The following is a 230,686-nucleotide window of genomic DNA, read 5'->3' on the forward strand; positions in this document are numbered from 1 at the left end:
GTTAACGCCACACCATCTTGAACATGTGCTTTAATAGTATTATCGATTTCAACCTTATTCTTGATTGATTTTAGATAATAAATTGGATCATTTTTTTTAAAAACTTTTAATTTTTTTGAAAAAAATTCTTCAAACTTTAATGAACAAGATTTTATATCTAATAAGATTCTTGAACCTGATAATCTTTTATTAATTTTATAGTACTCTTTTGGCTCTACTATTTCATCAGCCTTTATTAATCTTTTTTTAATTAAATTTTTCAATTTTATTTTTGGAGCTATCAGAATTTTTTTTCCATTTTGACTTATTAGTAAATGTGAATTTGGAATAGGGCTAGTTGGACTATCTTTGCCTCTAATATTTAATAACCAGGCTACATTTTCTGGGGCAGAAATGAAAATATGATCAAATTTATTTTTTTTTAAAAATCTAGTTATGTAATTAATTTTTGTTAAATGGCTTTGACCAGTTATTTTTTCATTTAGTAAATAAAATTTATTAATTTTTAATTTTTTATGTTTTGTAATTTTATCTATAAGATTTTCTTTAATTACTTTAATATTTTTCTTTGGAAAAATTTTTTTAATTTGTTCACTAGTAAATAAATTAGGGTCTAAACCAATTATAAGATCTTTTATTTTCTTAAAATCAAATACTTTTTCATAACTGAAAATTTCAAATTTTTTTCCACTCTCAATTTTCGCCTGTATTGTATATCTGCTATCTACAAACAAAAAATTCCTATTTTTTAATATTAGTGCATATCCAGCTGAGCCAGTAAAATTTGTAATTTTTTTTAATCTATCTTTATTGGCATGTTCAGAAAAAAATTCATCATTTTTTGGGATGATATATCCGTCTATGCCATGTGTATTAAATAATTTTCTAAGCCTTGTTATTAAATTTTTCATTTAATTTTTTTTTGATATCTTATCCAACCAGGACTTCTGACACTATCTTCACTGTCAATTTCAAAATCTTGATTAAATTCAAAGTCTTCAATTTCATTTTTATCTTCTTCAAAAACAGAATTTTTTTCCAAATAATCACTTGGTAATTCATCAATAAATCTTGATGCCATGCTGTCGATCCAGTCACCTTGATAAAATCTATTCATTGAAAAAGATATTAGTGCTTTTTTTTTAGCTCTAGTAATTCCAACGTAGGCAAGTCTTCTTTCTTCTTCTAGTCCGTTTTGCCCCTTTTCCTCAATAGATTTTTGGTGCGGAAATAAACCTTCTTCCCATCCAGGAAGAAAAACAACATCAAATTCAAGTCCTTTTGCTGCATGCATAGTCATCATATTTACTTTTTGACCTTCCCAGTCCTGATCAATTGCAGTTGCAAGAGAAACATGCTCTAAAAAACTTTCAAGATTATCAAATTCCTTCATTGCACTTAGTAATTCTTTTATATTTTCAAGACGATTTTCATTTTCAACATCTTTTTTATTTTTCAACATTGCAGAATAACCAGACTCATCTAAAATTATTTGTAACAACTTTACATGGTTAATTTTTTTTATTTCTAAATCATTTCTCCATTTTGAAAGAGAGTTTAAAAATATCGAAAGTCCCATCTTAGTTTTTGGCTTTATCAAGTTTAGCTCAATCATTTTTCTCGATGCAAATTCAAGGTTGGTAGATTCTTTTTTAGCAAATTCATGTATTTGTTTAATTGTGTTATCTCCAATAGATCTTTTTGGATTATTCACAATCCTTTCAAAAGCCAAATCATCTCTATGCTGGTAAACTATTCTTAAATAAGCAACACAATCTTTAATTTCTGCTCTTTCATAAAATTTTGTTCCTCCTAAAATTCTATATGGTAATCCAATTTTTAAAAATCTTTCTTCAAATTCCCTTGTTTGAAATATAGCTCTTACAAGAATAGCAACATTATTGAGTGAATATTTCTTTTTAATTTTTTCAATTTCATCTGAAACACCAATTGCTTCATCTTTACCATTTTTATAACAATTTAAATTTATTAAATCACCTTCTTCCATTGTCGTTTTTAATGTTTTACCAACTCGATTTTCATTGTTAGATATTAGATGAGAAGCAACTGATAAGATATTTTGTGTAGATCTATAATTTTGTTCTAGTCTGATTACTTTTGTGTTTTCATAAATTTGATCAAATTCTAAGAAATTTTTTATTTCTGCTCCACGCCAACTGTAAATTGATTGATCGTCATCTCCAACACAACATAGATTATTATTTTTTTCAGCTAATAAATTTAGCCATCTACTTTGTATGTAATTTGTATCTTGATATTCATCTACTAAAATATATTTAAAATTTCTGGAATATATTTCTCTGATATCTCTATTATTTTCAAGAATTTTAACAACATGTAAAATCAGGTCATCAAAATCACAGGCATTTAGATCTGTAAGTTTCTGCTGATAAATTTTGTAAACTGGTAATATAGTTTTTTCATAAATATCTTTGTTATTAATAATTACCTCACTAGGATATTGTCCTTTGTTCTTCCATCTGCCAATTATTGAAAGAATATATCTTGGAGCCAGTTGTTTGATATCTATGTTTTCGGCTTTACAGATATTTTTAACTAATCTTATTTGATCATCTGAATCTATAATAGTGAAATTTGAATTTAGATTTACTGCACTTGCGTGCTTTCTTAATAATTTAGCACATATTGAGTGAAAAGTACCCAACCAAGACAATCCAGTTGCACTTGCTCCAAGTATTGAGCTTACCCTTGTTTGCATTTCTTTAGCAGCTTTATTAGTAAAGGTGACAGCTAAAATTTGATTAGGGTATGCTTTTTTTTCTTTTATAATGTGAGCTATCCTGCTTGTTAAAACCTTCGTTTTACCGGATCCAGCGCCAGCTACTATTAATAAGGGTCCGTCTAAATAAGTAACAGCCTCTGTTTGAGCTTCATTCAGGTTTTTAAGATAATCTGCGTTTACCATTTTATTTATTTATTTATAAGAACTACCTAATGTTTAAAAAAAATATTTTTATCAAAAAAATCTCAAAATTATTATTATCAATTAACAACAGAATAGAAAGTTTTTTTAACTTAATTAAAGACATAAAATTAACCAAAAAAAAATTTTTTAATTTTTGGAATAAATATCTAGATAAAAAATTATTTATACCATCAATAATAATTGTTTTTGGAGTATTTATATATTTTTTATTACCAGCCTTTTATGACAAAAATGAAATCAAAAATCAGATAAAAAATCAAATATTAGAAAAGTATAATTTAAACATTAAATTTGATAAAGAGTTAGAATACTCTTTATTTCCAAAACCTCATTTTCTAACAGAAGATGTCAAAATAGAATCAGGGTCTCAAATTATTTCAAATTCACAAAAAGCTAGATTTTATATATCAAATAAAAATAACTTTAAGTTTGATTTGATTAAAATAGATAAATTATTTTTTTTAAAAACTGATTTTAGAATAAGTAGTTCAAATTTTAAATTTTTTATAGATTTGTTAAGTAATAAAAATTTTAATCATGAATTAAGATTTATAAAGAACCAATTATTTTATTTGGATCAAAATAATGAAGTAATTTTTTTTTCTAATTCAAAAACAATTGATTATTTTAATCAAGAAAATTTATTAAATGAATTAAATGCAAAATTAGATACCTTTAATTTACCTATAAATTTAAAGATATCTCATGATATTCTAAATAGAAATTTTTTCAATGAAATCGAAATTGATAAATTAGGAATTAACATTGAAAATAATTTAAAATATAAAGATAAAGACATACAAGGTTTCATTGATTTAAAGTTTATTAACAAAAATAATTTAATTATTTATAGTATAAAAAATAATAATGTTATTTTTAATTTTGAGGACCAACAAATAGAAGGTAAAGTAAATATTAAACCATTTTTTCTTTCATCAAGTTTAAAAGTCGAAAATATTAATTTAAAAGATTTATTTAATAAAAATTCAATTTTAGTAAACTTGTTAAAAACTGAAATTTTTAATAATAAAAATCTTAATGGTAAATTAGATATTCAAATTGACGGTTTTAATGATCTTACACACATTGATTCAGTTAAATTTGATATCCTTTTGGAAGAAGGTGAAATATTAATTTCAAATTTAATTTTTATTTTTAGAGACAATACAATTTTTAATTTTAAAAGTGTTAATGTTATTATTGAGGAAAATAAATTAAAATTTATTGGTGATCTTTCCATAGATTTTAATGATATCCAGAGTTTTTATAATCATTTTCAAATTGTAAGAAATTATAGAAAAAATATCAGTCAAATTAATTCAAATTTTGTTTTCAATTTTGATGACGAAACATTTACGCTGAATGAATTAAAAATTGTTGGAGTCGAAAAAAAAATGCATGATGAGTATTTGAGTCGATTTAATTTAGATAAACAAAATATTTTTAATAAAATAGTGTTTAGAAATAAAGTTAGAGATTTTTTTGAAATACTTAGCTTGGACTAATCATTTTCTTTGGATCAACAATTTTTTTGTAATCCTTTTCGTTTATTAACCCTGTTTTTAGTGCTTCTTTTTTTAGAGTGGTGCCATTTTTTAGAGCTGTTTTTGCTATTTTAGCTGCATTATCATATCCGATGTGAGGAGCTAAAGCGGTTACTAACATTAAAGAATTATCTAGGTGGCTTTGTATTCTTTTTTTATCAGCCTTAATTCCTTTAACACAATATAAAGCGAAATTTTTTGTACTATCAGCAATGAGATCAATAGACTGGAGTATATTATGTGCAATCATTGGTTTAAAAACATTCAGTTCAAAATGACCATGACTTCCAGCAATTGTTATACCACTATGATTGCCAATTACTTGTGCACAAACCATTGTTACAGCTTCACATTGAGTAGGGTTAACCTTGCCAGGCATAATTGATGAACCTGGTTCATTTTCAGGTAAAATTAATTCTCCATATCCTGCTCTTGGTCCAGATCCTAAAAACCTAATATCATTTGAAATTTTCATTAAAGCAACTGCGCAAGTATTTAAAGAACCTGAAAAGTTAACAATAGCATCATGTGCTGCAAGCTCTGAAAATTTATTTTCAGCAGGTTTAAATGGAATTTTAGTAAATTTTTTTATTTCACTTACTATTTTTTTGTCAAAATTTTTTCTTGAATTAATACCTGTGCCAACAGCAGTTCCACCTTGTGCTAAATAAAAAATTTCTTTTAAAGTAATTTCAATTCGATGAATAGATTTTTTCAATTGTGAATGATATCCAGAAAACTCTTGTCCTAAAGAAAGAGGGGTGGCATCTTGCAAATGTGTTCTTCCTATTTTAATTATATTCCTAAATTCAATTGATTTTTTTTTTAACTCTTTTTCTAAAATCTTTAAATTAGGCAACAGTTTTTTTAATGTTTCAGTAGCAACTGAAATGTGCATTGCTGTTGGAAATACATCATTAGTAGATTGTGATTTATTAACATGATCATTTGGATGCACAGGTTTTTTAGCCCCTTTTTTACCACCCAAAATTTCAATGGCTCTATTAGCAATTACTTCGTTGACATTCATATTAGTTTGAGTGCCCGAACCAGTTTGCCAAACTTTTAAGGGGAAATTATCATCAAGTTTTCCTTTTATAACTTCATCTGAAGCTTTGATAATAGCTTTTGTAATTTTATTATTTATTTGTCTATCTTTTGAATGAACTATAGCTGCCGATCTTTTGATTATTGCTATAGATTTAATTATTGAGATATTGACTAAAATCTTACCAATATTAAAAAACTTATTTGATCTTTGAGTTGAAGCTCCCCAGTATTTATCATTAGGGACATTAATTGATCCAATGCTATCAAATTCTTTTCTTTGTTTCATTGATTAATTTCTAAATAATTAATAATTATTAATATACATTAAACTTCAAAAAACCAATAGGGGGAATATGTCAAATTTTAATAAAGTTGGAACTTTTATGAAAACATTTGGTCAAGAAGTTAAAACAAAACCTTCATTCAGTAGTGATAAAATAAACAAACTAAGAATAGATCTAATCAAAGAAGAGCTTGAAGAGCTTACAGAGGCAATGCAAAATAAAGATTTATTAGAAGTAGCAGATGCTTTGACAGACATACTCTATGTCACTTATGGAGCAGGTCATGCATTTGGAATAGATTTAGATAAATGTTTTAATGAAGTTCAAAACTCTAATATGAGCAAATTAGGTGAGGATGGAAAACCAATTTATAATGAGTCAGGAAAAGTTATGAAAGGGCCTAATTATTTTAAACCAGATTTATCAAAGTTTGTCTCTTAAATTTGTAATTTAAAATCTATAGCTGGGGCACTATGAGTAATGCTACCAATAGAAATTCTGTTAACACCAGTTTTTGCTATTGATTTTACAGTTTTTAAATTAACGTTTCCTGAAGCCTCTGTCTCGTAAGAACCCTTTATTATCTTAATTGCCTTTTTCAAACTATTTATGCTCATATTGTCTAATAAAACTCTATCAAATTTAAGACCCATTAAAGATTTTAACTGGTTTAAATTGTCTATTTCTACAGTAATTTTTTTTCCTTTTTTATTTTTAATAGCTTTTGTAACTAGAGTTTTTAAATCTGATGATGCAATGTGATTATCTTTGATCAGATATTCATCACTTAAATTAAATCGATGATTAGTTCCACCCCCTAATTTAACTGCATATTTTTGTATTACTCTCAAATTTGGTATTGTTTTTCTAGTACAGCAGATATTTGTTTTTTTTCCCACTAATTTTACAAATTTATTAGTAATTGTTGCTATTCCAGATATATGAGATAAAAAATTTAGTGCTACTCTTTCAGCTATCAAAATATTTTTTGCTTTTCCTTCAATTGTTGCAATCAAAGAACCTTTTTTTACATTAGAACCATCTCTTTTTTTTATCCTAAACTTTATTTTTTTATCAATTAAATAAAAAGCTTGTTTTGCAAATAATAATCCACCAACTATTGCACTTTGATTTGCAATAAGTTTAATTTTAATACTTTTGTCATTTTCAACCAAGCTGGATGTGATGTCCCCAGAGGGATAAAGATCCTCATTCAGTGCAAGCTTTACAGTATTAAGAATAAAAGTATTACTTAATTGAATTTTTGACACTTAATTTATCTGCCAATAGCTGCCATTTTTTCAACTGAAATTCTGGCTTTATCAATGGTTTCTTTGTCCATTATTATTTCACCAGTTTCGTTTTCTAAGCAATCTAATATCTTTGGGAGAGTAATTTTTTTCATGTGCGGGCACATATTACATGGTTTTATAAATTCAACATTAGGATTTTCTACTTGTATATTATCACTCATTGAACATTCAGTGACCATCATTACTTTTTTAGGCTGATTGTCTTTAACATAACTAATCATACCAGACGTTGAGCCAGCAAAGTCACTTACTTCTATTACATCTGGTGGACATTCAGGGTGAGCAATAATTTTTATACCTGGATTATTTAATCTTATGTCTTCAATTTCTTTTTTATTGAATTGGTCATGAACAACACAAATTCCTTTCCATGAAATAATCTCAACGTCAGTTTGAGATGCAACATATTTAGCAAGATAATCATCTGGAAGAAATATTACTTTTTTTACACCAAGAGATTTCACAATTTTTACGGCATTAGCTGAAGTGCAACAAACATCTGTTTCAGCTTTTACTTCTGCTGAAGTATTTACATAAGAAACAACTGGCACCCCAGGATATTTTTCTTTCAATAATCTTACATCTTTACCTGTAATTGAAGATGACAATGAACAGCCTGCATTCATATCTGGTAGCAGAACTTTTTTACTTGGGCTCATTAATTTTGCTGTTTCAGCCATAAAATGAACTCCTGCCATTAATATTATATCTGCTGAGGTTTTTGATGCTTCAATAGCTAGAGCTAGAGAATCTGCAGAAAAATCAGCTACCCCATGATAAATTTCAGGTGTTTGATAATTATGAGCGAGTATTATTGCGTTTTTTTGCTTTTTAAGTTTATTAATTTTATCAATGTAAGGAGCATGCACTAACCATTCTATTTCAGGCATAACCTTTGAAATTTTTTGATAAATATGGTCAGTTGATCGTTTTACGTCCTGTGTAAATTCCATATCATTATTTACCAATTTGAAAGATAGAAGTCATTCATTTATTATGAGACATATTGCGGTCGTGCTGAAATTGGTAGACAGGCACGGTTGAGGGCCGTGTGGACTTAGTCCATGAGAGTTCGAGTCTCTCCGACCGCACCAATTAATGATCATTTATCAATCCAATCAGGTTTCTTGATACTTATCGATGCTTCTTTTGTTGTGAATTTTGAACTCTGATCAAAATTTTTATCTAAATACTTTATAAGAGCAAAAGGATATTCGCTTTCAATTAAAACTTTTCCAATTTCAATTTCATTACTAAAAATACTTTCACCTTCATATAATTTTCCCTCAATTATATTAATTGGTAATAATCTTTTAGAAAGTTTATTTTTTAATTTAATTCTTGCTGTATTTTCCTGGCCAACATAACAACCCTTTTTAAAATCTATTCCATTTAATTCATCGTAGTTACACTCAATTCCAAAAAGTTTGTTTTGTAATTTATTTAAGTTCTTTGGAACTATTCCTAGTTTGTGACTGTGAGAATAATACTCTTCTATATTTGCATTTTTTAAATCTAGTTTTTTTAGAGATAGATATAGCTTTTCTAAGTTTATTATTAATCTTGCTCCTAAATTTTTATTTCTTGGATCTAATAAAACAGAATCCTCTCTATATTTCAAGGTGTAACCCTCAATATCTTGAGCTTTTTCTAAAGTTAAAAATTTTTGGTAAGATAATGCAGTTACAACAAATTCATTACTTAAATCTAAAATTTCAATTTTAGATCTCAGTTTATAAACATTTAATTGTTTAAATAGTTCTTTGCTTTGATCTTTTTCGCAATCAATAAAAAAACCTGATTTATGTTTTATGATTATGAAATCAAATAAAAACTTTCCCTGAGGAGATAATAATGATCCAAAACAACTATTATCATCGCTTACTTTTTTAATATCATTGGTTATTAAGTTTTGAAGAAAGTCTTTTACATCTTCGCCAGTTACATAAAGAACTGCTCTGTCTTTTAAAATATATACTTTATTAATATTCATAATTGATTGAATGCTTAATTTAATATAGTAACTTTTCTACTAAATGACAGATCTTATAATTAAAAATGGTAACTGTTTTATTGATAACAACCTAGTCAATACAGACATTGCTATTAAAGATAAAAAAATTTTAAAAATTGGTAAAAATCTTGGGGATGCAAAAGATATTATTGATGCTAGTGGTCTCACAGTTTTACCTGGATGTATAGATACACAGACTCATTTTAGAGAACCAGGTTCAACAGATACAGAAGATTTACATTCTGGAAGTAGAGCTGCAATCGCTGGTGGTATTACTTCAGTTTTTGAAATGCCAAATACTAATCCACCAACATCTAACATGAAAGAGTTTCAAAGAAAATTAGATTTAGCTAAAGATAGAATGTATTGTAATTACGCTTTCTATTTTGGTGCAACAGCAGATAATGCCAAAGATTTGGCAAGTTTAGTTGGTTTAGAAGGTTGTTGTGGCATCAAACTTTTTGCAGGCTCCTCAACAGGCAATTTATTAGTTGCTGAAGAAAATGACATAGAAAAGGTTTTTCAGAATGCCTCAAAAGTTATTGCAGTCCATTCTGAGGATGAAGAAATTTTAAATAGAAATAAAAAACTTATTAAAGAAAGTGAAGTTCATACCCATCCAGTTTGGAGAAGTGATGAATGTGCAATATCTTCAACAAGAAGAATTGTAAGAATTGCTGAAAGATATAAGAAAAAAGCACATATTTTGCATGTAACTACCAAGCAGGAAATAGATTTTCTATCTCAACACAAAGGCAATATTACTTTTGAAATTACACCTCAGCATCTAACAATTTATGCGCCAGATTGTTATGATAAGCTTGGAACCTATGCTCAAATGAATCCACCCTTAAGAGATAAATCTCATTATGATCGATTATGGTATGGAGTAAAAAATAATCTAAATGATACGATCGGCTCTGATCACGCGCCTCATTTAAAAGAAAATAAAGAAAAAACTTATCCCAACTCTCCCTCAGGAATGCCAGGGGTACAAACTTTAATGCCTGTTATGTTAAATCATGTAAATGATGGAAAGTTGACACTCTCACAGCTTGTAAAACTTGTTTGCGAAAATCCAGTAAAAATTTTTGGTATTCAAAATAAAGGTTTTATCAAAGAGCAATATGATGCTGATTTCACAATTATTGATATGAATAAAACTATAGAAATAAAAAATGAAAATATTGAGAGTAAATGTGGCTGGTCTCCATTTAATGGTTTTAAATTTAAAGGAACTCCAGTCTCAACAATAATTGGTGGAACAGTTAAAATGAAAGATGGTAAAATTTTAGGCGACCCAGAAGGAAAACCGTTAAAGTTTAATTAATTTTTCCTGTAAAACTATTAACAAGTATAACTCCAACAACTATCAAAAACATCCCAACAATTGCCTGCCAGGCCAAAGTTTGTTTAAAAAATATATATCCTAAAATAGCAATTGTAAAAATCCCAAGTCCACTCCACGTAGCATAAACAATTGCAATTGGTAATTTATTAACAACAAAAGTTAAAAGATAAAAAGCAGTAAGATAAAATATTACTAAAAAAGTTGTTGGAATCAATTTAGTGAAATTTTGTGAAACAGGCAAAAGCATTGTTCCAGCTACCTCACAAAAAATAGCTCCTATCAAAAAAAGATAGGTCTTAAGCATTTTGTATAATATTATTTTCTTTTAAAGATACTTTTATTTCATCTAAGATTTTTGGATCATCAATGGTTGCTGGCATTTTATATTCAACATTATCAGCAATTTTTCTTATTGTTCCTCTAAGAATTTTACCAGATCTTGTTTTTGGAAGTCTTTTCACGACTATTACAACTTTAAAAGCAGCAACAGGACCAATTTTATTCCTAACCATTTGAATACATTCTTTTGAAATTGTCTCATTATCTTTATCTACTCCTGCTTTTAAAACAATAAGCCCTATTGGTAGTTGTCCTTTTAATTTGTCAGCAATTCCAAGAACTGCGCATTCAGCAACTGATTGGTGTTCTGATAACACTTCTTCAATTGCTCCAGTGGATAATCTATGTCCTGCAACATTTATAATATCATCAGTTCTAGACATTATCCAAATATAACCATCCTCATCTATGTGACCTGCATCATAGGTTTGATAATAACCCTCATAGTTACTCATATAATTTTCTTTATATCTATTATCAGCATTCCAAAGAGTAGGGAAAGTTCCTGGAGGCAAAGGAAGTTTAACAACAATATCTCCCATTTCATTTGGTTTTGCCAAAGATTGATCAGGTTTTATAATTTTTACATCATAACCAGGAACAGCTTTACAAGCTGATCCATATTTAGTTTTCATCATTTCTATTCCAATACAATTTGCACTTATTGCCCAACTTGTTTCAGTTTGCCACCAATGATCAATTACAGGTACTTTCAATAAATTTTCAGCCCACTTTATAGTATCTGGATCAGCTCTTTCCCCAGCTAAGAATAAAGTTTTGAATTTAGATAAATCATGTTTTGAAAAAAATTTACCTTCAGGATCCTCTTTTTTGATTGCCCTAAAAGCAGTTGGAGCTGTGAACAGTGCTTTTACATTATGTTCAGAAATGATTTTCCAAAAAACTCCAGCATCAGGAGTTCCAACCGGTTTTCCTTCAAACAAAACAGTAGTACACCCCTTAAACAAAGGAGCGTAAACAATATAAGAGTGCCCGACAATCCAACCTATGTCACTTGCTGACCACCAAACATCATCTTCATCAATATTGTAGATATTTTTCATCGTCCATTTTAAAGCTACTATATGACCACCTATATCCCTTACTATCCCTTTAGGGGTGCCTGTTGTACCTGAGGTGTACAAAATATACGCCAAGTCATTTGAGTTCATCTCAACACAGTCGACATCTTTTGCTTTAGAAACCACTTCTTGCCAATCAAGTTCATTTGATGAGCTAAGTTTAACCTCATGATCTTTTCTTTGAAATAAAATTAATTTTTCGATTTTATGTTTTGCTTTTTTTAAAGCTTCATCCACAAGCGGTTTATATTCAACAGTTCTTCCTGGTTCAAAACCACATGAAGCTGTTACTAAAATTTTTGCAGTACTATCATCAATTCTACTTGCTAGCTCATCAGAAGCAAAACCTCCAAACACCACTGAGTGAATAGCCCCAATCCTAGCACAAGCTAGCATTGCAATTACAGCCTCTGGTATCATTGGCATGTAAATAATTACTCTATCTCCTTTATTAACTCCTTGCTCTTTCAATCCACCAGCAAATTTTGAAACTTTTGATCTTAATTCCTCATAAGTAAATTTTAATTTCTGACCTGTGATCGGACTATCGTAGATTAAAGCGGTTTTTTGACCTTTTCCATTATCAATATGAACGTCTAAAGCATTGTAGCAAGTGTTAGTGACCCCATCACTGAACCATTTATAAAAAGGTGGGTTTGATTTATCTAAAATTTTTGTCGGTTTCTTAAACCAAAAGACATCATTAGATATGTCTTGCCAAAAATTTTCAGGATTATTGATAGATTGATTGTAAATATCTTTAAAATTACTCATAAAATTATTTTGATTCGTAATAGCTTAATTTTTACTTTTTTAACTTATAGATTGTATTTAATTTTAAAAAGTCAGTAAAATCAATGTAAATTAAAGGTAATTTTGTCTTCAATTTTCTAACTTTATTTGCTATTTAACCCCAACTTTGGCTTAGGATGACCTAAGTCTAGTTTATATAAACTAAATAAATAAAAACTAACGAAGAGGGAGTTTTTTATGAAAAAACTTAAATTGTTTGCTCTTACAGCTGTTGCTCTTATGGGTGTTACAGGTGTAGCAAACGCAGAAACTGCCATGTTAGCTCAAGATGATTTCGTAGGTATTTCATTTTGGTTAGTATCAATGGCTTGTTTAGCTGCTACTGTGTTCTTCTTTTTAGAGAGAAGTTCAGTTCCAGCTGGATGGAGAGTTTCAATGACAGTTGCTGGTCTAGTAACTGGTATTGCATTCGTACACTACATGTACATGAGAGATGTATGGATCGCTACAGGCGACTCACCAACTGTTTACAGATACATTGACTGGTTAATTACTGTACCGTTATTGATGTTAGAATTCTATTTTGTTCTATCAGCAGTAAACAAAGCAGACTCTGGAATTTTCTGGAGACTGATGATTGGTACATTAGTAATGCTAGTAGGTGGATACTTAGGAGAAGCAGGATACATCAACACTACACTTGGTTTCATTATCGGTATGGCTGGTTGGGTATACATTCTTTATGAAGTATTCTCTGGTGAAGCAGGTAAGAGAGCAGCGAAAAGTGGTAATAAAGCACTTGTAACTGCTTTTGGTGCAATGAGAATGATCGTTACTGTAGGTTGGGCTATTTACCCGTTAGGTTACATTTTTGGTTACATGACAGGTGGAGTAGACGCTAGCTCACTTAACGTGATTTACAACGCAGCTGACTTCTTGAACAAGATCGCTTTCGGTCTAATCATTTGGGCAGCAGCAATGCAACAACCTGGTAGAGCTAAGTAAGTTTTACTAAGTTAAGATTTAAAAGGGGCGAGTATGTACTTACATACTTGCCCTTTTTTTTTAACAGAATATATCTAGGACATGGCAAAAATTACTTACATAACCCACGATAATAAATCCCAAACTTTGGAAGTTCAAAATGGACTTTCTGTGATGGAAGGTGCAGTACAAAATGATGTACCGGGTATTGATGCAGATTGCGGAGGTGGGATGGCGTGTGCAACTTGTCATGTGTATGTAAATGAAGAATGGTTAGATAAACTACCAGCTAAAGAAGATGGTGAAGAGGACATGTTAGATATGGCATTTGAGCCAAAGCAAAATAGTAGGTTAAGTTGTCAGCTGATTGTTTCAGATGATCTTGATGGCTTAGTTGTAAATATCCCATCCAAACAAGGTTAAATGATTAAAACAGATGTATTGATAATTGGTGCTGGACCAACAGGTTTATTTTGCGCTCATCAATTAGGATTAATTGGTCTTAAGTGTGAGATAGTAGATAATTTAGATAAAGCAGGTGGACAGTGTATTGAGCTTTATCCTGATAAACCAATCTATGATATTCCAGCGGTACCAGAATGTACTGGTGAAGAATTAACAAATAATCTTTTAAAACAGATTAAACCTTTTGATGTTAAGTTTCATTTGAATGAAAGAGTTGAAACAGTAAGAAAAGAAAATAATAATTGGTATGTAAAAACGAATAACAATAATGAATTTACCGTATCAAGCATCATTATTGCTGGAGGGGTTGGTTCATTTGAGCCAAGAAAATTCCCATTAAAAGATATTGAAAAATTTGAAAACAAATCATTATTTTATTCAATAAAAGATAAAAGTATTTTTAAAGATAAAACCATTTCTATTTTTGGTGGTGGAGACAGCGCTTTAGATTGGGCAATAGAACTGTCACAAAGTTCTAAAATAAATTTAATACATAGAAGAGACGGTTTTAGTGGTGCTCAAGCAAGTGTTGATAAAGTTAAAGAATTAGAAAAAGATGGAAAATTAAACTTATTTACAAAATATCAGATCAATTCAATTCAAGGTGAAAATAATATTAATTCAGTTTCAATAAAACATGACGAAGGTGAAATTAAAGAAATTAAATCTGATTATGTTTTAGGTTTTTTTGGTTTGATTATGCAGCTAGGTCCAATTTTGGATTGGGGATTAAATTTAAATAAAAAAACAATAGAGGTTGATACAGAAAAATTTGAAACTAATCAGCCAGGGATTTTTGCAATTGGTGATATATGTAATTATCCTGGCAAATTAAAATTGATATTATCAGGTTTTCATGAAGGAGCGTTAGCTGCAAGAGGATGTTTTAAGTATGCAAGACCTGATGAAAAACTAAGATTTGAATTCACAACAACATCTAAAGCAGCACAAGAGCGTTTAGGTGTTAAAAAATGATAGAACTTTTTTCTGAAAATACTCCAAATGGAAAAAAAATTAGTATCATGCTTGAGGAGATTGGTTATGACTATAAAGTAACTAAAATCGATATAAGCAATGATGAACAATTTAAACCAGAATTTAAAAAGATAAGTCCATTTAGCAAAATACCTGTAATTATTGATCACAAAAATAATAAAACTATTTTTGAGTCTGGTGCTATTTTAATTTATCTAGGTGAATTGAGTGGTAAATTTTATGATAAAGACAATCGAACTGATATCAATCAATGGTTAATGGCACAAATGGGTTATATTGGACCAATGCTAGGTCAGCATCATCAATTTCATCATTACAATCCTGGTAAAAGTGAATTTGGTGAAGAGCGTTACTTCAAAATTTCAAAAAGAATTTACAGTGAGGTAGATGAAGTTTTGTCTAAGACAAAGTTTTTAGCTGGTGAAGAATATACCATAGCAGACATTGCAACGTTCCCATGGTTTGCAAGACACGAATGGCATGACATTGGAATTCAAAATTTCAAAAATTTATCAAGATGGTATGAGGAAATTTCAAAGAGAGATGGGGTGAAAAAGGGATACGCTTTTATGAATAAAGATGAAGATGTTCCAAAAATAAACTATTAATCGTCTACGTGAACTTTTTCCTCTTTTTCATGTTTTTCTTGAGCAGCAATCGTATATTTTGCAACTGGCCTTGCCATTAATCTTTTAAGACCAATAGGCTCAGCAGTATCTAGACAATAACCATAAGTATCATCTTTAATTCTCATTAAAGCTTTATCAATTTCCGAGATTAATTTTATTTGTCTATTGATAGCTTTCATCTCTACATTTTTATCAGTGTATGAACTTGCTTGATCAACAATATCAGCAGAGATGCTATTATCATCCATACTGCCATAGTATAAAGCTTCATTGTTTGATTTGACTAATTCTTTTTTCCACTCTTGCAGTTTCATTCTGAAATATACCTTATGTTTTTCACACATATATTTTTCAGTGTCCTTTGGAATATATGTTTTAGAAATTTTAACTGGAGCTTTGCTAGTTTCTTTTGCTTTTGCAACAGGCTTAGTTGTTTTTTTTGGAGTTTTCTTTGTTTCTTTACTTTTTACTTTTGTAACTTTTTTTTTAGTTTTAGTAACTTTAGGCATAGCTTTAAATTAGTAGGCGCGAAGTATATTCAGCAAAATTAGGGTGTCAAGCAGGGTTAATTAATGTAATTGTTAAATAATGGATGTTTTTAAAAGAAATATTAACAATATATTTTTTATATTTTTATTATCTCATTTAATTATTTGGACATTAGTTCCAACTCTCACAAATCAAAATTTACCGTTAGATACTATAGAGGCATTGGCTTGGGGTAGTAATCTAGAATGGGGTTTTAATAAACATCCTCCAGCAAGTGCTTTTTTTCCAGAATTATTTTATCAAATATTTGGAGCTCAGGACTGGGCTTATTATTTATTAAGTCAAATATTTGTATGCATAGCTTTTATTTATGTTTTTAAATTAGCTAATGAGATTTTTAATAATTTATTATTGAGCTTGATCTCAGTATTGTTACTTGAGAGTATTTATTTTTATAATTTCACTACCCCAGAATTTAATGTCAATGTTTGCCAACTACCTTTTTGGTCAATGGTTGTTTTTTATTCTTGGAGAATTTTTGAAAATAATGAAATTGATATTAAAGATTGTATCTTAATAGGATTTTTTGGAGCAGTTGGTTTTTTATCTAAATACTTATTTATGTATTTATTGTTATCGATTGTTTTACTTTTTTTATATTTCATCTTTTTTAAAAAGCTAAAAAGATTAGATTTTAAATATTTTATAGCAATTGAAGTATTTATAATTTTGCTTGTTCCTCATTTAATTTGGTTAAATGAAAATAATTTTATAACTTTGACATATGGTTTAAAAAGAACAGGTTTAGAAACATCAAATTTTATTGATCATTTAAAATTTCCAACAATTTTTATTTTAAAACAATTAGCAATTTTATTACCCTTTTTTGGATTGGTGTATTTATTGGCTAATAAATTTAAATTTAAATTAAATCTTAAAGATAAAAAATTGTTATTTTTAGTTTTTATAAATCTTTTACCAATTTTATTGATGCTTCTTACTTCTATAATAACAGGCTCAAGAATAAGAACTATGTGGATGACACCATTTTATTTATTCTTTGGTGTTTTCACAGTCTATCTTTTTAAAAATCAAATTAATTTAAAAAAACTTAATTCATTTTTATATGGATTTATTTTTTTAGTACTTTTGTCACCAATTTTGTATTCTTACATTTCAATTAAACAAACAAATAAACGTACAGATTATTTTGGAAAAGAAATAGCAGATCTTGTGGAGAGAAGATGGAATAAAAATTTTTCAAATGAAATTATGTATGTTGTGGGAGATGAGTGGTTTGCAGGAAATTTATCTTATCATTTGCCTTCTCGTCCTAAGTGGTTTTTGGAGCTTAAGGGAAAAGTTAACTCTTTAGACCCCAATGGTGGAATAATTTATGTAGGCAATCCAGAAATTTTAAAAAAGATATGTCCAGGAGATTTTGGCCAAATGGATAAACATGGTTATTGTATGATTGGCTCAAGATAATATGAAAATTAAAATTTTAATTCCTGTCTTTAATGATTGGCAATCATTGTCAAAACTTTTGAATAATATTGATAATGAAGTTCAAAATATTAATCATGAAATTTCAATTTTCATAGTTGATGATGCATCCACTTTTGATCGACAATTGGAAACTGAAGATTTATCAAATATTAATTCAATCAAAATTCTTCTTATGAAAGAAAATAGGGGTCATGCAAGATGCATAGCTGCTGGTCTCAAATATATTTTGGAAAAAGAAGAATTTGATTATGTGATACCCATGGATGGTGATGGAGAAGATAGACCAGAAGAAATAAAAGAATTCATTAAAACCATAGAAAATAATCCCAACAAAACAATTGTTGGAGAAAGGGTTAAAAGATCAGAAGCTTTTATTTTTAAGCTGTGTTATTTTTTTCACAAACTTATAACTTTAGTATTCACTGGCCATTCGATTAAGTTTGGAAATTTTACCTGTCTCACCAAATCAACTATTGAGAAATTAATTAGTGAAAAAGCTACCTGGAATAGTTTTTCTGGTGCACTAACTAAAGTTGAGAAAAACAAGATATCAATTCCATCTATTAGAGGTGAGAGATATTTTGGTCCTTCTAAAATGAGTTTTTCAAATCTTTTAAAACACTCTTTATCTATTATTAGTGTCTTTAAAAATGCAGTTCTAATTCGATCAGCATTATTTATTATATTTTATGTTTATTTGATTAAGTCTAACGCTACAATAATTATGTTAATTCCCTTTATTCTATTACTGATTATGATTTATTCGATCTCAAGTTTATCTATGAGAGAAAACATGGATGAATTTAAAGATTGTTTAAAAAATATAGCCAGTATTGAAAATTTGAAATAAATTTTAGTTTAAGCTCTAATTTTTGGCAGTGAATAAAAGTCAGCTGTATCTATCTTTGAAGAGTATTCTCTCTTCATATTCCATTTTTTTTGAACACCAGCACTTGCAACACTTAACGTAGCTCTTCCATATCGATGGTTGGTGTTATCTATTGATCGCATTAGATTTCCTATTTTTTCATCTCGTTCAGAAGAAAATAGATTTTTCCTGCCATCATCATTTTTTAGTCCTGTAAGTATGACACCTGCTTTTTGATATTGATAACCATTTTTAAAAATACTTTCCAATATTGAAACTGCTGCTTTTACTATTTCTATACTATTGTTGGTTGCTATTGGAAAATCTAATGTTTTTGAATTTGAGTAATAACCAAAATTTCTTTGAAAAGGACTAGTTCTGACAAACACAGTGATTGCTTTTGTAACTAAAGACTCTGACCTAATTTTTTCTGATGCATTCAAGCAATAACTTGCAACCGCTTCTTTTAATTCTTGAAATTTTTCTACTCTTTTACCAAATGATCTTGATACAACACAACTTTTTCTTTTAGCTGTTGTTGTTTCTAAACTAATACATGGAATACCTCTTAACTCCATCGCTGTCCTTGAGCTTAGCACATTAGAGCTTTTTTTAATCCAGTTATTAGATTTATTCTTAAGTTGTTTGGCATTATAAATCCCATTCTTTTGATAAAATTTTGTAAGTTGCTTTCCAACACCCCAGACATCATTAATATCTATCTTTTCTAAAATTGGATCAATATTTTCAATTCCAATTAAACTAGTCACACCTGATATCTTTTTCTTAGCTATATGATTTGCAACTTTGCTTAATGTTTTTGTTTTGGCTATCCCTATACTTGTTGGAATGCCGGTCCATTTTAAAACTGTTTCTCTAATTTCTTTTCCAACTTTTTCTATATCTTGATCTGGAAAATTTGATAAATCTATAAAAGCTTCATCAATTGAATAAACTTCTATTTCTGTATTAAATCTTTTTAATGTTCTCATTACTCTTCTAGATAAGTCACCATACAAAGAATAATTTGATGAAAAAACTTCAACTTTATTTTTAATGATAATATCTTTAGCTTTAAAATAAGGTTCTCCCATTTTAATTCCTAAAGCTTTTGCTTCATTAGACCTAGAGATGATACAACCATCATTATTTGATAAAACGACAACAGGTTTTTTTCTTATTTTTGGGTTAAACAATCTTTCACAAGAGACATAAAAAGAATTACAGTCAACTAAAGCTAACTTTTTAGTATGTTGAATGGATGACATAAGTTACAACCCCCCAAATAAAAATATCTTCATCTTCATTAAGTAAAATTCGGTCATTAAAATTTTTAGACCCAGATGTTAAAAATTTTTTATCTCTTTCTTGAACTAAACTTTTAACGACTAGTTCGTCATGAACATTTGCTATTACTGTTGAGAAATTTTTTGGTGTTAAACTTTTATCAACGACTAATAAATCTCCATCATTAATCCCAACATCAACCATTGATTTACCTTGAACTCGGATGATGAATGTAGCTGGAACATTTCTTATTAGATGAATATTTAAATCAATATCTTCTTCAATATAATCTGTTGCAGGAGAAGGAAACCCAGCACCAGCTTTATGTAAGTAATATGGGATAGTTAATTTCATGTTCTTGTTTTGTTCTTATTTATAGACTAATTATTAAATACACTCAATAGGTTGTATTTTGAGTCCGTAATTGAATCAAAAGTGAATCAAAACGTGAACATTCAAAACTACATCTTGTGGAGTTGTGGATAAGTTTTACAATAAATAGCTAAAACACCAATACAATAAAAAACTAATGATTTGCATAAAAGCAAAAATTCCAGAGGAGTTAAACAAAATAGATGATGAATTAAAAGCAATTTATCATAGCAAAGAAACAGTTTGTTTTTATTTACTTAAAACAAGAGAACTTAGAAACAAGTTTATTGAAGAAACCAAAGGTATGAATAAAGAGGATAGAGAAAAAATTTACGAATTGTATAAAAGATAATCAATCAAAAGGAAATAAAATGAAAAAATTAATATGTCATTGTGGATCAGTAGAAGCAGAAATAAATGTAAATGGAGATCTTGAAAAAATTGTTAAATGTAATTGTTCAATTTGCAAACGTAAGGGAGCGATTATGTCGATGGTTAAAAATGAAGATTTTAAAATTACCAAAGGAGAAGATAAACTAAAACTTTATCAATTTCACACTAATGTTGCTAAACATTATTTTTGTTCCAATTGTGGAATTTATACTCATCACAATCCAAGAAGTAATCCTGCAATGACTGGATTTAATTTAGGATGTGTAGATGAGATAGATACTTTTGATTTAAAAGATATAACAATTATTGATGGTAACAACCATCCACTTGATCAAAAAAAATAGACTCAATGCAATCTGTTGAAAGTTGTTTTAAGAAAGTTAAAAAAGATTGTTTTAAATTTATAAGATCTCAAGAAACTTCAAAAGAGAAATTCAAAGGTAAAGATAAAATGATCAAATCTTTTCTAATACCAATTTGTTTTTGGATTTCAAAAAAAGCTTCTGTTAAACAACCTTATTTTCTAGGATTAGCAGGAGGACAAGGGACAGGTAAGACAACAATTAGTACTTTAATTAAAGTAATTTTAACTAAGTATTTTAGATTAAATGTTTTCAAGATTTCAATTGATGATTTTTATAAAACTCGAAAAGATAGATTAGCATTATCAAAAAAAATACATCCGATGTTACTTACTAGAGGTGTTCCAGGAACTCATGATATTGATATGATGCTTAAGTTTTTTAATAATATAAAAAAAACTAAATTTAAAAAAATTAGTTTACCAAGTTTTAATAAAGCTGTGGATGATAGAGCTCCTCAAAAATCTTGGTATCAAATTAACAAAAAACCTGATGTGATAATTTTTGAAGGTTGGTGCGTAGGTGCAAAATCAGAAAAGAATAACACTCTAAAAAAATCAATCAACTCTCTTGAAAAAGCAAACGATCAAAAATTAAAATGGAGAAAATATGTTAACAGTCAATTAGATGGTAAATATAAAAAATTATATTCCCAATTAAATTGTTTAATCTATTTAAAAGCTAAAAATTTTAATTTGTTACAAAAGTGGAGATTGAAGCAAGAATATAAGCTTTGGTTAAAAACAAAAAATAAATTAAATCATAAAATAATGAGCAAAGGTGATGTGATTAATTTTATGCAGACTTATCAAAGAATTACTGAAAACATGTTTAAAAATATGCCAAAATACGCTTCAATAATACTTAATTTAAATGGTAACCATCAGATAAAATCTGCAGTATATAAAAGCAAATGAAAAAAATTTTAATAATATTATTTGGATCTTTTTTAATTATTTCAAATGCAAATGCTGAAAGTTTTTCATCTGCATTATCAAAAGCATTTAAAAATAATTCTGAATTAAATGCTGAAAGAGAAAATATTAATATTTCAGAACAAGAATTAAAAATTTCAAAAGGTAACTATTTACCAACGGTTACTTTATCTGGATCCAAAAGTCAGGAAGACACAAATAAGCTAACTAATCAATCAGGTGGAAATGCTTCCATTAATGATGTGGACCCATTAACAAAGTCTATTTCGATTTCACAAACCTTAATTGATTTTGGAAGAGGGGCAGAGTTATCAAAGAGTCAAATTGGATTAGAATTAGCAAAAGCTAAACTTTTAAAAAAAGAGCAGGATATTTTATATAAAACAACTGAAGCATACACAGGACTTGTGTTAGCAAATGAAAAACTTAATATTAATAGAGATAACGTTGAACTATTAAGTAGACAAGTCGAAACAGACCAAATTAGAGTTGAGAGAGGGCAAATTACTTTATCTGATGCTTCACAATCAGAGTCATCATTAGCTGAAGCACAAGCAAAATTAATTCAAGCTGAGAATGAGTTGCTAACTAGTAAATTGAATTATGAAAATATTATTGGTTCATTAAATAATCCTAAATCTTTAGATAAAAATTCAATCTTAGAATATCCTTTGCCAGAAAGCTTAAATTCAGCAATTGATTTATCTAAGAAAACTAATCCTGATTTAATTATTGCTCAATTAGAATATGAACAAGCTCAAAAGGATAAAGTTATTGCAAAATCTGATCTTGCACCAACTGCAAATTTGTCTTTGGATAGAACTTATACCGATGATCTAAGTTCAACATATGATGAAAGAGAAAAAGATACAATTAAAGCTACAGTATCTTGGCCTTTTTATTCCGGAGGTAAAAACAGAGCTTCATTAAATAAAAGTTCAAGCATAGAGACAAGATCTCGACTAATTTTAGATAGTGTTACAAAAAAAAATCAAACAAACGTTGCAAGTGCTTGGTCTAATTATCAATCAAACAAAAGCTTATTAAACTCAGTTCAAGCACAGGTTAGAGCTGCTGAAATTGCTAACGAAGGAATTGCAGCTGAGTATAATAGTGGAGCAGGCAGAACAACTTTAGAAGTTATTCAATCTAACTCTTTATTATTAAACGCTCAAATTTCACTTGCTAATTCCGAGAGAAATTACATTCTATCCCAATTCAACTTACTTAAATCAATAGGCTTGCTTCACAGTGAATATCTAAAAATTAACTAAAAGTATTAATTTTTAAGTTCATAATAATTAATTATTGCTAATGAGAACAAAATGTGTACATTTATTTCATGATTCGAGTGTTAAAAAAATTAAAAAAAGAGGCAAAAAATGACGAAAAGTAACCTAAAAGTAGTTAAATCTACTAAAGATCAAGAAATGGATAATAAAGAAAAGAACAAAGCATTAGATGCTGCGATAGCTCAAATTACGGACAATTTTGGAAAAGGCTCTGTAATGAAGCTTGGTGAAAAAAGAGCTATGGATATTGAGTCTGTTTCTACAGGATCTTTAAGTTTAGATTTAGCTTTAGGAATTGGTGGATTGCCAAAGGGAAGAATTATTGAAGTTTATGGTCCAGAGTCATCTGGTAAAACAACTTTGGCATTACAAGTTGTAGCTGAAGCACAAAAAGCAGGTGGAATTTGCGCATTTGTAGATGCAGAGCACGCTTTAGATCCAGTTTATGCAAAAAAATTAGGAGTTAATACTGAGGAATTATTAATCTCACAACCTGACACTGGTGAGCAAGCATTAGAAATTGCTGATACATTAGTAAAATCAGGCTCTATTTCAGTAATTGTTGTTGATTCTGTTGCTGCCTTAACTCCAAAAGCTGAAATTGATGGTGAAATGGGTGATCATCACGTTGGTTTACAATCACGACTTATGAGCCAGGCTTTAAGAAAGTTAACTGGTTCAATTTCAAATACAAACACAATGATGATCTTCATTAATCAAATAAGAATGAAAATTGGAGTTATGTTTGGAAGTCCTGAAACGACATCAGGTGGAAATGCTTTAAAATTCTATTCATCTGTGAGAATGGATATTAGAAGAATAGGAGCAATCAAAGATAAAGACGAAATTATTGGAAACTCTACAAGAGTTAAGGTTGTTAAAAACAAAGTAGCACCTCCATTTAAAGTAGTTGAATTTGATTTGATGTATGGAAAAGGCATTAGCAAAATGGGTGAATTAGTTGACCTTGGTGCTAAAGCAGACATTATTGAAAAATCAGGAGCATGGTATGCTTATAAAGGTGAGAAGATAGGTCAAGGTAGAGAAAATGCCAAAACTTATCTAGCTCAAAACCCAGCTGTTGCAGCTGAAGTAGAGCTTGCAATTAGAGAAAAAGCTGGAGTGATTACTAAAAAAATTGAAGGTAACCCACTAGATCCTGAGAAAATTGAAAAAGAAAAGAAAGTAGCTGAAAAAGAAGAAGTGAAGACTGAAGCTACTCCTCCTTCTAAAAAGAATTAATTTTTAGGTCATCTTTAAATTATAAAGGCGCTTAGTATTTAAGCGCCTTTTTCCCTTCATTACAGTTATCTAGACATAAAATAAAAAAGCTGTATTTTAAAAATATGGCAGATAAATCACTCAATGAAATTCGGAGTACATTTTTAAAATACTTTGAAAAAAATGATCATAAAATTGTTGAGTCTAGCAATCTAGTGCCCAACAATGATCCGACATTGATGTTCGCCAATTCTGGCATGGTTCAATTTAAAAATGTTTTTACCGGTTTAGAGAAAAGAGATTATGTAAGAGCAACTACTTCACAAAAATGTGTGAGAGCAGGTGGAAAACATAATGATTTAGAAAATGTTGGTTATACTCCAAGACACCATACATTTTTTGAAATGTTAGGAAATTTTTCCTTTGGAGATTATTTTAAAGAACAAGCCATTGATTATGCTTGGAATTTGATAACAAAAGATTTTGGAATAGATAAAAACAGACTTTATGTAACAGTTTTTCATGAAGATGACGAAGCTTTCAATTTTTGGAAGAAAATTGCGGGTTTTAGTGACGATAGAATAATAAGAATATCAACTTCAGATAATTTTTGGTCAATGGGTGAGACAGGTCCTTGTGGGCCTTGTTCAGAAATTTTTTATGATCATGGTGATCATTTAAAAGGAGGATTGCCAGGTACTCCTGAAGAGGATGGTGATCGATTTATCGAGATTTGGAATTTGGTCTTTATGCAATATGAACAAGTTTCAAAAGATGAAAGAATTAATTTACCAAAGCCATCTGTAGATACAGGGATGGGGCTTGAAAGAATTGCTGCTTTATTACAAGGCACATATGATAATTATGAGACAGATCATTTTAAAAAGATTATTCAATCAACTTCAGACATAGTTAAACAAAAACCCGATCAAAAAAATCTTTCGAGTTTTAGAGTTATTGCTGATCATTTAAGAGCAAGCTCATTTCTAATTGCTGAGGGAGTTCTTCCATCAAATGAAGGAAGAGGTTATGTGCTTAGAAGAATTATGAGAAGAGGAATGAGACATTCTCATATGTTAGGATCTAAGAAACCAATTTTTGCAAACTTGTTTAATACTCTGTTAGAAGAAATGTCAGCAAGCTATCCTGAATTAACTAGAGCAGAATCTTTAATTAAAGAAACTTTAAAAATGGAGGAAGAAAAATTTTTAGTTTTACTTGATAGAGGAATTAAAATTTTGAATGAAGAGATTTCTAAAATAGATAAAGTTTTACCTGGTGATGTTGCTTTCAAATTATATGAGACTTATGGGTTTCCAATTGATTTGACTGAGGACATATTAAAATCAAAGTCTTTAAAATTTGATAAAGATAGATTTGGTGAGTTGATGAGAGAGAGTATTGAGCTTGCAAGAAAAAACTGGAAAGGCTCTGGAGATAGTGCTGTAGAAAAAATTTGGTTTGGAATTAAAGAAAAAATTGGACCAACAGAATTTCTTGGATATGAAAATGATCAAGCGCAAGGAATTGTAAAATGTTTATTGAAAAATCATAAAGAAGTATCAGTGCTTAATAAAGATGATGAAGGTATGATAGTTTTAAACCAAACACCTTTTTATGCTGAGTCAGGGGGACAAGTAGGAGATAAAGGGGTTATTGTAAAAGATGATTTTAAATTTGAAGTCACCGATGTTCAAAAAAAATTAGGTGATTTATTTGTTCATTATGGAAAAGTTGTAAGTGGATCAATAAAACTTGACCAAGATGTAGAATTGAAAATTGATGTAAATAGAAGAAATGATACTAGGGCTTATCATTCAGCAACTCATTTATTGCACGAGTCTTTAAGAAGAGTATTGGGTGATCATGTTACTCAAAAAGGATCATTGGTTGAACCTGAGAGATTACGTTTTGATTTTAGTCACATGAAACCTATTTCAAATGAAGAAATTGGAAAAATTGAAAACTATGTAAATGAGATGGTACAAAAAAAATCAGAGGTAAAAACAAGAATTATGACACCCAAAGAGGCTGTTGAAAATGGAGCTTTAGCTTTATTTGGAGAGAAATATGGAGATGAAGTAAGAGTGCTTTCAATGGGCGAGGAAGGAGAGAAGTATTTCTCAACAGAATTATGTGGTGGAACTCATGTAAAAAATACTGGTGATATTGGCAAATTTAAAATTATTAGCCAGTCTTCAATTGCGGCAGGGGTCAGAAGAATAGAGGCTTTAAGAGATAAACAATTAGAGGAATATTTAGAAAATAAAGAAAAACAACTGAACCTATCTTCTGAAAAAAACGATGAAATTATAAAAGACCTTAGTGATCAAATAACAAACTTGGGAGGGAAACCTTCTTTGGACGAAAGTGATCAAAAGGTTTTAATCAAAAATCTTACAAAGCAACTAGAGACCTTATCTGTTAACTCAATATTAAAAGATAAATCAAAAAATATTACTAATGATCAAACAGTAAATAATGTAAATATCAGATTTCAAAAAATTTCAGATTTACCTCCAAAAGAACTTAGAAAATTAGTTGATCATGGTAAAAAAGATTTGGGTGAAGGAATTATTGTAGTTTTTGCAAGTAAAGATGAAAAAGTTGGTTTAGCTGTTGGAGTTACAGATAAGTTAACTGAAAAATATGATGCGGTTACTTTTGTTAAAGTTGGCTCAGAAATTATTGGCGGCAAAGGTGGTGGTGGAAGAAAAGATTTTGCACAAGCAGGTGGTCAAGACAGTACAAAAATTGATGACGCTTTTGAAAGTATTAAAAAATTAATTTAATTTCTTTTTTAAATTACCATCAATTTCATCTAAAAATTGATTGGTAGTAAGATATTTACTTGATGGTCCAATTAAGATTGCTAAATCTTTTGTCATTGCTCCATTTTCGACACACTCTATACAAACATCTTCAAGAGTATTTGCAAATTTTATTAATTCATCATTACCGTCAAGTTTACCTCTATGAGCTAAGCCTCTAGTCCAAGCAAAGATTGAAGCAATAGGATTTGTAGAAGTTTCTTTTCCTTGTTGATGCATTCTGTAGTGTCTCGTTACAGTTCCATGTGCTGCTTCAGCTTCCATTGTTTTACCATCTGGAGTTAAAAGAGTACTCGTCATTAAACCTAACGATCCGTATCCTTGAGCCATTGTATCTGACTGAACATCTCCATCATAATTTTTACAAGCCCATATATATTTTCCACTCCACTTCATTGCACATGCAACCATGTCATCTATTAATCTGTGTTCATAAGTTAGTTTATGTTTTTCAAATTCAGTTTTGTATTCATTGTCATAAATTTCTTGGAAAATATCTTTAAATCTTCCATCGTATTGTTTTAGAATTGTATTTTTTGTGGACATGTAAACAGGCCACTTTTTCATTAATCCATAACTAAAACATGATCTTGCAAAATCTTGAATTGATTTATCTAAATTATACATTGATAACGCAACACCAGGTCCTGTAAAATTAAACACTTCATATTTGATTTCATCTTTACCATCTTCAGAAGTCCATTTGACTTCCATCTTACCTTTGCCAGGAACTTTAAAGTCAGTTGCTCTATACTGATCACCAAATGCATGTCTTCCAATAATTACAGGGTCTGTCCAAGAAGGAACTAATTTTGGAATATTTTTACAAATAATTGGCTCTCTAAATACGGTTCCTCCAATTATGTTTCTAATCGTTCCATTTGGAGATCTCCACATTTTTTTTAAGTTAAATTCTTCAACTCTAGCTTCATCAGGAGTAATTGTTGCACATTTAATTCCAACACCAACTTTTTTAATTGCATTAGCAGAATCTATAGTGATCTGATCATCAGTATCATCTCTGCTTTTCATCCCAAGATCGTAATATTCAATACCAAGATCAAGATAAGGTAGGATTAATTTATTTTTGATAAACTCCCAGATTATTCTGGTCATTTCATCACCATCTAGCTCTACAACAGGATTTTTTACTACGATTTTACTCATTTATTTGAAATATATCTTATTAATTGAATTTAAGTGTTTTATATACATATTAATCAAAAATTATCAAATAGAAGAATATGTTTAGCAAGATTTTTCCAAAATTACATTCTGAAGGATACAAGTTCATTGTTATTGCAGCGGTAATTACAATCATACTTTATAGTCTTAGTAGCTTCTTAGGATTAATTGGACTTGTTCTAACAATTTGGGTTTATTATTTTTTTAGAGATCCAGAAAGAGTGATCATTGAAGATGATAATTACCTAGTAAGCCCAGCTGATGGAGAGGTAATTAAAGTAGAGGAAGTTGATGGCCCTAAAGAATTAAGTTTAGAAAATAAAAAGTTCAATAAGATAAGTATATTTATGAATGTCTTTGACTGTCATGTGAACAGAACTCCATGCAAAGGAAAGATTGAAGAAATTTTATATAAACCAGGTAAATTTTTAAATGCTTCATTTGATAAAGCAAGTGAAGATAACGAGAGGAATTATTATAAAATTAAAGACGTTCATGGCAATGATATTATCGTAGTTCAAATAGCGGGTCTTATTGCAAGAAGAATTGTATGTGAATCTAATAAAGATCAAGACTTGTCTCAGGGTGAGAGAATAGGGATGATAAGATTTGGAAGTAGAGCTGACGTTTATTATGAAAATTACCAGCCGTTAGTTAAAATAGGACAGCGAGCTATTTCAGGAGAAACGCTTTTAGCAAAAAAATAAAATGCAAGAACAAAAAAATAACTTCAAAATTATAGCAGATAGAAAAAATGCAAGAATGTTATTGCCTAACATGCTTACACTTTTTGGAGTTTGTATAGGCTTAACTTCCATAAGATTTGCTTTAGATGGCAAATTTGAATATGCGATAATTGCAATAATATTTGCAGCATTGATTGACGGCTTGGATGGAAGAATTGCAAGATTGATAAAAGGAACTTCTAAAGTTGGTAAAGAACTAGATTCATTAACAGATATGATTAGCTTTGGTGTTGCACCGGCTTTTATAATGTACTTTTGGAAATTAAATGAACTAGGAAAGTTTGGTTGGCTGTTGTCTTTGGTTTACGTGATTTGTGTTGCGTTAAGACTTGCTAGATTTAATATAAACTCAAATCAAGAACCCTCTTGGAGAGACAATTTTTTTGAAGGAGTACCTTCACCAGCTGGAGGGATATTAGTTTTAACTCCTTTGATTTATAGCCTAAGTGGCTTAAGTTTTTTTCAAATTAATTATAACGTTATTGTTCCAATTTTTTTTATAACAACTTCTTTTTTATTGATCAGTAAATTTCCATCTTATTCTTTCAAGAAAATTGTAATTCAAAGAAAAGCCACTATTTTTCTATTATTTGGAATTGTTTTGTTTTTTGGCTTATTATTGATTTACACTTTCAATATCATTGCTATTAGTTCATTAATTTATTTAACTTTATTACCAATTAGTTTTTTCCATTATCAAAAACTAAAAAAACAAAATCAAAATGAAAAAATTCAAGATAGTGATGATGATCTTGAAGATGTTCTTTAATGAAAAAAAATGTAATTGTTTCATTAGCAGATGCTAATTATTATCCTCTGTTAGACGAGCTTATTGATTCAATTAAACAATTTAAAGAAAGTGAAAATGTTGCAATTTGTATTTTAGATGCTGGATTAGAAGATAAACAAAAAGAAGCTCTACTTGATAAAGTAGATGAAATTAAACCAGCTGAATGGGATATTGAAGTTCCGGGTTATAAAGTAAAAGATAAAGAGTGGTTAAAAAGTCAAGTGTCTAGAGCTTTTTTGCCAAAATATTTTCCTAACTATGAAAAATACCTATGGATTGATTGTGATGCTTGGGTAAATGATTGGCAATCAGTTGAATTATATTTTAAAGCTTGTGATAATGGTAAGCTTGGAATTACTCAAACTATAGGACCTGGCTATAAAATTACATCTAAAGTTAGTTGGTTATTTGGTAAGCTTGCAATAATAAAATCTCAAAATTTCAAACATGCTGTTAAATCAAAAATTGGATACTCAAAAGCTCGTAAACTTGCTTTTGCTCCACATATTAATATTGGTGTTTTTTCACTTGAAGTTAACTCACCGGGTTGGTCTTCTTGGCAAAACAATTTATTTCAGACATTAAAAGCTGGAAATATTTTTGGCTCTGAAGGTCTTGCTATCAATATGTCAGTTTATATTGATGAATTAAAAACTGAATTTTTACCACTTAACTGTAATTGGATAACAAGTAACTTGCTCCCAAAATTTGATGAAAACGCAAATACTTTTGTTGAACCTTTTTTACCAAATTATAAAATAGGAATTATGCATCTTGCAGCAGGAATTTGGAAAGATGGAAAAGATATGAGAACAAACAAAGATATCAAAATTAAGATAGAAAATCTTGAGGGTGGATTTGTAGAAAAAAGTTTGAGATTTAGTAAATAATTGAAAAAAAATAAAATTTCAAAAAATTGGGTAAACAAGCAAAGAAGAGATATATATGTTCGTCAATCTAAAGTTGATGGGTATAGAGCAAGATCAGCATACAAACTAATTGAAATTGACGAAAAGTTTAAAATTTTTAAAGGTGGATTAACAGTTATTGATATTGGTGCTGCCCCAGGAAGTTGGACACAATATGCTTCTAAAGCTGTCAGAAATGGTAAGATTATATCAATTGATCTTAAAGAGATGGAACCAATTGAAAATACGCTTCAAATAAAAGGTGATTTTACTGAAGATCAAACTCAAAAGAAGATAAAAGAATTATTAACTGATAAATCAGACATAGTAATGTCTGACATGGCTGTAAATACAACAGGTATTAAAAATATAGATTCAATACAAACAGGAGAATTATGCAAAGAAGCTATGATTTTTTCTCAAGATATCATTTCAAATAGTGGGTTTTTCATATCAAAAATATTCATGGGTGGTTCGTTTAATGAAATTGTTCAACTTGGAAAAAAGATTTTTAAAGAGGTAAAAGTATTTAAACCGAAATCTAGCAGAAAAGATTCAAAAGAAAGCTTTATAATTTGCAAAAATCTTAGATAGGCTCTTTAAAAAATAAGGGAATCGTATATAAATCGTTATGGATCCTATTAAAGAAGCTCTAACCTTTGATGACGTTACATTAGCTCCAAAGTATTCTGAAATCTTACCGTCTGAAGTTGACACAAGTATTGAGTTAACTGAAAATCTGAAATTAAAAATTCCACTGTTATCATCTGCAATGGATACGGTAACTGAAAGCAAAATGGCAATTGCGATAGCTAAAGCTGGTGGCATTGGAGTTATTCACAGAAATCTAGATGTAAAAAAACAAATTACTGAAATTAAAAAAGTTAAACAAAAAAGATTGCTAGTTGGTGCAGCAGTTGGTGCGGGTCCAAATGAACTTAGTCGAGCTAAAGGAATTCTTAAAGAGGGAGTAGATTTAATAGTTGTAGATACAGCGCATGGTCACACTAAAAAAGTTTCTGAAATTGTTAAATTAATTAAAAAAATTAAGACTAAAAAAACAGCGCTATGTGCAGGAAATATTGCAACACCAGAGGCCGCAAAATACTTATTAAATCTAGGTGTTGATATAATTAAAGTTGGTATTGGTCCTGGCTCAATTTGTACAACAAGATTAGTTGCTGGAATAGGTGTTCCACAATTAAGTGCAATACTTTCTGTTAGAAATGGAATTAAAAATAAAAATGTTAAAATCATTGCTGATGGAGGAATTAAATATTCTGGAGATTTAGCCAAAGCTTTTGCAGCAGGTGCGGATGCAGTTATGATTGGTTCATTGTTTGCAGGTACAGATGAAGCTCCTGGAAAATTAATTAAAAGGAATGGTAAATATTTTAAAAGTTTTAGAGGCATGGGCTCAGTTGGAGCAATGAACAAAGGCTCTGCTGATAGATATTTTCAATCAAAACAAAAAGATATGTCCAAATATGTACCTGAGGGTGTTGAAGGGTTTGCAAAATACAAAGGTGATGTTGGAAGTATTATTTTTAAATTAATTGGTGGTTTAAGATCTTCAATGGGTTATCTTGGATCTAGACAGATTAAATATTTAAGAAATAAACCTAAATTTGTGAAAATTACTAAAGCTGGTTTTTATGAAAGTATGGTTCATAATGTAGATATAATAAAAAGTGACGCAAAATATTAATGATTAAATTTTATAAAATATTTTTATCTTTATTTTTTTTAATAAATTTAACAAATATCAGTATAGCTAAAGAAGAATTTTTCAATGAAGGTGTAAAATTATTTGAAGCAAAAAAATTTGATGATGCAAAATTTCTTTTTGAGAGAAGCATTGTATTTAAACCTAAACATGCCGACTCTTATCTATATCTTGCAAAAATATATAAAGAACAAGAAGATTTAAAAAAAGAAGAAAAAAATTTAGAAACCACATTGTTAATTGATCCTACTAACGAAGAAGCAATATTACTGATGATGGAAATGGGAATTGAAAGAACTAATTATTCAAAAGTAAAAGAATTATCTGAAAGATTTACAAAGGTTTGTAAAAATTTATGTGATAAAAATGGAAAAATTTTACAGGACTTAAAGAATTTAGAACCGAAAAATGAGTCTTGATTTAAATTTGAACAAAATCTTAATAATTGATTTTGGCTCACAATTTACTCAATTAATTGTAAGAAGAATAAGAGAGCTTGGTGTTTATTCAGAATTAGTTAGTCATAAAAAAATCAAAAGCACTCAAATTAAATCCAATACAAAAGGCATAATCTTGTCTGGAGGTCCCTTAAACGTTGACGAATTGAATAATAACTTATTTGACAAAAGAATACTAAGATTAGGTATCCCAACTCTCGGCATCTGTTTTGGTCATCAAATTTTATCAAAATTCAACGGAGGAAAGGTTAAGCAGTCTAAACATAGAGAGTTTGGCTTAGCTAATATTTATAAAAGAAATAGTAGCTTATTAATTGATAACTTTTTCAATAAAAAATCTAAAAAAGTTTGGATGAGTCATGCAGATCAAGTTTATAAACTGCCAAAAACTTTTAAAGTTATTGCTTCAAGTGAAAATTCAAAATATGCAATTGTAGAAAGTAAAGTAGAGAAATTCTTTGGTGTTCAATTTCATCCAGAAGTAACCCATTCTGAAAATGGAAAAAAAATTTTTAGTAATTTTATTTCTAAAATCTGTAAAATTAAAAAAAATTGGTCTCCTAAAGATCAAAAAATTAAACTAATAAAAGAAGTTAGACAACAAGTTGGTCATAATAAAGTAATTTGTGCTTTATCTGGTGGTGTAGATAGTAGTGTTGTAGCTCAACTTTTAAATAAAGCTATTGGCAAAAAATTATACTGCATATTTGTTAATACAGGTTTATTGAGAAAAAATGAAGAAACTCAGGTTGTTCAAACATTTAAAAAAAGATTAAAAATTAATTTAATTTATGTAAATGCTGAAAAAGAATTTTTAAGTAAATTAAAAAATGTAACAGACCCAGAAAAGAAAAGAAAAATTATTGGTAATTTATTTATTAAAATATTTGAGCGTTATTCTAAAAAAATTAAAGATGTAAAATACCTTGCACAAGGAACTCTCTATCCAGATTTAATTGAAAGTAAATCGGTTACAGGTAGTCAAACCTCTAAAATAAAATCTCATCATAATGTTGGTGGTTTACCTAAAAGAATGAAATTAAAACTTGTTGAGCCCTTAAAGTTCTTGTTTAAAGATGAAGTAAGAAAACTTGGTTTAGAATTAAATTTAAATAGAGAAATTATATCTAGACATCCATTTCCTGGTCCTGGTCTTGCTATTCGAATGCCAGGACTGATAACACCTGAAAAAATAAAAATTCTTAAAGAAGCAGACTATTATTTTATAAGCGCACTAAAAGAAAAAGGTTTATATGATAAAATTTGGCAAGCTTATGCAGCCTTACTACCCGTTAAAACTGTTGGTGTTATGGGAGATAATAGAACTTATGAGTATTTATGTTTGTTAAGAGCAATCACTTCAGAAGATGGTATGACTGCTGATTATTTTGATTTTAAAAAGTCATTTTTACAATATGTTTCAAACAAAATTGTAAATAGCATCAGAGGTATAAATAGAGTTGTTTATGATGTTACTTCAAAACCACCAAGCACTATTGAACTAGAGTAGCAAATATTTATAAATTAAGGTTTTATGAAATATCTACACACAATGATCCGTATTTCTAATATTGATGAATCCTTAAGATTTTTTTGTGAGGGGTTAGGTTTAAAAGAACTCAAAAGAATTGAAAATGAAGGTGGAAGATTTACTCTAATATTTTTATCTGCACCCGGTGATGAAACTGCACAAATAGAATTGACTTACAATTGGGATGGTGATGATTTGGGTGATGGTTCAAGAAATTTTGGACATTTAGCCTATAAGGTAAAAAATATTTATGAAACATGTCAAAGACTAATAGATATGGGCTATACCATAAATAGACCACCTAGAGATGGTCACATGGCATTTGTTAGATCACCTGACAAAATTTCAATTGAAATATTGCAAGAAGGTAATCTTGAACCAAAAGAACCTTGGGTCTCAATGAAAAATGAGGGAATTTGGTAATTTATAATGCTTAATCCTAAAATTGAAAATCTTATTAAGAAAAAATCTAAATCAAAGATTGTTTGTCTTACAGCTTATTCAAAAAACATTGCTAAGAATATTGATCCTTATACTGACTTAATTTTAGTAGGAGACTCATTAGGGTCTGTTTTGTATGAGTTTAATACAACAAGGTTAGTCACACTTGATATGATGATCAATCATTCAAAAAGTGTAAAACAAGGGATTACAAAAAGTTTAATGGTCGTTGATATGCCGTATCAGACTTATAGAAATAAATCTGAAGCTTTAAAGAATGCTAAAAAAATAGCTAAGGACACAAAATGTGATGCGGTCAAATTAGAGGGTGGTACTAAAATTATACCAATAATAAAATATTTAATCCAAAATAATATTAATGTGATGGGTCATATAGGAATTTTACCTCAATCAGTAAAAGGGAAGTTTAAAGTTAAAGGAAAAAATTTGAGAGAGCAAAATCAACTTATGAAAGATGCAAAAGCTCTTGAGCAAGTAGGTGTTTTTTCAATAGTTCTTGAGGGTGTTAAAAGTGCTGTAGCAAAGAAAATCACATCAAATATTAAAATCCCCACAATTGGTATAGGAGCTTCTAATGATTGCGATGGTCAAGTTCTTGTAACAGATGATCTTTTGGGATTAACTAATTCAAATATCAAATTTGTAAAAAGATATGCTGATCTTGGAAAATCAATACAGTCAGCAGTAAAAAGTTTTAGAAAAGAAGTAATCGCTAAAAAATTTCCTAGTAAAAAATATTCTTACTAAAAAAACTTTTTAAAGCTCTCATTAATTGAGATGATGTCTAGATCATCTAGTCCACCAATTATTAGCTGTAATGCCACAACTAAAATTGCAATTAAACCAAGATAACCTATCCATTTATAATTTTGAATTTGTTTAGCAAAAAATCTTGCTAACGTTCCAACTAATACGACAGATAGAAATAATCCGAACATTAAAAGATTAATATTATTTTTTGCAGCACCTGCTACAGCTATTACATTATCAAAACTAAGTGTTAAATCAGCAAATAGAACTTTATACACTCCTTGAATATAAGATGGTTCTTTAGATACTTTTGTTGGAGATTTAATTTTTTTTGTTTCAAATAAATCTCTTCTTAAATCATTAACAATCCAAACTAAAAGCAAGCCACCAAATATCTTTATATAAGCAAATCCAAATAAATAAGATGCGAAAACTGCAAAAACGATCCTAAAAACCAATGCACCCAAAAGTCCCCACATAATAATTTGATATCTGTGTTTTGGTGCAAAATTTGCAGCAATCATTCCAATAATGATTGCGTTATCGGCAGACATTATAACGTTAATGATAATTATTTGGGATAGTATGAAATAGTCTTCGAACAAGATTTTTTTATATTATATATAAATTTTTATTATTCAATATGTTGAGATTGTAGAGCGTAGTTAGTATTTAGATTTTTTTGTGCCTTCGATAATTTCTTTAAGTTCTTGAAATTCCTCACAATTACAATTTTTTAAAACATCTAATCTTTCTTTTGCAAGATCCATCCTATTAGTCACAACGTAAAGCTCTCCTAAATATTCGTTTATGCCATTATGTTTTGGTTCAATAGCTAATCCTTGCAGATAATATTCTTCACCTAAATTGTAATCACCAAGCTTTCTAGTTGTAAATCCTAAATAATTTAATGTATCAGCATTATTAGGTTTTTTTTCATTAGATTTTATCAGAAGTTTTTGAGCTTTTCTGTATTGTTTTTCAGCCTTTTTTTGTTTCCCAACTTCTTCAAATTTCTTAGCTTTATTAACGTAAGAAACTGCTTGTTCATAATTAGATTTTTTAATTGTAGTTGAACTATTTGAGCTATCGTTAGAAGAACTACCAGCACTATATGCATTGAAGTTTAGCAATATAAAAATAATAATAATAAGAATTTTTTTCATGATTAATTAAATTTACTCATACTACTTAATGACTTTAAAACAAGACCATTTTCTTTTAAATTTTCTTTTATAGATCTTGCTGTTGCTAAAGAACTTATATTATCTCCATGAATACAAACAGAGTCGATCTCACAAGGTATTTTTTTTCCACTATAACAATTCAATGCTTGATTTTGAACCATAGTTAGAACATGTTTTTTAGCTTCTTCTGGATCTGTAATTAATGCGTGAGGCTTTTTTCTAGAAACTAAGTTTCCATCATCTTCATAACTACGATCAGCGAAAATTTCACACGCTATTTTCATATTCAACTTTTTAGCTGCAATTTCCATTTTTGAACCTGTTGGCACTAAATATATTAAATCTTTATTTATTGAGTAAATAGTTTTTGCAAGTATGTTTGCTAAATTAATATCCTCACAAGCCATATTATTCAATGCCCCATGTGGTTTGATATGAGTCACATTTTCATCATGATCTGACGCAATTTTTTGAAGTATTTCATACTGATCAATAATTAATTTTTTAATTTCCCCTTCTGATAAATTTATTCTGGATCTTCCAAAGTTTTCCGGATCATTGAAAGATGGGTGAGCTCCTATACTTACACCATTTTTTTTTGAAATTTGAATTACTTCATTCATTGTTTGTTCATCACCAGCATGATAACCGCAAGCTACATTTGCTGAATTTACAATTTCTAGTAAATCTGGATCATATTTATTTGAATGATGTTTTGATTTTTCACCGAGATCGCAATTTATATTAATTTCCATAATAATATAATATTAATATCATAAAATGATTAAAAATATAACATACTTAGGTGACGCTGCTTTATATTGTGATTTTGGTTCTGAAATTAGCAAACAGGTAAATCAAAATGTTATAAAATATTTTTATGAGTTGAATAAAAAAATTGAATCAAAAGAAATAGAAGGAATTTTAAATTTAACCCCATCATACAATAAGTTGATTATTGGAATTGATCTTGAGAAGACTAATTATAAAACTATTAAAGAAAAAGTATTAGATCTAAAAGTTTCAAATTTAATTAATCAGAATACGAAAAAAATTGAAATTCCAATATGTACTGAAGAAGGAGTAAGTTTAGATTTTCAGAGATTAGAAAGCATTACAAAAAAAAATAAAAATGAAATTTTAAAATCTTTTTTTAATAAAGATTATTATTGTTATATGACTGGATTTATAGCAGGTATGCCATTTTTAGGAGATTTAGATATCTCTATACAGTGCAATAGGTTGGGAACACCAAGATTAAGCGTTCCAAAAGGAGCAGTGGGTATTACTGAGCAATTTGCAAATATTTATACATTTCCAAGCCCAGGGGGTTGGAATATTATTGGTCAAACACCACTAAAAATATTTGATAAAGAGAATAAAAAAAGTCCAAATTTTATAAACCCTGGTGACACTATTGTATTTTACCAAATATCTAAAAATGAATTTGAAAATTGGAAATAAATGTATTTTGAGGTTTTAAGAGCAGGCATTAATACAACTATCCAAGATGAAGGAAGAAAAAACCTTTATCATATTGGCGTTACTTCTAGTGGTGCAATTGATAGGAAAAATTATAGATTATCAAATATCATTTTAAAAAATGAAATAAATGATCCAGCTATCGAATTTGCTTTTCAAGGTCCGCACCTCAAAATAAAAAATGGAAGATGTTTTATTTGTATTACAGGAAGTGTTGATTTTGAGATAATTAAAAATAGTGGAGTAATAGAAAAGGGCTATTGTTATAAAATTTATAATTTAGAAGAAGAAGATGAAATAGATATAAGATCAACTAAATCATCAGTATATGGATATTTGAATGTAAAAAATGGTTTCAAATTTGAAAAAGTTTGGGGCAGCTACTCTGTTAATACAAAAGCGAATATTGGTCCTAACGAAGGCAAGAAATTTTCAACAAACCAAAAAATTTATTTAAACAAATATTTAGACAAAGATCCCAAAATTATTCAATTAAGATATTCAAATACCAAAATGAAAAAAGTTAGAATTATAAAAGGTACAAACTTTGATTATTTCTCCGATAAAGCAAAAAAAATTTTTTTTTCAGAACCATTTATAATTTCAAACGAAATTGACCGAATGGGTATAAGATTAAAAGGACCTAATTTAGAAAATATCGTGAGTTCTAATATAAAATCTGAGGGATTAGTTAAAGGTACTATACAAGTCACATCAGACGGAAATCCTATTATAATGCTTGCTGACCATGGTAGTATTGGAGGATATCCTAAAATTGGAACTGTTATATCTGCTGATTTAGATGGCCTAGCTCAATTAACTCCTCATTCAGAAGTTTATTTTGAAGAAGTAAGTCTTGAAGAAGCAGAGGAACTATATAAGAACCAATTAAAAGAATTAAACAAATATTTTAATACAATTAATGAATTTAATTAAAAATCTTCCAGGACCTTTACTTGTATTTCTTGGAGCTTGCAGTCTAAGTTTTGGTGGATTAATTGTTAAATCTTTTGAGGGCGCAACCTTATGGCAGATTCTTTTTTGGCGAACTGTATTCTTTTTATTAGTAATTAGCCTCTATTTAATAATTACTTATAAGAAAAAATTTTTAAAATCATTTTATGATTCTGGTATCCCAGGTTTTTTAGGTGGATTTGTTTTGTCATTTGGTTTTTGTGGATATGTATTCGCGATGTATAATACTACAGTAGCTAATGCTAATTTCATTATACAAACTCAAACAATATTTTTAGCAATTTTTGGATATTTTTTTTTAAAAGAAAAAATTTCTAACATAACTTTAGCTTCAATCATTTTAGCAATTTCAGGTATTCTTCTAATGGTAGGTAGTTCTTTGTCACCGGGTCAGATGACAGGAAATATAGCTGCTTTTTTAATGCCTATTTCTTTTGCGGTATTAATTTTAGTTGTAAGAAAATACCCAAATGTAGATATGGTTCCAGCTCAGTTTATTGCAGGAATATTTGCCTTACTGATAGGATTTTTAATGTCAGAAAAAATTTTAATTTCTAGACATGATATTTTCTTAGGATTTTTAGCAGGCTTTATTCAATTAGGATTTGGTTTTATTTTAATTACAATTGGTGCTCAAAGAACACCCTCAGCTATGGTTGGAATCATTATGTTAACTGAAGCTGTTTTAGGTCCAATATGGGCATGGTTGTTTGTTAATGAGCAACCACCATTTATTGTATTAATTGGAGGTTCAATCGTAATATTCGCAGTATTATTGCAGTTTTACAATTTATACGCTGCAGACAAAAAGCAGATTAATACCAATTGACATTACTACTATATTAATAGAATATTTTAATACGGGAGAGACTACAGACTATCGTAGCGCCGAAGGAGCAACCGCCCAGGAATCTCTCAGGCAAAAAGGACCGTAACATATTAACTCTGGAAAGAGATTAAGTTCTCGCCGAAGGAGCAAAACTCTCAGGCAAATATACAGATGGGTGTTTTGAGTTAATATGGATATAAAAAAAACATCGCTTCACAAACTTCACCAACAACACAACGCAAAGTTTGTTGAATTTGCAGGTTATGAAATGCCAATCCAATATAAAGAGGGCATTGTTGAAGAGCATAAGTTTACAAGAAACCATTGTGGTATTTTCGATGTATCTCATATGGGCCAACTATATATTTACGGTGACCATCAATTATTAGAAGATTTAGAGAAAATTTTTCCAATAGATTTAAAAAATCTAAAAGTAAACCACTCAAAATACAGCTTTTTAATGAATGCTGATGCTGGCATTCACGATGATTTGATTGTCACTAAAATAGAGGGTGGAGTAATAATTATTCTTAATGCTGCTTGTAAAGATACTGACTTTGAAATTTTGCAAAAAACTTTAGGTGGTAAATATAAGATGGTGTTAGATGATGAAAAATCATTAATAGCTATTCAGGGACCTCAATCCTCAAAAATTTTAGAAGAATTAATTCCTGGAGTAAATGACTTATCTTTTATGTCTGGTAATTGGTTTGAATTTTTAGGTTCAAAGACATTTATCACAAGATCTGGTTATACAGGTGAAGATGGATTTGAAATTTCATTAGATAATAGCAAAATAGAACAACTTACTAATAATCTAATTGAAAAAGGTGCAAAATTAATTGGACTTGGTGCAAGAGACACTCTTAGATTAGAAGCAGGGTTATGTTTATACGGTCATGAATTAGATATTCATAAAACACCAATAGAAGCTAATTTAAAGTGGGCAATCTCAAAAAAAAGAATTGAAGACAAAAACTTTTTAGGAAGCGAAAAAATTTTAACCCAAATTAATGAAGGTGTTCAAAATATCAGAGTTGGGATTAAACCTGAGGGAAGAATTATTGCTCGTGAAAAAACAAAAATTTTTAACAAAGAAGATAATTTAGTTGGTGAAGTTACAAGTGGTACATTTGGTCCAAGTGTAAATGGTCCAGTTGCAATGGGTTACATAAACAAAGAATTTTCAAAAAAAGATACAAAAATTTTTCTTGAGGTGAGGGGAAAAAAGTATCCTGCAAATATTTGTGGGTTGCCATTTTATAAAAAAAGCTATGTGAAAGGAGTGAACTAATGAGTGAAGTTAAATATTCAAAAGAACATGAGTGGATTAAATTAGATGGAGAAGTTGCAACTATCGGGATTACTCAACATGCAACAGAAATGTTAGGTGATATTGTTTTTGTTGAACTTCCTGAAGTTGGTTCTTCTGTTGAAAAAGATGGCAATGCTGGTGTAGTAGAGTCTACTAAAGCAGCAAGTGATGTGTATACACCTGTATCTGGAGAAGTGGTTGAAAACAATCAAGCTATTGTTGATGATCCTGGAAAAGTAAACTCAGATCCAGAAAATGATGCATGGTTTTTTAAATTAAAAATAAAAGATAAAGCAGAGTTAGACTCGTTAATGAACAAAGACGAGTATGATAAATTTGCAAAGGAAAGTGGTAATTAATATGCTTAAAAGTTCTCAAAGAGATTTTATAAGAAGACACATTGGTCCATCAGAGGAAGATCAAAATAAAATGTTAAGTGAACTTGGTTTTAAATCATTAGATGATTTGATTTCAAAAACAGTTCCTGAAAATATTTTATTGAAAGAGGAGCTAGAAATTGGTGAACCAAATTCTGAGTATGAAGCTTTGAGAAAATTAAAAGCTATTTCAAAAAAAAATAAGATTTACTCTAATTTTATTGGAATGGGTTACTACGGAACTTTCACTCCATATGTAATTTTAAGAAATATTTTAGAAAATCCAGGTTGGTATACATCGTATACTCCATATCAGCCTGAGGTTGCACAAGGTAGATTGGAAATGTTGTTAAATTTCCAACAGATGATTTGTGATTTTACAGGCATGGATATTTCTAATGCTTCATTATTAGACGAAGGAACAGCTGCTGCAGAGGCGGTTGGACTTAGTTATAGATTATGTAAAAACGACTCTAATATTGTTTTTGTTTCAAAAGATTGTCATCCACAAACTATTGATGTCATTAAAACAAGAGCAGAACCATTAGGATTAACAGTTGTTGTTGGTGATGAAAATTCAGAAATAAAAGAAGATATTGTTTGTGGAATTTTACAATACCCAGGAACACTAGGAGATATCAAAGACCCAAGTGAAGCAATAAGTAAAATTCACAAAAATAATGGAAAAGCTGTACTAGTTTGTGATTTATTAGCTTTAGCTAAACTGAAAACTCCAGCTGAGCTAGGAGCTGATATTGCTGTTGGAAGTTCACAAAGATTTGGAATTCCAATGGGATATGGTGGACCTCATGCAGGTTTCTTTGCAACAAAGGATGAATTTAAGAGATCAATGCCTGGAAGAATTATTGGTGTCTCTGTTGATAGACATGGCAATAAAGCTTACAGACTTTCACTTCAAACAAGAGAGCAACATATAAGAAGAGATAAAGCGACAAGTAATATTTGTACAGCTCAAGCATTGCTTGCAATTGTGTCAGCTGCTTATGCTGTTTACCATGGGCCAGAGGGAATTAAAAAGATTGCTGAAAATACATCTCAGTTAGCAAAAAACTTTGCTGATAAGATTAAACAATCTGGTTATGAAATTTATTCAGATCATTTCTTTGATACAATTACTATTAAAACATTAGATAAAACTGAATCAATTTATCAAAATGCTCTCTCTCAAAATGTAAATATCAGAAAAGTAAATTCTGAAATGCTGTCAGTTGCATTTGATGAGAGAAAAAATGTTTATCGTGCAAATCAATTATTAAAGATCTTTAATTGTTCAGAAACAATCAAAGATAAGATGAATGAAAATTTATCTAACTTACCAAAAAATTTATTAAGATCTTCATCTTATTTAACTCATCCTGTTTTCAATAGTTATCATTCAGAAACAGAAATGTTGAGATATTTAAAGAAATTAGAAGATGCAGACATTGCATTAAATAGATCAATGATTGCTTTAGGTTCATGTACAATGAAACTAAATGCAGTTGCTGAAATGATCCCAGTTACTTGGAGAGAATTTTCAGAACCCCATCCATTTGCACCTGTTGAGCAAATGGAAGGATATAGAACTCTTTTCACAGACTTAAAAAATTGGTTAAGATCTGTTACTGGATTTTCTGGTGTATCTTTACAACCTAATGCTGGTGCTCAAGGTGAGTTTGCTGGTTTAATGGTAATTAAAAAATACCACGAACAAAATGGTGAAACGAATAGAAATGTTTGTCTTATACCAAGTTCAGCCCATGGCACAAATCCTGCAAGTGCACAAATGGTTGGCATGAAGGTTGTAGTTATTAAATGTGATGAACATGGAAATGTTGACATTGATGACTTAAAAGAAAAAGCAGAAACTCACAAAGATAACCTTGCTGCATTGATGGTAACTTATCCTTCAACCCATGGTGTGTTTGAAGAAAAAATTACTGAAATATGTGAATTGATTCATAACAATGGTGGTCAAGTTTATATGGACGGCGCAAACTTAAATGCGTTAGTAGGTGTTGCAAAACCAGGTAAATTTGGTCCTGATGTTTGTCATATTAATTTGCATAAAACTTTTTGTATTCCACATGGTGGCGGTGGGCCAGGTATGGGTCCAATTGCATGCAAAAGACATTTAGAAAAATATTTGCCTAAACATTCTGTTATTAAAGATTGTGGACCTGTAACTGGTATGGGCGCGGTGTCAGCTGCACCTTGGGGTAGTTCAAGTATTTTATCTATTTCTTGGATGTATATTAAAATGATGGGATCAGAAGGACTTAAAAAAGCTTCACAAGTTGCGATATTAAACGCTAATTACTTAGCTCATAAGCTTAAGGATGCATTTCCAATTTTATATAAAGGGAAAAACGGAAATGTTGCCCATGAATGTATTATTGATATTAGAAAGATTAAGTCTGAAACTGGCATCACAGAAGAAGATATAGCTAAAAGACTGATCGATTTTGGTTTCCATGCACCAACGATGTCTTGGCCTGTAGCTGGTACAATGATGATTGAACCGACCGAAAGTGAAGGCTTAGATGAAATCAATCGTTTCTGTAATACTTTGATAACAATTAAAAATGAGATTGATAAAATTCAATCTGGTCAATTTGATAAAATTGATAACCCAATTAAAAATGCACCTCATACGCATGTTGAAGTGGCTGCAAATAAATGGGATCATAAATATGAAAGAGAAGAGGCGGCATATCCAACAGAAATTTTAAAATCAACTAAATATTGGCCACCGGTTGCAAGAGTAGACAATGTTTATGGTGATAAAAATTTATTCTGTACATGTCCATCTATAGATGAGTATAAAGATACCGCAGCATAAAGGTATTTTTATAAATGAAAATTGCAGTAGTTGGATCAGGGATCTCTGGATTAAGTTCTGCATATTATCTATCTAAAAAACATAAGGTTGATCTCTTTGAAAAAGAAGATCGCTTTGGGGGTCATTCACATACTTTAGATATTCATTACTCTGAAAAAGAAAAAGTTGCAGTGGATATTGGTTTTATGGTTTTTAATAAACAAACTTATCCAAACCTGATTAATTTTTTTTCTGAAAATAATATTGAAATTGAAAAAAGTGATATGTCTTTTTCAGTTACTGTCAAAGGAACTAATATCGAATATTGTGGGAAAGGCTTAGGAGGTATTTTTTCAAATAAGCAAAACTTGTTTAATCCAAAATTTATTAAAATGTTTTTTGAAATTATAAGTTTTTATAAAAACTGTGAAAAACTTAATTCAAATTCATTAGATAAATCTCTAACTTTAGGTGAATATTTAAAGCAAATTAAAATTTCAGATTATTTTATAAACTATCATATAATTCCAATGGTATCTGCGATTTGGTCAATGCCCCCTTATGAGGCATCACAAATGCCATTAAGCTTTTTCTTAAGTTTTTTTAAAAATCACGGATTGTTTAAATTAAAAGATCGACCTCAATGGTACACCGTAACCAATAGAAGTAAAACTTATGTAGATAAAATTTTATCTAAAATTAATGGTGAGTATTATATGAATTATGGAATTAATAAAATCACCAGAGATAATAATAGTGTTAAAGTTTATTATGGTTCAGAGAATGAGTTTTTTGTTTATGACAAAGTAGTTTTAGCAACTCATGCAGATGATACATTAAATATTTTAAATGATGCGTCTGATTTAGAAAAAGATATTTTAAGTAATTTTAATTATAAAAGTAACACGGCCATTATTCATTCCGATCAATCTGTAATGCCATTAAATAAAAAAGCATGGTGTTCATGGAATTCAGCTCTCAATCCAAAAGATCACAAACAATCCTCAGTGACTTACTGGTTAAATCAATTACAAAATTTAAAAATAGATAAAGATATCTTTTTAACTCTTAATCCATTTTTTGAGATTGATAGCTCAAAAATATACAATCAAATTGAATTCACTCATCCTTATTACGATGAAAAAGCCTTGAATAATCAATCAAAACTAAAAGATATTCAAAATATTAATAACACTTTATTTGCGGGTAGTTATTTTGGTTACGGATTTCATGAAGATGGCATAAAATCTTCAATAGAAATGCTCAAAACCATTAATGATTAATTCAGCTATTTATAACGGCAAAGTAATACACAAGCGTTTTAAACCTAAAGTCCATTCATTTAAATATAGTGTTTTTTCATTATTAATAGATCTATCTGAACTAGAAACTCTAGATAAAGAGATCAGTTTTTTTTCATTAAATAAATTTAATTTAATAAGTTTTTTTGAAAAAGATCATGGAGATAGAGATGGTTCACCTTTGATAGGCTGGGTAACTAAACAATTACAGAACTATGAAATTAATACTGACAATATAAAGATTAAACTTTTGTGTTATCCAAGAATTTTTGGATATGTTTTTAATCCACTGAGTGTTTTTTATATCTATGATGAAAATGAAAATATCATTGCAATTTTATATGAAGTTAAAAATACATTTGGTGAACAACACACCTATGTATTTAAAGTCAAAGATGATCAAAAACTTCTACAACATAATTGTAGTAAAAAATTTCATGTCTCACCTTTTATTGAAATGAATTGTAGTTATTTTTTTAGGTTATTAAAACCAGGTGAAAAGATTTCAGTAGTTATTGATCAATATCAAGACCAAGATAAAATTCTTTATGCATCTCAAGATGGTACAAGAATAGATTTTAATTCTAAAGAACTATTAAAATCGTACTTAAAACATCCCATTATGACATTTAAGATAATTATAGCGATACATTATGAAGCCTTTAATTTGTGGATAAAAGGAATTAAATTTATCAAAAAAAAAATAAAAATAAGAAACAATATAACGATAGAAAATTAATGATCTTAAATAATATTTCAGACAGAATTGTTTTTTCATTATTAAAAAATATAGATTATGGTCATTTGGAAATTAAAACAGCTAAAAATAATTTGTTAAATTTTGGTGACACTCAATCAAAATTAAAAGCTGATATGACAATTAAAAATCCAGCATTTAATTATAATTTAATAAAAGGTGGAAGTATTGCATTTGCTGAATGTTATATGCGTGATGAATTTGAAACATCTAATCTTTCTAATTTAATTGAGTTAACAGCAAGAAATATTAAAACAGTTCACAAATTTTCAGGTGTTTTTGATTTTCCATTATTTAATTATATTAAGAACAAGTTTGTTAAAAATACAAAAAGTCGAAGTAAAGAAAATATCGCTAAACATTATGATCTTGGAAATGAGTTCTTTTCTTTATGGTTAGATAAAACTCTTACTTATTCGAGTGCTATCTTTGATGAACAAAATAAAGATTTATCCTCTGCACAAAATAATAAATATCAAAAATTAATAGATTTAATGAGACCCAATCATGGAGATAAGGTTTTAGAAATTGGTTGTGGTTGGGGTGGTTTTGCAGAATATTTAGGTAAAAATTATGATGTTAAATTAGACTGCATCACTATCTCAAAAAAGCAATTTGAATATGCAAAAGAGAGAATTCAAAAATGTGGTTTAAATGAAAAAGTTAATATTGAGATTAAAGATTATAGAGACCTTAAAGGAAAATATAATTCAGTTGCATCAATTGAAATGATTGAGGCTGTTGGACAAAATTATCTTCAAAGCTATTTTAATACTATAAAACAGAATTTATCAGATGGTGGTAAAGCCGCTATTCAGGCAATCACAATTGATGATAGCATCTACGAAAGGTATAAAAATAAACAAGATTTCATTCAAAAGTATATTTTTCCAGGTGGATTTTTACCTTCCAAAAACAGTTTAGAAAAATACGCTTCTGATAATGGTTTATTTTTTAATGGTTATAACTCTTATGCTGAGGATTATTCTAACACTCTTGCTATCTGGAGAGATAAATTTAATGAAAAGTGGGAACAAATAAAAGAACAAGGATTTGATAATACTTTTAAAAGAATGTGGGAATTTTATCTCTCGTATTGTGAGGCTGGTTTTAAATCCAGGAATATAGATTTGATTCAATTCTCATTACAAAATAAATAAAAGGAACAATAATGATTATAAAAACAATGAGATCTATTTTATTGATAATATTAGCATTCTTAATTACAAGCTGTTCAAACAATAGTGCTATGAAACCAGAAGATTTTAAAAATAAAGAGCCAAGATTAATTATTGAAGAGTATTTATCAGGTAACGTAAAAGCTTGGGGAGTTTTACAGAACAGATCTGGTAAAGTAACTCGTCAGTTTTCAGCTGATTTAGATGGAACTTGGGACGGCAAACAATTAATTTTAAAAGAAAAATTTAATTGGGATGATGGTGAAGTACAAAATCGTGAATGGACTATAAACAAAATAGATGAAAACAACTATGAGGGAACTGCGGGAGATGTTGTTGGAAAAGCAATTGGTTACTCATATGGTCCTGCTTTTAAATTTGAATATGTTTTATTAGTACCAGTTAAAGGTAAAGAGTTGAAAATTACTTTTGATGACTGGATTTTTAAACAAGATGAAAGAGTTGCAATTAATAGAGCAACCATGACTAAGTTTGGGTTTAAAGTTGCAGAGCTGACTGTTGTTTTTGTAAAAGATTAATTATTTCTTTTGATGTTTGGTCATTTGACCCACTAAACTAAAATAAAGTTTACTTGGCAAGAAACTTAAAATTTTCAATATAACAGTTAATGATTTTGGAAAATGTATTTCAAAAACATTTTTGTTAATTAAGCCATCATAAATTTTATCTGCAGCATAATCAGTAGTTTTAATAAACGGCATTTTAAAATCATTTTTATCAGTCATTGGAGTTTTAATAAATCCTGGAGAGACTAAGCAAACACGAACACCAAATCTTTTAAAATCAAAATACAAACTTTCAGCTAAATTATTTAACGCTGATTTTGAAGGACCATAGCCAGTAGAATTAGGCAGACCCCTATAACCTGCTATTGAAGATACAATTGTTATTGTACCTTTTTTTCTATCTCTAAAATATTGTTCAACTGCTTTTATAGTATTTACAGTTCCAAAAAAATTAATTTTAAACACATCTTCTATTTGCTCTACATCAATTTCTTTTTCTTTTTTAGGGTTCCAAGTTCCTGTAGAAAAAAAACAAATATCTATATCTTGGTATTTATTTTTTATTTGTTCAAAAACATCAACACACTTTTGTTTATCAGTGACATCTAATGGATAGGCAGAAATATTTTCGTATTGATTAGATAGTTCATTTAATAACTCTTCTCTTCTAGCTGAAACAGCAACATTCCAACCCTTATTTGCAAATTTGATTGCTAAGGCTTTGCCTATTCCAGTACTTCCACCTGTGATCCAAATAGTTTTTTTATTCATAATTTTTTGTATATATTCTTAACATGCTCAGAAATAAATATTTAACTTTTATTTTATTTTTTATTATCACTTTCAGTTCCTCATTAATTGGAGGGTTAGCTACAGTCAGTTTTAAAGAACCTTGGTATTCAACATTAATCAAACCTTCTTTTAATCCACCTGATTGGGTATTTGGTCCAGTTTGGACTATCCTTTATTTAATGATGACAATTGCAATTTGGATGTATTGGCATTCTAAGAATAAAAATATGAATACAGTCTATATCTATTTTATACATTTAGTTTTTAATTCAGCTTGGAGCATAGTCTTTTTTGTCTATCACAACATATTTTTAGCTTTGGTTGTATTGTTAATATTGATTTCTTTAATCTTAGTTCTCATAGTTAGATTTAGACGTGTCAAAAAGATGAGTAGTTATTTAATGGTGCCATATTTACTATGGACCATCTTTGCTTTGATTTTGAATGTAAGCATACTAATATTAAATTAATATGGATGATGTTGTTATAATTGGTGGCGGAATAATAGGGGCTGCAACTGCATATTTTCTATCTAAAGAGGGAAGAAAAGTTAAAGTCATAGAGCGAGATCCAACTTATAAAACTGCCTCTTTTCCTTTGTCTTTAGGAGGTTTTAGAAGACAGTTTTTCCAAAAAGAAAATATATTACTAGGTAAATTTGCTAGAGAATTTATTTTTCAAATCCCAGAATTATTAAAAACTGAAAAAAATCCAAATCCAACCGCAAGCATGGTACCAAATGGATATTTATTGATGTTTGGTAAAGAACATGCGGAAGAGCAATATAGAGCATTAGAAAATCATAAAGCCTGTGATGCAGGTACAAAAAATATTTCAGGAGAAGAACTTTCAAAAATTTTTCCTTATATAAACTCTGAAGGAATTGAAACTGCGACTTACACTGATGATAAAAGTGAAGGCTGGATTGATCCTTTTTTATTTCATAGTGCTTTAAAAAGTAAAGCTATTGAACTTGGAGCAGAATTTATCAAAGGTGAGGTGAAAGATATTTCAGAAATTAATGCAAAAACAATTGTATCAGCAGCAGGTTGTTGGACTAAAAAATTATTAGAAGATATACCGGTTGTTCCTCAAAAGCATACTGTCTTTAGAGTTAAGTGCCCAACACATATTAAAGAGATGCCTTTGTCTGCTGATTTAACAACTGGAGTTTATTGGAGACCTGAAGGAAAAGAATATTTGGCAGGATCCCCTAAATGGACATTCGATGATTCAAATCTTGAACCAGCATGGGATGATTTTGAAGAAATTGTTTGGCCTGCTTTAGCAAAAAGAATACCTGCATTTGAAGAATTAAAATTAACAGGGGCATGGGCTGGTTTTTATGATCATAATAAATTAGATAGTAATGCAATTGTTGGAAAGCATCCTAAATATGAAAATGTTTATATGGCATCTGGGTTTACTGGTAGAGGTTTACAACAAGCACCAGGTATAGGTAGAGCTTTAACAGAATTAATCACTACAGGTTCTTATCAAACTATAGATGTAAGTGTGTTTGCTGTTGAAAGAGTATTAGAGCAAAAGGCTAGGCCGGAACCTTACGTATTGTAATTAAGTTCCACAAAAAGTTTGATATTTGCCATTTTTACTAGGCATTGGTTTTTGGTATTCCTCTAACATGTTATTGTCTTTATATGGATCTTTAATCACCTCTAGTAATTTATTAAGTGTTTCTAAATTGCCTTCACTTGCATCTTTTAAAGCTTCTTCAACTTTATGATTTCTTGGAATAAATATAGGATTAACAGATCTCATAAGTTCTAAGTATTTTTCTTTATCAGTATTATTTTTCTCTAATCTTTTTTTCCACTTAGTTTTCCAATTTAAATATTCCTCATTTTGATAAATAGGATCTTTAATGGATTGAATTTCCATTAAATTACAAAATGTATTGGTAAAATCAGCCTTATTGTTTTCCATCCAAGTTAATAGCTCAAAGATCAAATTTTTATCTTCTTTATCCTCACTAAATAATCCTAATTTATCTCTCATCATATTGAGCCATTTTTCTTCATACAATTTTTCAAAATTGTTTATCGTTTCTGTTGCAATCGAAATTGCTTTTTGCTCATCTTTATCAATTAAAGGGATTATACATTCTGCAAACCTTGCTAAATTCCATTTAGTAATTCGAGGTTGGTTATTGTAGGAATATCTTCCATGCTGATCGATTGAACTGAATACAGTTTGTGGGTGATATTGATCCATAAAAGCACAAGGGCCGTAATCGATAGTTTCACCACTAACTGTCATATTATCTGTATTCATTACACCGTGAATAAAGCCAACCCGCATCCAATTGATCACAAGTTCACATTGTTTTTTCATCAATAAATTCAATAAATCCAATGCTTTTGTCTCAGATTGTTTAATTTCAGGATAGTGACGTTCAATTGTGTAATTGAATAATGTTTTTAGATCATCTGGATTTTGAGTAGCTGCAATATATTGAAAAGTGCCAACTCGTATATGACTAGAGGCTACCCTTGTAAGTATAGCACCAGGTAACATTTGTTCTCTTATAACTTCTTCACCAGTTGAAACTACTGCAAGACTTCTAGTAGTTGGAATATTAAGTGCATGCATTGCTTCACTAATTATATATTCTCTTAGCATTGGACCGAGTACGGCTCTACCATCTCCACTTCTTGAAAATGAAGTTCTACCTGATCCTTTAAATTGAATGTCATAACGCTTTTGATCTTTATCTAAGTGCTCTCCTAGCATAACAGCTCTACCATCACCAAGCATTGTAAAATGACCAAATTGATGACCTGCATAAGCTTGTGCTATTGTTTCACTTCCATCGGGTAAATTGTTACCAGAAAAAATTTTTGCTAAATCAATTTCAGAAAATTTTGAAAAATCTAAATTTAGTTGCTCTGCTAAATTTTTATTTAAAATTACTAACTTTGGATCTTTAACAGGAACAGGTTTGATATTTTCTAAAAAGCTTTTAGGTAACTTTGAGTATGTATTATCAAAATGCCAACCTACGGTCATTTTAATTATTTAACTTCAGCTTGATAATCTTTAGGCTCAACTGTTGTTTTAAATTGATTAGAAATTTTTTGTACTTCAACTGATGAAACTTTGTATTCAGCACACATTGTCTCTTCATCTTTTCCATGACCAGTAACCATATTGACCATATGCTCAGGGAAATGGAATGTAGTAAATACAATTCCTTCTTTGACTTTATCTGTAACTTCGACTTTTAAAGCAACTTCACCTCTACCAGAATATAATCTTCCAATATCACCTGTATTTAAATCTCTTGCAGCTGCATCTTTAGGATGAACTAATAATAAATCTTCATTTACAATATTGATATTGCTTGTTCTTCTTGTCATCGTTGCTGCATTATAATGTTGTAATACTCTACTGGTTGTTAAAATTAATGGGTATTCTTTTTTATTGGTTTCAACTTCTGTCGATTCTTTCCAATCAAAATTTTTCAGTCTACCTTTTCCAAGTTTAAAAGTTTCAGTATGTAAAATTTGAGTATCCGTTCCATCTTCTTTAACTGGCCACTGTAAACCTAATTTTCCTAATCTTTCTCTTGTAACTCCTTTAAAGAATGGAACTACATCAGCGATCTCAGCTAACATTTTATCAGCATCATAAGTTGGTTGATCAAAACCTAACTTTTGCATCATGTCAGTAACAATAACACCATCAGGTTTTGTTCCAGGGAGTGGAGGTACTGCTCTATTTACTCTTTGAATTCTTCTTTCTGTATTAGTGAATGTTCCATCTTTTTCTAAGAAAGTTGTTCCAGGTAAAACAACAGTTGCAAGTTTTGCTGTCTCACTCATAAATATTTCTTGAACAACTAATAACTCTAATGAGTTCATTGCTTCAATGACGTGAGAACTATTAGGATCTGTTTGAACAATATCTTCACCAATAATCCAAAGTCCCTTTAATTCTTTCTTAATTGCAGCATCGAACATTTGAGGGATCTTTAATCCAGCTTTGGTTGGGTGTGTTACCCCATATTTTTCGCTGTAAAATCGTTGATTTTTCTCATCAGCTACCTCAAAATATCCAGCACCTTGGTGCGGTTGGCAACCCATATCGGCGGCACCTTGAACATTATTTTGTCCTCTAAGTGGATTTACTCCAACTCCTTTTCTACCAATATTTCCTGTAATCATTGCAAGGTCAGCAATTAACATTACTGTTTTTGAACCTTGCTCATGCTCAGTTACTCCTAAGCCATGGAACTCCATAGAATTTCTAGCAGTTGCATATGCAATAGCAGCTTCTTTAACTAATTGTTTATCAACTCCTGCAACTTTAGCTAATTGATCAACATCTTGTCTTTCAATTTCTTTGATAAAATTATCAAAACCTTCAGTTCTGTCTCTTACAAAATCTTTATTATATAATTTTGATTTAATAATAAAATGTAACATCATATTAAGTACCGCAACATTTGTTCCAGGTCTTAACTTGATATGGTAATCAGCAAGTTTAGCTAATTCAGTTGTAATTGGATCAAGGACAATTAATTTTTTACCCTTCATGACTTGTTGTTTAATTTTTGCACCTGTCACAGGATGTGCATTAGTTGGATTTGCTCCAATAACTAAAAATAAATCTGCATGATAAATATCTTCAGTAGAGTTTGTTGCAGCACCTGTTCCAAACGTTTGTTGCATACCCCAAGCAGTAGGTGAGTGACAAATCCTTGCACAGCAATCTATACTGTTGGTTCCAACAACAGCTCTAATCATTTTTTGAAAAATATAATTTTCTTCATTAGTACATCTAGCGGATGAAATACCAGCAAAAGCATCAGGTCCATGGTTCTTAGTAATTCTTTGCATTTCATCTTTAATAAAATCATAAGCCTCATCCCAGCTAGCTTCTTCAAATTTTCCATTTCTTTTTATTAAAGGGGTTTTTAATCGGTCTGGATGATCATAAAAACCAAATGCATATCTTCCTTTAATACAAGTATGCCCTGCATTTACTTCTGTTTCTTTTGGAGTATCAATTGCAACAACTTTGTCATCTTTAATTGATGTCTCTAAATTACAACCAACTCCACAATACGAACAAGTGGTTCTAACTTTTTTATCAATCGCTGCAGATTTAGATTGGTATACATCTGATATTGCATCCGTTGGACATGTATGAGCACATGCCCCACAAGATACACATGAGCTGTCACCAAACATCATGTCATTATCTGTAGTAATTCTACTTTCAAATCCTCTACCAGACATTGTAAGCACAAATGAACCTTGAATTTCATCACACGCTCTTACACATCTTCCACAATTAATACAGTTATCAAGATTCATTCTCATATAATCATGAGAAGTATCTCTTGGAATTCCTTTATGTTGTTTAGGGCTGTTGTATCTGTGATCCTTTATTCCTAAATCATTAGCAACAGTTTGTAATTCACAGTTATTGTTCACTTCACAAGTATCACACTCCATTGGGTGATCTGTTAAAACTAATTCTACAATATTTTTTCTAAGTGAATGTAAATTTTCATTAGTCGTAAAGATGTGTTGGTTTTCAGCAACAGGCGTATGACATGAAGCTACTACTTTTGTAGGGCCGTCTTTTTCAAGTGCCACCTCAACTGAGCAAACTCTACAAGCCCCATAAGGTGCTAAGTTTGGATCATCACATAATGTTGGTACTTTTTTCTCTCCAACATAACTTTTAACGAACTTTAATATTGATGTGTGATTAGCCCCAATTTCATAGGGTTTTCCATCAATATATGCAATTTTTCTCTTCTCTGAGCTCATTAATTGTCTTTAACCATATCATTTTTCATTTCGTCACCAAAGTATTTAAGAATGTTCATTATTGGCGTAGGGATCGCTCCACAAAGTGCACATAAACAGCCTTTTTGCATTGTAACCAATAACTCATTTAAAAGTTTAAGAGGGATTTTAGCTGTTTTACTTTTGAATTGATCGAACATCTCTTTACCTCGGTAAGATCCAAGTCTACCTGGAAAACATTTTCCACAAGACTCTTCAGCACTAAATTCAAATAAATGATGAATGTATTCAGTCATTGGAAAATCTTTTGGAATACTTACAACACTTGCATGACCTAACATAAATCCTTTAGCAGTGAACTCTTGGAAATCTAAATTTAAATTTTCTATTTCACTTAATGGAACAACACCTCCAAGTGGACCTCCGATTTGAAAAGCTTTAACAGGCTCTTTGTAACCTCCACCAATTTCTTCAAATATTTTTTTCATCGGTGTGCCCATTTCAATTTCATAAATACCAGGATTATTAAAAAAACTGTCTAGACAAACTAATTTTGTTCCAGCAGATTTTTTATTACCTATTGCAGCAAATTTTTCTGCACCATTTAAAAGTATTCCAGAAGCTGCTGCTAATGTTTCTACATTATTTACAACGGTTGGCTTTTTATATAATCCTTCAGTAACTGGAAATGGAGGTCTTACATCTACTTCAGCTCTTCTTCCTTCAATCGATGCAATAAGAGCAGTTTCCTCACCACAGATATAAGCACCTTGACCAATACAAATATTTAAATCAAATTTGAAATTAGTTCCTAAAATATTTTCTCCAAGCAATCCTTCTTCTTTTAGTAAATTGATACATCCATTTATTGCTTCAATTGATTTTGGATATTCACCTCTAATATATAAAACTCCCTCATTACTTCCAATGACATAACCACAGACGACCATTCCAAAAATAACTTTTAATGGTTGGTCTTCTAATAAATAACGATCAGAAAAAGCACCACTGTCTCCTTCATCTGCATTACAAATTACATATTTTTTATCTCCAGGAGCTTTACTACAAAAATCCCATTTCATTCCTGTTGGAAATCCTGCACCACCTCTACCTGTTAAATTAGAATCTAATAAACTTTGAATTATTTCTTTTTTATCTTTTTTTAAAATAATACCTAATTGATCTTTAAACTTTTCAATCGTTGATAATTTATCATCCATTAAAAAACTCGTTGAAGCAAAACTTTTTGAAAAATATTTATCTTGATCTATCTTTTCACCCTTTATGATCTGATCAATTTTCTCAATATCATTACCAGCATAATTTTCACCATCGTAATGAAACGCTTTATTTTCATAGCAATGTCCAAGACAAAACATTTCTCCAACTTTATCATCACCTAATTTTGATTTTAAAGTTTCCTTTAATTTGTCTTGAGTACCAGCACACATGCACGCACTCCCATTACAAACAAAAGCTTTTTTCTCTCGATGAGAAGGTCTTAGAAATTCGTAAAAACTCTCTGCACCATGAAGGGTTGAAACCCCTAAATTGTATTCTTTAGCTATTTCTTTAATGTCTTTAGGTGATTTACTTAGAGAATTTTCAGAAATTTTTTGGAAAAGATTGTCTTTAAGACCAATTCTTCCAGATAAGTTACTTATGTTTTTTGACACTAAAATCCTTATGTTTCGTCTTAAATAACTTTTTGGCTATTTGTATAAACATTATAGCTGTCCTTTTTTACGAAACCGATCAAGGTCATGTCAAACTTATTCGCTAAATCGATAGCTAGACTAGTTGGCGCACCAACACCGATCACAATTCCAATGTTGGTCATTAGAATTTTTTGTATTAACTCAAAATTTAGCCTTCCAGAGCAGGTAATAAACTGGATGTTTGGATCAATTTGTCCTTTAAGTAGGGCATTTCCAATTAATTTATCCAAAGCATTGTGCCGACCAACATCCTCCATCACATTAATTAACGACCCATCTTTATTGAATAATCCGCTCGCATGAATTCCACCCGTTTGTGCAAATTCAGTTTGATTATTTCTTAAAGTATCTGGTGCTGAAATTATAATTTTTGAACTAAGCTTAGGTTCAAGTTTTGGAGTTTTATCTTGTTTGATAACCTCTAATGCATCTAATGAAGATTTTCCACAAACCCCACAAGAGGAGTTCGTTAAAAAATCTCTTTTAATTTTTGTAATATTTACGTTTGAAGCATCATTTAAAGTAACCAAAATTTTGTTTTGAAGATCATATTGCCCAACTTTTTCTCCAAATTTTTCAATTGAAGATATGTGTTTAATATCTTTGATAATTTGTTCATTAAACAAGAAACCTCGGACTAGATCTTCATCTTGTCCTGGTGTTCTCATTGTAATGGATAATAATTGAGTTACAGATTTATTTTCATTTTCATATTTTAGTGAAATCTCTAAAGGCTCTTCTATTGAAATTAAATCATTTATTTCTTCAAGTTTATCAGACTTAAACTTATTAACTTTATATTTAGAGTGCATTATTTCTTAAGTGGGTAATTTTTTTTTAACAAAAATTTATTAACCATAATTGCAATCAATAAAATTAAGATACATCCAAAGATAATAGGATTAATTAAATATTCAAATGAAGCACTTCCTATAATAACCATTATTGGATTTCCTCCAGCAGGTGGATGCACTATATCTAAAACAATCATTAGAAAAATTCCTATTCCAACAGCGCCAGCGATTGAAATATAAATAGGTAAAGGAATAAAGTTTACAAAAAATACTCCAACTAATGCAGTTATCAAATGACCAAAGAAAACATTTTTAGGTTGTGCAAATGGACTTTCTGGAAATCCAAATAATAAAACCATACTTGAACCAAATGAAGCTGCTATAAATAATCCTAAAGTAGTTTTATAAGTTAAAACAGTTAATGCTCCAATTGTTACTGCTGAAAAAAAACCAGCGATAATTGCTTTTGTGAATATTTCTTTATTAAGTTTCATTTATATCTTTAAAGCTTTTGAAACAGTTTTAAGAGGTAATAACAAACACTCTTTTCTCGACAAATTTTTTTTATCTAAAAGTTCTTTGAAATCTTTCCAGATTTTATTAAGACTAGTTTTATTGTCTTCAAACAATTGTTCAGCACTTTTAATAAAATCTTTGATGTCGTCTAATTTAACTCCTTTGATTTTTCTAGATAATAAACTGACAGATGCTTGGCAGTAGATGCAAGATTTACATTGATAACCCATGTCTTTTACAGTGTTATCTTTTACAATTAAGCTGATTTCCATTTCATCACCGCATATTGGATTTTTATTTTTAGATTGATGGGTGTGGTTGGCTAATACTTTATTATTTTCAGTATGCGCTGCTATTTCTAAAATTCTTAAATCCATTTAATTTCTTTAATTAAGTCGCTAATGTTTTATATTTTGATCAATGGATCATAACAATATTTTAGCGGTAGTACTAGCGGGTGGAAAATCCAAACGTTTTGGCGATGATAAATCACAAGCAAAATTAGGAGGCAAAATCCTTATTGATTATATTTTATCTGAAATAGAGAATAAATTTGATGAAGTTCTAATCGTCGCAAATGATCCAATTCAACATCTGTCTTCTCCTAAAATTCAAAAAACTGAAGATGTTAAGAAGAACTTAGGTCCATTAGGTGGAATTTTAAGTGCTATGAAATGGGTTAAAAACCACAATAAACCTTATCAATGGATAGCTTCATTTCCATCAGATACCCCTTTATTTAAAATGAGCATGTTTGAAGATTTTTTAAATAAAGTGAATGAAAAAGAGAGTGAATTATTCTTCATGAAAACCAAAGAAAAGCGTCACAATATATTTGGTTTATGGAATATTGATTTGATTGACCAATTAGAAAAGGATTTAGAAAATGGCTCAAGAAAAGTTGAAAAATGGGCCAATAATATTGGGGTAAAAACTATTAATATTGAATTTGATAAAGAAGATCCTTTTTTTAATATAAATACAAAAGAAGATTTAGAAAAAGCTGAGAAAATATTAAATGATTAACTACCAACAAGCAAAATCAATTTTAAAAAAAGCAAAAATTAAAATTCATAATGAAAAGGTATTAATTAAAAACTCAATTAATAGAGTTGTAGCTAAAGATATATTTTCACCTTCTAATCATCCCTTAGGAGACAATGCAGCCTTTGATGGTTTTGCTATTAATGCATTGGATACAAAAAATATAACTAAGAAAAAACCAAAACAATTCAAAATTATTGGATCCATTGCAGCAGGTAATAAACCCTTATCAAAAAAAGTTAAAAAATTTGAAGCAGTTGAGATTATGACTGGTGGAATTATTCCAAATGCATTCAATACGATTATTCCAATTGAGCAGATAAAATTTCATCCAAATAAACAAAATCCAAAATCGATTATCATTGATAAAAAATTTACAAAATATAACCATGTTCGGTTTAAAGGTTCTGATTATAAAAAAAATCAATTAATAGTTAAAAAGGGGACCATTATTCAATCTAATCATATTTTAGCTTTAAAAACTTTAGGCATTAAAAAAATTGAAGTTAAAAAGAAATTAAATATTTTATTTTTCTCAACTGGTAATGAAATTTCAAATTCAGACACTATTCCTAGCTGGAAAGTTAGAAATTCAAACAGTCATTATATTGAAAGTTTAAATAATAATTTTTTATTTAACTTTAAAAATGGTGGAATTTTAAGAGATCATCATCAAAATATTTTTAAATCTCAAATTCAAAAAATGCTAAAGTCTAAAACAGATATTATTATTACTTCAGGTGCTGTGTCTGCCGGTAAATTTGATTATATCCCAAGTGTCGTAAAACAATTTAAAACCTTAGATTATTTTAAAAGTGTAATGATAAGACCGGGAAAGCCCATATTATTTGCAAAAATTAATCAAAAAGTAGTATTTGGTTTACCAGGAAACCCAATTTCTTCTGCAGCTTGTTTTAGGTTTTTTGTTTATCCATTTATTGAAAATATCTTGGAACTTTTACCAGAAAAGCCAGTTAAAGCAGTTTTAAAAAATAGTTTTATCAAAGTTAAAAAGTTTACAAGATTTATAAAAAGTAAACTTAGTACAACTAAAAATGGTAGACTTGAAGTTGAGTTATTAAAGGGTCAAGAATCTTTTAGAATAAATTCTTTTATAAAATCTAATGTTTGGGCAATGCTCCCAAACGGTCAAGCCAACTTTAAAAAAGGTCAAATTATTGATTGTTTTTTACCGAACCACTCAAACAAAATTTTAGACTAACTTAATCAAAATTTGTTGTAGTAATCTATTTTTACAATTAATCTCCGGCAATGCTTGAATTAAGAAATCCTAGAGTTGCTGTTCCGGTTGTTTTATTTGCAGGGATTTTATGGTCGTTTGGTCCATTAGTTGTAAGATATATGGACAACCCAAATTTAGTACCGTGGCAGTATATTTTTGGAAGAGGGCTTACAATTTTTATTTTACTTAATCTTTATCTTTACTTTGAAGAAGGAATAGATTTTTGGAAAAATTATTTGAAAATTGGTAAATCTGGTGTGGTAGGGGGATCTGGTCTTGGGATTGCAATGATCTCATTTATTTATTCAATTACTAACACAACAGCCGCAATCACTTTATTATGTTTAGCTGCAATGCCTTTTTTTACAGCTCTTTTGGCTTTTCTTTTCTTAAAAGAAAAGATCACCATTAGTGTTTGGGTATCAATTATTATTGCGACCATTGGAATAGCTATAATGGCATTTGGTAATACTGGTGAAAACTCATTAGTTGGATTTGTTTTTGGTATTACTTCTTCAGTTGGGTTTTCTGTCTTTTCAGTTTCTTTAAGATGGAGAAAAGAAACGCCTAAATTTACAACAGTTGCTTTTGCAGGTTTCTTTTGTTTTGTGTTTGCAACAATAATGATTATTTCAAAGGATCAAGTTTTTTTCTCAACAAGTTACAATAGCTCTTTATTTTCACTGCATGGAACTTTGGTTTGCATGGGTTTAATTTTGTATTCAATAGGCTCAAAAGCAATTCCTGCAGCTGAATTGACTTTATTATCTTTAACAGAAGTTATTGGTGGAATATTTTGGGTATGGTTACCTTTGTTCGGAATTAATGAAGTACCTGACACCAATACAATTGTTGGTGGCTTCTTTTTATTTATATCTTTATTTTATTATAGTTTGATCATGAGATGGAATAAAAGATATATCGGATTAAATTAATAATTTTATGGAAAGACCAGATTTTTTTGAACTTAAAAATGGAGAAAAGGTAAAACTTCCTTTCTCTGATAAAGAATACAATCAAAGAGTTTCAAGTTTAAGAAATGTGATGGATAAAAATAATCTTGATATGATTATTTTAACATCCATGCATAATATTGCTTATTACACAGGCTTTATTTATTGTTCTTTTGGCAGACCTTATGGATGTGTCATCACTAAAGATAAAATCTCAACGATTTCAGCAAATATTGATGCAAGTCAACCTTGGAGACGATCACACTGTGATAATGTTATTTATACAGACTGGAAAAGAGATAATTTTTTAAGAGCAATTGTTTCAATTGTTGGAAGAGATGAGCCACCAAAAAATATAGGACTTGAATACGATCATATCACTTTAGATATGAGAGAGAAAGTTGGCTCAATATTTACATTTTCAGTTTTTAGTGATGTTGCAAAAGATTTAATGAATTTAAGAATGATTAAATCAAATGAAGAAATTGAAATTATTAAAAATGGTGCAAGAATTGCTGACCTTGGTGGTGAAGAGATTGCTAAAAATATAAGAGAAGGTAATACCGAAATAGAAATTGCAATTGCTGGAAGAGATCGAATGGAAAGAGAAATTGTAAAATCCTATCCAGGAGCAGAATACATGGATACATGGGTTTGGTTTCAATCTGGAATAAATACAGACGGCGCACATAATCCAAAAACAAACCGCAAGCTTCAAAAGGGAGATATTTTATCCTTAAATACGTTTCCAATGATCTCTGGTTATTACACAGCATTAGAGAGAACTTTATTTTTAGATCATGCAGATGACGCATCCTTAAAAGCATGGGAGGCAAATGTTAAAGTTCATAAACGGGGATTAGAATTAATAAAACCAGGTGTGAAGTGTTCTGATATTTGTCATGAGCTAAATGAATTATTTGCTGAACTTGGTTATCTTCAATATCGAACTTTTGGTTACGGTCATTCTTTTGGGGTGCTTTCACATTTTTATGGAAGGGAAGCCGGGTTAGAACTTAGAGAAGATATTGATACAGTTTTAGAGGAAAACATGGTGGTCTCGATGGAGCCGATGATCATGATCCCAGAGGGAAAACCTGGAGCAGGGGGTTATAGAGAACATGATATCTTAGTGATTGGTAAAGAGGGTGCTGAAAATATTACAAAATTTCCTTTTGGCCCTGAGCACAATATTATAAAAGCTTAAGCAAAATGAGTGAGAATAAAACAATCGTTAATAGTTGGAATGAGTGGGATCCATTAAAGCATGTAATTGTTGGAAGAGCAGATGGAACGTGTATTCCAGCACCAGAGCCTGCGCTCGATGCAAAGGTTCCTGAAGATAGCGATATGCGAGGTCAGTTTGGTCCTCGAACAAAAGATACCGTTGATAAAGCGAACCAACTTCTAGATGATTTTTCTAACATGTTAGAGAAAAGAGGAATTAAAGTTGACCGACCCACTCCAATTGATTTTAATCAAAAAACATCAACACCTGATTGGGAAGCTGAAACGATGTTTGGCTGCATGCCTCCAAGAGATGTTTTGTTAACCGTTGGCAATGAAATTTTAGAAGCAACGATGAGTTATCGTTGTAGATGGTTTGAATATTTATGTTACCGACCTTTGTTAAAAGATTATTATAATCAAGATCCTAATATGAGACACGAGTCTGCGCCAAAACCAAGATTAACTGATGCAGATTATAGAAAAGATTATCTATCCGATAAAATTGGAGTTCAAAAAAGACTAGAGTGGACTGAACAAAAGTATTTTGTAACTACAGAAGAAGAACCTTTATTTGATGCAGCAGACGTTTTAAGATTTGGAAAAGATCTTGTGGTTCAACATGGATTTACAACCAACTTAAAAGGAATTGATTGGTTAAAAAGACATTACAAAGATCATAGAGTTCACGCAGTTAATTTTCCAGGGGACCCGTATCCTATTCACATTGATGCAACCTTTACACCAATTAAAGAAGGTTTAATTATCAATAACCCTCAAAGAAGATTACCAAAAGAACAAAGAAAATTATTTGAAGATAATGGATGGCAAATTGTGGATAGTGCTCAACCTGCTCACAATGAACCTCCTGCACTTTGTTATTCATCAGTTTGGTTATCCATGAATGTACTAGTGCTTGATCCTAAAACGGTCTGTGTTGAAAAAAGTGAAGTATACCAAGCAGAGCAATTAGATAAATTTGGTATGGAAGTTGTTCCGGTAGATTTAAGAGATGCGTATGCTTTTGGTGGTGGTCTTCATTGTTGTACTGCAGATGTCTATCGAGAAGGCTCATTAAAAGATTATTTTCCAAAGCAATAACATGGCTAATATTAAAACAAAACGAAAGCGAGTAAAATTCGCTTCTGATAATGTTGCTGGTGCTTGCCCTGAAGTATTAGATGCAATATTAAAAGCAAACGAAGGAGACAGCACTCCTTATGGAAACGATCAAATATCAACTGAATTACAAAATAAATTTTCAGAAATTTTTGAAAAAGATGTAGTTGTATTTCCAATAGCATCCGGCACTGCTGCTAATGCTTTAGCTTTAGCTACCATGACGCCTTCATTTGGAAATGTTTACTGTCATAAATTATCTCACATCAATACTGATGAATGTGGTGCACCTGAATTTTATACGGGCGGTGGAAAATTAATTACCTTAAATGGCATAAATGGCAAAATAACTGCTAAAGAACTTGATGAAGCTATAACTGGTAAAGGTGTTGTTCATCACACTCAACCATGTTCAGTAAGCATTACTCAAGTTTGTGAAACAGGAGAAGTGTATCAATTAGATGAGATTAAACAAATCTCAGAGGTTGCTCATAAGCATAATTTAAATATGCATATGGATGGAGCAAGATTTGCTAATGCGTTAACGTCATTAAATTGCTCGCCTGCTGAAATGACTTGGAAATCAGGCATTGATGTATTGTCTTTTGGTGCCACTAAAAATGGTTGTATTGCAGCAGAAGCTATTATCTTTTTTAAAAAAGATTTAGTGGGCAACATTGCTTTTTTAATGAAAAGAGCAGGGCACTTATTATCTAAGATGCGTTTTGTATCTGCACAGCTTGATGCGTATATTTCTAATGACGTTTGGTTAAAAAATGCAAAGCACGCTAATGAAATGGGAAAAAAATTAAGCAATGGTTTAGCAAAACATAATAGTATTGAAATTGCTTACCCAACAGAAGCAAATGAGGTATTTGCTAAACTTCCAAGAGATATCATTGATCGTTTAAATTCAGAAGGTTACATAATTAATGAAGATGAATTAGATGGTAAAGCCGTAAGGTTTGTTGCAGCTTGGAATACTCAAGCTTCAGATGTTGAAAGTTTTTTAGATACTATTAAGCAATCTCAATAAATAATTAATATTCACTTCTTTTATCAGATCCTGCATAAAAAATTTCTTGAAGAGATTGGTTTTCTTTTTGTCTTAATATTAAATCTTCTTTACTCATCAATGATTTAGGTCTTCCAATTACCTCGTGATAATTAAATTTATCCTCACCTCTAGCGATTTGAACTCCATTTTTACCCAATGTTTGCTTTACATTAGTTCCAATATAACTTTGAATAACAAATCCTATTCTTCGATCATTACTTTTATTTACTCCTGATCCATGAACAATTCTTGGGTGATGTAGAGATACTTGACCTGCCTTAAGTTCAACAGGCTTAACTTCATTTTCAGGTACATTATTTACAGTTTGACCACGCGTTAATAAGTTTCCTTCATCAAACTTTTGATCATGATCTTTTTCTGTAGCCTCTTGATGAGAACCAGGCCACATTCGCATACAACCGTTTTCTTCATAAGAATCTGTTATTGCAACCCAAGCACTGACCCAATTATGAGGTTCCAAACCAATATACTTAGAGTCTTGATGATAGCTTACAAAACCTTTTTGATCTGGATCTTTGATAAATAAAGTTGAACTGCAAACTAATATATCTCGCCCTATAATTTTCTCTACTGCATCTAAAATTTTAGAATTATGAACTATCTCATCTAATTTAGGAGATATTAAATGAACATTGTATCGACCAGATTTATTAATCTCATCTGGCATTTCTTTTTCAATCAATTCAATTTCTTTTCTTGCCTCTAAAGCTTGCTCTTTAGTTAAAGCATCAATAGGGGCTATGTAGCCTTCTTTATTATATTGAATAACTTGTTGATCTGTTAAAGACATAATTTAATAATAATATTTCATATGAAACCCATAGTGTCATCTATTCATTTTAGCCCAATTAAATCTTTATCTTTTCAATCTATAAATACTGCAATTATAAAAAAGGATGTTGGTTTTGAAGAGGATAGAATTTTTGCTTTTTCAAGAGCAATTGATATGTCGCTCGCTCAAACTATTGAAAAAGATCCAAGTGAAAGAGAATTAATTCATTTTTTAACTTTAAAAAACTCACCTGTTTTAAATAAATATGATTTTAAATTTGAAAATGGAATGATTTCTATTTTTGAAAGTAATAAACAAATTTCAACGATCTCAATTGAAGATAAAGAGGCTATTTCAAAAGAAATATCAAAACTAGAGCCTGATTTACCAGGTCCATTTTATTTTTTAAAAAATGAGCTATTTCCTTTTTATGACACCACTAATGGATCACATGTATCAAATACAATCTCTCTAATTAATCTAAATAGCATCAAGGATTTTAATCAAAAAATTAATAAAGAAATCGAATTTGAGAGATTTAGAGGAAATATTTACGTTAAAAATTTAGATGCATTTGAAGAAAGAAATTGGATTAATAAAACTATCAAAATTAATGAAGCGGAGTTTAAAGTTTTAAAACATATTCCAAGATGTTCTGCTACCAACTTAAAAATTAATTCAGACCAAGTAGATATCAATTTACCGAATGAACTTAAAAAAGTTTATGGGCATATTGATATGGGAATTTATTTATACCCATTAAATAATGGTAAGATTTCAGTAAATGATGAAATAAATATTAGCTAGGGTTTTGTTTTAAAAACTCAATATACTTTATTACTTCATCAAATTGCTCATCAGGAATATCTTTGTAACTTGCCTTAAATTGACTTTTGACACAGATTGCAACATGCGCATAAGGATTTCTTCCCTTAGGATGATTAGGGTGATCGGGTAATTGTCCCACCAAATAATCGCCAGCTTCTTGTATCATTTTCCAGAGTTTACTCGCGTTTTCCTTGTTCATATATTTTAAAAAATTTAATTTATCATTTAAATTAATTTCAATAAATTTTTTCTTTCACAAATAAAACAAGATTGAAGCAAAATTCAAACATACACTAATGATTTAGTGTGAAAATGCATTGGATCTCAATCCTTTTCCATTATTTCCCCCTTTCATTATTATCTCCCTCTATACGTTACCTAAGTGGAAGGAAAAGGATTGAAACCATTACAAACTACAGACTACTTTCTTACAAACCACCCAATCATAGGAGTCACCACATATGGGAATAGACCGTGTTTGTAAGTACTGCCATGTCAGTGCTTACGTAGCATACGATAACTGCCAGCCAGTTTATAAAAAAACATTCAAATTTGAAATCAGTCCCGGAAGTCATAACAGTATAGTATGGGATAAAATCATCAAAATCCTTTGTCAGAACGGTATAAAAGTGGAGCTCAAATCATGAAGAGATTATTATTATTTGTTTCATTACATTTGTTTCTTTTTCTTTTAGTTTTTGCCTATCATGCACAAGCAGATGACTATGAATGGTCAATAGATGACTATGATAATATGGTTGTAGCGTCTGTTCCTGGTAAAATTATTCATGGAGACAAACTAAGGTTTGTCTTAACTAAAGGAGATTGCAACTACGTTAATGTTTTATTTTCTTTTCTAACATTCAATTTACCTAAAAAGATTAATGATCTTGAGGGTAAAAGAATACCAATAAAAATTAATGAAGACGAAGTTTTAGCAGCAGCAGATGTGGTTTTAATCTACCCAACTTTAGATAACAGAGCACATTTTATAATGTTGACTGCCCCTCAGGTTTATGAATTAAACAATTTCTCTGAAGGCATCATGGCATCTTATAATGCTCATAAAAATTACAGTATTGAATTAATGGATGATGAAAAATTTGAATATACAAAATACTTTGATGTACCAGTTAATGAGTGGGATTTAGAAAAATATCCTGAAAAAATCAATCAAGCTCGTGAAAAATGCTTAGAAGATGTAAAGACTGAAATGAAATTATCATTAAAAGATAATAATAATGGAACTATATCAGGTTAATTTAAGCAAATAGACTCTCTACTAGTGATTTGTTAATCTTGCCTCATGGATCCTTTGAAATTTGTCAAAGATAATACTTACGGGATAAATCAGCTCAATATTTCACCTGATAAAAAAGTAGACAAACTATTAGTTAGATTTGCAGGAATTTGTGGAGCTATAGCCGCTCAACCCATACCTTTTGCTGATATTTTTATTCTTACTCCAATACAATTATATATGGGAACTCTTATAGCTGAAGCTCGAGGCTATAAATTTTCTATATCTGAAATATATAAAGAAATTTTAGGTTTGATAGGTTTAGCTTATTTGGCTCAACAAACTGCTATTGGATTGTATAAAACAATTTTACCATTTCTCGGTGCCATTACCACAATACCACTCGTATTTATTCTTACTTATGCAATTGGAAAAGTAATGGATTATTATTTTGTATCAAAAACTGAAGGAAAAAAAGTTACTAAAGATGATTTAATTAAAGTATTTAAAGAAGCAAGAAAAGATGCGAAGAAGAATTTTACTAAGGATGAAATAAGAAAGAAAACAAATGCTGCCAAAGCTGATATGGCAAATTACAAACCTGCTACTAAAGAATTTGTTCAAAAGAATATTGATGAATTAGCTGTTATTTCCGTAATTTCAAAACTAAGAAGCGGTGAAAAAATTGTTTCTGAAGAAGAAACTGTAATTCTTGAAGCAATGATTAGATCTTCAAATAAAATTACAGATTTAGATAGTGCTATTAATTTTGCAAAAACTACAGCTGCAAAAGGTGCAGACTCTCTGATGGGGGCTGCAAACAATATTAAAGGAATTGCTCATGAGTTAATTTATATTAAAACAGAAAATGACGATGGAGATTCTGTTTTTGCTTTTATGCCAGAAGATACTAATCACCCTCAGTTTGACGTACTTACAATCAATAATGCAACTGGTGAACAAAAATGGGAACAATTAAAAACAACTACCAATCCAGAGAATATAAATAGCTGGATTGAAAAATATCCAGGATCTGAAGGAAGTTTAAAAGTCAATATTGAAATGGCTGACAAACTTGGCTTTGAAAGCACAAGTATCAGTGACAAAGAACTTACAATAGATGTAAATAATTTTTTAGATAAATTAATTCAAATGGATGAGAACGCACTTGCACAAATTATTGAAACATCTCCTCCATTGACAATTATAGCTGCATCTTTTGTTGTTTATGGACTGTACAAAAGATACCAACAAGATGAAATTTCAAAAAAGCAATTTATTTCAATGTCAGCAAAAATAACAGGAATAAAGGCAGCCAAAATTGTTATGCTATTATCTTTATTAGCACTTCCAGGCATTGGCCAAGTTGTTGCTGTTTATTTGATTTCATCTTTAATGTTTTCAGCAATAGGAATCTTTGAGATAAAGAAAGAAAAATTATTACTACCTGCACCTATAAAATGATTGCATTGGTAAGAATTAATTTAAGTTTTGAAAATAATGAAATAATATTTTAATTAATGTTAGACAAAATAAAACACACTGGAAAAAATTCTATCATTTACATAAAAAAACGTATTAGAAAAAAAGCATTAGAAAACATTAAAGAAAAGTTAGATTTTGCTCAAAAGAAAGAGACTGATTTTACCAAAGATGAAATGAGGTCTATGATTGAAAAAGAAGAGAGAAAAATTATTAAAGATTATAAAACAAAGGGTGCTTTGACTACTGTTTTAGCAATGTTTGGAATTGTAAATATTTAGATGTTTAAATTTTTAACAAAACAATTTTTATATGGTCGTTTATATCTTTGGCTAAAAGATAGAATAGGAGGAATATTATTTTTAGTGGTAGCTCTTTTCCTAATTATTTATTTTCATAATGAGTACTTAAAATATGTGGAATACAAAACTAAATTTGAAGAAAGCTATATAGGTATTTCTTTTATTGTAAAAAATTTATTAATATTATCCGTAGCAGGTGCTTATTTTTATTTTTATTACTCGTTAAATAAAACTAAAATTGCAAAAAAACCTGATAACACTCCAAGTATTCAGCCGCAGTCAGGTGAAAAGTCAGTGAAAGAGGAAAGTAATCAAGATATGGTCACTTCATTAGATGAGTTTTTAGAAGACGAGGAGCTTAAATGATTGAAACTTGGCAAATAATTTTAGCTATAATTATTGTTGGTTTATCAATTGTAATGCCGATTTATTATTCAAGGCAAAGAAAAAATAAAACTCAACAAGAAGAAGTAATTGAACGAATGCAAATTCGTGAATACGGTAGAAAGATTAATGATGAAACTAGAGCTAAAAGAGATAGATTAAATTAATGTCAGTATTAGAGATTTTACTTGTTATTGAGTTATCTTATTTGGCTTACAAACTGATTGTAGATTGAGATGAAAAAATTTCTTCTCACAATAATATTTTTTTTAATTTTTAATAGCAGTGTTAGCGCCAATCAAATAGCAAGATTAGGTTCTTTCGATTGTGGAGCAATACTTGAATTTAAAGATATCAAAGACTCACAAGAATCTGTGCAAGATTGGTTAAATGGATTTTTAACATCAGCACAATTTGGAAGAGAGCCATTAAAGAAAGATCAAGTACCAAGTAGTAGTAGCAGATATTTTTGGGTTATTAAATTTTGTGAAGAAAATCCTCTAAGCGATATCACCGATGCAGCAGCACAATTATATTATGAACTAATAAAGGAATGAAAAAACTTCTCCTCACAATTCTATTCACCTTGATTCTAAGTGGGGGTGCTAGAGCAAAGACTATTTGGAAACATTAAACATAAATGACAAATAAAGTTAATATTTCTGAAAAGGTTATAAAAGTACAACAATTAATAGAAAAAGAAGAAAAAATTAAAATTTTAGAAAATTGGTACGAAAATATAAAAAATCATATAGGAATTTCTGATTATGAAAAAGAATACCTGGTTAGTGCTGTTGAGAAAAGAATAAGAGTTAAATTCCCCAATAAAGCAAGAAAAGTTCTAGGAGGAAAAAGTGCAAAAGCACAAGAATTACTGGAGGAAATATATCAATCTTTAATCAAAGAATTTGATTGGTCGCAAAATAATGTCGGGAATAAAGTTAAAGTATGTGGGAGTATGATTAGTGGTAAAGAGTTTGTCTGTTGGTATATTTCTTACAAAAATAATGATGGTTATTCTACAGGGTTACATTTTAGACAAAAAAAGGCAGAGGATGATCCTTATTTAGATGTAGATTATAGAAAAGTAGGGAACGAATATGAAAAGGATAGAGAAGTTAAAACATTTCCTGTTCAATTTAAAGATGAAGCTATAAATCTTTTTAGAGATTACTTGAGAAAAGTAATTAAATGAAGTTATTTCTCAAGTGATAGACTGTTAATGTTGCACCAATTTTGTAAAGACTGTTTATTAGGATGATAATTTGAGTTAACAGGAAGTTTTATTCTAGATCCATTAAAATCCTTGTAAGTAAGAGAGTTTTTAGCTTTATCATTTAATATTACTTTATACTCACTGTCTATTCCAAGAAGACCTTGTGTCCACAATTTATGAATATCCGCTCTTAATGGAATTCCATTATTTATATTATTAGACTCTACATTTTTATATGGCTCAATATGGTTTGCTTCAATTGACTCAATTAAATCAGAATTTGTTACACAACATCTGTTTGAGTATGCGCTTAATACTTTTATTCTAAAATTTTGTTGTCCTTGTCTTATTTTTGAAGTTGATTGATTGTTTGTGTTAGGAGTATTATTTTCTATAGTTTTATCATTTTCAACATTATTTACTATAATTTTTGCTGATGTAATTTCCTCATATAATCTGATTAAAAATTTAAAATCTTTTTCTAAAGAATTACTTGAGTTAAGTAATTTTGAATAAATTTCACCACTGTTGTTTCTACTGGTAAGTGTGTGACTTAAATTTTTAAAAATTTCTTTAAATAAATTATGTTCAGTTGAAATTAAAAAAGCTTCAATTTCATATTCCCCCCCTGCAATATCAAATAAAATTAATAATGGAGTGCCAAATGAGTTCATCATATTAATTTTATAATAATAAACTATGGTATCTCTTAGAGACGCTTCAACTTCATCACTCCCAGATCTAAATTTTGGGCTCCTTAATGAACCATCAGGATTAGTAATTGGATCGTTGATAAAAGATGTAATTATCTCAGTTTTTTTTTCTTTTCCAAAAAAAATATTTAATTTTGTTTTAATTGAAATTCTTTTTTTCCAATTATTAATAAAATTTTGAGCATATCCTATATGAGTAATATGACCATCAGTAAGCCCAAGTTCAGCTTTTGAAACTGTCTTATAAGAGATATTTCTAATTATCCTCATTGAACCAACCATAATTAATTAAATGAGTAATTATAGCTTTTACCACATTTGTGGTTACTGAGTTTCCAGCTTGCATATAAAGTTGTGTATCAGATATATCATTTAGTTTTGCATTATTATAAAATTTAGTTGGAAACCCTTGAAGTTTCAATGCTTCTAAAGGTGTTAATTTCCTAATCCATTTTAATTTTTTATCATTGTTGATAAATTTATTTGAGTAATAATTATCTTGGTTAGCTCTATGCATTTTAACCATGGTCCTTGTCAAAGGTCTGGCAATTTCAAGGTCTATTTCTGATTTTGAATAATATCCTCCAGTTCCATGTTTTAAGATAGTTTTTAGTATCTTGTTTGATAGAATATATTTTTTATCTACTTTCTTATCTAAAATTGTTTTGGTGGTTATATTTTTTTTAGATATAGAAGGAACTTCTGTAGGATATTTTTTTTCTAATTTTTTTAATGAACCATAAATGTAAACTCTTCTACGTGTTTGAGGAACACCATAGTGTTTACTATCAAGAACCCACCAATTAACATCATATCCTTCTTTTTGTAATGATGAGATTATAAATGAAAATGTTTTTTTATTATCAATTGTTAATAATCTTTTAACATTTTCTAATAAAAAATAATTTGGTTTAATTGAATTCAACAATGCTAAAATATCAAAAAAAAGTGCACCTCTTTCATCATCCAATCCTCTCTGCTTACCCATTGAGCTAAAAGATTGACATGGAAAACCTGCCATAAGAAAATCAAATTTTGGTATTATTTTTTTTATTAATTTAGATTTTTTAATTGAATTATAATTTTGATAATTACAAAATTCTTTAGTTGGTGATGTTATTTTTTTAATATCATCTATAAAATAATTATTTTTAATATCAAAATTAGAGCTATAAGTTTTTTGACAATATTTATCGATCTCTGACCATCCAATTGTTTTAAACTTAATATTATTTTTTTCTGAGATTTTTTCAGTTGCAAGTCTAAAACCCCCAATACCTGCAAATAAATCAAAACACCTAATCATTAATTTGTTCAATAGCCATACATAAATATTTAGACAACAAAGGTGGAACAGCATTGCCAATTTGTGCGTAACACTGGCTTATTGTTCCTTCAAAAAAATAATCATCTGGGAAGCTTTGAATTCTAGCAGCTTCTCTTGGAGTTAAACCTCTTGATTGGGTAGGGTGTATATACATATTGCAGTCAAATTTCATATGAGAGGTAATGGTTTTTGAAACCTTCTTATTATCAAGTTTATAGTATTTATCTTTAAATATATTATTTCTACTTTTGTAAGGCATAATATTTTTTATACTGCTATGTGTAGAATTTTCACCTTGCGGTAACTTTGAAAAAATTTCTATATCTCTAGGATTGTTGTACCTAGCTTTGTGATTATAGATATATTTTATCTTTTTATTATTGTTTATATTTTTTAGATAACTGTTTGATTTATAATGTTTTATTTTTTCTACGTTTAATCCAGACTCATAATATTCATTAAATCTATCATTCTTAATTTTTTTAGATTTAAGTGATCTTAAATTATATAAAGCATCCTCTAATACTGATTGTCTACAATCTATCTTAAAATTATCGAGCAAAGAAAAAAATTTTTTTATTTTGTGTTTAGCATTATATTTTTTTTGGACTGCAAAAAAAAATACTCTCTTTCTATTTTGTGGTATACCAAAATCACTAGCCTGTAAAACTCTGAAATCTCCTAAATAATTTAAATTTTCCAATTTATTCAATATATCTTTAGCTTTATTTTTAATACCTATTACGTTTTCAATTAATATGAACTTTGGTTTAATAATTTTTGCAAATTCTAAAAAATATTTATAAAGGTCATTTCTAGGATCGTTTAGAATATTTTGTCTATTAGCAGTACTAAAACCTTGGCAAGGTGGGCCACCCATCAGAAGATCAATTTTATTTTTAAATTTATTATATTTAGTATTTTTTATAATTTTTTTGATATCATCATTAACAATTTTATCTTTAATCAATGGAAAATTTTTTTTTAGAGTTTCAATTGAATTTTTATCAATGTCTACTGCAAGTTTAAGATCATGTTTTCTATTTTTAAAAGAAAAAGATAACCCTCCGGCCCCACAAAAAATATCTATAAAATTAATTTTTTTCATCATTTAACTCTTATATGGAAAAAATTATTAAAAACTATAAATTAAAGAATATCTAAAAACCCACTATCACAATTAAATTTCTTGATTCTTTCTACGTCAATTGAAAACGATACATCACAGATACCTTCGTTTAAATCTTCCTTATGTATTGTTGGAAAACCATTCTTTAATTTATAAAAATTGTTTGAAACAATTTCGTATTTTGTTTCATAATTTTTTTTATGAATTTCAAAAAAACCGTAAGAGTTAAGTTTTTGATCAAAAAGATTAGAAATTTCAATATTATCAACACAATAATCTCTTAATTCATCTATTAGTTCTATTAAACTTAAACCCTTAAGATTATTTTCAATCTCTGCACAACCAAAATACAGATTTTGATAAAATTTGTAATTTATTTGATCTAAATTATTAATTTTAATTTTTCTGTTTTTTTTTGAAAAAGTTTTTATTTCTAATAAGAATTTTAAAAATTTAAAATCATGAATTCCACCTTCAGGACCGTACCAGTTTGATAAAATAGTTTTAAAGTCAAATTTTTTTAAAAGTATCTTTATAAAATGTAATTCACCAATTAATCCCAACTCCTCTTCTTTACTTAATCCTTCAAATTTTTCATCTTCAAAAAATTTTTTCCAACTATTTAATAAGTTTATTATAATATTTAACGAAAACATTGGATCATCAATCTCATATATCGCAGTTATAATTTTTTTAAGAAGATTTCCGTAAGCATCTAAAAAGGAATTATTCTTTAGATAGATAGAAAAAATCATAATATTTTTATCTTCTGGATCATTTTCAAATGAAACTTTTATGCCTTTTGTTTCTTTAAATTCAGTTGAAATATTTTTTATTTTAGTTTTATTGAATATAAAATCGACTGACTTAAGATTGTTTTCATAAATTATAGAAGCTCTCATTGGATTTTTGGAATCTATGAATATATTTCTGGAATATTTTCCGGGACTTTTTATTTCAGACTGAATTATTTTCCAGGTTTCAATTATTTTTTGAAATTCAAATTTCATTTTCAAATTCATGCTCTGAATATACTGAATTAACTCTATACTCTACAGCAGCTTTATCACCCATTTTTGAAAATGGAAAACTAATTTGAAAACCTATTAGAGGGTGTTTGGTTATATGATTAGTATCAATTTTATTAATATCCTTATGACCTTCTACAAAATGGTCTTTACAATTTTTTTCACAATCTTTGTTGCAATTTTTATAGCCTTTAAATTTTTTATAGGAAGATAAATTTGTTATCCCAAAAATAGGATATATATTTAATAAGCCTTTCTTTTCACTTCTATGATATCTAGCAAATCCTCTTTTTGCTGCAGTAATAGTTTGCTCTTCAGTTTCTGAGTTATGTGTTTTTTTAAAATTTTCTAAACTTTTTTTATATTCTTCAATCTCATTTTCATTTAAACCAAGAAGTTCATCAGATGGTTGTGTGATAACTTTTAAACTTACTTTATCTTTATTTCTTTGGTTTGATGGAGTTCTTAATAATAATTCAGTATCATATTTACCAGATATGCTAATATTTTTTCCGGACGAGCCACTTGCATGCAAGCAGATAGTCCAATCATTTAGCTCTCCATATTGATTTAAATTTTCTATATATCTTGAAAATTGTGATGTACTTAAACTTCTTGCCTCCAGAAATCGTTTGTATGAATTTAGAAATCTTATTACTTGATTAGATTCTATATTTTTCCACAGATATATATTTTTCCAACTATGTAAGCCATTATCAAATTTTCCAGAAATAACAGGCTCTTTAATAGAGTTTAATAGTTTTTCTGTAGCAAAATAGTTTGACTCAATTACCTCATCTTTGTTCACAAAGGTTACAATTTCTTCGACTTCTTGAGAGAAAGAGGTTTGCTCTACTCTTGAATGTCTCATCTTAGTTTTAGCCGTAATGATTAAATTAGGATTAGTTCTTACTTTCAAACCAAATTCAGCTGGTGTTGATCCTTGTTCAGCCATGATCCTAAATGTGTTTCTAAGTTCTTCCGTTGCAACTGATATATGAAAAAACCATCTGATTACATTGTCAGTTGTATATAATCTGCATAGATCTTCATAACCCATTCTGTATCCGAACCATCTTCCCATCTGCATTAATGTGTCATACATAGGCATCTTAGCTGAACGTAAGAAATAACTTATGCTTAAACCTTCAAGAGTTAAACCTCTTGACAGTTTATCACCACCTATGACAATGGTATGTAATCCAAAACCATTTTGATTTTTAAAACTTCTATAATCTAAAATGTCATTTTTAGAACCATTTAAAACTTTAATATTTTGACAAACTTGATTTATTACAAAATCCATATTTCTTTTATCTTTTATTAACTCATCCCATGTGGGATATTTTTCCTCAGTAGTATTCTTGTGAATATAAAATTTTTCTTCCCAAATTTTTTTAAATTGTTCTATAGTTTCATTGTATTTGGTATTTTGAATATTAGTTCGATTTCTTAATAAAAAGAGATAATCATTAACTTGTTTAAAAACCAGATTTTGTACATCAACAAATTTAGTCACATGAATAAGCATTGACTTTGCGTCCTCAACATACCCTCTATAATTTCTGCAAGCACATGTTAGAATGAATGAAATTATAGCCTCCTTTAAGGATGGAGGAATATCAACCTCAGGATCATTTTTGTTATTATATTCTGGTTGATGATATCGGTTATGTCTAGGTGGCAACCAACCTTCGTTACAATCTGGATCATCTGGGTAAAGAGAGCTATCTTCTACTATTTCAAAAAAATGATTATCTTCAATTTCTCTATCTTGAACTTCTTCACCGTCTACAACTTCAGTATTAAATATTTTTTCTAAACCAACATGGTTGGAAGGCACAGGTAAATCTATAATATAATCTTTAGGAAAAAGATCTAAACCTTCTTCCTTAGTTTGCGCTTGATTGTGTATAAATATATTAGCAAATGGGGTTGCAGTGTAGCCAATATAAACTTTCTTATTAAAAATGTTCAATAAAGTTCTTATTAATCGATTTATAGTTTTAGGATCATAATCAGGATCAAATTTTCCCTCTTCATTAATTAATTGTTCACCCGTATCTACAGATCCATTATCAACCTCGTCATCAATTACTAGTATGGGTTCATCCTTAATAAATGGAGGAAACGAGGAAAAATGTCCTCGAATTTTAAATGGCCTTTTATCAATAGTAACACCATGAACTTTTGGAGAGCTTAAATAATAAGTAATTAATTTTTCTAAAACTGTTTTATTTTTTTTTACTATAAAAATAGAAACATTTTCTTCTGAATAGAAGTTGGCATGCTCAGATGCTCTAGTACTAAAATCACCATTTAATTTACTATTAGTTCCACAATTTATAATTGGTAGTTTATATTTTAATCTTTTTTTTGCTAATGGGCCGTTATAGATTTGTGTTCCAAGAGAACTTGCTTGTGTATCATAAGCTAAAAAACCTTCATCGACTCTTATTTGAGTTTGTTGTCTTAAATTATTATTTAGGCCAGACAAAACAACAATTTGTTTATAACCAGCATCGGCAGCTTTATTTAAAAATCCAATGAAATTTGATGTTTTTCCAGATTGAACACTGCCTACTACTAATCCTCTTGAGTCCCATGAACCACCTCTTTGTGGATCCTCAATATTCTTCATCATTAAATCAGTTGTCTTATCCATTGCTGACACTGCATCAACTGAATATTGGAGATCATTCTTTATATATTCACGATAGGTTTCCCAGTAAGGTCTATACTTATTTGGGTCATACCATTCTTGATGATCACTTTTACCCCTTATGATTGAATGAGATGAACTTTTAACTGTAAATGCTTCTAATAACTGAAGTATTAATTTATCTTTATATTCATAGTTTTTTGGTTGCTTAAAAAATCGAAGAGCATCTTCAACTGCTTGGATTATTTTCTTCTTAGATAGATCGTCTGGAGTAACAACCTCTATATTAGATACACAAGCACTATAGAGTTTATCATAAATAGAAGTTTTTAAACTATTCATATTAAAAAACTAACATGAATTATAATAATATTAAATATTTAATCTATTTTAAGACACTTTGTGAACATTAATAAACCAAATAAATTTTCTAATTTTAGTTATGTCCTTTCTCTTTCGAGTTTTTTTATTTTTTTCATTATTTTTCCTCACATATGTAAGCGCGAAAGAGGAATGGACAATTAAGAAGTTTAATAATTTGTCCTATGCTCAAGTTACAGGTGAAGTAACTTATGGAGATCACTTAAGTTTTTTTTTAAGATCTGAGAATAATTGTGAAAAAGTATGGAATACCTTTACAGTTTATACTTATGAAAAACCTGAAGATATTTATGATTTAAGATTAAAAAAAATCCCTATCAAGATAAACGGACAGCAATTATTAAGTACTGTTCAAGATATATCACCTTTTTTAATGGGATATAGATTTGTGTTTAGTTTAGGTCAATTTAATACTGATCAATATATAAATTTTTTAAATGAATTTTACACTGAATTTAATCTATTTGAGATTGAGATAGTTGATGGAGAAAATTTTAAATCGTCTAAGTATTTTGATATAAAAAAAAATAATTGGGTCTTAGATGATCTTAACAAATCTATAAATCAAGCAAAATTACTCTGTAGAGAATTGTTGTGATTTAGTAGATGAAGTATTAAATACACCACCTACTTGGTGCCAACGGTGGTAATAGATCCTATTTTTCTTTAGAAAATTAGTTAAATGTAATTCATCAAAATATTCATCATAAAACTGATTAGCAATTACCATTCTAAATTGATTGAAATTAAGTGATTTGTGATTTTGTTCTTTAAATATTTCAATTGATAATGATGAAGTGACGTAATTATCATCATAATATTTTTCACAGTATACATAAGCTTTTTTTGTTTCCACCAGTAGACTGATGTAATCTTTTTTAAACTTAAAGATTATTTTTTTAACAGCTTCTGCAATATAATTATTAACTATAGGTTCCAATGTTAGTTATTGTTAACTTGAAAATATGTTTGATTTATGTTTTCGAGGTTATTTAATAACCTTGAAAATATTTTGTAATAAAAATTTAAAATTAAACTTTTTGGTATTTTATTGAAAGATTAATTAATTTCTGATATATTAAGCTGTCTTTTAATTAAAAGATCGACTTGGGCGTTTCCCATGCACTCTTAATTAAAGCCATACTTTGGTGAGTTAGCGAAGGCAGGTTCGCATCTGCAACTTAGCTCAACCAAAGGAGGAAATATGGCTAAGAAAATCTCAAAAAAACAACTTTTAGCGAACAGAAAAAACGCTAAAAAATCTACTGGTCCGAAAACAAAACAAGGAAAGTTATCGGTTAGTAAAAATGCAATCCAACACGGGCTTGATGCTGAAAAGTTTGTGGTTATTGGTGAGAAAATTGATGATCTAAATGAGTTTAGAGATCGATTGATTGATCAATTAAAACCACAAAGTGTTCATCAAGAAATTGTTGTCTCAAAAATGATTGATGTTGCAATTCGTCTTAAGCGAATACCGATTATTGAAGCGGGAATATTCAATCATGAAATGCTTGAATATGAAGCTATGGAGGAAAAAGATAATGTTGCTGATAAAATTGAAGGTGCAAGAGATAAAGGGGTAGTTATCTCTTCGAACACTATTATTCGTAAGACAGGACTTGCATTTGCAAGAGATTGCGATCAAGGAAGTGCAATCCTTAAACTAAATACCATAGAAGATCGATTGCTTGTGAAATATTTTAAACTCTTAGAATTGCTGAAAAAGGAGCAAAAGAAAAGAGGTTTAAAATGAGAAAATATAAAGGATCAAGGTCAACTAAATCTCCCTCAAGAAAAAGAAACTTTGGGGAGAAAAAAGTTAATTTAAACTCTTTAGGAAAAGCAAAAAGATTAGAATTTTTAAATGAGTGGGGCCCTCATATGAAAGAACATGATCCTGTTAGGTATTATTGTATGATTGGAAGACCTCTTCCAAAAAAATATCAGGCAAAACCAAAAGTACAAATTACACCTGTGAATGCTTATGTGCCTCCACAATCTAAATTGAGTAAAGAAGAACTAGATGCTAAATTGAAAAAGGAAGCTGAAGAGAGAAAAGCAAAAGAGGAAAAAGCTTTTAAAGAACATCAAGAAAAGATGAAGGAACAACAAAGATTAGAATACAATCGAAGAATTGCTCAAAAACAAAATCGATTAGTGCATTGGTGTGATGCTAATAGATCTGGTAATTGGAAGAGTATTCACTCTGAAGAATTTGAAAATAAATATGGGGCTAAGAAAAATAAGAGTTATTACTAATTAATCTCTAAAGTTGGTAAATTCTATCGGTAGACCAATGTCGATAGCTTTGATTGCGGCGATGGCTTCTTGAAGATCATCTCTTTTTTTACCATCCACTCTTAGTTCATCACCCTGGATTTTAACTTGGACTTTAAGTTTTAGCTTTTTGATATCGGCTACTACTTTTTTTGAATTTTCTTGGCTAATCCCTTCTTTAAGTTCACTAACTTGTCGAATGGTTCCACCTGAGGCTCCTTCTGAAGATTTAACTTCTAATACTCTTGGGTCCACTTTTCTTCGAACAAGATGAGTTTCTAGTAATTCATTAACTTGTTTTAGTTTTAATTCATCTGGTGCAATGGTTGTGATATTTTTGTCTTTTCTTTCAATTGAGATTTGAAGGCCTTTAAAATCATATCTATTTGAAATTTCTCTAAGGCAATTCGCTAAAGCATTATCAAATTCTTGATAATTAATTTTGCTGATGACATCAAATGAAGGCATTGAAATTATATTAAAGTATTTTTTATATAAATTAAACTACAGATTGAATGTAATAGATAATATTAAGCAATTTGTGATGCTTTTTATTCATCTAGTTTTTCAGGGATATTTATAATACGCTTAATTTTAAAATATTAACAATTTAAAAAAAAAGGGAAATAAATGATTAAAAAAATACTTTTTACTACTTTGTTTTCTGTTTTTTTTATCTTTAACGCTAATTCAGACACTACTGATCAAAAGTGGATGAAGAAGGTGGAACTTAAAAAAACAGGAGATCATTGTATTGATGATAAAAATTGTTTTAATAGATACCATCCAAATATTCCAGCTGTTGCAAAAGCAAATCCAGGGGATTTCATTGTATTACATACAAGAGATGCTCTAGATACTGGTTTTAGATTAGATTCTACTCCTGATGATTTAGCAACTGTTGATTTAGGATTGGTGCATCCAATGACAGGTCCAGTTTATATCAATGGAGCTAAAAGAGGAGATGCTTTAGAAGTTGAATTAATTGACATCGCTCCAGATGAATATGGATACACAGTAATTGCACCAGGATTTGGTTTTTTACGAGATGTATTTCCAGACCCTTATATCGTTAACTGGAGATTGACAAGAATAGGTGCTGTTTCAGATCAAATGCCAGGTGTAACAATTCCTTATGAAGCTTTTCCAGGTGCAATTGGAGTAATGCCAGGTGAACCAGAAGTTAAAAAATGGAAAGCTAGAGAAGCAGAATTAGCTGCTGCAGGTGGTGTTGCTTTAGGACCTGCTCCAGGTGGTGCATTACCAGCTGACGTTTGTGGAGAGAAAGGTTCTGATAAAGATGACTGCTTGAGAACAATTCCACCAAGAGAAAATGGAGGAAATATGGATGTTCAACAACAGCAAATTGGAACTAAGATTATTTTCCCATGCTTTGTTGATGGATGTGGATTGTTTGCAGGTGACATTCACTATGCTCAAGGAGATGGTGAGGTTGCAGGAACAGCAATTGAGATGGGAAGTGTAACAACAGTTAGAGTGAAAATACTCAAAGGTAAAGGTAAAGATATGGATATGCCAGTTACAGTTGGTAATGATCAAATTATTGATATGGAGCCAACAAGGTACTATCAAACTTTAGGTATACCACTTAAGGGTAAAGGTGAAATACCACCAAGTCATAAATATTTAGACTCTGGTAAGTTAGCCAATCTAACTAATGCTTCAGAAGATCTTACAATTTCTGCAAGACATGCACTTATACAAATGATTGATTACTTAGTTAAAGAGCATGGTTTAACTAAAGAACAAGCATACATTTTATGTTCTGTAGCTGTAGACTTGAGAGTTGGACAAGTTGTTGATGTTCCTAACTTTATTGTTTCTGCAGTTTTAAACATGGATGTATTTGATAAGTACAGAAACTAAACTTTAAAAAATTAAAGGCGCTTTTAAAATAAAGCGCCTTTTTTTTAGAAAAATATATGAAATTGAAAAAATCATTTTTTACTATTTTAACTTATATATTTATTTACTTAATTTTTAGTGCTCATTCGCCTTGGGGCCAATATTTAGCTTACAGAGAACAACATTTGTTAATTATGAGTGTTAGAGAAGATGCACCAACATATCCCTTTTCAAAAACTTTAGTTGAAGCTATCAATAAAGAATTGCCAGAAGCTAGCGCACGACCAGCTAGAGCAAGAGATTTTAGAAGAGTTCAAAGTCTATTTTCAACAAACCAAATGCCACTTGTTTTATTGTCTAAAAAAAATGCAAACCACATGGTTAAAGGCTCTGGACCTTTCAAATCATTTGGATCTGCAGATGCAATGGTTGTATATTATTTTGGAGATCTAGTTTTATTAGCCCAACCCTCATTTCCTGATAAATTTGCATGGCTTATTACAAAAGCACTAATGAACATTGAAAATGACTTAAAAGATGCAAAATCTCCATTAAAAGTTAAAAGTAAAATTGAAACTCATCCAGGAACAATAATGGCACTCAATAATGAAAAAATGCCAGAATTAGATAATCAATAAAAATTTTTCATTAAAAGAATGAAAAAAATAAAAATTCACATCAGAAATAATCATTGGAAAGAAGGATTTTTACCTTGTGATGAAGAAGGAGAGAAAAATAATACAATTACTAAAGAAGAGTTTGAAAAGGGTTTAAGTCGATACCCTGAAATAAAAGACAAGATAGAATATTTAATTGATTGGGATGATGATAATTTTAAATCATCAATGAAAACTGCAGATATTTTATTGGGCTGGCAGTTTCCAACACAAAATTTAAAAGAGATTGCTCCAAATTTAAAATGGATCCATGTCATCTCAGCAGGAGTAAATCATTTATCTCCCTTTAATTGGATGAAAGAGGATTTGGTTTTAACCAATAGCAGTGGGGTACATGCTAAAAAAGCTGGAGAGTTTGGTTTGATGAGCATTTTAATGCTGCAAAACCATATGACTAGACTTGTTACTCATCAAAAAAATAAAGAGTTTGTCTCTTTATTAGGAAAGCCAATTGAAGGAAGAACTGTTGTTGCAGTTGGAACAGGTTCTCTAGGTGGCTCAATGATCAAACATATCAGTAAACTTGGAGCAAAAGTTATAGGAGTTAATAGAAAAGGTAAAAGTGTAGAAGGGTGTTCAAAAGTAATCACTTTTGATCAAATTGATGAAGTATTACCCATAGTAGATTTTTTATATTTAGCAGTTCCTGAAACGGAAGAGACTAAAGGATTAATCAACAAGGAAAGATTAGATAAATTAAAAAAGACCTGCGGAATTGTAAATATTGGTCGCCAGTCTGTATTAGATTATGAATATTTGAAAACTAAGTTGGAAAAGGATGAGATAGCAGGTGCTATTTTAGATGTCTTTTCAAACGAACCAATTCCAAAATCCTCCAATCTTTGGGACACTCCAAATTTGATTATTACACCGCATGTATCTTCAGATAGTGAAGGTAACTATATCGAGATGGTTTTAAAAATATTCTTTAAAAACCTAAAATTATTTTTAGACAAAAAAGAATTAATCAACCAGGTAGATAGAAAGCTTGGATATTAGTTTTTTGCAGTTTCTTCAGCAAATGAAATTAAGTCTTTAAAGATAACATCTGGTTTTGGTAAATTATCAACAACTTTAGTTGCACCCCAATTTCCACCATTATCTAAATTTTGTCTGTCAATCCAAACAGTGGTCATATCAAAATGTTTTGCTGGTACATGATCATGAAATAAACTTTGAGCAACGTGTAAAATTGATTGAGGTTTTTCATTGTATTTTTTTTCAATATTTTCAAACATGTAATCAAAATTAGCTAATGTAGGTTTATATGATCCAACATCTTCAGCAGTATAAATTTCATCAAATTCAACTCCCAACCAACGATTAGAAGAAGCAAAGCCTTTCGTATTTACATTGGATAAAATTACTAACTTAAAATTTTTTTTAAGAATTCTTAATGCATCCGCACTATCAGGAAACGCTGGCCAGTGTTTAACAGAGTCTCCAAATTCTTTATCTAAACTTTCATTAGATTTTAAATCATGCTGTTTAGAAAATTGCATATGAACATTGAATAAAATTTCAGGATAAAGCATTGAAGGAGTTTTCTTTTGTTGCTCGGATTCTAATAAAGCAAAATTTCTTAATACTTTTTCTCTAGTTAAATCATCTCTTTTATTGAAATGAATTAATGGTTGAAATGCATTCCAAATACCACTTTCCCAATCAATTAAAGTACCGTAACAATCAAAACTTAAAAATTTAAAGTTATTATAGTTCATAATTTTTTATATTTTGCTTAATAATTTCAATTTAAGCGGCCAAGATAATTTACCATAACCACTCCAATGATAATTAGGATAATTCCAATTAAACCATAAATATTTGGAACTTGATTATATTTTAATAAAGCAAATAAAACGACACCAGTAATAGTTAATCCGCTATACGTTGCATAGGCAAAACCAACAGGCAGAGCATGCATTGCTTTTGCAATACAAAACATTGTTACCATCATAAATGCGATACATAAAATTGATGGAGTAAGCTTTGAAAAACCTTCAGAGACTTTAGCAAAACTATTTGAGGCTATACCACAAGAAATACCAACAGCTAAAAACAAATATCCAAATAATGGTTTCATGGTGTTAGATTATCAAATTGGTTAATATTTACTATTTTATTATTTAATCTTTAATAAAATAGTCTATTAAACTCTATGGCTAAATTGAAAAAATTAATCATTGCTTGTGATGGTGAGTCTGCAAGTGGTAAAAGTACTGCAGCAAAATTAGTTTCAAAAAAGTACAAACTTTTACTAATTAATTCAGGCCTTCTTTATAGATATTGCAGTAAATTAATTATTAAAGATAAGCCTAAGAATATAATTCCGTATTTGAAAAATAAATTTAAAACTGTCTCTTATAAAGCGATTGCAAAGCAAAAGCTTCATTCAGAGGAAATCTCCAACCATGTTGCGGTATTAGCAAAAAATAAAAAGGTTAGAGAAATTGTGAACCAATTACAGATGAAGATTATTAGAGCCAATAATAGAATTTGCGTTGAGGGGCGTGATATTGCGAGTAAAATTTTAGCTAAAAATCCAAAATATGACTTAGCGTTTTACTTTAAATGTAGTTTGGAGGTTGCAGCTTACAGAAGATGGTTAGATTTAAAAAAATCAGTGCCATTAAACGAAGTTAAAAGATCTCTGAAAATTAGAACCTCCTTAGACAAGAAAAGAAAAAACAGCCCATTAATTAAAGTAAAAGATGCTATTTTAGTTAGAAGTGACAAGCTAAATAAGAAAGAAGTGTTAGCTAAAATGTCTAAAGCAGTAGAAAAAGTTCTTAAAAACTAACTTTTATTTTCTTCAGCTGGCTGATCGGTTTCTGTATTTTTTTCAGCACTTGCAATTTGATCTAAATCAACAGGGACATTCATCTCTTCTAATTTTTCCTCTAAACTTGATTTAAATTCATCATAAGATCTAGTTGGATTAGCAATAGGTTCCGTTTGTGGATTTAATTCCATACCTACGGGTGTAATACTTTCTGGCATTGGAGTAAATTGGCTGTCTGGGTTTTCTTGTACTTCTGCTCTTACTTTCATTCTATAAACTCCAAAAATTCCAATTATAGAATGAAAAAATGCTAAGAATATCCAAAAACCATTTACGCCAACTATATTCATAAATATTGAACACATAAACGGTCCACTCATTGCTCCTAAACCAAATGCAATTTGTAAACCTGCACCTGCTACAACAAATTTTTCTTTTGGAATATAATCATTAGTGTAAGCAAGAATGATTGCAAACATTGGTAAACTTAAAAATGAAAATAAAACTACACAAACATAAAACCATGTTTTAGGAGTTGCCAAACCTTCTGGTAAATACATTTGTCTTGATGCAAAGATTGCACAGATTGCAAAAAATGCTGCACCAAATGTTGAATAGATAATTACTCTTCTTCGATCAAAAATATCTGAAAGTTTTCCAATAGGCCATTGTGATATGGCACCCGATACTGCGAGTAAAAATGTTACAATTGAAATTTCTAAAATCGTAAAGTTCATAGAAGCTGCATACACAGCTAATAATGAAAATAATGCTGATTGAACTGCACCATAAGTTAATGCAGATACCATTCCAAGAGGAGAAGTTTGATATAATTCTTTCAAACTCATTCCTTGGATCTTTTTAAATGTTGGTGCTTTCCTTTTTGTCATTAAAATAGGAATAAGCGCTACAGACATTAACAAAGAGATTAAAATAAAAGGTTCAAAGTTTTCAGGGGCACTAAAGTTTAAGAAAAACATTCCAAGACCCATTGATCCATAAAGGATCACCATGTAGATAGATAAAACGCTTCCTCTATTTTTATTTGAAGATCTGTCGTTTAACCAACTTTCTGCAATGGTATAAATAGAGGCCATACTAATTCCAGTGATTACTCTTAGCAAAAACCAAGTAAAAGGATTTACAAACAAAGAGTGAGCTAAAATTGCTACAGAAGCTGCTGATGCAAAAGCTGCAAAGGCTCTAATATGACCAACTCTTCCAATTATATTGGTAATGAATTTTGCTCCTAAAAAATAACCTACAAAATAACCTGACATCATAAATCCAGTTGCAGCTAAACTGAATTTTTCCTGTACTGCTCTAACTCCTAATAAAGATCCTTGGAACCCATAGGCAAGCATAATGCATGACATACCTAAAAATAACGCCCAAGAATTTTTTAAAATTTTATTCATACTTTGCCGCCTATTTATTTGCAGTTATTATTAAATCAAGTCTTTTGTGTGACAAGAATTTAAGCTTTTCGAAGCTTGAGGAATGAGTGGATGGCAATGGTGATGATGATTACCATTCCACCTTGAATTGTCTCTAGACTAGGCTGTTCTTTAATCACCATCCATACCCAAAATGGTCCAATAATGGTCTCAAGCAAAAAGAACAAATTAACTTCCTCTGCAGGGATAAATCTTGGCGCAATAGTTACCAATACAAATGGCACTGCTACACACATCAAACACATTAATGGAACGATCCATAAATCTCTTCCAACTAAAGCGTAAGTTTCTATGAAAAACATAGCAAATACAGCAACAATTAACTTTCCAACTACTGCAGAAGGTACCAGGTTTTTTGTCTTAGCAGATCTAATGGTTACAGCTCCAACAGCAAGACCAAGTGCTGTGATAAGCCCTAAAATATCTCCATAAATATTTCCAAGTTGTAACGAGTCGTAGAAAATATAAACAGCCGCAAAAAAAGTAATCGCAATTGCAATCCAGGTTTTACTATCAGGATGTTCTTTCAAAAATAAAGCCCCTAAAACAGCGGAGAGCATAGGAGCCATTGCAATCATGACTAATGTGTTTGCAACATTAGTATTTTGAATAGAGACAACAAATGCAATATTGGTGATTGAGAAGGTGACAATATAAATTATCCCGTGATATCCACTTGAAAATAAGATTTTAAAAAAATTAGATTTATAAATTAACAACATTCCTAAGAAAACAGTGAAGAAAGGAATTGCACCTCTATAAAAAACTAAACTCCATGTTTCTACACTTGAAAGTCTTATAAACAAACTATCTGGCGTAATGAACATTACCGCCACAAAAGCCATTAACGATCCTTTTTGTTGGTCTGATAAATTGTTCATGCTTTAAGTTCTTTCCAAAATAATTTTGCTAAATTAATTCCTGATAAATCATAAAATGATTTTAAGCCTGTAGGGGAAGTTACATTGATATCCCCATTTAATTTTTGATCAATAAAGTCAATTCCTGCAAAGAAAATATTTTCTTTTTTAAGATCTTTTGAAATTAATTTTGAAATTTTTAATTCTGATTTTGTAAGTTTGATGTTGATAGGGACTGCACCTTTACTCATGTTACTTAAGAAGGATCCTTTTTTAGGAACTCTTGAAATTGCACCCACTACTTTACCGTTAATAATAAAAACTCGTTTATCACCTTTACTAATTTTAGGTAAAAACTTCTGACACATGATGTGATCATGTTTTTTGATAAATTTATTTATGGTTTTTGAATTATAACTATTCATTAATAGAATATCATTTCCGCTGTAGCTATGAATTGGTTTTACAATTACTTTTTTATTTTTTTTAAAAAAAGATTTAATCTCATCTAGATTTTGAGAAAAAATAGTAGCAGGCATAAATTTTTGATACTTTGCTGAATATAATTTCTCAGATACATTTCGAATTGAGGTTGGATCATTTATGATTTTAACTTTATGTTTAATTTGATCTAAAATGTATGTGGTTGATATATATTCAAGATTAAAAGGTGGGTCTTGTCTTATTAAAATGAACTTACAAAGTTCTAAATTTAGTTTTTGTTTTTTTAGAATTTTAAAGAATTTTTTATTGTTATAATCGAATTTTATAAAGAAACCTTCTGCGGCAACTTTTGAATTGATGATCGATAAGTTTTTTGGATCATAATAAAAAATCTTATATTTTGATTGAATTTCATTCGCTAAAAATACACTGGTATCACTTTTAGGATTAAGTTTTGATGGGTGGTTGCCTTGAACCGCAATGATTTTATTGGTCATATAGAGTTTCTAAATTTTCATCTTTTGAAAATTTATTAATCATATGATCCGCATTAGTCATTTTGTTTTCAACAATTTTATTTAAGTGATTTAAAAAGATTGTTTCATTTTTACCATGCTTATTAAGGAAATCTCTGTTTTCTAAACCTTTGTTTGATAATTCTAAAAGTGTTTTAGACCAGTGCAGCAAATCTTTCCCCATCAACTGCGTGTTAAATCCTTTTTTAGGTACCTCTAAATAAGCATTAATGATTTTATCTTTGTCCCAGTTTTTAATTAGATCGTAAGTTTCATCAATATTTCCATAAATCATTCCAACATTAAAAGCAGGACCCGAACATAGACAATCCCAACCACAGGCATCCATGGATCTAAGCTCAATATATTTCTTTAATCTGTTCTCAGTAAAAATAGTACTTAGGTGGGTAGTTAAATCCTTTTCGGTTGGTAGACGATTTCCTATTTCATCAATTTTACCATCCATAAAATCTTTAAAGGTATATTTTTTTCCTGAAATATATTTACCTTCATGGTCAATAAATAAAATATTAAAATTAATTGCAAACTCTGCATATTTATCAAAATCAAAGTTATCAAAAAATATAGCAGGCAATCCACCTCTTGAGGTGCTTTGCCAAACTTTAGATCTATAAGATAAGTAACCACTCTTTTTTTTTTCAACGATCGATGAATTTGCAAATAATGCTATTGAAATTGGAACAATGGAATTTACAACTTTAAATTTCTTTATAAAATCTTCTTCTGAGTTATAATCAACGTTTAATTGAGTACCACAAGTACGATACATCATATCTAAACTATGTTCACCACCAAGTGGCATATCTTCAGTCATTAATTTATATCTTTGTTTTGGATTATTTGGGATCTCTTGAATTTTTGAAATAGGATCAAAGCCTGCACTTACTATTTTAATTCCTAATTTTTTAGTAACTTGTCTTAGTTCAAATAAGTAATCTTGAGACTCAGCACATGCCTCATGAATATGATTTAAAATATCACCAGATAATTCAATTTGGTTGCCAGGCTCTAAAGTAATATTTTTTCCACCATTATTTAATGCAATAATATTTTCATTTTCATAAACTGGTTTCCAGCCAAACTCTGCAAGAGCAGAAAACATTTGTTTAATTTTTGAATAATCTACTCTGGTATTATCACTTACATTAAAAAGAAATTTTTCATGCTCAATTCCAATTTTAAAATTCTTAGGATCTTTTATCCCAGATTTAAAATAATCGATGACATGTTCTTTTGAGGTGATCATTTGTTAAATTATATTTCTTTTTTTATTTAATTAAAGAATAAGGTTTCCTTGCAAAAATTTTCTTAACTATTGGTGCAAAGAATTCTAAGGGTTTACTCTCATAATCTGGATCAAATGAAGCTTGATCCCATTTTTCACAAAAATTAACAGCATCTTGATAGTATTTATGATCTTTGTATTTATCTCTTTGATTTTGGTTTTTACCTAAATGGTGGGCATAGTAATACATTTGAAACTCACCATGTTTTTCAATAATCCAGTGGGTTTTTTCACTAACATACGGTTTTAAAACTGAAGCTGCGTATTCAGAGTGATTTAAAGGTGCAAGTTCATCACCAATATCATGTAATAATGCTGCAACAATCATTTCTTCATCCGCACCATCATTAAGAGCTCTTGTTGCTGATTGTAATGAGTGCTCTAGTCTTGTTATTTTGTATCCCTCTAATGTTGAGGTTAATCCTTTCATGAAATTTAAAATACGATCAGCAGTGCCATCTATGTACTCCTGTTCATATTTATCTAATAAAAGATACTCATCCTTAGTCCCATCTTTCATCTGAGTGAAATTGACTGTTTTCATTAATTATTTGAGGCAGTATTTAATAAAGATAATTGTGTAATTTTATTGTCACCCAATTCATCAATAGGTTTTACTGGATATTCGCCTGTAAAATAATGATCCGTTAATTGAGGGTAATTTTCATTTCTTTTATCAAAGCCGATTGCTCTATACATTCCATCAATTGATAAAAATTTTAAAGATTTTGCTCCAATATATTCACAAATTTCATCATTTGATTTATTTGCTGCTAATAATTCTTTTCTAGTTGGAGTGTCAACGCCGTAAAAATCGGGATATCTAATTTCAGGACAAGCTATTTTAACATGCACCTCTTTTGCTCCTGCATCATAAAGCATTTTAACAATTTTATAAGATGTAGTTCCTCGAACTAACGAGTCGTCAATTAATATAATTCTTTTATCTTTAATAGTTGTTTGGTTAGCATTGAGTTTTAGTTTTACCCCTAAACTTCTAATTTGCTGACTAGGTTCAATAAAAGTTCTTCCAACATAATGATTTCTAATCAAACCATGCTCATAATTTTTACCTAAGTGCTGAGCAAAACCAAGAGCTGCTGCATTACCACTATCTGGAACGGGCACAATGATATCTGCTTCAATATCATTTTCTTTTGCAAGTTCTTTACCTAAATTTTTTCTATGCTCGTAAGCAGTTTTTCCATTTAAGATGCTGTCTGGTCTTGCAAAATAAATATATTCAAAAACACACGGTCTAACTTTTTTAGGAGGGAAGGGCTTAATGCTCTCAAGCTTATCATTCTCAATTAAAACAATTTCTCCATTTTCAACTTCTCTTACAAACTTTGCACCAATAATATCTAATGCACAAGTTTCAGAGGCTAACACATAACTGTTTTTTAATTTTCCAATGACAAGTGGTCTAATTCCATAGGGGTCTCTTACTCCAATTAATGATTTTTGAGTTAGCATTACTAATGCATACCCACCTTGAATTTGGAAAATAGCATCAACTACTTTATCAATTGTTTTTGCTCTTTTGGATTTTGCAATCAACTGAACAATTGTTTCAGTATCTGAAGTTGTGTAAAAAATCGCACCATCTTCAACTAACTTATTTCTCAAATGAATTGAGTTTGTTAAATTTCCATTGTGAGCAACACCAATTCCACCTGCATTAGTATCCGCAAAAAAAGGCTGAATATTTCTTAAAGTATTGCTACCAGTAGTGCTATATCGGTTATGGCCAATTGCATAATTACCTTTTAATCTTTTTAATACCTTTTCTTTATTGAAATTATCACCAACTAACCCAAATCGTTTTTCAGAGTAATATTGTTCACCGTCAAAAGTAACAATTCCACAACCTTCCTGACCTCTGTGTTGTAGAGCGTGAAGGCCTAGAGCTGTTAAAGCTGAAGCATCTTCAATATTGCTGATGCCGAATACACCACACTCTTCTTTTAGTTTTGGATTAAATGTCTTCAATTTTTTCTTTAGAATCTTGGTATGTTTTTTCATCCGGGAATTCTTTCAAAAGATAATTACTACCTTTCTCTATGTATGGAAAGACATAAGATTTATCCACATCTATTGGCCATTTATCGTAATTATACACAATGTGGACGCTAGAGAATATACTCACTGAAATTATATAAGCTTTAACAAACCCAAAAAAGAATCCAAACGTAGTATCTAAACTTCCAATACCGGTATACTTAATTGCTTTGCTAATCGCCTTGTTAACCATCAACACTAAAAAAATTACTATCACAAATATTCCAATACCAAGTCCAATATCTAAAACGTATTCATTATCAATAATGTCTTCTAAATAGGGTTTAACTCGTGGGAAAATGATTAATGTTATAATGTAGGCCAAAAGCCATTTTGCCATTGATAGAATACTTAGAACAAAACCTTTTCTATATCCACCGAATATAGAAAAAATTGTTATTACTAAATAGACAATATCGATACTTGAGGCTGTGCTAAAAAAATCTTTAACAGTGTCTAGCATGAATTATTTTCCAAATGGCTTAAAGACTAAAATCAAAGATGGAAGAAGAGTTAAGACAGAAATCATTGCAAGCAACATTGCAAGTCCAGTAAACACTCCAAAGTAAATTGTTGGAATAAATTTAGATAAAACTAAAATTGAAAAACCAAACACAATTGTAATTGATGTATTTAATATTGCTGCTCCAACAGTAGAATGACATGTTGCTAGAGTTTCTTTGTAATCTTTTATTTTATTAAACTCCTCTTTAAATCTGTAAATATAGTGAATGCTATTATCCACCGCTATACCAATTGTAATTGCTGCAATGGTTATGGTCATCATATCAAGCGGAATACCTAAAAGACCAATAATTCCCAAAATAAAGAAAGCAGCAATGAAATTTGGTACAACTCCAATTAAAGATAATTTTATATTTCTAAATAAGATTAAGAACATTGCAAATATTCCAATCATTACCAATCCCAATGTTAAAATTTGTGATTTAAATAAACTTTGTAAAAGATTATTAAATAAAATTAAGACACCAGCTAATTTGTATTGGTTTTTTTCTATTCCTAGTTCATTTTCAAGATCATAATTAATCTTATTGATTAAATCATTTCTTCTTAAATTTTCTTGAGAGTCTATTATTCTTAAACTTATTCGAGCTTCATTATCTTTAATTGAAATATAAGGATCAATAATCTCTGTTTTAATACTATCTGGAATTTTTGAGTAAAGCACACCCATTTCTAAGGTCCCAAGCGGCTTGTTGTTATTCAATTGAGTTGCAACATCTATGATAGAGGAAAAAGAAAGTACTTTTCCTATTTGAGGTAAATTATCTAAGTAATTGTGCACATTTGCGATTGTATCTATCTTATCTTTTGTGAACCAATATTTTTCATCATCTTGTTCATTTTCATCTCCCCAGTCATCAAAATCATCATCTTCATCTGTTTTCTCTTTAGCTTGTTTAGCCTCAGGGAATTTTAGAATAACTTCGAGTGGAGTAGTTCCTCCAAGCTCTTCATCTATAAGTTTCATGCCCTTATAGATTTCAGTATTTTTACTAAAATAATTAATAAAACTGTTTTCAACTTCTAATTTTGAAATTCCAAAAACACTTAGACCAATAACAACAATTGTAACTATAAATATCGGTGTTTGATAACTTAAGGAAAGTTTACCAAAAAATTTTGTAATTTTTGAACCCTCATCTTCTTTAACTGAAATATTTTTAGTTGGGGCAAAACTTAAAAGAGTGGGGAGTAGTGTAAAAGTGATTATAAATGATGTAATTAGTCCAAATGTCATCATCCAACCAAAATCAATAATAGGTTTAATTTCACTAAAGATTAAAGACAAAAACGCAATTACAGTTGTTAGAACTGTATAGAGTATTGGCCAAAACATCTTACCAGTAGTAAGTGTTAAAATCTCTAAGCTAGATTTATCTGGATTAGATTTTCTAAGCTGTAAAAATCTTGTGCTCATATGGATATTCATTGCCATTGTTAAAATCAACATAAGGGCAATAAAGTTTGATGATATAACAGTTACTTTCCAACCAAGTAACCCAAGAAGACCCATCATTATAATTACTGAGAAAAAACAACTGCTAATTGGAACGATGATCCAGATTAATTTTCTAAATACAAACCAAAGTGTTGCTATGATAAATAATAAAACTCCTAATCCAAATACAACAATATCACTTTTAATAAATGTCATCATGTCATCCGCAATCATTGGAATTCCACCTAAATATATTTTTCCAATATCTTGGTAACTCTTTATGACATCTCTTATTTCTAAAATGTTTTCATGATTTTGTTTCTTGATTTGATCACGGTATTGTTCAATTTCATCTTGTGATCTATTTTCTATATCTTCTAGTGGGGGAGTTTTTTTTATATTAACTATTATTCCACTTGTTTTACCATTTTCACTAATGACAAAATTTCTAAAAACTGGACTATCTAAAATTTCTTTAAATCCTCTTTGTTTATCAACATCTTCATCTTTTAAAGTTTTAAACCCTTCTAGTCTTTCTTGAAGTGGGGCATCAGAATTATTTAATAAAGGGATATCTAATAATGTTATTACACTATGAACCCAGTCTAAACTTTGGATTTTATATTTTAAACTTAATAAATTATTTATTGAGGTATCAGTGACCATCCCTTCATTAGGAGTGTAGGTAAGGACTAAAAATTCCTTTGAGCCATATCGATCAGTGATTTCTCTTAGATATTCAAGATCAGGATCCCCTTCGATTAATAATGTCTCTGAGGATGCATCTAGTCTAAAATCTTTTGAGTAATATCCAAAGCTTAATAATGTGATTAATAAAATCACAAAAATAGATTTTGGATTTTTTAAAATTGTATTTTCATACAAGTTTACAAACATAGTTGTTTTATATTGGAATTTAATTAATTTGAGTATCTTTAAATTTGGTAAATCGTTCCTCAAACTCAAGTGTTACTTTACCAATTGGACCGTGACGTTGTTTACCAATAATAATCTCGGCTAAATGGGCAACTTCATTCATCTTTGCTTGCCACTCTGCATGTTCTACGGTTGCTTCCCTTGGCTCTTTTCTTTGTAAGTAATAACCCTCTCTATATACAAACATTACCACATCCGCATCTTGTTCAATTGAACCAGATTCTCTTAAATCAGATAACTGAGGTTTGTGATCATCCCGTTGCTCGACCTGTCTTGAAAGCTGAGATAAGGCAACAACTGGAACCCCTAGTTCTTTTGCAATTGCTTTTAGTCCTTGTGTAATTTGAGAGATTTCCTGAACTCTTCCATCTTTATTATAGGTTGTGCCTCTCATTAACTGAATGTAATCAACCACAATCATATCAAGACCGTTTAATCTTTTAATTCTTCGAGCTCTATTACTCATTGCAGCAATACTAATTGCTGGTGTTTCATCGATGAATAATGGAAGTTCAGCAATATTTTTTGAAGTTTCTAAAAATTGATCGAATTGCTCATCAGAAATTCTTCCACGTCTAATGTCATTTGATCCAATTCTTGCTTGTTCTGATAATATTCTAGTTGATAATTGCTCTGATGACATTTCTAGAGAAAAGAAAGCAACTGAGGATTTTTTTCCACTGTCTTGAATATATTTCGCTGCATTAAATGCAATATTAGTTGCAAGGGATGTTTTACCCATTGAAGGTCTACCAGCTATAATAATCAAGTCTGATTGATGCAATCCACCTAGTTTATCATCTAAATCTCTCAAACCTGTTGGAACACCAACAATGCCACCCTCATTTTTATATGCAGCCGAAGCCATCTCAATCGTTTGCTTCATTGCATCATCAAATTTTACTAGTGAGGAATTAAAAGATCCTTTTTCTGCAAGATCAAATAACAATCTTTCAGAGTTTTCAATAATATTTTGACCACTAGTATCTAGATCATTTATTTTTGCATTATCGATTGTTTGTTCAGATATTTTAATCAGTTCTCGTCTTACAAACATGTCATAGATTATTTTTGAATATTCAATTGCTTGTCTTACAGATGTAGAAAATTTTGTGATCTTTACTAGGTATTCAGGAACATCTAAATCATCTTTTTCATCTTCAAAATAATTTTTTAATGTAATTGGGTTTGCAAGCATGCCTTTGTAAATTAAGCTTTCGATAGCATTGTAAATTTTTTGATGCATGGGGTCATAAAAATTCGTACTTGAGATGATTGTGCTAATCTCATCAAAGATTTCATTAGTTACTAAAATGGATCCAATAACAGATTGTTCAGCTTCAATGTTATTTGGCAGCTCTTTAAATTTATCTTTAACAATACTTAGATTATTTTCCATACAGATAATCTATATGAAAAAATATTTTTAAAAATTTAAAAATATGATTGTGGATGAAATTGTATAATTACTGAATTGTTTCAGCAGATTGAACATCAATTGTAATTTCAGCATCAACTGATGAGTGTAAAGAAACTTTTACTTTATGTTTTCCAAGAGCTTTGATTTCTTGAACGGGTTGTATCATTGAAGGTTTGATATCAACTTTATTGGTCTCTTGAATTAGTTTTGCAATTTCAGTTGGTTTAACAGAACCATATAATTCATTATTTTCAGTACTCAGTTTTTTAACAACATATTCTTTTTTATTAATCTGTTCTAAGATTTTTTGAGCTTCTGCTTTTTTCTCATTATCTTTTTTAGATAAATCAGCTTTAATTTTTTCAACTTCTTTAATGTTTTCTTTTGAAGCGTATAAAGCTTTTTTATTTGCAATTAAAAAGTTTCTAGCAAAACCTCTTTTAACATCAATTACTTCTCCAATTGATCCAATTCTCTTAACGTTTTCTAATAAGATAACTTTCATTTTATAACAGTGCTAGATTTCTTGCTCTTTTAATAGATAAAGACAATTCTCTTTGTTTCTTCTGACTTACATTTGTAATTCTTGAAGGTAAAATTTTGCCATTTTCTGACATATATTTTTTAAGTAATTTAATATTTTTGTAATCAACCTTGGGTGCACCTTTAACAGATAAAGGGCAGCTTTTTTTAAACTTATATTTATTTGGTTGGAAAATACTTAATTTTGCAAAATTGCTTTGTTTACCTTTTTTATTTCCACTTTGTCTTTTAGGCATAATTAATTAGATACCTTCTCTTTTTTTTCAAATTTTTCTCCATCTTCTCTCTTAGCGAAATAATTAGTATTTAAATCAAAATCTTTAACCTTTACTGTCATATATCTTAATAATTTTTTATCAATCGCTTCATTTTTTTCTAATTCTTCAACAACTTTTCCTTTGCCTTTAATTTTAAAATGTATGTAGCTTCCTTTTTTATTCTTTCTAATAAGATAAGAAAGGTTTAGTAAACCCCAATTTTCAGTTTTAACTACTTCACCTTCATTTTTTTCAATAATTTTTGAATATTTTTCAGTAAGTTGCTTTAGCTCACTTGGAGAGGCATCCTGTCTAGCAATGATAGTATGTTCGTATAAATTCATTTAAATTCTTTAATAAAACGTGAGGATATACTATTATAAATCTTCAATTACAACAGTAAAAAGGCTAAAAATTAAACAGAATTTAATATGTTTTCAGTAATTTTTCCAGGACAGGGTTCTCAATCTGTGGGCATGGGAAAAGAGTTCTATGGTAAATACGATCTTGTAAAAACATTGTTTAAAGAGGCTGATGAAGCACTTGAAGCACCACTTTCAAAAATCATTTTAGAAGGACCAAAAGAAGAATTAGATTTAACTGCAAATACACAACCTGCAATTTTCTTAATCAGTTATTCTATTTTCCAAGTTATAAAGCAAGAATTTGGTACTGACTTAACAAAAGCAAAATTTTTTGCAGGACATTCACTTGGAGAATATTCAGCATTATCAAGCGCTGGTTATCTAGATTTTAAAGACACAATCAAAATTTTAAAAATTAGAGGTAATGCTATGCAAAATTCTGTCCCAAAAGGTGAGGGTGGAATGACAGCTGTTTTAGGAACTGCAATTGAAGAAATTGAAAATTTACTTAATGAAAATCAAGATAATTTTAAAGCTGAAATTGCAAATGACAATTCAGAAGGTCAAATTGTTTTAAGTGGTAAAATCCAGGACTTAGATAAATTAAGTTCTTTGTTAAAAGAAAAAAAAATTAAAAATATTAGACTTCCAGTGAGTGCACCATTTCATTGTAGTTTAATGAATAAAGCAACTGAAATCATGAAAGAAGAACTTTCTAAATTAAAATTTAAAAAAGGTACCAATCCTTTAATTTCAAATATTACTGCTGATGAAATTTTTAATGCTGATGAGTTAAAAGATTTACTGGTAAAACAAATTGAAAATAGAGTTCGTTGGAGAGAAAGTGTGATTAACATGATCAATAAGGGTGTTAATCATTTTATAGAAATTGGTCCCGGCAAAGTTTTATCAGGCCTTGTAAAAAGAATTAATAAAGAAGTAGAAGTTAGTTCAATAAATAGTGAAGAGGAAATAAAAAGTATTGAAATATGAAAGATCTAGAAAATAAGAATATTATTGTAACAGGTGCCTCTGGTGGAATAGGTAACTCAATTGTTGAAAAATTAAATGATTGTGGTGCTAATGTATTAGCCTCTGGAACAAGATTGGAGAAACTTGAAGAATTAAAAAACAAATTTAATAAAATTAAAATATTAAAATTTGATATTTCTCAAAGTGATAAAATTGAAGAGTTTATAGACAATGCCTCAAGTGAGCTAGGTGGGCTAGATTGTATTGTAAACAATGCTGGTATAACTCAAGATAATCTAGCTATAAGAATGAGCATTGAAGAATGGAAAAAAGTTATAGATATTAATCTAACATCAACATTTCTAATGAGTAAATTTGCAATTAAAAAAATGTTAAAAAATAAAAAGGGTAAAATCATAAATATCACCTCAGTTGTTGGTCATACTGGTAATTTGGGACAAGCTAATTATACTGCCTCTAAAGCTGGAATTGTTGCAATGTCTAAGAGTTTAGCAATTGAATATGCTAAAAAGAATATTAACGTAAATTGTATCTCCCCAGGTTTTATAAAAACTGCAATGACAGATAAAATTGACGAAAAATATAAAGAAACAATAGTTTCTAAGATACCTTCAGCCAGATTAGGGGAGCCAGAAGATATCGCAAATGCTGTACTATTTTTAGCATCTGAGAATTCAAATTATATTAATGGTGAAACATTGCATGTTAATGGAGGCATGTATATGGCTTGACAATCAAGCGATTTAAACTATTAAGATTTTAAAACAAAAAGGATCAATATGTCAGAAGATGTTTCAAGCAAAGTTAAAAAAATAGTAGCAGATCACTTAGGAATTGATGAAGCAAAAGTGACTGAAGAATCTAGTTTTATAGATGATTTAGGTGCTGATAGCCTAGATACAGTAGAATTAGTAATGGCTTTTGAAGAAGAATTTGGTTCAGAAATTTCTGATAGTGAAGCTGAAAAAATTTTAACAGTTGGTGATGCTGTAAAATTTATTGAAGGCAAAGCAAATTAACAATTTCTTTGAATGCCCACATCAAGTGATGGGATAATGGTTATTCTATCCTCTCCATCTGGAGCTGGGAAAACCACTTTAGTTAATTTATTGGCTAAAGAGAATAATTTTGAGATATCTATATCTCACACAACACGTCAACCTCGCCCAAAAGAAATTCTTAATAAAGATTATTATTTTGTAAATAATGATGAGTTTAAAAGACTAATAAAAAATCAAGAATTTTTAGAGTATGCTAAAGTATTTAATAATTATTACGGTACAACACGAACACCAGTAATTGATAAACTGAATAAAGGCAAAAATGTTTTATTTGATATTGATTGGCAGGGTGCAGATCAAATCAAAAATAAAAAATTAGATTATAAATTAATAACTTTTTTTATTCTGCCACCAAGTAAAAAAATTTTATTTGAAAGATTATCAAACAGAGACATGAAAGATAAATTAATCGCAGAAGAGAGAATGAAGCAATTTGAAAGAGATGTTCTTCATTGGATTAATTACAATTACGTAGTGATTAATGACAATTTAGATAGTTGTTATAGTAAGATAAAAAATTTAATTGAAGCAGAGGTTAATAATGGATCTAAAGATTATGATCCTGAATTTATACGAAACCACGTAGAAAGTTTAACTTCTTAAGTTCTCATATTCTTTTGTTATATTGTAAAAAGTTTCAAAATCTAAATTTTGAGGTCTTAGATTAAGATTAATTTTCAATTTTTCAGCAACATTAATATCACCATTAAATATTTGATTGTAAGGCTTCTTTATCATTTTACGCTTATGCATAAAAAAAATTCTGGTTATTTTTTCTAGGCTTTTTGAATCTTTGAATTTGAAAAAATTTTTTTTAGGTTTGAAAAAAATTAAACTACTATCAATTTTTGGTTTAGGAGAAAAACTAGTTGGTTTTATATCACAAATTTTTTCAACATCTAAACGCCATTGTGATATTATAGATAGTCTACTGTAATTTTTTGAATTAAACTCGCCAATTATTCTATCAGCAACTTCTTTTTGAAACATTAATAATAAATATTTAAACCAATATTGATCTTCTAAATTTAAGATCCATTTACATAAGATTTCAGTTGAAATATTGTATGGTAAATTTCCAAATACAGTCAGTTCTTTATCTAAAATTTTTTTTTCATCTAACTCAAGAATATCATCATTAATTATTACAATCTTTTCATTAAATTTTAATTTTAAATCTTCTGCTAATCGATTGTCTTTTTCAACTACAATTAATTTATTTGGTTCTTTTTTAAGTATTGCTGAAGTTAAATTTCCTGTACCAGGACCAATTTCTAAAATATTTTCACCTTTTATATTTGCAATATTTACAATTCTTTCAATTAAGTTGTTATCAATTAAAAAGTTTTGGCCGAGACTTTTTTTGGCTCTAATCATTTTTTGTCTAAGAACTCTAAAGCTTTAATAAGACTAGTGGGGTTGGATAAATTTTTACCTACCATTTCTTTATTTGGTCCATGATCTGGTGTAGCTCTTAAAAAAGGAAGTCCCATAGTGACATTTATTGCATCGAACTCATAAAGCGCCTTTATTGGTGATAATACTTGATCATGATACATGCCGATTACCACGTCATAAATATTTCTATTTTTGCTACTAAATATTGTATCAGCCGGAAAGGGTCCTTTAACATTAATATTTTTCTTTTTCATATCCTTAATTGCTGGTTTAAGAATATTTTCATCTTCATTAAATCTTAATATACTTTCACAATGTGGATTAAGTCCTGTAACAGCTATTCTTGGTTTTAATTTTAAATATTTTAAATAAAATTCATTAACTAATTTAATTTTTTCTTTAATAATATTTTTATCAATTGATTTGACAACATTCTTAAGTGGTAAATGAGTAGTGACAGGGCAGACTGATAACTTTTTATTGTAAATTAACATTCCAGTTTTTTTTTTATTAAATTTACTGGATATATATTCAGTTACTCCTAAAAATTTATTATTTAAAAATATTTTTTTATCAACTGGTCCATTTATTAATTTATTAGCAAATCCTTTTCTAATTAATTCAAAAGAAATTTCAAAACATTTTTCTATATAATCTTTAATATATTTTTTTTTTAAATCTTTGTTTGTTTTTTTTTCAAGTTTGATATCAATTAAATTAATTTCATTTTTTTTTAAGGTAATTTGATTTATTTTTTTAATATTTAGTAAATTAATCTTTTTTTTTAATCTATTTATATTCATTTGCTTTTCTAAGTTATCTTTAGAGCAAATTAGAATTAAGTAGTTCTTATAAGATTTAGATTTAAGAGATTTAAAAAATAACTCTAAAAAAACTCCTTCAGGATCACCTTCTACAATCAAAGTACGATTATAGCTCATTTATAATTGTGTCTTTTTCAATTCGTTTATAATAAATATTCGAAAATTGATTAAATTGTTGATTTGTTAAACTTGTTTTTAATTTTTCTCTCTCTTTATCAATATCAATTTCATTTTCTATTATTCTTGCCTCTTTTAATTCAAGCAAAAGATATCCACCCGGAACTGTTATTGGTTGAGTAAATTCTCCAATTTTAATATTCATTAAAATAGATCTGACATTTTGATTTAATGAATTTTCATTAATCCACCCAAGGTCTCCATTTTGGTTAGCAGATCTTGATTTACTGTGTATAAAAGCTGCATTACCAAATCCTTTATTTGTAATATCGTTTTTAATTTCAATTAATTTTTTATTAAATTCTTCCAAACTGTCAGCTGTAAAATAAATTTCAGATAAAGATAATTGTTTAATTTTATCAGTTTTAATTTCTTCAAGTTGCTTTTCTAATTCAACTTCGTCTATGAATATTCTATTTCTAAATTTTGAGACAATCAGACGGTTCCATAAAATCTCAATAGATATTTTGTTTCTTATGTAATCTAAATTTAAATCAAAATTATTTACAAATTCTGCCAATTCATCGTTAGATTTTAAATCTAAATTCTCATAGATATTTCGTAGAGCATTATTAAGCAAATCCTCTTCTACTTTAGTATTCTTTAATTCAATATTGATTGTTTCTTTTTTAATAATTTCTCTAATAATTGAGTTTTTACTTATTTCTAAAAGAGTTTTTTTGTCCAAACTTTGTGCATTTTTATTTAATGCTTTTAAATAATTGGACTCATTTAAAATATCTATTGATGTAATAATTTCATTATTAACTTTAAATAAGATCTTATTTTCTAAGGCTAAAGCTGAATTAATTAAAAATAGAAATATTATAACAAAATAATTATGTAATTTATTCATTTATCTATTTTTCAACACTTTGATTAAAAGTTGTTAAAGGTGTTAACTTAATTGTAAACATTATATCTTCCGTTGGTTTTAGCTCTCTATCACTATAATAAGATTTGTTATAAGTTATGCCTGCAACAAGACAGTCATTTTTATATTCATAAATCAAATCATAGTATTCAGTTAAATCTGTTTCTTTATTTCTTCTTGTTCTAAATAATAAACTATTGCTGCTATCAATATTATATCTAGTTGTGTTTTCAATAGCATGAGCAGACCCAATATTATTATTTTCTTCAATATAGTTGAAAGTTGTCACAAAATTATTCACTGAAAAAGTGGTACCAATTGAACTATATTCTAGCTCATCATATTGATTATTGATCGAGAAGTCATAATTGAAACTTAAGTTTTCATTAAAATTATTTTTTAATGATCCAATCAAATTTGATTCTTTCTTATTTAATGTAGAAGTTATTGGAATTTCATTAATCTCTTCATCTCTAAATACTTTTCCTAAATTAAATTCAAAATATCTATTTATATTTTCAATACTTTCTTTTCTATATTCGAGACCCAAAGTTAAACTTTTACCAGCCTCCAATGTATCTACCAATCCCAGTCTATTTGTTTCAAATAAATTTGTATTGAATATTTTTCTATTATCTTTTGAGTAATCCTGCATATCTGAGGGGTTGTACCTTAGAGAAAGTTTTGGAGAGAGAAAATTTGTAGACTTGTCTCCTTTTTTTATCATAGGAAAACTTGTTTCAGCCTCGATTAAGCCCATCAATTTTATTTCGGCAGAAGAATCATGTTCATTATTTTCATTTCCTGTAGTGACGATATTTTTTGTAAGAAGATTTAAATTATTTTTTAAACCACTTTTTGACATGAGATTAAAACTCTCAAGATTGATATCATTTATCATTCTACTTCTAAAATTATTAGTATCTTTTAAAATATTATCTCCTGAGGATATAAAATTAATTATTCCAAATTGATTTTCATTTAATTGTGAAGAAAAATTATAGTAAGGCAGAACATATTCATGCCTATCACTTTTAGATTTTCTCAAATCTTCATAAGAATTAAATCCACTAGTAAAATTAAAATTTTCATGCTCTAATTCAATTTTGGCTTGAGAAGATAATATATTAAAATTTTCTGGTTTTAATTCAGAACTAGTTAAATTTTTATCAAAAACCTTAAGATAAGTATCATTATTAACACTGTAAAAGTCTAAACTAAAAATAGAACTTTTAAAATTGTCAAAATTTAAATTGAAATTAAACTTAGAAAAAAAATGAGAAATAGTACCTTTCTCTTTGGTTGAATTTGACTTGTAATTATTTACGAAATTAAAATCAGTTATTAGCGAAGAATTTTTACCCTCTTTTCTAAATTCTGTTTGTAACATCCTCGCGTTTTTATCAAAAATAGTTGGGCTAAACGTAAAATCCTTATCATCAGATAAAGCATAGAAATAAGGGATATTAATAGATGAGCCTAAGGATTTTGAGTTATTAAAACTTGGTGCAAGAAAGCCAGATTGTCTTTTGACAGTCGGATCAGGATGAAAAAATTTTGGAAAATAAAAAACTGTCCGATCATAAAGTTTAATAGCAGCATTATCATAAGTTATTTGTTTTTTATTTTTATCATGGGTTATTTTACTTGCTTGAATTGACCATGGAACGCAATCGTCTCTTTTTTTACAACTTGTAAATTTTCCTTTATTAATAACCGTGATACCATTTTTGCTAGAAGATGAAGCCCCAACTAATCTTGGATCATTTTCTATATTACCAAAGGTATCTTTTTTAAGCTCTAATTTAATTTTACTAGTTAAAAAATTGTTTTCTTTTAAATCTATGAAAGCATTCTCTAAAAAAAATTTTTCATTATTTGGTTTTTTATAATCCTTAACTAATAAAATTTTTTCGCCTTTTAATTTTTCACTATTTAAATCATAAGAGAACTTCTCTAAGCTTAAAAAAACTTCATTTTTAAAATCATAAAATTTTGTTTTTTCACTAGACTCTAAATTCATATTTTTTTTTCTAAAAATAATATCTTTTGACTCTATCAAATAGTCATTGGAAATTTCAGCTTTTACATCACCTTTAGTTTCTATTAACTCTTTATTCTTAAAATAAACTATTTCATTAGCTAATATTTTGTAACTTTTGTTAAAATTAATGAATACCTTATCTTTTGCTAAAATAATTTCTTCCGTAATATTATAAATTAATTTTTCTGAATTAATTAAAGTTTGATTTAAATCTTTAAAAATTACATTACCTTTTAATTCTAAGATATTATTAATCTTATCATAAACAAACTCATCAGCTTCAATTTTATCGCCAGCATTAGACTCTAAAATTCCTCTTTTTTTTCCAATAATTTTTTCATTTTCACTATCAATTTCAATTTCAGTTACATTAAAATTAAAGTTTACGTCTGATAAAGTTTTTGATGTTCCTAAATAAAGAAATAAAAAAAATGATACAATAATTAAAGTTAAATAATTATTTTTTATTAACATAAAATAAATAATAACTGTTAATAATAATTAGAAGAACTATAGGTATAAGCATGCTCGCGATTATATTCAATTTTTCTGTTGATGCTAATGTTGTTAAAAACACAGTAATATAATAAAAACATACAGAAAAAATCAATCCAATACTAAAACTAAAAAATTTATTATTTTTTTGAGAATTAAAAGACAAAATGCTTCCAAAAATCATTATTAATAAAAAAATTACTGGAGCTAATACAACTTTTAAAATGTGGATATTAATATCTAATACTGAATAATTTAATCTTATATAATTTTTTCTCATTTCAAAAAGTTCTAGTAGTGATAAAGAGGATAAATTTGAAAATAAATTTTGTATTGTTTCATAATCATAATTTGTTTTGATTAATCCATCTTTTAAAATTATCTCATTATTATCCTTAAATATTTTAACATCAAATAGCTTCCAATTTTTATTTGATATATCAACTTTTGAACTCTGAATATTCCTTATGACGTTAAAATTTTGATCAAATTCTGAGATAAATATATCTAATAGGTAATTTTGTTCTATTCCAGCAGCATTTATCATTAAAGTTTTACTTTTAACAACGTCTTTAATCCAAAGTCCATTTTTGGTTATTACTGCGAGATATTTATCATCATCAGTATATTTTGATTTAGTAATTAAGTATATATTTTTTAAATTTGATGAAGCTGAGTAGTATATAGTTACGATCAAAATGCTAATTACCAAAGATAGTTGTGAGATTAATTTTATTATCTGAGTATTTTTTAGACCAAAATATTTGAAAGTTTTTATTTCATCGTTTTCTTTGAGCGAAAGAAAAAAATGCATCGTTCCAATTAAAAAAATAAAAGGAAATAATTCAAATATTAAATCAGGAGTATTTATTAGTGCTAAATAAGTTGGTATTAAAATACTTACATTAGAATCTTTAAAAAAATCAAGCTCAGTAATAATACTTAAAATATAGATTAAGCTAAAAAAAATTAAAAAAATTAACAATAAAGATTTTAGATAACTTTTGAATAAGAATTTTTTATAAACTATCATTTATTTTTTCTTTGAGATTTAATTTAATATTAAAAATTATATTAAGTATTATTGTGAAAATTATTGGCAACGAAATAATAATAAGATTTGAGTATAAGTTTTTACTTATAAATCTTTGATTAGTTTCTGATAGTATTAAAAATATTAATCCTAAAAAAAATATTGACAAAATTTTTCTATTGTAGAATTTTTTTTCTTTTGAAGTTAGTATTAATAATAAGCTGACTAATATTATCACAGGTATGTATAAAGGAATTACTAATCTTTTATAAAATTCTCTTATTATGTTGCTAATATTCTCAGATTTACAATTTTCGATATTCAAAATTTCACTTAAATCAACTTCAGTAGTCTGTTTGTAGATTTGAAAATAACATCTAAAAAGATTTATAGTTGAAACTTGTTGTGTTTTTCTATGTGTTATAGCACCCGAGTCAAATTTATTTAACACAATACGTGTTTTTGAAAAATTAAACTCTGAGACATTTCCATTGGTATAACTTAATGTTCTTCCATCAAATAATTCCAAGAAGTTTTGATTATTTTGCACGTTTACCTTGCCTTTTTTAGCAAATATAATTTGAAAATTATTAATATCTCCGTTTTTAACATAAACGTCATATAAATTTCCATTTTCATCTCTTGAATTATTGAATAAAGTTATCCCTTCCAAAGAAGCATTAAATTTTTTTGTTTTAATAAAGCTATCAATAAAATTTATTGAGGAATTTTTTATAATTTTTCTAGAATAGTCTTGAGTATAAGGCACAATTATTGAGACAATTAAAATTTGTAAAATTGTTACAATTATAGAAATATAGAAAAAAAAATTTACAACCTCTATTTTATTGATACCAAAGTTCCAAAAAATAATTAATTCATTTTTCTTTTCATATTTTGAAAAAATATAAATCAAGGTAAGTAATATTATGAAGGGAGTAATTTTAGCAATTATTTTAGGTAAATTCGATAAAGTATATTTTAAGTAAGTACTAATATTTCTTCCATCATCTATTATTATATCTAAAAAATTTACTGCCTGGACGATCCATATTATTAAACTAGCTGACAAGACAGATATTAGAAAAAACGAAATACAATCTAATAGAAGTTTATAAAAAATTTTTTTTCTCATTGAATTATATAACTTTACATATATATCAGTTTATAAAATTTTAATAAAATTATGATAATTAACTTTAACTTTGCATTTAGTAGTGCTTTAAAAAAGCATAACAATTTAGCGATCTTTTTGGGAAAAAACCAGATTGATAAAAATTTTAATTATAATGAAATAAGTATCAAAAAAGATCAAGTAACAAAATTATTTAAAGAGAATGGAAAGAAATTTGAAACAATTAATTTACCTTCAAATAAAAAAATTTTATTTATAAAATTAAATAATGATAAAAAGAATAATCGTTTAGATTTGCAAGGTGCTGAGCTTTTTAATTTTTTAAAAGAAAATCAAATATACGATTTATATTTTGACGAGAACAATATTAAAAAAATAATAAAAATCAATTCCTCATTCCTTGCTGAATTTTTTCATGGTCTAGAGATAAAATCTTATGAATTTTTAAAATATAAAAATGAATCAGAAAAAAAAATAACAATAACCATTCCAAATAATTTTAAATCAAAAATATTTGGTGACAAAAAATACAAATCTTTAATTGAAGGTGTGAGACTTGCTAAAGACTTGGTTTCTGAGCCTGGTAATATTCTTCATCCAGATGAATATGTTTATAGACTAAAAAAACTAAATTCAATTGGACTAAAAATTACAATATTTGACAAGAAAAAGTTAAAGAAACTTGGAATGAATGCTTTATTAGGTGTTGGTCAAGGTAGTGTTAGAGGTTCTTATTTGGCTATAATTGAATGGAAAGGATCAAATAAAAAACAAAAGCCACTTGCTTTTGTAGGTAAAGGAGTTTGTTTTGATACTGGAGGCATATCTTTAAAACCAGCAAAATTTATGGAAGACATGACTTATGATATGGCAGGATCAGCTGTTGTAGTTGGTTTGATGAAAACTTTAGCTTTAAGAAAAGCAAAAGTTAATGCCGTGGGGGTTGTAGGATTGGTTGAGAACATGCCAGATGGTAATGCTCAAAGGCCTGGTGATATTGTTAAATCATTTAGTGGAAAAACAGTTGAGATTTTGAATACTGACGCCGAAGGAAGATTGGTTTTGGCGGATGCGTTAACTTACACTGAAAAAAAATATAAGCCAAAATTTATTGTTGATCTTGCAACATTAACAGGTGCTATAATAGTTTGTCTTGGATCAGAATATGCAGGTTTATTTAGTAACGACGATAAATTATCTGAACAACTGTTTAAATCAGGTGAAAAAGTAGGCGAAAAAGTTTGGAGAATGCCCTTAAATGAAAATTATGATAAATTAATAGATTCGAAAAAAGCAGATATGCAAAATATAAATTATGTTGGTGGGGCAGGATCGACAACAGCTGCACAATTTTTGCAAAGATTTATTTTAAACAAAACTCCTTGGGCTCATTTAGATATAGCTGGTATGGCTTTTTCAAAATATGGTGGAGCACTAAATTCAGGTGGAGCTACTGGTTATGGTGTAAGATTATTAAATCAACTAATAGAGGATAATTATGAGTAACATAGAACAAACACTTTCAATAATAAAACCTGACGCTGTTGAGAGAAATTTAGATAGTGAAATTAAAGAAATGTTTAAAAACAAAGGTTTCAAAATTATTAAAGAAAAAAAAATTCAAATAGAGAAATTAGAAGCAGAAAAATTTTATAAAGTGCATGAAACAAAGCCATTTTATAATGATTTATGCTCATATTTGTCATCAGGGCCAATTGTTGTAATGGTTTTGGAAAAAGAAAATGCTGTGCTAGCTAACAGAGAATTAATGGGTGCCACTAATCCACAAGAAGCAGCTGAAGGTACGATTAGAAAAAAATATGGAATTTCTATAGATAAAAACTCAGTACATGGATCAGATAGTACAGATAATGCAAAAATAGAGATTGATTTCTTTTTTAAAGACTAGAAATTATTTTTTTTAAAGCTCTTGGGTACAGTAAATGTTCATGTTTTAAAATTCTTTTTGAAAGTTTTTCGCTTGAGTCATTTTTAAAAATTTTTACTTTTTTTTGTAGAATAATTTTTCCTGCATCAAGTTTTGAATTAACATAGTGCACAGTGCAACCAGAATAATTTTCATTATTATCTAATACTCTTTCATGGGTATTAAGGCCTTTGTATTTTGGTAGTAAAGAGGGATGTATATTAATTATTTTGCCTTTAAATCTTTTAATAAAATTTACAGTCAATATTTTCATAAACCCTGCTAAGCAAATAATTTGAATATTAGTTTTATCTAATTCACTTAAAATATCTTTTTCTGAATTTTTTAGATTTTTATAGTTTATTATTTTTTTTTTAATTTTATATTTTTTTGCATACTTTAATCCTTTAGCCTTTGGATTATTTGAAATTACTAATTTGATCTTAAATTTTGATTTTTTTTTAAAAGAATGCTCAATTAAATTTATAAAATTTGACCCAGTACCAGAGATAAATACTGCGACATTAATGTTTTTAATCCCAGTTAATTTGGGCATTTAATTTTACTTTGCTTTTATCTCGAATTATTTTTCCAATAACATAAGGTTTAAATTCTCTAGAAAAAAATTTATCTATTTTATTTAATTTTTTTGGATCTACTATAAGGCAAAAACCAATACCACAATTAAAAGTTTTCAACATTTCTTTATCTGAAATATTATTATTTTTTAGCCATTTAAATATTGCTAAAGTTTTAATTCTATTTAATTCTATAAATGCACACATTCCATCTGGTATTATTCTTTTTATATTATCAGATAGTCCACCACCTGTTATATTTGCACATCCATTTAGAAGATTTCTTTTATTTAAATTAAGGACTTCATCAACATAAATCTTTGTGGGTTTGAGTAGTTCAGTTTTTAAAAAATTATCTTTTTTAATATTAATTTTTCTTTTATTTAAAACATGTCTTACCAGAGAGTATCCATTTGAATGAATTCCTGATGAAGGCACTGCTAATATCAAATCACCTTTTTTAATTTTTTTTTTATTAAGTATTTTTTCTTGATCTACAATACCAACGGCAAATCCAGCTATATCAAATTTACCTTTTTCATATGTGCCTGGCATTTCAGCTGTTTCTCCACCGACGAGGTCGCAATTCGCAATTTCACACCCTTTTTTTATTCCTTTAATAATTGACTTAAGTTTACTGAGAATAACTTTATTTAGCGAGATATAATCTAAAAATAAAATTGGTTTGGCACCTTGTACTATTAAATCGTTAACACTCATTGCGACAAGATCTATGCCTAGAGTATCATATTTATTCAATAAATTTGCTATTTCTACTTTAGTTCCTACACCGTCAGTGCAGGCAACAATTTTGGGTTTTTTTATGCCTTTTGGGATATTTGAAATTGAACCAAATCCACCAATATTATTAAACTTTTTATTGCCTTTTTTTTTTGATGTGATCTTAGAAATAAAATTAACAAATTTATCGGCTGCATCAATATTGACGCCACTCTTTTTATAAGTAAAGGTTTTATTAATCATTATTATACTTTAAAGATGTATTATCAAAAATACTTATATATTTTTTTTTTAGTTCTAGCCTTAAGTTTATCTTTTTTTTCCACAAGCCAAGCTAAAGAATTTTTTATTAACGACATTGAAATTAGAGAAAAACTTGAGAATGATTTTAATAAAGAAAACCTCATAAACAAAGGTTTCCAAGAGGCATTTACTGAATTAATGACTAAATTAGTTCAATCAAAAAATCTAAATAAAGTGAAAAGTAACAGTCTCAATCAAATTAAAAGCATGATTGAAACATTTACTATTGAAGAGGAGAAATTTGTTAATAAGACGTACAATTTAAAAATTGGAGTTTCGTTTAATAAGAAAAAAATATTTGAATACCTCAGTTCAAAAAATGCTTTTCCATCTGAAATTAAAGAGGAAGATTTTTTATTTTTTCCAATACTTTTAGACCAAGCAAATAATGATATTTTAATTTATTCTAACAACTCATTTTATGATAATTGGAACTCTGTAGAAGATAAAAATTTTCTAGTAAATTATATTTTACCCACAGAAGATATAGAAGACTTAAATTTGATTAGAAAAAATTACTCTGAGATAGAAAATTACAATTTTGAAAATATTATAAAAAAATATTCACTGCAGAATTCAATAGTTGCTATATTTTTTAAAGATGAAAAAGAAATTAAGGTCTTATCTAAAATTGATATAAAAAATAAAAAAGTTATCAAAAGCAATTCCTTTAATAATATAAATCTTCAAGATGAGGGTAAATTAAAAAAAATAATCTATGATCTGAAGATTATTTATGAGGATTTTTGGAAAGAACAAAATATTATCAATACATCTATTAAGCTACCAATTTCAATTCGATTAGATGCTAAAAATTACGACTTATCATCAAAATTTGAAGAAATATTAAATGAGATAGATTTAGTAAATAATTTTTCAATAATTAGTTTTAATAAAGATTTTATAATTTATGAACTTATATTTAATGGAACGCGAAAAAACTTTATAAATATTATGCAAGAACAAAACTTAAATTTTGATACACAAAATAAAGTTTGGGTATTGAAATGACAGATTTAAATCAATTAATCATTAAGTTTGATTATGAAAAAAATTTTAAAGATGATGATTTTTATGTATCAACAAGCAATAAAAGTGTTTTTGATACTTTGAATAGTTGGCCCAAATGGGAAAAAAATTTTTTAAATATTGTTGGTGATAAATATTCTGGAAAAACCCATCTTATCAATATTTTTTTAAAAAAATTTAAAGGCTTAAAATTAAATACAAAATCTTTAAATGGTGAAGATCTCAACAAAATTAAGATTTATGAAAATATAATATTAGAAGATTTAGATGAAAATGTAGATGAAAAATTAATTTATAGTTTATTTAATATTATTGATATCGATAATAAATATATCATAGCTACATCTCAAAAACCTATTACAAGTATTGATTTTTCATTAGTAGATCTAAAATCAAGAACAAAAAATTTTTTGATACAAATAATTGATAAGCCTGATGACGAATTACTGTTTGCTTTAATTTTGAAAAATTTATCTGATCGACAAATATCAATTGATGAAAAGCTTATAAATTTCATTATTAAAAGAATAGATAGATCGTATGGCAATATATCCAATTTCATATATAAGATTGACGAACTTAGTTTAAAAAAAAGAAAACCGATTGATTTTAGGCTGATTAGAGAAGTTTTGGGAGATTAATTGAGCAATAAATATCGCACACATAACTGTAATGAATTAAGAAAAGAGCATGTAAATAATAATGCTGTTCTTTCTGGATGGGTCAATAAGAAAAGAGATCATGGAAATTTACTTTTCATAGACCTTAGAGATAATTATGGCGTAACCCAATGTATTATAGAAAAAGAAAACTCACATTTTAAACAATTAGAAAAAACTCAATTAGAAACGGTTGTTAGAATTGAAGGCAAAGTAGTTAATAGGTCAGAAGAAACTATAAATAAGGAAATTGCTTCAGGAGAGATTGAGGTGGTAATACAAAATTTTAAAGTGCTTGGAACTTGTAAAGAACTACCATTGCCAGTCTTTAGTGATCAAGAATATGCAGAAGATATTAGATTAAAGTACAGATTTCTAGATCTTAGAAGAAAAAAAATTCATGAAAATATTATTTTAAGATCAAAAGTTATTTCATTTATCAGAAATGAAATGGGTAAGTTAGGTTTTTTAGAATTTCAAACTCCTATATTAACTTCCTCAAGTCCTGAAGGAGCAAGAGATTTTTTGGTGCCGAGCAGATTAAACCCAGGAAAATTTTATGCTTTACCACAAGCTCCTCAACAATTTAAACAACTAATTATGGTTTCAGGGTTCGATAAATATTTTCAAGTTGCCCCATGTTTTAGAGATGAAGACGCTAGAGCTGATAGGAGCCCAGGAGAATTTTATCAATTAGATTTAGAAATGTCTTTTGTAGAACAGGAAGATGTTTTTAATGTTGTCGAAAAATTAATGGTTAATACTTTTAAAGAATTTTCAAAAAAAAAGTTACTCTTTGATAAATTTCCAAGGATTACATACAAAGAAGCAATGTTAAAATATGGATCTGACAAACCTGATTTAAGGAACCCTTTAATTATAAATGATATTACCGAAATTTTTTCAAGAGAAGATGTTAAATTCGAAATTTTTAAAAAACTTGTCAAATCAGGTTCTAGAGTGAGATGTATTGTAACAAAAAATACAAAAGATAAACCAAGAAGTTTTTTTGATAATATCGATAAATGGGCAAAAGAGCAGGGTGCATCTGGGCTTGCTTATTTTACTTTCGAGAAAGATGAAATCATATCTGGAAAAGGACCAGTTGGAAAATTCTTTTCATCAGAGTCTTTAGAGGAAATTATGAAATTAACTGGAGCTGATATAGGTGATAGCATATTTTTAGCCTGTTCTAAACAACAGGAACTTGAAAAAATTACTTCTTTAGCAAGAACTAAAATTGCAAAAGATCTTGATCTAATAGATGATAATATTTTTGCTTTTTGCTGGGTGGTTGATTATCCAATGTTTGAAAAAGATGAGGTTACCAATAAAATTGAATTTAGTCATAATCCATTTTCAATGCCGCAAGGTGAAATTGATCAAATAAATTTTGATAAGCCTTTAGATATATTAGCTTTTCAGTACGATATTGTTTGTAATGGTATTGAGTTATCGTCAGGCGCTATAAGAAATCATATACCAGAATTAATGTATAAACTTTTCTCTATAGCAGGATATGACAAAGCAGTTGTTGATGAGAAATTTAGTGGAATGATTAATGCATTAAGTTATGGTGCACCTCCACATGGTGGTATAGCACCAGGAATTGATAGAATAGTTATGTTACTTGCTAATGAAAAAAACATTAGAGAAGTCACAATGTTCCCAATGAATCAAAATGCTCAAGATCTAATGATGAATGCACCATCAGAGGTTAATGAAAAACAATTAAAAGAATTGAGTATTAGCTTAAAAACTAAAAAATAATTATTTTTTTCCTTTTAAACTTATTTTAACATCTGAAAGATCAACAAGATTTTTCTTGTAATTATTTCTCACAAAACCTTTGCTGGTAATATCTTTTACTATTTTCAATAATTGATTTTGATCCTCTGAATTCGTGTCTTCTTGTATAGCATTATCAGTTCCACCAATTGACGGAGTATGAGCTAAATCCTCTCTATTTTGATATGAAATAGCTAATTCTCTAAAAATATAATCAAGAATTGAAGTGGCACTCAAAATTCTATCATTACCATGGACTTTTCCTGAAGGTTCAAATTTTGTACCAACAAAAGCACTTATGAACTCGTCTAGTGGCACTCCATATTGTAGACCAAGAGATACAGCAATTGCGAAATTATTCATTAAAGCTTTCACTAATTCTCCTTCTTTGCTTGTGTCTATAAATATCTCTCCAATTTTACCATCTTCATATTCACCGGTATGTAAGTAAACTTTATGATCTCCAATTGTAGCTTTTTGGATATAACCTTTACGTCTATCAGGCATGCCAAATCTTTTTCCAGATTTTTCAGTTTTAGTTAAAATTTGATTTACATTTTTTTCAATATTTTCAGTTTTATTCTCTTTATTAGATGGAATTAGGTCAATTTTTTTATCTATGACCTTGTTGTTATTTGGATCTAAATTTTTTGTTTTTCTGTTATCAAGTTTGACGTCTAAAACTTCAAATTTTCCATCATCTCTTTTTTCAAGATTTTTTAATTCAGTCTCGTTTATCTCATCAAGATAATGATTAACCTTGAATGTACATGTATAGTAAGTTTCAACTAGATATTTTGCCATTTTACCCCAAATTTAAATTTTATTTTGATTAATGAATCAATTGATTTATATACAATTCCAAATTTTAGTCTAATTTAATTTATACAATTAACAATTGAATATAAAACTTTAAACATGCTGACAATTTTTAAAAAAATTTTCACTTGGTGGAATGTTGATACTTTTGGCACCAGATTAAAAACTATTTTATTTGGAAAGTTTGCTGGTTCAGATTCTTTTGGAAATAAATATTATGAGAGCAAAAATGGAAAACGATGGGTGATTTATGCAGATGAAATTGATGCATCAAAAATTCCAGTCGAGTGGTATTCTTGGATGCACTTCACACCTAATAAAATTGAAAAAAAACATGAATTAGATAAATACGATTGGCAAAAACCACATAAGCCAAATCCTACTGGTACCGAACAAGCTTATTATCCTAACAAGAATAAAGAAAATGCCATTAATAAAAAATATAAAAGTTGGAAATTTTAATAAACTTCTAATTAGCTTCATATTTTATATTATTTTTTTTCAATCATCTTACGCTCTATCAATTGAAAATTTTTTAGGCAAAAATACTGATATTAAAATTTTAGATAAAATTAGTTCCAAAAATGAACTGATAGATTTAATAATTGGTGAAGAGATTATTTATAAAGATCTAGCAATTAAAGTAATGAAATGTACCAATTCAGAGTTAGATGATAATCCTGAAGTTAAAGCTTATATTCAAGTGAGAGATTTAACAAAAAATAATAATGACAAAGTATATGTATTTAATGGATGGATGTTTTCCTCAAGTCCATCAATAGCACCTTTTGATCATCCTGTTTATGATATTTGGTTGGTTAATTGTTATTAAATAATTTTTTCTTTATCTAACCAGCTAACATTAAAATCTGAATCTATAAATTTTTTATGATTTAATAGTTTTTTATGTAAAGGAATAGTAGTTGTAATTCCTTCTATAACAAATTCATCAAGTGATCTGTTCATTCGTTGAATTGCTTCTGTCCTATTTCTGCCATGGCATATAAGCTTACAAACCATACTGTCATAAAATGGTGTTACTTTATAACCTTGAAAAATTGCACCATCTACTCTTGTTCTAAAACCTGATGGTTGATGGCACATAGTAATAATGCCCGGCGAAGGTTGGAAATTTTTGCTTGGATCTTCAGCGTTAATTCTACATTCTATTGCATGTCCTCTAGGATTAATGTCTGACTGTTTTAGAGCTGTTTCTCCAGTATATGCTATCCAAATTTGCTCTTTAATTATATCTATACCTGAAACCATCTCAGATACAGGATGCTCTACTTGAACTCTTGTGTTCATTTCTAAAAAATAGAATTTTCCATCTTCATATATAAATTCTACTGTTCCAGCACCTTCATAACCAATTTTACTTACCATTTTAACAGTTCGTTCAAAAAGATCTTTTCTGATTTCGTCATTTAAGACTGGACTTGGTGTTTCTTCTATAAGTTTTTGATGTCTCCTTTGAACTGAACAATCTCTTTCATGCAAATGTACTGTTCTATTTTTACCAGCTAAAACTTGTACTTCTATGTGCCTTGGGTTTTGAAAAAATTTTTCCAGATAAATTTCGTCGTTTCCAAAATATTTTAGTGCTTCAGATTTTGCTGTTGAAAACATAGTTTCAAAATCCTCTTCTTTTTGAACTATTTTCATTCCTTTTCCACCACCACCTGCAGATGCTTTAATTAAAACTGGAAAGCCAATTTTTTTACATAGCTCTTTTGCTTCTTTAACATCTCTAACTCCACCCTCGGATCCCTCAATAACAGGCAATCCATTTTCTTTAGCTATTTTTTTTGCTTGGATCTTATCTCCCATCATTTCAATTAATTTTGATGAAGCTCCAATAAATTTAATATTATTTTCTTCAAGCACTCTTGCAAAATTTGCATTTTCTGACAAGAAACCATAACCTGGGTGTACAGCCTCTGCATTTGTAATTTCTATTGCTGACATCAAATTTGGAATATTTAAATAGCTATTTGCAGGTTGATGCGATCCAATACAAACACTTTCATCTGCCATTCTTACATGCATGCTGTCTCTGTCGACATCTGAGTGAACAGCAACAGTTGCTATACCCCATTCTTTACAAGCTCTTATTACCCTAACCGCAATTTCCCCACGGTTTGCAATTAGAATCTTTTTAAACATTATTCTAGGATTATAATTGTTTGTCCAAACTCAACTGGTTGACCATCTTCAACACAAATTTCCTTCACAACTCCATCTGCAGTGGAAGGTACATGATTCATAGTTTTCATTGCTTCAACTATCATAACAGTATCTCCCTTTTTTATCTTTTTCCCAATCTCAACAAATTTTTTAGCACCAGGCTCAGGAGCATGGTAGGCTGTACCAATTATAGGTGAAGTAACTTGAATACCAGAAGTTGATTTGTTTTGTTCAACAGGATCTTCTCTGACAACCGATGAGTTTTGCACATTTGGTGTAGCTTGATTGTTTATTGATACATTATTTTTTGAAACTTTGATTTTTGTATCTTTGTCAGTAAATTCTATCTCTGTAAGTTTAAACTCATCTAAATATTCGCTTAACTCTTTTATTAAATTTTTATCTATTTTCATTTTTAATCATCTTTTCCAAGGAAATTATGGCCAAAATATAACCCTCTGAACCTAATCCGAATATTCCTCCAGTTACTATATTACTTATTAAAGATTTATGTCTAAATTCTTCTCTTTTATATATGTTAGATATGTGTAATTCAATAATTGGTTTCTTAAAGACATCAAGTGCATCTCTTATAGCTACGGATGTATGAGTATAGCCAGCAGCATTAATAATTATTCCATCGAAATTATTTCTAGCATCTTGAATTTTGCTAACAATTTCTCCTTCGACATTGGATTGGAAAAACTCTGCATCGATCTTTAATTCTTTAGTTTTTTCAATACATTTTTTTTTAAGATCATCAAACGTTATTGATCCATATTGTGATTGTTCTCTTTCACCTAATAGATTAAGATTGGGACCATTGATAATAATTATTTTATTATTCATTCATCTTTTATACACAATGAAAAAAATAAAAAAAATAAAAATCAAAATTAATGGTAAAATTGTTTCAATTGTTGAAGGATTATCTTTAAGTCGGATTATAAAAGACTTTAAAATACCTTTAAATAAAGTTGCTATAGAACTAAACAAAGAAATAGTAGATAAAAAAAGAATTAATAAGATTAAAATAAAAGATAAAGATATGATTGAAATTGTACATTTTATAGGGGGTGGATAGCAATGGTAGATCAATTAAAAGTGGCTAACAAAAAATTTAAATCAAGGCTTATAGTTGGTACAGGCAAATATAAAAGCATGTCTGAATGTGCCAAGGCAATAAAACTTTCAGGGGCCGATATAGTAACTGTTGCCGTGAGAAGAGTAAATATTTCTGATAAAAATAAGCCTTTGTTAATGGATTACATTGATCCAAAAAAAATTACATATTTACCCAATACAGCAGGTTGTTTTACCTCAGAGGATGCCTTGAGAACATTAAGATTAGCGCGAGAAATAGGGGGGTGGAAACTTGTAAAACTTGAAGTTCTAGGTGATAAAAAAAATCTTTTTCCTGACATGGTAGAGACTTTAAAATCTACAGAAGTTTTATCTAAAGAAGGATTTAAAGTGATGGTTTATTGTAATGATGATCCTTTGATGGCTAAGCGTTTAGAAAATGTTGGTGCCTCAGCGATAATGCCTTTAGCAGCGCCAATAGGTTCGGGGTTGGGAATTCTAAATAAAATTAATGTTCAGATAATAAGAAAACAAACAAATTTACCTCTAATAATTGATGCTGGTCTTGGTCAGGCTTCTGATGCAACTATAGCGATGGAATTAGGGTGTGATGGTGTTTTAGTTAATACAGCAATAGCCAAGGCAAAAAAACCTTATGAAATGGCTCAAGCGTTTAAAAATGCAGTTATTGCTGGAAGACAATCTTATCTTTCTGGAAGAATAGAAAAATCTATAATGGGAAATCCATCATCTCCTATCGCTGGAATTATTTAGTTTTTTTCTTAAAAAATTTTTTTTTAAAATTCTTTTTTTTATGAAATTTTTTATTCTCTTTATTATTTAATAATTTTTCATCTACTTTTTGCTGTTCTAGATTTTTTAATTTTTCATAATGCTCAACTAATTCAATAGTTTTGTTGGATTTGTTTTTCAGATCAATAATATACTCAGGAATAATAAGTGAATTATCTGTTATAATATCAATTTTCATTTTATTTTTTTTTTCAAAGTAAGTTAAGTCGTCAACAAAATTTTCTTTTAAAAAATCAGAGATTTTTTCACAAACTTTTAACTCTACAAATTTGGCTTTACTCAGCACTGATTTTATTTCCACAATTTTTAAAAGCTTTTGAGCAAATGACTCATCTGTTAGCTCAACTTTCCATTTGACTGCACTTTCTCTAAGTCTTTGTCTCGACATTTCTAGTAATCCAAAATTACTAATTCTACCAATTTGTATTCTAGCTCTATCCGTCCTACATTTTTCTTTTAATCTTCTTTCAACCATTCTTCTATTTCCGTAACTAAGCATATCAATAAAATCGATAATTATTAGACCAGAAAGGTCTCTTATTTTGATTTGTCTTGCAATCTCTTCTGCAGCTTCTAAGTTTGTATCAAGTGCTGTGCTCTCAACATTTTTTTGTTTTATGGAACTACCAGAGTTAATATCTATTGAAACTAGAGCTTCAGTTGGATTAATCACTAAATATCCTCCAGAATTTAATTTGATCTCAGATTCGAAGATTTGATTTAATTTTTGCTCAATATTTTCTTCAATAAACAATGGAACCTTGCCTCTATATTTCTTTATTTTTTTTACATGTGATGGCATCATCATCTTCATAAAGTTTTGAGCTTTTTTATAACCTTCGTTACCTTCTATGATTACATTTTTTGTATTTTCATCGTACATATCTCTTAGAGTTCTTTTTATTATTTCACTTTCTTGATGAACCAAAGAGGGAGCAATAGAATTTAAAGCAGTATCTTTAATTTGGTTCCATGTATTTTTTAAAGTTTCAAGGTCTTGGTTAATCTCATTTTTAGTCTTATTACTTCCAGCAGTTCTTACTATCAGACCCATCTCTTTTGGAATTTCAATTTCATTTAAAATTGATCTAATTTTTTTTCTATCAACAGGATTAAATATTTTTCTTGAGATACCACCACCTTTAGGAGTGTTTGGCATTAACACAATATATTTTCCAGCAATAGAAATGAATGTACTGAGCGCAGCTCCCTTTTGCCCTCTCTCATCTTTAATAACTTGAACAAGAATGACTTGATTTGGTTTTATTACTTCCTGAATTTTATATCTTTTAAATCTAAAAGGTTTTATTTTTGGTTTACTAATTTCACCTTCAGTTATCTCATTAACAACTTCGTCTGAATTTTTGTTTTCAGAAAGTTCAATTTGAGTGTTATCATTGGTTAATTCACTTAGTTGAATTTCATTTGTTTCTTTTTCAACTTCCAAAGGATCATCAATTTCTAGTTTACCCTCAGCTAAATTTTTCTCTTCTTTTGCCTCAACTTCTTTTGAAAGCTCTTCTCTAGCTTGCTCTTCTTGTTGCTTAATTATCTCTAGATCACTTTTTGGAATTTGATAGTAATCTGATTGAATATCATTAAATGATAAAAAACCATGTCTATCTCTTCCAAAATCTACAAAGGCTGCCTGTAGAGAAGGTTCAATTCTACTTACCTTACCTAAGTAGATGTTATTTTTAATAAGTGTATTTTTTAAACCTTCGTATTCGTAATCTTCAATATTATTTTCTGATTTAAGAACAACTCTAGTTTCATTTGGATGCGAAGCATCAATGTATAAATTTTTTTCCATATGATTTGATTAAATTGATTCATTATTTTTTAATTCTTTATATAAAATTTTGTTTTTAATAATGCCTTATCTTTAACAAATTCCATTATATAATGGAAATGAAATGACAAATATAATTAAAAATACACTAATTATAACTACTAGTCTTTTATTGCTATCACTGGTAACTGTTTTGATAGTTTTATGGACTTTTTCAAACAGTATCCCAGATTATAGGTTTTTAAAAAACTACAAACCGCCAGTATCAAGTAAAATGTATTCAGGAGAGGGTGATTTAGTTGCTGATTTTTCAAAAGAAAAAAGAATTTTTGTACCTTATGATGCAATTCCTAAAAATGTAATAAACTCATTTTTATCTGCAGAAGATAAGAATTTCTTCTCTCATCCTGGTGTTGATGCAAAGGGATTAATGAGAGCAATAATAAATAATATTGAAAATATCATTAATTCTAAAAGATTAGAGGGAGCATCCACAATAACTCAACAAGTTGCTAAAAACTTTTTACTAACAAATGAAGTTAGTATTAATAGAAAAATTAAAGAAGCAATACTGGCATTTAGAATTGAAAGAGCCCTAACAAAAGAAAGAATATTAGAATTATATCTCAATCAAATTTATCTTGGAAGTGGTGCCTATGGTGTGGCAGCTGCTAGTCTAGAGTATTTTGATAAATCTATTAAAGAATTAAATTATAATGAAGCAGCATTACTCGCAGCATTACCCAAAGCACCAAGTAAATATAACCCTTATAGAAATAAAGAGCTTGCAAAATTTAGAAGAGACTTGGTTTTAAATAATTTAAATGAAAATAATTTTATAAGTCAAAAAGAATATTCTCAGTTTAAAAATAGTCCAATTGAATTAAAAAAAACAAAAAAAGTTTTTTTTGAAGACTCTCAATATTATATTGAAGATGTAAGAAAAAAAATTATTGATCAATTAACTTATGAGAAAGTTTACAAACAAGGATATAATATTAACACACCGATTAATCTTGAATTACAAAAAATAGTCACCCAATCTTTAAGGAATGGATTACTTGCATATGACAAAAGAAAAGGTTGGAGAGGACCATTAAAGAATATTGAATACACTGATAATTGGTTAGAAAAAATTGAAAAAAAATTTAGATTAGAAAAATCAATTGGATGGCAATTAGCAATTGTTAAACAAGTAAATCAATTTAACACTATAATTGAGACTGAAAAAAATATTTCAGGGACAATAGAGTATAAAGATATTTCTTGGACTAAAAAAGATTTTAAAGATTTATTGAAAATTGGTGACATCATATATGTAAAAAAAATTGATAAGAATTATTTCAGTCTTGAACAACTCCCAAAAATAAATGGTGGCGCTGTAGTCATGGATCCATTTACAGGAAGAGTTTTGGCTTTAAGTGGAGGCTTCAGTTTTAAAAACAGTGAATTTAATCGTGCAACTCAGGCACTTAGACAACCAGGGTCAGCTTTTAAACCTTTTGTCTATGCGCTTGCTTTAGAAAATAAATATACCCCATCTTCATTAGTATTAGATGCGCCACTTGTTTTAGATCAAGGTGTTGATTTAAAAAAATGGAAGCCAGAAAATTATGGTAAAAAATTTTATGGCCCTTCAACATTGAGAGTTGGTTTAGAAAAATCAAGAAATCTTATGACAGTCAGGATTGCTCAAAATCTTGGTATAGATAAAATTACACAATTCTCAAAAGATATCGGAATATATGAAAAGCCTGAAGAGCTTTTATCAATATCACTTGGTTCTGCAGAAACTACATTAATAAATCTAACTTCTGCTTATTCATCATTTGTAAATGGTGGCAAGTTAGTGAGTCCAATTTTAATTGATAGAATTCAAGACGGTGAAGGAATTACAATCATAAATAATGAAAATAGAAAATGTAAAGATTGCGAAAGTGTTTCATTTACTGGTAAAAATTTTCCAAAAATAGAAGACAATTATAAACAAATTTTATCTCCTCAAACGGCATATCAAGTTACATCTTTATTACAGGGTGTTGTTGAAAGAGGAACAGGAAAAAAATTAAAAAAACTTGGATTAAATTTAGCTGGAAAAACTGGAACTACTAATGATAACACAGACGCTTGGTTTATAGGTTTTACATCAAATTTAGTGATAGGAGTTTATGTTGGTATGGATAATCCAGAACCACTTGGTAAATTTGAAACAGGATCTAAAGCAGCCTTACCAATATTTGAGGAATTTGTAAAAAAAGCAGTAAAAAAAGTCGATGCTAGACCTTTTAAAGTCCCTGGGAATATTACTCTCATGGTTGTGGATCCCAATACTGGCAATAAAGCAAAATTTAATTCTAAGAATACAATTATAGAGTCTTACAAAAGTCAAAATATATCTAATGGTAAAATTTTGTATTCAAATAATAATAGATTAGATACTAATAATATATTAAAGTTTTACTAATGGATGACAAATATTTAACATTTAAAAAAGAAATAGAAAAAATTAATAATAGAGTTAAGGAGTATCTTTGAGAAAAATGATATTCAATCTAAGTTAAATAATCATAATAATAAAATTTTAGAAGAAAATTTCTGGCAAGATAAATTAAAATCGCAAAAAATTTTAAAAGAAAAAAAATTATTTGAAGATTTAATAAATTCTTATCAAACTTCTGTAAATCAAATTAATGATCTTGATGATTTATATCAACTAGCATTGGAAGAAAATAATTTGGAAATTCAAAATGAGGTGAACCAAAATATATCTAATCTTAGAGTAGCGGCAAAGCAAATTGAGATAAAATGTTTTTTATCAAATGAAGCTGATTTATTAGATGCTTATGTTGAAATTCATGCTGGAGCAGGAGGAACAGAAAGTCAGGATTGGGCGGATATGTTAAGAAGAATGTATTTAAAGTGGTCAGATAATAAAAATTTTAAATATCAAATAGTAAGTGAGCACAAAGGGGATGAAGCCGGCATAAAGTCGACAACTTTAAAAATTGAAGGAGATTATATTTTTGGTTGGTTAAAAAATGAAAGTGGTATTCACAGATTAGTTAGAATCTCACCATTTGATTCTGGTGCTAGACGACATACAAGTTTTGCAAGTGTCTGGGTTTATCCAGTAGTTGATGAAAATATTAATATTGAAATTTTAGAAAAAGATTTGCGTATAGATACTTATAGATCGAGTGGAGCAGGTGGCCAACATGTTAATACTACGGATAGTGCTGTTAGGATAACGCATATGCCATCAAAAATTGTAGTCCAATGTCAAAATGAAAGATCACAACATAAAAATAAAGAAACTTGTATGAATATGTTAAGAGCAAGATTATATGATTTTGAAATGAAAAAAAAAGAACAGCAAAATCAAAATAATGAAGCTACAAAATCTGAAATAGGATGGGGTCATCAAATAAGGTCTTATATATTACAGCCGTATAGATTAGTTAAAGATAATAGAACTAACCATGAAAGCACAAGTCCTGATAAGATTTTAGATGGAGAAATTGACGAATTTTTAGAACAATCTTTATATCAAGTTAGATGAAAAAATTAATTTACAGAATAGTTATTAGTTCAGTATTGATAACCATTCTCACCATTATTTATCTAAGCACCATAGGTGTAAAAACAGAAAAGTTTAATGATCAAATAATTTCAAAAGTTAAAGAAATTAATTCGAATTTTGATCTAAAATTAAATCAAGTTAGTGTAAAATTAAACCCAATAAACCTTACAATTGATTTAAAAACTTTAGGAACCGACTTTTCATTTAAAAATAAAATTATTCAACTCGAAAACTTAAAAACTCAAATTTCATTAAAGTCAATTTTTAAAGATGAGTTTGCATTAAATGAAATATCAATTTCGACTAAGTCTATTCCTATTAAAAATTTAATTATTTTAGCTCAAGAGTTTACAGATTCTGAACAACTATTATTCGCCAATCAGATTTTAGATAACGGATATATTGTTACTGATTTAAAATTTGAATTTGATGAAATTGGAAATTTAAAAGATAATTTTATTATAAAAGGATTGGTTTATAACGCTCAACTTTCAGTATCAAATAAAAAAATAAGTAAATTAAATTTTATTTTTCAAGCTAACAATAAGGAATTAAATTTAGAAGATTTAACATTTTTATTAAATAATAAAAATTTAGTGATCCCAAAAATTAAAGCTGAAAGGCAGAATAATAATGTTTTAGTTGAAGGCAATATTCAAAGCAAAGATTTAAACCTTCAAAAAAATGAACTTAAAAAATTTACAGATAATAAGTTTTTGAATACAAATTTAAACAATCTAACCTTAAGTTCTGACTCTGATTTTAAATTTTATATAGATCAAAAATTTAAGATTAAAAATTTAAACATAAAATCATTAATCAATGTTAAAAAATTAGATATCAAAAATTCTTTAAGTAAAAATATTTTTTTACCAAATACAAAAGATAATATAATTTTTGAAAATCAGAAAATTGATTTAAATTACAATAACAATACAATTAAAATTGTTGGATCTGGTGAAGTTTTTATTCAAAATAATGCTGATTTTCTTAAATATAAAATTACTAATAATAAAGATGATTATTTTTATGATTTAAATTTAGATATTAAAAAAAATCCATTGGTTGTTGATTTTATAAATTTTGAAAAAAATATTGAAAATGATTTAAAGCTACAAATAAAAGGTGAACTAATAAAAAATAGATTAAAATTTGATAAAATTATCTTATCAGAAAATAAGAATGTTATATCTATTAAAAATTTAAAGCTATCAGATAAATATGAGATTGAAGAAGTAAATAATATTCAATTTAATTTTCAAGATAAATCAAATCATAAAAACGAGTTAGAGCTCAAAAAAAATAATAATGAATACTTAATTACTGGAAAAAGTTTTAATGCTGATAAATTGCTAACTGATTTATTAAAATCAAATGATAATGATAAAAAACAAATTTTTAGTAAAAATTTTAAATTAAAGATTGATATTAAAAAAATTTTATTAGATCCAAATAATGCAATCAATAATTTAAAAGGTGAAATTACTTTTAATAATAACAAAGTAACAAAATTAAACTTAGATTCAAATTTTTCTAATAATCAAAAAATAACGTTTACTATAAGAGAAAATAATGGTGAAAAAATAACAACATTATTCTCAGGTGAAGCCAAACCTTTTGTAGATAGATATAAATTCATAAAAGGTTTTAGTGAAGGAAAGCTTGATTTTTATTCAAGTAAAAAAGATAATGCATCTATATCAACACTAAAGATTTATGACTTTAAATTAAAAGAATTACCTATATTAACAAAAATTTTAACTTTAGCATCTTTACAAGGAATTGCCGATTTATTGTCAGGTGAAGGAATTCGTTTTAATGAATTTGAAATGAGTTTTTCTAATAAAGGAAATCTTATGACAATAGATGAAATATACGCAATTGGTCCTGCTATTTCTATTTTAATGGAAGGATATGTTGAAAAAGATAGCTTAATTAGTTTGAGAGGAACTTTAGTTCCAGCAACTACTATCAACAAGGCTATAGGATCTATACCATTAATAGGTAATATCTTAGTTGGTAAAAAAGTAGGTGAAGGTGTTTTTGGGGTAAGTTTTAAAGTTAAAGGACCACCTAAAAATTTAGAAACATCAGTGAACCCAATAAAAACACTTACACCAAGATTTATAATAAGAACTTTAGAAAAAATTAAAAAAAATTAGTTTAGTTCAATTTTTATATGTCTTTTTTTTCCTAATGATAATTTTAAAAAATTATCATTAAATAACTCTATAGAAATAATTTTTTTTTCATCAATAATGATCTCATTGTTAATTTTGACACCATTATTTTTTATGAGTCTTCGGACTTCACTTTTTGACTTTTCTAATTTAGAAAAAATCACAAGATCTAATATATTAAAATTTTCATTCAATTGATCTTTTTTAATTTTTACAGAGGGTAGATTTGAACCTGATGAGTTTTCAGAAAATGTTTCTTTAGCTATTTTTTCAGAATTTCGAGCTTCATTTTCTCCATGAAGCATTTCAGTAGTTTTATTAGCTAATAAAACTTTAAGTTCGTTAATATCTTTGCCTTTGACATTGTTAATCTCTTCAATAGTTAAATCTGTAAAAATATTTAAAAATTTTAATACATCCCTATCGTCAGTATTTCTCCAAAATTGCCAATAGTCGTATGGTGATAAAAATTTTTTATCTAGCCATACAGCGCCATTTTCAGTTTTACCCATTTTAGCACCTGAGGCTAGTGTAATTAATGGAGTTGTTAATCCATAGGCTTGATTATTTGAAAATCTTTTAATTAAGTCCACTCCATTAACAATGTTTCCCCATTGATCAGAGCCACCAATTTGTAAGATACAATTTTCTTTTTGGTTTAGCTCTAAGAAATCATAAGCTTGTAAAATCATATAATTAAACTCCATATAACTTAATGATTGCTCTCTATCTAATCGAGTTTTCACACTATCAAAAGTTAACATTTTATTGATGGTAAAATGTTTTCCAATATTTCTTAAAAAAGAAATATAGTTTAAATCTTTTAGCCAAGAATAGTTATTTACAAAAATTGGTTTTGTATCTTTGTCATTAGAAGATAAATAATTTTTTAAAATATTTCCTATATTTTTTGTATTTTTTTCAATTTCATTTTCATCTAAAATTTTTCTAGTCTTATCTTTTCCTGAAGGATCACCAATTCTAGTAGTACCACCACCTAATAGAACAATTGGTTGATGACCATGCTTTTGTAAAAGTCGTAGGCACATTATCTGAAGTAAACTACCAACATGTAAACTTTCAGCTGTACAATCAAAACCAATATAAGCTTTTATTTTTTTTTGATTGAGTAAATCAGATAATTCTTTTTCATTAGTACATTGATAGAAAAAACCTCTATCTTTAAATTCTTTTAAAAATTTGTTCATAAGCTTATAGTTCTACAATATACAAAAATTTCTAAAAAAAAATTAAATATGAAAAGAAAAATATTTACCGTTCTAGGCTTAATGAGTGGAACTTCGATGGATGGAGTTGATGTATCTTTAATCAAAACAGATGGACATGATTACTTTGAGCAAATATCTAATGAATTTTATGAATTTAGTAATGAATTGTATAAAGATTTAATATCTCTTAGAAAAAAAATTAACGAGCTTAAAGATTTAGATGAAAATATTGTATCTATAGGCGAAATTGAAAAGAAATTCACAATTTTTAATGCTAAAATTATAAATGAATTTGTCAAAAAAAATGGTCCAAAACCTGAATTAATAGGTTTCCATGGACAAACAGTTTACCACAATGTTAAAGAAAAAATTTCTAAGCAGTTAGGAGATGGTAATCTTTTATCTCAACTAACAAATTGTACAGTTGTTAATAATTTCAGAAAACAAGATATAGATAATTCTGGGCAAGGAGCTCCTTTAACTCCAATATTTCATTATCTAATTTCAAAGCAAATAAATAAGAAAAAAAAATTAACTTATCCTTTAAACATTATTAATATTGGTGGAATTACTAATGTTTCTACTATTTTAGGTAATAAAGAGATTCAAAAAGAAATTTTTGCGTATGACATCGCCCCTGGTAATTGCTTAATTGATGAATGGATGAGGAAAAATAGCAATAAAAAATTTGATGAAAATGGATTTCTTGCATCATCTGGAAAAGTTAATGAATTAATTCTAAATCAATCTATAGATAATTTTCAAATATCTTCGATTAAAGATTCAATGGATATAAATGATTTTGATATTTCGTTTGCAAAAGGTTTAAATCTTGAAGATGGATGTTCAACATTAAATGAATTTACTGCTTATTTAATTTCAGAAGGTTTAAAAAAAATTAATCAAGTTAATAATATTGAGGTTAAAAATTTTATTATATGTGGTGGAGGTAGAAAAAATAAAAAACTTGTTGAAAATATTTATAAATATTTTGGTGATAAAAAATTAATAATTAAAGATATTGATGTTTATCAATTTGATGGTGATTTTATAGAGTCTCAGGCATTTGGATATCTTGCGGTAAAAAGAATTTTAAATTTACCAATTACTTTTCCAACAACAACTAGATGTGAAAATCCATCATTAGGTGGTCAGATTATAAAAAATTATTAATAAAGAGCTGTTTCTTTTTTTATATATTTATCTAAATGCTTAACTAATTGATCTTCACTTTTTGAAAAGAAATGATTTGCATCAGGAACAGATTGAAATTCAACTTTAATTCCTTTTTGAGCACTTAATCTTTTATCTAACTCCGTTATATATTCCAGAGGAACTAATTCATCTTTTTTGCCATAAATCATCATCCCAGAAGTGGGACATGGTGAAAGAAATGAAAAGTCATAAGCATTTGGTTGAGGAGAAATTGCAATAAATCTATTGATCTCAGGTCTACGCATTAGTAATTGCATAGCTATTAGGGATCCAAAAGAAAAACCAGAAACCCAACATTGAGAGTTGTCAAAATTTTCTCTTTCAAGCCAATCTAAAGCTGCTGCAGCATCAGCCAATTCTCCTTGACCATTATCAAATTCACCATCACTTTTACCGACACCTCTAAAATTTACTCTACAAACTGAAAAATCATTTTCCATGAATGTTTTGAATGTTTCCACAACAACCTTATTATTCATTGTTCCGCCATATTGCGGGTGTGGCTGAAGAACTAAAGCAACTGGAGAGGTATTTTTTTTACTCTTAAAATATTTCGCCTCTAATCTTCCAGCTGGTCCAGGTATAAATATTTCTAAAATTTTATTGTCCATATTATTTAAATTTTTGAATAAAAAGACGTTTATTTAGCATATCTGCGCGTCAAAATGTTAGTACTTTTTTTAGTGACCTAAACTTGACTATTTTAGTCAAGTATCTATATACCCTCGTAAATCAATAAATTTTATGAAACTAACCTCAAAAGGAAGATATGCTGTCACCGCTCTAGTAGACTTAGCTAGATTTAATCGTGATAATCCAGTTTCTCTAAGAGATATATCTCTAAGACAAGGTATATCAATAGACTTTCTTGAACAAATTTTCTCAAAATTAAAAAAAAAAGAAATTGTTCAAAGTATTAGAGGAACACAGGGTGGATATGTTTTAAATAGACAACCGAATGAAATCAAACTTACGAATATTTTTGATGCAGTAGATGAAAAAGTAAAGACTGTTCAGTGTAAAAAAGAATCTAAAAAAGGATGTAATGGAAAAGCAACTAAATGTTTAACTCATAATCTTTGGGATGAATTAGAAAATCATATCAATAACTTTTTTGAAGAAAAAAGTTTAGAGGATTTAATCACAAAAAAAAATACAAGAAAGAATTCAGAATGGACACTAGAGAAAAAGATATAGAAAAGCTTAAAGATTATAAATATGGATTTTCTACAGATATTGAAAATACAAGAGCACCCAAGGGTCTAAATGAAGATGTCATAAGATTTATTTCCAATATTAAAAAAGAGCCAGAGTGGATGTTAAAATTTAGACTAAATGCATTCGAAAGATTTAAAGTTCTAAAAGAGCCAAATTGGCAAAAGCCAAAATATCCAAAAATTGATTATCAAGATTTGTATTACTATTCAGCACCAAAAAGCATGGACGACAAACCAAAAAGTTTAGATGAACTTGATCCTAAACTTTTAGAAACATATAAAAAACTTGGCATTCCTCTTCAAGAACAAGCAAGAATAAATGGAATAGCTGTAGATGCAGTATTCGACTCTGTTTCAGTTGCAACAACATTTAAAGAAGAATTAACAAAACAAGGAATAATTTTTTGCTCGATGTCAGAAGCAATTCAAAAACATCCAGAACTTGTTAAAAAATACCTTGGTTCAGTAATTCCAACAACAGATCATTTTTTTGCTACATTAAATTCAGCAGTTTTTACTGATGGATCTTTTGTTTATATTCCTGAAGGTGTTAGATGCCCCATGGAACTATCAACTTATTTTAGAATTAACGCATCTGAAACAGGTCAATTTGAAAGAACTCTTATCATAGCGGATAAAGGTAGCTATGTTAGTTATCTAGAAGGTTGTACTGCTCCAATGAGAGATGAAAATCAACTTCATGCAGCCAATGTTGAATTAATTGCACTTGATGATGCTGAGATTAAATATTCAACAGTCCAAAATTGGTACCCAGGTGATGAAAATGGTAAAGGTGGTATATATAATTTTGTTACAAAAAGAGGATTGTGTAAGGGAAAAAATTCTAAAATTTCTTGGACACAAGTAGAAACAGGATCTGCAATCACATGGAAATACCCAAGCTGTATATTAAAAGGTGATAACTCAACAGGTGAATTTTATTCTATTGCCATTACTAACAATCATCAAAAAGCAGATACTGGAACAAAGATGATTCATCTTGGTAAAAATACAAAAAGTAAAATTATATCTAAAGGAATTTCAGCAGGAAAATCTGATATGATGTACAGAGGGCTCGTAGACATCTCTTCAAAAGCAGATAATTCAAGGAATTTTACACAGTGTGACTCCCTATTGATGGGAAACAAATGTGGAGCTCATACTATTCCATATATTAAGAACAAAAATATAAAATCAAATATAGAACACGAAGCAACAACATCAAAGATTAGCGATGAGCAACTCTATTATTGTAATCAAAGAGGGCTAAGCCAAGAAGAAGCGGTAAGTTTAATTGTAAATGGTTTTTGTAAAGAAGTTCTTCAACAATTGCCTATGGAATTTGCAGTGGAAGCGCAAAAACTTGTTGGGATAAGTTTAGAAGGAAGCGTGGGTTAAAATGTTATCAATTCAAGATTTAAAAGCAAAAATTGATAATAAAGAAATTCTAAAAGGTTTAAATTTAGAAATTAATCCTGGAGAAGTTCATGCTATAATGGGCCCTAATGGTTCAGGTAAAAGTACACTATCAAATATTTTGTCTGGAAAAAAAGGATATGAAATTGAAGGTAAAGTTAATTTCAACAAAGAAGATCTATTAGAATTAGAAACAGAAGAGAGAGCCCACAAAGGAATATTTTTGGCATTTCAGTATCCACTGGAAATTCCAGGAGTAAATACTAATACATTTTTAAAAACATCATTAAACGCTATAAAAAAAGCAAGAGGAGAAAAAGAGCTTGATGCCTTAGAATTTCTAAAACTGATTAAAAAAAAATCTAAAGAATTAAAATTTGATGAAAAAATATTGAGTAGACAATTGAATGTAGGTTTTTCTGGTGGTGAAAAAAAGAAAAATGAAATACTTCAAATGTCAATTTTAAATCCAAAATTATCTATTTTAGATGAAACTGATTCTGGATTAGATATTGATGCGTTAAGAATAGTTTCAGAAGGAGTAAATTCATTAAGAACAAAAGACAACTCTTTTTTAATTATAACTCATTATCAAAGATTACTTGATTATATAAAACCTGATTTTGTACATGTACTTAAAAATGGTCAAATTATAAAATCAGGTGGGCCTGAGCTAGCAATGGATTTAGAAAAAAAAGGTTATGAGGATTTTGAATAATGCTTGATGAATTACAATTAAATTTTGAAAAATCTGTAAAAGATAATAATCTTTCCTCCAAAGAATTAGAAATAAAGAAATTAAATTTTGATAATTTTTTAAAGAATGGATTCCCAAATAAAAGATTAGAAGATTGGAAATTTCTAGATTTAAATCAGATATTAAAATCAGAATTTGAAAATTTTAATTTTCAGCAAGACTTAATTGATACTAAAGAAGAATATTTTAAAATTATAAAAGAATTTGAGCATAATCAAATTTTTTTATTAGATGGTGTTTTTTTTAGAAGTAACTTTCAATTTGAAGATATAGAAAAAATTAAAATTTCTAATGAAAAATATTATGATGAGCAAATAAATGAAAATAGTTTAGTTAACTTAAATCATGCTTTTGTTAAAAAGAGACTTAAAGTTGAGGTTTTAAGCGGATATAAAGCTAATAAACCACTGATTATTTACAGCAATATTTCAGATAAAAGCAAGTCTTCTATTATCAATTCGAATATAGAATTAGTCCTTGGAGAAGATAGTTCATTAGAGGTTATAAATTTATCAAACACACCTAAGCATATTAATTTTTTTAATTGTTTCTGCAGTACGACCATAAAAGACAATGCTGTTCTCAAGGTTTTTGATATTAATAAAGATAAAAAAAATATTATTGAATATAATTTTGATGAAATTGATTTAAATAAAAATAGTCATTTAGAATACTTTATTTATTCTAGTGGGTCTAAATTTAAAAAACATGAAATTAATTGCTCATTAAATCAACAATATGGATCAGCAGTTATTAATGGTATTTTAAATCTAGGTAAAGACAATCAACATGAAATTAAGACAACTATTAATCACAATGAAGAAAATTGTCGAAGTTATCAACTAATTAAGAATGCACTAAATGAAAAATCAAAGGGAGTATATCAAGGAAAAATTTTCGTTGATCAGAAAGCTCAAAAAACAGATGGTTATCAATTAAGTAGAGCACTTTTACTAAGTGGTGAAAGCGAATTTAATGCTAAACCTGAACTAGAAATTTATGCTGATGATGTAAAATGCTCACATGGCTCAACTTCAGGAAATATTGATGAGAATGCTATTTTTTATCTTATGTCGAGAGGATTATCATATTATCAATCAAGGCAACTTCTTATAAATGGCTTTTTACAGGAAGTTATAGAAAAAATATCTGACCCTGAGATCAAAGAATTAATAAAAAAAATAACTGGAATAAAAGATGAAAATTGATCAGATTAAAAAAGAGTTTCCAATTTTTGATGAAAAAATTCAAAATAATGACCTTGTTTATTTAGATAGTGCAAATTCATCACAAAAACCAAAAGTGGTTATTGATAGAATAAATGAATTTTATACAAAGCAATTTTCTAACGTTGGAAGAAGTGTTCATTATTTAGCTGTTGCAGCAACAAATTTGTATGAAAATACAAGAACATCTGTTCAAAAATATATTAATGCTAAAGATAAAAACGAAATTGTTTTTACAAAAGGTGCAACAGAAGCTCTTAATTTAGTTGCAAATACTTTAGGGCAAAAGTATTTAGAAGAAGGTGATGAAGTAATTATCACAGAATTGGAACACCATTCTAACTATGTGCCTTGGCATTTTTTAAGAAAATCTAAAAATATAAAAATTAACTTTGCTGAAACAAATGAATTTGGTGAAGTTCCTATTGAGAATATTGAAAAATTAATTACTGCAAAAACAAAGATTATTGCTGTTAATCATTTATCAAATGTAACAGGTGCAATTTTACCAATTAAGGAAATAACACAATTAGCGCATTCAAAAGGCATAATTGTTGTTGTCGATGGATGTCAAGGAGCGCCACATTTAAAAATTGATGTTCAAGATTTAGATTGTGATTTTTATGCTATTTCATGTCACAAAATGTATGGACCCACAGGGCTTGGTATTCTTTATGGTAAAAAAAAATGGCTAGATGAATTACCTCCCTACCAGGGTGGTGGCGGAATGATTAGAGAGGTGAAAAAAGACCGTATTTCTTATGGTGATTTGCCTAACAAATATGAAGCTGGAACAATGGCAACTGCTCAAGTCATAGCATTTGATCAGTCTATAAAATTTTTAGAAAAGGTTGGAATAGAAAATGTGATCCAACATGAAAAAGAATTAATTGAATATGGACAGGAAATTTTAAAAAAAAATAATTCTGTTAAATTAATTGGGAATCCAAAAAATAAAGGTGGTGTATTATCATTTACTATTGAAGGAGTGCACCCACATGATATCGCAACAATTTTAGATGAAGATGGCGTAGCAATAAGAGCAGGACACCACTGTTGTCAAATCCTTCATGATAAATTGGGAATTCCTGCTAGCGCTAGAGCGTCTGTTGGAATTTATAACACCAAAGATGATTTAGACCAATTAAATGAGTCTATTAATAAGTGTAAAAAAATTTTTGATCTATAATGAATTTAAAAGAACTATATCAAGAGATTATTTTAGAACATGGGAAAAACCCGAGAAATTTAAGAAAAACAGAAAACTTTAATAAAGATGCGAAAGGTAATAATCCATTATGTGGTGACAATGTACATGTTTATCTAAAATTAGATGAAAACAAAAAAGTTCATGATATTTCTTTTGAAGGAAGTGGATGTGCGATATCTATGGCCTCCGCATCGATAATGACTGATCTTATTAAAGGTAAAGCTGAAAAAGAAGTTAAAGAAATTGTTGAGGACTTTCTATCAATGATCAAAGAAAATCCAGATTTAAATACAAATCTGTTAAAAGAGGATGAAAAAACAAAGCTTATGTGTTTATCTGGAGTAAAACAATATCCAATGAGAGTAAAGTGTGCGACTTTATCTTGGCACACATTAGTGACAGCAATTGATGGAAAAAATATAGAAGTTAATACTGAAAAAACAAATTAAACATTATGAGTACAAAAGAAAAAATAATTGAAGAAATTAAAAAAATTTATGATCCAGAACTGCCAGTAAACATTTATGAGCTGGGTTTAATTTACGATATTCAAGTTGAAGATAAAAAAGCAAAAATTAAAATGACATTAACTACTCCAAATTGTCCAGTTGCAGAAAGTTTGCCAAAAGAAGTTAAGGATGGTGCAATGCAAGTTGAAGAAATAGAGGATGTAGATTTACAATTAGTTTGGGACCCTCCATGGAATAAAGATATGATGTCTGAAGCTGCAAAATTGGAGTTAAATTTATAATGAACCCAATAATTAAACTCAGTGATAACGCAGCTCAACGTATTAAGGAAATTATGTCCCAAGCAGAAAAAGATGCTTTAGGGGTTCGAGTTTCAGTTAAGTCAGGTGGTTGCGCGGGCATGTCTTATGTGATGGAATACACCAAAAAAGCAAATCCAGGTGATGAGATAATTGAGGATAAAGGTGTAAAAGTTTTTGTAGACTCTGCTGCTATTATGTACTTGCTTGGTACTGAAATGGATTACAAAAAAGAGGAGTTATCCTCATCATTTGTATTTAATAATCCCAATGAAACTGAGAGATGTGGGTGCGGAGAGTCCTTTAAAATAGGATAGGACATAACATCCCATAACACGCATATCAGTATTGCATAATATGCATATCTAATGTATATGATTCATATGAACAAATTTGAATTTAAAAACTTAGTTAAATCCCTAAAAAATTCTCTGCAACAGAGAACTTTTTTTAAAGACCTAAGAAAAGAAGTAGAAACTGGTGCTAACGGCACGCAGGACTACGTGGTCAAAAAAGGAATTAACAAAGACACAGTTGCAACTACTAGACAGTAATTAAATATTAACTGCTGTAGTACATCTCAAACTCAACAGGATGAGGTGCGTGCTCAAATTTATGAATCTCCTCAAATTTAAGTGCAATGTAAGCATCGATTTGATCATCTGTAAATACCCCACCTTGAGTTAGGAAATCTCTATCTTTATCTAAGCTTTCCATTGCTTCTCTCAATGATCCACAAACTGTTGGAATAGCTTTTACTTCTTCAGGTGGAAGCTCATACAAGTCTTTATCAAATGACTCACCAGGATGAATTTTGTTTTTAATTCCATCAAGACCGGCCATTAGCATTGCTGCGAATGTAAGGTATGGGTTACCAGATGCATCTGGAAATCTGATTTCACATCTTGCACCTTTTTTACTTAAGGTAATTGGTATACGACATGATGCAGATCTATTTCTCGCAGAATATGCAAGTAGCACTGGTGCTTCAAAACCAGGAACTAATCTTTTGTAACTATTGGTTGTTGAATTAGCAAATGCATTAATTGCTTTTGCATGTTTTAATATTCCACCAATATAGTGCAAAGCAGTTTCTGATAAACCTGCATACGCATCACCTGAAAATACTGGAGTATTACCTTTCCAAATTGATTGGTGAATGTGCATTCCTGATCCATTATCTCCAGCAACTGGTTTAGGCATAAAAGTAGCTGTTTTACCAAATGAGTGTGTTACCATTTGCACAACGTATTTGTATAATTGAACGTTATCTGCTTGATCAACTAAAGTTCCAAAATACATACCAAGTTCGTGCTGACTTGGAGCAACCTCGTGATGATGTTTCTCAACTTTAATTCCAACCTCTTTTAAATTCTTAAGATATTCTCCTCTCATATCTTGTTCACTATCAACTGGAGGTACAGGAAAGTATCCACCTTTAACTGGAGGTCTATGTCCCATATTTCCGTTTTCATAAACTTTACCTGAGTTATATGGACCTTCTTTACTATCTAAAACAAATCCTGTGTTGTTTGGATCATTATTAATTCTTACATCATCAAAAACGAAAAATTCTGGTTCTGGACCAAAAAAGGCTTTATCACCTATGCCTGAAGATTTTAGATATTCTTCTGCTTTTTTAGCAACACCTCTAGGATCTCTTTCATAGAGAGATTTTTTTACAGCATCTAAGATGTCACAAAAAAGTACTACTGTATTGTGCGATGTAAATGGATCCATAAACATTCTTGCAGTATCTGGTTTTAAAATCATGTCAGATTCATTAATAGCTTTCCAACCAGCAATTGATGAACCATCAAAGAAAACACCTTCGTTAAGCATATTTTCATCAACAATAGTTGCATCCATTGTTAAATGTTGAAGTTTACCTCTTGGATCTGTAAATCTAAGATCTACGAATTCTGCTTCTTTTTCTTTAATAAATTTTAAAACATTTGATGCACTCATTTTTACTCCTTTTTAAATTTTGTGTGTATGAATTATCAAATTAGTGTTGTTTAACAACGCTCTATTAACATATAACACCTATGCAAATTTTACATAAGTGTGCTATTTAAAGGTCAAAATTACTAGCAATCAAAAGTTGTATAATGAGTTTTTTACAAAAAGAATCAGTGCAAAGAGCAGAAAAATTTCTTAAAGAATTTGACAGTAATCTTAATGTGATTTCGCTTGCAACATCTGCAAGAACTGCTGCTGATGCCGCTAATTCTCTTAAATGTGAAGTAGGAGCAATTGTTAAAAGTCTACTTTTTTCAGCTGATGATAAGTTCATTCTTTGTTTAGTCTCAGGAGATAAAAAGGCTTCATTAAATAAACTAAAAAAAAGATTAGATATTAAGAATATGGAGATGGCAAAAGTTGAAGATGTTAAAGAGGTAACAGGTTATACTATTGGAGGCGTTTCTCCAGTAGGTCATTTAAAAAAGATCGATATTTATATTGATAAAAATTTAGATAGGTTTAAGGAGCTCTATGCAGCCGCAGGTCATCCAAACTGTGTTTTTAAGATAGATTTTAAAAATTTAGTTCAAATAACAGATGGTTCAATTTTAGATATTACTGAATGAGACAACCTATACTAATTGACTATATATTATTAACCGTATTAGCCGTGATATGGGCATCTGCTTTTTCTAATATCAAAATAGCAACTTATTCATTTGGACCTATTACAATTGCTTTTCTAAGAGTTTTTTTTGGAGCTCTGCCTGTTTTGTTACTTTGTTATTTTAAAAAAATAAAAGTAGAAGCTTTTTCAAAAGATTGGCATTGGTTTGCAATGATTGGTTTTATCAATTTAGTGGCTCCATTTTTTTTAATTGCTTATGGTGTTAAATCTGTTCAAAGTAATTTAGCTGCAATCTTAATGTCATCAACAGCTTTAAGCTCAACAGTTCTTGGTCACTTTTATACAAAAAATGAGAGATTTGACCTTACAAGAACTATTGGTGTTTTAATTGGTTTTTCAGGTATTGTTTATTTATTTTCAGATAATTTATTAATTACAGAAAATAATTTTAGTTCTGCTTTATTAATTCTTCTAGGTGCCACTTGTTATGTTATTGGAGGATTGCTGACTTTAAAAATAAGTAAGAAGAAAAATGAAAATGTAACTGGTTCGATACTAATTTGGGCAACTATAATATTGATACCACTTGTAAGTTTAGTTGAACAACCTTGGAATTCAACTCCGAGATTAGACTCAACTATATCAGTAATTTATTTAGGTCTAGTTTCAACAGGTTTAGCTTGGTTATTAAGATTTAAAATTCTAACAACAAATGGATTAATTTTTCAATCACAAGTCTCTTATTTAATTCCAATTTTTGGAGTTATCCTAGGTTATATTTTTCTAGATGAAATAATAACAATCAAAGTTTTGGTTTCTTTGTTTGCAGTAATTATTGGAATATATTTTGTTAAAAAGGCTGGTATTAAAAAAACTACTTAAGCTTTGCAATTTCTTTAATATGTGATGGTCTCGTTTCACAACAACCACCTAAAATAGTAGCACCACCTTCCTTAAATTTTTTCGCAAACTCTGCAATTTTAATTGGATTTAGATCAGTTCTTTGTCCTAAAAATTCATTAGGATTTCCTTTGCTTTTTCCATAATTATTTGTGTAACCACCTTTTGGTTTTGTTGTTTGAAATGCATTAAATTTAAAACCAAAAGGCACTCCTAAACTTTTCATCTCATCAAAGTTTTGCTCATAGGTCTCAGGGGATACGCAAGATAGCATTACACCAAGTGCATTTTTGTCTATGATTTTTTTGATTTCTGAGATTTTTTCTCCACTTGGTAATTTTGTTCCCTCAGATATGTGTATTCCAATTAAGTAGGGCTTATTAAATTCTTTGATAGCTTTTATTCCACATTTGAACTCTTTCACACTGCTTAAAACGTCAAAATAATAAAAATCAATAAAAGGATCTAGTAATTTTGCTTGTTCATTAAGGTTATCTTCAATCTCATTCTCATCTCTTTCATCTGCTTCATATGTTAAATTTTGAGGAGGCAATCCACCAGCTATTTTAACATTTGGATAATCTTTTTTTGTTTCGAAAGCTATTTCACCAGCTTTTTGATTTAAGTATTCAAACTTATCTTCAACAGAATTATCTCTTAACCTTTTTCTTCGCATGGTAAAAGTAGCTGTTATAATTACCTCTGCACCTGCTTTAATAAAATTAGAATGAGTATCTAAAAGAAGTTGATGATACTCTTCCTTGAGCACTGCATTTGCACTCCACAAAGTTCCATTAGGTTTCATACCGCTTGCAAGTAATTCCTGACCCATACCGCCATCAAGTATTCTAGTTGTTTTAAAAAAATCTAGATCAATCATTTTTCTTAATCTATTAATTATTTTTGAAATATTATCTTTAAATTAAATGAAAAAGATCTTCTTTCACCTTCTACATTAAATGGGTAAGCTGTGTGCATTAGGTAATTTGGAAAAATATACATATCACCAATTTTTGGAATAACATTATAAATACTTTTGCTCAAAAAATTTTTTTGACCATTAATAAAATCTATAGTTCCATTTGTTCTAATTTTTTTATTTTTTACTTCTTTATTTCTAGTCATGTTTTTTGGTAGTTTTAAATAACCAACTCCCGATAAGTCACCTTCATGATAATGAATAGGATTGTATTCACCTTTGAATTGTCTAACAACCCACACGTTTAAAATACGAATTTCTTTTATTTTTAATATCTTTTCATTTTTCAAAAATTTTTTAGCATTAATGATTATTTCTTTAGCTAAATTTTTTTTAATAAAATTTGAATTTAATTTAATTTCATTTTTAATCTGACTTGCAAGTTTTGAGCTATAATCAGATTTTTTATTTTTAGTTTTTAAATCAAATTCACTGTTAATTTTTTTTATAAAATTTCTCGAAATTCTAGTTTTTCCAATTGTTGGCCCAAAAGGTTTAATATTTTTCATATTTTATTGCTAATACACTATATTAAATTTAAGAAAAGATTTTTAAACCAATTCTAATTGCCACAAATATAACTAGTCCAGAAGTAATAATTGCTAATAATTTATTTGATAGAAATTTTAAGTTAAGAAAATTGCCTATTTGTCCACCTATAAAAACTAAGATGAATAAAGGCCAATAATCAATAATATTATTTAATATGTTTTGTTTTGTGAATTGACCAAAAACTCCAGATATCGAGTTTATTAATATAAATAATGAAGCTGTTGTAGCTATCTGTCTTGGATATCCAGCTTTTAATAAAAAAAGAATAGGGCTTAAAAAAATTCCACCACCAATTCCAACTATACCAGATAATAATCCTAGTATTGAACCAATGATAATGGATATATATTTTGGTATTTGTCTAATTTTAAGCTTGGTCTCTTTATATGAGTTACTATTTATTAATAAAAGAAAGCCAGCAATACTAAGCACTAAAAATAAAATGATTTCAAAAACTTCTTTGTCTAAACTTATTGATCCTCCAATAAAAGCAAAAGGGATAGAACCTATTAAATACGGTAGCAATAACTTAAGATTTAAATTCCCAGTTCTTATGTAATTTATTGAATTTCCAGAAACGACTATAATATTACAAATTAAAGCTAGGACAGGAAAAATATAATAAGGAACATCCCAAATTAATAGTAGAGCAAGATAAGTTGATCCCCCGCCAAAACCAACACTTGAATACAAAATTGCTGTTATAAAAAATAATATTGATAATATAAACATATTAAAAAAATCTTATGAAAGTAAATATAGCATTATTAACTGTAACAGACACTAGAACAATAGATAATGACAAATCAGGAGCAATACTTGTAAAAAAAATTAATGAAGCCAATCACAATTTAATAGATAGAAAGATTTGCAAAGACAATAAAGACGATATTGTAGTAATTCTCAAAGACTGGTTAAACAACAATCAAGTTGATGTAATTATTACAACTGGTGGAACAGGTTTAACAGGTAGAGATATTACACCAGAAGCATTAGATGAAATTGCAGATAAGTACATTCCAGGTTTTGGTGAAATTTTTAGATATTTAAGTTACAAAACAATTGGAACTTCTACTATTCAATCAAGAGCATGTGCTGTGCTTGCTAATGGTAAGTATGTATTTGCATTACCAGGTTCCTCAGGAGGTGTCACGGATGCTTGGGAAGGAATTTTAAAACATCAGTTAGATGTTAATCACAAACCTTGTAATTTTGTTGAACTAATCCCTAGATTAAAAGAAAAATAATTATTTCTGATACTTTTCTTTCCACTCAGAGTAGGGCATTCCATAAACATGCTCTCTTGCATCAGGATCTGAAATTTCAATACCTTTTTTTCCAGCCTCCTCTCGGTACCATTTAGATAAACAATTTCTACAGAAACCTGCTAAATTCATTAAATCAATATTTTGAACATCTTTTCTTTCTCTTAAATGGTTTATTAACCTTTCAAAAGCAGCAGACTGAAGTTCTTTTTTTGTATTATCGTCCATAAAAATTTAATATAAATATACCATGAAACTTTCTGGATCATATCAAATAAATTTATCAAAAGAAAAAGTATGGGAAGCTTTAAATGATCCTGAAATATTAAAGAAAGCTATTCCAGGATGTGAAGAGTTTACAAAAAATTCAGAAACAGAATTTACTGCTAAAGCAACTAATAAAATTGGTCCTTTCAATGCTAGCTTCACTGGAGATGTAGAGTTAAAAGATCTTAATCCTCCAAACAGTTATAAAATTACTGGCTCTGGCAATTCCCCGGTTGGATTTGCATCAGGCGAAGCTTTTGTAAAATTAGAAGATCACGAACAAGGAACTAAATTGATTTATGAAGTTGAGGCAAATGTTGGTGGAAAAATTGCTCAAGTTGGCTCTAGACTTATAGATATGACAGCAAAGAAAATGGCTGACATATTTTTTGGAAAATTTTCAGAATTAATTAGTTCAACTGATGAAGGTAGTAATAAAGATCAAATTGATCAAAAATTAATTAATCAAGATAATATAAAGAGTAAAAATCAAAATAAAATTTTGATATATTCTGCAGTTGTTGTGGGTGCGTTAATTTTAGCATATTTCATTTTCTAAAAATTCTCCATTTTCAATAAAATTTAAAGTCATATTCTACCAAAGGTAGAAACTAAATTATTTTAGCAATTGAAACTAATATTTACTTATGATCAAGTAGTTTAATTAAAGGAGGTTGCTTATATGGCAAAAGTAACACTAGAAGTTAATGGAAAAAAAGTAAGCAAAGAAGTTCCAGATCATACACTTTTATCAACATTTTTAAGAGATAATCTAAATTTAACAGGAACGCATGTTGGATGTGACAGCAGTCAATGTGGTGCATGCGTAGTACATATTGATGGAAAATCTGTAAAGAGCTGCTCAACACTAGCTGTAGATATTGAAGGGTCAAAGGTCACAACCATAGAAGGTTTAGCAAAAGACGGGAAACTTCATCCAATGCAAGAAGCATTTAAAAAAACACATGGACTACAATGTGGATATTGTACGCCAGGAATGGTGATGAGTGCAGTCGATCTATTACAAACAAAGAAAAATCCGAGCGACCAAGAAATAAGAGAATGGTTAGAAGGTAATATTTGTAGATGCACAGGTTACCAAAATATTGTTGCTGCAGTTAAAGAAGCAGCAGGAAAAATGTAAATTAAGGAGGAATAAATATGGCAAGTTTAGTTGGATCAAGAGTTGAAAGAAAAGAAGATAAAAAATTTTTAACAGGAAAAGGCAGTTATACTGCTGACATAAATATTGCAAATCAAACTTATGCAATATTTGTAAGATCTCCTCACGCAAGAGCTCAAATAAAAAAAGTAGATACTTCAAAAGCACTTAAATCCTCAGGTGTTGTAGGTGTGCTAACTGGTAAAGAAATAGCAGAAGATAAAATTGGAGGTTTAATTGCTGGGTGGGCAATAAGAAGTGAAGATGGATCTGAGATGAAAGTTCCAAACAATCCTCCACTTGCAAATGAATTTGCAAATTTTGTTGGTGAGCCTATCGCTGTTGTTTTTGCTGAAAGTTTAGATGAAGCTAAAGCAGCCGCAGAAAAAGTTGAAGTTGATTATAAAATTTTAAAAGCAGTGGTTGATCCAGCTAAAGCAATGGACAGCGAGTCAATTCATAAAGATGTGGATAAAAACCTATGTTATGATTGGTTGCTTGGTGATAGAAAAGCTGTTGATGAAGCTTTTGCTAAAGCCGATAAAATTATTAAAGTTGATTTAATTAATAATAGATTAGTTCCAAATGCAATGGAGCCAAGAGCATGTGTTGTAGATTATAACACGGCAACTGAAGAAATTACTTTATATACTACAAGTCAAAATCCACATTTATCAAGATTGGTAATGTCTGCATTTGGTAATGTTGCACCAGAGAATAAATTAAGAGTGGTTGCTCCAGATGTTGGAGGTGGTTTTGGTTCAAAAATTAATGTTTATAACGAAGAAATAGTTTGTAGCTGGGCTTCAAAAAAAATTGAAAGACCAATTAAATGGGTTGCTGAGAGAACTGAATCTTTTTTAACTGATACTCATGGAAGAGATCATGTTACTCACGCAGAGCTTGCTGTAACAAACGATGGAAAATTTTTAGGTTTTAAAAATGAAACTATTGCAAACCTTGGTGCTTATGCTCGAGTGTTTGGAACAGTAACACCAACCTATTTATTTGGACCATGTGCTACAGGTGTCTATGTAATCCCTGCGGCATATTCAAATGTTAAAGCAGTTTATACTAATACTGCTCCAGTAGATGCTTACAGAGGTGCTGGAAGACCAGAAGCAACTTACACAATTGAGAGATTAGTCGAAAAAGCTGCTATGGAATTAGGAATTGACAAAACAGAGATTAGAATGAAAAATTTCCCTTCTCAGTTTCCATTCAAACAAACACTAGTTCACACAGTTGACTCTGGTGACTATGTTGCTGGTTTAGAAAAAGCCAAACAAATGGCAGATTATGCTGGTTTTGAAGCTAGAAGAAAACAATCTGAATCAAATGGAAAATTAAGAGGTATTGGAGTTTCTTCTTACTTTGAAGCTTGCGGTATTGCGCCATCAGCTGCAGTAATGTCATTGGGATGTGGAGTAGGCTTATGGGAATCTGCAGAGGTAAGATTTAATCCTACTGGACAAATATCTGTTTTCACAGGTTCACACAGTCACGGACAAAGTCATGACACGACATTTGCACAAATTGCAGCTGATGAACTTGGTGTACCAATGGAGAATATAGATGTTGTTCATGGTGATACAGATAAAAGTACATTTGGAATGGGTACTTACGGTTCAAGATCATTGACAGTAGGCGGTATTGCAATTGTCAATGCTTGTAAAAAAATTGTTGAAAAAGGCAAAAGGGTTGCAGCAAAAATGCTTGAAGTCAGTCCAGATGAGATTGAATTCAAAGATGGTGAATTTGTAGCACTTAAATCTAATAAGAAAAAAACAATCGGTGAGATAGCATTTGCTTGTTATGTTCCAGGTCAAAGAGATGAAATGAAGTCTCCAATACCTGAAGGAGACGAGCCAGGTTTAATAGAATCTGCTTTTTATGATCCACCAAATTTTTCTTTCCCAGCAGGTTCACATATCTGTGAAGTGGAAATAGATCCTGATACTGGAAATGTAAAAGTTGAAAAATATACAGCGGTAGATGATTTTGGAAGAATAGTTAATCCAAATATTGTTGAGGGACAAGTTCACGGAGGTTTAGCGCAAGGTATAGGACAAGCTTTGCATGAAAATACTCAATATGATGAAACAGGTCAGTTGATGACAGCATCGTATATGGATTATACAATGCCTAGAGCTGATAATTTCCCTGAGTTTAATCTTGGATTTACTTGTACTCATGCAACATCAAACCCACTAGGTGTTAAGGGTTGTGGTGAAGCAGGAGCTATTGCATCACCGCCAACAGTTATGAATGCAGTAATTGATGCATTAGGTGGTCAGGAAATTACGATGCCAGCTACAGCTGAAAAAGTTTGGAAGGCTTGTAAAGCAATGAAAAAATCAAAAGCAAAAGCAGCATAGGGGAGGAAAATTATGAAAACTTTTAGTTATCATTCACCAAAAGATGTTAAAGAAGCATCAAAGTTAGCCTCAACAAGTTCTGCTTTTTTAGCTGGAGGTATGACTTCAATTCCTTCAATGAAATTAGGAATGGCAACCTATAAAGATGTAATTGATCTTAAAAAGATAAAAAAACTATCTGGAATTAAAGTTAGTTCTAAGGCAGTTACAATTGGTGCAACAACTAAACATGCAGAGGTTGCTGCATCAAAAGAAGTTCAAAAAGCTATTCCAGCACTAGCAAAATTAGCAGGCAATATTGGGGATGCTCAAGTAAGAAATAAAGGCACTATTGGTGGATCTATTTCTAACAATGATCCTTCAGCTTGTTATCCATCTGCTTGTATGGCTTTGAACGCTGTTATTCATACAAGTGACAGAAAGATTGAAGCAAGTAAATTTTTTAAAGGAATGTTTGAAACAGCTCTTAAAAAGGGAGAGATAGTTGAGGCTGTTGAATTTGAAATTCCAGAAAAAGCTGACTATCAAAAACATCCAAACCCAGCATCAAGATATGCAATAGTTGGTGTATTTGTCGCTAAACATAAAAAAGAAGTAAATGTTGCGGTAACAGGTGCAAAATCGTGTGTTTATATAGATAAAGATTTGTCTAAAAAACTTTCGTCTGATTTTTCATCAAGTGTAATTGAAGGTATAGAACTTGATGATAGTGAAATGAATTCAGATATGCATGCTTCTGCAGAATATAGAGCCAACCTAGTTTCTCTATATGCTAAAAAAGCTGTTGAAGCTTGTTAGTTTAAATCTATATTTTCTCGAATGAGAAACTCATTTGATGAAAAAATTCTTGATGAAGCAAATGACTGGATTAATGCTAATCAAAAAGTAGTTTTAGCAACAGTTATTCAAACCTGGGGATCTTCACCAAGACCCACGGGTAGTAGAATGATTATCAATGAAAAAGGTGATTTTTCAGGTTCTGTTTCAGGTGGTTGTGTTGAGTCTGCAGTAGTTAGAGAAGCTCAAGAATTAATTAATGATAACAAGCCCTTTAAAAAGTTAGAATTTAAAGTTTCAAATGAAAGTGCTTGGGAGATTGGCTTAGCATGTGGTGGAGAAATCGCAGTTTATTTAGAGCAATTTAATTGATGAAACATTCAATTCTAAAAAAGATTGTTGATTTAAAAAAACAAAAAAAAGAATTTGCAATAGTAACAAATTTAAAAAATTCTAATTCCGTAGTTTACAAATTAGATGAGGTTCTTGATAAAGATTTTATTCAATACAAAGATCAAATAGATAGTTTTTTTAAATTAAAAAATAATGGCGTAATTGATGGAGCAGATATTTTTGTTGAAACTTATATTAGGCCAATTAAAGTTATTATTGTTGGTGCTGTCCATATTGCGCAATACCTAGTAGATTTTGCAAAAAGTTTAAATTTTGAAATTACAATCATTGATCCAAGAGGTTATTTTGCATCTGAAAAAAGATTTCCCAATATAGACATCTTAAATAAATGGCCAGATGAAGCTTTAAAAGAAATCGAAACTGACTCTAATACAGCATTAATTGCTCTTACACATGATCCAAAAATTGATGATCCAGCATTAAAATATGCTTTAGATAAAAAATTTTATTATATTGGAGCGCTTGGAAGCAAAAAAACACATGCTAATAGATGTGAAAGATTAAAAGAAGCTGGATATTCTGAAAATCAAATAAATTCAATTTTTGGACCAATTGGTATAAAGCTTGGAGGAAAATCTGCACCTGAAATAGCCCTTTCAATTATTGCTCAGCTAGTATCAGAGACTTATAAAAAATGATTACAGCAATTTTACTTGCTGCAGGTCAATCAAAACGAGTACCAATAAAAAATAAATTATTAATCAAATATAAAAAAAAATTTTTAATTAACCATATTTTAAGTCAACTTATCAAAAGTAAAATTCAAAAAATTATTATTGTTCTTGGTCATGAACATTTAGAAGTAAAAAAATTAACTTTGAAAAGTAAAAAAATACAATTTGTAGTTAATAAAAAATTTAAATCTGGCATGGCATCTTCGATTAAAGAAGGACTAAAAAAAATAGGCAAAAAAAACAAAGGTTTCTTAATTGTCCAATCTGATATGCCATTTATAAAATCAACTCATTTAAATAAAATTTATAAATCAATATTAGATAACAATAATTTAGTTCATCTTTTAAAGTTTAAAAATAAAATTGGAAACCCAATTGGATTTAATATTTCTGTATTAAATAAATTTAAGAAGATTAAGGGTGATGTTGGAGCTAAATTTATGGTTAAGAGGTTAAAAAAAGATTCAGTTTTCTTAAATGTAAAGACAGATAAAATATTCAAAGATTTTGATAAATTATCTGATTTTTAGAAGAAACTTTTTATAATCGACTCTGAAAGCAAGTAATAACATTATTATTGCAAGATATATCAAAGGTTCAGTTAAATCTTTTTTAACAAGCCATATAAAGTGAACTACTCCAAAAATTGATACCACATAAATTAACTTGTGTAGTTTTTTCCAATTATGCTTTAGTAAACCAATCATCTTTTTAGAAGAGGTGATTGCCAATGGCACCATCAAAAGCCAAGCTGCAAAACCAATAAAGATAAATTTTTTTGTTAAAACGTCTTTTGAGATACTGTTCAAATCAAATCGATAATCCAATCCAACATAAGTCATCAAATGAAGAGATGCATAAAAAAAGGCAAATAGACCAAACATTCTTCTGAAAGAAATCCAAATACTTAAGTTAGTTAACTTTTTCAAAGGTGTCATTGAGAGAGTAAAAATCAAAAATAATAAAGTCCATTCTCCAGTATGATGAGTAATTTCTTTTATTGGTTCAGGACCAAGTTGATTAAAAAATATTCTATATAAAATTATTATTAGCGGAATAAGGCTTAAAATAAAAAAACCAGGTTTAAATATTTTTTTCATTAAAAATATTTTTTAAGATCCATACCCGAGTATAAATGTGCAACTTCATCCCCATAACCATTAAACATTAATGTTTTAATTCTTGGTGCGAATATATCAGCACCAATTACTCTTTCGGTCGCTTGTGACCATCTTGGATGATTTACATTAGGATTTACATTAGAGTAAAAACCATATTCTCTTGGTGACGCCCACATCCAAGAGCTAGTTGGCATTTTTTTAACTAATTCAATTTTCACAATTGCTTTTCCACTTTTAAATCCATATTTCCAAGGGATGAAAATTCTTAGTGGAGCTCCATTTTGATTTGGCAAAGTTTTTCCATAAACCCCAGTTACAACTGTGGTAAGAGGGTGCATTGCTTCATCCAATCTTAAACCTTCTACATATGGCCAATTTAAAACTGCTCTTCTTTGACCAATCATTTGCTCTGGGTCAAAAACACTTGTAAATTTAACAAATTTTGCTTCTGGTTTTATTTTAACTTTGTTTAAAATTTCACTTAAAGAAAAACCCATCCAAGGAATAATCATTGACCATCCCTCAACACATCTTAATCTTTGAACGCGTTCTTCAGAATTAAATGAATTTAATATCTCTTCAATTGAAAGATTTATTGGCTCTTTTACTTCACCTTCTATACTTATGTTCCAAGGACGAGTTTTGAAACTTTGAGATTTAATATACGGATCACTCTTACCAGTTCCAAATTCATAATAATTATTATAAGTTGTGACATCCTCATAGGATGTTAGTTTTGAAAGATCAGTATTAGCAGAACTTTCATTTAATCCTGAAACAGTTGTTAATGCATAAGAACCAATACCAAGTCCAAAAGTTTTAATGAATTTTCTTCTTTTGTTGTAAATTTTTTCAGGTGTAATTTCAGAATATTTAAATTTTTTCATTATTTAAATATGTTAATGTTTTATAGATAAAAAACAATTTAACATTATGTCATCAATACTTTCTAATGAACATATATCTCAATATAAACAAGATGGAGCAGTATTAATTAAAGATAAATTTGATGACCATTGGATTAAAATATTAAAACAAGGCTTTGAAAAAGCTAAATCTAATCCAAGCCCAAGATTTACAAATCACACAAAAAATGAAAATTCACCCAAATATTTAGAGGATTTTTGGACTTGGAACTTACATGATGAATTCGAGAATTTTGTTTTTAATTCACCTACAGCGAAAATTGCATCTGAATTACTAAATGCTAATCAAATTAACTTAGTTATGGATAATTGGTTTTTTAGAGAGGCTGGCTCAAAATCAAAACCACCATTTCATCATGATATTTCCTATTTTGATTTTGAAGGATCAATGTGTGTTTTGTGGATACCATTAGAGCCAGTAAAAAAAGAAGAAGGTATTGCATGGGTAAAAGGTTCCCATTTGTGGGATAAGTTTTTTTTAAGAACAAGATTTAATGATGGGCATTATGTTGATGGTGAAGCCGGAATAGTTAATGGAAAAAAATATGAATTAACACCAGATATTCTCAATAATAAATCTAAATATGAATTTTTAGAATGGGATCTTGAAGTTGGTGACTGCGTATATTTTGATATTAGGACTTTGCACGGTGGCTTACATGAAGCAGTGCCAAAATCTGATATACATCGATTTACACTTCGAATGGCAAAAGAAGGATCAAAAATAAACTATCGTGGAGATTGGGCTAAAGAAGAAAGATTAATTTTTGAAAAAGAAGGCTATAGCAACGGCGATAGTTTGGTGGGAAAAATGTTTCCCACCTTATATTCAAAATAAATTGAATTTTAATCTTTTAAAAGTTTATTTTCCTACTGGTCTGTAAGATGCTGCGGCTTTTGATGCAATTTCGGCAGCTTTATTAAAATCAACTGACTCCATAATTGTCATATCTTTAATAGTTCCAGTTGCCTCCATTAACATTTTCATACCTGCGGCTGTCTCAAAATTAGGTCCTTCAATAATTGCAATAAAATCATAAGCACCTCTCAAAGTCATCATTTCAATAAGTTTCGCTCCAGCAGCCTCTGTAATTTTTTTAGCAGCTTCTTGTCTATTATCAGCTGGATTTTTCACAAATCCACTTAACCCTTGTTCTGTATATTTTCCTAAAACAACAAATTTCATATCAACTCCTTTTATTAATTTGAAAGACTAAACCATATTTGTTAAAAGCATCGTGTTAAAGAAATATTAAATTATTTATTCAACCTTAAGTTTAGCAAATTATGTACGAAAAATTTGGACAATTCATTAATGGTAAATGGGGGCCATCCTCAGATAAAGGGACCTACGAAGTAATTAATCCTGCAACTGAAGAAGTTTTAGGTCAAGCTTCTAAAGCTACACCACAAGATGTTAATGAAGCTTTGAATGCAGCTAAAAATGGATTAGAGGTTTGGAAAAAGACGCCACCATGGCAGAGATCTTACATAATTAGAAAAATTGCTGATAAGATGAGAGAGAAGCAAGATGTGCTTGCTAAATGGATGACACTTGAGGTTGGCAAACCTTTAGCAGAGGGAAAAGGTGAGGTAGGTGCAGCCGCAGATATTTTTGAATGGAATGCAGAAGAAACTAAAAGAATATATGGGCAAACTGTTGAAAGTAGATTTGAAGACACTAGAGTTCATGTTTATTACCAGCCTGTTGGAGTTGTTGCAGCTTTAACACCATGGAATTTTCCATTAACTTTATCAGCTAGAAAAATTTCAACTTCTTTAGCTGCAGGATGTTCAGTAATTATTAAACCAGATACAATTACACCAGGAACAGTAATGGAGTTAGTTGATATTTGTAGAGAGTGTGGAGTGCCAGCTGGTGTAGTAAATTTATTATCTGGTGATCCACCTAGTATAGCTGAACAATTGATATCGTCTGATATTATTAAGAAAATTTCAATAACTGGTTCAACAAGAGTTGGAAAATTAATTTTAAAACAAGCTGCTGAAAAAGTTCAAAGAGTTACTATGGAGCTTAGTGGTCACTCACCATTTATTGTTTTTGACGATGCAGATATGAATAAAGCAACAGATATGGCTATATCTGCAAAATTTAGAAACAATGGTCAAGTCTGCATCTCACCTAATAGATTTTATATTCAAGAAAATAAAAAAAATGAATTTGTAAATTTATTTATTGATAAAGCTAAAAAACTAAAAATTGGTAATGGTATGGATCCAGATACTCAACTTGGTCCACTAACAACACAAAAAAGATTAAATGAAGTTGAAGCATTAGTTGAAAAAACGAAACAGGAAGGTGCAAAAGTTTTAATGGGTGGAAAAAGACCTGCAGGCTTCAACAAAGGTTTCTTTTATGAACCAACAGTATTTGATGATGTAAAAGATGATTTTACTATTATGAAAGAAGAACCTTTTGGACCACTTGTTCCAATGCTATCTTTTAAATCATTTGACGAAGTGATTGAAAGAGCAAATAATAATGATCTTGGTTTATGCAGTTACATTTGTACTAATTCTATGGAAAAAGCACACAGGACTTCTGAATTAATGGAGACGGGAACTGTTGCTGTAAATACTCCGATGGTCGCAATTGCTGAAGCTCCTTTTGGTGGAATTAAACAAACTGGATATGGTCGTGAAGGTGGCTCTATGGCAATTAAGGATTATTTGAACGTTAAATATACCCACCTTGGTATCAAAGGTTAATTAAATGAAATTTCTAAGGATTGGTAATCCTGGAAATGAAATTCCAGCATTATTAGATAAAGACGGAAAAATTAGAGACCTATCAAAGTATGTAAGTGATTTTGATAGAAAGAACTTAAACTTTGAAAATTTAGGGAAATTACAACAATTAGATTTTTCAAAGTTAGATGAATTAGATAATAATCAAAGAATTGGTTCTTGTGTTTCAGATCCAGGTAATTTTTTTGCAATAGGTTTGAATTATAAAGAACATGCCGAAGAAACAGGTGCTAAAGCACCAGATTATCCAGTTGTATTTAATAAGTCTGTACATTCAATTGTAGGTCCAAATGACAATATTATTATTCCAAAAAATTCAAAAAAATTAGATCATGAAGTTGAAATTGCTATGGTCATTGGAAAAAAAGCAAAAAGAGTAAATGAGAATGAGGCTCAAGAATATGTATTTGGCTACTGTATTTGTAATGATGTAAGTGAAAGAGATTGGCAAAAAGATAAAGGTGGTCAGTGGGTTAAAGGTAAATCAGGCGATACTTTTGGACCTTTAGGCCCTTATCTTGTTACTAAAGATGAAATAGAAAATTTGAATAATCTTAATTTAAGTTTGGACGTAAATGGTAATAGACATCAAACAGGAAACACAAGTTTAATGATATTTAATTTTAATTATTTAATTGCTCACTTAAGTAGTTTTATAACTTTAATGCCTGGAGACATAATTACTACAGGCACACCTCCTGGAGTTGGCTTGGGAATGAATCCTCCTAAATTTTTAAAAGATGGTGATGAGCTATTTTTAAAAGTAGATCATCTTGGAGAGCAAAAGTCTAAAGTTGTCTCTGAAAAATAATTTAAAATGACTGAATATTTTATTGCTATAGGAGCAGGTCTGATAAGTTTTTTATCACCTTGTGTTTTACCTTTGATACCAGGATATATTTCGTTTGTATCAGGGCAATCTTTACAAGAGATCATCAATCAAAAAAAAAATAATATAACACCACTAGTCTTATTTTGCCTAGGGTTTTCAAGTGTATTTATTATTTTAGGCGCCACTGCTTCAGTAATAGGTCAAATATTTTTACAAAACTCAGATGTTTTAAGAATTATTGCAGGTTTTGTTATTATAATTTTTTCTCTTCAATTAATTGGTATTTTAAATTTAAATTTTTTAAATTTTGAAAAACGTTTTGAGGCAAAGAAGACTAATAATATTTTTTTTCCTTATATAATTGGTCTTGCATTTGGGTTTGGTTGGACACCTTGCATAGGTCCAATTTTAGGTTCAATTTTAACACTCGCCGCAATTGAGGAAACCTTAAGTAAAGCAGTAATTTTACTTAGTCTTTATTCATTGGGTTTAGCTATACCATTTATTTTATCTGGAGCATTAATACAAAAGTTTTTAATTTTTTCTAAAAATTTCAAGAAGAATATAAATTTAATCTCTAAAATTGGTGGCATCATCCTATTGATTACAGGTGTATTAATCCTAACTAATCAATTACAAACATTAGGTTTCTATTTACTTAATATTTTTCCATTTTTACAAAATATAGGATAATTTAGTTATATGAAAATTTATCAAATAGACTCAAGTGCCAGAAAAGATGGATCAACATCTAGAGCATTAGCTAAAAAACTTTTAGATAAAATTAAAAAACCTGAAGATGAAGTAATTTATAGAGACCTAGATGATGAGATGGTTTTTGTATCAGGTTTAACAGAGTCAGGTATGAAAATTGAAGAAAAAGATAGAAATGAACATCATAAAAAAATGTTTGAGTTATCTGATAAACTAGTAAGTGAATTAAAAGAAAGTGATATTATCATTATCTCTGCTCCAATTTATAATTATGGACCACCCGCAACCTTAAAAGCTTGGGCCGATCTTGCAGCAAGAGTTGGTGAAACTTTTAGATTTAAACCTGATGGCAGAAGAGAGGGTCTTCTTAGTAATAAAAGAGCATTTTTAGTCATTACCTCTGGTGGTACAAAACTTAATAGTAATGAAGATTTTTTAACTCCTTGGTTAAAATTTATATTGAATTTTTTTGGTATTGAAAAAGTCGATGTGGTGAGTGCAGATCAAATGGCATTAGATTACGAAAAATCTATTAAAGATGCAGAGATGCAAATAGAAAAAATTAATTTATAAATTTGATTTGATTGCTTCTGAGCATTCAATTGTATTAGAATTACCACCTAGGTCTTTAGTTCTAAATTTTTCCTGACTTAAAGTTTTTTCAATAGCATTTTCTATTGAGCTTGCGGCTTCTTTTTCACCAAGGTAATCCAACATCATTGCTCCAGACCATATTTGACCAACTGGATTAGCAATACCTTTGCCTGCAATATCTGGTGCAGATCCGTGAACGGGTTCAAATAAAGAGGGAAATTTATTTTCTGGATTAATGTTTCCTGATGGAGCTATCCCAATAGTTCCAGTACATGCAGGGCCTAAATCAGACAAAATATCCCCAAATAAATTTGAAGCCACTACCACATCAAACCATTCTGGATTTAGAACAAATCTTGCAACCAATATATCAATATGAAATTGATCAGTTTTTATGTCAGGATAATTTTTTTTCATTTCATTAAATCTTTCATCCCAAAATGGCATTGTGATTGAAATTCCATTTGATTTTGTTGCATTAGTAAGTTTTTTTCTTTTTCTAGTCTTAGCTAATTCAAAAGCAAATTTTTGAACTCGATCTACGCCATGTCTAGACATTATTGTTTCTTGAATTGCAATTTCTCGATCAGAATTTTTATACATTCTTCCACCAACAGAGGAGTATTCACCTTCTGTATTCTCCCTGACAATTAACATGTCAATATCACCTGGTTTTTTATTTGCTAATGGAGGATTTACTCCAGGAAAAAGTTTTACAGGTCTAAGATTTATATATTGATCAAACTCTCTTCTAAATTGGAGTAACGATCCCCATAAAGAGATATGATCTGGAACTTGATCTGGCATACCAACTGCTCCAAAGAATATTGCATCATGTTTACCTAATTTATCCTTCCAATCATCTGGAAGCATTTTTCCATGTTTCTCATAATAATCACATGAAGCAAAATCATATTCTTCAAAATTAATTTTAAATTGATGTTTTTCAGCAGTGTCTTTTAAAATTTTTATACCTTCAGGAACTACTTCTTTACCAATTCCATCTCCAGCAATACATGCAATATTATATTCTTTCATAAATTTCTTTTATATGTTTTTAGTATTAAGAAAAATAATTTTTATGAATTTGATTATTTAAAGTATTCAATTTTTTTAATGTTTTCTCTAAAAATAATAAAAAATTATCTAAATTATCTGTTTTAATTTTATATTTATTCATATCTTTTTTGATTTCTTTAACATTTTTAATTAAATTATTTTTTTTTGATATTCTATAGGTTGCTCTTTCTATTTGATTTAAGTTCCAATTAATAGATCTTGGAAAGGTATTAGTCTTTAAGAAAAAATTAATTATATCTGAAATAGATATATCTTGTTGAGAATACTGACGATAGGCTTGAAATGCTGAAATTGATTTTAAAATATTAATCCATTCAAGAGTTAAATATTCATATCCTTTTTTATGCTGTTTAGATCTAAGTACTTGTGATTGAAGTATTCTTATCATCATATCTGTTCGTTCTAGAAATCTTCCTAATCTTAAAAATTGATAGTCTATATTTCTCTGCATCTCTAAATCTGTTGAATACATAAAATTTTGTGAGCCTTGGATGATTTTATAAAGCAACTTTAAGTTATTTTTTTTGGAATTTTTTTTAGTTATTGATTTATTAAAGGTTATTAATAATTCATTTAGTTTAAGCATTGATTGTTCAGGTAAAATATCTCTCACTACTAATGAATTTTCTTTTGAATAAAATAAAGAGTTAACTAATGAAGATAGGTTTTTTTTGTCTTTTATAAAATAGTCAATTATTTTTCTTTCAGAATATTTCTTATTTAATTTTAGATAATCTTTATTCAATTCCATCACAGTTAATAATGGTTTCCATGAAATTTCATCTTCAAGAGCTAAATCTAATTGAAGTTCACTTGTTGTTATTAATAATCTTGATGTAAAATTGGATCGTTCTAAATAACGTGACATCCAATATAGTAATTTTGCTCTTCTGCTTAACATAATTTAAATATCTAAAATCCAGGTATCTTTGCTGCCTCCTCCTTGAGAAGAGTTAACAATCATACTACCTTTTCTTAGAGCAACACGTGTTAATCCGCCTTGTGTAACGTAATTGTTTGCACCTGATAATATAAATGGTCTTAAATCAATATGTCTTGGATCTAATTGATTATTTATTAGAGTAGGTGAGGTAGATAAATTTATTAAAGGCTGAGCAATATAATTTCTTGGGTTTTTTTTGATCTTTTTAATGCAATCATTCTTTTCTTTGGTTGAAGCTGTTGGTCCCATTAAAATTCCATAACCTCCTGACTCATTTGCAGGTTTTACAACTAATTTTGATATGTTTTTAATTACATAATCTCTTTGTTTTTTTTCATGACATAAAAAAGTTTCTACTTGATTGATTAAAGGTTCCTCGTTTAAATAAAATTTAATCATTTTTGGGACATAGCTGTAAACCACCTTATCATCAGCCACACCTGACCCTGGGGCATTCAAAATACTTATATTGCCTTTTCTCCAGGCTTTAAAAATTCCTGGGATTCCTATTAAAGATTTCTTATTAAAAACTTTTGGATCTAAATATAAATCGTCAATTCTTCTATATAAGGAATGTAATTGCTCCTTGCCACCAACAGTTTTCATATAAACTTTATCATTTTCTACAAATAAATCTGAACCTTCGACTAATTCAACTCCCATCTGTTGTGCAAGATACACATGCTCAAAATATGCAGAATTATAAACACCTGGAGTAAGGATAGCCAATTTCGGATTTTTTTTATTTTTTGATAAAGATCTCATGCAAGAAAATAGTTTTGAACAATATTCATCCACTGGACTTATCTTTTGTTTTGCTAATATTTCTGGAAAAACACTTTTCATAACCATTCTATTTTCAAGCATGTACGAAACACCTGAAGGAACTCTTAAGTTATCTTCTAAAATTAAAAATTCTCCATTGATATCTCTAACAATATCCGAGCCACATATATTAGCCCATACTTTAAATGGTGGTTTAGCTCCCAAACATTCTTTTCTAAAATTTCCTGATTCAAAAATAATTTTTTTTGGTATTATTTTTTCTTTAAAAATTCTTTGCTCATTATAGACATCATGAATAAAAAGGTTTAAAGCTTTAACTCTTTGAATTAAACCTTTAGAAATTTTAGACCAATTTTTCTTTGTGATTATTCTTGGAATTATATCTAAAGGCCAATAGTGATCCGCAGGTTTATCTTCAGAATAAACTCTAAAGGTAATTCCTCTTTGACTAATTGCATTCTCAGAATTTTTAACAGTTGTTAACAGTCTTTTAGTTGAATACTTCCCAATAAAATTCGAAATTTTTTTTGACTCTGACCTAAGTTTATTTTCTGATGTAACATATTCATCAAATGCATTAATTGACTTATATGAACTCCATGAAATTTTAGGCATTCATATTTAAAGCATATAAAATCTTAAAAAACATTTAAAAATAAGTAAATTTGACTTACAAAATAGTCTTTTTAAACACTTATTTATATATTAGATAGATCACGATGACTTATTGCATAGGAATTAACGTCAACGATGGAATGGTATTTGCATCAGACTCTAGAACAAATGCTGGATTAGACGATGTTAATACTTATAGCAAAATGTTTAATTATGCTGTTGGAGATAGAAATTTAGTAATTGTTACCTCTGGAAATTTAGCAACATCACAAGCTGTCTTCAGTTCTATTAAAAAAGATTTAGAAGCAAGTAATCCTATTACTAGTCTTAATACCTGCACAACAATAGAAGAGGTTGCAAGTTATGTTGGATCATTAACTGTAAAACATTCTTCTCCGCAAGGAATTAATGAAGAAGTTTTGCAATTGGGTTCATCATATATTGTTGGTGGACAAATAAGGAACCAGAAATCTGAAATTTATTTAGTTTATCCTCAAGGTAATTATATCAGACCTTCAGAGGCAAGGCCTTATTTAATAATTGGGGAAATTAATTATGGTAAACCAATTTTAGATAGAGTTTTAAAACCAGAAATATCATTAGGCGATGCAGCAAGGTGTGCTTTAATTTCAATGGATTCAACTATCAAGAGTGACCTTAGAGTTGGTCCCCCTATAGATTTTGTCGTTTATAAAAAAGGTCTTATTGAACCAATTTATATAAATAAGTTTGAAATTAATGATCCAGAATATTCTTCAATCACAAGTAGTTGGTCGCAGAGTATAATTAGAGCATTTGAAACTTTTCCAAGATTTAATTGGGAAAAATAATTTCATTAAGAATTTATTAATCTAATTATCTATTATTGAAGAGATAATTTTTTTTTGTTACGATTTGTAATGAAAAAGTTCCTAATAGTAATTTTTTTTGCTTTTATAAATATCAATCATTCTTTTTCTGCTTGTGATGATCCTTTAGGAGATGGAGTAGATTATTCTTTTTGTCAATTTTCAGAAGAACAAGATTTAAGTAGAGCTTATGCTCCAAATTCTGACTTATCTTTTATAAGTTTTATAAAAGTTAATTTAGATAAATCTATTTTGATGAATACAAACTTATCCAATGGTAATTTTGCTGAAGCTTCTTTTTTTAGAGCAAATTTGTATGAAGCAAATTTAGAAGGAGGAAACTTTGAAAAATCAAATTTTACAAGTGCAAACCTTACAAGAGTTAATTTTAAAGGCTCCTCTTTAATTGAAGCAAATTTTAAAGATAGCAATCTATTTGGCTCTGATTTTACAGGTGCAAATATAACTAATGCTTCTTTTGAGGGAGCAAATTTGAATAATTCAATATGGATTGATGGTTCAAAGTGTAATCTAGGTTCAATTGGTCTATGTAACAATAATGACTAATTCAATAAAAACTGATGACGTTATCTTTAACTTTTTCAAACAAATTTGTGATGAAAAAGATGATAAAAAATGCGTTGAACTTGGTAATGATTGGATTAATGCAATGGAGACAAATTTGAATAACATGGAGGCTAATTTAGAAGAAGCAGACAAAATTAAACATAAAGATGATATTAAAAATAACCGTGATCATTTAAATAGTTTAAAGGGTAAAAATTCATCTGAATGGAGAGAATATGCTACCCAATGTATGGTCGAAATCATGGATAATAAGACACAATAAATGAGCAATCAGGAAAAAGTATTTATAATGATTTGTATCTCGTTGATAATTTTTACTCTTTATTATCTTGGTGATAAGCACATTTTCTAAATATCTTTAAATTTTATATTAATTAGTGTATGAAACTCTTAAGGGGTGTCATAACTGACTGAGAATATACCCTCATAACCTGTCCGGTAATTCAGAAAGGGAGAATATGGATAAAACATACTTTATAAGTCAATCAACCTCATTAACTCTTGTAATAATAATAAGTTTAATTTTTACTGGTCTAGGTCTTTATCATTCACGAAAATTTAAAGGACTTAACAATTATTTAACAGCAAATAGAAATATAGGTTTATTTTCATTAACCACTAGTATGGTCGCATCTGCATTAGGTGCCTGGATTTTATTTGGACCTGCATCCGCAGCTACATGGGGAGGTATCGGTGCTGTAATTGGGTATTCTTTAGGTACAGCTTTTCCAATGATTTTCTTAATCTATCTAGGCCAAAAAATTAGAAAAGATTTTCCAAAAGGTTCAACACTAATTGAGTTTCTAAGAAAGAAATTTGGAAAAAGTTTGTTCAAATTAATTTTATTAATGATCATTTTTTATATGTTTATTTTTTTATGTGCTGAAGTAACAGCGGTTGCAATATTAATTAACTATATATCTGGCACAGAGCTATGGATTACATCTTTTATAATTTTAATTGGAACTTTGACTTATACTTTATATGGTGGCTTAAGAGCCTCAATATTTACGGACAATATTCAAATGATTGTAATTGGAGGTCTACTTGTAATTTCAGCATTATATCTAATTAATTTTACTGGTGATCAATTTTCTTTTTCATATGTGAAAAGTAAAAATCCACAGTTATTGAGTACTAGTTATATTCCAAATTTCACAGCTGGATTAACTTTTTTTATAGCTGTTGCTGCAACAAATCTATTTCATCAAGGTAATTGGCAAAGAGTGTATGCAGCAAAAAATAATGATGTTTTGAAAAAAAGTTTAATAATTTCTTTTATTATCATAATTCCAATTGTATTTTTTATGGGTTTCACAGGACTTATTTCAATATCAGCTGACCCAAAAGTATTACCTGATCTTGGTTTTTTTTCATTATTGTTAAAAGAACAAACGAAACTTTTATCTATAATAATTGTAATTCTTGGCTTAGCTCTAACAATCTCAACAGTTGATACATTGATTAATGCAATATCAAGTTTGATCATCGTAGATGGGAAGGCAACTTTCAATTTAGATAAAAAAACAAACTATTTGGTTTTTTCTAAATATATAATTATTGTTTTATCAATCATTGCTTTTATTGTGGCTTCAAAAGGATTTAGCGTGTTATACCTATTTCTGTTAGCTGATCTTTTTTGTTGTGCTTTTGTTTTAACAGTATTTTATAGTTTTTATAATAAAGCGATAAATGAGAAGACTGCTTACATATCAATTATTGTAGGTTTGATTGGTGGATTTTTATTATTTCCATCACCAGACTTTTCTAAAAGTTTATTAGTTGGTATTTTAATGTCTAAAGAATTCTTTGCACCATTTGTGTCACAATCATTATTGTTTTTATCATTTATTGTTGCAACTTTTTTGCCAGCAGTCATTTTTAAATTAAAAAAGTTTTAATATAATATGACAATGGTTATAAGAGTTTGTGAATAATTTGATAAATAACAAATTCAAAGACCCAAAAGTAACAGCAGATGGAAGTGATAGAGCTTTTGTGGAAGCTGAAAAAATTAAAACATTATGGTTTAATACAGGAACACTTTGCAATATTGAATGTAAAAACTGCTATATTGAGTCTAGCCCTAAAAATGATCGTCTTGTTTATTTAACTTTTGATGAAGTAAAAAACTTTATTGATGAAGCAATAGAAAAAAATCTAGGAACTGAGAAAATTGGTTTTACTGGTGGTGAGCCTTTTATGAATAAAGATATTATAAGGATGATTGAATATTCTTTATCAAAAGGTCTTAAAACACTTGTTTTATCTAATGCAATGAAGCCTATGCTAAATAGGGTTGAAGAGATTAAAAAGGTTAATCATAAAAATTTGACGATAAGAGTTTCGATAGATCACTATGAAAAGTCAAAACATGAAGAGATTAGAGGAAATAATACCTACGATATAATGATGAAGGGTCTTAAATGGTTGGATGAAAATAATTTTAATTATGCCCTTGCAACAAGACTTTTATGGAATGAAACAGAAGAAGAGTTAAGAAAAAATTTTGGAATATTTTTAAAAAACAATCACTTAAAATTAAATACTAATTCCAAACAGGAATTAGTAACTTTTGCAGAGATGGATGAGAGTGTTGATACACCAGAAATTACAACATCATGCTGGGATATTTTAAAAAAAAACCCAAAAGACATTATGTGTTCATCTTCTAGAATGATAGTTAGAAAAAAAGGTTTAAAGAAACTAAGTGTTATTGCTTGCACACTTCTTCCTTACGATGAAGAATTTGATTTAGGACAAACCTTGACAAATTCACTTCAAAAAATATACCTCAACCACAAACACTGTTCAAAATTTTGTGTTCTTGGTGGTTCAAGCTGTAGCTAAAATTTAATAATGAAAAAAAATCGAGGTAAAATATTTTTTGGTTTAGTATTTTTTACAATTATAATTGTAAGTTATTTTACTGATCTTAGTGAAATTTTATCATTTGAAATTATTAAAGATACTTATCAGGATATTAAAATATTAGTTAACAATAATTACACAATCTATTATTTAGCATTTTTCATTTTATATATAGTTGTTACTGCTTTTGCTTTACCAATTTCACTTCTTAAAACATTATTAGCTGGAGCCTTATTTGGATTTTGGCCTGGATTGATATTAGTATCATTTGCAAGTTCGATTGGATCTACTTTTTGTTTTTTATTTTCACGTTATGCACTTAGAGCTTATACTCAAAGAAGATTTGCCGTATATTTAGAAAAAGTTAATAAAGGAATAGAAACTGATGGATGGCTTTACCTTCTATTTTTAAGGTTAAGTCCAATTTTTCCATTTTTTGTTATCAACTTAGTTTTTGGATTAACCAAGATGAGAACACTGGAGTTTTATATTGTATCCCAAATTGGAATGTTTATAGGAACTGCTATTTTTGTTAATGCTGGAGTTCAAATTGCAAATTTGAATTCGTTAGAGGAAATTTTAACATTAAAGATTATTTTATCTCTAACAATTATCGGTATTTTTCCAATATTAATAAAATTTATTTATAAAAAGATTAAAAATGACTAATGATTTTGAAAAAAAAGATAAAGAAGAAGATATTATGAATGATTTAAATGGCATTTGTGATGATTGTAAAAAAGAAGACGAGAGTGTCTTTCAAAATTTAATTTTAATAGGATTTAAAATCTGTAATTCTTGTAGACTTTCAAAAACAATTTTTCCAATTTAGATATTATTTGCAGGCATAACATTCATTCTGCTCATGACGAATGATATAGATAAAAATGCAATTATTAAGAAAGACAAAAAAACAATTCCGAATGATTTAAAATTTGATTTTAAATTTAAAATTTGTCTTGTAGCAATTATCAATGCAGCAAAAATCCAAAATTGAGTAAGGAATATAATTGGTACCATCAATTCAGGAGTTACTGCGAAAAATCTTATCAATCCTGGTGCATGAGCAAAACCTACAGCAGTTAAAACTTTTTTAAATGGGACTTTTGTTTGTTTATCTGGAAATATTTTAACTCCAATTACATAAATCAAAATACCCCAAACTAGCCACGTTAATATTGCGGTAAGTCCAGACATTCCAACGGCAGTTTTAATTACAGTATTTGCAGCTACTGCTCCTGCAACACCATCTAAAATCATAATTAGGCCAGCAAAATAAATTGCTGCTTCACCAAAATTTTTATTGTCACTATAAAGCGACTTATCTAATTTTATTGATTTAAAAATTATACTTAAGAATTCACCAAACATTATTTTTTTTTATTTTTTTGCTCTTTATAAGAAACAATTAGTGGAAAGAGTATTAAAGCAATAGCTATTACAATGCAAACTGCTATTAGAAAACCCTTAGACATTTTTAGGGGGAGTATAACACTCCCCCTATGATAAGTTAACCTTTTACAACTTCTCTTGTATTTGCGTTGAAAGATTCTTTAAATGGAATATCCACTACCACTGCATCAACAGGTTGACCTGGTGTTTCAGAGTAGATTTCAGGTAAATGAACTTTATATTTAGTTCCAACCTTACCTTTTGGAAAACCATTTGCATTCAGTGTTCCATCAAATGGCACATATCCCATTGCAATATTTTGTTTTTTCTCTGGATGATACCAAGGAGAAGTTATGAATCCAACCGGATCACCACCACTTTCTGGAGAAATTAACCAAAAATCAGGAGCATATTCTTCAATAGGTTTACCACCTAATTCAAGACCAACTAATTGAAGTTTGTATGGTTTTTTTCCTTCTTTTAGTTCTTTGCCCATTTTCTCAAGTGCTGCTTTTCCAACGTAATCACCTTTTTTATTCCATTCACCTTTTCCAGATAATGAAACCTGATAACCTAGGTTACATTGAAAAGGATTATGTTGGTGATCCATATCTTGGCCCCAAGAAAGAATTCCTGCTTGAATCCTTCTGTGGTGAGCAGGCGCAATAACCATCAGGCTATGTTTCTTTCCAGCTTCTAAAACAGCATTCCACATGTCCTCAGCATATAAAGTAGAGTCTCTTAGATATATTTCATAACCAGCTTCTCCTGAAAAACCTGATTGAGAAATTACCACATCTCTTCCACCTATTTTAGCGGATGCTAAACCGTAGAATGGCATGTTATCAAAATCAACTTGATCACCGCAAAGATCTTTCATGAGTGCTTTTGATTTTGGACCTTGGATTTGAACTGGACTGACATCAATTTCATCAATTTCTACATCAAATCTTCCATCTGCATTTACACCCTGTAAATACATTCCAATATCACTGTCAGAAAGACTGAACCAAAACTCATCTTCAGAAATTCTAAGAAGAATTGGATCATTTAAAACACCACCATAAGCGTTACATAAAATTACGTAACGTGCTCTCATTGGTGAAATTTTAGTTGCATCTCTTGTGATAACGTAGTCTGTAAATTTTTCTGCATCAGGACCCTTAACTCTAATTTGTCTTTCAACAGCCACGTTCCACATTGTAACGTGATTTACAATTGCATCGTACTCAACCATTGCACCACCATCTTCAGGTTTTACATATCCTCTTGGATGATAAATACGATTATAAACAGTTGCTCTCCAACAACCTGCTTTCATTGATAAATGCCAATATGGAGATTTTCTTACCCTTGTTGATATTAGCATTTCTACTTTAGTAGGACCGCTTTGTCTTAAGTTATACGGTACTTTTCTGTCAGACTGATCGACTGACGTAACATGCCTTACTTTGTCGTAATCGAACTCTTTAGACATATTTGTTCTCCTTCAACCACTTGTTTGTTTCCTTCAAGCCGCCGAATGTATAAATGTGGAAGTTATCAGTATGCGATTTAACTTTCCCAATTAAATCATTAGGGTCTTTAGGTTTCAATAAATCCAACGCCTTACTAAAATTAGATTTAAGAAAGTTTAAGGAATTTTTTGCCCCCACAATATTAGCAAATTTTATTAAGCTAGATATTTTTAAAGGCCCAGTAATTCCAACATGCACTGGTACGCTTTGTTTAGAAATAAAATCTATAATAGGCTGAGGATCAAGTAACCACTGAGTTACAATATAATCAGCATAAGGCTTTTTATCAATCATAGCTTTTTCTAAATCTGTATCGGATATATCTGGACTACCTTCAGGATGTCCCGCTATCCCTATTTTCATTTTTTCAAAATAACCTGTTTCTAAAAGTTGAAATGAACTATCAAATTTTCCAACTGGATCTCTACCACCACCAATTATTAAAGCTTGTTTAACGCCACCATCTTTACATTTATTGACATAATCTTTTAATTCTTGCTCATTACTCATTGACCTTGCTGGAAAGTGTGGGACTGGGTTAAAACCTTTTTTCACAAGTTCTAATGCTTTATTTGCAGTCTCTTTATAATCCCCGCCAGGAAGCATAGTAATATAAACATCATTCAAGGCTGGTAAGGTTTCAATATTAGAGTTAGGGCCTATCTCTATAGAAAAATTCATTTTTCAGATCATTATTCTTTTTGAAAATTCTGTCAAAGAAATTCGTTTAGACCCCAGGAGAAAATTTGTTGCCAAAAATTATCCTGGTGGTAATTTTTTTTTGTGGATCTAATAAATAAAATTACAAATAATTCAAGTGCTATAGACTTTGAGAAGCTCTCAAATGTAGATAGGCCAATTGAGGCCGCAAATGGCCTACCCAATCAATGCTACACTGATGATAATTATCTAAAATACGAAAGAGAGAAAATTTTTTGTGATAAATGGACAGTTATTGGAGTAGGAAGCTCTTTACCCAAATCTGGAGATGCAAGACCATACAATTTACTAGGGATTCCTTTATTGATAGTTAGAGACAGAGAACATCAAATTAGAGTATTTCATAATGTTTGTAGCCATAGAGGATTTAAACTTGTGGATAAGCCATGTGGTCTTAAAAATGTAATTAGATGCCCATATCACTCATGGGCTTATGATTTTAGCGGAAGATTAATAGCAACCCCTCATGTTGGAGGCCTTAATGTTCACGAATCAGAAAAATTTGATAAAGCTAAAAGTAATCTAAAAGAGGTTAGATCTACAGTTTGGATGGATATGATTTTTGTTAATATTAATTCAAACGAAATTGATTTTGAAGAGTATATTCAACCATTAGAGCAAAGATGGTCAAAATTTATTAATAAAGAAGATCAAAAATTAATTAATTACTCGAATGATTTTGGTTATTTTAATTTAGAGGTTAACTCTAATTGGAAATTTGCTATAGAAAATTATTGTGAAAGCTATCATTTACCAACAATTCATCCTGAATTAAACAAAGTATCAAATATTAACGATCATTATCATATACAAGGTTTGCCTAATAGATTTGCTGGCCAGGGAAGTAAAAAATATCAAACTTTAACCAAGGAAGATAAAAGATTTGATACTTTTAAAAATTGGAACAAAGAACAATTACAACACTCAGAATATATAGCTTTGTTTCCAAATGTAATGATCGGATTACATATAGATCATTTTTATATTTTTTGGTTAGAGCCTCTTGCTACCAATAAAACTCGAGAACATATGAATATGTATTATATTGGCAATGAAAGTGCTAATGGTGATGAGCTTAAAGAACTTAGAAAACAAAATTCTAAATTTTGGAAAGATGTAATGCTTGAAGATATAAGTGCAATTGAAGGAATGCAAGAAGGCAGAGGTTCACCTGTATACAATGGTGGAAATTTTTCGCCCGTAATGGATGCACCAACACATCAGTTTCATAAATGGGTAGCAAGTAATTTATCTAAATGAAAATTATTTTAATAATGGGTTTACCAGGTTCTGGTAAAACAACTTTGGCCAATGAATTAGCACCAATGTTAAATGCTAAAAGATTAAATGCAGATGAAGTTAGAAAGGAAGCAAATGACTGGGATTTTTCAGAGGAAGGGAGAAAAAGACAATCTAAAAGAATGGCGGATTTTGCTTTAAAATTAAAAGAGGAAGGATGTAATGTTGTGGCTGATTTTATATGTCCGACACCTGAGGCGCGATCTTTATTTCCAGCAGATTATGTAATTTGGGTAGATACTATTAAAGAGGGTAGATTTGATGACACAAATAAAATGTTTATCAAACCAGAAAAATTTGATTATCATGTAACAACACAAGATGCTAAAAATTGGGCACCTAAAATTTTAAAGGAGATACAATAATGGCTTACAAATGGGACAACAGAAAACCAACAGCTCAAATGCTAGGAAGATGGCAACCATTTCATGATGGACATTACGCTTTGTTTAAAGAAATAATTAAAAAAACAGGTCAAGTTTGTATTCAAATAAGAGATGTGCAAGTGTTGATGATAATCCTTTTGATTTTGAAACTGTTAAAAAAAATATTGAAGATAGATTAAATCCTGAATTTGAAGGACAATTTAAAATCATGCTTGTTCCAAATATCACTAATATTTGTTATGGAAGAGGAGTTGGCTATAAAATTGAAGAGATAGTTTTAGACGAGGAAACTCAAAAAATTTCTGCTACAAAAATTAGAGCGAAAATGAGAGAAGAAGGAAAGCTTAAATAGGTTTTCCATCATTTTCATGAATATCAAAAATAAAAAATTATTTGATGGGGTTGTTATAGTTACAATAGATGAGCCTAAAACTTATAATTCTCTTTCATTTAAAAATTTATCAGATCTTCTCAAAACACTTCAAAAATTAGACAAAGACAAAAAAGTAAAAGTAATTATTCTTGAGGGAGCAGGAAAAGGTTTTAGCGCCGGTCATAACTTAAAAGAGGTAAAAGGCTTAAAGAATAGAGTTAAATATCAAAAACTATTCAATTTATGCTCTAAGGTTATGCTTCAAATAGTTGAAGGAAAAAAACCAGTAATAGCAAAAGTACATGGAGCTGCTTTTGCGGCAGGCTGCCAGTTAGTTGCAAGTTGTGATTTGGCATACAGCACAAAGGATGCATTATTTGCAACCCCAGGGGTTAACATAGGTTTATTCTGCAGCACACCAATGGTTGCTGTTAGTCGTAAAATAAATAGAAAACCAATGATGCAAATGCTTTTAACTGGTGAACCAATAAAAGCTAATTTTGCAAAAGAGATTGGATTAATTAATGATTACTATCCAAAATCAAAACTTAATAACGAAGTTTTAAAAATTGCAAAAAAAATTGCCTCTAAATCAAATCTTACAATAAAAATTGGTAAAGAAGCTTTTTACAAGCAATTAGAAATGCCACTTAGAAAAGCATACGCATACACAAGTCAGATGATGACTAAAAATATGATGGCTATGGATGCTAAAGAAGGTATCTCAGCTTTTTTAGAAAAAAGAACTCCTAAGTGGAAAAATAAATAATTAATGCCAGATATTAAAGAAATCTTAGACAAGAATAAAACTATTGCAATGATTGGTGTAAGTAAAGATCATAAAAAACCATCAACAATTGTTATGAAACGTATGCAGGAATATGGTTTTAAAGTTATTCCAGTTAATCCAAGAGCTAAAGGAGAAAAAATCCTTGGTGAAGAGGTTTTTGAAAAAATAACTGACATAAAAGAAAAAGTTGAAATAGTAGATGTTTTTAGACCTTCAAGAGAAGTTTACGCAATTGCAGAAGACACAGTTAAAATTGGTGCTAAAGTTCTTTGGTTACAGCTTGGAATTAGAGACGAAAAAGCAAAAGAACTCGTTGAAAAAAATAATATTGAATATGTAGATAACAAATGTACAAAAATGGAGTATCAGAAATATTTTTTAAAAATGAGACAAGCATTTCCGGTATTAAGTGATTAAAAAATGAATATTGTTAACTTTATACCAATTACTGCTTTTACAGGTGGAATAATTATAGGACTAGCAGTTGTAATATTTTTCTTACTTAATGGTAGACTTGTTGGAATAAGTGGGATAGCAAGTAATGCACTTTCTTCAAAAGAAAATAAATTCGATAATATTTTATTTTTACTTGGGTTAATACTTGGTCCAATTATTTACTCTTTTTTTTCAAATCAATCAGTCAGTATAACTATTTCTAATTCTTATGTTGTGATGATTTTAGCAGGTATTTTAGTTGGTGTAGGTACAAGAATTAGTGGTGGATGTACAAGTGGTCATGGGATTAGTGGAATTGGAAGATTTTCACTAAGATCAGTTATAGCAACCGTTTCATTTATGATTGTTGGAATTTTAACTGTTTTGATTAATAATCTAATATGAATAGAATAGCTTCATTAGTTTCAGGAATTGTTTTTGGTATAGGTTTAACAATATCAGAGATGATTAACCCAGCTAAAGTTTTGGGATTTTTAGATTTATTTGGTAATTGGGACCCATCACTTATGTTTGTAATGATTGGTGCGCTAGTTGTTTCTTCACCAATGTTTCATTTGATAAAAAAAAGAGAAAAACCAATATTTGCTGAAAACTTTAATTATTCAAATAATAAAGTAATAGATAGCAAGTTAGTAATTGGTTCAGCTTTATTTGGTGCTGGATGGGGTTTAGGAGGATTATGTCCAGGACCTGCAATTTCTTCAATTGCACTTTTAAATATTTATTCAATTATATTTGTAATTTCGATGTTTCTGGGTTTTTATTTAGTAAAAACTTTAAAATCTATCTAATTTAGAAAAATTTATATTTTCTATAATTTGTTGTAAAAGCCATAATGAAAAAAATTTATCAATTTTTTGATAATACTTTCCTAGATCTAGGCCGTCAGTTTAAATGGACATATCTTCCACCACTAATGGTATATGTCGCTGCAGGAATTTCAGGTTTAACAGGAATTGTTGGAACTTTTTTTGTAAAAGATTATTTGAATTTATCAGCAGCTTTTCTTGCAGGTTTAGGATTTTGGGCTGGTATTCCTTGGGCTTTGAAAATGCCTCTTGGACACATAGTAGATCTCATTTGGAAGAAAAAAAATTACATGGTTTATCTAGGCGCATCATTAATAGCCCTAAGCTTATTAATAATGTACGGACTTATCATTCACACTAAAGAGATGTCTCAAATATTTAGAGTCGAGACCTGGTTTGTAATTAGTGTTATTTTGGCTCCTGTAGGTTACGTAATTCAAGATGTAGTAGCTGATGCAATGACTGTAGAAGCTGTTCCCTTGATTGACGATCAGGGAAAGCAATTTTCTAAAGATCAGATAAAAGTAATGCATACCACAATGCAAACCCTTGGTCGATTTGCAATAATAGGCGGAACTGTTCTGGTTGCAGTGGCTAATGTAATTTTGTTTAGAAATGTTGATAGTTTAAATGAAGTAGATAAAATTCAATTATATGGGTCAATTTATATTTATGCTCTTATAATTCCTTTAATATCTGTCTTTGGTGTAATTCTTGCAAATTATTTAAGAAATAAAAAAATAAGAAATTTAGAAATACAAGGCTTAAAATTCAAAGACGAAAGAGGAGATGAAAAACCAAAAGTTAATTGGTGGATTTTAGGTGGAAGTTTAATATTTGTAATTTTTTCATTATCTGTTGGGTCTTTTAAAATTCCTCTAGCTCAAGAAATTGTTTTTGTTGGATCTGTAATTATCATTTTATTTTTAATGTTTAATTTAATAAAGGAGTTGCCTGAAAATTTAAGATTAACTATTGTTGGAACAGCTGTAATTATTTTTGTTTTTAGAGCTATGCCAGGACCTGGGCCAGGGTTAACATGGTTTGAAATAGATGTTTTAAATTTTAATGAACAATTTTTCTCTATTTTGTCATTACTTGCATCTGTTTTAACTTTATTTGGGATAGTTCTTTTAAGGCCATTTATGGCTAAAAATACTATAGCTAAAATTATTGTTGTATTAAGTGTTGCAGGTGCAATTCTACTCCTTCCAAGTATTGGAATGTATTATGGGATTCATAATTGGACTTCTTCTCTAACGGATGGAGTTGTTGATGCAAAATTTATTGCTATTATAAATACAGCACTCGAGTCACCTTTGGGTCAAATATCAATGATACCATTACTTGCTTGGATTGCTAAAAATGCTCCTGCTCATTTAAAAGCAACCTTTTTTGCTGTATTTGCTTCTTTTACAAACCTTGCTTTATCTGCGAGCGCACTTGGCACAAAGTATATTAATCAAATTTTTATAGTAACTAGAGAGGTAAAAGATAAGGTAACAGGTGAAATCCAAACTAATGCAGACTATTCTGAGCTCGGTATACTTTTAATTTTTGTGACCCTCTTGACTTTAATTTTACCGATCTTATTTGTGTTCATAATCAACAACAGCAAATATAAAACTTCTGAATAACAAAATTTGAGTTTTTAAATTTTGAAATTATAAAATGAAATGAAAAAAATATTTTTAATATACGGTCATTATAATGATAATTCTTTTAATGCAGCCATTAAAAATGAATTTATTAAAGAAGCTGAATTAAAAGGTAATAAAGTTGATGTTGTAGATCTTTATAAAGAAAAATTTGATCCAGTTTTTGCAGGTGAAGAACCAGATAAAGTAGTTTTAGATCACAGAAAAAGAATTGAACAATCAGATACAATAGTTTTGGTTGCACCAATTTGGAATTTTAGAATGCCAGCAATTGTTGAGGGGTGGATAGATAAAGTTTTAGCTCCACCTTGGGCTTATAGATTTAAAAAACTTTGGGGTAATTATGGTTATCCAATTGGAAATTTAAAAGATAAAAAAGCAATTATTTTCTGTACCTATGGATCACCTAGACTTGCAATAACTACTTTTTTCCTAAATTTACCTATTAGAAGATTAAAAAGAGGAGTTTTTCATATGTGCGGTATTTATAATATTATCTACAGAAGATATTTTGCAGTACCATTCGTAAGTAATGAAAAACGAAAAGAATTTCTTGAAGACGTTAGGGAAACAGCTCGTAATCTTTAAGATTATTTTTTTATTTTTTTTAACTATCACAAACTCAAAAGCAGAATTACTCTTACCGAATGTTAATTTTAAGCCTTTTGATGTGGTTCAGATCCAACTGTTAGCTCTTAAAAATAATGACGAGATTTATGCAAACTCTGGTATCGAACAAACTTGGAATTTTGCCCACCCAAATAATAAAAAAATTACAGGTCCTTTAGATAGATTTACTTCCATGATTAAAGGTGAAGGTTATAAAATGTTATTAAATCATATTGAACATTCCATAACCCTTGTTCAATCTGGCGACAATTGGGCTCAGTTTGAAGTAACAGTGCTTGATCAAAACAAGACTTACCATAAGTTTGATTGGCAAGTTGAAAAGTATGAAAAATCTGGTCCTTTGAAGGATTGTTGGTTGACTACAGGAGTGTCTTCTCCAGTGTCACTTGGCTCTTCAGTTTAGTTAGTTATCAACAGATACAATTTTCTTTCAGAGTAGATAAAAATTTAGTAGGAATCGTTTCATGAAATCAAAAGCTAAAGTAGTTGTTGTTGGTGGAGGAGTAGTTGGAGTTAGTGCTCTTTATCACTTAGCAAAAAAAGGTTGGTCAGATGTTGTTTTAGTTGAGAGAAAAGAATTAACTTCAGGGTCAACTTGGCATGCTGCAGGATTACTTCCATTATTTAATATGAGTTATTCTGTAGGACAACTTCATAAATATGCAGTTAATCTTTATAAAAAATTAGAGGAAGAAACTGGAAAAAATGTTGGCTTTAGTGTTGTATCTAATATTCGATTAGCAAGCACCAAAGATAGAATGGATGAATATCATCAGTATGCCGGTGTTGCAAAAACAATTGGAGTTGATGTAAAATTTTTAACACCTCAACAAGTTAAAGAAATTTGGCCACTATGTCATACAGATGATTTAGTTGGAGCAATTCAACATCCTGAGGATGGCTATATTCAACCAGCAGATTTAACTCAAGCACTAGCAACCGGTGCAAGAAATATGGGTGCAGAAATTTACAGGAATACAACCGTACTTGCGATGAAGCAAAATAAAGATGGTTGGGTTGTTGAAACTGACAAAGGTTCTATAGAATGTGAACATATTATTTCTTGTTCAGGAAATTTTGCAAGACAAACAGGTAAAATGGTTGGTTTAGATATTCCTGTTATTCCAGTAGAACATCAATACATTGTAACAGAACCTCATCCTGAAATACAAAAAAGAAAAAAAGATGGTTTACCTGAAATGGGAGTTTTAAGAGATAGTGATAGCAGATGGTATATGCGAGAGGAAGCTGGTGGATTAATATTAGGCCCATATGAAGATGGAGCTCCAGCGTGTTATGTGAATGGACCATCAAAAGATTCAGAGTATGAATTATTTCAAGAAGATTTAGATAGACTTGCTCCACACATTGAAGGAGCAATTCATCGTGTACCTGCATTTGGAGAAGTTGGTGTTAAAAAAGTTTACAACGGTGCAATTTGTTATACACCAGATGGTAATCCAATTGTTGGTCCTGCATGGGGATTAAAAAACTTTTGGATTAATGAAGGACACAGTTTTGGAATTACTGCAGCAGGCGGAGCAGGTTGGCAATTAGCTGAATGGATTGTAGATGGAGAACCTACAATTGATATGCTAGGTGTTGAGCCTAGAAGGTATGGAGACTATTGCTCTAAATCATATCTAAAAGCTAAAAATGAAGAAGCTTACAGTCATGTATTTATTACTCACTATCCAGACGAAGAAAGACCAGCTGCAAGACCATTAAGAACCTCACCTTGTTATGAAAGAATGAAAGATTTAGGTGCTGTTTTTGGACAAAAATTTGGATGGGAAAGACCAAACTTTTTTGCAACAGATGGAATGGAACAAAAAGATGATTGGTCATTTAGAAGATCAAAATGGTTCGAGGCAATAAAAAAAGAATGTCAAAATGTAAAACAAAATGTGGGTCTTTTAGACATGACCGCATTTGCAAAATGCAGAATTAAGGGTCCAAAAGCTGAAGAGTTTTTAGACTTCTTAGTTGCAAACAAGCTTCCTAAAAAAATTGGGAGAATAAATTTATGTCACGCATTAAATACTAAAGGTGGCGTTCACTCAGAATTCACAATAATGAAAGAAGCAGAAAATAGTTACTATCTTGTTTCTGCTGGTTCAAATTTACGTTTAGATCATGACTGGATTCAAAAATGGATGCCAACAGATGGGTCTGTTACTTTTCAAGACCTTACAAATAGCACAGGCGTTCTTGTTGTTGCAGGACCTAAAGCAAGACAACTAATGGAAAAAGTTTCAACTGATGATTTTTCCAATGAAAATTTCAAATGGCTAACTGCTAAGAATGTAGATATTGGGTATGCTCCAGTTAACGCAATGAGAGTAAACTTTGTTGGAGAATTAGGTTGGGAACTGCATCATCCAATTGAGTATCAAAATCATATTTTTGATAAACTAATGGAAGCTGGAAAAGATCTAGGCATTAAACCCTTTGGTATTCGAGCAATGAACAGTTTAAGATTAGAAAAATCTTATAAATTAGTTGGAACCGAAATGTCTATAGAGTACTCACCTTACGAATCTGGATTAGATAGATTTATCCACCCAAACAAAGGAAATTTTATTGGCTTGGAGGCATTAAATAAATGGAGAGAAAAAGGTTTTGATAATAAATTAGTAACTTTAGAAGTTCATAATACAGAGGATGCTGATGTTCTTGGAAATAATCCTATTTACAAAGATGATAAAGTGATTGGAAGAGCAACAGGTGGTGAGTATGGTTTTAGATTAGATAAATCTATTGCACTTGCAATGGTTAAACCAGAAATGGCAAATGTTGGAGAAAAATTAAAAGTTGATATTTTAGGAAAAATATACGATGCAACAGTAATGGATGAAAGTCCTTATGATGCAGAAAATAAATTATTGAGAGCTTAATGAAAATAATAGTCGCTGTAAAAAGAGTAATTGATTACAATGTCCAGATTAGAGTTAAAGAAGATGGTTCTGGAGTTGTTACTGATAATGTTAAAATGTCAACTAATCCACCTGATGATAACGCGGTTGAAGAAGCAGTAAAAATTAAAGAGGCTGGTAAAGCTACAGAGGTAGTTGCAGTTACGATTGGTGAGGATAAAGCTCAGGAGACAGTTAGAAAAGCTTTAGCAGTTGGTGCTGATAGAGGAATTCATGTGAAAGCAGATGGAATTTTAGAACCATTGGCTGTTTCAAAACTATTACAAAAAGTTGTTGAAAAAGAAAAACCTGATTTAGTTTTTATGGGCAAGCAAGCAATCGATGATGATTGTAATCAAACTGGTCAAATGTTAAGTGCTTTACTAAATTGGCCACAGGCCACTTTTGCTTCAAAAATAGAAGTTAAGGATGGAAAATTAGAAGTCGTGAGAGAGATTGACGAAGGTCTAGAAACAATCGAGATTAATATTCCAGCAATTGTAACTTGTGATTTAAGGTTAAATGAGCCACGATATGCATCTTTACCAAATATAATGAAAGCAAAGAAAAAACCTGTTGATCAATTAAATGTTTCAGAACTAGGAGTAGATATTGCAAATAGAGTTGAGCAGATCAAAGTTGAGGAACCTCCTAAAAGAAAAGCGGGAATAAAAGTTGCTAATGTAGCTGAACTTGTTCAAAAGCTTAAAAATGAGGCGAAAGTAATATAATGGCTGTACTATTAATAGCGGAACATAATAATAAAGAGCTAAGACCTTTTACTTTAAATGCTGTTACTGCCGCATCTCAAATTGATGAAGATGTGCATGCTTTAATAATTGGTCATAACAGCGATGAGGCTACAAAAGCTCTAGCCGCTTTACCAGCTATTAAAAAAGTTATTAACGTGGATGCGCCACATTATGAAAACTTTACTGCAGAAAATTTTGCTCCGGTTGTGGTTAAAATTGCTGAAAATTATTCTCATGTTGTTTGTTCAGCTAATACTTTTGGTAAAAATTTAATGCCACGAATTGCTGCTTTGTTAGATACATCTCAAATTAGCGATATAACAAAAGTGATTTCAACAGATACATTTGTGAGACCTATTTATGCAGGTAATGCTTTTGCCACAGTTAAAAGTAAAGATTCAAAAAAATGTGTAACAATAAGACCTACTTCATTTGATCCATGTGAAAGTTCTGGTGGCTCTGCACCAATTGAAAAAGCTGATGGTTTAGATCAATTTGTTCAAACTAAATTTATTAAAAGAGAAGAAATAAAATCTGATAGACCAGAACTTGGCACAGCAAGAATAGTAGTTTCAGGTGGAAGAGGTATGCAAAGTGGTGATAACTTTAAATTAATTACTGAAGTAGCAGATAAATTAGGTGCAGCAATAGGTGCATCTAGAGCTGCAGTTGATGCAGGGTATATTAGTAACGATCATCAGGTTGGACAAACAGGCAAGGTAGTAGTTCCAGATTTGTACATTGCTGTTGGTATTTCAGGAGCTATTCAACATTTAGCGGGCATGAAAGAAAGTAAAGTAATTGTAGCAATAAATAAAGATGGTGAAGCTCCCATTTTTAGTGTTGCTGATTATGGATTAGAAGCAGATTTATTTGAAGCCCTTCCTCAATTCCTAGCTGAATTGAACAAATTAAACACTATACAAAAATAATACCGAAAGATAAAAACATCATATGACTAGAGAGTCGATGGAATATGACGTTGTAATTGTTGGAGGTGGACCTTCCGGTTTAGCAACTGCTATAAAGTTGAAACAATTAGACTCTAATTTAAATATTTGTTTATTAGAGAAAGCATCAGAAATTGGTGCACACATTATAAGTGGTAATGTTTTTGAGACACGTGCATTAGATGAATTATTACCAAATTGGAAAGATTTAAATGCACCAATCAAAACAAAAGTTAGTAAAGAAAAATTTTTATTTTTAGGCAAAACAAAATCATTAAGTTGGCCTACATGGTTGTTACCATCAGTACAACAGAATCACAAAAATTATATTATTAGTCTTGCAAATTTATGTAGATGGCTAGCCGAACAAGCTGAGGCTTTAGGAGTTGAAATTTTCCCAGGGTTTCCAGCTAGTGAAATTTTATATAATGAAGATGGATCAGTTAGAGGTGTAGCAACTCAAGATATGGGCATTGATAAAGAAGGAAATAAAAAAGATAGTTATGAACCTGGCATTGATTTAATTGGAAAGGTAACAGTTTTTGCAGAAGGTTGTAGAGGTCATCTTGGAAAACAGTTAATTCAAAAATTTGAATTGAATAAAGGTAAAGATCCTCAACAATATGGAATCGGTTTTAAAGAGATTTGGGAAGTCGATGATAAAAATCACGAAGAAGGTCTTGTAATGCACACAGCAGGATGGCCTTTAGATAATAATACTTATGGCGGAAGTTTCATGTATCATGCCGAAAATAAACAAGTATTTTTGGGTTATGTTATTGGTTTGGATTATAAAAATCCTCATTTATCACCATTCGATGAGTTTCAAAGATTTAAAACACATCCAGCAATAAAAAAAATCATAGAAAGTGGCAAAAGAATATCTTATGGAGCTCGTGCTTTAATTGAAGGGGGTTTTCAAAGTTTACCTAAAATGTTTATGCCAGGAGCATTACTTGTGGGATGTGATGCAGGTACTTTAAATATGCCTAAAATTAAAGGCTCTCATACTGCTATGAAAAGTGGAATAATAGCTGCAGAAACTATAATCGAACATTTTAAAGAAAATAAAAGCCTCTCTATTTTTGAGGAAAAATTTAAGAATAGCTGGCTTTATGACGAGTTGTTTAGAGCAAGAAATGTTAAGCCGAGTTTTAGTTGGGGTTTAATTCTTGGAATAATTTTTACAGGAATAGATCAAATATTGTTTAAAGGTAAATTGCCATTCACATTAAAACATAAGCATGCAGATCATGAAACTTTAAAGTTAGCAAACGAGATGCCAAAGATAGAGTATCCAAAACCAGATAATGTAATTACATTTGATAAAACGAGCTCTGTTTATCTAACTGGTACCAATCATGCTGACAATCAACCAGTTCATCTTAAATTGAAAGATCCTGAACTACCAATTAGATATACATTAGAAAAGTTTGATGAACCTGCGCAAAGATATTGTCCTGCAGGAGTTTACGAAGTGCAAAATGAAAATGGTAATAATAAGTTTGTTATAAACTCTCAAAATTGTATTCATTGCAAAACTTGTGATATTAAAGAACCATCACAAAATATAACTTGGGTTACACCTGAAGGCGGAGGTGGTCCAAAATATGGTAATATGTGATTAATTAGATAAAAATTTTATTAAAATAATAATCACGCCTATTATAACTGACCATATAAAAAGATTGTTAAAAAATATTTTTTTATTTTTATTCGCATAAATAAATCCTGGTAGAACCAAAATAAGAATTAAAATTAAATATATTACAGATAAAATTTCATCACTCATTTAGATGAATTCAAGAAAGATCAATTGCAAATTTTTTTAAAACTTCAATAGGTAAAATTTTTAAAGTATTTTGATGAGTACTTTTTAAATAAATAGGGCATCCTTTACCTGCCTCTACAGCTTTTGCATACCAACTTGCACACACACACCAGCCATCTCCATCTTTCAATCCAGGAAAACCAAATTCAGGATGAGGTGTAATTAAATCATTACCTGCTTCTTTACACCATTCTAAGAATTCATCTGTAACTTTTGCACAAACAGTATGAACACCATGATCATTTTCATCTGTATTACAACATCCATCTCGATACCAACCTGTTAATGGATAAAGTGAGCATTGCTCTAGGTCTTGGCCTAGAACATTTTTATGTTTGTCACTCATTTAAATTTTTGTTGGATTGGGTTGTCCCTTGTAAACTTCCTCAGGATCAAATTTCTTTTCTGTTTCTAAAAACTTCATTTCAATTTTTCTTCCATTATCAATTGGACCCAATGGAACCGATCTATAAAAGCATGATCTGTATCCAACATGACAACTAGCTCCATCACCAATATCAACTGTCAGCCAAATTGAATCTTGATCATCATCAATTCTTATTTCCGTAACCTTTTGAGTAAATCCACTTGTTTTTCCTTTGTGCCAAATAGCTTTTCTTGATCTACTAAAATAATGAGCTTCTTTTGTTTCAATTGTTTTTTTTAAAGCTTCAACATTCATATAACCATGCATTAAAATATCTTTCGTTTTAGAACACATTGTAATTACAGGAATAAGTCCATCATTATCAAATTTTGGAGAAAGTAGATTTCCTTCTTCTATTTCAACGACATTTTCTCTTTTTTTGAACATATTATGTGATTATGTAGCATATATAGAGATATATTAAATATTTTAAAAATAAGATTTTATAGGTATAAAAACTTGCGATGAAATTAGTTAAAGAAACAGACAGTCAGCAAATTAAAAAAGTTTCAGATCAAGAAGCTGAGGAGGCTTTTAGAACAATCTTAACTTGGATGGGTGAAGATCCTGCAAGAGAAGGGTTATTAGAAACCCCTAAAAGAGTGACTAAAGCATTTAAAGAATATTTTGCTGGATACGCTGAAGATGCAAATAAAATTTTAGAAAAAACATTTGGTGATGTTGAAGGATATGATGATATGGTTGTTGAAAAAAATATTTCAGTAACAAGTCATTGCGAACATCATATGGCACCAATTGTTGGTACGGCACATGTTGCGTATATCCCTAAACAAAGAGTTGTTGGTTTAAGCAAATTAGCAAGAGTGGTTGAAGTTTTTTCAAAACGATTACAAACACAAGAAAGATTAACAATGCAAATTGCACAATCATTAATGACTGCTTTAGATGCAAAAGGTGTGGCAGTTACTATTGATGCAGCACATCAATGTATGACGATGAGAGGAATTAAAAAAGAACACGCTACCACAGTTACAAATTACTTTTTAGGTCAGTTTAAAGAAGATCTTTCCATTCAAAATAGATATTTAAGATTTATCAGTAAATAAAGTGTCTACTCAATTTAAAGCATTAATCATCGATCAAGAAGGTGAGGGTTTAAAACGAGAAATTAAATCTATTGATCAATCTTATTTAAAACATGGGGATGTTTTAGTTAAGGTAAATTATTCATGTTTAAATTATAAAGATGCACTTATTTTAAATAATGGAGCAAGATTAGTAAAAGAATATCCACATATTCCAGGAATAGATTTTTCAGGAACTGTTGTAGAGAGTGGAAGTGATAAATTTAAAAAAGATGATGAAGTTATTCTCACAGGATGGAGAGTAGGTGAAATTTATTATGGTGGTTATTCTCAATTTGCAAAAGTAAATTCAGAATTTTTAGTCAAAAAACCAAAAGATTTAACAGCCAAACAGGCAATGATTATGGGTACAGCTGGGTTAACAGCTCTGCTATGTGCTTTTGCAATAAAAGCAAGAGAAGAACTTTTACTAGGAGAAAAAGTTAAAGATGTGCTTGTAACAGGTGCTTCAGGTGGTGTTGGTAGTATTGCAGTTATGATCCTAGCAAAGTTTGGTTATGATGTTACAGCAGTTACAGGAAAAAAAAGTAATGAAGAATATTTAAAATCGATTGGCGCAAAAACTATTATAAATAAAGACGATTTAGACAAAGATCCTCGACCATTAGATAAAGGTTTATGGGATGGGGTAGTGGATACTGTTGGTGGAAAAATTTTAGCTAATGCTCTAGCTCAAACAAGAGATAACGGTATTGTTGCTGCATGTGGAAATGCAGCAGATATTAAACTTAATACAACTGTAATGCCTTTTATAATTCGTGGAGTTAAACTTTGGGGAGTAAATTCTGTAACTGCTTCTATTAAAAGAAGAGAATTTGTTTGGAATGAAGTTGCAAAAGTTATTAATTTTGAACTTTTAAAACAATCAATCAAAACTATTGGTTTAGAAGAATTAATTGGAATTTACTCAAAGATGTTAAAAGGAGAAACGTCTGGCAGATATATTGTAGATGTTAATAAATAATGGATTGGGACAAATTAAAAATTTTTCATGCTGTAGCTGAAGCAGGAAGTTTTACTAATGCAACAATAAATTTAAATTTAAGTCAATCAGCTATTAGTAGACAAATTCAATCTTTAGAACAAGACCTTAAAGTTCAGTTGTTTGAACGTCATGCTAGAGGTTTAACTTTAACCGAAAATGGAGAATATGTTTTTAAAACTGCTCATGAAGTTATTAGTAAACTTAAAGAGGTCGAAACATCATTAGGTGACCAAAAAAACAAACCAACAGGAAAATTAACAATAACAACAGTCAGAAGTTTTGGTACACACTGGTTAACTCCAAGAATTGAAGAGTTTATGAGACTTAATCCTGAAATAGAAATTGAATTAGTATTTGATGATAAAGAATTAGATCTTAGTACAAGACAAGCAGATATTGGTATTTTCATGAGAAGACCAAAACAATTAAATTATATTCAGAAAAAACTAGTTGATATTAAATACTATATATATGGATCAAATAGATATTTAGAAAAATATGGAATGCCAAAAACAATTACCGACCTTAACAAACATAAATTTATTTCATTTGGAAAAGGTGCACCCTCACCAGTTTATAACCCTGATTGGGCATTAAAACTTGGAATGCATGATGGAAAAAAAAGAAAATCAATTATGAAAGTAAATAGTGTTATGGGATTATTGTTAGCAGTAGAGTCTGGCGTTGGATTAGCGGCATTACCAGAATATCTTGTTACTAATTCAAATAATGTGATTAAAGTTTTGCCTAAATCAGAAGGACCAATAACTGAAGCACATTTTGTGTATCCTCAGTCATTAAAAAATACAGCTAGAGTTCAGGCTTTTAGAAATTTCCTTTTTAGTAAGATAGGTGATTGGAAATAATCCCATTTTTCTTGACAAATACTTGCTAAAATGCGAATGATAATCATTCTCAATTAGAGAATTATCAAACCAACCAACAATATAAATAAGTAAATGAAATTTATTTTAGTAAGTTTTTTTGTATTAAATTTACTATCAACTTTTTTAAAAGCTAATGAGGTTAATGTATTTAGCTCAAGACATTACTCATCAGATATTCAGTTATATGAAAAATTTACTTCAATCAGTGGCATTAAAGTAAATATTGTTTCTGGAAAAGATGCTGCACTCCAAAAAAGAATTATAGAAGAAGGGTCAGACTCAAAAGCAGATATTTATATTACTGCTGATGCTGGAAGATTAGGTTTATTTGATAAAAAGGGCATGTTCCAAAATTCTATTTCACCAAAAATTAAATCAATAGTTCCAGAAAGTTTAAGAAGTGAAAATTGGACAGGGATAGCAAAAAGAGCAAGGATTATTTTTTATTCAAAAGATAGAATAAACAAAGAAGATATCAAAAATTTAAGTTATGAAGATTTATCTGATCCTAAATGGAAAAATAAAATAACAATTCGTCAATCAAATAATATCTATAACCAATCCTGGATCGCATCAATCATAAGTAATAATGGTAAAGAAAATACAGAAACATGGATAAAAAAATTTAAAGGAAATTTTGCAAGAGATCCAAAAGGAAATGATCGTGCTCAAATATTAGCTGTTGCTGCTGGAGAGGCTGATCTAGCAATTGCTAATACTTATTATTACGCACTTATGTTGTCTGGCCAAAAAGGATTTGAACAACAGGAAGCAGCAAAAAAAGTTTTACCACTCTTTCCTAATCAATCAAATAGAGGAACCCATATGAATATTAGTGGAGGTGGTATTTTAAAAAATGCTCCAAATCCTAAAAATGCAATAAAACTTTTAGAATTTCTTTTAACAGAAGAAGCTCAATTGCATATAGTCAAAAACACGTTTGAATATCCCATAAATGAAAATGTTGATCCTAGTGATTTAATTAAAAGTATGGGAACATTTAAACAAGATCTTTCAACACCAGTTGAAGATTATGCTAAATTTCAGAGTATTGCACTTGAGCTCATGCTTAGAAGTGGTTGGAAATAAATTTTACTTATATGATGAATAGATTAAACATTTGGTTTCTAAGTTCATTAACAATCTCGATAGTTGTTGCTATTCCTATTGTAATTATTTTTAGCAGTTTTTTTGAATTAACAAGTGAGTACAGTTTAATTTTAAAAGAAACATTTTTATTAGACTATATCGTAAATTCCCTGGTTTTATTAATTGGAGTAATAATTATTACTTCAATAATAGGAATTGGATGTGCATATTTAGTATCTTTTTATGATTTTCCAGGTTCTAAATTTTTTAAATGGGGATTGATATTATCATTTGCAGTACCAGCCTATATTTATTCATATTCACTTACTGCTTTTTTTGAAAATTATGGAACTGCATATTCGATATTGAAATCTTTATATGGTGATGGTGATTACAATAAATATATTCCAAAATTAGATGGAATGGTGGGTGCGACTATTGCAATTTCATTTTCAATTTTTGGTTATGTTTATGTTTTAACCAGGGCATCATTTCATTATCAATCACAAAATCTCATTGATCTTGGTAAAAACTTAGGTTTTGCAAAGAAAAAAACATTCATGAAAATCATCCTGCCAGCTGCAAGACCTTCAATAATAGCAGGACTATCTCTTGTTGCTATGGAAACACTATCTGATTTTGGTTCAGTATCTTTTTTTGGAGTTTCAACGTTAACTACAGGAATTTATAATGCTTGGATAACTTATGATGATTTAACATTAGCAAACCAATTATCATTTTATCTATTAATTTTTATATTTATTCTTTTTACATTAGAAAATATTTCAAGACAAAAAGCTCAATATCATTCTCCCTCAAAAAGTGGAATTCAGTCTAAAACAAAAATATTACTTAAGGGTCATAAAGCTATACTTGCTTTCGGAGTATGTTTTTTAGTTTTTTTTATAAGTTTTTTATTTCCCGTTTCTCAGATGGCCTACTGGACTTATTTATTTCCAAATCACTTAGTAGATCTAAAGTTAATTGAATTATTGACTAATACTTTATTACTAGTTTTTTTGTCCTGCTTATTATTAATTTTTTTAAGTTTCATTTCTAACTATGGAAATAGAATAACTAAAAGTAAGCTTCTTCAATATCTCACAACATTTTCTATATCAGGATATGCAATGCCAGGAATTATTTTAGCAGTTGCTTATATTTCATTCATATCATTTTTAGATAACAATTTATTTTTAAATTTAAAAATAAAATCATTTTTCATAGGTTCTGTTTTTGGATTAGTGTTAGTTTATTTTGTGAGATTTTATTCATTAGCTAATAATGGATTAAAATCTGGTTATTTAAAGATTAATTATTCAATTGATGAAAGTGCTTATTTGCTTGGTTATTCTAAAATTAAAACTTTTACTAATATTCATTTACCTTTTTTAAAAAATTCTATTTTTTTAGTTATAATTTTACTTTCAATAGAAATAGTTAAAGAATTACCAATTACTTTAATTATGAGACCTTTTAATTTTGACACATTTGCAACAACTGCTTATGTGTTTGCATCTCAGGATCTACTTGAAGCAGCAGCTGCACCTGCATTATTTTTAATCTTAATATCAAGTATTTTTATATTATTAACCTCAAGATATATATTAAAAGAAAAATAATGAATAATTTTTTTGAAATTAATAATGTTACTTTTGCTGCTAGCAAAAAAAACAAAGTTAATAATGTATCTTTAAAAATAGAAAATGAAGGTGATGTGGTTTGTTTACTTGGTCCATCCGGTATTGGTAAAACCACAATTTTAAGAACTATAGCTGGTTTAGAGAAAATAAAATCTGGATCAATTAATTTAAACGGCAAAGTAATTTCTTCTGAAAATTTACACATAGAACCAGAGAATAGAAATATATCATTATCATTTCAGGATAATTCTTTGTTTCCTCATTATAATGTTATCGACAATATTAAATTTGGAGCTGAGAGAAATAAAAGAAAAAATAAGAGACTTAAATTAACTGAAATTCTAGAATTTTTGCATCTAGAACATATTCAAAATAAGTTTCCTCATCAAATTAGTTCTGGGGAGGCTCAAAGAGCAGCATTAGCAAGATCATTGTTATCAATGCCTGATTTACTTCTTCTAGATGAACCTCTTTCTAATATTGATCAAAGTTTTAAAGAGGAAATCCAAGTAAAATTAAAACAATTACTTAAAGAATATAAGATCACTACTATTATAGTTACACATGACTCATATGAAGCTTTTTATCTTGGAAATAAATGTGGGATAATTTTAGATGGTCAGTTAAAACAATATGACGATCCATATAACGTATATCATTTTCCAAATTCTATAGAGGTTGTAAACTTTTTAAATAGAGGGATATTAATTCCAGCTAAAGTGATAGATGAAAAATCTCTTGAAAATAAAGATCTTGGATTAATTGAAGGTGATTTTGTTAAACATTATCCAAAAGGGGCTAATGTTAAATTGTTACTTCAGCCAGAAGATCTAGAACATGATGATAAAAGTAATTTAAAACTTGAGGTAGTTGATAGAAAATTCAGAGGAACAAACTTTATTTATACACTTAAAACACAAAGTAATTTATTAATACCGGTGTTCGTTCATTCTCACCATGTTCACCAACATGAGGTCGATGAAAAATTTGGAATTAAAAGACCTATTCATATTGATCATATAGTTTGTTTTGATTAATAGACATCAGAATAATGAAAAAATCTAAATTATTTGTGAAAGGCATAATTGATGTTTTGCCTTTATTGATACCTGTAGTTCCATTTGGAATAATTTTAGGTGCAATAGGAATTGAATTAGGTTTTAGTGTACTAGAGACATTTGCTACTTCATTAATAATTTTTGGTGGAGCATCTCAAATAGTTTTTTTACAATTATTTTCTGGTGGTGCCTCTTCTATTATAACTATTACTTCAACATTTGTAGTGAATTCAAGACACTTACTTTATGGAGCAAGTTTAAGTGAATATTTAAATAAGTTATCAATTGGATGGAAAATAATCTTATCTTACCTACTTACTGATCAAGCATACGCTGTTTCAAATATTTTTTTTGAAAAAAATAAAGATAATGATTTAAAACACTATTACTTACTAGGCTCTGGTTTTATACTTTGGTTTGTTTGGCAAATTTTTACTTTTGTTGGAATTTTTTTAGGGTCGATTGTTCCTGAAGAACTAGGTTTAGCATACACAATACCTTTGACATTCATATCATTATTAGTTGGTTATTTTAGAAAGTTGGATCATTTGATTGTAATTTTAATATCAGGGATACTTTCAATTACCCTATATGATGTACCATTGAAATCTTATATTATTTTATCTAGTTTTTTATCTTTGATAGTTGCTTTTGCAATCATCCATCTAAAAGGAAATTCAAAATGATTTGGTATGGAATTATAATTTCAGGGATATTAAATTTTTTAACAAAATTTTTATCCTTAACTTATTTTGACACTAGCAAAATGAATCCAATGGTAAAAAAAATTTTAGCTTATGTTCCATCAGCTGTATTTCCCGCAATAATTTTTCCTGGAATTTTTTTAGATACAAATGGAATGATTGATATTGAAAACAATCCAAAAATATATGCTTCAATTGTTGCTGTTATTATTGGAATATTAAGTAAAAATATTCTAGCTACCATTTTTTCTGGTTTAGCCACATATTGGTTTTTAATATTTATTTAGTAATTAATAAATGAAAAAACCTTTAATCAATAATGAATTGCTAGGTATCTTTTATATGATCCTATGCCAATTTTCATTTGCAACTAACGATGCCATGGTCAAGTTTATTTATCAAAATTTTGATGAAATTTTTGTTTTGAATCAAGTAATTTTTATTCGAGGAATTTTTGCACTATTTTTTATTGGAATATTTTTATATTTCAAAAACTTATTGAACTTTAAAATAATTTTTTCCTCTAGACAGTTATCAATTAGAGGTGTTTTTGAAGCATTTGCTGCTATTTGTTTTTTTATTGGAGTTGCAACTTTACCATTTGGCATGGTCTATGTTTTATTAAGCTTAGCACCAATTTTTATGACTGCCTTTGGAGCATTATTTCTTAATGAAAAAGTGAGATGGAAAAGATGGAATGCAGTAATATTAGGGTTTATTGGAATTATAATTGTTATAAATCCAAAAGAACTTGAGTTTGGTTATTTTTTTATTTTCCCATTATTATCTGCAATTCTTTTGTCTTTTAGAGATATGTATACAAAAAATATCAAAGGAAATTTTCACAGTCTACAAATTGCATTTATTACTTGTTTAGTAGTTACAATTTTTTTTGGATTTTTAAGTCTTTATAAATTCTTTAATTTTAGCTTGAAAGAATATTTAATTCTCTTTGTAGCATCATTCTTTTTATCATTAGGATACATATTTTCTGTTGCAACAATTAAAGTTGCCTTAGTTTCTGTTACTTCAACTTTTAGATATTCAGTAATTCTTTGGGGTATTTTATACGGCTATTTTTACTTTGGAGAGATACCTAATACTAATACCTATATAGGTGCAGTATTGATAGTTATTAGTGGTTTAATCATAATTACACGTCAAAAACAGCTTGGTAAGATTAAGTAGCATAATAAGAGCTTATTTTATCCATTGCATCAACTTGACTGCATTATTTATATTTTCCTTATTAAAATAAAATGTTAGGATTTTTAAATTAATTTTAACGAGAGGTAATAATGAGAATATTAAAAAGTACATTAGTTGCTGGATTAATTTCGATTTTTGTATCTTTCTCAAGTTTTGCAGAGAAAGTAAAAATTGGAGATCCAGGTTGGACTGGTGCTACTGCAATTGCAAATTTATTAGCCGCAGTAGTATCTGATAAAATGGGTGGTGAAGTAGAAATTGTTCCTGGTAATAACACTTCTATTTATGCTGCAATCGACAGAGGTAAAGGTGAAATTGATGTGCACCCTGATATTTGGTTACCAAACCAAGAAGCTTACACAAATGATTTAGTTCCAAAAGGAACTTTAAAATTAAGCAGTAAGCCATATGAAGGTAATCAAGGTTATTGTGTGTCACAAGCTTTTGCAAAAAAAATGAACATCACTTCAATTTTTGATCTTGGAAGACCAGAGGTTGTTAAAGCAATGGATAGCGATGGCAATGGTAAAGGTGAGTTTTGGATTGGTGCAGATGGTTGGGCTTCAGCAAATGTTAATGAAGTAAAAATTAGAGATTACAAATTACTTGATGCTGGAATTGAGCCAATAAGAGCTGCAGAAGCAGTTAAAAATGCAAGAGTACTAGACTCAATTAAAAAAGGGGAAGGTTACGCATTTTATTGTTACAAACCTCATGCAATCTGGGGCATGGCTGACGTAGTTATGTTAGAAGAACCAAAGTATGATCCTGCAAAATATAAGATGATACAACCAAAAGCAGACCCTGATTGGTATAAAAAATCTTATGTTGCATCTAAAGATGCTTTGAAACAAATCCAAATTGGATGGGCTACTTCTTTAGAAAAACAATCACCAGCAATTGTTGAATTTTTCAATAATTTCCAACTTACAGCTGACGATGTATCATGGATGGCGTACGAAGTATCAGTACAAAAAAGAGATCCAGGTGAAGTTGCAAGACAATGGATGAGTGAAAATTCAAAAACAGTTGATGGTTGGTTAGGTTTATAAAAAACAATCATTAAATTTCTACCTGGCAGATAATTTCTGCCAGGTATTCAATAAAAATTATGTCATCACAAAGCTTAGGTTGCGATATACAAATTAAAAATGTTTGGAAAGTATTTGGCAATACTTCAGCAGAAGCTTTAGATGCTATACAAAATCAAAAAATTTCAAAAACTGAAGCGCTTGAAAAATTTAACTCAGTAATTGGTGTATCTGATGTTTCTTTTGATGTTAATCCTGGTGAAATTTTTTGTGTAATGGGATTATCTGGAAGTGGTAAATCAACATTAGTCAGGCATATTAACAGATTATTAGAACCAACATCTGGTCAAATATTAGTAAATGGCCAAGATGTTATGGGATTAGAAAAAGAAAGTTTGCAAGAATTTAGAAATAAAAAGATTGGAATGGTATTTCAAAATTTTGCTTTAATGCCTCATAGATCAGTAATTGATAATATTGCAATGCCAATGGAAATAAGAGGTGTAAATAAAAATCAAAGATACGAACAAGCTAATAAAATTTTAGATATTGTTGAGCTGCAAGGATGGGGAAATAAGTATGCTCATGAATTATCAGGAGGAATGCAACAACGTGTTGGATTAGCTAGAGCATTAGCAGCAAATCCAGAAGTGTTATTAATGGATGAGCCATTTTCTGCATTAGATCCTTTAATTCGTAGACAATTACAAATTGAATTTATCAATCTTTCAAAACAGATGAAAAAGACAACTGTCTTTATTACTCATGATTTAGATGAAGCGGTAAAAGTTGGTCATAGAATTGCAATAATGAGAGATGGAATGGTAATCCAAATTGGAACGCCAGAGCAAATTGTTATGAATCCAGCTGATAATTATGTTGCAGACTTCGTTAAGGGAATTTCAAGATTGAAAGTGGTTGAGGCAAAAACAATCATGAAATCAAAAGAACAATTTGAAAAAGAAAATGGACCATTACCTTCTAATGCAATTGAAATGAAAGAAAATGATTTATTGACAAATCTTATTGAAAAATCTGTTTCTAATAACGCGCCAATTGTCATTAAAGATAATTCTGGAAATTTGATTGGAGCAATATCACAAAAAGATCTTTTAACCTCTGTTGTTGAGGGTCAAGATGAGTAGTAGAAAAGAAATAGAAATTTCAAATGATGAACAAATAACAAATTTTGTTCAAACTAGTTCTAAATATTACATAAAAGAATTCAATAAAATTGGTAACAGTTCAAAATATGTTATTTCATTTAATAAAAGTGCATTTTTATTAGGTTCTCTTTGGTATAGTTTTAGAAATCTTTGGAATTGGGCCTTAGCTTTTTTAATTATTGAAACTTTTGCAATCACTCAAATTGTTAGAGGTTTTTTTGGAAATATAAGCGCAGAAGCTTATAAAAAGATAGACCAAATCCAGTCCACAATCGACTTTAGGCAAAAACAACTAGAAGCAGCCATAGAGCAAAATTCTGATAAAGTTGAAATGTTTCAAAGGACAATTAAATCTTTAGAAGACTCTATAGCAGGTTATGTTGCTGAAGCACAAAGAATTGAAGCATCAGGTATTTGGATTGCTATTTCAGGAATAATTTTGCTTATCGTTATTAGAGTAATTCAATCAATGTCGGCTAACACTATTTTAGAAAAAAGATATTCAGAATGGTTATCTGACAAATCAATAAGCCCTGGTATGAAAATAAATAATATAATTTTAAGTGTAGTTTTTGTTTTGGTGATTATAATTTTTTCAACTATTCATTATAGTTTTCCTAACTTTATGGATGTAATGAAGGATTTCCCCACTCATCCTGATATAAGATTAAAATCAATTGCTGGTGTTGAAGGTGCATTTGATTACGCGGTTATTAAAGGTGATCGAATATTTGATGCAATAACTTTTGGAATTAGATCTGTTTTAGACTCTTTAGAATTGTTGTTTGTAAAAACTCCTTGGATTGTAATTATAAGTTCAATTGTTTTATTAACAGGTCTATCTGCAGGTCCACGTGCTGCAATATATTCTGGAGCTTTTCTAGCATACATGGGTTTTTTAGGTTTTTGGATAAAAGCAATGACAACACTAGCTTTACTTGGAACGGCAGCTTTATTAAGTATTGTTATTGGTATTCCACTTGGAATTTATTGTTCAACCAGACCTAGGTTTTATGCATTTATAAGGCCCATCATGGACTTTATGCAAACCATGCCAGCATTTGTATTCATGATACCGGTTATTGCTTTTTTTGGAACTGGAAAAGTTGCAGCTGTAATTATCACAATGATTTTTGGAGGAACCCCAGTTGTAAGGTTAACTGTTTTAGGTTTAAAAGGAGTGCCACAAAATATTCGGGAAGCTGCAATCGCTTATGGTGCTTCCAAGTGGTACTTGTTAACTAAAGTCGACATTCCGCTTGCAATGCCAACTATTCTTGCGGGTGTTAACCAAACAGTAATGTTAAGTTTAGCAATGGTTGTTGTTGCATCATTAATTGGTGCAAAAGGTTTAGGCCAAGATGTTCTTGAGGCCTTACAATATGCTAATGTTGGACAAGGTATTCTGGCTGGTATTGCAATTCTTTTTGTAGCCCTACTTCTAGACAGGATAGTTCAAGGTAAAAAAAGAGTTTAATACTTTATTGAGTTATAAATAAGTTTTATTAATTAAATTTTTATTATAGGCTAATTGAGTGAATTTATTAAAAGACAGTTTTGGGAGAAAATTTCCCTATATCAGATTATCCATCACTGATGTTTGCAACTTCAAGTGTGGATATTGTCTACCCAATGGTTACCAAATTGACAAAAGTGACAACCGAACATTTTTGAATATAAATGAAATTGAAAGATTAACAAAAGCATTATCTGAATTAGGAGTTTGCAAAATAAGATTAACAGGTGGAGAGCCCACTGTTAGAAAAGATTTTTTTGATGTTTTAAAAGTAATAAAGAAACATTCAGGAATAAAAAAAACTGTAATCACTACAAATGGTTATCACTTAGATAAAAAAGCTCAAAAAATTAAAGAAAGTGGCTTAGATGGTATTAACATAAGTATTGATAGTCTTGATAGAGAAACCTTTAAGTACATAACAGGACACGATCGTTTACCAGAGATTTTAGAAGGAATAAAAAAATTACAAGAACTTAATTTTAAAAATATTAAAATTAATGCTGTTTTACTTAAAGGTGTAAATGACAAAGAGGAAGATTTTAAGAAATGGGCTGAATTTATAAAAACAAACGAAGTTGATTTTAGATATATTGAACTGATGCAAACTGGAGATAACTTAGATTACTTTAATAGATATCATGTGCCTTCTTCAAAGTTTGTTAATTATTTAAATGAAAGAAATTGGATTTTTCAAACATTTGGAAAAGATGCGGGCCCATCTAAAAATTATATTAATACTAATTACAAAGGTAAATTTGGTGTGATAGCACCTTATTCAAAAGATTTTTGTAAAAGTTGTAACCGTTTAAGAATAACAGCAAAAGGTGATTTAAGACTTTGTTTGTTTGGCAATACTGGAATTAATATTCGACATTTAATGCAAAAGGATGATCAAACTGAAGAACTAAAAGATTTAATTTTAAAACAACTTAACTTCAAAAAAGAGTCCCATTATTTAGAGCTTGGAGAAACAGGTCTAACTAAAAATTTATCTACTACAGGAGGCTAATGAATAAACCAAAAGTAGTTGAGCATGATAATCTTCAAGATTGGGCTAAAGAAATTTTTCAAAAAAATTCTTTTAATATGATTGATGTTTCTTCTAAGAAAGAAACGTTTAGAAGAGCTTTAGCAGCTGGAAAAATTTATGTGGGTAAAGAAGTATTTGATTTAATAAAAAATAAACAAATGCCAAAAGGAGACCCTGTAACCTTGGCAGAGGTTGCCGCTGTTTTAGGTGTAAAAAAAACGAGTGAACTTATTCCTTTATGCCACCCATTGCCAATTGATCATACAGCAACAAAAATTATTTTAATCGAAGAGGATTACTCACTAGAAGTTTATTGTGTTGTATCTGCTGTAGCAAAAACGGGTGTTGAAATGGAGGCGATAATGGGAGTGAATGCTGCATTAACAACTATTTATGATCTAAGTAAAATTGTTAACCCTCATCTAAAAATTGATAATGTGAAATTATTAATTAAAGAGGGTGGTAAAAGTGGAGTATGGACTAATCCAGATGGTCTTCCAAAGTTTTTAGAAAATATTTTCTAATTAATAATGTCATTAAATTTAAGTTCTCAAAAGATTATTAAAGATTGGATTGATTACAATGGTCATATGAATGTGGCTTATTATCTACTTATATTTGATAGATATGGAGCTGATAAATTAAATACCATTTTTAAAATGGGTGAAGAGTCTGCAAAAAATACTGGTATGAGCACAATGATTGTTGAAAATAATATAGCCTACAAACGTGAGCTAAAAGTAGATGAAGAAGTAGATATCAATTTAATTTATTTTAATCACGACAAAAAAAGACTTCATTATAAATTTGAGATGATTAATAAAAAAGATAACTCACTATCAGCAACTTTTGAAGCCTTAGCTTTGTATGTTAACTTAAAAGATAGAAAAGTCTCTGAGTTTGAAGGGGAAAAAATATCAATAATGCAAAATTTTATTAAAGAAAATAAACACAATTTTAGCGATGAAGATTTAAAATATTCATCAAAATTAAAAATATGAAAATTGTTTTAGAGTTATTTGGAGCAAGTAGAGATTTTAGTGAAAAAGGACATATAGATTTTGAAATACAAAAACCAATTTTAATCAAAGAATTTAGAAAAGTTATTAGTAACTATCTCAATGAAGAATTTAATGGTAACGATTCCTTTTTGCAAATAGTTAAAAATTCTGCTTTTTGTTCTGAAGAAAATGAAATTATTAGCGACAATTATAAGATCACAAAAGCTCAAAAAATTAGTATTATTCCTCCAATCGGAGGTGGTTAATGCTGCATACCAAAATTGTAGATACCAAAAAAGAACAAATTAAAATTTCAGACGCAGAACAATTTATTGCCTCATCAAAATTTGGTGCAAATATCTATTTTACAGGCACTGTAAGAAATCTTAATGATAATAAAGAAGTAACAGGAATTACTTATGATAGTCATGATGAAATGGTTATTAAAAGTTTCGAGGAAATCTATAATGAAACTGAACAAAAATTAAATATTCAAGATAAGGCAGTTTTTATTGAACATGTTAAAGGATATGTAAAGTTAGGTGAGATGAGCATAATTATTGCTGTTGCCTGTAAACATAGAGATCAAGCATATGTTTTATCTAGATATATTATTGAGGAAATAAAAAAAAGGACTCCAATTTGGAAAAAAGAACATTATATAAATGAAGACAGCCAGTGGTTAAAAGGCAATCCAATTAAAACTTAAAATGATTTTTAGACAACTGTTTGATAAAGTTTCGAGTACTTATACTTATCTAATCGCTTCAGCTAGAGGACGTGAGGCTTTAATCATAGATCCGGTATTAGAAAATGTTGATCAATATATAAAACTTTTAAATCAATTAGATTTAAAGCTAGTTAAAGTTATTGATACGCATATTCATGCAGATCATATTTCAGGTATTGCTGAACTTAGAGATAAGACAAATTGTGTAACAGTCATGGGTGACAAAACTCCTGCAGATGTTGTTGCAATGCGAGTTTCAGATGAAGAAAATATTAAGATTGATGGAATAGATTTAAAAGCAATCTATACTCCAGGACATACAGCTGAAAGTTTTAGTTTTTTAATGTGTGATAGAGTTTTTACTGGAGATGCATTATTGATTAGAGGCACTGGTAGAACTGATTTTCAAAATGGTGATCCAAAAGATTCATATAATTCAATATTTAATAAATTATTAAAACTTCCTGAAGACACTTTGGTTTATCCAGGTCATGATTATAAAGGTGAAACAGTCAGCACAATTATTGAAGAGAAAAAATTTAATCCAAGATTACAAGTACAATCAGTTGATGAATATGTTGAGATCATGAACAACTTAAAATTACCAGATCCAAAAATGATGGATGTGGCTGTACCAAGTAATCTTAAACTTGGTATCGATTTTAATCGTCAAAAAGTAAATAATGGAATTGAGCCTGCGGAATTTAATAAAATTAAAAAAGATCCAAGTGCTATTTTGATAGATTTAAGAGAGCAAAGTGAAATTGATAAAGAAGGAATGATCAAAAATAGTGAAATAGTACCATTTCCTTCGATGTATGAATATTTAGATAAAAATAAGAATAAATTAAAGGATAAAAAAATTCTTTTTTATTGTGCACACGGTCATCGTTCAACTCTAGCAGTTCAAATATCTAAATCTTATGATTTTACTAATTGTTGTCATCTAATTGGCGGATTAGAAAATTGGAAAAAAGAAGGTTTAGATTTAAACTAATGAATAGATATATAAAATTAGTTTTCACTATATTTTTTATATCGTCCATAAATACAATAGCATTAAGTCACAATCATTTTCCAATAACTAACGACTCTAAGTTGTTGATAGAGAGAGGAAAAATAGCTTATCAAAATAATTGTGTGTCATGTCATATGGTTGATTTATCGGGTGCTAAAGATTGGAAAGGTTTAGATGAGGATGGACAACGAAAAGCCCCGCCTTTAAATGGCACAGGTCATACTTGGCATCATGACGATGAAACTTTACATGCAATAATAAAATATGGACTTGCAAAATTAGTAAAAAACTATGAAGGTAAAATGATGGGTTTTGGAGACAATTTATCAGATAAAGATATCGATGGGATTTTAGCCTATATCAAATCTTTTTGGCCAGAGGATAAATACGAATATCAAATTAATTTGAATAAATAATTATGACAGCTGCAACTTTTAATTGGTCTTGTAATCATACTTGGAAAAGAAGTGCAATAAATACTGCATGGTGTTTATTAGGTTGTGCAATAGGAGATTTTGGAACAATTTTATTTTTTCAGATCACTCAAATTCCATGGCCGGTTTTAGCTATTATGACTTTAGCAATTATTAATGGTTTGATCACAAGTATTATTTTGGAAACTATCATTTTAATAAGACAAAATTTCAAATTTAAAGATGCTTTGAGAACTGCTTTGGGAATGAGTTTTATCTCAATGGTTAGTATGGAAATTGCAATGAATTTAACAGATTACCTTTTAACAGGTGGAGCTATGTTAACATGGTGGGCTTTTCCTATAATGCTAATAGTTGGATTTTTAACCCCATGGCCTTATAATTATTGGAGATTAAAAAAATTTGGTATAGCTTGTCATTAGGCAATGCAAAATATATTCAACAATAAATATTTAGATCAAAAAAAATTAGTTAAAGATCATTTTTATTATTTAGTTTCTAATTTTTCAGAGCTTAATCAAAAACAAATAGATAATTTATCAATAAATATTGTTAAAAATGCTCAAAGCTATAAAGCAGGAAGTCCTTTTAGTAAATTAATTCACGAGTTTTCTCTTACAAGCAATGAGGGCATTGTATTGATGTGTTTAGCTGAAGCTCTTTTAAGAATACCAGATGCAAAAACTATTAATGATTTAATAGAAGATAAAATACCAATAGGGGATTGGAAAAAATATATCAAAAACGATAAAGATTTATTTGTAAATATCTCCTCAATAGCTTTTTTATTAACAGGTAAAATTGTTGAAGAAAAAGTAGAAGAAAATAAGAATATCCTAGGTAAAGTTGTTAAAAATCTTTCAGGTCCAATTCTAAGAAATGCAATCAAACAAGCAATTAATATACTTGCTAAACAATTTGTGTTTGAAAGAGATATTAAAAAAGCAATCAATTACAGTAATGAGAAACAACATGACAAATATACATTTTCATTTGATATGTTGGGTGAAGCTGCGGTCACTTATGAAGACTCTCAACGATATTATAAACAATATGAAGAAGCAATAATTGAAACTGGTAAAGGAAAAAATCCTCATAAAAAAAGTATTTCTATTAAATTATCATCTCTACATCCAAGATATGAGAGAAATAAATTAGATTTGTTAAAAAAAGAACTTTTTCCAAAGGCTTATAAACTCACTGAACTTGGTAGAGAAAATAATGTTGATATCTGTTTTGATGCTGAAGAAGCAGATAGATTAAATTTATCTTTATTTATATTTAAGGAAATAATCGAAAGTAAATTAATTGATGAAAAATACCAAGGTTTTGGATTTGCAGTTCAAGCGTACCAAAAAAGAGCTTTTTTTGTTTTAGATTGGCTTAAGAAATATTTAAGTGATGTTAATAAAAAGATTAATATAAGATTAGTTAAAGGGGCTTATTGGGATACAGAAATAAAGATTGCTCAAGAACAAGGCTACATAGATTATCCAGTATTTACTAAGAAATTTGCTACTGATATTTCATATTTAGCCTGCGCCCATAAACTTTATGAAAATGATAATATTTTCTCACAATTTGCAACGCACAACGCTCATAGTATTTCATATATTAAAACTCTTTTTAATGATCGCGATTTTGAGTTTCAAAAATTACATGGCATGGGTGATGAAATTTATTCATACCTTGAAAAAGATGAAAATTTTAAATGCAGAGTTTATGCACCAGTTGGTGGTTATAAGGATCTATTGCCTTATCTAGTAAGAAGATTATTAGAAAATGGTGCTAATACTTCTTTTATACATCAACTAAAAACAAAAGATTTTGATATTTCAAAACTAGTTCAATCTCCACTTGTTAAAATGGATAAACTTGATGAGGATAAAATCAAAAAACCAATAGATATTTATGAAGATCGTAAAAATTCAAAAGGTTTAGATTTAAGTGAAGAACATGTAGTTGAAAATCTTCAATTTAATGGAAAGTTTAAAGATATTAAAGCTTACTCATTAATTAATGGTGAAGATATTAAATCAGATAAAGAAATTGATATAAAATCTCCTCATAGCTCTTCTACTTTAGGAAAAAAATATTTTGCCGATGAAAAGATTTCTGAGACAGCAATTAACAATTTAAAAGAATATTCTTCTGAATGGAAAAAGTTTTCAATTAAAAAAAAAGTAGAGATTTTTTTAAAATTTGCAGATTTAATTGAAGAGAATACTAATGACATTATTGAAATTTGTGCAAAAGAGTCTGGTAAAAGTATTAAAAATTCAATTGCAGAAATTAGGGAAGCAGTTGATTTTTGCAGATACTATTCAAAAGAAGCGTTAAATTTATTTCAAACTCAAACATTAAAAGGACCAACTGGAGAACTTAATCAATATAGAATGGTTGGAAAAGGTCTTTCCTTTGTGATAAGTCCATGGAATTTTCCAGTTGCAATTTTTGTAGGCCAAACTGTTGCAGCACTTATTACCGGCAATGTGGTAATTACCAAGCCAGCTGAACAATCATCATTTGCAGCTTATTATATAATAAAACTTTTATTAAAAGCTGGTTTACCAAGTAATGCGATTGCATTGTTATTAGGTGATGGTGCGTTAATTGGAAAAAAAGTTATTAATGATAAAAAACTTAAAAATATTATTTTTACTGGTTCCTTAGAGACAGCAAAAATTATTCAATCTGACCTTCAACAAAAAGAAAATATTCCAACTTTCATCGCTGAAACAGGTGGTCAGAATTGTATGATTGTTGATACCTCAGCTTTAACAGAACATGTCGTAAAGGATGTGGTTAATTCAGGTTTTGATAGCGCTGGACAACGATGTTCAGCATGCAGAATATTATGTGTTGAAGAGAATGTTTACAAACATACCAAGGATACTTTAATTGGAGCAATGAAAACCCAAAAAGTTGGCAATCCAGAAGAATTGTCAACTGATATTGGACCAGTAATTGACACTGAAGCGTATGAAAATATCAATAATCATATAAAAAAATTCGATAAAGTTTTTCAAACAGAGATAAATTTAAATCAAGGTAATTTCATTCCACCAACATTAATTGAAATTGAAAAACTATCGGATCTAAAGAATGAAGTATTTGGTCCGGTAGTCCACATGCTTAAATATAAAGCTTCTAATTTAGATCAATTAATCGAAGATATTAATGATCTTGGATTTGGATTAACTTTAGGCATACATAGTAGAATAGATAAAACCATTGATAGAGTAGTAGAAAAAGCTGAAATTGGTAATATTTATATTAATAGAAACATGATTGGTGCAGTTGTAGGTGTTCAACCTTTTGGAGGATATGAAAAATCAGGCACAGGTCCTAAAGCTGGAGGCCCAGAATATTTAAAAAGATTATGTCATGAACAAAGTATTTCTAATAACACTGCCTCAATGGGTGGTAACGCATCATTATTGTCAGAAGTAGAAGATTAGATGATAAACAAAAACCTAGTTCTTCTGACTATTTGTCAGGTGTTTTCTTTTACAGCTCCTCCAATAACTGTTTTTATTAGTGGTATTGTTGGATTAAAAATTTCCCCAATAGCATCTCTTGCAACATTACCAACATCTCTTTCAATTGTTGGAACAGCGGTATTTACAATCTTTGCAGCAAAAATAATGAGCAAAATTGGAAGGAAAAAAGGATTTATTTTATCATCATCATATACAAGTCTAGCTGCTTTGCTTGGAGCTTATTCAATTTATTCAGAAAATTTTATATTATTTTGTTTTTCATGTTTTTTAATTGGAACCGGGATAGCATTTACTCACCAATATAGATTTGCTGCAGCAGAAACAGTTGAAAAGAATGATAGTTCAAAAGCAATATCAATTCTTTTACTTGCAACAATTTTATCTGCTTTAATTGGTCCAAATGTTGCAAATTTTTCAAAAGATATAATCACAAATCACCTTTATGTAGGCTCATACATATCTCTTTCGGCCTTAACAATAATTCCTGTATTTTTTTTATTGTTTTATAAAACAGAAAAAAATCCAAAAACTATTGAGGATATCAAAGGTAAACAAAGATCTTATGTTGAGCTATTACAAAATCCTATAATACTTCAGGCAATAGTGACTGCTGCATTTGCTTATTCGATTATGTCTTTTTTAATGACTGCAACACCAATTAGTATGTACAAAATGCATGGATTTACATTAGGCTCAACAAGTATTGTGATCCAATCACATATTATAGGAATGTTTTTACCCTCATTAATAACTGGGACATTAATCAAGAAATATGGTCACTCGACAATAATATATTCTGGTGCGGTAATATATTTATTGTGTATTTTTTTGAGTTTTTATGAACAAACATTTCTTAACTATTTAATAGCTCTTGTGTTGCTTGGAATTGGTTGGAATTTTTTATTTATAGGGGGAACTAGTTTACTAGTGCTTTGTTACACAAGCAGCGAAAAGTTCAAAGTGCAAGGTTTCAATGATGTTTTAGTTTTTTCAATTCAAGCAATTGCAAGTTTAACAGCCGGTTATTCAATACTAAGTTTTAGTTGGAATGAAATTAATTTAGCATGTATACCAATGGTTATATTGATAATTTTAGTTTCTATAAGAGCAGACTTATATAAGAAAAATCTATCTTCAGTTAAATCTTAAATAAATTCTATTAAAGTAATAATATAATGAAACAGCACGTAAAATCATAAAAATTGCTAAAGAAATCCAAAGACCAGTATTAATAAAATTGTTAGTAAGAATTACTGAAATAAATAAATATATAATAGATGAAAAAATCATTGCATTTCTTAATTCGACAGTTTGTGATGCACCAATAAAAATTCCATCAAATTGATAACAAAAAGATGAAATTAAAGGGAAAATTATTAACCAAATAGAATAATCAACAGTCAAGTTTCTTATCAAATCAATATCTGCCATTTGATAAATAATTTCTTTGTGAATTAAAAGATAAACAATTGAAATGAAAATACTTGTAATAGCACTAAGTATAAAAGAATTTTTTACAATCAGTTTAAATAAATTTTTATCATTTTTTCCAATTGAGTAGCCAACCAATCCCTGAGTTGCAAAAGCATAAGCATCAAGAATAAAAGCAGCTAAATTTACCAAATTAATTAGAATTGTGTTAGCCGCAACATATTCTTCACCTATTTTATTACTCAAATAGATAAACCATAAAAATGAAAATGATAAAAGAATTGTCCTTATAAAAATATTTAAATTTATATGAAAAATGTATTTTATTTGTTTTGCGTTAAAAATATTATTTATGTCAATCTTAATATTAATAAATTTTTTAATATAAAAAAAAGTATAAATTAAAAAAATTATAGATGTAATGTATCCAGCTAACAAAGAACCATAAGCAACTCCTTTTACATTAAGGTTATACTGTGCAACCAAGATAATACTTAAAATTATATTCAAAATAGAAAAACAACTTACAACAAGACTTGAAATTTTAGTTTTTTGTAAGCCAATAAATATTCCAGTAATAATATAAAGAGTGAGCTCTCCTGGAGCAGAATAAATTCTTATATTAAAATAATCTTGATATAAATTTTGAGTTTCTTTTGATAATTCAAAAATATTTAGTGTTAAATTTAGAATTAAAAATTGAAAAAATATTAAAATTAAGGAAATAATTATTACAAAAAATAAATTTCTTAATAATATATCTAGTATTTTATTATAATCATTTTTTCCATGGGCTTGAGATACCATTCCGACGGTTCCCATTTTTAGAAAACCAAAACTCCAAAAAATCATAGAAAATAAGTTTGCAGCAATAGATGTTGCTGTAAGATAAGAAATGTTTCCAAGATTTCCCATAAGACCTGTATCTATTATGCCTACCAACGGAATGGCAACATTGGCTAAAAAAATTGGGAAAGATAATTTTGCAATATATATTAATGAGTATTTTTTCATTTATTTTAAATAACGCCAGGTAGATATTATAAATATTCAACTATAATTTAATTATTCTATAATGTATCATTTAATTAATCTTTAAATCATGAAAAAAAATTTTTTTAAAAATAGTTTTGGAAATGAAATTCTTTTTAGTAAGAAAGAATATTTAGATAGAGTAAAAAAAGTAAAATTAAAGATGAGTAAAAACAATATAGATGTTTTGCTTGTCGCAAGTCCAGCTAACCAATTTTATCTTACAGGTTATGATGGTTGGTCTTTTTATACACCTCAAATGGTTTTAATTAGCCTTTCGGAAAAATATCCTTATTGGATTGGAAGAAAAATGGATGCAGTAGGAGCAAAATTCACTGCTTTTTTAGATAAGAATAATATTGTTCCATATCCTGATCATTATGTTGCATCTCAAAAAATTCATCCAATGGATTATCTTGTTGATTTTATTAAATCAAAAAAACTTGAGAGAAAAAATATTGGTGTAGAGATGGATGATTACTATTATACCGCAAAATGGCATGATATTTTAATAAAAGGACTTCCCAACGCAAAATTTTTAAATGCATTTTTATTAGTTAATTGGGTGAGGATGATTAAATCTTCTCAAGAACTTACTTATATGAAATCAGCAGGAAAAATTGCAAATTTAGCAATGAAAAAAGCAATGGAAAAAGTAGATGTGGGTGTGAGACAGTGTGATGTAATTGCTGAACTGAATAGATACACAACTATGGGCACAAATGAAATAGGGGGAACTTTTACTTGTAAGCCACCAAATGCAATGGTTGGAAAATTTTGTAGTGCTCCACACTTAAGTTGGACAGAAGAAAAATTAAAAAAAAATGAAATTTTTTATATAGAAATGGGAGGTGCGAAACACCGATATCATGTTCCGTTAGCAAGATGTATTTTCACAGGCAGGGCTCCAAAAAAAATTAAAGAATTATCTAAAATCATTAGAGAAGGATTAAATGGAGTTCTGAATAAAGTTAAACCAGGAGTGACTGGCCATGAGCTAGAAAATACTTGGAAAAAAATTATTAGTAAATATGGAGTTAAAAAAGATTCTAGAATTGGATACCCAATTGGTATTGGTTATCCACCAACTTGGGGAGAATTAACTACAAGTTTTAGAAAGGGAGATAAAAATATATTAAAAGAAAATATGACTTTTCATTGTATACCTGCTTTATGGCTTCAAAATTATGGAATTGTAATTAGTGAAAGTTTTATTGTCACAAAAAAAGGAGCTCAAAGATTTACTAACTACGAGCAAAAGCTTTTCGATTTAAAAGATTTTCAATGAAATTGAAAACTAAATTTGGAATGGTAGTCAGTGGCCACAAGAAAGCCACTGAGGCTGGAATGAAAATTTTAAAAAGGGGTGGAAATGCTATGGATGCTGCAATAGCAACTGCCGCAACACTCGCTGTTTCAATTCCAAATATGAATGGATTAGGCGGGGATAGCATTGCTCTTTATTATTCATCCAAAACAAAAAAAATTACCACAATAAATGGTTCTGGAAAATCTCCAAAAAAAGCCAGCATAAAATATTTTAAATCAATTGGATTGAATGAAATACCTCAAAGGAGCTCTTTATCCATAACTGTTCCAGGCGTTCTGAATGCTTGGGAGAAATCTCTGAAAAAATATGGATCTAAAAAATTAGCAGAGGTTTTAAAAGATGCGATAAGTTTTGCTGAAAAAGGTATTAAGATAGATAAATATTTATATGATTTTTTAAGAGGTGATGTTTACACAAAATTAATTAAAAATAATAATTTCTTATCAAAAATTTACGGTCTTCCTAAGGATATTAAAATTGGAAAAATTATAAAACAAGAAAAGCTAGCTAAAACTTTAAGATTAATTTCAAAATTAGGATGTAAAACTTTTTATAAAGGTAAACTAACCAAGATCATGGTTCAAGATTTAAGAGATCAAGGTGCAATCATTAGCGAAGAAGATTTTAATAATCACTCAACCTTATTTCAAAAACCTTTGAGTACAGATTTTCAAAATAAAAAAGTTTTTACAGCTCCACCTAATTCTCAAGGTTTAGCATTGATGGGATTATGTGAAATATTTGATGAGATTAAAGAAAATATTGATTTAAGTGATTATATAAAATTTAAAAAAAGTATTTTTGAATCAAGAGATAAATATTGTTTAGACCCAGGTATTACTAATTACTTCAGATATAAAAAAAATTTAGATTTCAAAAAAATAAAAAAAAATTATTCAAAATTTTTCAAAAATTCAGGCGATACAAGCACTTTAGTTGTAGTAGACAACAAAGGAAATGCAGTAAGTTGGGTTCAAAGTTTGTTTGAAGAATTTGGAAGTGGGATTGTTTCACCACAAACTGGAGTGGTTTTTCATAATAGAATGTATTTAGAAAAGATATCAAAAAAAGGATATAATTATTTAAAACCTCAAACTAGACCATTTCATACTCTTTGCCCTTCAATTGTGCTTGAAGGTAATAAATTGGATTTAACAATTTCAACACCTGGCGATCACGGACAACCTCAAACAATTTTTCAAATATTAAATTACATTTATAAGCACAATTACAAGATTCAGAAAGCGATCAACCTACCAAGAATAAGACATAACGAAGGAAATAAAATTTTAGTTGAGAAAGGTTTTAAAAATTATTTTAACTTTTCAAAGAATAAAAAGATAAAAACAATAGTTTATTCAAAACCACATAGAATATTTGGTGGTGTAACTGCTATAAAAATAAATTCAGACAAAACTCTTTCAAAAGGTGCAGATAAAAGAAGGAACTGCTATTAAGCAGCCACAATAGCATCAAAAATTATTATAATCGCACTTATAAAACAAACTGCAATTATAAGTGATTTTAGATTACGGTTAACAAAATCTCTTATAACTCTTCTTCTACCCACATAAGTACCAATGACCAGAGCAGGAGCTAGATAAATTGACTTCATCACTTCAGGTAAATTTATCAAATCAAAGTAAATAAATAGAATTACTGAAAATAAAGCACCAATACCAAAAAACATATTTAAAGTCGCCACTACTTTTCTTGCAGAACTGTTTTGATAAACAATTGCCATGGGTGGCCCACCAATACCTGTTAATGTTCCCATTAAACCTGATGCTGTTCCTGCTATTGTGATATTTTTTTTGGTAGCAACAATGTTCCAATTTTTTGCACTCATGTATGTTGCTATTAAAAGCAAAATTCCAAATACTATTAAATATTTATTTGTTCCAAGTGTGAAAAATATTAAAGGCATCGCTAGTAAAGAGCCAGCCACTCTTCCGCTATAAGCATAAATTAAATCAACTTTAATGATATCTTTAAAACTTAACATTGCGTTACTAAAAGCTAAAAAGGATCCCATTAAAACAATACAACTTGGAACCATTGATGGTTCGAGCAAAACTAAAAAACATGCTGGAATTCCAAATCCTATACCAATTGCACTTTGAGTAATTGCTCCAAATATTATTAGTATAAAAATTATGAAAAAAAACTCTAATGAAGAAAAATAATTAAGAATATCAAACACAATTATTTTCTAGGATCATCATGATCAGGATTAAATCTTGTTGGAAGTAATCCGGACTGAAACCATTCAATAAAAGTATAGATATTAAATACTGGTACTTGAAATTTTTTTCTTACATCTGCAGCAAACGGGCTCATATTTGTACACTCCATTACAATTGCTCCAATGTTTGAATGTTCCTTCATTAATTCTTCAACTGCATCTAAATGATCCTGTCTTGCAAGATCGATATCCATTTCTTTTTCATCATTTAAAATTACTCTTGTAAATTCTTTACCATTTTCGGTACCTATGATTGGAATATCTAGTGGAACATTTGCAGCTTTAAGATGTTTTTCAGTAAGAGAAGGTTTATGGATTGTTAAAATACCAACTTTTTTACTTTTTGGTAAAAGACTCTGTACCATTTGAGTTTGCATGAGTGATGAGGTTGCAACTGGCACATTAACTGCTTCTGCCATTTGTTCTTGAAATAAAGATAAAAACCCACAGTTTGTAGTAATTCCATCAGCTCCCATTTTTACTAGTTGTTTGGCAGCATCAATAAATCCCTCTAAAATATCTTTCCCTTGATCATATACAGCTGCTTTAGGAGTTGATCCTGGAACAACTCTATAATGAACTGGGACACTCCAAGTTCTTGCGTTAGCTATATCTCCATGGATTCTTGGAAACTGAGTATCTAACATACAAACACCAACAGTTCCTCCAAATACAGTTTTTCCACCCACTGCAATATTTTTTTGATTATTTCCAAATTTCATGATTGTATTTTATATTTAGTCTTTAATATAACCAAGTAAATAAAATGAAAAATTCTACTAAGTCTAATTACTTAAATGGTGCAGAAGCTTTAGTTAAACTTTTAGATAAATATGACGTAAAACATATATTTGGTTTGTGCGGAGATACTTCATTACCTTTCTATGACGCTTTACATAGACTTAATCATTCTATCAAGCATATCCTTACAAGAGATGAAAGAAGTGCAAGTTATATGGCAGATGGTTATGCAAGAGTCACTGGAAAAGTAGGTATTTGTGAAGGCCCAAGTGGTGGTGGAGCCACTTATATTGTTCCAGGAGTTGTAGAAGCTAATGAGTCCTCTATATCAGTTATTTCGTTTACTTCAGATGTGCCCACAACTTCTTATGGACATTTCCCACTAACAGAATTAGATCAAAAGGCTCTATTTAAACCATTAACAAAATGGAATTGTGTTTTAAGTAAACCAAAAAATTTTGCTAAAGATATAAGAAGAGCTTTTAAAGAAAGTACTACTGGAAAACCAGGCTCTTGTCATTTAGCATTACCTTTTGATACTCAAACGGCTGAGGTTTCTGAAAAAGAAATTTGGATTGATAAAAATCATACTCGATTTCCAGCTGAACCAAAAAAACCTAATTTAAAAAAATTAAAAAAAATAATAAATGAAATTTCAAAATCAAAAAATCCAATTATAATTTCTGGAGGTGCAATTAAGAATGCGTTTGCAGAAAAAGAACTTCAAAATTTAGTAGAAAAACTAAATATTGTTTTTGCAACATCTGTAACTGGAAAAGGAACACTGTCAGATAATCATCCAAATTCTTTAGGAGTAGTTGGTAGTAATGGTGGTTCAATTTTTACAAGAGAAGTTTTAAATAACTCTGATTTGGTGATATTTTTAGGATGTAGAGCAGGTTCTGTCACAACTGAAAAATGGCAATATCCCGATAAAAAAAAGAAAATTATTCATATTGATATTGATCCTTCAGTAATTGACGCAAATTATAGATCTTACATTTCTATGGTTGCAGAGATTAAATCCACTTTAATTGAAATAAATAAATTAATTGGCCACCATAATTTTAAAGGAGATTTAATAGTCAAAGATGTTAAGAAAAAGAAATTTAAAAAATTTATTGAATTATCTGAAGATAATAAATCCCCTATAAAGCCGGAAAAAATAATTAGAGAACTTAATAACCAGCTGCCAGATGATACATATGTTGTTGTGGATCCAGGTACTCCATGTCCTTATTTTTCTGCATATTATAATTTTAAGAAATCAGGTAGATATTTTATTACTAACAGAGCGCATGGTGCTCTTGGTTATGCTTTACCTGCATCAATTGGTGTTCAAATTGGTAAACCAAAAAATAGAGTAATTTCAGTTATGGGAGATGGTAGTTTTGGATTTGCTGTTGGAGAACTTGAGACTGCAGTAAGGCTAAAATTGCCGATTATTTTTGTTGTTATTTCTAACAGTGTTTATGGGTGGATTAAAGCTGGACAAAAGACAAGATTTGAAAAAAGATATTTCTCTGTTGATTTTGATAGAACAGATCATTGTAAAGTAGCTGACGCATATGGTTTAAAAACTTTTAAAGTTGAAAAATCTCAAGAGCTAAAATCAAAAATATCTGAGGCAATTAATTACAAATCAGGTCCTTGTTTGATTGATATAATCACTCAACCTTTGCAGGATGCAAATGCACCTGTTAGTGAATGGATAGCATAATGAAAAAAACAGAAATATCAGTAATAGGTGCTGGAATAGTTGGCTTATCGTCAGCAATTAATTTAGTAAAGCGAGGTTCTAAAGTAACTTTAATTGAAAAAGATCTTAAAGGTCAACCAGCATCCTATGGTAACGCATCATGGTTATCTAGTCCATCAATCACTCCAGTTTTAATGCCTGGAATGTTTAAAAAAATTCCAAAGATGTGGTTGTCAAAAGATGGACCATTATTTTTAAGATTTCCAGGAGTTTTAAAAATGATACCTTTTTTAATAAAATATCTTTCTTATACAAAAAAAGAAAAAGTTGAACATATCTCAAAAAATTTAGCTTTTTTACTTAAAGATAGTATTGGTGAGCACCGAGAACTTGTAAAAGGATCTAAAGCTGAAAGATGGATTGAAGATTCTCCTTTTTTATTTATCTACAAAAATAAAACTGATTTCGAAAATGACTCTTATACTTGGTCTCTTAGAAAAAAACATGGCTTTGAATTGGTTGAGGTTCAAAAAGAGGAGTTGAATAAAATTTTTCCAGGACTTTCCCAAGAATATACTTTTGCAATAAAAATTGAAAATCAAGGTTATATTTCAAATAGTCAAAACTATTTAGATGACTTAATTGATTATTATAAAAGTTTAGGAGGCGAAATTATTGAAGATGAAGTTTTAGATGTAAATTCAAGTGATGATTATTTCACAATTAAACTTAGAAATAGTGATTTATTTACAGAAAAAGTTTTAATTTCTTCAGGAGTTTACTCAGGCAATTTTGTAAAAAAGTTTAATGTAAAAGTGCCTATCGAATCTGAAAGAGGTTATCACTTAGAATTATTTGATACTAATATTAGAATTAACCATCCTATAATGAATGGATATCTAAAATTAGCAATAACACCAAGACCAACGGGAATTAGATTTGCAGGTTTGGTTGAATTCGGAAGTATAAATTCAAAACCAAATCCAAAAGCTTTTGAACTTTTAATGAGAAATGCACAATCAATGTTTCCTGGAATAACTTTTAAAAGAAAAATGGAATGGAGCGGTCATAGACCATCAACTGTAGATAGTTTACCAGTAATAGGTGCGTCAGAACGATCCAACAATTTATTTTTTGCATATGGCCATCATCACATTGGGTTAACCGCTGGTCCAAAAACTGGTAAAATGATAGCTAAACAGATTTTACGAGATAATGACAAGTTTGATTTAGATGCCTTTAATCCACACAGGTAAGTCACTTTTTAAGTTGAATTAAATCTTAATTTTATACATGATAGGGTTTTAAATAACTTAGGAGATAATAATGAATAAATTATTAAAAATATTATCAGTTATTGCTTTCTCACTTTTTAGTATCGTAAATGTTAATGCTGCTGAAAAATGGGATATGCCAATGGCTTATTCAGCAACAAACTTTCATAGTCAAAATGGAGTAATGTTTGCTGATGCTGTAAGAATAGCAACTGGTGGTGAAGTAGATATTACAGTTCACCCAGGTGGATCATTATTCAAAGGTAATGATATTAAAAAAGCTGTTCAAACTGGTCAAGCACCTATCGGTGAAAGACTTTTATCTGCACACCAAAATGAAAGTTTATTATTTGGAGCAGACTCAATCCCTTTCTTAGCAACATCTTATGAAGCTTCAGATAAGTTATGGAAGCACTTAGAGCCAGCAATTAGAAAAGAATTAGACTCTCAAGGTTTAGAGCTTTTATATGCAGTGCCATGGCCAGCACAAGGTCTATACTTTAAAAAAGAAGTTAGCTCTATTGCTGACACTAAAGGTGTGAAATTTAGATCATACAATAATGCAACAGCTAGAATTGCTGAACTTATGGGAATGTTACCAGTTCAAGTGGAAGCTGCTGAATTATCTCAAGCTTTAGCAACTGGCGTTGCTGAGTCTTTCGTATCATCTGGGTCTACTGGATATGATAGAAAAGTTTGGGAACATTTAACTCACTTCTATGAAGTAAATGCTTGGCTGCCAAGAAACTATGTTTTTGTAAACAAAAAAGCTTGGAAAAAATTAAGTAAGAAAAACCAAGATATTATAAGAGGTGTTGCAAAAATGGCTGAAGCTGCAGGAACTGCTAGATCAGAACAACTTTCTGGTTGGTATTTAACTCAGTTAGCAGCTAATGGAATGAAAGTACAAGTTGCTGAAGGTCAATTAAGAACTGATCTTGAGAAAATTGGTAAAACTATGGCTGACGAATGGATTGCGAATGCAGGTCCTGAAGGTAAAAAAGTTGTAGATGCTTTCAAGGCTGAAAAATAATTAATAATCAACAAGTAAGCCCAATTTATTTGGGCTTACTTAAATAACCAAATTATAATTTATAAAATTAAAATGAGAAACTTTTTAGATAAACTTTATTTAGGATCAGCGTACTTTTCAGCAATAAATTTAATTTTAATTTTATTAATTATATGTGCACAAATGTTAGCTAGGTGGACTGGTTTTACATTTCCGGGAGCAACAGCATATGCAGGTTATGCTATGGCTAATTCCGCTTTTTTCGCTCTTGCTTACACATTGAATCAAGATGGTCATATAAGAGTGCGAATTTTATTAAATAAACTAGGAGCAAATAAAAAATGGGGAGAGTTATGGTGTTATGGAATAGGATCTTTGCTAGCAGTTCTGTTTTTTTATTATGCTTGTAGAGGTGCTTATTTTTCATACATCTTTAATGATGTATCTCAAGCAGAAGATGCACTACCCATGTGGATCCCACAAGCCTCTATGGTGTTAGGTACTTTTGTTTTAGCTATCGCTTTTTTAGACAAACTTTATGAATTTATTTTCATTGGTTATTCTGAAACTGAAATTAAAGATGATAAGGCAATAGATTAATGGAAAATTTAGTTTTAACAGTAATATTCTTATTTACTTTATTTTTTCTTTTAGGCTCAGGAGTTTGGATAGGTCTTTCTTTAATGGGAGTAGCTTATGTAGGTTTAGAATTATTTACTAATAGACCTGCTGGAGATGCAATGATTACTACAATTTGGAGCAGTGCATCAAGTTGGTCGCTTACAGCTTTACCATTATTTATTTGGATGGGTGAAATTCTTTATCGAACTAGACTGTCAGAAGATTTGTTTAAAGGTTTAGCACCTTGGATGAATAATTTGCCAGGTAGGTTATTACATACAAACATAGTTGGCTGTACGTTTTTTGCTGCTGTTTCAGGTTCTTCAGCTGCAACTCTTACAACTGTTGGAAAAATGTCAGTTCCTGAATTAAGAAAAAGAAAATACCCAGAAAATTTGACCATTGGAACTTTGGCAGGATCATCGACTTTAGGGTTAATGATTCCTCCATCTTTAACTTTAATTGTTTATGGAGTGACTATTAATGAGTCTGTCGTTCAATTATTTATGGCAGGAATTCTTCCTGGATTAGTTCTAGCACTTCTTTTTATGGGTTATGTTGCAGTATGGGCAACAATTAATAGAAAAAAAATGCCTAAAAAAGATCCTGAAATTACTTTCATGGATAAAATAAAGAGTTCAAAATTTTTATTTCCTATTTTTTCTTTAATTATTTTTGTTATTGGTTCAATGTATATGGGTTGGGCGACCCCAACAGAAGCAGCAGGATTTGGAGTTATAGGTGGTTTAGTTTTAGCTGCATTGCAAAGATCTTTAACATGGAAAACTTTTTTTGATAGTTTGATTGGTGCTACAAAAACTTCTTGCATGATAGCATTTATCTTAATGGGAGGAGCTTTTTTAACTCTCTCAATGGGCTTTACTGGGTTGCCAAGATCTATAGCAGAGTGGATTGCTAATTTAGGTTTAACAAACCTAGAACTTTTACTTTACTTAATGATTTTTTATATAATTTTAGGTTGTTTCTTAGATGGCATTTCATCAATCGTTTTAACTATGGCAGTAGTTGAGCCAATGATTAGGAATGCAGGAATTGATGTTATATGGTTTGGTATTTATTTAACGGTATTAGTTGAAATGGCACAGATCACACCACCGGTAGGTTTTAATCTATTCGTATTACAAGGTATGACAAAACATGAAATGATTTTCTTAGCAAAATCTGCGTTACCAATGTTCTTAATGATGGTTGTTATGGTATTTATAATGATTGCATTTCCTGAATTAGCAACTTATTTACCAAGCACAGTAAAAGGCCCTGGGGCAGGTTAATATCATAAATTTTAATGTCTAAAAAAGTTGTTTTTGGGACAAATCAAAACATTGCAATAATAACTTTAAACAACCCTAAAAAATTAAATGCTTGGGATTTTGAAATGAGGTCTCAAATAATTTCTTTAATAAAAAAAATTAAAAAAAATAAAAATATAAAGGCATTAATATTTACTGGATATGGGACTAAAGCTTTTTGTTCTGGACAAGATTTAAAAGAAATTAAAAACTTTAAGAATTCAAAAATAGTATTTAATTGGATTAATCAATTTAGAACTTTATATAAATTAATTAGATCATTGGAAATCCCAACTATTGCTGCCATAAATGGTGTAGCAGCTGGCTCAGGTTTTCAATTAACATTACTTACTGATATCAGAGTTTCATATCCAAAAGTAAAAATGGGTCAGGTTGAAATTAATTCAGGTATAGTTAGTATAATTGGACCTTGGATAATAGAGAAAATTTTAGGATTAAATAAAGCAATTGAGCTTTCTTTAAGTGGCAGACTTATTAGTGGAACTGAAGCTTACAAAATTGGTGCAATAAATTATTTGGTTTCTCATAAAAGTGTACTAAATAATTCAATTAAAATTGCAAAAGAATTAGCCAACAAACCTTCAAATGCAATGAAGCTCACAAAAAAAAGAATTTGGGAAATGTTTAGTGGAGATTTTGATCAAACATTTAAAAAAGCAATGCTCTATCATAAAAAATCTTTTATATCAGGTGAGCCGCAATCAAGATCAAAAAGCTTTTTTAAGAAGAAATAAATAAAAGTGAACAAGGTTAGTATTCCTAAAATCACAATATATAATCTAATAAGTGATTTAATTAAAAAAGACAAAAAAAAAACTGTATTTGAAATTGGAAATAAAAAAATAACTAGAGAAAAACTTTATCAGGATATTTTTAATACCCAAAATTATCTTACAAAATTAAAACTTAATGAAAAAGACACAGTTGTTTCAATGCTTGAAAATAGCTATGAACAAATACTTTTTTTTTTAGCAACATTATGTCTAGGTATTTCTTGGGTTCCATTAGGAAAAGATAGAAAAGGTGTTGGTCTTAAATATGTACTATCAATAACAAAACCTAGATTTATATTTATTAGGAAAGAAAAAAAAAATGATATTCCAAGAGAATATAAGAAGCAAACTTTCATTATCAAAAAGAACTTAAAAATAAATAAAACAAAAGATTTTTTTAAAAATATTATTTTTAAAGGTAAAGTTAATACTATTTTATTTACATCAGGCACAACAGGTCCTCCAAAAGGAGTTTTAGTTCATGATAAGATGCTTACTACATCTGCCTTAGCTACAGGAATAGCCTCTAAAACAAATAATAAAGATAGGTTTTTACTCTGGGAGTCATTGCATCATATAGGAGGGATTGAAATTTTAATCTTATGCTTGATGAAAAAAAGTATTCTCGTCTTAATCAAAAAATTTTCTGCAAAGAAATTTTGGAAGCAGATCGTTAAATATAGAATAACAATAATTCATTACCTTGGAGGCATTTTAGATATTTTAATTAAACAACCAATATCAAAGTTTGATAAAGCACATAAAGTCAAACTAGCATTTGGTGCTGGTGCTAGAATTGAAACTTATAAAATATTTAAAGAAAGATTTAACATTCCTTTAGTGGAAGTTTATGGAATGACTGAAGCATCTAGTTTTACTACTATAAATTTTAATAAAAAAATTGGCTCTATTGGAAAAGTACTGCCTTGGTTTAATGTTGAATTAAAAGATAAAAAAAAAGGTATTGGAGAAATTATTATAAAAGCAAAAGAAAAAGGATTGTTAACCAATGGATACTTTAAAGATAAAAAAGCAACCTCAGGACTGTTTTATAAAAATTTTCTATGTACTGGTGATCTTGGAAAATTTGATAATTTTAAGAACTTATATTACGTGGGTAGAAAAAAAGATGCTGTGAGAGTTAAAGGAGAAAATATTTCAGCTTGGGAAATAGAAACAACTCTAAATCAAAATAACAATATTTCTGAAAGTGCAGTGATGGCAACAAAAAGTAAAATTGGAGAGGATGATATTATTGCTTTACTATTAACAAAAAGATCAATCAATCTTAGATCGATAGCAAATTATTTTTTTAAAAAATTTTCAAAAAATTATCAACCAAGATACTGGGGGGTTATTAAAAAATTTCCAAGAACCCCTACATTTCGAATAGATAAAAAAAATATAGAGATAAATAAAATTAAATTTTATGATTTTTTTGAAAAAAAATTTATTTCATTAAAATAAAATTTTTTAGATAAATTAATCTAATCTAAGAATTATGAAGAAGCTATTTTTTTCTTAGGATCGTAAAAAGGTTTTTCAACAATTGTACAATTAAATTTTTTGTCATCAGCAATAACTTCAAATTTATTACCAATTTCAGAATGATCGATATCAACCATTCCTAATGCGATATTTTTTTTAAGTCTTGGTGAATAAACTGCAGAACTAATTTTTCCAATTTGTTGATTGTCTTTTTTAATTATCCAAAAAGTTGTATTTGGTCCTTGAAGCGGTTCACAATTTAATTCTAAACCAACTTGTTTTCTTTTAATTCCATCTTGTTTGATTTTTTTAAGAGCCTCTTTACCAATAAAATTAGCTTCCATATCTAAATTAACTAATCGATCAAATCCTAGCTCAAAAGGGTTAGTGTGAATATCAGCATCAGCGTGATAAGAAAGCATTCCTCCTTCAATTCTTCTAATAGTTGAAGTATGACCTGGCTGAAGGCCATGTTCTTTACCCACTTCCATTATTTTTTCATATAATTCATTTCCTCTTGATCCATCTCTTAAATAAATTTCATAACCAAGCTCACTTGACCAACCTGTCCTTGAAACTATTAAAGGTATTCCATCTAAATTATACTCTCTTAACCAATAATATTTAAGATCTCTAATACTATCACCGAATAATTTAACCATAATTTCACCTGAGGTTGGACCTTGTAATTGTAATGGAGAAACATCTGGCTCAGTAATTTTTACATCTAGACCTGAATTAATAGCAACGCCTTGAGCCCATAATAAAATATCACTATCAGCTAAAGATAACCAAAAATGATTTTCTGCTAATCTTAAAAGAACAGGATCATTTAAAATTCCACCGTCATTGTTAGTAATCAATACATATTTGCATTGTCCAACTGAAAGTTTTGAAAGATCTCGTGGTGTTAGGAGTTGAGTAAATTTAAAAGCATCAGGTCCTGTAATTTCGACTTGTCGTTCAACAGCCACATCGCAAAGAATTGCTTTTTCTATTAAGTTCCAAAAATTTTGTTCAGGATTGCCAAAATCTCTTGGAATATACATGTGATTATAGACAGAAAAACCTGTTGCACCCCATTTAACAGTAGAATCGAAGTATGGAGATTTTCTAATTTGTGTTCCAAATCCAAAGTTTTTATTAGGCATACAAATACCTAACACACGGGATATAAATTACAAAGAAATTCAAAGTTCTAAGATGACCCAGAGGGATTGGGTCATCTTAAATTATCTAAAGAGGAAATTTAGAATTGTTCAGATTCCGTTGAGCCAGCCATTGCTGTTGTTGAGCTTTTACCAGCACTTATAGTATTGGAAACAGCATCAAAATAAGAAGTACCAACCTCTCTTTGATGTTTAACACTCGTGTATCCGTCTTTTTCTCTAGCAAATTCTTGCTGCTGAATTCTTGAGTAAGCAGTCATGCCCTCTGTTTTATATTTTTCTGCAAGTTCAAATATTGCAATGTTTTGAGTATGAAACCCTGCAAGAGTAATAAATTGGAACTTATAACCCATTTTACTTATCTCTTGCTGAAAAGTTGCTATCTCACTATCTGATAAATGCTTTTTCCAATTAAAAGACGGTGAACAATTGTAAGCTAACAATTTTCCAGGAAATTTTTCATGTATTGCATCTGCAAATCTCTTAGCTTCTTCTAAGTTTGGAGTTGCTGTTTCACACCAAATTAAATCAGAGTAAGGTGCATAAGCTAAACCTCTTGAAATTGCTTGTTCAATGCCTGGTTTAACATAGTAAAAACCTTCTGGTGATCTTTCGCCAGTTAAAAAAGGTTTATCATTTTCATCAAAATCATTTGTTATCAATTTTGCAGCATTCGCATCTGTTCTTGCTAAAATTATAAGTGGAACATCAGCTATATCTGCTGCTAATCTCGCAGCTTTTAAATTTTTAATCATAGTTCCAGTAGGGACTAAAACTTTTCCACCCATATGGCCACATTTTTTCTCACTAGCTAGTTGATCTTCGAAGTGTACACCCGCAGCACCTGCTTTTATAAATTTTTTAGCAAGTTCAAAAACATTCAATGGACCACCAAATCCTGCTTCACCATCTGCAATAATTGGAAGCATATAGTCAACTTTATTTTCTTCTTTCATATCCCCATCTTGAATTTCCATATGTTGAATTTGATCTGCTCTAATAAGCGCATTATTCATAGACTCAACTAATTTTGGTGCACTATCATAAGGATATAATGATTGATCAGGGTACATTTCCCCAGCACTATTCGCATCTGCTGCTACTTGCCAACCACTTAAGTAGATAGCTTTTAATCCTGCTTTTGCATGTTGAACTGCATGGTTTCCAGATAAAGAACCAAGCGTATTAATATAAGGCTCAGAATTCAATAAATTCCATAGTTTCTGTGATTGCTGCTTACAAATAGAATATTCAATTTTTAAAGATCCTCTAAGCCTTTCAACTTCATTTTCTTTGTAGTCTCTTTTAATTCCAGCAAATCTTTTTAAATCATATGAAATGTTCTCAGCACTCATTAATTATGTCCTATCTGTAAATTTTAAAATAAAGCTATGATGATGAATTAATTGTTTTCAGTGTTTTCTGAAGCAATTTCTTTCATTCCACTAGATCCCCAGTCACAATGATCATCTCTCATATAAATTCCTCTTTCTTTATATTGCTTATGATCTTCTAAACTGATGATTTGAGCTTTATTTTCATTATTATTATTGTTTTTTGTCATGTAAATCTTATAATTTACAAAATTTACTAAATCTACAAAATTCTCTAAAAAGCTTGTAAAACAAAGTAATTTTTTGTAAAATTAAATTTACAAAATTTACAAATAGAAAATATGAGTCAATTTAATTTAAAAATAGGACCTAAAATCAAAGCTTTTAGAAGACAACTAGGATTGCAGGCTAACAAGTTAGCCGAGGATTTAAGTATCTCACCTAGTTATTTAAATTTAATAGAAGCTGGTAAAAGAAAAATTGATGGAGATCTTTTATTAAAGATTTGTGAAAGACTTAATATAGATCTTTCTCATTTAAATGCAAAATCTGATGTAAATTTAGAAAACACTATCTCTGAAATTTTAGATGATAAATTATTTGAAGATTTAGATATTTTAGGACCAGAGGTAAAAGATCTAGTTAGCACTAATCCAAAAATTGGAAAAGCAATTGTTAGACTGGGAGACATTTTAAAAAAGAAAGATCATGAACTGATTAATAAAATTGAAAAGATATCTGGTAAAATAGTTGATAATAGAAAAAACTCTTTTCCTGGTGAAGTAATTTCAGATTTTCTACAAGAACAAAAAAATTATTTTCCAAAATTAGAAGAGTTCGCTAATAAAGTTTTTGATAAAGTGCAAAAAAATAATCGAACTAGATATGTTGCTTTATGTGATTATCTTAAATCTGAGTATTCAATAATTGTAAAAGATATTATCCCTGAAGATAATAAACCATTTTCAAAAATATATGATAAACAAAAAAAAGAACTTTTATTGAGTGATTATAGTTCACTAGAAACTAAAAAATTACATGCTGCAGCCCAAATAGCTCAGATGGGTGCAATGAAAGAAATTGATTTTTATCTCTCTAAATTTATTTTTCCATCAGATGAGTCAAAAAATTTAACAAAGGTTGCTTTACTTAATTATTGTGGAGCGGCAATTCTAATGCCATACAAACCTTTTCATACAGAGTGTAAAAAGCTAAAATATGATTTAGAGTTACTTCAAAATACCTTTGCAACATCTTTTGAACAAGTTGCACATAGGGTAACTTGCTTACAGGATCCAAAATTACCTGGGATTCCATTTCACATGTTAAGAGTTGATATGGCTGGTAATATTTCTAAAAGATTTTCTTTATCAGGTATTGAAATTCCAAGATATGGTGGTGCCTGTCCAAGATGGAATGTTTATTCTGCCTTTACTAGACCTGGGGTAATGCAAGTTGCTGTCAGTAAAATGACTAATGGTGAAAAATATGTTTGTATTGCAAGGACAGTAGAGAAAGGCATAGGTAGATTTGGAAAAACTAAAAGTATTCTGTCTATAGGTTTAGGTTGTGAAGCTAAATACGCTAAAGATTTTGTTTACACTCAAAATATAGATACGAATAGCAAGTCTTCAGAAATACCAATAGGTGTCTCTTGTCGAACATGTGACAGACTAGATTGTTCACAAAGGGCTTTTCCACCATTGCATAAAAAATTCGATGTAGATATAAACACTAGAGGTGTTTCAATTTATGTTACTGATCATTAAATGATAAAATTTATTATTCCAGCAGTTCTTGTTTTTTTAATAGTTTTATTTTGGGAAAAAATTAACGATTTTATTTATGAAAGATTTAAAATTAGAATTAACTATATCTTTGCGTCAATTATAGGCTTTATTTTACTTATTATTTTAACACTATTATATTTCTAAAATCTAAGTACTACAGGCTAGAAATCCAAATTATCCATGATCAATATTAATAATATACAGTATCAATTATCTGAAACAGATGGTGTTTTTACTCTCAAAAATAAGAATACAACACTAGGATTTGTGCGTTTTGATGACAAAGGAGAAGTGGAATACATTTTCGTAAATCCAATATTTAGAAAACAAGGTATTGCAAAAAAATTATTAAAACTTGTTAGAGAAAAGACAGGTAAAAAATTAGTTTTACAAGAACCTATTAGTCCACTTGGATCAAAGTTATTAAGATCTATTGAAAAATGGAATTAAATTTCCTTTTTTTTATAACTGTAATTCCTGCAATTATTTTATATGGAATAGCCAAATCTGGTCTTGGTGGATCCATGACATTAATTTCAATTCCATTAATGACAATAGTGATGTCACTGAATGAGGCATTAGGAATTGTTCTTCCAATTTTGATATTTTCTGACTTTATTGCAACTTATAAATATAGAAAAGAATTTGATCTATCCACATTAAAACTAATGGTTCCTTTTGCTGCAATTGGAGTGGTGATTGGATCTTTAACATTTTCTTATTTTTCCGAAGAATTATTAAAACTTATAATTGGTTTGATGGGTTTTCTATTTGCAGGTCATTATTTTTTCTTAAAAAAAGACAAAGAAGCTAAATCAGAAAAAAATTTTCTTAAAGGTGGAATTTGTTCAACAATTTCAGGTTTTACAAGTTTTTGCGTTCATGCTGGAGGAACACCTCTCAGTATTTATTTACTTCCTTTAAGATTAAAAAAAGAAATTTATGTAGGAACTAGAATAATATTTTTTACTTTTATGAATCTAATAAAACTTCCTCTTTATATAAATTTATCTATGACAAATTTTGTGACATTTAAACAGTCAGTAGTTTTATTTCCAGTAGCTTTTATAGGAATACTTATAGGCTATAAACTTCTTAAGATAATTGATGAAAAAATTTTTTATAATATTCTTTATGCTTTGATACTTGTTTCAAGCACAAAATTGATTTTTGATTTTGTTAGTCTTTAGGTTTTAACCCAAATTTTTTACTATGTCTTAATCGCATTACTACTATTGCAATAGCAATTAATAATATAGCTGTCGACTCGTAAACTAGAGCAGATGGATTCATTTCTTTACCTTGAAGAATGATAAATCTTGATAAAGCAGTTATTGCTATTAACAAAGGTAATGTAATACTAATTGATTGCTGTTCCCAAAATACTCTTACCATTGCCATTACTTCCAAATATAGAAACATTAATAGAAGATCTGCTAAAGTAACTGTCTTTAATTGATACATGTTATAAATTTCTAAAAATACAGCAACGACTGTACTAATTAAAATAATTATTAATAAGCCAGATTGTAAATTTTTAATTAAATCTTTCAAAATCAATTCTTTTTCTTAGTGAATGGTAACCATTTTTCTGCAGGCGATTTATCTGGACCATCATATTTAATATCATATGAATTCGTTGAATTTAAAACCTCTATTCCTTTTGAAAAGACAAACATAAAAACTACTACAAAAAAAATAGCCATTATTTTAAAAGGATCAAAGTTTTTGGTTTTAAAAACACTAGCAGAACTTTGTTCTGCCCGGTGAAACTGTTTAAAAGTCATGTAAACAGCAAATATTAAACCAACGTGGGCTATATAAAGGCCAGCCCAACCAAATGCAAAAGTCGTATATGAAAAGATGTAAAGACTAAAAACAGTTGTCCAAATAAAGCTTAAAACTAATAAAATTTGCAATCTAACAGACCTTGGTAATGCTCTTAAATCGTTTTTACTATCATCAAAGAGAATATTCGCACTCTCTTTCATCCAATTTTTTAAACCATCCATAAATAGATTCTACCAAAAACTGAATTTATTGATACCATTTATTTAATGAACAAAAAATTTAAAGCAATGGTTCTTTCTTGTATGGATCCAAGGTTTCAACCTAAAATATTTAATTTTCTTAAAAAAAGAAAGTTAACTGGAAAATACAGTGCCTTTACTATAGCAGGTGCTGCAGTAGGGGTAACACACACTAAATTTAAAAAATGGCATAATGTGTTTTTTGATAATTTATCAGCTTCGATACAATTACATAAAATTGAAAAGTTAATAGTTATAAATCATCAAGATTGTGGTGCTGCTAAAATTGCAAATTCTAAAAAAAAATTTAACAATAAAGTTGAAACAGATATTCACAAAGTTTCATTTAAGAAATTAAAATCAAATTTAAGAAAAAAATTTCCAAAGTTAAAAGTTGAATTTAATGTGATGGCATTAAATAATTCTATTAAAAAATTTAAGTAATTATTGATTTCTAATTAAAGGATATACTTTAGGGCTTAAATACTTCAAATTTGTAAGCATTATCAGAATTAAAGTTACTAAACCAATTCCCAAACTTAAACTTAGGAGTACTTGTAGATCAAATTGCCAAACAAGTTCAAATATATTTTCTATTACATAATAAGAGCCAATCACTGCAAACAGTACTGCAATTAAGATCACTGAGAAAAATATTAATATAAATTCAATAATTGATGAAAATACAATTTCTTTCTTTGAAAACCCTAAAATCTTAAATACTAAGTTTTGAAATTCTTTAACTTTACCTTGAACCATAATCGCACTCGAAATCACAATTAAACCAATGATAATTGTTACTGCTGATATTAAAATTACTGCAATAAAAACTTTATTTAATATATCGGTTACTTTATTTAAATAATCTGAAATTTTAATAATCGATAAACTAGGCAAATCATTTAACAATTTTGTTTCTTTAAATTTTTGAAGATCATTAAATTTTGCTGTTGCAAGATATTCGTGAGGAATAGTATTTGCAAAATCAGGATTAAATAACATTGCAAAATTTATTGAAAGATCTCTGTAATCTACTTCTCTTAAACTGGTAATCTCACCATCTATTTCTCGCCCGTATATATTAAGAGTAAAAATATCACCAAGTTTTACATTAAAATCTTTCGCAGCTTTTGCATCTAGTGAAATTTGTAATTTCTCTGGATTTGATAAGTCCCACCACTTACCCGCAACTATTGGATTATCACTAGGCACTTCATCGGCCCATGAAGATCTTCGATCATTTCCAATAACCCAATAACTATCATTGTCTGGAGTAATATAAGTTCTTGGATCTATTCCATTAATTTTTACAATTCCAGATGAAACAATAGGGACAATTTCTAAATTTACTTTTTCATCCATTGATTTAATGCTTTGTTCAAAGATTTTCCCATCGGTGTTTTGAATGCCAATAAAAAAATAATCTGGTGCGATGTTAGGAATAGTTTTTGCTATCTCTCTTTTAAAATTTGTTCCAACCATTGCCAAAGTTAATAATAAGGTCACTCCAAGACCAAGAGACATTATTGTTATAGGTGTAATGCTTTTTGTTTGAGTGATATTCTTAACTGAAACTTTTAATGAAATATTAGATCTTTTTTTTAAACCTTTAAGAAAAAAAACTACAATTTTAGATAAAAGAAAAAATACTATTAAGCATATAAAAAAAGCAACAAAGTACATCAAACTATAAATTGGTCTTGATGAACCAAAAACAAATAAAAATATTAGAGCAGATAAAAATAATAAACTAACAATCACTGATTTTTTTGAATAATAAAATTGTAAATTTTGAAAAACATTCCTAAATAAATTAGAAGCTTTCACTTGATCAATTGCGTTAATGGTTGGAATTGAAAATATAATTAGAACAATTAAGCCGACTAAAAATATTTTTATAAAGTTGAATACAGAAAATAATGGTTTGATATTTAACCCAAGTCCTTTTGATAAATAGGTATCTGCTATAGGCACCAATAAAAAGCTTAATCCATATGCAGCAATACTTATAAAAGTAAGTAAAATTAATAGCTGAAAGTAATAGATTGTCTTTATATTAAGTGAAAAAAAACCAAGAGCTTTTTTAACTGCTATCGACATGTTGCTTTGATTTAGAAATGATAAAAGAGTGTTAGCGATCCCAATTCCTGCAATCAGCATTGCGCTAATTGAAACTAATGATAAAAATTGGGAAAAATTTTCAATTACTCGCCTCAAACCACTTGCAGAATTTTCTGGATAACGAAGTTGTACCTTTTGGTCATTAACGAATATTTCCTGAATTTTTTTTCTAGTGTTGTTAATATTAGCTTTATCTTCAAATTTAACCTTGTATTCATGGTTTAAGAAACTGCCCATTGTATTTAATTTTAAAATTTCCAATGTGTCTTTGCCAGCTAAAGCAAAATCACCAAATGCAACAAAGCCACTTACATCAGGAACTGATTTTATAACACCCACTACTTTAAATAATTGATCTTGAACTTTAATTTGTTCATCAATTTTAAGATTTAATGTTTTGAAAATATTTTCATTAACAAGAATTGTATTTTTTTCATTGTGAATTCTGTTTAATGATCCCACTGGTTCATGAACAACTTCACCATATAAAGGATATTGTTTATCAACGGTTTTAATTCTGGTAAATAATGATTGATTATCCTGATCTAGATTTGTTGAGATCATAGTACTAAACTCGATCATTTGTGAGATTGTTGTAAATTCTTTTACTTTATTAACTAATTCTAAATTACCTTTATCTCTATTGTAATCAATCTCAAGATCTCCACCTAATAATGCTCTAGCATTATCGTTAAGTTCTTTTTTTAAACTCTCTTCTATCGTTAAAATTGCACTTAATATAAAGAGGCTAATAAAAAGAGTTAAAATGATACTAAAAATCTTTTTATAATTTCTAACAAGATCCCTAAAAGCATATTTAATAATAAGCCCAAGATCTGAAATACTATTTAATTTTTCCATCTTTGATTTTAATTTTTCTTTTTGCTTTATCAGCAAGCTTTGGATCATGGGTTACCATTATTAATGAGGACCCTTCATCTTTTACATATTTAAATAAAATATCTGAAATCATTAATGAGTTTTCAGTATCTAAATTTCCAGTAGGTTCATCAGCTAAAATTAATTCAGGCTTCATTGCAATGGCTCGTGCAATAGCTACTCTTTGTTGTTCACCTCCAGAAAGTTGACTTGGTAAATTATTAAATCTATTTTTAAGACCAAATCGATCTAATAATTCTTTAGCTTGTTTTTCTGGATTTTTAAGTTTGTTCAATTCTAATGTAAGAGCTACATTTTCAACTGCTGTATAATTTGGAATTAAATAAAAGGATTGAAAGACAATCCCAATATGTTTTCTTCTTATTTCCGAAACTTCATCTTCTGATAAATTGGTAATTTCTTGATCTTGAAAAAAGATTTTACCTGATGTGGCTTTTTCAAGACCACCAATTAACATAATCAAACTCGTCTTACCCGAACCACTTTCCCCAACAATTGAAATTGTGTCCTTTTTTTTAGTTGTTAAATCTATATCCTTTAAAACTTTTATAGTCTCTTTGTCAGTTTGATATTTGAGATTTACTTTTTTTAATTTAAGAAGAGTGCTCATGAATAAAGTTTTATTTATTAAAGTAATTGCAATTTGTCTACTGAGCATAAAAGCATTTGCAATTGAAAAAATAGTTTTATTTGGTGACAGCTTAATGGCTGGTTATGGTCTTCCTAATGAGCATCATTTATCAGTTGTTTTAGAGCAAAGATTAAAAGATCAAGGTAAAAATATTAAAGTAATTAATGGTAGTGTTTCAGGAAGCACTTCATCTGGTGGATTAAATAGAGCAGAATGGTCTTTATCTGAAAAAGATATTGATTTAATGATCTTAGGTCTTGGAGCAAATGATATGTTAAGAGGCATTCCTCCAAGTGAAACAGAGCAAAATTTAGAAAAGATAATTAAAATTGCTCAGTCTAAAAATATTAAAATTATTTTAGCTGGAATGTTGGCTCCAACTTCACATGGCATCGAATATAAAAAAAAATTTGATATGATTTATCAAAATCTGTCAAAAAAATATAATCTTCCTTTAATTCCTTTTTTACTTGAAGGTGTAGCTTTAAATCCTGATTTAAATCAAAGTGATGGTATGCACCCAAATAAAGAAGGTACAATTATTATCAGTAAAACTTTAGAAAAATATATCAAAGGATAAATCCATGAATAAATTTTTATATAATCTAAAAGAAAGTAGAGTTTTTCAATTTATCGTTATTACTATCATCATTCTTAATGCAATTACTATTGGAATAAATACTTACGATCTAAGCGAATTTACAAAACAAGCTATAAATATTTTAGATTATTCAATTACAATTTTTTTTGTGATTGAAATTATCATTCGATTTGTTGGAGAACCAAAAAAGATAAATTTTTTTAAAAGTGGATGGAATATATTTGATACAACAATTGTATTAATATCTTTAATACCAATCCCTAATAATTCTAGTTATTTACTTTTAAGGCTTTTAAGAGTTTTTAGAGTTTTAAGGATTATATCTGTTGTTCCAGAGTTAAAAAAAATTATTGAAGCATTATTAGACTCTGTAAAGCGGGTATTTTATGTAGGACTTCTGTTATTCATCATACTTTATATATATGCAACTATAGGCTCTATATTATTTAGTGCCGACATACCTGAAAGATGGAATGATGTTGGTGTTTCTATGATTACCTTATTTCAAGTTCTAACATTATCAAGTTGGGAACAAGTGATGTTGCCATTACAAGAAATCTATTGGTGGGCTTGGATTTACTTTTTTAGTTTTATTATTATTTGTGGAATTACAATGTTAAATTTATTGATTGCCATTCTAGTTGACGTGGTGATTAATCAGAAGAGATTATAAGTTTAATGTTCAATAAAATTAGATATTCTTTAATTTTAATTATATTTGTCTTTTTTTCTTATTCATTTACGGCGATGTATTCCTTTCACCAACTTCACAAGGGAATATATTTTAATGATAAACAATTGATTGAAAATTACGTCGATTGGCAAAGTGTTAGAGGCAATGTCAAAAATTATATAAATATAGAAATTTTAAAAAAGACACAATCTGAAGAAATTTTCAAACAATTAGGTGACGTTGGAATTTTACTTTCTGGATTTGCTGGAAAGTTCGTTGAAATTGCAATTGATACTTATCTTAACTCCGATGGAATTAGTTTATTGTTAGAAAAGAGCAAAAAAAAAGATGAAATTCCAAAACCATCAATAATCACATTCCTTGGTAGTTTTACTATTATGGATAATAACGGTCTAAACTCATTCTATATCAATTATGAAAATGAGGGAAAAAAATACCCAATATATTTTTCAAGAGATGGTTTTAAATGGAAAATTACAAATATTGAATTTCCAAAAGATTTATTTGAGAAAATAAAATAAATTATTCTAACCAATTAGGTGTTGGAAGATTTTTAGATATTAAAAATTCTTTATTAAACATCTTAGATGAGTATTTATCGCTTTTGTCACACAAAATAGTAACTATTGTTTTGCCAGGTCCTAATTCTTTACCCATTCTAATTGCTCCAGCAATGTTAATCCCACAACTTGTACCTAAACTTAAACCTTCATTTTGAATTAAATCATATAAGATAGGCAATGCTTCATTATCATCAATAGAGTACGCATCATCTATTTTTGCATTTTCAAAATTTTTTGTAACTCTACTTGATCCAATTCCCTCCGTAATCGAACCACCTTCCGATTTTAATTCGCCAGTCTTAATGTAATTGTAAAGAGCAGAACCTTTTGGGTCAGATAAATATATTTTTATATCTTTATTCTTTTCTTTAAGTGCATTACTAACTCCAGAAATTGTCCCTCCAGTTCCTGAAGAACAAACAAATCCATCTACCTTACCTTCAGTTTGTTCCCAAATTTCTCTTCCAGTTCCTTCGTAATGACCTCTAGCATTTGCAGTATTATCAAATTGATTAGCCCAGATAACTCCATTGTTATTAGTTGGTCTTAATTCATCAGCCAGTCTTGCAGCAACTTTTACAAAATTATTTTCATCTTTGTAGGGTTTTGCAGGCACTAATCTTAACTCTGCACCTAAATTTCTTAGTATATCTTTTTTTTCTTGAGTTTGATTATCGTTCATTACAATAATAGTTTTATATCCTAGTGAATTTCCAAGAAGCCCTAAGCCAATTCCAGTATTACCTGCGGTACCTTCAACAACTGTTCCACCTTTAGAAATAAGTTTTTTTTCTTGAGCATCTTTTAACAAAGCCAATGCTGCTCTATCTTTTACAGATCCACCTGGATTTAAAAATTCAGCTTTTCCATAAATATTACAGCCAGTAATTTCTGAGGCTGCTTTTAACTTGATAAGAGGAGTGTTGCCAATTCCTGAAATAAAATCGTTTTGAATGTTACTCATTATTTTTTTTAGTATCACTATCTGGAGTGATACCATACGGTTTAAATTCACTATCTGCTAATCCAACGTTCTTAGCAGGTATTCCAACCATTACAGCTTTTTCAGGAACATCTTTAGTGATTACTGCGTTTGCGCCAATTTTTGCACATCTACCAACTGTAACTGGACCAAGTACTTGCGCACCTGAACCAATTACCACTTCATCTTGTATTGTTGGATGTCTTTTAACATTTCTTTGATTGTTGGAATTAATACTTGGTGCAATACCTCCTAATGTTACCATATGATAAATAGTTACATTATCTCCAATGTCAGATGTTTCACCAATCACAACTCCCATACCATGATCGATAAATAAATTTTTTCCAATATTTGCATTTGGATGAATTTCTATTCCAGTTAGAAATCTTGAAAATTGTGAGATGATTCTTGCAATCAAATTAAATTTTGCTTTAGCAAAAAAATTTGCAATTCTATGAAAAAATACAGCTTTAACACCTGGATAGGTTAAAATTAAACTTAATTTTGATTTTGCAGCAGGATCTCTATCAATTATGGATTGTAAAAAATCATTCATGAGCTTTTTGACAGGTTGATATAAAATTACTGACATATATAGTTATTAAATAATTTTATTAAAGAACTAAATATGTACAAAAATACTAATTGTTTTCATTTAGCAATACCTTGTGGTGATTTAGAAAAAGCAAAGAAATTTTATAGCGAAACATTAGGCTGTAGATTGGATAATGCTGCTCAAGAATGGGTAGATGTAGATTTTTGGGGAAACGAGTTAACACTTCATGCAAGTGAACAAAAATTAAAAAATGAAAGACACGATGTTGACATGGGTAATGTGTCTGTCCCACATTTTGGTGTGCATTTATCTAGAAAAGATTTTGATACTCTTAAACAAAGACTAAAAAATAATGGTACTAAATATTATGATGAGCCATATTTAAGATTTAAAGGCACAAAGTATGAGCAAGAAACTTTTTTTGTAAAAGATCCAAATGAAAATATTTTAGAGATTAAAACTCTAACTGCTAACTCAGATTAATTTTAAGATTAAATAATCTTTAAATTTGTATATAAAAATTCTTAATGGAATATTTACTATTAGGGTTTTTAACTAGTTTAAGTTTAATATTAGCAATTGGTGCGCAGAATATTTTTGTCATAGAACAAGGTCTTAAAAAACAATATATTTTTACAGTTTGTTTAATATGTTCAGTTTCTGATGGGTTACTAATATTTTTAGGTTTATTTCTTTTTCATTATTTTAATCAATATTTTAATTCCACTGTTGAATTAATATTTAATATTTTATTGTTAATATTTCTTATCCATTTCATCTATTCAAAGATTAAATCAAGAAATAACAAAACGGATTTTAATCAATCAATTGAAGAGATATCTTTTAAAAGTATTGTCTTGAAAACATTAGGTTTTACTTATCTAAATCCTCACGTCTATTCAGATACAGTTTTTTTCTTGGGTAATTTTTCAAAAAATTTTTTAATTCTTGAAAAAATTAAATTTGGAGTAGGGGCCTCTTTAGCCTCTTTTTTATTTTTTTTCTTAATTGGTTATATGGCAAAATATTTTTCAAAATATGCTCATAACGAAAGAATATGGAGATACATCAATTATTCTATAATAATCTTTATGAGTATTTTGGTACTAATAGTAATTAAAGGGATTATTCTTTAATTTGAATAACCATATTTCTTTAATCTGACATCACCAGTTCTAGCATGCGCTTCCATACCTTCATATCTAGATATTCTAGCAGCTGCAGCTCCAACAAGCTCAGTAGATTCTTTAGTCATTCTTTGGAAACTTAATGTTTTAATAAATTTTCCTACAAATAATCCACCTGTATATCTACCAGCACCTTTAGTTGGTAAGATATGATTAGTTCCAGAACACTTGTCTCCATAAGCAACAGTTGTTTCTTCACCAACAAAAAGAGAACCATAATTTGTCAATCTTTCATGGAACCATTTTAAATTTTCAGTTTGAACTTCTAAATGTTCAGGAGCATACTCATCACTGACTTTAACCATTTCTTCATCAGTATCGCAAAGTATCACCTCGCCATAATCTCTCCACGCAGCATCTGCATTTGTTCTTGGAACCTCAGGAAGTTCTGCAATTAATTCCGGAACTCTTTTCATTACTTTTTCAGCTAGCTCTTTACTGGTTGTATATAACCAGCAAGGTGAATTGTAGCCATGCTCCGCTTGACCTACTAAATCTACTGCCACTATTTCAGGATCTGCTTTAGCATCTGCAATAATTCCAATTTCTGTTGGACCAGCAAATAAATCAATTCCAACTTTTCCAAATAAAATTCTTTTAGCCTCAGCAACAAATTGATTGCCTGGACCTACAATTATGTCTGCAGGTGGATTATTAAATAAACCATTAGTCATAGATGCTATTGCAGGAACTCCACCTAGGTTAAGAATTACATCTGCTCCACATAAATCAGCAGTATAAACAATTGTTGGATGTGCGCCGACACCTTCTTTTGGTGGGCTGCATGCAATTATATTTTTAACCCCTGCAACCTTAGCTGTTGTTACACTCATA

247 protein-coding genes, 1 tRNA gene, 1 pseudogene and 1 riboswitch (2 of these 250 cut by a window edge) are annotated in these 230,686 nt (G+C 29.2%); of the genes and pseudogenes, 160 read left to right on the forward strand and 89 right to left on the reverse strand.

From position 1 onward, the window contains the following. A protein-coding gene (locus B9N70_RS00615) for an aminopeptidase P family protein (protein ID WP_085113881.1) crosses the window boundary here: on the reverse strand, positions 1 to 911 show its 5' portion. The gene continues 781 nt to the left of window position 1, outside the view; 911 of the gene's 1,692 nt are visible here — the first part of the coding sequence; its start codon is at positions 909 to 911; the stop codon falls past the left edge of the window. Continuing rightward, complete coding sequence (locus B9N70_RS00620; RefSeq protein WP_085113882.1) at positions 908 to 2,947, reverse strand: ATP-dependent helicase; 2,040 nt, start codon at positions 2,945 to 2,947, stop codon at positions 908 to 910. The genes B9N70_RS00615 and B9N70_RS00620 overlap by 4 nt, the downstream gene beginning before the upstream one ends. 29 nt (positions 2,948 to 2,976) lie before the next feature. Between B9N70_RS00620 and B9N70_RS00625 the strand changes: the two genes are divergently transcribed. Then, entirely contained in the window at positions 2,977 to 4,473 is a 1,497-nt protein-coding gene (locus tag B9N70_RS00625; protein ID WP_085113883.1) for an AsmA family protein, read from the forward strand. On the opposite strand, the gene fumC is transcribed toward B9N70_RS00625, so the two are convergent. After that, on the reverse strand, positions 4,460 to 5,848 hold the full coding sequence (fumC, locus tag B9N70_RS00630) for a class II fumarate hydratase (RefSeq protein ID WP_085113884.1): 1,389 nt from the start codon (positions 5,846 to 5,848) through the stop codon (positions 4,460 to 4,462). The two genes, B9N70_RS00625 and fumC, sit on opposite strands and share 14 nt — an antisense overlap. Before the next feature lie 67 nt (positions 5,849 to 5,915). Between fumC and B9N70_RS00635 the strand changes: the two genes are divergently transcribed. Further along, complete coding sequence (locus B9N70_RS00635; protein WP_085113885.1) at positions 5,916 to 6,287, forward strand: nucleoside triphosphate pyrophosphohydrolase family protein; 372 nt, start codon at positions 5,916 to 5,918, stop codon at positions 6,285 to 6,287. On the opposite strand, the gene nadC is transcribed toward B9N70_RS00635, so the two are convergent. Beyond that, positions 6,284 to 7,117 (reverse strand): carboxylating nicotinate-nucleotide diphosphorylase, encoded by an 834-nt coding sequence (gene nadC, locus B9N70_RS00640; protein ID WP_085113886.1) that lies wholly within the window; start codon positions 7,115 to 7,117, stop codon positions 6,284 to 6,286. The genes B9N70_RS00635 and nadC overlap by 4 nt on opposite strands. A gap of 5 nt (positions 7,118 to 7,122) precedes the next feature. Next, a complete protein-coding gene (gene nadA, locus B9N70_RS00645; protein WP_085113887.1) occupies positions 7,123 to 8,112 on the reverse strand; it encodes a quinolinate synthase NadA in 990 nt (329 codons plus the stop codon). A gap of 55 nt (positions 8,113 to 8,167) precedes the next feature. Between nadA and B9N70_RS00650 the strand changes: the two genes are divergently transcribed. Next, a tRNA-Leu gene (locus tag B9N70_RS00650) sits at positions 8,168 to 8,253 on the forward strand. A gap of 8 nt (positions 8,254 to 8,261) precedes the next feature. On the opposite strand, the gene ygfZ is transcribed toward B9N70_RS00650, so the two are convergent. Next, positions 8,262 to 9,152 (reverse strand): CAF17-like 4Fe-4S cluster assembly/insertion protein YgfZ, encoded by an 891-nt coding sequence (gene ygfZ / locus B9N70_RS00655; RefSeq protein ID WP_085113888.1) that lies wholly within the window; start codon positions 9,150 to 9,152, stop codon positions 8,262 to 8,264. Between the two features lie 43 nt (positions 9,153 to 9,195). On the opposite strand from ygfZ, the gene B9N70_RS00660 reads away from it, so the two are divergent. Continuing rightward, positions 9,196 to 10,503: a dihydroorotase gene (locus B9N70_RS00660; protein WP_085113889.1), complete on the forward strand. Its 1,308-nt coding sequence runs from the start codon at positions 9,196 to 9,198 to the stop codon at positions 10,501 to 10,503. On the opposite strand, the gene B9N70_RS00665 is transcribed toward B9N70_RS00660, so the two are convergent. Further along, positions 10,496 to 10,828, reverse strand: coding sequence for a DMT family transporter (locus tag B9N70_RS00665; protein WP_085113890.1), 333 nt, complete (start codon positions 10,826 to 10,828; stop codon positions 10,496 to 10,498). The genes B9N70_RS00660 and B9N70_RS00665 overlap by 8 nt on opposite strands. Further along, positions 10,821 to 12,719 carry a propionyl-CoA synthetase gene (locus B9N70_RS00670; protein WP_085113891.1) on the reverse strand — a complete coding sequence of 633 codons (1,899 nt, stop codon included), beginning with the start codon at positions 12,717 to 12,719 and terminating at the stop codon, positions 10,821 to 10,823. Before B9N70_RS00670 ends, B9N70_RS00665 begins: the two co-directional genes overlap by 8 nt. A gap of 216 nt (positions 12,720 to 12,935) precedes the next feature. Between B9N70_RS00670 and B9N70_RS00675 the strand changes: the two genes are divergently transcribed. The 4 genes from B9N70_RS00675 (at position 12,936) to B9N70_RS00690 (ending at position 15,751) form a co-directional block, all read left to right on the forward strand. After that, a complete protein-coding gene (locus tag B9N70_RS00675; protein ID WP_085113892.1) occupies positions 12,936 to 13,703 on the forward strand; it encodes a bacteriorhodopsin-like in 768 nt (255 codons plus the stop codon). A gap of 81 nt (positions 13,704 to 13,784) precedes the next feature. Further along, positions 13,785 to 14,105, forward strand: a complete 321-nt coding sequence (locus tag B9N70_RS00680; RefSeq protein WP_085113893.1) for a 2Fe-2S iron-sulfur cluster-binding protein — start codon at positions 13,785 to 13,787, stop codon at positions 14,103 to 14,105. After that, positions 14,106 to 15,122, forward strand: a complete 1,017-nt coding sequence (locus B9N70_RS00685) for an NAD(P)/FAD-dependent oxidoreductase (protein ID WP_085113894.1) — start codon at positions 14,106 to 14,108, stop codon at positions 15,120 to 15,122. Further along, positions 15,119 to 15,751, forward strand: coding sequence for a glutathione S-transferase family protein (locus tag B9N70_RS00690; RefSeq protein ID WP_085113895.1), 633 nt, complete (start codon positions 15,119 to 15,121; stop codon positions 15,749 to 15,751). The genes B9N70_RS00685 and B9N70_RS00690 overlap by 4 nt, the downstream gene beginning before the upstream one ends. Here the strand turns inward: B9N70_RS00690 and B9N70_RS00695 are convergent. Next, positions 15,748 to 16,281, reverse strand: a complete 534-nt coding sequence (locus B9N70_RS00695; RefSeq protein ID WP_085113896.1) for a TraR/DksA family transcriptional regulator — start codon at positions 16,279 to 16,281, stop codon at positions 15,748 to 15,750. The genes B9N70_RS00690 and B9N70_RS00695 overlap by 4 nt on opposite strands. A gap of 79 nt (positions 16,282 to 16,360) precedes the next feature. Here B9N70_RS00695 and B9N70_RS00700 point away from each other — a divergent pair, with 79 nt between their 5' ends. After that, positions 16,361 to 17,749 (forward strand): glycosyltransferase family 39 protein, encoded by a 1,389-nt coding sequence (locus B9N70_RS00700; protein ID WP_085113897.1) that lies wholly within the window; start codon positions 16,361 to 16,363, stop codon positions 17,747 to 17,749. Position 17,750: 1 nt separating this feature from the next. Continuing rightward, positions 17,751 to 18,620 carry a glycosyltransferase family 2 protein gene (locus B9N70_RS00705; protein ID WP_085113898.1) on the forward strand — a complete coding sequence of 290 codons (870 nt, stop codon included), beginning with the start codon at positions 17,751 to 17,753 and terminating at the stop codon, positions 18,618 to 18,620. Between the two features lie 8 nt (positions 18,621 to 18,628). Here B9N70_RS00705 and B9N70_RS00710 read toward each other — a convergent pair whose 3' ends face one another. Both B9N70_RS00710 and B9N70_RS00715 read right to left on the reverse strand, forming a co-directional pair. Then, positions 18,629 to 19,906, reverse strand: a complete 1,278-nt coding sequence (locus tag B9N70_RS00710; RefSeq protein WP_085113899.1) for a Y-family DNA polymerase — start codon at positions 19,904 to 19,906, stop codon at positions 18,629 to 18,631. After that, on the reverse strand, positions 19,884 to 20,279 hold the full coding sequence (locus B9N70_RS00715) for a LexA family protein (protein WP_085113900.1): 396 nt from the start codon (positions 20,277 to 20,279) through the stop codon (positions 19,884 to 19,886). Before B9N70_RS00715 ends, B9N70_RS00710 begins: the two co-directional genes overlap by 23 nt. Before the next feature lie 175 nt (positions 20,280 to 20,454). On the opposite strand from B9N70_RS00715, the gene B9N70_RS00720 reads away from it, so the two are divergent. The 6 genes from B9N70_RS00720 to alaS all read left to right on the forward strand — a co-directional run bounded on the left by B9N70_RS00720 (position 20,455) and on the right by alaS (position 27,292). Continuing rightward, positions 20,455 to 20,649: a hypothetical protein gene (locus B9N70_RS00720; RefSeq protein WP_085113901.1), complete on the forward strand. Its 195-nt coding sequence runs from the start codon at positions 20,455 to 20,457 to the stop codon at positions 20,647 to 20,649. Between the two features lie 19 nt (positions 20,650 to 20,668). After that, entirely contained in the window at positions 20,669 to 21,034 is a 366-nt protein-coding gene (locus B9N70_RS00725; RefSeq protein ID WP_085113902.1) for a GFA family protein, read from the forward strand. Between the two features lie 5 nt (positions 21,035 to 21,039). After that, entirely contained in the window at positions 21,040 to 21,969 is a 930-nt protein-coding gene (locus tag B9N70_RS00730) for a uridine kinase (RefSeq protein ID WP_085113903.1), read from the forward strand. Then, entirely contained in the window at positions 21,966 to 23,261 is a 1,296-nt protein-coding gene (locus B9N70_RS00735; RefSeq protein ID WP_085113904.1) for a TolC family protein, read from the forward strand. The genes B9N70_RS00730 and B9N70_RS00735 overlap by 4 nt, the downstream gene beginning before the upstream one ends. Positions 23,262 to 23,369: 108 nt before the next feature. Continuing rightward, entirely contained in the window at positions 23,370 to 24,521 is a 1,152-nt protein-coding gene (recA, locus tag B9N70_RS00740; protein ID WP_085113905.1) for a recombinase RecA, read from the forward strand. Between the two features lie 104 nt (positions 24,522 to 24,625). Then, entirely contained in the window at positions 24,626 to 27,292 is a 2,667-nt protein-coding gene (gene alaS / locus B9N70_RS00745; protein WP_085113906.1) for an alanine--tRNA ligase, read from the forward strand. Here alaS and B9N70_RS00750 read toward each other — a convergent pair. After that, the gene (locus B9N70_RS00750) at positions 27,284 to 28,498 is read right to left on the reverse strand and encodes an NADP-dependent isocitrate dehydrogenase (protein ID WP_085113907.1); all 1,215 of its coding nucleotides are present in this window, start codon (positions 28,496 to 28,498) and stop codon (positions 27,284 to 27,286) included. The two genes, alaS and B9N70_RS00750, sit on opposite strands and share 9 nt — an antisense overlap. A 77-nt stretch (positions 28,499 to 28,575) precedes the next feature. On the opposite strand from B9N70_RS00750, the gene B9N70_RS00755 reads away from it, so the two are divergent. Genes B9N70_RS00755 through panB form a run of 9 tightly spaced genes read left to right on the forward strand, consistent with a single transcriptional unit; the run spans position 28,576 to position 35,884 of the window. Then, positions 28,576 to 29,223: a phosphatidylserine decarboxylase gene (locus B9N70_RS00755; protein WP_085113908.1), complete on the forward strand. Its 648-nt coding sequence runs from the start codon at positions 28,576 to 28,578 to the stop codon at positions 29,221 to 29,223. A 1-nt stretch (position 29,224) separates the two neighbouring features. Next, positions 29,225 to 30,031, forward strand: a complete 807-nt coding sequence (gene pssA / locus B9N70_RS00760; protein WP_085113909.1) for a CDP-diacylglycerol--serine O-phosphatidyltransferase — start codon at positions 29,225 to 29,227, stop codon at positions 30,029 to 30,031. Then, complete coding sequence (locus tag B9N70_RS00765) at positions 30,031 to 30,942, forward strand: glycosyltransferase (RefSeq protein ID WP_085113910.1); 912 nt, start codon at positions 30,031 to 30,033, stop codon at positions 30,940 to 30,942. The genes pssA and B9N70_RS00765 overlap by 1 nt, the downstream gene beginning before the upstream one ends. Then, complete coding sequence (locus B9N70_RS00770; protein WP_085113911.1) at positions 30,943 to 31,554, forward strand: RlmE family RNA methyltransferase; 612 nt, start codon at positions 30,943 to 30,945, stop codon at positions 31,552 to 31,554. A 37-nt stretch (positions 31,555 to 31,591) separates the two neighbouring features. Then, positions 31,592 to 32,668 (forward strand): IMP dehydrogenase, encoded by a 1,077-nt coding sequence (gene guaB, locus B9N70_RS00775; protein ID WP_085113912.1) that lies wholly within the window; start codon positions 31,592 to 31,594, stop codon positions 32,666 to 32,668. After that, positions 32,668 to 33,105 carry a tetratricopeptide repeat protein gene (locus B9N70_RS00780; protein WP_085113913.1) on the forward strand — a complete coding sequence of 146 codons (438 nt, stop codon included), beginning with the start codon at positions 32,668 to 32,670 and terminating at the stop codon, positions 33,103 to 33,105. Before guaB ends, B9N70_RS00780 begins: the two co-directional genes overlap by 1 nt. Beyond that, complete coding sequence (guaA, locus tag B9N70_RS00785; RefSeq protein ID WP_085113914.1) at positions 33,095 to 34,654, forward strand: glutamine-hydrolyzing GMP synthase; 1,560 nt, start codon at positions 33,095 to 33,097, stop codon at positions 34,652 to 34,654. The genes B9N70_RS00780 and guaA overlap by 11 nt, the downstream gene beginning before the upstream one ends. Positions 34,655 to 34,678: 24 nt before the next feature. Then, complete coding sequence (locus tag B9N70_RS00790) at positions 34,679 to 35,098, forward strand: VOC family protein (RefSeq protein ID WP_085113915.1); 420 nt, start codon at positions 34,679 to 34,681, stop codon at positions 35,096 to 35,098. 6 nt (positions 35,099 to 35,104) lie between these two features. After that, positions 35,105 to 35,884, forward strand: a complete 780-nt coding sequence (panB, locus tag B9N70_RS00795) for a 3-methyl-2-oxobutanoate hydroxymethyltransferase (protein ID WP_085113916.1) — start codon at positions 35,105 to 35,107, stop codon at positions 35,882 to 35,884. On the opposite strand, the gene B9N70_RS00800 is transcribed toward panB, so the two are convergent. The 3 genes from B9N70_RS00800 to B9N70_RS00810 all read right to left on the reverse strand — a co-directional run bounded on the left by B9N70_RS00800 (position 35,881) and on the right by B9N70_RS00810 (position 37,829). Then, the gene (locus tag B9N70_RS00800) at positions 35,881 to 36,441 is read right to left on the reverse strand and encodes a YjbE family putative metal transport protein (protein ID WP_231909405.1); all 561 of its coding nucleotides are present in this window, start codon (positions 36,439 to 36,441) and stop codon (positions 35,881 to 35,883) included. The two genes, panB and B9N70_RS00800, sit on opposite strands and share 4 nt — an antisense overlap. 111 nt (positions 36,442 to 36,552) lie before the next feature. After that, entirely contained in the window at positions 36,553 to 37,053 is a 501-nt protein-coding gene (locus B9N70_RS00805; RefSeq protein ID WP_085113918.1) for a tetratricopeptide repeat protein, read from the reverse strand. A gap of 2 nt (positions 37,054 to 37,055) precedes the next feature. Next, positions 37,056 to 37,829, reverse strand: coding sequence for a 5-oxoprolinase subunit PxpA (locus B9N70_RS00810; protein ID WP_085113919.1), 774 nt, complete (start codon positions 37,827 to 37,829; stop codon positions 37,056 to 37,058). Positions 37,830 to 37,854: 25 nt separating this feature from the next. Between B9N70_RS00810 and B9N70_RS00815 the strand changes: the two genes are divergently transcribed. From B9N70_RS00815 to B9N70_RS00860, 10 genes are all read left to right on the forward strand, one after another. After that, positions 37,855 to 38,538 (forward strand): 5-oxoprolinase subunit B family protein, encoded by a 684-nt coding sequence (locus B9N70_RS00815; RefSeq protein ID WP_085113920.1) that lies wholly within the window; start codon positions 37,855 to 37,857, stop codon positions 38,536 to 38,538. Next, on the forward strand, positions 38,539 to 39,492 hold the full coding sequence (locus B9N70_RS00820; RefSeq protein WP_085113921.1) for a 5-oxoprolinase subunit C family protein: 954 nt from the start codon (positions 38,539 to 38,541) through the stop codon (positions 39,490 to 39,492). It abuts the gene before it with no gap. Beyond that, positions 39,479 to 40,360: a DMT family transporter gene (locus B9N70_RS00825; RefSeq protein WP_085113922.1), complete on the forward strand. Its 882-nt coding sequence runs from the start codon at positions 39,479 to 39,481 to the stop codon at positions 40,358 to 40,360. Before B9N70_RS00820 ends, B9N70_RS00825 begins: the two co-directional genes overlap by 14 nt. A 22-nt stretch (positions 40,361 to 40,382) precedes the next feature. Beyond that, positions 40,383 to 40,473: riboswitch (glycine riboswitch) on the forward strand. A gap of 77 nt (positions 40,474 to 40,550) precedes the next feature. After that, positions 40,551 to 41,654, forward strand: a complete 1,104-nt coding sequence (gene gcvT / locus B9N70_RS00830) for a glycine cleavage system aminomethyltransferase GcvT (RefSeq protein WP_085113923.1) — start codon at positions 40,551 to 40,553, stop codon at positions 41,652 to 41,654. After that, the gene (gcvH, locus tag B9N70_RS00835; RefSeq protein ID WP_085113924.1) at positions 41,654 to 42,034 is read left to right on the forward strand and encodes a glycine cleavage system protein GcvH; all 381 of its coding nucleotides are present in this window, start codon (positions 41,654 to 41,656) and stop codon (positions 42,032 to 42,034) included. Before gcvT ends, gcvH begins: the two co-directional genes overlap by 1 nt. 1 nt (position 42,035) lies before the next feature. Next, positions 42,036 to 44,894 (forward strand): aminomethyl-transferring glycine dehydrogenase, encoded by a 2,859-nt coding sequence (gene gcvP / locus B9N70_RS00840; protein ID WP_085115102.1) that lies wholly within the window; start codon positions 42,036 to 42,038, stop codon positions 44,892 to 44,894. A 14-nt stretch (positions 44,895 to 44,908) separates the two neighbouring features. Beyond that, positions 44,909 to 46,156 carry an NAD(P)/FAD-dependent oxidoreductase gene (locus B9N70_RS00845; RefSeq protein ID WP_085113925.1) on the forward strand — a complete coding sequence of 416 codons (1,248 nt, stop codon included), beginning with the start codon at positions 44,909 to 44,911 and terminating at the stop codon, positions 46,154 to 46,156. After that, positions 46,149 to 46,913, forward strand: a complete 765-nt coding sequence (locus tag B9N70_RS00850) for a DUF1365 domain-containing protein (RefSeq protein ID WP_085113926.1) — start codon at positions 46,149 to 46,151, stop codon at positions 46,911 to 46,913. The genes B9N70_RS00845 and B9N70_RS00850 overlap by 8 nt, the downstream gene beginning before the upstream one ends. Next, the gene (locus tag B9N70_RS00855) at positions 46,913 to 48,091 is read left to right on the forward strand and encodes an SAM-dependent methyltransferase (protein ID WP_085113927.1); all 1,179 of its coding nucleotides are present in this window, start codon (positions 46,913 to 46,915) and stop codon (positions 48,089 to 48,091) included. The genes B9N70_RS00850 and B9N70_RS00855 overlap by 1 nt, the downstream gene beginning before the upstream one ends. Positions 48,092 to 48,102: 11 nt before the next feature. Continuing rightward, on the forward strand, positions 48,103 to 48,648 hold the full coding sequence (locus tag B9N70_RS00860; protein WP_231909406.1) for a DUF3833 domain-containing protein: 546 nt from the start codon (positions 48,103 to 48,105) through the stop codon (positions 48,646 to 48,648). On the opposite strand, the gene B9N70_RS00865 is transcribed toward B9N70_RS00860, so the two are convergent. Continuing rightward, positions 48,649 to 49,407: an SDR family NAD(P)-dependent oxidoreductase gene (locus B9N70_RS00865; RefSeq protein ID WP_172819933.1), complete on the reverse strand. Its 759-nt coding sequence runs from the start codon at positions 49,405 to 49,407 to the stop codon at positions 48,649 to 48,651. 23 nt (positions 49,408 to 49,430) lie between these two features. Between B9N70_RS00865 and B9N70_RS00870 the strand changes: the two genes are divergently transcribed. Next, entirely contained in the window at positions 49,431 to 49,898 is a 468-nt protein-coding gene (locus tag B9N70_RS00870; RefSeq protein WP_085113930.1) for a TspO/MBR family protein, read from the forward strand. 1 nt (position 49,899) lies between these two features. Beyond that, positions 49,900 to 51,003 (forward strand): NAD(P)/FAD-dependent oxidoreductase, encoded by a 1,104-nt coding sequence (locus tag B9N70_RS00875; RefSeq protein WP_085113931.1) that lies wholly within the window; start codon positions 49,900 to 49,902, stop codon positions 51,001 to 51,003. On the opposite strand, the gene B9N70_RS00880 is transcribed toward B9N70_RS00875, so the two are convergent. Genes B9N70_RS00880 through B9N70_RS00905 form a run of 6 tightly spaced genes read right to left on the reverse strand, consistent with a single transcriptional unit; the run spans position 51,004 to position 58,613 of the window. Continuing rightward, positions 51,004 to 52,455: a protein adenylyltransferase SelO gene (locus B9N70_RS00880; protein ID WP_085113932.1), complete on the reverse strand. Its 1,452-nt coding sequence runs from the start codon at positions 52,453 to 52,455 to the stop codon at positions 51,004 to 51,006. A gap of 5 nt (positions 52,456 to 52,460) precedes the next feature. Beyond that, positions 52,461 to 55,229 carry a formate dehydrogenase subunit alpha gene (gene fdhF, locus B9N70_RS00885; RefSeq protein WP_085113933.1) on the reverse strand — a complete coding sequence of 923 codons (2,769 nt, stop codon included), beginning with the start codon at positions 55,227 to 55,229 and terminating at the stop codon, positions 52,461 to 52,463. Beyond that, positions 55,229 to 56,884, reverse strand: a complete 1,656-nt coding sequence (locus B9N70_RS00890) for an NADH-ubiquinone oxidoreductase-F iron-sulfur binding region domain-containing protein (protein ID WP_085113934.1) — start codon at positions 56,882 to 56,884, stop codon at positions 55,229 to 55,231. The genes fdhF and B9N70_RS00890 overlap by 1 nt, the downstream gene beginning before the upstream one ends. 20 nt (positions 56,885 to 56,904) lie before the next feature. Next, positions 56,905 to 57,738: a formate dehydrogenase accessory sulfurtransferase FdhD gene (fdhD, locus tag B9N70_RS00895; protein ID WP_085113935.1), complete on the reverse strand. Its 834-nt coding sequence runs from the start codon at positions 57,736 to 57,738 to the stop codon at positions 56,905 to 56,907. Then, complete coding sequence (locus B9N70_RS00900) at positions 57,738 to 58,214, reverse strand: HPP family protein (RefSeq protein WP_085113936.1); 477 nt, start codon at positions 58,212 to 58,214, stop codon at positions 57,738 to 57,740. Before B9N70_RS00900 ends, fdhD begins: the two co-directional genes overlap by 1 nt. Next, positions 58,215 to 58,613, reverse strand: a complete 399-nt coding sequence (locus B9N70_RS00905) for an iron-sulfur cluster assembly scaffold protein (protein ID WP_085113937.1) — start codon at positions 58,611 to 58,613, stop codon at positions 58,215 to 58,217. It abuts the gene before it with no gap. A 43-nt stretch (positions 58,614 to 58,656) separates the two neighbouring features. Between B9N70_RS00905 and B9N70_RS00910 the strand changes: the two genes are divergently transcribed. The 6 genes from B9N70_RS00910 to B9N70_RS00935 are packed head-to-tail and all read left to right on the forward strand — an operon-like array spanning position 58,657 to position 64,858. Further along, positions 58,657 to 59,262, forward strand: a complete 606-nt coding sequence (locus B9N70_RS00910; RefSeq protein WP_085113938.1) for a molybdenum cofactor guanylyltransferase — start codon at positions 58,657 to 58,659, stop codon at positions 59,260 to 59,262. Next, positions 59,255 to 60,502 (forward strand): molybdopterin molybdotransferase MoeA, encoded by a 1,248-nt coding sequence (locus tag B9N70_RS00915; protein ID WP_085113939.1) that lies wholly within the window; start codon positions 59,255 to 59,257, stop codon positions 60,500 to 60,502. The genes B9N70_RS00910 and B9N70_RS00915 overlap by 8 nt, the downstream gene beginning before the upstream one ends. 50 nt (positions 60,503 to 60,552) lie before the next feature. Next, positions 60,553 to 61,458 carry a DMT family transporter gene (locus tag B9N70_RS00920; protein WP_085113940.1) on the forward strand — a complete coding sequence of 302 codons (906 nt, stop codon included), beginning with the start codon at positions 60,553 to 60,555 and terminating at the stop codon, positions 61,456 to 61,458. Positions 61,459 to 61,465: 7 nt separating this feature from the next. Continuing rightward, entirely contained in the window at positions 61,466 to 62,683 is a 1,218-nt protein-coding gene (locus tag B9N70_RS00925) for an aminopeptidase P family protein (protein ID WP_085113941.1), read from the forward strand. A 5-nt stretch (positions 62,684 to 62,688) separates the two neighbouring features. Continuing rightward, the gene (locus B9N70_RS00930) at positions 62,689 to 63,804 is read left to right on the forward strand and encodes a serine/threonine protein kinase (RefSeq protein ID WP_085113942.1); all 1,116 of its coding nucleotides are present in this window, start codon (positions 62,689 to 62,691) and stop codon (positions 63,802 to 63,804) included. A 1-nt stretch (position 63,805) separates the two neighbouring features. Beyond that, positions 63,806 to 64,858, forward strand: a complete 1,053-nt coding sequence (locus tag B9N70_RS00935) for a threonine aldolase family protein (protein ID WP_085113943.1) — start codon at positions 63,806 to 63,808, stop codon at positions 64,856 to 64,858. Between the two features lie 4 nt (positions 64,859 to 64,862). On the opposite strand, the gene B9N70_RS00940 is transcribed toward B9N70_RS00935, so the two are convergent. Further along, entirely contained in the window at positions 64,863 to 65,690 is an 828-nt protein-coding gene (locus B9N70_RS00940) for a phytanoyl-CoA dioxygenase family protein (RefSeq protein ID WP_085113944.1), read from the reverse strand. 21 nt (positions 65,691 to 65,711) lie between these two features. On the opposite strand from B9N70_RS00940, the gene B9N70_RS00945 reads away from it, so the two are divergent. Then, positions 65,712 to 66,479 carry an MOSC domain-containing protein gene (locus tag B9N70_RS00945; protein ID WP_085113945.1) on the forward strand — a complete coding sequence of 256 codons (768 nt, stop codon included), beginning with the start codon at positions 65,712 to 65,714 and terminating at the stop codon, positions 66,477 to 66,479. On the opposite strand, the gene B9N70_RS00950 is transcribed toward B9N70_RS00945, so the two are convergent. Next, entirely contained in the window at positions 66,472 to 66,699 is a 228-nt protein-coding gene (locus B9N70_RS00950; RefSeq protein WP_085113946.1) for a hypothetical protein, read from the reverse strand. The two genes, B9N70_RS00945 and B9N70_RS00950, sit on opposite strands and share 8 nt — an antisense overlap. Before the next feature lie 444 nt (positions 66,700 to 67,143). On the opposite strand from B9N70_RS00950, the gene B9N70_RS00955 reads away from it, so the two are divergent. The 7 genes from B9N70_RS00955 (at position 67,144) to B9N70_RS00985 (ending at position 71,103) form a co-directional block, all read left to right on the forward strand. Beyond that, entirely contained in the window at positions 67,144 to 67,761 is a 618-nt protein-coding gene (locus tag B9N70_RS00955; protein WP_085113947.1) for a hypothetical protein, read from the forward strand. Positions 67,762 to 67,806: 45 nt separating this feature from the next. Beyond that, positions 67,807 to 69,204: a YcjF family protein gene (locus B9N70_RS07115; protein WP_197684941.1), complete on the forward strand. Its 1,398-nt coding sequence runs from the start codon at positions 67,807 to 67,809 to the stop codon at positions 69,202 to 69,204. Between the two features lie 56 nt (positions 69,205 to 69,260). Beyond that, positions 69,261 to 69,503 (forward strand): hypothetical protein, encoded by a 243-nt coding sequence (locus tag B9N70_RS00965; RefSeq protein WP_085113948.1) that lies wholly within the window; start codon positions 69,261 to 69,263, stop codon positions 69,501 to 69,503. Beyond that, a complete protein-coding gene (locus B9N70_RS00970) occupies positions 69,504 to 69,890 on the forward strand; it encodes a hypothetical protein (protein WP_085113949.1) in 387 nt (128 codons plus the stop codon). It begins immediately after the preceding gene. Continuing rightward, positions 69,887 to 70,075: a hypothetical protein gene (locus B9N70_RS00975; protein WP_085113950.1), complete on the forward strand. Its 189-nt coding sequence runs from the start codon at positions 69,887 to 69,889 to the stop codon at positions 70,073 to 70,075. Before B9N70_RS00970 ends, B9N70_RS00975 begins: the two co-directional genes overlap by 4 nt. A 69-nt stretch (positions 70,076 to 70,144) precedes the next feature. Beyond that, positions 70,145 to 70,465 carry a hypothetical protein gene (locus B9N70_RS00980; RefSeq protein WP_085113951.1) on the forward strand — a complete coding sequence of 107 codons (321 nt, stop codon included), beginning with the start codon at positions 70,145 to 70,147 and terminating at the stop codon, positions 70,463 to 70,465. Positions 70,466 to 70,548: 83 nt separating this feature from the next. Beyond that, positions 70,549 to 71,103, forward strand: coding sequence for a hypothetical protein (locus tag B9N70_RS00985; protein WP_085113952.1), 555 nt, complete (start codon positions 70,549 to 70,551; stop codon positions 71,101 to 71,103). A gap of 2 nt (positions 71,104 to 71,105) precedes the next feature. Here the strand turns inward: B9N70_RS00985 and B9N70_RS00990 are convergent, their stop codons facing one another. From B9N70_RS00990 to B9N70_RS01010, 5 genes are read right to left on the reverse strand one after another with little or no spacing between them, the layout of a single operon-like run. After that, positions 71,106 to 72,107: an HNH endonuclease gene (locus B9N70_RS00990; protein ID WP_172819934.1), complete on the reverse strand. Its 1,002-nt coding sequence runs from the start codon at positions 72,105 to 72,107 to the stop codon at positions 71,106 to 71,108. Continuing rightward, positions 72,094 to 73,143 carry a DNA cytosine methyltransferase gene (locus B9N70_RS00995; RefSeq protein ID WP_172819935.1) on the reverse strand — a complete coding sequence of 350 codons (1,050 nt, stop codon included), beginning with the start codon at positions 73,141 to 73,143 and terminating at the stop codon, positions 72,094 to 72,096. The genes B9N70_RS00990 and B9N70_RS00995 overlap by 14 nt, the downstream gene beginning before the upstream one ends. Continuing rightward, the gene (locus B9N70_RS01000) at positions 73,136 to 74,272 is read right to left on the reverse strand and encodes a DNA cytosine methyltransferase (RefSeq protein WP_085115103.1); all 1,137 of its coding nucleotides are present in this window, start codon (positions 74,270 to 74,272) and stop codon (positions 73,136 to 73,138) included. Before B9N70_RS01000 ends, B9N70_RS00995 begins: the two co-directional genes overlap by 8 nt. Positions 74,273 to 74,313: 41 nt before the next feature. After that, the gene (locus tag B9N70_RS01005; RefSeq protein ID WP_172819936.1) at positions 74,314 to 75,303 is read right to left on the reverse strand and encodes a PD-(D/E)XK motif protein; all 990 of its coding nucleotides are present in this window, start codon (positions 75,301 to 75,303) and stop codon (positions 74,314 to 74,316) included. Then, on the reverse strand, positions 75,293 to 78,325 hold the full coding sequence (locus B9N70_RS01010) for a Z1 domain-containing protein (protein WP_085113956.1): 3,033 nt from the start codon (positions 78,323 to 78,325) through the stop codon (positions 75,293 to 75,295). Before B9N70_RS01010 ends, B9N70_RS01005 begins: the two co-directional genes overlap by 11 nt. Positions 78,326 to 78,425: 100 nt before the next feature. Between B9N70_RS01010 and B9N70_RS01015 the strand changes: the two genes are divergently transcribed. Then, positions 78,426 to 78,962 (forward strand): hypothetical protein, encoded by a 537-nt coding sequence (locus B9N70_RS01015; RefSeq protein WP_085113957.1) that lies wholly within the window; start codon positions 78,426 to 78,428, stop codon positions 78,960 to 78,962. Here the strand turns inward: B9N70_RS01015 and B9N70_RS01020 are convergent. Then, complete coding sequence (locus tag B9N70_RS01020; RefSeq protein WP_085113958.1) at positions 78,939 to 79,304, reverse strand: hypothetical protein; 366 nt, start codon at positions 79,302 to 79,304, stop codon at positions 78,939 to 78,941. The two genes, B9N70_RS01015 and B9N70_RS01020, sit on opposite strands and share 24 nt — an antisense overlap. Positions 79,305 to 79,568: 264 nt before the next feature. On the opposite strand from B9N70_RS01020, the gene B9N70_RS01025 reads away from it, so the two are divergent. Then, positions 79,569 to 80,120: a hypothetical protein gene (locus B9N70_RS01025; RefSeq protein ID WP_085113959.1), complete on the forward strand. Its 552-nt coding sequence runs from the start codon at positions 79,569 to 79,571 to the stop codon at positions 80,118 to 80,120. After that, positions 80,117 to 80,626, forward strand: a complete 510-nt coding sequence (locus tag B9N70_RS01030) for a hypothetical protein (protein WP_085113960.1) — start codon at positions 80,117 to 80,119, stop codon at positions 80,624 to 80,626. The genes B9N70_RS01025 and B9N70_RS01030 overlap by 4 nt, the downstream gene beginning before the upstream one ends. On the opposite strand, the gene B9N70_RS01035 is transcribed toward B9N70_RS01030, so the two are convergent. Next, entirely contained in the window at positions 80,627 to 81,112 is a 486-nt protein-coding gene (locus tag B9N70_RS01035) for a YajQ family cyclic di-GMP-binding protein (RefSeq protein ID WP_085113961.1), read from the reverse strand. Positions 81,113 to 81,274: 162 nt separating this feature from the next. Here B9N70_RS01035 and B9N70_RS01040 point away from each other — a divergent pair, with 162 nt between their 5' ends. From B9N70_RS01040 to B9N70_RS01050, 3 genes are read left to right on the forward strand one after another with little or no spacing between them, the layout of a single operon-like run. Continuing rightward, on the forward strand, positions 81,275 to 82,531 hold the full coding sequence (locus tag B9N70_RS01040) for an acetamidase/formamidase family protein (protein WP_085113962.1): 1,257 nt from the start codon (positions 81,275 to 81,277) through the stop codon (positions 82,529 to 82,531). Positions 82,532 to 82,587: 56 nt separating this feature from the next. After that, positions 82,588 to 83,148: a hypothetical protein gene (locus B9N70_RS01045; protein ID WP_085113963.1), complete on the forward strand. Its 561-nt coding sequence runs from the start codon at positions 82,588 to 82,590 to the stop codon at positions 83,146 to 83,148. Positions 83,149 to 83,166: 18 nt separating this feature from the next. After that, positions 83,167 to 84,186, forward strand: a complete 1,020-nt coding sequence (locus tag B9N70_RS01050) for a D-2-hydroxyacid dehydrogenase (protein WP_085113964.1) — start codon at positions 83,167 to 83,169, stop codon at positions 84,184 to 84,186. On the opposite strand, the gene B9N70_RS01055 is transcribed toward B9N70_RS01050, so the two are convergent. Both B9N70_RS01055 and B9N70_RS01060 read right to left on the reverse strand, forming a co-directional pair. After that, positions 84,183 to 84,908, reverse strand: a complete 726-nt coding sequence (locus tag B9N70_RS01055; RefSeq protein ID WP_085113965.1) for a haloacid dehalogenase type II — start codon at positions 84,906 to 84,908, stop codon at positions 84,183 to 84,185. The genes B9N70_RS01050 and B9N70_RS01055 overlap by 4 nt on opposite strands. A 26-nt stretch (positions 84,909 to 84,934) precedes the next feature. Continuing rightward, a complete protein-coding gene (locus B9N70_RS01060; protein WP_085113966.1) occupies positions 84,935 to 85,270 on the reverse strand; it encodes a DMT family transporter in 336 nt (111 codons plus the stop codon). Positions 85,271 to 85,345: 75 nt separating this feature from the next. Here B9N70_RS01060 and B9N70_RS01065 point away from each other — a divergent pair, with 75 nt between their 5' ends. Next, positions 85,346 to 85,987, forward strand: coding sequence for a (d)CMP kinase (locus B9N70_RS01065; protein ID WP_085113967.1), 642 nt, complete (start codon positions 85,346 to 85,348; stop codon positions 85,985 to 85,987). On the opposite strand, the gene B9N70_RS01070 is transcribed toward B9N70_RS01065, so the two are convergent. The 12 genes from B9N70_RS01070 to rpsF form a co-directional block, all read right to left on the reverse strand. Next, complete coding sequence (locus tag B9N70_RS01070) at positions 85,984 to 87,387, reverse strand: MFS transporter (protein WP_085113968.1); 1,404 nt, start codon at positions 87,385 to 87,387, stop codon at positions 85,984 to 85,986. The genes B9N70_RS01065 and B9N70_RS01070 overlap by 4 nt on opposite strands. 59 nt (positions 87,388 to 87,446) lie before the next feature. Continuing rightward, a complete protein-coding gene (locus tag B9N70_RS01075; protein WP_085113969.1) occupies positions 87,447 to 88,307 on the reverse strand; it encodes a DMT family transporter in 861 nt (286 codons plus the stop codon). Continuing rightward, on the reverse strand, positions 88,304 to 89,227 hold the full coding sequence (gshB, locus tag B9N70_RS01080) for a glutathione synthase (RefSeq protein ID WP_085113970.1): 924 nt from the start codon (positions 89,225 to 89,227) through the stop codon (positions 88,304 to 88,306). The genes B9N70_RS01075 and gshB overlap by 4 nt, the downstream gene beginning before the upstream one ends. Continuing rightward, positions 89,217 to 90,512: a glutamate--cysteine ligase gene (locus tag B9N70_RS01085; RefSeq protein ID WP_085113971.1), complete on the reverse strand. Its 1,296-nt coding sequence runs from the start codon at positions 90,510 to 90,512 to the stop codon at positions 89,217 to 89,219. The genes gshB and B9N70_RS01085 overlap by 11 nt, the downstream gene beginning before the upstream one ends. Before the next feature lie 22 nt (positions 90,513 to 90,534). Then, complete coding sequence (locus tag B9N70_RS01090; protein ID WP_085113972.1) at positions 90,535 to 91,095, reverse strand: HD domain-containing protein; 561 nt, start codon at positions 91,093 to 91,095, stop codon at positions 90,535 to 90,537. Continuing rightward, a complete protein-coding gene (purF, locus tag B9N70_RS01095; protein ID WP_085113973.1) occupies positions 91,095 to 92,576 on the reverse strand; it encodes an amidophosphoribosyltransferase in 1,482 nt (493 codons plus the stop codon). The genes B9N70_RS01090 and purF overlap by 1 nt, the downstream gene beginning before the upstream one ends. Next, a complete protein-coding gene (locus tag B9N70_RS01100) occupies positions 92,530 to 93,075 on the reverse strand; it encodes a CvpA family protein (RefSeq protein ID WP_085113974.1) in 546 nt (181 codons plus the stop codon). The genes purF and B9N70_RS01100 overlap by 47 nt, the downstream gene beginning before the upstream one ends. A gap of 3 nt (positions 93,076 to 93,078) precedes the next feature. After that, positions 93,079 to 95,472: an efflux RND transporter permease subunit gene (locus tag B9N70_RS01105; protein WP_085113975.1), complete on the reverse strand. Its 2,394-nt coding sequence runs from the start codon at positions 95,470 to 95,472 to the stop codon at positions 93,079 to 93,081. A gap of 19 nt (positions 95,473 to 95,491) precedes the next feature. Then, positions 95,492 to 96,910 carry a replicative DNA helicase gene (locus B9N70_RS01110; RefSeq protein WP_085113976.1) on the reverse strand — a complete coding sequence of 473 codons (1,419 nt, stop codon included), beginning with the start codon at positions 96,908 to 96,910 and terminating at the stop codon, positions 95,492 to 95,494. Positions 96,911 to 96,977: 67 nt separating this feature from the next. Continuing rightward, positions 96,978 to 97,436, reverse strand: a complete 459-nt coding sequence (gene rplI / locus B9N70_RS01115; protein WP_085113977.1) for a 50S ribosomal protein L9 — start codon at positions 97,434 to 97,436, stop codon at positions 96,978 to 96,980. 1 nt (position 97,437) lies between these two features. After that, the gene (gene rpsR, locus B9N70_RS01120) at positions 97,438 to 97,710 is read right to left on the reverse strand and encodes a 30S ribosomal protein S18 (protein WP_085113978.1); all 273 of its coding nucleotides are present in this window, start codon (positions 97,708 to 97,710) and stop codon (positions 97,438 to 97,440) included. A gap of 2 nt (positions 97,711 to 97,712) precedes the next feature. After that, positions 97,713 to 98,075 carry a 30S ribosomal protein S6 gene (gene rpsF / locus B9N70_RS01125; RefSeq protein WP_085113979.1) on the reverse strand — a complete coding sequence of 121 codons (363 nt, stop codon included), beginning with the start codon at positions 98,073 to 98,075 and terminating at the stop codon, positions 97,713 to 97,715. Between the two features lie 87 nt (positions 98,076 to 98,162). Between rpsF and fabD the strand changes: the two genes are divergently transcribed. From fabD to gmk, 4 genes are read left to right on the forward strand one after another with little or no spacing between them, the layout of a single operon-like run. Next, positions 98,163 to 99,089 carry an ACP S-malonyltransferase gene (gene fabD, locus B9N70_RS01130; RefSeq protein ID WP_085113980.1) on the forward strand — a complete coding sequence of 309 codons (927 nt, stop codon included), beginning with the start codon at positions 98,163 to 98,165 and terminating at the stop codon, positions 99,087 to 99,089. Continuing rightward, complete coding sequence (gene fabG / locus B9N70_RS01135; RefSeq protein ID WP_085113981.1) at positions 99,086 to 99,820, forward strand: 3-oxoacyl-[acyl-carrier-protein] reductase; 735 nt, start codon at positions 99,086 to 99,088, stop codon at positions 99,818 to 99,820. The genes fabD and fabG overlap by 4 nt, the downstream gene beginning before the upstream one ends. 48 nt (positions 99,821 to 99,868) lie before the next feature. After that, positions 99,869 to 100,108: an acyl carrier protein gene (locus tag B9N70_RS01140; protein WP_008544320.1), complete on the forward strand. Its 240-nt coding sequence runs from the start codon at positions 99,869 to 99,871 to the stop codon at positions 100,106 to 100,108. Positions 100,109 to 100,120: 12 nt separating this feature from the next. Then, positions 100,121 to 100,753, forward strand: a complete 633-nt coding sequence (gene gmk / locus B9N70_RS01145; RefSeq protein ID WP_085113982.1) for a guanylate kinase — start codon at positions 100,121 to 100,123, stop codon at positions 100,751 to 100,753. On the opposite strand, the gene rsmA is transcribed toward gmk, so the two are convergent. From rsmA to B9N70_RS01175, 6 genes are read right to left on the reverse strand one after another with little or no spacing between them, the layout of a single operon-like run. Next, positions 100,742 to 101,527 carry a 16S rRNA (adenine(1518)-N(6)/adenine(1519)-N(6))-dimethyltransferase RsmA gene (rsmA, locus tag B9N70_RS01150; RefSeq protein WP_085113983.1) on the reverse strand — a complete coding sequence of 262 codons (786 nt, stop codon included), beginning with the start codon at positions 101,525 to 101,527 and terminating at the stop codon, positions 100,742 to 100,744. The genes gmk and rsmA overlap by 12 nt on opposite strands. Next, positions 101,524 to 102,489 (reverse strand): 4-hydroxythreonine-4-phosphate dehydrogenase PdxA, encoded by a 966-nt coding sequence (locus B9N70_RS01155; RefSeq protein WP_085113984.1) that lies wholly within the window; start codon positions 102,487 to 102,489, stop codon positions 101,524 to 101,526. Before B9N70_RS01155 ends, rsmA begins: the two co-directional genes overlap by 4 nt. After that, entirely contained in the window at positions 102,479 to 103,405 is a 927-nt protein-coding gene (locus tag B9N70_RS01160; RefSeq protein WP_085113985.1) for a peptidylprolyl isomerase, read from the reverse strand. The genes B9N70_RS01155 and B9N70_RS01160 overlap by 11 nt, the downstream gene beginning before the upstream one ends. Positions 103,406 to 103,409: 4 nt before the next feature. Further along, positions 103,410 to 105,941, reverse strand: a complete 2,532-nt coding sequence (locus B9N70_RS01165) for an LPS-assembly protein LptD (protein WP_085113986.1) — start codon at positions 105,939 to 105,941, stop codon at positions 103,410 to 103,412. Continuing rightward, positions 105,925 to 106,995: an LptF/LptG family permease gene (locus B9N70_RS01170; RefSeq protein WP_085113987.1), complete on the reverse strand. Its 1,071-nt coding sequence runs from the start codon at positions 106,993 to 106,995 to the stop codon at positions 105,925 to 105,927. Before B9N70_RS01170 ends, B9N70_RS01165 begins: the two co-directional genes overlap by 17 nt. Next, positions 106,982 to 108,130, reverse strand: a complete 1,149-nt coding sequence (locus tag B9N70_RS01175) for an LptF/LptG family permease (protein WP_085113988.1) — start codon at positions 108,128 to 108,130, stop codon at positions 106,982 to 106,984. Before B9N70_RS01175 ends, B9N70_RS01170 begins: the two co-directional genes overlap by 14 nt. Positions 108,131 to 108,181: 51 nt before the next feature. Between B9N70_RS01175 and B9N70_RS01180 the strand changes: the two genes are divergently transcribed. Both B9N70_RS01180 and ndk read left to right on the forward strand, forming a co-directional pair. Next, positions 108,182 to 109,636: a leucyl aminopeptidase gene (locus tag B9N70_RS01180; RefSeq protein WP_085113989.1), complete on the forward strand. Its 1,455-nt coding sequence runs from the start codon at positions 108,182 to 108,184 to the stop codon at positions 109,634 to 109,636. Then, a complete protein-coding gene (gene ndk / locus B9N70_RS01185; protein WP_085113990.1) occupies positions 109,629 to 110,039 on the forward strand; it encodes a nucleoside-diphosphate kinase in 411 nt (136 codons plus the stop codon). Before B9N70_RS01180 ends, ndk begins: the two co-directional genes overlap by 8 nt. Here the strand turns inward: ndk and purN are convergent. Both purN and purM read right to left on the reverse strand, forming a co-directional pair. Further along, on the reverse strand, positions 110,029 to 110,613 hold the full coding sequence (purN, locus tag B9N70_RS01190; protein WP_085113991.1) for a phosphoribosylglycinamide formyltransferase: 585 nt from the start codon (positions 110,611 to 110,613) through the stop codon (positions 110,029 to 110,031). The genes ndk and purN overlap by 11 nt on opposite strands. Next, positions 110,591 to 111,619, reverse strand: coding sequence for a phosphoribosylformylglycinamidine cyclo-ligase (purM, locus tag B9N70_RS01195; RefSeq protein ID WP_085113992.1), 1,029 nt, complete (start codon positions 111,617 to 111,619; stop codon positions 110,591 to 110,593). Before purM ends, purN begins: the two co-directional genes overlap by 23 nt. A 15-nt stretch (positions 111,620 to 111,634) precedes the next feature. On the opposite strand from purM, the gene B9N70_RS01200 reads away from it, so the two are divergent. The 3 genes from B9N70_RS01200 to aspS are packed head-to-tail and all read left to right on the forward strand — an operon-like array spanning position 111,635 to position 115,137. Further along, entirely contained in the window at positions 111,635 to 112,690 is a 1,056-nt protein-coding gene (locus B9N70_RS01200; RefSeq protein WP_085113993.1) for a hypothetical protein, read from the forward strand. Then, positions 112,687 to 113,349 (forward strand): DnaA ATPase domain-containing protein, encoded by a 663-nt coding sequence (locus B9N70_RS01205; RefSeq protein ID WP_231909408.1) that lies wholly within the window; start codon positions 112,687 to 112,689, stop codon positions 113,347 to 113,349. The genes B9N70_RS01200 and B9N70_RS01205 overlap by 4 nt, the downstream gene beginning before the upstream one ends. After that, positions 113,350 to 115,137, forward strand: coding sequence for an aspartate--tRNA ligase (aspS, locus tag B9N70_RS01210; RefSeq protein WP_085113995.1), 1,788 nt, complete (start codon positions 113,350 to 113,352; stop codon positions 115,135 to 115,137). Here the strand turns inward: aspS and B9N70_RS01215 are convergent, their stop codons facing one another. After that, positions 115,138 to 115,959, reverse strand: a complete 822-nt coding sequence (locus tag B9N70_RS01215) for a TSCPD domain-containing protein (RefSeq protein ID WP_085113996.1) — start codon at positions 115,957 to 115,959, stop codon at positions 115,138 to 115,140. A gap of 114 nt (positions 115,960 to 116,073) precedes the next feature. Between B9N70_RS01215 and B9N70_RS01220 the strand changes: the two genes are divergently transcribed. Both B9N70_RS01220 and B9N70_RS01225 read left to right on the forward strand, forming a co-directional pair. Then, positions 116,074 to 116,436, forward strand: coding sequence for an NADH-ubiquinone oxidoreductase subunit NDUFA12 family protein (locus B9N70_RS01220; protein WP_085113997.1), 363 nt, complete (start codon positions 116,074 to 116,076; stop codon positions 116,434 to 116,436). Next, on the forward strand, positions 116,399 to 116,806 hold the full coding sequence (locus B9N70_RS01225) for a DUF2155 domain-containing protein (RefSeq protein WP_085113998.1): 408 nt from the start codon (positions 116,399 to 116,401) through the stop codon (positions 116,804 to 116,806). Before B9N70_RS01220 ends, B9N70_RS01225 begins: the two co-directional genes overlap by 38 nt. Here B9N70_RS01225 and accC read toward each other — a convergent pair. The 3 genes from accC to aroQ are packed head-to-tail and all read right to left on the reverse strand — an operon-like array spanning position 116,803 to position 119,010. Beyond that, complete coding sequence (gene accC, locus B9N70_RS01230; RefSeq protein WP_085113999.1) at positions 116,803 to 118,140, reverse strand: acetyl-CoA carboxylase biotin carboxylase subunit; 1,338 nt, start codon at positions 118,138 to 118,140, stop codon at positions 116,803 to 116,805. The genes B9N70_RS01225 and accC overlap by 4 nt on opposite strands. Continuing rightward, positions 118,140 to 118,574, reverse strand: a complete 435-nt coding sequence (locus tag B9N70_RS01235; protein WP_085114000.1) for an acetyl-CoA carboxylase biotin carboxyl carrier protein — start codon at positions 118,572 to 118,574, stop codon at positions 118,140 to 118,142. Before B9N70_RS01235 ends, accC begins: the two co-directional genes overlap by 1 nt. After that, a complete protein-coding gene (aroQ, locus tag B9N70_RS01240; protein ID WP_085114001.1) occupies positions 118,561 to 119,010 on the reverse strand; it encodes a type II 3-dehydroquinate dehydratase in 450 nt (149 codons plus the stop codon). The genes B9N70_RS01235 and aroQ overlap by 14 nt, the downstream gene beginning before the upstream one ends. A 16-nt stretch (positions 119,011 to 119,026) precedes the next feature. Here aroQ and thiS point away from each other — a divergent pair, with 16 nt between their 5' ends. Further along, positions 119,027 to 119,245: a sulfur carrier protein ThiS gene (thiS, locus tag B9N70_RS01245; RefSeq protein ID WP_085114002.1), complete on the forward strand. Its 219-nt coding sequence runs from the start codon at positions 119,027 to 119,029 to the stop codon at positions 119,243 to 119,245. Positions 119,246 to 119,247: 2 nt separating this feature from the next. After that, positions 119,248 to 120,018 (forward strand): thiazole synthase, encoded by a 771-nt coding sequence (locus B9N70_RS01250; protein ID WP_085114003.1) that lies wholly within the window; start codon positions 119,248 to 119,250, stop codon positions 120,016 to 120,018. Here B9N70_RS01250 and B9N70_RS01255 read toward each other — a convergent pair. Next, complete coding sequence (locus B9N70_RS01255) at positions 120,011 to 121,870, reverse strand: Rne/Rng family ribonuclease (RefSeq protein ID WP_085114004.1); 1,860 nt, start codon at positions 121,868 to 121,870, stop codon at positions 120,011 to 120,013. The two genes, B9N70_RS01250 and B9N70_RS01255, sit on opposite strands and share 8 nt — an antisense overlap. 103 nt (positions 121,871 to 121,973) lie before the next feature. On the opposite strand from B9N70_RS01255, the gene B9N70_RS01260 reads away from it, so the two are divergent. Genes B9N70_RS01260 through B9N70_RS01270 form a run of 3 tightly spaced genes read left to right on the forward strand, consistent with a single transcriptional unit; the run spans position 121,974 to position 127,591 of the window. Further along, the gene (locus B9N70_RS01260) at positions 121,974 to 124,313 is read left to right on the forward strand and encodes a penicillin-binding protein 1A (protein WP_085114005.1); all 2,340 of its coding nucleotides are present in this window, start codon (positions 121,974 to 121,976) and stop codon (positions 124,311 to 124,313) included. Positions 124,314 to 124,358: 45 nt separating this feature from the next. Further along, positions 124,359 to 125,408 (forward strand): peptide chain release factor 2, encoded by a 1,050-nt coding sequence (gene prfB, locus B9N70_RS01265; RefSeq protein WP_172819963.1) that lies wholly within the window; start codon positions 124,359 to 124,361, stop codon positions 125,406 to 125,408. Further along, positions 125,405 to 127,591 (forward strand): AsmA-like C-terminal region-containing protein, encoded by a 2,187-nt coding sequence (locus B9N70_RS01270; RefSeq protein WP_085114007.1) that lies wholly within the window; start codon positions 125,405 to 125,407, stop codon positions 127,589 to 127,591. Before prfB ends, B9N70_RS01270 begins: the two co-directional genes overlap by 4 nt. On the opposite strand, the gene tyrS is transcribed toward B9N70_RS01270, so the two are convergent. Continuing rightward, positions 127,588 to 128,817, reverse strand: coding sequence for a tyrosine--tRNA ligase (gene tyrS / locus B9N70_RS01275; protein ID WP_085114008.1), 1,230 nt, complete (start codon positions 128,815 to 128,817; stop codon positions 127,588 to 127,590). The genes B9N70_RS01270 and tyrS overlap by 4 nt on opposite strands. Positions 128,818 to 128,865: 48 nt before the next feature. Between tyrS and B9N70_RS01280 the strand changes: the two genes are divergently transcribed. Continuing rightward, entirely contained in the window at positions 128,866 to 130,011 is a 1,146-nt protein-coding gene (locus tag B9N70_RS01280) for an anhydro-N-acetylmuramic acid kinase (RefSeq protein ID WP_085114009.1), read from the forward strand. Here B9N70_RS01280 and B9N70_RS01285 read toward each other — a convergent pair. Next, positions 130,008 to 130,652 (reverse strand): alpha/beta hydrolase, encoded by a 645-nt coding sequence (locus B9N70_RS01285; protein ID WP_440912530.1) that lies wholly within the window; start codon positions 130,650 to 130,652, stop codon positions 130,008 to 130,010. The genes B9N70_RS01280 and B9N70_RS01285 overlap by 4 nt on opposite strands. Before the next feature lie 145 nt (positions 130,653 to 130,797). Between B9N70_RS01285 and B9N70_RS01290 the strand changes: the two genes are divergently transcribed. The 9 genes from B9N70_RS01290 (at position 130,798) to B9N70_RS07085 (ending at position 137,202) form a co-directional block, all read left to right on the forward strand. Then, positions 130,798 to 131,250, forward strand: coding sequence for an RrF2 family transcriptional regulator (locus tag B9N70_RS01290; protein WP_085114011.1), 453 nt, complete (start codon positions 130,798 to 130,800; stop codon positions 131,248 to 131,250). Then, positions 131,226 to 132,668 carry a Fe-S cluster assembly protein SufB gene (gene sufB, locus B9N70_RS01295; RefSeq protein WP_085114012.1) on the forward strand — a complete coding sequence of 481 codons (1,443 nt, stop codon included), beginning with the start codon at positions 131,226 to 131,228 and terminating at the stop codon, positions 132,666 to 132,668. The genes B9N70_RS01290 and sufB overlap by 25 nt, the downstream gene beginning before the upstream one ends. Position 132,669: 1 nt before the next feature. Then, positions 132,670 to 133,404, forward strand: a complete 735-nt coding sequence (gene sufC / locus B9N70_RS01300; RefSeq protein WP_085114013.1) for a Fe-S cluster assembly ATPase SufC — start codon at positions 132,670 to 132,672, stop codon at positions 133,402 to 133,404. After that, complete coding sequence (gene sufD / locus B9N70_RS01305; protein ID WP_085114014.1) at positions 133,404 to 134,651, forward strand: Fe-S cluster assembly protein SufD; 1,248 nt, start codon at positions 133,404 to 133,406, stop codon at positions 134,649 to 134,651. The genes sufC and sufD overlap by 1 nt, the downstream gene beginning before the upstream one ends. Then, entirely contained in the window at positions 134,641 to 135,858 is a 1,218-nt protein-coding gene (locus tag B9N70_RS01310) for an aminotransferase class V-fold PLP-dependent enzyme (protein WP_085114015.1), read from the forward strand. Before sufD ends, B9N70_RS01310 begins: the two co-directional genes overlap by 11 nt. Continuing rightward, positions 135,858 to 136,328: a Fe-S cluster assembly sulfur transfer protein SufU gene (gene sufU / locus B9N70_RS01315; protein WP_085114016.1), complete on the forward strand. Its 471-nt coding sequence runs from the start codon at positions 135,858 to 135,860 to the stop codon at positions 136,326 to 136,328. Before B9N70_RS01310 ends, sufU begins: the two co-directional genes overlap by 1 nt. A 5-nt stretch (positions 136,329 to 136,333) precedes the next feature. Continuing rightward, the gene (locus tag B9N70_RS01320) at positions 136,334 to 136,630 is read left to right on the forward strand and encodes an iron-sulfur cluster assembly protein (RefSeq protein ID WP_085114017.1); all 297 of its coding nucleotides are present in this window, start codon (positions 136,334 to 136,336) and stop codon (positions 136,628 to 136,630) included. Continuing rightward, a complete protein-coding gene (locus B9N70_RS01325; protein WP_085114018.1) occupies positions 136,630 to 136,965 on the forward strand; it encodes a HesB/IscA family protein in 336 nt (111 codons plus the stop codon). Before B9N70_RS01320 ends, B9N70_RS01325 begins: the two co-directional genes overlap by 1 nt. 66 nt (positions 136,966 to 137,031) lie before the next feature. Continuing rightward, positions 137,032 to 137,202, forward strand: coding sequence for a hypothetical protein (locus B9N70_RS07085; RefSeq protein WP_172819937.1), 171 nt, complete (start codon positions 137,032 to 137,034; stop codon positions 137,200 to 137,202). A 7-nt stretch (positions 137,203 to 137,209) separates the two neighbouring features. On the opposite strand, the gene glnA is transcribed toward B9N70_RS07085, so the two are convergent. Then, positions 137,210 to 138,616, reverse strand: a complete 1,407-nt coding sequence (gene glnA / locus B9N70_RS01335) for a type I glutamate--ammonia ligase (protein WP_085114020.1) — start codon at positions 138,614 to 138,616, stop codon at positions 137,210 to 137,212. Positions 138,617 to 138,759: 143 nt separating this feature from the next. On the opposite strand from glnA, the gene B9N70_RS01340 reads away from it, so the two are divergent. Both B9N70_RS01340 and B9N70_RS01345 read left to right on the forward strand, forming a co-directional pair. Continuing rightward, a complete protein-coding gene (locus tag B9N70_RS01340) occupies positions 138,760 to 139,239 on the forward strand; it encodes a YbaK/EbsC family protein (protein ID WP_085114021.1) in 480 nt (159 codons plus the stop codon). Next, positions 139,236 to 140,123 (forward strand): DMT family transporter, encoded by an 888-nt coding sequence (locus tag B9N70_RS01345; RefSeq protein WP_085114022.1) that lies wholly within the window; start codon positions 139,236 to 139,238, stop codon positions 140,121 to 140,123. The genes B9N70_RS01340 and B9N70_RS01345 overlap by 4 nt, the downstream gene beginning before the upstream one ends. Here the strand turns inward: B9N70_RS01345 and B9N70_RS01350 are convergent. The 3 genes from B9N70_RS01350 to B9N70_RS01360 are packed head-to-tail and all read right to left on the reverse strand — an operon-like array spanning position 140,116 to position 142,404. Next, the gene (locus B9N70_RS01350; RefSeq protein ID WP_231909409.1) at positions 140,116 to 141,021 is read right to left on the reverse strand and encodes a homocysteine S-methyltransferase family protein; all 906 of its coding nucleotides are present in this window, start codon (positions 141,019 to 141,021) and stop codon (positions 140,116 to 140,118) included. The two genes, B9N70_RS01345 and B9N70_RS01350, sit on opposite strands and share 8 nt — an antisense overlap. Positions 141,022 to 141,038: 17 nt before the next feature. Continuing rightward, positions 141,039 to 141,629, reverse strand: coding sequence for a putative 2OG-Fe(II) oxygenase (locus B9N70_RS01355; protein WP_085114023.1), 591 nt, complete (start codon positions 141,627 to 141,629; stop codon positions 141,039 to 141,041). A gap of 28 nt (positions 141,630 to 141,657) precedes the next feature. After that, complete coding sequence (locus tag B9N70_RS01360) at positions 141,658 to 142,404, reverse strand: sulfite exporter TauE/SafE family protein (RefSeq protein WP_085114024.1); 747 nt, start codon at positions 142,402 to 142,404, stop codon at positions 141,658 to 141,660. A gap of 14 nt (positions 142,405 to 142,418) precedes the next feature. Between B9N70_RS01360 and B9N70_RS01365 the strand changes: the two genes are divergently transcribed. After that, a complete protein-coding gene (locus tag B9N70_RS01365) occupies positions 142,419 to 142,919 on the forward strand; it encodes a molybdenum cofactor synthesis domain-containing protein (RefSeq protein WP_085114025.1) in 501 nt (166 codons plus the stop codon). On the opposite strand, the gene B9N70_RS01370 is transcribed toward B9N70_RS01365, so the two are convergent. After that, positions 142,920 to 143,165, reverse strand: a complete 246-nt coding sequence (locus B9N70_RS01370; RefSeq protein WP_085114026.1) for a DUF1244 domain-containing protein — start codon at positions 143,163 to 143,165, stop codon at positions 142,920 to 142,922. It abuts the gene before it with no gap. A 22-nt stretch (positions 143,166 to 143,187) separates the two neighbouring features. Between B9N70_RS01370 and B9N70_RS01375 the strand changes: the two genes are divergently transcribed. From B9N70_RS01375 to B9N70_RS01405, 7 genes are all read left to right on the forward strand, one after another. Next, positions 143,188 to 143,763, forward strand: coding sequence for an SRPBCC family protein (locus B9N70_RS01375; protein WP_085114027.1), 576 nt, complete (start codon positions 143,188 to 143,190; stop codon positions 143,761 to 143,763). Positions 143,764 to 143,886: 123 nt separating this feature from the next. Next, positions 143,887 to 144,348, forward strand: coding sequence for a (2Fe-2S)-binding protein (locus B9N70_RS01380; RefSeq protein ID WP_085114028.1), 462 nt, complete (start codon positions 143,887 to 143,889; stop codon positions 144,346 to 144,348). A 17-nt stretch (positions 144,349 to 144,365) separates the two neighbouring features. Then, positions 144,366 to 146,744 (forward strand): xanthine dehydrogenase family protein molybdopterin-binding subunit, encoded by a 2,379-nt coding sequence (locus B9N70_RS01385; RefSeq protein WP_085114029.1) that lies wholly within the window; start codon positions 144,366 to 144,368, stop codon positions 146,742 to 146,744. A gap of 12 nt (positions 146,745 to 146,756) precedes the next feature. After that, the gene (locus B9N70_RS01390; protein ID WP_085114030.1) at positions 146,757 to 147,542 is read left to right on the forward strand and encodes an FAD binding domain-containing protein; all 786 of its coding nucleotides are present in this window, start codon (positions 146,757 to 146,759) and stop codon (positions 147,540 to 147,542) included. A gap of 21 nt (positions 147,543 to 147,563) precedes the next feature. Further along, on the forward strand, positions 147,564 to 147,893 hold the full coding sequence (locus B9N70_RS01395) for an XdhC family protein (protein WP_085114031.1): 330 nt from the start codon (positions 147,564 to 147,566) through the stop codon (positions 147,891 to 147,893). After that, a complete protein-coding gene (locus B9N70_RS01400) occupies positions 147,893 to 148,573 on the forward strand; it encodes an XdhC family protein (protein ID WP_085114032.1) in 681 nt (226 codons plus the stop codon). Before B9N70_RS01395 ends, B9N70_RS01400 begins: the two co-directional genes overlap by 1 nt. Continuing rightward, complete coding sequence (locus B9N70_RS01405) at positions 148,570 to 149,139, forward strand: nucleotidyltransferase family protein (protein ID WP_085114033.1); 570 nt, start codon at positions 148,570 to 148,572, stop codon at positions 149,137 to 149,139. Before B9N70_RS01400 ends, B9N70_RS01405 begins: the two co-directional genes overlap by 4 nt. Here B9N70_RS01405 and B9N70_RS01410 read toward each other — a convergent pair. Both B9N70_RS01410 and msrP read right to left on the reverse strand, forming a co-directional pair. Beyond that, a complete protein-coding gene (locus B9N70_RS01410; RefSeq protein WP_085114034.1) occupies positions 149,125 to 149,709 on the reverse strand; it encodes a sulfite oxidase heme-binding subunit YedZ in 585 nt (194 codons plus the stop codon). The two genes, B9N70_RS01405 and B9N70_RS01410, sit on opposite strands and share 15 nt — an antisense overlap. Further along, entirely contained in the window at positions 149,709 to 150,617 is a 909-nt protein-coding gene (msrP, locus tag B9N70_RS01415) for a protein-methionine-sulfoxide reductase catalytic subunit MsrP (RefSeq protein ID WP_085114035.1), read from the reverse strand. The genes B9N70_RS01410 and msrP overlap by 1 nt, the downstream gene beginning before the upstream one ends. A gap of 46 nt (positions 150,618 to 150,663) precedes the next feature. Between msrP and B9N70_RS01420 the strand changes: the two genes are divergently transcribed. Then, positions 150,664 to 151,494, forward strand: a complete 831-nt coding sequence (locus B9N70_RS01420) for a phytanoyl-CoA dioxygenase family protein (protein WP_085114036.1) — start codon at positions 150,664 to 150,666, stop codon at positions 151,492 to 151,494. A 24-nt stretch (positions 151,495 to 151,518) separates the two neighbouring features. On the opposite strand, the gene B9N70_RS01425 is transcribed toward B9N70_RS01420, so the two are convergent. Continuing rightward, a complete protein-coding gene (locus B9N70_RS01425) occupies positions 151,519 to 151,842 on the reverse strand; it encodes a GYD domain-containing protein (RefSeq protein WP_085114037.1) in 324 nt (107 codons plus the stop codon). A gap of 101 nt (positions 151,843 to 151,943) precedes the next feature. Here B9N70_RS01425 and B9N70_RS01430 point away from each other — a divergent pair, with 101 nt between their 5' ends. Genes B9N70_RS01430 through B9N70_RS01445 form a run of 4 tightly spaced genes read left to right on the forward strand, consistent with a single transcriptional unit; the run spans position 151,944 to position 155,544 of the window. Further along, on the forward strand, positions 151,944 to 153,386 hold the full coding sequence (locus tag B9N70_RS01430; RefSeq protein ID WP_085114038.1) for an NAD-dependent succinate-semialdehyde dehydrogenase: 1,443 nt from the start codon (positions 151,944 to 151,946) through the stop codon (positions 153,384 to 153,386). 4 nt (positions 153,387 to 153,390) lie between these two features. Further along, complete coding sequence (locus tag B9N70_RS01435) at positions 153,391 to 154,236, forward strand: fumarylacetoacetate hydrolase family protein (protein WP_085114039.1); 846 nt, start codon at positions 153,391 to 153,393, stop codon at positions 154,234 to 154,236. A gap of 6 nt (positions 154,237 to 154,242) precedes the next feature. Further along, the gene (locus tag B9N70_RS01440) at positions 154,243 to 154,950 is read left to right on the forward strand and encodes a cytochrome c biogenesis CcdA family protein (protein WP_085114040.1); all 708 of its coding nucleotides are present in this window, start codon (positions 154,243 to 154,245) and stop codon (positions 154,948 to 154,950) included. A gap of 9 nt (positions 154,951 to 154,959) precedes the next feature. Continuing rightward, the gene (locus tag B9N70_RS01445; RefSeq protein ID WP_085114041.1) at positions 154,960 to 155,544 is read left to right on the forward strand and encodes an FMN-dependent NADH-azoreductase; all 585 of its coding nucleotides are present in this window, start codon (positions 154,960 to 154,962) and stop codon (positions 155,542 to 155,544) included. Here B9N70_RS01445 and B9N70_RS01450 read toward each other — a convergent pair. Genes B9N70_RS01450 through B9N70_RS01460 form a run of 3 tightly spaced genes read right to left on the reverse strand, consistent with a single transcriptional unit; the run spans position 155,539 to position 158,989 of the window. Then, positions 155,539 to 156,603: a tartrate dehydrogenase gene (locus B9N70_RS01450; protein WP_085114042.1), complete on the reverse strand. Its 1,065-nt coding sequence runs from the start codon at positions 156,601 to 156,603 to the stop codon at positions 155,539 to 155,541. The genes B9N70_RS01445 and B9N70_RS01450 overlap by 6 nt on opposite strands. A gap of 25 nt (positions 156,604 to 156,628) precedes the next feature. Then, positions 156,629 to 157,546, reverse strand: a complete 918-nt coding sequence (locus B9N70_RS01455) for an alpha-E domain-containing protein (RefSeq protein WP_085114043.1) — start codon at positions 157,544 to 157,546, stop codon at positions 156,629 to 156,631. A gap of 3 nt (positions 157,547 to 157,549) precedes the next feature. Beyond that, complete coding sequence (locus B9N70_RS01460; protein WP_085114044.1) at positions 157,550 to 158,989, reverse strand: circularly permuted type 2 ATP-grasp protein; 1,440 nt, start codon at positions 158,987 to 158,989, stop codon at positions 157,550 to 157,552. A gap of 104 nt (positions 158,990 to 159,093) precedes the next feature. Between B9N70_RS01460 and B9N70_RS01465 the strand changes: the two genes are divergently transcribed. The 7 genes from B9N70_RS01465 to B9N70_RS07090 all read left to right on the forward strand — a co-directional run bounded on the left by B9N70_RS01465 (position 159,094) and on the right by B9N70_RS07090 (position 164,128). After that, the gene (locus tag B9N70_RS01465; RefSeq protein WP_085114045.1) at positions 159,094 to 159,819 is read left to right on the forward strand and encodes a 20S proteasome subunit A/B; all 726 of its coding nucleotides are present in this window, start codon (positions 159,094 to 159,096) and stop codon (positions 159,817 to 159,819) included. Positions 159,820 to 159,888: 69 nt separating this feature from the next. Beyond that, the gene (locus tag B9N70_RS01470) at positions 159,889 to 160,404 is read left to right on the forward strand and encodes a pentapeptide repeat-containing protein (RefSeq protein WP_085114046.1); all 516 of its coding nucleotides are present in this window, start codon (positions 159,889 to 159,891) and stop codon (positions 160,402 to 160,404) included. Then, positions 160,397 to 160,687 carry a hypothetical protein gene (locus tag B9N70_RS01475; protein ID WP_085114047.1) on the forward strand — a complete coding sequence of 97 codons (291 nt, stop codon included), beginning with the start codon at positions 160,397 to 160,399 and terminating at the stop codon, positions 160,685 to 160,687. Before B9N70_RS01470 ends, B9N70_RS01475 begins: the two co-directional genes overlap by 8 nt. A 196-nt stretch (positions 160,688 to 160,883) precedes the next feature. Then, positions 160,884 to 162,326 carry a sodium:solute symporter family transporter gene (locus B9N70_RS01480; protein ID WP_085114048.1) on the forward strand — a complete coding sequence of 481 codons (1,443 nt, stop codon included), beginning with the start codon at positions 160,884 to 160,886 and terminating at the stop codon, positions 162,324 to 162,326. Positions 162,327 to 162,354: 28 nt separating this feature from the next. Continuing rightward, on the forward strand, positions 162,355 to 163,275 hold the full coding sequence (locus B9N70_RS01485; RefSeq protein WP_231909410.1) for a radical SAM protein: 921 nt from the start codon (positions 162,355 to 162,357) through the stop codon (positions 163,273 to 163,275). Between the two features lie 9 nt (positions 163,276 to 163,284). Next, positions 163,285 to 163,965: a TVP38/TMEM64 family protein gene (locus tag B9N70_RS01490; protein ID WP_085114049.1), complete on the forward strand. Its 681-nt coding sequence runs from the start codon at positions 163,285 to 163,287 to the stop codon at positions 163,963 to 163,965. After that, a complete protein-coding gene (locus B9N70_RS07090; RefSeq protein WP_172819938.1) occupies positions 163,958 to 164,128 on the forward strand; it encodes a hypothetical protein in 171 nt (56 codons plus the stop codon). Before B9N70_RS01490 ends, B9N70_RS07090 begins: the two co-directional genes overlap by 8 nt. Here the strand turns inward: B9N70_RS07090 and B9N70_RS01495 are convergent. The 3 genes from B9N70_RS01495 to B9N70_RS01505 form a co-directional block, all read right to left on the reverse strand. Next, on the reverse strand, positions 164,125 to 164,667 hold the full coding sequence (locus tag B9N70_RS01495) for a hypothetical protein (protein WP_085114050.1): 543 nt from the start codon (positions 164,665 to 164,667) through the stop codon (positions 164,125 to 164,127). The genes B9N70_RS07090 and B9N70_RS01495 overlap by 4 nt on opposite strands. Before the next feature lie 139 nt (positions 164,668 to 164,806). Next, positions 164,807 to 166,165: a glycine cleavage T C-terminal barrel domain-containing protein gene (locus B9N70_RS01500; RefSeq protein ID WP_085114051.1), complete on the reverse strand. Its 1,359-nt coding sequence runs from the start codon at positions 166,163 to 166,165 to the stop codon at positions 164,807 to 164,809. After that, positions 166,158 to 166,886 carry a methylenetetrahydrofolate reductase gene (locus B9N70_RS01505; RefSeq protein WP_085114052.1) on the reverse strand — a complete coding sequence of 243 codons (729 nt, stop codon included), beginning with the start codon at positions 166,884 to 166,886 and terminating at the stop codon, positions 166,158 to 166,160. The genes B9N70_RS01500 and B9N70_RS01505 overlap by 8 nt, the downstream gene beginning before the upstream one ends. A gap of 102 nt (positions 166,887 to 166,988) precedes the next feature. Here B9N70_RS01505 and B9N70_RS01510 point away from each other — a divergent pair, with 102 nt between their 5' ends. The 14 genes and pseudogenes from B9N70_RS01510 to B9N70_RS01575 all read left to right on the forward strand — a co-directional run bounded on the left by B9N70_RS01510 (position 166,989) and on the right by B9N70_RS01575 (position 179,567). Then, positions 166,989 to 168,185: an aromatic ring-hydroxylating oxygenase subunit alpha gene (locus B9N70_RS01510; RefSeq protein WP_085114053.1), complete on the forward strand. Its 1,197-nt coding sequence runs from the start codon at positions 166,989 to 166,991 to the stop codon at positions 168,183 to 168,185. Then, positions 168,182 to 168,589 carry an AAA family ATPase gene (locus B9N70_RS01515; protein ID WP_085114054.1) on the forward strand — a complete coding sequence of 136 codons (408 nt, stop codon included), beginning with the start codon at positions 168,182 to 168,184 and terminating at the stop codon, positions 168,587 to 168,589. Before B9N70_RS01510 ends, B9N70_RS01515 begins: the two co-directional genes overlap by 4 nt. Then, positions 168,589 to 168,962: pseudogene (locus B9N70_RS01520) on the forward strand (cytidyltransferase). The gene B9N70_RS01515 and the pseudogene B9N70_RS01520 overlap by 1 nt, the downstream one beginning before the upstream one ends. A 16-nt stretch (positions 168,963 to 168,978) precedes the next feature. After that, a complete protein-coding gene (locus B9N70_RS01525; RefSeq protein ID WP_085114055.1) occupies positions 168,979 to 169,752 on the forward strand; it encodes an enoyl-CoA hydratase in 774 nt (257 codons plus the stop codon). A gap of 3 nt (positions 169,753 to 169,755) precedes the next feature. Next, on the forward strand, positions 169,756 to 170,190 hold the full coding sequence (locus B9N70_RS01530) for a CoA-binding protein (protein ID WP_085114056.1): 435 nt from the start codon (positions 169,756 to 169,758) through the stop codon (positions 170,188 to 170,190). 3 nt (positions 170,191 to 170,193) lie between these two features. After that, positions 170,194 to 170,613 (forward strand): YeeE/YedE family protein, encoded by a 420-nt coding sequence (locus B9N70_RS01535; RefSeq protein WP_085114057.1) that lies wholly within the window; start codon positions 170,194 to 170,196, stop codon positions 170,611 to 170,613. Then, positions 170,610 to 171,020 (forward strand): YeeE/YedE family protein, encoded by a 411-nt coding sequence (locus B9N70_RS01540; protein ID WP_085114058.1) that lies wholly within the window; start codon positions 170,610 to 170,612, stop codon positions 171,018 to 171,020. The genes B9N70_RS01535 and B9N70_RS01540 overlap by 4 nt, the downstream gene beginning before the upstream one ends. A 44-nt stretch (positions 171,021 to 171,064) precedes the next feature. Continuing rightward, positions 171,065 to 172,675 carry a hypothetical protein gene (locus tag B9N70_RS01545; RefSeq protein ID WP_085114059.1) on the forward strand — a complete coding sequence of 537 codons (1,611 nt, stop codon included), beginning with the start codon at positions 171,065 to 171,067 and terminating at the stop codon, positions 172,673 to 172,675. A gap of 39 nt (positions 172,676 to 172,714) precedes the next feature. Then, a complete protein-coding gene (locus tag B9N70_RS01550) occupies positions 172,715 to 173,284 on the forward strand; it encodes an NAD(P)H-dependent oxidoreductase (RefSeq protein WP_085114060.1) in 570 nt (189 codons plus the stop codon). Between the two features lie 82 nt (positions 173,285 to 173,366). Further along, positions 173,367 to 173,729, forward strand: a complete 363-nt coding sequence (locus B9N70_RS01555) for a DUF4864 domain-containing protein (RefSeq protein ID WP_231909412.1) — start codon at positions 173,367 to 173,369, stop codon at positions 173,727 to 173,729. A gap of 61 nt (positions 173,730 to 173,790) precedes the next feature. Then, complete coding sequence (locus tag B9N70_RS01560; RefSeq protein ID WP_085114062.1) at positions 173,791 to 176,223, forward strand: GcvT family protein; 2,433 nt, start codon at positions 173,791 to 173,793, stop codon at positions 176,221 to 176,223. Next, positions 176,223 to 176,972, forward strand: a complete 750-nt coding sequence (locus B9N70_RS01565) for an electron transfer flavoprotein subunit beta/FixA family protein (RefSeq protein ID WP_085114063.1) — start codon at positions 176,223 to 176,225, stop codon at positions 176,970 to 176,972. Before B9N70_RS01560 ends, B9N70_RS01565 begins: the two co-directional genes overlap by 1 nt. After that, positions 176,972 to 177,925: an electron transfer flavoprotein subunit alpha/FixB family protein gene (locus tag B9N70_RS01570; RefSeq protein ID WP_085114064.1), complete on the forward strand. Its 954-nt coding sequence runs from the start codon at positions 176,972 to 176,974 to the stop codon at positions 177,923 to 177,925. The genes B9N70_RS01565 and B9N70_RS01570 overlap by 1 nt, the downstream gene beginning before the upstream one ends. A 22-nt stretch (positions 177,926 to 177,947) precedes the next feature. Continuing rightward, entirely contained in the window at positions 177,948 to 179,567 is a 1,620-nt protein-coding gene (locus B9N70_RS01575) for an electron transfer flavoprotein-ubiquinone oxidoreductase (protein WP_085114065.1), read from the forward strand. A 178-nt stretch (positions 179,568 to 179,745) separates the two neighbouring features. On the opposite strand, the gene B9N70_RS01580 is transcribed toward B9N70_RS01575, so the two are convergent. Further along, the gene (locus tag B9N70_RS01580; protein ID WP_085114066.1) at positions 179,746 to 180,120 is read right to left on the reverse strand and encodes a DUF2237 family protein; all 375 of its coding nucleotides are present in this window, start codon (positions 180,118 to 180,120) and stop codon (positions 179,746 to 179,748) included. Then, positions 180,121 to 180,588 (reverse strand): phosphoribosyl-AMP cyclohydrolase, encoded by a 468-nt coding sequence (hisI, locus tag B9N70_RS01585; protein WP_085114067.1) that lies wholly within the window; start codon positions 180,586 to 180,588, stop codon positions 180,121 to 180,123. Positions 180,589 to 180,665: 77 nt separating this feature from the next. Between hisI and folE the strand changes: the two genes are divergently transcribed. From folE to B9N70_RS01695, 22 genes are all read left to right on the forward strand, one after another. Continuing rightward, complete coding sequence (gene folE / locus B9N70_RS01590; RefSeq protein ID WP_085114068.1) at positions 180,666 to 181,268, forward strand: GTP cyclohydrolase I FolE; 603 nt, start codon at positions 180,666 to 180,668, stop codon at positions 181,266 to 181,268. Between the two features lies 1 nt (position 181,269). Next, entirely contained in the window at positions 181,270 to 182,271 is a 1,002-nt protein-coding gene (locus tag B9N70_RS01595) for an oxidoreductase (protein ID WP_085114069.1), read from the forward strand. Beyond that, the gene (locus B9N70_RS01600) at positions 182,271 to 183,158 is read left to right on the forward strand and encodes a LysR family transcriptional regulator (protein ID WP_085114070.1); all 888 of its coding nucleotides are present in this window, start codon (positions 182,271 to 182,273) and stop codon (positions 183,156 to 183,158) included. The genes B9N70_RS01595 and B9N70_RS01600 overlap by 1 nt, the downstream gene beginning before the upstream one ends. Before the next feature lie 93 nt (positions 183,159 to 183,251). Next, a complete protein-coding gene (locus B9N70_RS01605) occupies positions 183,252 to 184,268 on the forward strand; it encodes an extracellular solute-binding protein (RefSeq protein ID WP_085114071.1) in 1,017 nt (338 codons plus the stop codon). 14 nt (positions 184,269 to 184,282) lie between these two features. Further along, positions 184,283 to 185,890: an ABC transporter permease gene (locus B9N70_RS01610; protein WP_231909413.1), complete on the forward strand. Its 1,608-nt coding sequence runs from the start codon at positions 184,283 to 184,285 to the stop codon at positions 185,888 to 185,890. Continuing rightward, the gene (locus B9N70_RS01615; protein WP_157101736.1) at positions 185,887 to 186,948 is read left to right on the forward strand and encodes an ABC transporter ATP-binding protein; all 1,062 of its coding nucleotides are present in this window, start codon (positions 185,887 to 185,889) and stop codon (positions 186,946 to 186,948) included. Before B9N70_RS01610 ends, B9N70_RS01615 begins: the two co-directional genes overlap by 4 nt. Positions 186,949 to 186,962: 14 nt before the next feature. Beyond that, the gene (locus tag B9N70_RS01620) at positions 186,963 to 187,655 is read left to right on the forward strand and encodes an AzlC family ABC transporter permease (protein ID WP_172819939.1); all 693 of its coding nucleotides are present in this window, start codon (positions 186,963 to 186,965) and stop codon (positions 187,653 to 187,655) included. Beyond that, positions 187,652 to 187,960 (forward strand): AzlD domain-containing protein, encoded by a 309-nt coding sequence (locus tag B9N70_RS01625; protein WP_085114074.1) that lies wholly within the window; start codon positions 187,652 to 187,654, stop codon positions 187,958 to 187,960. Before B9N70_RS01620 ends, B9N70_RS01625 begins: the two co-directional genes overlap by 4 nt. Before the next feature lie 10 nt (positions 187,961 to 187,970). Further along, positions 187,971 to 188,861, forward strand: a complete 891-nt coding sequence (locus tag B9N70_RS01630) for a DMT family transporter (RefSeq protein WP_231909414.1) — start codon at positions 187,971 to 187,973, stop codon at positions 188,859 to 188,861. A 110-nt stretch (positions 188,862 to 188,971) separates the two neighbouring features. Then, the gene (locus tag B9N70_RS01635) at positions 188,972 to 189,934 is read left to right on the forward strand and encodes an ABC transporter substrate-binding protein (RefSeq protein ID WP_085114075.1); all 963 of its coding nucleotides are present in this window, start codon (positions 188,972 to 188,974) and stop codon (positions 189,932 to 189,934) included. Positions 189,935 to 189,993: 59 nt separating this feature from the next. Beyond that, complete coding sequence (locus B9N70_RS01640; RefSeq protein ID WP_085114076.1) at positions 189,994 to 191,058, forward strand: quaternary amine ABC transporter ATP-binding protein; 1,065 nt, start codon at positions 189,994 to 189,996, stop codon at positions 191,056 to 191,058. After that, the gene (locus tag B9N70_RS01645) at positions 191,051 to 192,556 is read left to right on the forward strand and encodes an ABC transporter permease (protein WP_085114077.1); all 1,506 of its coding nucleotides are present in this window, start codon (positions 191,051 to 191,053) and stop codon (positions 192,554 to 192,556) included. Before B9N70_RS01640 ends, B9N70_RS01645 begins: the two co-directional genes overlap by 8 nt. A gap of 58 nt (positions 192,557 to 192,614) precedes the next feature. Next, positions 192,615 to 193,607, forward strand: a complete 993-nt coding sequence (gene moaA, locus B9N70_RS01650; RefSeq protein ID WP_085114078.1) for a GTP 3',8-cyclase MoaA — start codon at positions 192,615 to 192,617, stop codon at positions 193,605 to 193,607. After that, complete coding sequence (moaC, locus tag B9N70_RS01655; RefSeq protein WP_085114079.1) at positions 193,607 to 194,152, forward strand: cyclic pyranopterin monophosphate synthase MoaC; 546 nt, start codon at positions 193,607 to 193,609, stop codon at positions 194,150 to 194,152. Before moaA ends, moaC begins: the two co-directional genes overlap by 1 nt. Before the next feature lie 6 nt (positions 194,153 to 194,158). Beyond that, on the forward strand, positions 194,159 to 194,629 hold the full coding sequence (locus B9N70_RS01660) for a thioesterase family protein (protein WP_085114080.1): 471 nt from the start codon (positions 194,159 to 194,161) through the stop codon (positions 194,627 to 194,629). Continuing rightward, entirely contained in the window at positions 194,626 to 194,895 is a 270-nt protein-coding gene (locus B9N70_RS01665) for a molybdopterin biosynthesis protein MoeD (RefSeq protein ID WP_085114081.1), read from the forward strand. Before B9N70_RS01660 ends, B9N70_RS01665 begins: the two co-directional genes overlap by 4 nt. Continuing rightward, positions 194,895 to 195,338, forward strand: coding sequence for a molybdopterin synthase catalytic subunit (locus tag B9N70_RS01670; protein ID WP_085114082.1), 444 nt, complete (start codon positions 194,895 to 194,897; stop codon positions 195,336 to 195,338). Before B9N70_RS01665 ends, B9N70_RS01670 begins: the two co-directional genes overlap by 1 nt. 1 nt (position 195,339) lies before the next feature. Further along, a complete protein-coding gene (locus tag B9N70_RS01675) occupies positions 195,340 to 196,356 on the forward strand; it encodes an MBL fold metallo-hydrolase (protein ID WP_085114083.1) in 1,017 nt (338 codons plus the stop codon). Further along, on the forward strand, positions 196,356 to 196,793 hold the full coding sequence (locus tag B9N70_RS01680) for a c-type cytochrome (RefSeq protein WP_085114084.1): 438 nt from the start codon (positions 196,356 to 196,358) through the stop codon (positions 196,791 to 196,793). Before B9N70_RS01675 ends, B9N70_RS01680 begins: the two co-directional genes overlap by 1 nt. A gap of 2 nt (positions 196,794 to 196,795) precedes the next feature. After that, positions 196,796 to 197,233: a DUF4396 domain-containing protein gene (locus B9N70_RS01685; RefSeq protein WP_085114085.1), complete on the forward strand. Its 438-nt coding sequence runs from the start codon at positions 196,796 to 196,798 to the stop codon at positions 197,231 to 197,233. A 3-nt stretch (positions 197,234 to 197,236) separates the two neighbouring features. Next, entirely contained in the window at positions 197,237 to 200,272 is a 3,036-nt protein-coding gene (gene putA / locus B9N70_RS01690) for a bifunctional proline dehydrogenase/L-glutamate gamma-semialdehyde dehydrogenase PutA (RefSeq protein ID WP_085114086.1), read from the forward strand. Beyond that, positions 200,273 to 201,463, forward strand: a complete 1,191-nt coding sequence (locus B9N70_RS01695; protein ID WP_231909415.1) for an MFS transporter — start codon at positions 200,273 to 200,275, stop codon at positions 201,461 to 201,463. Here the strand turns inward: B9N70_RS01695 and B9N70_RS01700 are convergent. Then, complete coding sequence (locus tag B9N70_RS01700) at positions 201,449 to 202,759, reverse strand: MATE family efflux transporter (RefSeq protein WP_085114087.1); 1,311 nt, start codon at positions 202,757 to 202,759, stop codon at positions 201,449 to 201,451. The genes B9N70_RS01695 and B9N70_RS01700 overlap by 15 nt on opposite strands. A gap of 88 nt (positions 202,760 to 202,847) precedes the next feature. On the opposite strand from B9N70_RS01700, the gene B9N70_RS01705 reads away from it, so the two are divergent. Both B9N70_RS01705 and B9N70_RS01710 read left to right on the forward strand, forming a co-directional pair. Continuing rightward, positions 202,848 to 204,065 (forward strand): M24 family metallopeptidase, encoded by a 1,218-nt coding sequence (locus tag B9N70_RS01705; protein ID WP_085114088.1) that lies wholly within the window; start codon positions 202,848 to 202,850, stop codon positions 204,063 to 204,065. After that, positions 204,062 to 205,564, forward strand: coding sequence for a gamma-glutamyltransferase (locus tag B9N70_RS01710; RefSeq protein WP_085114089.1), 1,503 nt, complete (start codon positions 204,062 to 204,064; stop codon positions 205,562 to 205,564). The genes B9N70_RS01705 and B9N70_RS01710 overlap by 4 nt, the downstream gene beginning before the upstream one ends. Here the strand turns inward: B9N70_RS01710 and B9N70_RS01715 are convergent. After that, positions 205,561 to 206,310: a sulfite exporter TauE/SafE family protein gene (locus B9N70_RS01715; RefSeq protein ID WP_172819940.1), complete on the reverse strand. Its 750-nt coding sequence runs from the start codon at positions 206,308 to 206,310 to the stop codon at positions 205,561 to 205,563. The two genes, B9N70_RS01710 and B9N70_RS01715, sit on opposite strands and share 4 nt — an antisense overlap. 2 nt (positions 206,311 to 206,312) lie before the next feature. Further along, positions 206,313 to 207,074 (reverse strand): aspartate/glutamate racemase family protein, encoded by a 762-nt coding sequence (locus B9N70_RS01720; RefSeq protein WP_085114091.1) that lies wholly within the window; start codon positions 207,072 to 207,074, stop codon positions 206,313 to 206,315. A 44-nt stretch (positions 207,075 to 207,118) separates the two neighbouring features. Here B9N70_RS01720 and B9N70_RS01725 point away from each other — a divergent pair, with 44 nt between their 5' ends. The 7 genes from B9N70_RS01725 (at position 207,119) to B9N70_RS01755 (ending at position 215,270) form a co-directional block, all read left to right on the forward strand. Next, positions 207,119 to 208,813 (forward strand): thiamine pyrophosphate-binding protein, encoded by a 1,695-nt coding sequence (locus tag B9N70_RS01725; protein ID WP_085114092.1) that lies wholly within the window; start codon positions 207,119 to 207,121, stop codon positions 208,811 to 208,813. Beyond that, positions 208,813 to 210,048, forward strand: coding sequence for an NAD(P)/FAD-dependent oxidoreductase (locus B9N70_RS01730; protein ID WP_172819941.1), 1,236 nt, complete (start codon positions 208,813 to 208,815; stop codon positions 210,046 to 210,048). Before B9N70_RS01725 ends, B9N70_RS01730 begins: the two co-directional genes overlap by 1 nt. Positions 210,049 to 210,118: 70 nt before the next feature. Continuing rightward, positions 210,119 to 211,099, forward strand: coding sequence for a TRAP transporter substrate-binding protein (locus B9N70_RS01735; RefSeq protein ID WP_085114094.1), 981 nt, complete (start codon positions 210,119 to 210,121; stop codon positions 211,097 to 211,099). Between the two features lie 72 nt (positions 211,100 to 211,171). Continuing rightward, entirely contained in the window at positions 211,172 to 211,678 is a 507-nt protein-coding gene (locus tag B9N70_RS01740; RefSeq protein ID WP_085114095.1) for a TRAP transporter small permease, read from the forward strand. Then, the gene (locus tag B9N70_RS01745) at positions 211,678 to 212,991 is read left to right on the forward strand and encodes a TRAP transporter large permease (RefSeq protein WP_085114096.1); all 1,314 of its coding nucleotides are present in this window, start codon (positions 211,678 to 211,680) and stop codon (positions 212,989 to 212,991) included. The genes B9N70_RS01740 and B9N70_RS01745 overlap by 1 nt, the downstream gene beginning before the upstream one ends. A 14-nt stretch (positions 212,992 to 213,005) precedes the next feature. Then, positions 213,006 to 213,764 (forward strand): enoyl-CoA hydratase/isomerase family protein, encoded by a 759-nt coding sequence (locus B9N70_RS01750; protein WP_085114097.1) that lies wholly within the window; start codon positions 213,006 to 213,008, stop codon positions 213,762 to 213,764. 6 nt (positions 213,765 to 213,770) lie between these two features. Further along, positions 213,771 to 215,270: an AMP-binding protein gene (locus B9N70_RS01755; RefSeq protein ID WP_172819942.1), complete on the forward strand. Its 1,500-nt coding sequence runs from the start codon at positions 213,771 to 213,773 to the stop codon at positions 215,268 to 215,270. Positions 215,271 to 215,302: 32 nt separating this feature from the next. On the opposite strand, the gene B9N70_RS01760 is transcribed toward B9N70_RS01755, so the two are convergent. The 3 genes from B9N70_RS01760 to B9N70_RS07095 form a co-directional block, all read right to left on the reverse strand. After that, positions 215,303 to 216,442, reverse strand: a complete 1,140-nt coding sequence (locus tag B9N70_RS01760; protein ID WP_085114099.1) for a glycine cleavage T C-terminal barrel domain-containing protein — start codon at positions 216,440 to 216,442, stop codon at positions 215,303 to 215,305. Between the two features lie 98 nt (positions 216,443 to 216,540). Next, complete coding sequence (aceA, locus tag B9N70_RS01765; RefSeq protein ID WP_085114100.1) at positions 216,541 to 217,815, reverse strand: isocitrate lyase; 1,275 nt, start codon at positions 217,813 to 217,815, stop codon at positions 216,541 to 216,543. A gap of 47 nt (positions 217,816 to 217,862) precedes the next feature. Next, the gene (locus tag B9N70_RS07095) at positions 217,863 to 218,024 is read right to left on the reverse strand and encodes a hypothetical protein (RefSeq protein ID WP_172819943.1); all 162 of its coding nucleotides are present in this window, start codon (positions 218,022 to 218,024) and stop codon (positions 217,863 to 217,865) included. Positions 218,025 to 218,135: 111 nt separating this feature from the next. On the opposite strand from B9N70_RS07095, the gene B9N70_RS01770 reads away from it, so the two are divergent. The 3 genes from B9N70_RS01770 to B9N70_RS01780 all read left to right on the forward strand — a co-directional run bounded on the left by B9N70_RS01770 (position 218,136) and on the right by B9N70_RS01780 (position 220,774). Further along, complete coding sequence (locus tag B9N70_RS01770; protein WP_085114101.1) at positions 218,136 to 219,563, forward strand: helix-turn-helix domain-containing protein; 1,428 nt, start codon at positions 218,136 to 218,138, stop codon at positions 219,561 to 219,563. 201 nt (positions 219,564 to 219,764) lie between these two features. Continuing rightward, positions 219,765 to 220,034 carry a GNAT family N-acetyltransferase gene (locus B9N70_RS01775; RefSeq protein WP_231909416.1) on the forward strand — a complete coding sequence of 90 codons (270 nt, stop codon included), beginning with the start codon at positions 219,765 to 219,767 and terminating at the stop codon, positions 220,032 to 220,034. Continuing rightward, positions 220,025 to 220,774, forward strand: coding sequence for a sulfite exporter TauE/SafE family protein (locus tag B9N70_RS01780; protein ID WP_085114102.1), 750 nt, complete (start codon positions 220,025 to 220,027; stop codon positions 220,772 to 220,774). Before B9N70_RS01775 ends, B9N70_RS01780 begins: the two co-directional genes overlap by 10 nt. Here B9N70_RS01780 and B9N70_RS01785 read toward each other — a convergent pair. Beyond that, positions 220,764 to 221,138, reverse strand: coding sequence for a phosphate-starvation-inducible protein PsiE (locus B9N70_RS01785; protein ID WP_085115110.1), 375 nt, complete (start codon positions 221,136 to 221,138; stop codon positions 220,764 to 220,766). The two genes, B9N70_RS01780 and B9N70_RS01785, sit on opposite strands and share 11 nt — an antisense overlap. Before the next feature lie 2 nt (positions 221,139 to 221,140). Continuing rightward, complete coding sequence (locus B9N70_RS01790) at positions 221,141 to 221,596, reverse strand: hypothetical protein (RefSeq protein ID WP_085114103.1); 456 nt, start codon at positions 221,594 to 221,596, stop codon at positions 221,141 to 221,143. 45 nt (positions 221,597 to 221,641) lie between these two features. On the opposite strand from B9N70_RS01790, the gene B9N70_RS01795 reads away from it, so the two are divergent. After that, on the forward strand, positions 221,642 to 222,058 hold the full coding sequence (locus B9N70_RS01795; protein ID WP_085114104.1) for a carbonic anhydrase: 417 nt from the start codon (positions 221,642 to 221,644) through the stop codon (positions 222,056 to 222,058). On the opposite strand, the gene B9N70_RS01800 is transcribed toward B9N70_RS01795, so the two are convergent. Then, complete coding sequence (locus tag B9N70_RS01800; RefSeq protein ID WP_231909417.1) at positions 222,059 to 224,596, reverse strand: ABC transporter permease; 2,538 nt, start codon at positions 224,594 to 224,596, stop codon at positions 222,059 to 222,061. Continuing rightward, positions 224,580 to 225,245 carry an ABC transporter ATP-binding protein gene (locus B9N70_RS01805; protein WP_085115111.1) on the reverse strand — a complete coding sequence of 222 codons (666 nt, stop codon included), beginning with the start codon at positions 225,243 to 225,245 and terminating at the stop codon, positions 224,580 to 224,582. Before B9N70_RS01805 ends, B9N70_RS01800 begins: the two co-directional genes overlap by 17 nt. Here B9N70_RS01805 and B9N70_RS01810 point away from each other — a divergent pair. The 3 genes from B9N70_RS01810 to B9N70_RS01820 are packed head-to-tail and all read left to right on the forward strand — an operon-like array spanning position 225,244 to position 227,082. Continuing rightward, entirely contained in the window at positions 225,244 to 225,846 is a 603-nt protein-coding gene (locus B9N70_RS01810; RefSeq protein ID WP_085114106.1) for an arylesterase, read from the forward strand. The two genes, B9N70_RS01805 and B9N70_RS01810, sit on opposite strands and share 2 nt — an antisense overlap. Before the next feature lie 4 nt (positions 225,847 to 225,850). Then, positions 225,851 to 226,540, forward strand: coding sequence for an ion transporter (locus B9N70_RS01815; RefSeq protein WP_085114107.1), 690 nt, complete (start codon positions 225,851 to 225,853; stop codon positions 226,538 to 226,540). A 5-nt stretch (positions 226,541 to 226,545) separates the two neighbouring features. Next, positions 226,546 to 227,082, forward strand: a complete 537-nt coding sequence (locus B9N70_RS01820; protein WP_085114108.1) for a DUF2939 domain-containing protein — start codon at positions 226,546 to 226,548, stop codon at positions 227,080 to 227,082. Position 227,083: 1 nt separating this feature from the next. Here B9N70_RS01820 and B9N70_RS01825 read toward each other — a convergent pair whose 3' ends face one another. Beyond that, positions 227,084 to 228,088: a cysteine synthase A gene (locus B9N70_RS01825; protein ID WP_085115112.1), complete on the reverse strand. Its 1,005-nt coding sequence runs from the start codon at positions 228,086 to 228,088 to the stop codon at positions 227,084 to 227,086. Continuing rightward, complete coding sequence (gene epsC / locus B9N70_RS01830) at positions 228,081 to 228,665, reverse strand: serine O-acetyltransferase EpsC (RefSeq protein ID WP_085114109.1); 585 nt, start codon at positions 228,663 to 228,665, stop codon at positions 228,081 to 228,083. The genes B9N70_RS01825 and epsC overlap by 8 nt, the downstream gene beginning before the upstream one ends. 72 nt (positions 228,666 to 228,737) lie before the next feature. Between epsC and B9N70_RS01835 the strand changes: the two genes are divergently transcribed. Both B9N70_RS01835 and B9N70_RS01840 read left to right on the forward strand, forming a co-directional pair. Beyond that, on the forward strand, positions 228,738 to 229,148 hold the full coding sequence (locus tag B9N70_RS01835; RefSeq protein ID WP_085114110.1) for a VOC family protein: 411 nt from the start codon (positions 228,738 to 228,740) through the stop codon (positions 229,146 to 229,148). Between the two features lie 44 nt (positions 229,149 to 229,192). Next, complete coding sequence (locus B9N70_RS01840; protein ID WP_085114111.1) at positions 229,193 to 229,801, forward strand: LysE/ArgO family amino acid transporter; 609 nt, start codon at positions 229,193 to 229,195, stop codon at positions 229,799 to 229,801. On the opposite strand, the gene hisD is transcribed toward B9N70_RS01840, so the two are convergent. Next, positions 229,798 to 230,686 carry the 3' portion of a histidinol dehydrogenase gene (gene hisD / locus B9N70_RS01845; RefSeq protein ID WP_085114112.1) on the reverse strand. The gene runs 398 nt beyond the window's last position, so 889 of the gene's 1,287 nt are visible here — the last part of the coding sequence; the start codon falls outside the window, past its right edge; it ends in the stop codon at positions 229,798 to 229,800. The two genes, B9N70_RS01840 and hisD, sit on opposite strands and share 4 nt — an antisense overlap.

The sequence above is a fragment of the Candidatus Pelagibacter sp. HIMB1321 genome (assembly GCF_900177485.1).
Classification (GTDB): domain Bacteria; phylum Pseudomonadota; class Alphaproteobacteria; order Pelagibacterales; family Pelagibacteraceae; genus Pelagibacter.

Bases quoted from the DNA above. Each gene is read 5' to 3' on its own strand.
- aceA (WP_085114100.1), bottom strand. From the start codon at position 217,815: ATGAGTGCTGAGAACATTTCATATGATTTAAAAAGATTTGCTGGAATT.
- B9N70_RS00765 (WP_085113910.1), top strand. From the start codon at position 30,031: ATGAAAAAAAATGTAATTGTTTCATTAGCAGATGCTAATTATTATCCT.
- B9N70_RS01530 (WP_085114056.1), top strand. From the start codon at position 169,756: ATGCCAGATATTAAAGAAATCTTAGACAAGAATAAAACTATTGCAATG.
- fdhD (WP_085113935.1), bottom strand. From the start codon at position 57,738: ATGCACTCTAAATATAAAGTTAATAAGTTTAAGTCTGATAAACTTGAA.
- B9N70_RS01560 (WP_085114062.1), top strand. From the start codon at position 173,791: ATGAAATCAAAAGCTAAAGTAGTTGTTGTTGGTGGAGGAGTAGTTGGA.
- B9N70_RS01105 (WP_085113975.1), bottom strand. From the start codon at position 95,472: ATGTTTGTAAACTTGTATGAAAATACAATTTTAAAAAATCCAAAATCT.
- B9N70_RS00870 (WP_085113930.1), top strand. From the start codon at position 49,431: ATGCTCAGAAATAAATATTTAACTTTTATTTTATTTTTTATTATCACT.
- B9N70_RS00845 (WP_085113925.1), top strand. From the start codon at position 44,909: ATGAAAATTGCAGTAGTTGGATCAGGGATCTCTGGATTAAGTTCTGCA.
- B9N70_RS00820 (WP_085113921.1), top strand. From the start codon at position 38,539: ATGTATTTTGAGGTTTTAAGAGCAGGCATTAATACAACTATCCAAGAT.
- B9N70_RS01550 (WP_085114060.1), top strand. From the start codon at position 172,715: ATGAAAAAAATATTTTTAATATACGGTCATTATAATGATAATTCTTTT.
- B9N70_RS00920 (WP_085113940.1), top strand. From the start codon at position 60,553: ATGCTTGAATTAAGAAATCCTAGAGTTGCTGTTCCGGTTGTTTTATTT.
- fumC (WP_085113884.1), bottom strand. From the start codon at position 5,848: ATGAAACAAAGAAAAGAATTTGATAGCATTGGATCAATTAATGTCCCT.
- B9N70_RS01810 (WP_085114106.1), top strand. From the start codon at position 225,244: ATGAATAAAGTTTTATTTATTAAAGTAATTGCAATTTGTCTACTGAGC.
- B9N70_RS00800 (WP_231909405.1), bottom strand. From the start codon at position 36,441: ATGTCTGCCGATAACGCAATCATTATTGGAATGATTGCTGCAAATTTT.
- B9N70_RS01345 (WP_085114022.1), top strand. From the start codon at position 139,236: ATGAGACAACCTATACTAATTGACTATATATTATTAACCGTATTAGCC.
- B9N70_RS01445 (WP_085114041.1), top strand. From the start codon at position 154,960: ATGAAAATTTATCAAATAGACTCAAGTGCCAGAAAAGATGGATCAACA.
- B9N70_RS01280 (WP_085114009.1), top strand. From the start codon at position 128,866: ATGAAAAGAAAAATATTTACCGTTCTAGGCTTAATGAGTGGAACTTCG.
- accC (WP_085113999.1), bottom strand. From the start codon at position 118,140: ATGTTTAAAAAGATTCTAATTGCAAACCGTGGGGAAATTGCGGTTAGG.
- fabD (WP_085113980.1), top strand. From the start codon at position 98,163: ATGTTTTCAGTAATTTTTCCAGGACAGGGTTCTCAATCTGTGGGCATG.
- B9N70_RS00660 (WP_085113889.1), top strand. From the start codon at position 9,196: ATGACAGATCTTATAATTAAAAATGGTAACTGTTTTATTGATAACAAC.
- B9N70_RS01440 (WP_085114040.1), top strand. From the start codon at position 154,243: ATGACTGAATATTTTATTGCTATAGGAGCAGGTCTGATAAGTTTTTTA.
- B9N70_RS01320 (WP_085114017.1), top strand. From the start codon at position 136,334: ATGAGTACAAAAGAAAAAATAATTGAAGAAATTAAAAAAATTTATGAT.
- B9N70_RS01805 (WP_085115111.1), bottom strand. From the start codon at position 225,245: ATGAGCACTCTTCTTAAATTAAAAAAAGTAAATCTCAAATATCAAACT.
- B9N70_RS00935 (WP_085113943.1), top strand. From the start codon at position 63,806: ATGGCTAATATTAAAACAAAACGAAAGCGAGTAAAATTCGCTTCTGAT.
- nadA (WP_085113887.1), bottom strand. From the start codon at position 8,112: ATGGAATTTACACAGGACGTAAAACGATCAACTGACCATATTTATCAA.
- B9N70_RS00780 (WP_085113913.1), top strand. From the start codon at position 32,668: ATGATTAAATTTTATAAAATATTTTTATCTTTATTTTTTTTAATAAAT.
- B9N70_RS01540 (WP_085114058.1), top strand. From the start codon at position 170,610: ATGAATAGAATAGCTTCATTAGTTTCAGGAATTGTTTTTGGTATAGGT.
- B9N70_RS01630 (WP_231909414.1), top strand. From the start codon at position 187,971: ATGAAAAAACCTTTAATCAATAATGAATTGCTAGGTATCTTTTATATG.
- B9N70_RS01025 (WP_085113959.1), top strand. From the start codon at position 79,569: ATGGCTAAGAAAATCTCAAAAAAACAACTTTTAGCGAACAGAAAAAAC.
- B9N70_RS01825 (WP_085115112.1), bottom strand. From the start codon at position 228,088: ATGAGTAACATTCAAAACGATTTTATTTCAGGAATTGGCAACACTCCT.
- aroQ (WP_085114001.1), bottom strand. From the start codon at position 119,010: ATGAATAATAAAATAATTATTATCAATGGTCCCAATCTTAATCTATTA.
- ndk (WP_085113990.1), top strand. From the start codon at position 109,629: ATGAGTAACATAGAACAAACACTTTCAATAATAAAACCTGACGCTGTT.
- gcvT (WP_085113923.1), top strand. From the start codon at position 40,551: ATGGATATAAAAAAAACATCGCTTCACAAACTTCACCAACAACACAAC.
- B9N70_RS00905 (WP_085113937.1), bottom strand. From the start codon at position 58,613: ATGGATTTAAGAATTTTAGAAATAGCAGCGCATACTGAAAATAATAAA.
- B9N70_RS01075 (WP_085113969.1), bottom strand. From the start codon at position 88,307: ATGAACAATTTATCAGACCAACAAAAAGGATCGTTAATGGCTTTTGTG.
- B9N70_RS01380 (WP_085114028.1), top strand. From the start codon at position 143,887: ATGGCAAAAGTAACACTAGAAGTTAATGGAAAAAAAGTAAGCAAAGAA.
- B9N70_RS00755 (WP_085113908.1), top strand. From the start codon at position 28,576: ATGTTTAGCAAGATTTTTCCAAAATTACATTCTGAAGGATACAAGTTC.
- B9N70_RS01815 (WP_085114107.1), top strand. From the start codon at position 225,851: ATGAATAAATTTTTATATAATCTAAAAGAAAGTAGAGTTTTTCAATTT.
- B9N70_RS00975 (WP_085113950.1), top strand. From the start codon at position 69,887: ATGATTGAAACTTGGCAAATAATTTTAGCTATAATTATTGTTGGTTTA.
- B9N70_RS01155 (WP_085113984.1), bottom strand. From the start codon at position 102,489: ATGAGCTATAATCGTACTTTGATTGTAGAAGGTGATCCTGAAGGAGTT.
- B9N70_RS01475 (WP_085114047.1), top strand. From the start codon at position 160,397: ATGACTAATTCAATAAAAACTGATGACGTTATCTTTAACTTTTTCAAA.
- B9N70_RS01685 (WP_085114085.1), top strand. From the start codon at position 196,796: ATGACAGCTGCAACTTTTAATTGGTCTTGTAATCATACTTGGAAAAGA.
- B9N70_RS00810 (WP_085113919.1), bottom strand. From the start codon at position 37,829: ATGGAAATTAATATAAATTGCGATCTCGGTGAAAAATCAAAACATCAT.
- B9N70_RS01610 (WP_231909413.1), top strand. From the start codon at position 184,283: ATGAATAGATTAAACATTTGGTTTCTAAGTTCATTAACAATCTCGATA.
- alaS (WP_085113906.1), top strand. From the start codon at position 24,626: ATGGCAGATAAATCACTCAATGAAATTCGGAGTACATTTTTAAAATAC.
- B9N70_RS01840 (WP_085114111.1), top strand. From the start codon at position 229,193: ATGGAATATTTACTATTAGGGTTTTTAACTAGTTTAAGTTTAATATTA.
- B9N70_RS07085 (WP_172819937.1), top strand. From the start codon at position 137,032: ATGAACAAATTTGAATTTAAAAACTTAGTTAAATCCCTAAAAAATTCT.
- B9N70_RS01370 (WP_085114026.1), bottom strand. From the start codon at position 143,165: ATGGACGATAATACAAAAAAAGAACTTCAGTCTGCTGCTTTTGAAAGG.
- B9N70_RS00665 (WP_085113890.1), bottom strand. From the start codon at position 10,828: ATGCTTAAGACCTATCTTTTTTTGATAGGAGCTATTTTTTGTGAGGTA.
- epsC (WP_085114109.1), bottom strand. From the start codon at position 228,665: ATGAATGATTTTTTACAATCCATAATTGATAGAGATCCTGCTGCAAAA.
- B9N70_RS01325 (WP_085114018.1), top strand. From the start codon at position 136,630: ATGAACCCAATAATTAAACTCAGTGATAACGCAGCTCAACGTATTAAG.
- B9N70_RS01350 (WP_231909409.1), bottom strand. From the start codon at position 141,021: ATGATTGATCTAGATTTTTTTAAAACAACTAGAATACTTGATGGCGGT.
- B9N70_RS00730 (WP_085113903.1), top strand. From the start codon at position 21,040: ATGCAATCTGTTGAAAGTTGTTTTAAGAAAGTTAAAAAAGATTGTTTT.
- B9N70_RS01250 (WP_085114003.1), top strand. From the start codon at position 119,248: ATGGTAGATCAATTAAAAGTGGCTAACAAAAAATTTAAATCAAGGCTT.
- B9N70_RS01340 (WP_085114021.1), top strand. From the start codon at position 138,760: ATGAGTTTTTTACAAAAAGAATCAGTGCAAAGAGCAGAAAAATTTCTT.
- B9N70_RS01600 (WP_085114070.1), top strand. From the start codon at position 182,271: ATGGATTGGGACAAATTAAAAATTTTTCATGCTGTAGCTGAAGCAGGA.
- sufU (WP_085114016.1), top strand. From the start codon at position 135,858: ATGAATTTAAAAGAACTATATCAAGAGATTATTTTAGAACATGGGAAA.
- B9N70_RS00950 (WP_085113946.1), bottom strand. From the start codon at position 66,699: ATGAACAAGGAAAACGCGAGTAAACTCTGGAAAATGATACAAGAAGCT.
- B9N70_RS01795 (WP_085114104.1), top strand. From the start codon at position 221,642: ATGAACAAAAAATTTAAAGCAATGGTTCTTTCTTGTATGGATCCAAGG.
- B9N70_RS01375 (WP_085114027.1), top strand. From the start codon at position 143,188: ATGAAACTTTCTGGATCATATCAAATAAATTTATCAAAAGAAAAAGTA.
- B9N70_RS01645 (WP_085114077.1), top strand. From the start codon at position 191,051: ATGAGTAGTAGAAAAGAAATAGAAATTTCAAATGATGAACAAATAACA.
- B9N70_RS01385 (WP_085114029.1), top strand. From the start codon at position 144,366: ATGGCAAGTTTAGTTGGATCAAGAGTTGAAAGAAAAGAAGATAAAAAA.
- B9N70_RS01425 (WP_085114037.1), bottom strand. From the start codon at position 151,842: ATGAAATTTGTTGTTTTAGGAAAATATACAGAACAAGGGTTAAGTGGA.
- B9N70_RS00995 (WP_172819935.1), bottom strand. From the start codon at position 73,143: ATGATTAGGTGTTTTGATTTATTTGCAGGTATTGGGGGTTTTAGACTT.
- gmk (WP_085113982.1), top strand. From the start codon at position 100,121: ATGCCCACATCAAGTGATGGGATAATGGTTATTCTATCCTCTCCATCT.
- B9N70_RS01220 (WP_085113997.1), top strand. From the start codon at position 116,074: ATGCTGACAATTTTTAAAAAAATTTTCACTTGGTGGAATGTTGATACT.
- fdhF (WP_085113933.1), bottom strand. From the start codon at position 55,229: ATGAGCTCAGAGAAGAGAAAAATTGCATATATTGATGGAAAACCCTAT.
- B9N70_RS01255 (WP_085114004.1), bottom strand. From the start codon at position 121,870: ATGGAAAAAAATTTATACATTGATGCTTCGCATCCAAATGAAACTAGA.
- B9N70_RS00900 (WP_085113936.1), bottom strand. From the start codon at position 58,214: ATGAAACTTAATAAAGAAATATTCACAAAAGCAATTATCGCTGGTTTT.
- ygfZ (WP_085113888.1), bottom strand. From the start codon at position 9,152: ATGAATATTAATAAAGTATATATTTTAAAAGACAGAGCAGTTCTTTAT.
- B9N70_RS01290 (WP_085114011.1), top strand. From the start codon at position 130,798: ATGAAACTAACCTCAAAAGGAAGATATGCTGTCACCGCTCTAGTAGAC.
- B9N70_RS00690 (WP_085113895.1), top strand. From the start codon at position 15,119: ATGATAGAACTTTTTTCTGAAAATACTCCAAATGGAAAAAAAATTAGT.
- B9N70_RS01430 (WP_085114038.1), top strand. From the start codon at position 151,944: ATGTACGAAAAATTTGGACAATTCATTAATGGTAAATGGGGGCCATCC.
- B9N70_RS01490 (WP_085114049.1), top strand. From the start codon at position 163,285: ATGAAAAAAAATCGAGGTAAAATATTTTTTGGTTTAGTATTTTTTACA.
- B9N70_RS01620 (WP_172819939.1), top strand. From the start codon at position 186,963: ATGAAAAAATCTAAATTATTTGTGAAAGGCATAATTGATGTTTTGCCT.
- B9N70_RS01175 (WP_085113988.1), bottom strand. From the start codon at position 108,130: ATGAGAAAAAAAATTTTTTATAAACTTCTATTAGATTGTATTTCGTTT.
- B9N70_RS00850 (WP_085113926.1), top strand. From the start codon at position 46,149: ATGATTAATTCAGCTATTTATAACGGCAAAGTAATACACAAGCGTTTT.
- B9N70_RS01000 (WP_085115103.1), bottom strand. From the start codon at position 74,272: ATGAAAAAAATTAATTTTATAGATATTTTTTGTGGGGCCGGAGGGTTA.
- B9N70_RS00790 (WP_085113915.1), top strand. From the start codon at position 34,679: ATGAAATATCTACACACAATGATCCGTATTTCTAATATTGATGAATCC.
- B9N70_RS00815 (WP_085113920.1), top strand. From the start codon at position 37,855: ATGATTAAAAATATAACATACTTAGGTGACGCTGCTTTATATTGTGAT.
- B9N70_RS01740 (WP_085114095.1), top strand. From the start codon at position 211,172: ATGAGAAACTTTTTAGATAAACTTTATTTAGGATCAGCGTACTTTTCA.
- B9N70_RS01495 (WP_085114050.1), bottom strand. From the start codon at position 164,667: ATGTTTGGTGAATTCTTAAGTATAATTTTTAAATCAATAAAATTAGAT.
- B9N70_RS00705 (WP_085113898.1), top strand. From the start codon at position 17,751: ATGAAAATTAAAATTTTAATTCCTGTCTTTAATGATTGGCAATCATTG.
- B9N70_RS01215 (WP_085113996.1), bottom strand. From the start codon at position 115,959: ATGGCAAAATATCTAGTTGAAACTTACTATACATGTACATTCAAGGTT.
- B9N70_RS01565 (WP_085114063.1), top strand. From the start codon at position 176,223: ATGAAAATAATAGTCGCTGTAAAAAGAGTAATTGATTACAATGTCCAG.
- B9N70_RS01005 (WP_172819936.1), bottom strand. From the start codon at position 75,303: ATGAAATTTGAATTTCAAAAAATAATTGAAACCTGGAAAATAATTCAG.
- pssA (WP_085113909.1), top strand. From the start codon at position 29,225: ATGCAAGAACAAAAAAATAACTTCAAAATTATAGCAGATAGAAAAAAT.
- B9N70_RS01355 (WP_085114023.1), bottom strand. From the start codon at position 141,629: ATGAAAAATATTAAACCTTTTGGGCCAACAATTGGAAAAACTAGAATT.
- B9N70_RS00915 (WP_085113939.1), top strand. From the start codon at position 59,255: ATGATTAACTACCAACAAGCAAAATCAATTTTAAAAAAAGCAAAAATT.
- B9N70_RS01410 (WP_085114034.1), bottom strand. From the start codon at position 149,709: ATGAAAAAAATATTTAAACCTGGTTTTTTTATTTTAAGCCTTATTCCG.
- B9N70_RS01835 (WP_085114110.1), top strand. From the start codon at position 228,738: ATGTACAAAAATACTAATTGTTTTCATTTAGCAATACCTTGTGGTGAT.
- B9N70_RS00880 (WP_085113932.1), bottom strand. From the start codon at position 52,455: ATGACCGTAGGTTGGCATTTTGATAATACATACTCAAAGTTACCTAAA.
- B9N70_RS01390 (WP_085114030.1), top strand. From the start codon at position 146,757: ATGAAAACTTTTAGTTATCATTCACCAAAAGATGTTAAAGAAGCATCA.
- B9N70_RS00720 (WP_085113901.1), top strand. From the start codon at position 20,455: ATGATTTGCATAAAAGCAAAAATTCCAGAGGAGTTAAACAAAATAGAT.
- B9N70_RS01725 (WP_085114092.1), top strand. From the start codon at position 207,119: ATGAAAAATTCTACTAAGTCTAATTACTTAAATGGTGCAGAAGCTTTA.
- B9N70_RS00985 (WP_085113952.1), top strand. From the start codon at position 70,549: ATGACAAATAAAGTTAATATTTCTGAAAAGGTTATAAAAGTACAACAA.
- rpsF (WP_085113979.1), bottom strand. From the start codon at position 98,075: ATGAATTTATACGAACATACTATCATTGCTAGACAGGATGCCTCTCCA.
- rsmA (WP_085113983.1), bottom strand. From the start codon at position 101,527: ATGATTAGAGCCAAAAAAAGTCTCGGCCAAAACTTTTTAATTGATAAC.
- B9N70_RS01480 (WP_085114048.1), top strand. From the start codon at position 160,884: ATGGATAAAACATACTTTATAAGTCAATCAACCTCATTAACTCTTGTA.
- B9N70_RS00620 (WP_085113882.1), bottom strand. From the start codon at position 2,947: ATGGTAAACGCAGATTATCTTAAAAACCTGAATGAAGCTCAAACAGAG.
- B9N70_RS01730 (WP_172819941.1), top strand. From the start codon at position 208,813: ATGAAAAAAACAGAAATATCAGTAATAGGTGCTGGAATAGTTGGCTTA.
- B9N70_RS00675 (WP_085113892.1), top strand. From the start codon at position 12,936: ATGAAAAAACTTAAATTGTTTGCTCTTACAGCTGTTGCTCTTATGGGT.
- B9N70_RS01010 (WP_085113956.1), bottom strand. From the start codon at position 78,325: ATGAATAGTTTAAAAACTTCTATTTATGATAAACTCTATAGTGCTTGT.
- B9N70_RS01660 (WP_085114080.1), top strand. From the start codon at position 194,159: ATGTCATTAAATTTAAGTTCTCAAAAGATTATTAAAGATTGGATTGAT.
- B9N70_RS01820 (WP_085114108.1), top strand. From the start codon at position 226,546: ATGTTCAATAAAATTAGATATTCTTTAATTTTAATTATATTTGTCTTT.
- B9N70_RS00825 (WP_085113922.1), top strand. From the start codon at position 39,479: ATGAATTTAATTAAAAATCTTCCAGGACCTTTACTTGTATTTCTTGGA.
- B9N70_RS01225 (WP_085113998.1), top strand. From the start codon at position 116,399: ATGCCATTAATAAAAAATATAAAAGTTGGAAATTTTAATAAACTTCTA.
- B9N70_RS01465 (WP_085114045.1), top strand. From the start codon at position 159,094: ATGACTTATTGCATAGGAATTAACGTCAACGATGGAATGGTATTTGCA.
- gshB (WP_085113970.1), bottom strand. From the start codon at position 89,227: ATGACCAATAAAATCATTGCGGTTCAAGGCAACCACCCATCAAAACTT.
- B9N70_RS07090 (WP_172819938.1), top strand. From the start codon at position 163,958: ATGACTAATGATTTTGAAAAAAAAGATAAAGAAGAAGATATTATGAAT.
- B9N70_RS01235 (WP_085114000.1), bottom strand. From the start codon at position 118,574: ATGAAAATAGATAAAAATTTAATAAAAGAGTTAAGCGAATATTTAGAT.
- sufD (WP_085114014.1), top strand. From the start codon at position 133,404: ATGCTTGATGAATTACAATTAAATTTTGAAAAATCTGTAAAAGATAAT.
- B9N70_RS00965 (WP_085113948.1), top strand. From the start codon at position 69,261: ATGTTAGACAAAATAAAACACACTGGAAAAAATTCTATCATTTACATA.
- B9N70_RS01455 (WP_085114043.1), bottom strand. From the start codon at position 157,546: ATGTTAAGCAGAAGAGCAAAATTACTATATTGGATGTCACGTTATTTA.
- B9N70_RS01200 (WP_085113993.1), top strand. From the start codon at position 111,635: ATGTATTATCAAAAATACTTATATATTTTTTTTTTAGTTCTAGCCTTA.
- B9N70_RS00670 (WP_085113891.1), bottom strand. From the start codon at position 12,719: ATGAGTAATTTTAAAGATATTTACAATCAATCTATCAATAATCCTGAA.
- B9N70_RS01460 (WP_085114044.1), bottom strand. From the start codon at position 158,989: ATGCCTAAAATTTCATGGAGTTCATATAAGTCAATTAATGCATTTGAT.
- B9N70_RS01675 (WP_085114083.1), top strand. From the start codon at position 195,340: ATGATTTTTAGACAACTGTTTGATAAAGTTTCGAGTACTTATACTTAT.
- B9N70_RS01180 (WP_085113989.1), top strand. From the start codon at position 108,182: ATGATAATTAACTTTAACTTTGCATTTAGTAGTGCTTTAAAAAAGCAT.
- glnA (WP_085114020.1), bottom strand. From the start codon at position 138,616: ATGAGTGCATCAAATGTTTTAAAATTTATTAAAGAAAAAGAAGCAGAA.
- recA (WP_085113905.1), top strand. From the start codon at position 23,370: ATGACGAAAAGTAACCTAAAAGTAGTTAAATCTACTAAAGATCAAGAA.
- B9N70_RS01030 (WP_085113960.1), top strand. From the start codon at position 80,117: ATGAGAAAATATAAAGGATCAAGGTCAACTAAATCTCCCTCAAGAAAA.
- B9N70_RS01450 (WP_085114042.1), bottom strand. From the start codon at position 156,603: ATGAAAGAATATAATATTGCATGTATTGCTGGAGATGGAATTGGTAAA.
- B9N70_RS01670 (WP_085114082.1), top strand. From the start codon at position 194,895: ATGCTGCATACCAAAATTGTAGATACCAAAAAAGAACAAATTAAAATT.
- B9N70_RS00970 (WP_085113949.1), top strand. From the start codon at position 69,504: ATGTTTAAATTTTTAACAAAACAATTTTTATATGGTCGTTTATATCTT.
- B9N70_RS01090 (WP_085113972.1), bottom strand. From the start codon at position 91,095: ATGAAAACAGTCAATTTCACTCAGATGAAAGATGGGACTAAGGATGAG.
- guaA (WP_085113914.1), top strand. From the start codon at position 33,095: ATGAGTCTTGATTTAAATTTGAACAAAATCTTAATAATTGATTTTGGC.
- B9N70_RS01695 (WP_231909415.1), top strand. From the start codon at position 200,273: ATGATAAACAAAAACCTAGTTCTTCTGACTATTTGTCAGGTGTTTTCT.
- B9N70_RS01260 (WP_085114005.1), top strand. From the start codon at position 121,974: ATGACAAATATAATTAAAAATACACTAATTATAACTACTAGTCTTTTA.
- B9N70_RS01800 (WP_231909417.1), bottom strand. From the start codon at position 224,596: ATGGAAAAATTAAATAGTATTTCAGATCTTGGGCTTATTATTAAATAT.
- B9N70_RS01420 (WP_085114036.1), top strand. From the start codon at position 150,664: ATGTCATCAATACTTTCTAATGAACATATATCTCAATATAAACAAGAT.
- folE (WP_085114068.1), top strand. From the start codon at position 180,666: ATGAAATTAGTTAAAGAAACAGACAGTCAGCAAATTAAAAAAGTTTCA.
- B9N70_RS01705 (WP_085114088.1), top strand. From the start codon at position 202,848: ATGAAAAAAAATTTTTTTAAAAATAGTTTTGGAAATGAAATTCTTTTT.
- B9N70_RS00635 (WP_085113885.1), top strand. From the start codon at position 5,916: ATGTCAAATTTTAATAAAGTTGGAACTTTTATGAAAACATTTGGTCAA.
- B9N70_RS00955 (WP_085113947.1), top strand. From the start codon at position 67,144: ATGAAGAGATTATTATTATTTGTTTCATTACATTTGTTTCTTTTTCTT.
- B9N70_RS01790 (WP_085114103.1), bottom strand. From the start codon at position 221,596: ATGGATGGTTTAAAAAATTGGATGAAAGAGAGTGCGAATATTCTCTTT.
- B9N70_RS00980 (WP_085113951.1), top strand. From the start codon at position 70,145: ATGAAAAAATTTCTTCTCACAATAATATTTTTTTTAATTTTTAATAGC.
- msrP (WP_085114035.1), bottom strand. From the start codon at position 150,617: ATGAAAAAATTTAAATATTCTGAAATTACACCTGAAAAAATTTACAAC.
- B9N70_RS01015 (WP_085113957.1), top strand. From the start codon at position 78,426: ATGTCCTTTCTCTTTCGAGTTTTTTTATTTTTTTCATTATTTTTCCTC.
- B9N70_RS01140 (WP_008544320.1), top strand. From the start codon at position 99,869: ATGTCAGAAGATGTTTCAAGCAAAGTTAAAAAAATAGTAGCAGATCAC.
- B9N70_RS01060 (WP_085113966.1), bottom strand. From the start codon at position 85,270: ATGAAACCATTATTTGGATATTTGTTTTTAGCTGTTGGTATTTCTTGT.
- B9N70_RS01665 (WP_085114081.1), top strand. From the start codon at position 194,626: ATGAAAATTGTTTTAGAGTTATTTGGAGCAAGTAGAGATTTTAGTGAA.
- B9N70_RS01700 (WP_085114087.1), bottom strand. From the start codon at position 202,759: ATGAAAAAATACTCATTAATATATATTGCAAAATTATCTTTCCCAATT.
- B9N70_RS01395 (WP_085114031.1), top strand. From the start codon at position 147,564: ATGAGAAACTCATTTGATGAAAAAATTCTTGATGAAGCAAATGACTGG.
- B9N70_RS01170 (WP_085113987.1), bottom strand. From the start codon at position 106,995: ATGATAGTTTATAAAAAATTCTTATTCAAAAGTTATCTAAAATCTTTA.
- B9N70_RS01110 (WP_085113976.1), bottom strand. From the start codon at position 96,910: ATGGAAAATAATCTAAGTATTGTTAAAGATAAATTTAAAGAGCTGCCA.
- B9N70_RS01635 (WP_085114075.1), top strand. From the start codon at position 188,972: ATGAGAATATTAAAAAGTACATTAGTTGCTGGATTAATTTCGATTTTT.
- B9N70_RS00710 (WP_085113899.1), bottom strand. From the start codon at position 19,906: ATGTCATCCATTCAACATACTAAAAAGTTAGCTTTAGTTGACTGTAAT.
- B9N70_RS07115 (WP_197684941.1), top strand. From the start codon at position 67,807: ATGGATCCTTTGAAATTTGTCAAAGATAATACTTACGGGATAAATCAG.
- fabG (WP_085113981.1), top strand. From the start codon at position 99,086: ATGAAAGATCTAGAAAATAAGAATATTATTGTAACAGGTGCCTCTGGT.
- B9N70_RS00945 (WP_085113945.1), top strand. From the start codon at position 65,712: ATGAAACCCATAGTGTCATCTATTCATTTTAGCCCAATTAAATCTTTA.
- B9N70_RS01605 (WP_085114071.1), top strand. From the start codon at position 183,252: ATGAAATTTATTTTAGTAAGTTTTTTTGTATTAAATTTACTATCAACT.
- B9N70_RS00860 (WP_231909406.1), top strand. From the start codon at position 48,103: ATGATTATAAAAACAATGAGATCTATTTTATTGATAATATTAGCATTC.
- B9N70_RS00695 (WP_085113896.1), bottom strand. From the start codon at position 16,281: ATGCCTAAAGTTACTAAAACTAAAAAAAAAGTTACAAAAGTAAAAAGT.
- B9N70_RS00855 (WP_085113927.1), top strand. From the start codon at position 46,913: ATGATCTTAAATAATATTTCAGACAGAATTGTTTTTTCATTATTAAAA.
- B9N70_RS00875 (WP_085113931.1), top strand. From the start codon at position 49,900: ATGGATGATGTTGTTATAATTGGTGGCGGAATAATAGGGGCTGCAACT.
- B9N70_RS01750 (WP_085114097.1), top strand. From the start codon at position 213,006: ATGTCTAAAAAAGTTGTTTTTGGGACAAATCAAAACATTGCAATAATA.
- B9N70_RS01575 (WP_085114065.1), top strand. From the start codon at position 177,948: ATGACTAGAGAGTCGATGGAATATGACGTTGTAATTGTTGGAGGTGGA.
- B9N70_RS00625 (WP_085113883.1), top strand. From the start codon at position 2,977: ATGTTTAAAAAAAATATTTTTATCAAAAAAATCTCAAAATTATTATTA.
- putA (WP_085114086.1), top strand. From the start codon at position 197,237: ATGCAAAATATATTCAACAATAAATATTTAGATCAAAAAAAATTAGTT.
- B9N70_RS01055 (WP_085113965.1), bottom strand. From the start codon at position 84,908: ATGAACTATAATAACTTTAAATTTTTAAGTTTTGATTGTTACGGTACT.
- B9N70_RS00725 (WP_085113902.1), top strand. From the start codon at position 20,669: ATGAAAAAATTAATATGTCATTGTGGATCAGTAGAAGCAGAAATAAAT.
- purN (WP_085113991.1), bottom strand. From the start codon at position 110,613: ATGCCCAAATTAACTGGGATTAAAAACATTAATGTCGCAGTATTTATC.
- B9N70_RS01365 (WP_085114025.1), top strand. From the start codon at position 142,419: ATGAAAGTAAATATAGCATTATTAACTGTAACAGACACTAGAACAATA.
- guaB (WP_085113912.1), top strand. From the start codon at position 31,592: ATGGATCCTATTAAAGAAGCTCTAACCTTTGATGACGTTACATTAGCT.
- rplI (WP_085113977.1), bottom strand. From the start codon at position 97,436: ATGAAAGTTATCTTATTAGAAAACGTTAAGAGAATTGGATCAATTGGA.
- B9N70_RS01735 (WP_085114094.1), top strand. From the start codon at position 210,119: ATGAATAAATTATTAAAAATATTATCAGTTATTGCTTTCTCACTTTTT.
- B9N70_RS01405 (WP_085114033.1), top strand. From the start codon at position 148,570: ATGATTACAGCAATTTTACTTGCTGCAGGTCAATCAAAACGAGTACCA.
- panB (WP_085113916.1), top strand. From the start codon at position 35,105: ATGCTTAATCCTAAAATTGAAAATCTTATTAAGAAAAAATCTAAATCA.
- B9N70_RS00750 (WP_085113907.1), bottom strand. From the start codon at position 28,498: ATGAGTAAAATCGTAGTAAAAAATCCTGTTGTAGAGCTAGATGGTGAT.
- B9N70_RS01500 (WP_085114051.1), bottom strand. From the start codon at position 166,165: ATGTCTAAAGAGTTCGATTACGACAAAGTAAGGCATGTTACGTCAGTC.
- B9N70_RS01045 (WP_085113963.1), top strand. From the start codon at position 82,588: ATGAAATTGAAAAAATCATTTTTTACTATTTTAACTTATATATTTATT.
- B9N70_RS00685 (WP_085113894.1), top strand. From the start codon at position 14,106: ATGATTAAAACAGATGTATTGATAATTGGTGCTGGACCAACAGGTTTA.
- B9N70_RS01515 (WP_085114054.1), top strand. From the start codon at position 168,182: ATGAAAATTATTTTAATAATGGGTTTACCAGGTTCTGGTAAAACAACT.
- rpsR (WP_085113978.1), bottom strand. From the start codon at position 97,710: ATGCCTAAAAGACAAAGTGGAAATAAAAAAGGTAAACAAAGCAATTTT.
- tyrS (WP_085114008.1), bottom strand. From the start codon at position 128,817: ATGAACAAATTTTTAAAAGAATTTAAAGATAGAGGTTTTTTCTATCAA.
- B9N70_RS00865 (WP_172819933.1), bottom strand. From the start codon at position 49,407: ATGAATAAAAAAACTATTTGGATCACAGGTGGAAGTACTGGAATAGGC.
- B9N70_RS01435 (WP_085114039.1), top strand. From the start codon at position 153,391: ATGAAATTTCTAAGGATTGGTAATCCTGGAAATGAAATTCCAGCATTA.
- B9N70_RS00700 (WP_085113897.1), top strand. From the start codon at position 16,361: ATGGATGTTTTTAAAAGAAATATTAACAATATATTTTTTATATTTTTA.
- moaC (WP_085114079.1), top strand. From the start codon at position 193,607: ATGAATAAACCAAAAGTAGTTGAGCATGATAATCTTCAAGATTGGGCT.
- B9N70_RS01165 (WP_085113986.1), bottom strand. From the start codon at position 105,941: ATGTTAATAAAAAATAATTATTTAACTTTAATTATTGTATCATTTTTT.
- B9N70_RS01070 (WP_085113968.1), bottom strand. From the start codon at position 87,387: ATGAATAAAATTTTAAAAAATTCTTGGGCGTTATTTTTAGGTATGTCA.
- B9N70_RS01775 (WP_231909416.1), top strand. From the start codon at position 219,765: ATGATCAATATTAATAATATACAGTATCAATTATCTGAAACAGATGGT.
- B9N70_RS01100 (WP_085113974.1), bottom strand. From the start codon at position 93,075: ATGCTAGACACTGTTAAAGATTTTTTTAGCACAGCCTCAAGTATCGAT.
- B9N70_RS01065 (WP_085113967.1), top strand. From the start codon at position 85,346: ATGGCTAAATTGAAAAAATTAATCATTGCTTGTGATGGTGAGTCTGCA.
- B9N70_RS01780 (WP_085114102.1), top strand. From the start codon at position 220,025: ATGGAATTAAATTTCCTTTTTTTTATAACTGTAATTCCTGCAATTATT.
- B9N70_RS01160 (WP_085113985.1), bottom strand. From the start codon at position 103,405: ATGAATAAATTACATAATTATTTTGTTATAATATTTCTATTTTTAATT.
- B9N70_RS01035 (WP_085113961.1), bottom strand. From the start codon at position 81,112: ATGCCTTCATTTGATGTCATCAGCAAAATTAATTATCAAGAATTTGAT.
- B9N70_RS01050 (WP_085113964.1), top strand. From the start codon at position 83,167: ATGAAAAAAATAAAAATTCACATCAGAAATAATCATTGGAAAGAAGGA.
- B9N70_RS01760 (WP_085114099.1), bottom strand. From the start codon at position 216,442: ATGCCTAATAAAAACTTTGGATTTGGAACACAAATTAGAAAATCTCCA.
- B9N70_RS01545 (WP_085114059.1), top strand. From the start codon at position 171,065: ATGAAAAAAATTTATCAATTTTTTGATAATACTTTCCTAGATCTAGGC.
- B9N70_RS00805 (WP_085113918.1), bottom strand. From the start codon at position 37,053: ATGAAAAAAATTCTTATTATTATTATTTTTATATTGCTAAACTTCAAT.
- B9N70_RS01570 (WP_085114064.1), top strand. From the start codon at position 176,972: ATGGCTGTACTATTAATAGCGGAACATAATAATAAAGAGCTAAGACCT.
- B9N70_RS00940 (WP_085113944.1), bottom strand. From the start codon at position 65,690: ATGTCTTTAACAGATCAACAAGTTATTCAATATAATAAAGAAGGCTAC.
- B9N70_RS01085 (WP_085113971.1), bottom strand. From the start codon at position 90,512: ATGATCACCTCAAAAGAACATGTCATCGATTATTTTAAATCTGGGATA.
- B9N70_RS01710 (WP_085114089.1), top strand. From the start codon at position 204,062: ATGAAATTGAAAACTAAATTTGGAATGGTAGTCAGTGGCCACAAGAAA.
- B9N70_RS01470 (WP_085114046.1), top strand. From the start codon at position 159,889: ATGAAAAAGTTCCTAATAGTAATTTTTTTTGCTTTTATAAATATCAAT.
- gcvH (WP_085113924.1), top strand. From the start codon at position 41,654: ATGAGTGAAGTTAAATATTCAAAAGAACATGAGTGGATTAAATTAGAT.
- B9N70_RS01720 (WP_085114091.1), bottom strand. From the start codon at position 207,074: ATGAAATTTGGAAATAATCAAAAAAATATTGCAGTGGGTGGAAAAACT.
- B9N70_RS01745 (WP_085114096.1), top strand. From the start codon at position 211,678: ATGGAAAATTTAGTTTTAACAGTAATATTCTTATTTACTTTATTTTTT.
- purF (WP_085113973.1), bottom strand. From the start codon at position 92,576: ATGAAAAAACATACCAAGATTCTAAAGAAAAAATTGAAGACATTTAAT.
- B9N70_RS01270 (WP_085114007.1), top strand. From the start codon at position 125,405: ATGAAAAAATTAATTTACAGAATAGTTATTAGTTCAGTATTGATAACC.
- B9N70_RS01400 (WP_085114032.1), top strand. From the start codon at position 147,893: ATGAAACATTCAATTCTAAAAAAGATTGTTGATTTAAAAAAACAAAAA.
- B9N70_RS01040 (WP_085113962.1), top strand. From the start codon at position 81,275: ATGATTAAAAAAATACTTTTTACTACTTTGTTTTCTGTTTTTTTTATC.
- B9N70_RS01505 (WP_085114052.1), bottom strand. From the start codon at position 166,886: ATGAATTTTTCTATAGAGATAGGCCCTAACTCTAATATTGAAACCTTA.
- B9N70_RS00930 (WP_085113942.1), top strand. From the start codon at position 62,689: ATGAGTGAGAATAAAACAATCGTTAATAGTTGGAATGAGTGGGATCCA.
- thiS (WP_085114002.1), top strand. From the start codon at position 119,027: ATGAAAAAAATAAAAAAAATAAAAATCAAAATTAATGGTAAAATTGTT.
- purM (WP_085113992.1), bottom strand. From the start codon at position 111,619: ATGATTAATAAAACCTTTACTTATAAAAAGAGTGGCGTCAATATTGAT.
- B9N70_RS00925 (WP_085113941.1), top strand. From the start codon at position 61,466: ATGGAAAGACCAGATTTTTTTGAACTTAAAAATGGAGAAAAGGTAAAA.
- B9N70_RS00680 (WP_085113893.1), top strand. From the start codon at position 13,785: ATGGCAAAAATTACTTACATAACCCACGATAATAAATCCCAAACTTTG.
- B9N70_RS01640 (WP_085114076.1), top strand. From the start codon at position 189,994: ATGTCATCACAAAGCTTAGGTTGCGATATACAAATTAAAAATGTTTGG.
- B9N70_RS01770 (WP_085114101.1), top strand. From the start codon at position 218,136: ATGAGTCAATTTAATTTAAAAATAGGACCTAAAATCAAAGCTTTTAGA.
- B9N70_RS00910 (WP_085113938.1), top strand. From the start codon at position 58,657: ATGGATCATAACAATATTTTAGCGGTAGTACTAGCGGGTGGAAAATCC.
- B9N70_RS01580 (WP_085114066.1), bottom strand. From the start codon at position 180,120: ATGAGTGACAAACATAAAAATGTTCTAGGCCAAGACCTAGAGCAATGC.
- B9N70_RS00990 (WP_172819934.1), bottom strand. From the start codon at position 72,107: ATGAGGATAATTAGAAATATCTCTTATAAGACAGTTTCAAAAGCTGAA.
- B9N70_RS01205 (WP_231909408.1), top strand. From the start codon at position 112,687: ATGACAGATTTAAATCAATTAATCATTAAGTTTGATTATGAAAAAAAT.
- B9N70_RS01625 (WP_085114074.1), top strand. From the start codon at position 187,652: ATGATTTGGTATGGAATTATAATTTCAGGGATATTAAATTTTTTAACA.
- B9N70_RS01310 (WP_085114015.1), top strand. From the start codon at position 134,641: ATGAAAATTGATCAGATTAAAAAAGAGTTTCCAATTTTTGATGAAAAA.
- sufC (WP_085114013.1), top strand. From the start codon at position 132,670: ATGTTATCAATTCAAGATTTAAAAGCAAAAATTGATAATAAAGAAATT.
- B9N70_RS00735 (WP_085113904.1), top strand. From the start codon at position 21,966: ATGAAAAAAATTTTAATAATATTATTTGGATCTTTTTTAATTATTTCA.
- sufB (WP_085114012.1), top strand. From the start codon at position 131,226: ATGGACACTAGAGAAAAAGATATAGAAAAGCTTAAAGATTATAAATAT.
- B9N70_RS01680 (WP_085114084.1), top strand. From the start codon at position 196,356: ATGAATAGATATATAAAATTAGTTTTCACTATATTTTTTATATCGTCC.
- B9N70_RS01525 (WP_085114055.1), top strand. From the start codon at position 168,979: ATGAATATCAAAAATAAAAAATTATTTGATGGGGTTGTTATAGTTACA.
- B9N70_RS01535 (WP_085114057.1), top strand. From the start codon at position 170,194: ATGAATATTGTTAACTTTATACCAATTACTGCTTTTACAGGTGGAATA.
- B9N70_RS01360 (WP_085114024.1), bottom strand. From the start codon at position 142,404: ATGTTTATATTATCAATATTATTTTTTATAACAGCAATTTTGTATTCA.
- hisI (WP_085114067.1), bottom strand. From the start codon at position 180,588: ATGTTCAAAAAAAGAGAAAATGTCGTTGAAATAGAAGAAGGAAATCTA.
- gcvP (WP_085115102.1), top strand. From the start codon at position 42,036: ATGCTTAAAAGTTCTCAAAGAGATTTTATAAGAAGACACATTGGTCCA.
- B9N70_RS00715 (WP_085113900.1), bottom strand. From the start codon at position 20,279: ATGAAATTAACTATCCCATATTACTTACATAAAGCTGGTGCTGGGTTT.
- B9N70_RS07095 (WP_172819943.1), bottom strand. From the start codon at position 218,024: ATGACAAAAAACAATAATAATAATGAAAATAAAGCTCAAATCATCAGT.